The 230,686-nt window shown below is 58.5% G+C and carries 181 protein-coding genes and 1 CRISPR repeat array (1 of these 182 cut by a window edge); of the genes, 82 read left to right on the forward strand and 99 right to left on the reverse strand.

Translation table 11 applies throughout. The features are described 5' to 3' along the window. Nucleotides 1-581 (forward strand): hypothetical protein (locus tag FYJ85_RS22935; protein ID WP_206212956.1); only part of this gene is annotated, 581 nt, incomplete at its 5' end. Here FYJ85_RS22935 and FYJ85_RS03845 read toward each other — a convergent pair. The 5 genes from FYJ85_RS03845 to FYJ85_RS03865 all read right to left on the reverse strand — a co-directional run bounded on the left by FYJ85_RS03845 (nt 559) and on the right by FYJ85_RS03865 (nt 8,847). Then, nucleotides 559-4,647 (reverse strand): sugar-binding protein, encoded by a 4,089-nt coding sequence (locus FYJ85_RS03845; RefSeq protein ID WP_154417048.1) that lies wholly within the window; start codon nt 4,645-4,647, stop codon nt 559-561. The two genes, FYJ85_RS22935 and FYJ85_RS03845, sit on opposite strands and share 23 nt — an antisense overlap. A 14-nt stretch (nt 4,648-4,661) precedes the next feature. Beyond that, nucleotides 4,662-5,387: a type II secretion system protein gene (locus FYJ85_RS03850; protein WP_154417049.1), complete on the reverse strand. Its 726-nt coding sequence runs from the start codon at nt 5,385-5,387 to the stop codon at nt 4,662-4,664. Nucleotides 5,388-5,436: 49 nt separating this feature from the next. Beyond that, complete coding sequence (locus tag FYJ85_RS03855; protein ID WP_158704058.1) at nt 5,437-6,435, reverse strand: LacI family DNA-binding transcriptional regulator; 999 nt, start codon at nt 6,433-6,435, stop codon at nt 5,437-5,439. 161 nt (nt 6,436-6,596) lie between these two features. Continuing rightward, nucleotides 6,597-8,192, reverse strand: a complete 1,596-nt coding sequence (locus tag FYJ85_RS03860; RefSeq protein ID WP_154417050.1) for a sensor histidine kinase — start codon at nt 8,190-8,192, stop codon at nt 6,597-6,599. Then, nucleotides 8,179-8,847 carry a response regulator gene (locus FYJ85_RS03865; RefSeq protein WP_106053794.1) on the reverse strand — a complete coding sequence of 223 codons (669 nt, stop codon included), beginning with the start codon at nt 8,845-8,847 and terminating at the stop codon, nt 8,179-8,181. Before FYJ85_RS03865 ends, FYJ85_RS03860 begins: the two co-directional genes overlap by 14 nt. A gap of 182 nt (nt 8,848-9,029) precedes the next feature. Between FYJ85_RS03865 and FYJ85_RS03870 the strand changes: the two genes are divergently transcribed. From FYJ85_RS03870 to FYJ85_RS03890, 5 genes are all read left to right on the forward strand, one after another. Then, the gene (locus FYJ85_RS03870; RefSeq protein ID WP_154417051.1) at nt 9,030-9,458 is read left to right on the forward strand and encodes a helix-turn-helix domain-containing protein; all 429 of its coding nucleotides are present in this window, start codon (nt 9,030-9,032) and stop codon (nt 9,456-9,458) included. A 341-nt stretch (nt 9,459-9,799) separates the two neighbouring features. After that, nucleotides 9,800-9,988, forward strand: a complete 189-nt coding sequence (locus tag FYJ85_RS03875) for a hypothetical protein (RefSeq protein ID WP_106053797.1) — start codon at nt 9,800-9,802, stop codon at nt 9,986-9,988. Nucleotides 9,989-10,011: 23 nt separating this feature from the next. After that, nucleotides 10,012-11,658 carry an alkaline phosphatase family protein gene (locus FYJ85_RS03880; RefSeq protein WP_106053798.1) on the forward strand — a complete coding sequence of 549 codons (1,647 nt, stop codon included), beginning with the start codon at nt 10,012-10,014 and terminating at the stop codon, nt 11,656-11,658. Between the two features lie 339 nt (nt 11,659-11,997). Then, entirely contained in the window at nt 11,998-12,186 is a 189-nt protein-coding gene (locus FYJ85_RS03885; RefSeq protein WP_106053799.1) for a hypothetical protein, read from the forward strand. An 87-nt stretch (nt 12,187-12,273) separates the two neighbouring features. Further along, nucleotides 12,274-13,770 carry an alkaline phosphatase family protein gene (locus tag FYJ85_RS03890; protein WP_154417052.1) on the forward strand — a complete coding sequence of 499 codons (1,497 nt, stop codon included), beginning with the start codon at nt 12,274-12,276 and terminating at the stop codon, nt 13,768-13,770. Here FYJ85_RS03890 and FYJ85_RS03895 read toward each other — a convergent pair. Next, nucleotides 13,720-14,994, reverse strand: coding sequence for a S41 family peptidase (locus FYJ85_RS03895; protein ID WP_154417053.1), 1,275 nt, complete (start codon nt 14,992-14,994; stop codon nt 13,720-13,722). The two genes, FYJ85_RS03890 and FYJ85_RS03895, sit on opposite strands and share 51 nt — an antisense overlap. Nucleotides 14,995-15,126: 132 nt before the next feature. Between FYJ85_RS03895 and FYJ85_RS03900 the strand changes: the two genes are divergently transcribed. The 3 genes from FYJ85_RS03900 to gatA are packed head-to-tail and all read left to right on the forward strand — an operon-like array spanning nt 15,127 to nt 18,547. Next, on the forward strand, nt 15,127-16,776 hold the full coding sequence (locus FYJ85_RS03900) for a diphosphate--fructose-6-phosphate 1-phosphotransferase (RefSeq protein WP_154417054.1): 1,650 nt from the start codon (nt 15,127-15,129) through the stop codon (nt 16,774-16,776). A 14-nt stretch (nt 16,777-16,790) separates the two neighbouring features. Further along, complete coding sequence (gene gatC, locus FYJ85_RS03905) at nt 16,791-17,096, forward strand: Asp-tRNA(Asn)/Glu-tRNA(Gln) amidotransferase subunit GatC (RefSeq protein ID WP_106053803.1); 306 nt, start codon at nt 16,791-16,793, stop codon at nt 17,094-17,096. Between the two features lie 11 nt (nt 17,097-17,107). Beyond that, nucleotides 17,108-18,547 (forward strand): Asp-tRNA(Asn)/Glu-tRNA(Gln) amidotransferase subunit GatA, encoded by a 1,440-nt coding sequence (gene gatA, locus FYJ85_RS03910; RefSeq protein WP_420856444.1) that lies wholly within the window; start codon nt 17,108-17,110, stop codon nt 18,545-18,547. 910 nt (nt 18,548-19,457) lie between these two features. Here gatA and FYJ85_RS03915 read toward each other — a convergent pair. From FYJ85_RS03915 to pstS, 7 genes are all read right to left on the reverse strand, one after another. Then, nucleotides 19,458-21,473 (reverse strand): alginate lyase family protein, encoded by a 2,016-nt coding sequence (locus FYJ85_RS03915; protein WP_154417056.1) that lies wholly within the window; start codon nt 21,471-21,473, stop codon nt 19,458-19,460. A 10-nt stretch (nt 21,474-21,483) separates the two neighbouring features. Then, nucleotides 21,484-22,305: a hypothetical protein gene (locus tag FYJ85_RS03920; protein ID WP_154417057.1), complete on the reverse strand. Its 822-nt coding sequence runs from the start codon at nt 22,303-22,305 to the stop codon at nt 21,484-21,486. Nucleotides 22,306-22,605: 300 nt separating this feature from the next. Continuing rightward, on the reverse strand, nt 22,606-23,280 hold the full coding sequence (gene phoU / locus FYJ85_RS03925) for a phosphate signaling complex protein PhoU (RefSeq protein WP_106054005.1): 675 nt from the start codon (nt 23,278-23,280) through the stop codon (nt 22,606-22,608). A gap of 10 nt (nt 23,281-23,290) precedes the next feature. After that, complete coding sequence (gene pstB / locus FYJ85_RS03930) at nt 23,291-24,061, reverse strand: phosphate ABC transporter ATP-binding protein PstB (protein WP_106054006.1); 771 nt, start codon at nt 24,059-24,061, stop codon at nt 23,291-23,293. After that, complete coding sequence (gene pstA / locus FYJ85_RS03935) at nt 24,051-24,926, reverse strand: phosphate ABC transporter permease PstA (protein WP_154417058.1); 876 nt, start codon at nt 24,924-24,926, stop codon at nt 24,051-24,053. Before pstA ends, pstB begins: the two co-directional genes overlap by 11 nt. A gap of 1 nt (nt 24,927) precedes the next feature. Next, complete coding sequence (pstC, locus tag FYJ85_RS03940; protein WP_106054008.1) at nt 24,928-25,866, reverse strand: phosphate ABC transporter permease subunit PstC; 939 nt, start codon at nt 25,864-25,866, stop codon at nt 24,928-24,930. 34 nt (nt 25,867-25,900) lie between these two features. Continuing rightward, a complete protein-coding gene (gene pstS, locus FYJ85_RS03945; protein WP_106054009.1) occupies nt 25,901-26,950 on the reverse strand; it encodes a phosphate ABC transporter substrate-binding protein PstS in 1,050 nt (349 codons plus the stop codon). 319 nt (nt 26,951-27,269) lie between these two features. On the opposite strand from pstS, the gene FYJ85_RS03950 reads away from it, so the two are divergent. Continuing rightward, nucleotides 27,270-28,142, forward strand: a complete 873-nt coding sequence (locus tag FYJ85_RS03950; RefSeq protein ID WP_154417059.1) for an ATP synthase subunit B family protein — start codon at nt 27,270-27,272, stop codon at nt 28,140-28,142. 58 nt (nt 28,143-28,200) lie between these two features. Here FYJ85_RS03950 and FYJ85_RS03955 read toward each other — a convergent pair whose 3' ends face one another. The 3 genes from FYJ85_RS03955 to FYJ85_RS03965 all read right to left on the reverse strand — a co-directional run bounded on the left by FYJ85_RS03955 (nt 28,201) and on the right by FYJ85_RS03965 (nt 30,032). Beyond that, nucleotides 28,201-28,869 (reverse strand): DUF1559 family PulG-like putative transporter, encoded by a 669-nt coding sequence (locus tag FYJ85_RS03955; RefSeq protein ID WP_206212957.1) that lies wholly within the window; start codon nt 28,867-28,869, stop codon nt 28,201-28,203. Between the two features lie 81 nt (nt 28,870-28,950). After that, nucleotides 28,951-29,292, reverse strand: coding sequence for a hypothetical protein (locus FYJ85_RS03960; RefSeq protein WP_154417060.1), 342 nt, complete (start codon nt 29,290-29,292; stop codon nt 28,951-28,953). Nucleotides 29,293-29,309: 17 nt separating this feature from the next. After that, the gene (locus tag FYJ85_RS03965; protein ID WP_106054013.1) at nt 29,310-30,032 is read right to left on the reverse strand and encodes a Bax inhibitor-1/YccA family protein; all 723 of its coding nucleotides are present in this window, start codon (nt 30,030-30,032) and stop codon (nt 29,310-29,312) included. A 212-nt stretch (nt 30,033-30,244) separates the two neighbouring features. On the opposite strand from FYJ85_RS03965, the gene FYJ85_RS03970 reads away from it, so the two are divergent. From FYJ85_RS03970 to FYJ85_RS03980, 3 genes are all read left to right on the forward strand, one after another. Further along, nucleotides 30,245-31,309, forward strand: coding sequence for a LacI family DNA-binding transcriptional regulator (locus tag FYJ85_RS03970; protein WP_158704085.1), 1,065 nt, complete (start codon nt 30,245-30,247; stop codon nt 31,307-31,309). Nucleotides 31,310-31,816: 507 nt separating this feature from the next. After that, complete coding sequence (locus tag FYJ85_RS03975) at nt 31,817-32,611, forward strand: prepilin-type N-terminal cleavage/methylation domain-containing protein (RefSeq protein WP_206212958.1); 795 nt, start codon at nt 31,817-31,819, stop codon at nt 32,609-32,611. 41 nt (nt 32,612-32,652) lie between these two features. Then, nucleotides 32,653-34,989, forward strand: coding sequence for a glycoside hydrolase 5 family protein (locus FYJ85_RS03980; RefSeq protein ID WP_154417062.1), 2,337 nt, complete (start codon nt 32,653-32,655; stop codon nt 34,987-34,989). A gap of 248 nt (nt 34,990-35,237) precedes the next feature. Here the strand turns inward: FYJ85_RS03980 and FYJ85_RS03985 are convergent, their stop codons facing one another. Beyond that, entirely contained in the window at nt 35,238-36,140 is a 903-nt protein-coding gene (locus FYJ85_RS03985; RefSeq protein ID WP_206212959.1) for a family 43 glycosylhydrolase, read from the reverse strand. 260 nt (nt 36,141-36,400) lie between these two features. Here FYJ85_RS03985 and FYJ85_RS03990 point away from each other — a divergent pair, with 260 nt between their 5' ends. From FYJ85_RS03990 to FYJ85_RS04020, 7 genes are all read left to right on the forward strand, one after another. Further along, nucleotides 36,401-37,708, forward strand: a complete 1,308-nt coding sequence (locus tag FYJ85_RS03990; RefSeq protein WP_154417063.1) for a GntR family transcriptional regulator — start codon at nt 36,401-36,403, stop codon at nt 37,706-37,708. A 28-nt stretch (nt 37,709-37,736) separates the two neighbouring features. Beyond that, the gene (locus FYJ85_RS03995; protein WP_154417178.1) at nt 37,737-38,495 is read left to right on the forward strand and encodes a prepilin-type N-terminal cleavage/methylation domain-containing protein; all 759 of its coding nucleotides are present in this window, start codon (nt 37,737-37,739) and stop codon (nt 38,493-38,495) included. Between the two features lie 20 nt (nt 38,496-38,515). Then, nucleotides 38,516-41,071, forward strand: coding sequence for a polysaccharide lyase family 8 super-sandwich domain-containing protein (locus tag FYJ85_RS04000; RefSeq protein WP_206212960.1), 2,556 nt, complete (start codon nt 38,516-38,518; stop codon nt 41,069-41,071). Between the two features lie 248 nt (nt 41,072-41,319). Continuing rightward, a complete protein-coding gene (locus FYJ85_RS04005; protein ID WP_106054020.1) occupies nt 41,320-42,318 on the forward strand; it encodes a LacI family DNA-binding transcriptional regulator in 999 nt (332 codons plus the stop codon). 10 nt (nt 42,319-42,328) lie between these two features. Beyond that, a complete protein-coding gene (locus FYJ85_RS04010; RefSeq protein ID WP_106054021.1) occupies nt 42,329-43,042 on the forward strand; it encodes a prepilin-type N-terminal cleavage/methylation domain-containing protein in 714 nt (237 codons plus the stop codon). A 4-nt stretch (nt 43,043-43,046) separates the two neighbouring features. After that, nucleotides 43,047-46,121: a beta-galactosidase gene (locus FYJ85_RS04015; protein WP_206212961.1), complete on the forward strand. Its 3,075-nt coding sequence runs from the start codon at nt 43,047-43,049 to the stop codon at nt 46,119-46,121. After that, a complete protein-coding gene (locus FYJ85_RS04020) occupies nt 46,118-46,972 on the forward strand; it encodes a hypothetical protein (RefSeq protein WP_154417066.1) in 855 nt (284 codons plus the stop codon). Before FYJ85_RS04015 ends, FYJ85_RS04020 begins: the two co-directional genes overlap by 4 nt. 96 nt (nt 46,973-47,068) lie before the next feature. Here FYJ85_RS04020 and FYJ85_RS04025 read toward each other — a convergent pair whose 3' ends face one another. From FYJ85_RS04025 to hlyD, 3 genes are all read right to left on the reverse strand, one after another. Next, complete coding sequence (locus FYJ85_RS04025; RefSeq protein ID WP_206212962.1) at nt 47,069-47,770, reverse strand: DNA alkylation repair protein; 702 nt, start codon at nt 47,768-47,770, stop codon at nt 47,069-47,071. 63 nt (nt 47,771-47,833) lie between these two features. Next, on the reverse strand, nt 47,834-48,463 hold the full coding sequence (locus FYJ85_RS04030; protein WP_177996461.1) for a DJ-1/PfpI family protein: 630 nt from the start codon (nt 48,461-48,463) through the stop codon (nt 47,834-47,836). Between the two features lie 12 nt (nt 48,464-48,475). Then, complete coding sequence (hlyD, locus tag FYJ85_RS04035) at nt 48,476-49,471, reverse strand: secretion protein HlyD (protein ID WP_106054025.1); 996 nt, start codon at nt 49,469-49,471, stop codon at nt 48,476-48,478. Nucleotides 49,472-49,631: 160 nt separating this feature from the next. On the opposite strand from hlyD, the gene FYJ85_RS04040 reads away from it, so the two are divergent. Further along, nucleotides 49,632-50,654 (forward strand): GntR family transcriptional regulator, encoded by a 1,023-nt coding sequence (locus FYJ85_RS04040; protein ID WP_106054026.1) that lies wholly within the window; start codon nt 49,632-49,634, stop codon nt 50,652-50,654. Continuing rightward, a complete protein-coding gene (locus tag FYJ85_RS04045; protein WP_106054027.1) occupies nt 50,651-51,226 on the forward strand; it encodes a DNA-3-methyladenine glycosylase I in 576 nt (191 codons plus the stop codon). Before FYJ85_RS04040 ends, FYJ85_RS04045 begins: the two co-directional genes overlap by 4 nt. Nucleotides 51,227-51,230: 4 nt before the next feature. On the opposite strand, the gene FYJ85_RS04050 is transcribed toward FYJ85_RS04045, so the two are convergent. Next, nucleotides 51,231-52,328 carry an SEL1-like repeat protein gene (locus tag FYJ85_RS04050; RefSeq protein WP_206212963.1) on the reverse strand — a complete coding sequence of 366 codons (1,098 nt, stop codon included), beginning with the start codon at nt 52,326-52,328 and terminating at the stop codon, nt 51,231-51,233. Between the two features lie 165 nt (nt 52,329-52,493). Here FYJ85_RS04050 and FYJ85_RS22940 point away from each other — a divergent pair, with 165 nt between their 5' ends. Further along, nucleotides 52,494-52,721 (forward strand): hypothetical protein, encoded by a 228-nt coding sequence (locus FYJ85_RS22940; protein ID WP_206212964.1) that lies wholly within the window; start codon nt 52,494-52,496, stop codon nt 52,719-52,721. A 59-nt stretch (nt 52,722-52,780) separates the two neighbouring features. On the opposite strand, the gene FYJ85_RS04055 is transcribed toward FYJ85_RS22940, so the two are convergent. Then, entirely contained in the window at nt 52,781-54,352 is a 1,572-nt protein-coding gene (locus tag FYJ85_RS04055; RefSeq protein ID WP_158704089.1) for a glucose-6-phosphate isomerase, read from the reverse strand. A gap of 32 nt (nt 54,353-54,384) precedes the next feature. Further along, nucleotides 54,385-55,755 carry a hypothetical protein gene (locus tag FYJ85_RS04060; protein ID WP_154417069.1) on the reverse strand — a complete coding sequence of 457 codons (1,371 nt, stop codon included), beginning with the start codon at nt 55,753-55,755 and terminating at the stop codon, nt 54,385-54,387. 140 nt (nt 55,756-55,895) lie between these two features. Between FYJ85_RS04060 and FYJ85_RS04065 the strand changes: the two genes are divergently transcribed. Then, nucleotides 55,896-57,185 carry an autotransporter strand-loop-strand O-heptosyltransferase gene (locus tag FYJ85_RS04065; protein WP_154417070.1) on the forward strand — a complete coding sequence of 430 codons (1,290 nt, stop codon included), beginning with the start codon at nt 55,896-55,898 and terminating at the stop codon, nt 57,183-57,185. Between the two features lie 284 nt (nt 57,186-57,469). Here the strand turns inward: FYJ85_RS04065 and FYJ85_RS04070 are convergent, their stop codons facing one another. From FYJ85_RS04070 to folK, 11 genes are all read right to left on the reverse strand, one after another. Beyond that, a complete protein-coding gene (locus FYJ85_RS04070; protein WP_106053978.1) occupies nt 57,470-58,483 on the reverse strand; it encodes a vWA domain-containing protein in 1,014 nt (337 codons plus the stop codon). After that, a complete protein-coding gene (locus FYJ85_RS04075) occupies nt 58,480-59,436 on the reverse strand; it encodes a hypothetical protein (RefSeq protein WP_154417071.1) in 957 nt (318 codons plus the stop codon). The genes FYJ85_RS04070 and FYJ85_RS04075 overlap by 4 nt, the downstream gene beginning before the upstream one ends. 3 nt (nt 59,437-59,439) lie before the next feature. After that, nucleotides 59,440-60,327, reverse strand: coding sequence for a DUF58 domain-containing protein (locus FYJ85_RS04080; protein WP_106053976.1), 888 nt, complete (start codon nt 60,325-60,327; stop codon nt 59,440-59,442). Between the two features lie 20 nt (nt 60,328-60,347). Then, nucleotides 60,348-61,370, reverse strand: a complete 1,023-nt coding sequence (locus tag FYJ85_RS04085; RefSeq protein WP_106053975.1) for an AAA family ATPase — start codon at nt 61,368-61,370, stop codon at nt 60,348-60,350. Between the two features lie 241 nt (nt 61,371-61,611). Continuing rightward, nucleotides 61,612-66,900 carry a fibronectin type III domain-containing protein gene (locus FYJ85_RS04090; RefSeq protein ID WP_154417072.1) on the reverse strand — a complete coding sequence of 1,763 codons (5,289 nt, stop codon included), beginning with the start codon at nt 66,898-66,900 and terminating at the stop codon, nt 61,612-61,614. Between the two features lie 339 nt (nt 66,901-67,239). Next, nucleotides 67,240-67,782 carry a flavoprotein gene (locus FYJ85_RS04095; RefSeq protein ID WP_106053973.1) on the reverse strand — a complete coding sequence of 181 codons (543 nt, stop codon included), beginning with the start codon at nt 67,780-67,782 and terminating at the stop codon, nt 67,240-67,242. After that, complete coding sequence (gmk, locus tag FYJ85_RS04100; protein WP_106053972.1) at nt 67,779-68,396, reverse strand: guanylate kinase; 618 nt, start codon at nt 68,394-68,396, stop codon at nt 67,779-67,781. The genes FYJ85_RS04095 and gmk overlap by 4 nt, the downstream gene beginning before the upstream one ends. Beyond that, nucleotides 68,389-68,757, reverse strand: coding sequence for a YkgJ family cysteine cluster protein (locus FYJ85_RS04105; RefSeq protein WP_106053971.1), 369 nt, complete (start codon nt 68,755-68,757; stop codon nt 68,389-68,391). The genes gmk and FYJ85_RS04105 overlap by 8 nt, the downstream gene beginning before the upstream one ends. Before the next feature lie 67 nt (nt 68,758-68,824). Beyond that, on the reverse strand, nt 68,825-69,385 hold the full coding sequence (locus tag FYJ85_RS04110; RefSeq protein WP_106053970.1) for a hypothetical protein: 561 nt from the start codon (nt 69,383-69,385) through the stop codon (nt 68,825-68,827). A 46-nt stretch (nt 69,386-69,431) separates the two neighbouring features. Continuing rightward, nucleotides 69,432-69,821, reverse strand: a complete 390-nt coding sequence (locus tag FYJ85_RS04115; protein WP_106053969.1) for a hypothetical protein — start codon at nt 69,819-69,821, stop codon at nt 69,432-69,434. A gap of 73 nt (nt 69,822-69,894) precedes the next feature. Then, a complete protein-coding gene (folK, locus tag FYJ85_RS04120; RefSeq protein WP_154417073.1) occupies nt 69,895-70,374 on the reverse strand; it encodes a 2-amino-4-hydroxy-6-hydroxymethyldihydropteridine diphosphokinase in 480 nt (159 codons plus the stop codon). 75 nt (nt 70,375-70,449) lie between these two features. Here folK and fmt point away from each other — a divergent pair, with 75 nt between their 5' ends. The 3 genes from fmt to FYJ85_RS04135 are packed head-to-tail and all read left to right on the forward strand — an operon-like array spanning nt 70,450 to nt 74,504. Then, the gene (fmt, locus tag FYJ85_RS04125; protein ID WP_106053967.1) at nt 70,450-71,406 is read left to right on the forward strand and encodes a methionyl-tRNA formyltransferase; all 957 of its coding nucleotides are present in this window, start codon (nt 70,450-70,452) and stop codon (nt 71,404-71,406) included. Nucleotides 71,407-71,450: 44 nt separating this feature from the next. Beyond that, the gene (locus FYJ85_RS04130; protein WP_154417074.1) at nt 71,451-73,091 is read left to right on the forward strand and encodes an Rne/Rng family ribonuclease; all 1,641 of its coding nucleotides are present in this window, start codon (nt 71,451-71,453) and stop codon (nt 73,089-73,091) included. Between the two features lie 21 nt (nt 73,092-73,112). After that, the gene (locus tag FYJ85_RS04135; protein WP_154417075.1) at nt 73,113-74,504 is read left to right on the forward strand and encodes a sigma-54-dependent transcriptional regulator; all 1,392 of its coding nucleotides are present in this window, start codon (nt 73,113-73,115) and stop codon (nt 74,502-74,504) included. 23 nt (nt 74,505-74,527) lie between these two features. On the opposite strand, the gene thiH is transcribed toward FYJ85_RS04135, so the two are convergent. The 9 genes from thiH to FYJ85_RS04180 form a co-directional block, all read right to left on the reverse strand. After that, nucleotides 74,528-75,628: a 2-iminoacetate synthase ThiH gene (gene thiH, locus FYJ85_RS04140; protein ID WP_106053965.1), complete on the reverse strand. Its 1,101-nt coding sequence runs from the start codon at nt 75,626-75,628 to the stop codon at nt 74,528-74,530. 15 nt (nt 75,629-75,643) lie between these two features. Beyond that, the gene (locus FYJ85_RS04145; RefSeq protein ID WP_106053964.1) at nt 75,644-76,417 is read right to left on the reverse strand and encodes a thiazole synthase; all 774 of its coding nucleotides are present in this window, start codon (nt 76,415-76,417) and stop codon (nt 75,644-75,646) included. 33 nt (nt 76,418-76,450) lie between these two features. After that, nucleotides 76,451-77,056, reverse strand: a complete 606-nt coding sequence (gene thiF, locus FYJ85_RS04150) for a sulfur carrier protein ThiS adenylyltransferase ThiF (RefSeq protein WP_106053963.1) — start codon at nt 77,054-77,056, stop codon at nt 76,451-76,453. Between the two features lie 2 nt (nt 77,057-77,058). Further along, entirely contained in the window at nt 77,059-77,256 is a 198-nt protein-coding gene (thiS, locus tag FYJ85_RS04155; protein ID WP_106053962.1) for a sulfur carrier protein ThiS, read from the reverse strand. A 160-nt stretch (nt 77,257-77,416) separates the two neighbouring features. Then, nucleotides 77,417-79,261: a phosphoenolpyruvate carboxykinase (GTP) gene (locus FYJ85_RS04160; protein WP_154417076.1), complete on the reverse strand. Its 1,845-nt coding sequence runs from the start codon at nt 79,259-79,261 to the stop codon at nt 77,417-77,419. A gap of 143 nt (nt 79,262-79,404) precedes the next feature. Beyond that, on the reverse strand, nt 79,405-81,378 hold the full coding sequence (locus FYJ85_RS24265) for an ABC-F family ATP-binding cassette domain-containing protein (protein ID WP_106053961.1): 1,974 nt from the start codon (nt 81,376-81,378) through the stop codon (nt 79,405-79,407). Nucleotides 81,379-81,405: 27 nt separating this feature from the next. Next, nucleotides 81,406-84,045, reverse strand: a complete 2,640-nt coding sequence (locus FYJ85_RS04170) for a bifunctional serine/threonine-protein kinase/formylglycine-generating enzyme family protein (protein ID WP_106053960.1) — start codon at nt 84,043-84,045, stop codon at nt 81,406-81,408. Between the two features lie 11 nt (nt 84,046-84,056). Next, nucleotides 84,057-85,847, reverse strand: a complete 1,791-nt coding sequence (locus tag FYJ85_RS04175) for a coiled-coil domain-containing protein (RefSeq protein ID WP_154417077.1) — start codon at nt 85,845-85,847, stop codon at nt 84,057-84,059. Further along, a complete protein-coding gene (locus tag FYJ85_RS04180; RefSeq protein WP_106053958.1) occupies nt 85,844-86,383 on the reverse strand; it encodes a hypothetical protein in 540 nt (179 codons plus the stop codon). Before FYJ85_RS04180 ends, FYJ85_RS04175 begins: the two co-directional genes overlap by 4 nt. Before the next feature lie 197 nt (nt 86,384-86,580). Between FYJ85_RS04180 and FYJ85_RS04185 the strand changes: the two genes are divergently transcribed. Genes FYJ85_RS04185 through lpxB form a run of 5 tightly spaced genes read left to right on the forward strand, consistent with a single transcriptional unit; the run spans nt 86,581 to nt 92,452 of the window. Next, nucleotides 86,581-87,699 (forward strand): LptF/LptG family permease, encoded by a 1,119-nt coding sequence (locus tag FYJ85_RS04185; RefSeq protein ID WP_106053957.1) that lies wholly within the window; start codon nt 86,581-86,583, stop codon nt 87,697-87,699. A gap of 16 nt (nt 87,700-87,715) precedes the next feature. After that, nucleotides 87,716-89,557, forward strand: coding sequence for a peptide-binding protein (locus FYJ85_RS04190; protein ID WP_106053956.1), 1,842 nt, complete (start codon nt 87,716-87,718; stop codon nt 89,555-89,557). A 31-nt stretch (nt 89,558-89,588) separates the two neighbouring features. Then, nucleotides 89,589-90,392 (forward strand): 4-hydroxy-tetrahydrodipicolinate reductase, encoded by an 804-nt coding sequence (gene dapB, locus FYJ85_RS04195; RefSeq protein WP_106053955.1) that lies wholly within the window; start codon nt 89,589-89,591, stop codon nt 90,390-90,392. Between the two features lie 27 nt (nt 90,393-90,419). Beyond that, nucleotides 90,420-91,280, forward strand: a complete 861-nt coding sequence (locus tag FYJ85_RS04200; protein ID WP_106053954.1) for a DUF4886 domain-containing protein — start codon at nt 90,420-90,422, stop codon at nt 91,278-91,280. Beyond that, nucleotides 91,277-92,452: a lipid-A-disaccharide synthase gene (gene lpxB / locus FYJ85_RS04205; protein ID WP_154417078.1), complete on the forward strand. Its 1,176-nt coding sequence runs from the start codon at nt 91,277-91,279 to the stop codon at nt 92,450-92,452. Before FYJ85_RS04200 ends, lpxB begins: the two co-directional genes overlap by 4 nt. Here the strand turns inward: lpxB and FYJ85_RS04210 are convergent, their stop codons facing one another. Beyond that, nucleotides 92,453-93,034, reverse strand: coding sequence for a hypothetical protein (locus tag FYJ85_RS04210; protein WP_154417079.1), 582 nt, complete (start codon nt 93,032-93,034; stop codon nt 92,453-92,455). Nucleotides 93,035-93,306: 272 nt separating this feature from the next. Further along, nucleotides 93,307-93,885: a hypothetical protein gene (locus FYJ85_RS04215; protein WP_154417080.1), complete on the reverse strand. Its 579-nt coding sequence runs from the start codon at nt 93,883-93,885 to the stop codon at nt 93,307-93,309. Nucleotides 93,886-94,212: 327 nt separating this feature from the next. On the opposite strand from FYJ85_RS04215, the gene FYJ85_RS04220 reads away from it, so the two are divergent. Together FYJ85_RS04220 and FYJ85_RS04225 are read left to right on the forward strand one after the other, a co-directional pair. Then, nucleotides 94,213-95,718, forward strand: coding sequence for an excinuclease ABC subunit UvrC (locus tag FYJ85_RS04220; RefSeq protein WP_154417081.1), 1,506 nt, complete (start codon nt 94,213-94,215; stop codon nt 95,716-95,718). Then, the gene (locus FYJ85_RS04225) at nt 95,702-96,451 is read left to right on the forward strand and encodes a tRNA threonylcarbamoyladenosine dehydratase (protein ID WP_154417082.1); all 750 of its coding nucleotides are present in this window, start codon (nt 95,702-95,704) and stop codon (nt 96,449-96,451) included. Before FYJ85_RS04220 ends, FYJ85_RS04225 begins: the two co-directional genes overlap by 17 nt. A gap of 172 nt (nt 96,452-96,623) precedes the next feature. On the opposite strand, the gene FYJ85_RS04230 is transcribed toward FYJ85_RS04225, so the two are convergent. The 9 genes from FYJ85_RS04230 to FYJ85_RS04270 form a co-directional block, all read right to left on the reverse strand. Further along, nucleotides 96,624-99,110, reverse strand: a complete 2,487-nt coding sequence (locus FYJ85_RS04230; protein WP_154417083.1) for a hypothetical protein — start codon at nt 99,108-99,110, stop codon at nt 96,624-96,626. A gap of 25 nt (nt 99,111-99,135) precedes the next feature. Beyond that, complete coding sequence (locus tag FYJ85_RS04235) at nt 99,136-101,739, reverse strand: type II secretion system protein GspD (protein WP_106053947.1); 2,604 nt, start codon at nt 101,737-101,739, stop codon at nt 99,136-99,138. A 63-nt stretch (nt 101,740-101,802) separates the two neighbouring features. Then, nucleotides 101,803-103,044, reverse strand: coding sequence for an Amuc_1099 family pilus-like system protein (locus FYJ85_RS04240; protein WP_154417084.1), 1,242 nt, complete (start codon nt 103,042-103,044; stop codon nt 101,803-101,805). A gap of 18 nt (nt 103,045-103,062) precedes the next feature. Then, complete coding sequence (locus FYJ85_RS04245; protein WP_154417085.1) at nt 103,063-104,370, reverse strand: hypothetical protein; 1,308 nt, start codon at nt 104,368-104,370, stop codon at nt 103,063-103,065. 15 nt (nt 104,371-104,385) lie between these two features. Beyond that, nucleotides 104,386-106,239 (reverse strand): pilus assembly protein PilM, encoded by a 1,854-nt coding sequence (gene pilM, locus FYJ85_RS04250; protein ID WP_154417086.1) that lies wholly within the window; start codon nt 106,237-106,239, stop codon nt 104,386-104,388. An 86-nt stretch (nt 106,240-106,325) separates the two neighbouring features. Further along, nucleotides 106,326-107,018: a hypothetical protein gene (locus tag FYJ85_RS04255; RefSeq protein ID WP_154417087.1), complete on the reverse strand. Its 693-nt coding sequence runs from the start codon at nt 107,016-107,018 to the stop codon at nt 106,326-106,328. A 30-nt stretch (nt 107,019-107,048) separates the two neighbouring features. Beyond that, on the reverse strand, nt 107,049-107,426 hold the full coding sequence (gene secG / locus FYJ85_RS04260) for a preprotein translocase subunit SecG (protein ID WP_154417088.1): 378 nt from the start codon (nt 107,424-107,426) through the stop codon (nt 107,049-107,051). 170 nt (nt 107,427-107,596) lie between these two features. Further along, complete coding sequence (gene tpiA / locus FYJ85_RS04265; RefSeq protein ID WP_154417089.1) at nt 107,597-108,367, reverse strand: triose-phosphate isomerase; 771 nt, start codon at nt 108,365-108,367, stop codon at nt 107,597-107,599. A gap of 144 nt (nt 108,368-108,511) precedes the next feature. Further along, nucleotides 108,512-108,916, reverse strand: coding sequence for a hypothetical protein (locus FYJ85_RS04270; RefSeq protein WP_106053940.1), 405 nt, complete (start codon nt 108,914-108,916; stop codon nt 108,512-108,514). Between the two features lie 225 nt (nt 108,917-109,141). On the opposite strand from FYJ85_RS04270, the gene FYJ85_RS04275 reads away from it, so the two are divergent. Beyond that, nucleotides 109,142-110,644 carry a hypothetical protein gene (locus tag FYJ85_RS04275; protein ID WP_154417090.1) on the forward strand — a complete coding sequence of 501 codons (1,503 nt, stop codon included), beginning with the start codon at nt 109,142-109,144 and terminating at the stop codon, nt 110,642-110,644. A 20-nt stretch (nt 110,645-110,664) separates the two neighbouring features. Then, nucleotides 110,665-112,359 carry a type II secretion system protein GspD gene (locus tag FYJ85_RS04280; protein ID WP_206212965.1) on the forward strand — a complete coding sequence of 565 codons (1,695 nt, stop codon included), beginning with the start codon at nt 110,665-110,667 and terminating at the stop codon, nt 112,357-112,359. A 119-nt stretch (nt 112,360-112,478) separates the two neighbouring features. Here the strand turns inward: FYJ85_RS04280 and pdxB are convergent, their stop codons facing one another. The 11 genes from pdxB to guaB form a co-directional block, all read right to left on the reverse strand. Continuing rightward, entirely contained in the window at nt 112,479-113,618 is a 1,140-nt protein-coding gene (gene pdxB / locus FYJ85_RS04285; protein ID WP_206212966.1) for a 4-phosphoerythronate dehydrogenase PdxB, read from the reverse strand. 118 nt (nt 113,619-113,736) lie between these two features. Beyond that, on the reverse strand, nt 113,737-114,486 hold the full coding sequence (locus FYJ85_RS04290; protein WP_106053936.1) for a prepilin-type N-terminal cleavage/methylation domain-containing protein: 750 nt from the start codon (nt 114,484-114,486) through the stop codon (nt 113,737-113,739). Beyond that, nucleotides 114,483-114,764, reverse strand: coding sequence for a PqqD family protein (locus FYJ85_RS04295; protein ID WP_106053935.1), 282 nt, complete (start codon nt 114,762-114,764; stop codon nt 114,483-114,485). Before FYJ85_RS04295 ends, FYJ85_RS04290 begins: the two co-directional genes overlap by 4 nt. Beyond that, entirely contained in the window at nt 114,761-115,621 is an 861-nt protein-coding gene (locus FYJ85_RS04300) for a hypothetical protein (RefSeq protein WP_154417092.1), read from the reverse strand. The genes FYJ85_RS04295 and FYJ85_RS04300 overlap by 4 nt, the downstream gene beginning before the upstream one ends. Beyond that, nucleotides 115,612-116,691: a radical SAM protein gene (locus FYJ85_RS04305; RefSeq protein WP_154417093.1), complete on the reverse strand. Its 1,080-nt coding sequence runs from the start codon at nt 116,689-116,691 to the stop codon at nt 115,612-115,614. Before FYJ85_RS04305 ends, FYJ85_RS04300 begins: the two co-directional genes overlap by 10 nt. 11 nt (nt 116,692-116,702) lie before the next feature. Further along, nucleotides 116,703-116,867 carry a hypothetical protein gene (locus tag FYJ85_RS04310; protein WP_154417094.1) on the reverse strand — a complete coding sequence of 55 codons (165 nt, stop codon included), beginning with the start codon at nt 116,865-116,867 and terminating at the stop codon, nt 116,703-116,705. Nucleotides 116,868-117,179: 312 nt separating this feature from the next. Further along, complete coding sequence (locus tag FYJ85_RS04315; protein WP_154417095.1) at nt 117,180-122,951, reverse strand: beta strand repeat-containing protein; 5,772 nt, start codon at nt 122,949-122,951, stop codon at nt 117,180-117,182. 652 nt (nt 122,952-123,603) lie between these two features. Continuing rightward, nucleotides 123,604-124,878, reverse strand: a complete 1,275-nt coding sequence (locus FYJ85_RS04320) for an SEL1-like repeat protein (RefSeq protein ID WP_154417096.1) — start codon at nt 124,876-124,878, stop codon at nt 123,604-123,606. Between the two features lie 42 nt (nt 124,879-124,920). Continuing rightward, the gene (lpxD, locus tag FYJ85_RS04325; protein WP_154417097.1) at nt 124,921-125,970 is read right to left on the reverse strand and encodes a UDP-3-O-(3-hydroxymyristoyl)glucosamine N-acyltransferase; all 1,050 of its coding nucleotides are present in this window, start codon (nt 125,968-125,970) and stop codon (nt 124,921-124,923) included. Between the two features lie 54 nt (nt 125,971-126,024). Further along, the gene (locus FYJ85_RS04330; protein WP_106053930.1) at nt 126,025-126,678 is read right to left on the reverse strand and encodes an OmpH/Skp family outer membrane protein; all 654 of its coding nucleotides are present in this window, start codon (nt 126,676-126,678) and stop codon (nt 126,025-126,027) included. 2 nt (nt 126,679-126,680) lie between these two features. Next, nucleotides 126,681-128,177, reverse strand: a complete 1,497-nt coding sequence (gene guaB / locus FYJ85_RS04335) for an IMP dehydrogenase (protein ID WP_177994962.1) — start codon at nt 128,175-128,177, stop codon at nt 126,681-126,683. 453 nt (nt 128,178-128,630) lie between these two features. Between guaB and metG the strand changes: the two genes are divergently transcribed. The 3 genes from metG (at nt 128,631) to FYJ85_RS04350 (ending at nt 132,481) form a co-directional block, all read left to right on the forward strand. After that, nucleotides 128,631-130,565 (forward strand): methionine--tRNA ligase, encoded by a 1,935-nt coding sequence (metG, locus tag FYJ85_RS04340; protein ID WP_154417098.1) that lies wholly within the window; start codon nt 128,631-128,633, stop codon nt 130,563-130,565. 419 nt (nt 130,566-130,984) lie between these two features. Beyond that, nucleotides 130,985-132,049, forward strand: coding sequence for a uroporphyrinogen decarboxylase family protein (locus FYJ85_RS04345; protein ID WP_106053927.1), 1,065 nt, complete (start codon nt 130,985-130,987; stop codon nt 132,047-132,049). 21 nt (nt 132,050-132,070) lie between these two features. Beyond that, nucleotides 132,071-132,481 carry a GNAT family N-acetyltransferase gene (locus tag FYJ85_RS04350; RefSeq protein ID WP_106053926.1) on the forward strand — a complete coding sequence of 137 codons (411 nt, stop codon included), beginning with the start codon at nt 132,071-132,073 and terminating at the stop codon, nt 132,479-132,481. A gap of 76 nt (nt 132,482-132,557) precedes the next feature. Here the strand turns inward: FYJ85_RS04350 and FYJ85_RS04355 are convergent, their stop codons facing one another. From FYJ85_RS04355 to FYJ85_RS04405, 11 genes are all read right to left on the reverse strand, one after another. Continuing rightward, entirely contained in the window at nt 132,558-134,954 is a 2,397-nt protein-coding gene (locus FYJ85_RS04355; protein ID WP_154417099.1) for a hypothetical protein, read from the reverse strand. Beyond that, nucleotides 134,873-135,796 carry a hypothetical protein gene (locus FYJ85_RS04360; protein WP_154417100.1) on the reverse strand — a complete coding sequence of 308 codons (924 nt, stop codon included), beginning with the start codon at nt 135,794-135,796 and terminating at the stop codon, nt 134,873-134,875. Before FYJ85_RS04360 ends, FYJ85_RS04355 begins: the two co-directional genes overlap by 82 nt. An 11-nt stretch (nt 135,797-135,807) precedes the next feature. Further along, nucleotides 135,808-136,464, reverse strand: coding sequence for a prepilin-type N-terminal cleavage/methylation domain-containing protein (locus FYJ85_RS23960; protein ID WP_106053924.1), 657 nt, complete (start codon nt 136,462-136,464; stop codon nt 135,808-135,810). An 18-nt stretch (nt 136,465-136,482) separates the two neighbouring features. Continuing rightward, nucleotides 136,483-137,484 carry a LacI family DNA-binding transcriptional regulator gene (locus FYJ85_RS04370; RefSeq protein WP_106053923.1) on the reverse strand — a complete coding sequence of 334 codons (1,002 nt, stop codon included), beginning with the start codon at nt 137,482-137,484 and terminating at the stop codon, nt 136,483-136,485. A 170-nt stretch (nt 137,485-137,654) separates the two neighbouring features. Continuing rightward, a complete protein-coding gene (locus FYJ85_RS04375) occupies nt 137,655-139,691 on the reverse strand; it encodes a DUF6259 domain-containing protein (RefSeq protein ID WP_154417101.1) in 2,037 nt (678 codons plus the stop codon). Between the two features lie 267 nt (nt 139,692-139,958). After that, entirely contained in the window at nt 139,959-140,561 is a 603-nt protein-coding gene (locus FYJ85_RS04380; RefSeq protein ID WP_106053921.1) for a chromate transporter, read from the reverse strand. Continuing rightward, the gene (locus tag FYJ85_RS04385) at nt 140,558-141,175 is read right to left on the reverse strand and encodes a chromate transporter (protein ID WP_154417102.1); all 618 of its coding nucleotides are present in this window, start codon (nt 141,173-141,175) and stop codon (nt 140,558-140,560) included. The genes FYJ85_RS04380 and FYJ85_RS04385 overlap by 4 nt, the downstream gene beginning before the upstream one ends. After that, complete coding sequence (locus tag FYJ85_RS04390) at nt 141,172-141,972, reverse strand: alpha/beta hydrolase (protein WP_154417103.1); 801 nt, start codon at nt 141,970-141,972, stop codon at nt 141,172-141,174. Before FYJ85_RS04390 ends, FYJ85_RS04385 begins: the two co-directional genes overlap by 4 nt. Nucleotides 141,973-142,029: 57 nt before the next feature. Further along, a complete protein-coding gene (locus FYJ85_RS04395; protein WP_154417104.1) occupies nt 142,030-144,477 on the reverse strand; it encodes a DNA topoisomerase IV subunit A in 2,448 nt (815 codons plus the stop codon). After that, nucleotides 144,470-146,296, reverse strand: coding sequence for a DNA topoisomerase IV subunit B (locus tag FYJ85_RS04400; protein WP_106053917.1), 1,827 nt, complete (start codon nt 146,294-146,296; stop codon nt 144,470-144,472). The genes FYJ85_RS04395 and FYJ85_RS04400 overlap by 8 nt, the downstream gene beginning before the upstream one ends. A gap of 134 nt (nt 146,297-146,430) precedes the next feature. Next, on the reverse strand, nt 146,431-147,342 hold the full coding sequence (locus FYJ85_RS04405) for a helix-turn-helix domain-containing protein (protein WP_106053916.1): 912 nt from the start codon (nt 147,340-147,342) through the stop codon (nt 146,431-146,433). A gap of 199 nt (nt 147,343-147,541) precedes the next feature. On the opposite strand from FYJ85_RS04405, the gene FYJ85_RS04410 reads away from it, so the two are divergent. From FYJ85_RS04410 to FYJ85_RS04425, 4 genes are read left to right on the forward strand one after another with little or no spacing between them, the layout of a single operon-like run. Beyond that, the gene (locus tag FYJ85_RS04410) at nt 147,542-148,489 is read left to right on the forward strand and encodes a dihydrodipicolinate synthase family protein (protein WP_154417105.1); all 948 of its coding nucleotides are present in this window, start codon (nt 147,542-147,544) and stop codon (nt 148,487-148,489) included. A gap of 1 nt (nt 148,490) precedes the next feature. Next, a complete protein-coding gene (locus tag FYJ85_RS04415) occupies nt 148,491-149,252 on the forward strand; it encodes a type II secretion system protein (RefSeq protein ID WP_154417106.1) in 762 nt (253 codons plus the stop codon). Nucleotides 149,253-149,279: 27 nt separating this feature from the next. After that, nucleotides 149,280-150,626: a hypothetical protein gene (locus tag FYJ85_RS04420; RefSeq protein WP_154417107.1), complete on the forward strand. Its 1,347-nt coding sequence runs from the start codon at nt 149,280-149,282 to the stop codon at nt 150,624-150,626. 22 nt (nt 150,627-150,648) lie between these two features. Further along, the gene (locus FYJ85_RS04425; protein WP_154417108.1) at nt 150,649-152,166 is read left to right on the forward strand and encodes a sodium:solute symporter family transporter; all 1,518 of its coding nucleotides are present in this window, start codon (nt 150,649-150,651) and stop codon (nt 152,164-152,166) included. Between the two features lie 20 nt (nt 152,167-152,186). Here the strand turns inward: FYJ85_RS04425 and FYJ85_RS04430 are convergent, their stop codons facing one another. The 8 genes from FYJ85_RS04430 to gyrB are packed head-to-tail and all read right to left on the reverse strand — an operon-like array spanning nt 152,187 to nt 160,875. Then, the gene (locus tag FYJ85_RS04430) at nt 152,187-152,588 is read right to left on the reverse strand and encodes a hypothetical protein (RefSeq protein WP_106053911.1); all 402 of its coding nucleotides are present in this window, start codon (nt 152,586-152,588) and stop codon (nt 152,187-152,189) included. A 14-nt stretch (nt 152,589-152,602) separates the two neighbouring features. Continuing rightward, nucleotides 152,603-152,848, reverse strand: a complete 246-nt coding sequence (locus FYJ85_RS04435) for a hypothetical protein (RefSeq protein ID WP_106053910.1) — start codon at nt 152,846-152,848, stop codon at nt 152,603-152,605. Further along, nucleotides 152,845-153,582, reverse strand: a complete 738-nt coding sequence (locus FYJ85_RS04440; RefSeq protein ID WP_154417109.1) for a hypothetical protein — start codon at nt 153,580-153,582, stop codon at nt 152,845-152,847. The genes FYJ85_RS04435 and FYJ85_RS04440 overlap by 4 nt, the downstream gene beginning before the upstream one ends. Before the next feature lie 26 nt (nt 153,583-153,608). Next, nucleotides 153,609-154,076 carry an ExbD/TolR family protein gene (locus FYJ85_RS04445; protein ID WP_106053908.1) on the reverse strand — a complete coding sequence of 156 codons (468 nt, stop codon included), beginning with the start codon at nt 154,074-154,076 and terminating at the stop codon, nt 153,609-153,611. After that, nucleotides 154,069-154,716 (reverse strand): MotA/TolQ/ExbB proton channel family protein, encoded by a 648-nt coding sequence (locus tag FYJ85_RS04450; protein ID WP_106053907.1) that lies wholly within the window; start codon nt 154,714-154,716, stop codon nt 154,069-154,071. The genes FYJ85_RS04445 and FYJ85_RS04450 overlap by 8 nt, the downstream gene beginning before the upstream one ends. A 1-nt stretch (nt 154,717) precedes the next feature. Beyond that, nucleotides 154,718-157,225 carry a tetratricopeptide repeat protein gene (locus tag FYJ85_RS04455; protein WP_106053906.1) on the reverse strand — a complete coding sequence of 836 codons (2,508 nt, stop codon included), beginning with the start codon at nt 157,223-157,225 and terminating at the stop codon, nt 154,718-154,720. 17 nt (nt 157,226-157,242) lie between these two features. Further along, entirely contained in the window at nt 157,243-158,334 is a 1,092-nt protein-coding gene (gene recA, locus FYJ85_RS04460) for a recombinase RecA (protein WP_106053905.1), read from the reverse strand. A gap of 60 nt (nt 158,335-158,394) precedes the next feature. Beyond that, on the reverse strand, nt 158,395-160,875 hold the full coding sequence (gyrB, locus tag FYJ85_RS04465) for a DNA topoisomerase (ATP-hydrolyzing) subunit B (protein ID WP_106053904.1): 2,481 nt from the start codon (nt 160,873-160,875) through the stop codon (nt 158,395-158,397). A gap of 139 nt (nt 160,876-161,014) precedes the next feature. On the opposite strand from gyrB, the gene FYJ85_RS04470 reads away from it, so the two are divergent. Continuing rightward, nucleotides 161,015-161,653, forward strand: a complete 639-nt coding sequence (locus FYJ85_RS04470; protein WP_154417110.1) for a diacylglycerol/polyprenol kinase family protein — start codon at nt 161,015-161,017, stop codon at nt 161,651-161,653. Nucleotides 161,654-161,759: 106 nt separating this feature from the next. Here FYJ85_RS04470 and FYJ85_RS04475 read toward each other — a convergent pair whose 3' ends face one another. Together FYJ85_RS04475 and coaD are read right to left on the reverse strand one after the other, a co-directional pair. Continuing rightward, nucleotides 161,760-162,224: a YceD family protein gene (locus FYJ85_RS04475; RefSeq protein ID WP_106053902.1), complete on the reverse strand. Its 465-nt coding sequence runs from the start codon at nt 162,222-162,224 to the stop codon at nt 161,760-161,762. After that, the gene (gene coaD, locus FYJ85_RS04480) at nt 162,221-162,718 is read right to left on the reverse strand and encodes a pantetheine-phosphate adenylyltransferase (RefSeq protein WP_106053901.1); all 498 of its coding nucleotides are present in this window, start codon (nt 162,716-162,718) and stop codon (nt 162,221-162,223) included. The genes FYJ85_RS04475 and coaD overlap by 4 nt, the downstream gene beginning before the upstream one ends. A gap of 119 nt (nt 162,719-162,837) precedes the next feature. Here coaD and ribF point away from each other — a divergent pair, with 119 nt between their 5' ends. From ribF to FYJ85_RS04500, 4 genes are read left to right on the forward strand one after another with little or no spacing between them, the layout of a single operon-like run. Further along, nucleotides 162,838-163,815, forward strand: a complete 978-nt coding sequence (gene ribF, locus FYJ85_RS04485) for a riboflavin biosynthesis protein RibF (RefSeq protein ID WP_154417111.1) — start codon at nt 162,838-162,840, stop codon at nt 163,813-163,815. 48 nt (nt 163,816-163,863) lie between these two features. Continuing rightward, nucleotides 163,864-164,931, forward strand: a complete 1,068-nt coding sequence (locus FYJ85_RS04490) for a MerR family transcriptional regulator (protein ID WP_106053899.1) — start codon at nt 163,864-163,866, stop codon at nt 164,929-164,931. Next, nucleotides 164,928-165,308, forward strand: a complete 381-nt coding sequence (gene acpS, locus FYJ85_RS04495) for a holo-ACP synthase (RefSeq protein ID WP_106053898.1) — start codon at nt 164,928-164,930, stop codon at nt 165,306-165,308. The genes FYJ85_RS04490 and acpS overlap by 4 nt, the downstream gene beginning before the upstream one ends. A gap of 11 nt (nt 165,309-165,319) precedes the next feature. Then, nucleotides 165,320-166,135, forward strand: a complete 816-nt coding sequence (locus FYJ85_RS04500) for a helix-turn-helix domain-containing protein (RefSeq protein WP_106053897.1) — start codon at nt 165,320-165,322, stop codon at nt 166,133-166,135. Nucleotides 166,136-166,203: 68 nt separating this feature from the next. Here FYJ85_RS04500 and FYJ85_RS04505 read toward each other — a convergent pair whose 3' ends face one another. The 7 genes from FYJ85_RS04505 to dnaN all read right to left on the reverse strand — a co-directional run bounded on the left by FYJ85_RS04505 (nt 166,204) and on the right by dnaN (nt 177,814). Beyond that, nucleotides 166,204-167,382: a nucleoside-diphosphate kinase gene (locus FYJ85_RS04505; protein ID WP_154417112.1), complete on the reverse strand. Its 1,179-nt coding sequence runs from the start codon at nt 167,380-167,382 to the stop codon at nt 166,204-166,206. 236 nt (nt 167,383-167,618) lie between these two features. Continuing rightward, entirely contained in the window at nt 167,619-168,848 is a 1,230-nt protein-coding gene (locus FYJ85_RS04510) for a substrate-binding domain-containing protein (RefSeq protein ID WP_206212967.1), read from the reverse strand. Nucleotides 168,849-168,972: 124 nt separating this feature from the next. Then, complete coding sequence (locus FYJ85_RS04515; protein WP_206212968.1) at nt 168,973-173,613, reverse strand: beta galactosidase jelly roll domain-containing protein; 4,641 nt, start codon at nt 173,611-173,613, stop codon at nt 168,973-168,975. A 100-nt stretch (nt 173,614-173,713) separates the two neighbouring features. Next, the gene (locus FYJ85_RS04520) at nt 173,714-174,418 is read right to left on the reverse strand and encodes a prepilin-type N-terminal cleavage/methylation domain-containing protein (RefSeq protein ID WP_154417115.1); all 705 of its coding nucleotides are present in this window, start codon (nt 174,416-174,418) and stop codon (nt 173,714-173,716) included. 240 nt (nt 174,419-174,658) lie between these two features. Continuing rightward, nucleotides 174,659-175,618, reverse strand: a complete 960-nt coding sequence (locus FYJ85_RS04525) for a radical SAM protein (protein ID WP_154417116.1) — start codon at nt 175,616-175,618, stop codon at nt 174,659-174,661. A gap of 23 nt (nt 175,619-175,641) precedes the next feature. Beyond that, nucleotides 175,642-176,706 carry a DNA replication/repair protein RecF gene (gene recF, locus FYJ85_RS04530; RefSeq protein WP_154417117.1) on the reverse strand — a complete coding sequence of 355 codons (1,065 nt, stop codon included), beginning with the start codon at nt 176,704-176,706 and terminating at the stop codon, nt 175,642-175,644. A 13-nt stretch (nt 176,707-176,719) separates the two neighbouring features. Continuing rightward, on the reverse strand, nt 176,720-177,814 hold the full coding sequence (gene dnaN, locus FYJ85_RS04535; RefSeq protein WP_106053890.1) for a DNA polymerase III subunit beta: 1,095 nt from the start codon (nt 177,812-177,814) through the stop codon (nt 176,720-176,722). A 570-nt stretch (nt 177,815-178,384) separates the two neighbouring features. Between dnaN and FYJ85_RS04540 the strand changes: the two genes are divergently transcribed. From FYJ85_RS04540 to cas2, 30 genes are all read left to right on the forward strand, one after another. Then, nucleotides 178,385-179,029: a D-sedoheptulose-7-phosphate isomerase gene (locus tag FYJ85_RS04540; RefSeq protein ID WP_154417118.1), complete on the forward strand. Its 645-nt coding sequence runs from the start codon at nt 178,385-178,387 to the stop codon at nt 179,027-179,029. Next, entirely contained in the window at nt 179,026-179,730 is a 705-nt protein-coding gene (locus FYJ85_RS04545) for an isoprenyl transferase (RefSeq protein ID WP_106053888.1), read from the forward strand. Before FYJ85_RS04540 ends, FYJ85_RS04545 begins: the two co-directional genes overlap by 4 nt. A 41-nt stretch (nt 179,731-179,771) precedes the next feature. Continuing rightward, nucleotides 179,772-180,650, forward strand: coding sequence for a phosphatidate cytidylyltransferase (locus tag FYJ85_RS04550; RefSeq protein ID WP_154417119.1), 879 nt, complete (start codon nt 179,772-179,774; stop codon nt 180,648-180,650). Between the two features lie 83 nt (nt 180,651-180,733). Next, on the forward strand, nt 180,734-181,216 hold the full coding sequence (locus tag FYJ85_RS04555) for an Lrp/AsnC family transcriptional regulator (RefSeq protein ID WP_106053886.1): 483 nt from the start codon (nt 180,734-180,736) through the stop codon (nt 181,214-181,216). Next, a complete protein-coding gene (locus tag FYJ85_RS04560; RefSeq protein WP_235903101.1) occupies nt 181,179-182,375 on the forward strand; it encodes an aminotransferase class I/II-fold pyridoxal phosphate-dependent enzyme in 1,197 nt (398 codons plus the stop codon). Before FYJ85_RS04555 ends, FYJ85_RS04560 begins: the two co-directional genes overlap by 38 nt. A gap of 135 nt (nt 182,376-182,510) precedes the next feature. Further along, entirely contained in the window at nt 182,511-183,143 is a 633-nt protein-coding gene (locus tag FYJ85_RS04565; protein ID WP_154417120.1) for a hypothetical protein, read from the forward strand. A gap of 79 nt (nt 183,144-183,222) precedes the next feature. Continuing rightward, nucleotides 183,223-183,804 (forward strand): ABC-type transport auxiliary lipoprotein family protein, encoded by a 582-nt coding sequence (locus FYJ85_RS04570; protein ID WP_106053883.1) that lies wholly within the window; start codon nt 183,223-183,225, stop codon nt 183,802-183,804. A gap of 11 nt (nt 183,805-183,815) precedes the next feature. Further along, nucleotides 183,816-184,511: an FAD-dependent thymidylate synthase gene (thyX, locus tag FYJ85_RS04575; protein ID WP_158704070.1), complete on the forward strand. Its 696-nt coding sequence runs from the start codon at nt 183,816-183,818 to the stop codon at nt 184,509-184,511. A 1-nt stretch (nt 184,512) separates the two neighbouring features. Further along, nucleotides 184,513-185,481, forward strand: coding sequence for a 4-hydroxythreonine-4-phosphate dehydrogenase PdxA (gene pdxA / locus FYJ85_RS04580; protein ID WP_106053881.1), 969 nt, complete (start codon nt 184,513-184,515; stop codon nt 185,479-185,481). Nucleotides 185,482-185,485: 4 nt separating this feature from the next. Continuing rightward, nucleotides 185,486-186,463: a peptidylprolyl isomerase gene (locus FYJ85_RS04585; RefSeq protein WP_158704069.1), complete on the forward strand. Its 978-nt coding sequence runs from the start codon at nt 185,486-185,488 to the stop codon at nt 186,461-186,463. Nucleotides 186,464-186,569: 106 nt separating this feature from the next. After that, entirely contained in the window at nt 186,570-189,389 is a 2,820-nt protein-coding gene (locus FYJ85_RS04590; RefSeq protein ID WP_154417121.1) for a serine/threonine protein kinase, read from the forward strand. A 185-nt stretch (nt 189,390-189,574) separates the two neighbouring features. Beyond that, nucleotides 189,575-189,952: a VOC family protein gene (locus FYJ85_RS04595; protein ID WP_154417122.1), complete on the forward strand. Its 378-nt coding sequence runs from the start codon at nt 189,575-189,577 to the stop codon at nt 189,950-189,952. Between the two features lie 246 nt (nt 189,953-190,198). After that, entirely contained in the window at nt 190,199-192,172 is a 1,974-nt protein-coding gene (locus FYJ85_RS04600; RefSeq protein WP_154417123.1) for a recombinase family protein, read from the forward strand. A 732-nt stretch (nt 192,173-192,904) separates the two neighbouring features. Then, on the forward strand, nt 192,905-193,462 hold the full coding sequence (locus tag FYJ85_RS04605; protein ID WP_154417124.1) for an RNA polymerase sigma factor: 558 nt from the start codon (nt 192,905-192,907) through the stop codon (nt 193,460-193,462). Between the two features lie 205 nt (nt 193,463-193,667). Continuing rightward, entirely contained in the window at nt 193,668-195,296 is a 1,629-nt protein-coding gene (locus FYJ85_RS04610; RefSeq protein WP_154417125.1) for a serine/threonine-protein kinase, read from the forward strand. A 390-nt stretch (nt 195,297-195,686) separates the two neighbouring features. Continuing rightward, the gene (locus FYJ85_RS04615; protein WP_154417126.1) at nt 195,687-196,493 is read left to right on the forward strand and encodes an Nmad3 family putative nucleotide modification protein; all 807 of its coding nucleotides are present in this window, start codon (nt 195,687-195,689) and stop codon (nt 196,491-196,493) included. Nucleotides 196,494-196,528: 35 nt separating this feature from the next. Further along, the gene (locus FYJ85_RS04620; protein WP_154417127.1) at nt 196,529-197,017 is read left to right on the forward strand and encodes a hypothetical protein; all 489 of its coding nucleotides are present in this window, start codon (nt 196,529-196,531) and stop codon (nt 197,015-197,017) included. 194 nt (nt 197,018-197,211) lie between these two features. Continuing rightward, nucleotides 197,212-197,766, forward strand: a complete 555-nt coding sequence (locus tag FYJ85_RS04625) for a zinc ribbon domain-containing protein (RefSeq protein ID WP_154417128.1) — start codon at nt 197,212-197,214, stop codon at nt 197,764-197,766. 129 nt (nt 197,767-197,895) lie between these two features. Next, nucleotides 197,896-198,837, forward strand: a complete 942-nt coding sequence (locus FYJ85_RS04630) for a DUF805 domain-containing protein (protein WP_154417129.1) — start codon at nt 197,896-197,898, stop codon at nt 198,835-198,837. Nucleotides 198,838-199,119: 282 nt separating this feature from the next. After that, nucleotides 199,120-200,619 (forward strand): hypothetical protein, encoded by a 1,500-nt coding sequence (locus FYJ85_RS04635; protein ID WP_154417130.1) that lies wholly within the window; start codon nt 199,120-199,122, stop codon nt 200,617-200,619. A gap of 281 nt (nt 200,620-200,900) precedes the next feature. After that, nucleotides 200,901-201,524 (forward strand): hypothetical protein, encoded by a 624-nt coding sequence (locus FYJ85_RS04640; RefSeq protein ID WP_154417131.1) that lies wholly within the window; start codon nt 200,901-200,903, stop codon nt 201,522-201,524. 726 nt (nt 201,525-202,250) lie between these two features. Beyond that, nucleotides 202,251-204,425: a VapE domain-containing protein gene (locus FYJ85_RS04645; RefSeq protein WP_154417132.1), complete on the forward strand. Its 2,175-nt coding sequence runs from the start codon at nt 202,251-202,253 to the stop codon at nt 204,423-204,425. A gap of 158 nt (nt 204,426-204,583) precedes the next feature. Continuing rightward, entirely contained in the window at nt 204,584-204,955 is a 372-nt protein-coding gene (locus FYJ85_RS04650) for a VOC family protein (protein ID WP_154417133.1), read from the forward strand. A 100-nt stretch (nt 204,956-205,055) separates the two neighbouring features. Beyond that, complete coding sequence (locus tag FYJ85_RS04655; protein ID WP_154417134.1) at nt 205,056-205,826, forward strand: SMODS domain-containing nucleotidyltransferase; 771 nt, start codon at nt 205,056-205,058, stop codon at nt 205,824-205,826. A 17-nt stretch (nt 205,827-205,843) separates the two neighbouring features. Next, complete coding sequence (locus FYJ85_RS04660; RefSeq protein ID WP_206212970.1) at nt 205,844-206,653, forward strand: S-4TM family putative pore-forming effector; 810 nt, start codon at nt 205,844-205,846, stop codon at nt 206,651-206,653. Between the two features lie 350 nt (nt 206,654-207,003). Beyond that, the gene (locus tag FYJ85_RS04665; protein WP_154417136.1) at nt 207,004-207,840 is read left to right on the forward strand and encodes an HNH endonuclease; all 837 of its coding nucleotides are present in this window, start codon (nt 207,004-207,006) and stop codon (nt 207,838-207,840) included. A gap of 199 nt (nt 207,841-208,039) precedes the next feature. After that, the gene (locus FYJ85_RS04670; RefSeq protein ID WP_106053876.1) at nt 208,040-208,585 is read left to right on the forward strand and encodes a transposase; all 546 of its coding nucleotides are present in this window, start codon (nt 208,040-208,042) and stop codon (nt 208,583-208,585) included. Nucleotides 208,586-208,942: 357 nt separating this feature from the next. Then, complete coding sequence (gene cas9, locus FYJ85_RS04675; RefSeq protein ID WP_154417137.1) at nt 208,943-212,581, forward strand: type II CRISPR RNA-guided endonuclease Cas9; 3,639 nt, start codon at nt 208,943-208,945, stop codon at nt 212,579-212,581. Nucleotides 212,582-212,603: 22 nt separating this feature from the next. Beyond that, nucleotides 212,604-213,509: a type II CRISPR-associated endonuclease Cas1 gene (gene cas1 / locus FYJ85_RS04680; protein WP_206212971.1), complete on the forward strand. Its 906-nt coding sequence runs from the start codon at nt 212,604-212,606 to the stop codon at nt 213,507-213,509. After that, complete coding sequence (gene cas2 / locus FYJ85_RS04685) at nt 213,506-213,850, forward strand: CRISPR-associated endonuclease Cas2 (protein ID WP_206212972.1); 345 nt, start codon at nt 213,506-213,508, stop codon at nt 213,848-213,850. The genes cas1 and cas2 overlap by 4 nt, the downstream gene beginning before the upstream one ends. A 58-nt stretch (nt 213,851-213,908) precedes the next feature. Beyond that, nucleotides 213,909-214,802: direct repeats of the CRISPR family, unit length 36 nt; unit sequence AATATAACCCACCTTCAAATTACATCAAATCACAAC. Nucleotides 214,803-215,008: 206 nt separating this feature from the next. Here the strand turns inward: cas2 and FYJ85_RS04690 are convergent. Continuing rightward, on the reverse strand, nt 215,009-218,146 hold the full coding sequence (locus FYJ85_RS04690) for a beta-galactosidase (RefSeq protein WP_206212973.1): 3,138 nt from the start codon (nt 218,144-218,146) through the stop codon (nt 215,009-215,011). A 1-nt stretch (nt 218,147) separates the two neighbouring features. Then, on the reverse strand, nt 218,148-218,921 hold the full coding sequence (locus FYJ85_RS04695; protein ID WP_106053872.1) for a type II secretion system protein: 774 nt from the start codon (nt 218,919-218,921) through the stop codon (nt 218,148-218,150). Nucleotides 218,922-219,278: 357 nt separating this feature from the next. Between FYJ85_RS04695 and FYJ85_RS04700 the strand changes: the two genes are divergently transcribed. The 4 genes from FYJ85_RS04700 (at nt 219,279) to efp (ending at nt 223,878) form a co-directional block, all read left to right on the forward strand. Then, nucleotides 219,279-220,571, forward strand: coding sequence for a mechanosensitive ion channel family protein (locus tag FYJ85_RS04700; RefSeq protein ID WP_106055744.1), 1,293 nt, complete (start codon nt 219,279-219,281; stop codon nt 220,569-220,571). 13 nt (nt 220,572-220,584) lie between these two features. Then, nucleotides 220,585-221,103: a hypothetical protein gene (locus tag FYJ85_RS04705; protein WP_154417140.1), complete on the forward strand. Its 519-nt coding sequence runs from the start codon at nt 220,585-220,587 to the stop codon at nt 221,101-221,103. Nucleotides 221,104-221,158: 55 nt separating this feature from the next. Then, complete coding sequence (gene uvrB / locus FYJ85_RS04710; RefSeq protein ID WP_154417141.1) at nt 221,159-223,183, forward strand: excinuclease ABC subunit UvrB; 2,025 nt, start codon at nt 221,159-221,161, stop codon at nt 223,181-223,183. A 128-nt stretch (nt 223,184-223,311) separates the two neighbouring features. Further along, entirely contained in the window at nt 223,312-223,878 is a 567-nt protein-coding gene (gene efp / locus FYJ85_RS04715) for an elongation factor P (protein ID WP_106053869.1), read from the forward strand. A 107-nt stretch (nt 223,879-223,985) separates the two neighbouring features. Here efp and FYJ85_RS04720 read toward each other — a convergent pair whose 3' ends face one another. The 4 genes from FYJ85_RS04720 to FYJ85_RS04735 form a co-directional block, all read right to left on the reverse strand. Continuing rightward, nucleotides 223,986-227,129 carry an efflux RND transporter permease subunit gene (locus FYJ85_RS04720; protein ID WP_106053868.1) on the reverse strand — a complete coding sequence of 1,048 codons (3,144 nt, stop codon included), beginning with the start codon at nt 227,127-227,129 and terminating at the stop codon, nt 223,986-223,988. Nucleotides 227,130-227,144: 15 nt separating this feature from the next. Beyond that, complete coding sequence (locus FYJ85_RS04725; RefSeq protein ID WP_106053867.1) at nt 227,145-228,317, reverse strand: efflux RND transporter periplasmic adaptor subunit; 1,173 nt, start codon at nt 228,315-228,317, stop codon at nt 227,145-227,147. A gap of 149 nt (nt 228,318-228,466) precedes the next feature. Then, nucleotides 228,467-230,209 carry a sensor histidine kinase gene (locus tag FYJ85_RS04730; RefSeq protein ID WP_154417142.1) on the reverse strand — a complete coding sequence of 581 codons (1,743 nt, stop codon included), beginning with the start codon at nt 230,207-230,209 and terminating at the stop codon, nt 228,467-228,469. 3 nt (nt 230,210-230,212) lie between these two features. After that, on the reverse strand, nt 230,213-230,686 hold the 3' portion of the coding sequence (locus FYJ85_RS04735; protein ID WP_106055743.1) for a response regulator transcription factor. The gene runs 213 nt beyond the window's last position; 474 of the gene's 687 nt are visible here — the last part of the coding sequence; the start codon falls outside the window, past its right edge — the gene reads right to left on this strand; the stop codon is at nt 230,213-230,215.

Below are 230,686 nucleotides of genomic sequence, written 5' to 3' on the forward strand. Positions count from 1 at the left end.
ATGCGAAGATCTTCCTGCTCTTCCTGGCGAGCCGGGAGTACAACGACATCATCATCCGCGACTCGGACGGACTGCCCCCGAACCCGAAATGGGCCGAAAACAATCCGGACTACCGCACCCCGCCGGGACGGGAATACGAAGGGAACCTGCACGCCAACGAACTCAAATGGGCGCGCACGATCGCGCTGCCGGAGAGCCTGAGCCCGTATTACCCGCTGGCGGACAACAAAATCCGCTATGCGTACGAACGGGTTGCGGGCGGCCTTTCGACGCCCGAAGAGGCGCTCGCGCTCGCCAACCGGGCGATTGCACACGCGATCCGCGAGACGGTCGCCGGTACCGCGTCGCTCCGCGAACAGTACGAACGCGACTGCGCGCTTCAGAAGAAGATCGACGAATACAGGCAATCCGGCAGGAAACTGCCCGCGGAATGGATCAGAAACACATTCCTCCGCAAATATTACCGCGACAACGGCATGCTGGCCGGGGAAACAAAAGAGGCGCCGGCGCAGCCGGAATCAGAGATTCCGCCGCGCGGCGCTTTCTCCGGAAAACGTGCTACTTCTTCCGTTCGACCCTGATCGAATCGATCAGCATTCCGTCGAATGCGGCCGTGTTCCGGATGATCAGATTCAGATTGCCGTTGACCGGGGCGCGGAAACTCTTGCGGATCTCCTGCCAGCCGGGCGCGGGCGGCAGCTTCGCGTAGCTCTGGCTCTTGTTGCCCCACTTGTCGGCGCAGACGCCGATCGTGCCGTTCGCCCCTTCCGGCACGTTTTTGACCCGGGCGGTCAGTTCATACTCGGCGCCCGGCACGAGCTGAAGCTCGACGATGCAGATCGCAAAGTGATTCGGTTTATTCCCGATCCGGTTATCGAGCCGCAGCGCCTTGCCGCCCTTCGCATCCGCCGCATCGACGACCCGGATCGAGTTCTCCGGCAGGTTGTTGCGGTGGTAGAACCATTTGAGCGGGGCTTTCCCGGCTGCATCGGCGGCGAAATCGTCCTCAAAGACGATGCCGTCGTCCACCGCCTCCGGCGGCTCGCCGCCGAGCGTGACCCGGGCGAACGAATCGACCTTCTTGCCGTGAACGATGCTGCCCTCGAACCGTTCGAGGAAGCGGCGCGGCACGATCGCATCGTCGTCGTTGACCGCGATGCCGTACAGGAATTCGCGTTTTTCAACCGCATCCCTGAGCTTGCCGGGAAACACGCGCCACGGAATCGCGGCTTCGTAGTGAATCTTCCCGTCGCGGTATTCGACGGAGACCGCCGCATCGGTCAGCAGTTTGTCGCCCCACGCCTGCGGGCCGGCCGGAGTCAGCGCAAGATTGATCTGGAACGGCTTGCGCTCTTCGGCGTCGGCGAAGATGATCTGAATGCTGTCCTGCTGCCAGGTCGAGTCGCCGGTGAACTGCTGGTTGAAGGTCTGATCTTTCACTTCAGCCGCGAAGTAGAGGCAGTTCCGGTCCCACATCAGCATCGAGACCGCGCTGCAGTCCTCCGGGGTCCAGCCGTCGCCGTATGAACCGCGCGTATATTCGGCCTTGTTGATCTTGAGCGGCAGCGCACGGTTCCATTCGTCGAGCCGCGCATCGATTCTCGGCGGATTCGCCGCGGCCGTCGCATGGACGAAATCAAGATCGGCCGGAACGCTGAACTCACGTCCGTCGTCGAGCTTGAAACGGATGGCGACGCGCCATTCCTTCGCCATCTCCGGCGTGACTTTCGCGAGTTTGACCGGAATCGTCACGTCCTTGTACGGAGCCAGTTCCGGCACTTTGAAGCGGGCCAGCTCCTGATTGCCGTCCGGCGTATTGACCACCGCCTCGCCGGAAACCGCGGCGCTCTCCCGGTTGCGGACCACGAGCGCAAGCGGCGTATCCGGCAGCGCACCGGCAACCGGCTCGGCTTCGACCGTCAGGGCCGGAACCACTTCGAGGTCGTTGAAGCCGGTCACCATGGCCGGGCGGCCCGGCAGTTCGACCGAAAGCCGGAGCAGATTCCGTTCGGCGGGCCGGGGCGGACACTCGATCTGGAAATCCGCAAAAACCGGCTCCTCCGGCCCGACTTCGACCTTCCGGCTCTCCGGAAACGCCTTCCACCCTTCCGGCAGGACGGGACGAACCACCGCCTCCACCTTCTCCGGCGCATACGAACTGATCCGGGCCCGGACCGCGGTCCGGCGCCCCGGCACAAAGACGAGCCGCTCCTTCAGCGCCTCGCCCTGCCGCATGTAGAGGTTCGCGAATACGGCGTACTGAACGCGGCAGCCGTCCCGCGCAAACCGGTCGGCCAGATCGTACACCAGTTTCGCCATCGTGTTGACCGGGTTGACCGGATTCTTCATCAGGGCCGATTCCGCCTCGAGTTTCGCGCCGGAATTCAGCAGGTAGCGGACGCTCGGGATATCTTCGAGATTCGCATTGGCTTCCACCACCTTCTTCTCCAGATCCGCGCGCCGCGCCGCGAAGTCCGCCTTCGACGCCGGGAGCGAGCCGTCCAGCCGCGCCTGCGCCAGCGCATGGTCGAGCCGCCGGGCGATCACGGTCTGTTCCCGTTGCGAAACCGCGCCCTGCGCACGGCTCCACGCCTCAAGTCCGCTGAAGAGCGCGGCTCCGCTGCCGCTGTCCGCGGTGCGGCGCGTGTTCTTTTCGAGCCGCTGCCGGGCGATTTTCACGGTATTGGCGCGGGCGCGGTCGAGCACGCTCTTCTCCGCATTCCGCACATAGACCGGACTTTGCGAAATCTTCACCTCGTTCTCCTTCAGCGGATTGCCGAAGAGATCGAAATACGCGCCGCCCCGGACCGGGTTCGGGAAAGTTCCGGCTTCGGGCGTCCAGACCACGGCGGTCGCGTTGCCGTCCCGCTCGTAAACCGCGATCCAAAGCCCGCCTTCACGGTAGAAACCGGCCAGGCGGCGCCCCTCCCGCATGCGGGTGTAGGTCTGGATCGCAACACCGGCCGGACGGCCGACGATGCCGTAATCCCGGTCCCAGGTATAGAGGCCGTTGATGTCGAGCCCGGCCATGTCGCCGACGATCATTTCGCGCACATAGAGGTCGGCGCGGTCGTGTTCGCCGTTCGGACGGCTGCTGTTCGGCCAGCCGTATTCGGTGCTCCAGAGCTGTTTCATTCCGCCCGCCGCATCGACGATGTCGTTCAGCTGGGTAAGCTTCTCGTAGACCTTGCCCTTTTCGGGACCGACCTCCTGTGAAGGCGTCGAGTTGTTCGTGTACGGATGCACGCAGAGCGCGTCGAGATGTTCGAGCAGGCCGCGGTTCCGCTGGAATTCGAGCCAGTTGTAGTCGATGTGCGCGGTTCCGCTGTTGGCGAGAACGGCGAGCGGCTGCTGCGAACGGATGGCGGCCGCGGCGTGGCGGGCGACTTCGGTGTACAGGAATTTCGTGTGGCCGTTGTCCTCGTTGCCGAGCTCGAAATAACGGGTCATCCCCTTCAGCGCGGCGGCCTCCTGCCGGAAGTGCCGCCCGTAGCCGAGCGCGAACCGGTTCGGATCGGTCAGCTCCGGGAATTCCGGATAGTGGTAAAGGCACTGCAGAATCACCGGACGGACGTTCGCATCAAGGAACGGCTGCATCTTTGCGCGCATACCGGCAAAATCATACGTCCCCGGCGCGGTTTCGTTGTCGCGCCAGTTCGGGTGTTCGAAACGGATCCAGCTTGCGCCGTAGACATTCGCGTCCCCGGGCGAAAGGCTGCCGAAAACGCCGCCGAGCGGCGAATATTCGTACTCCCAGGCGCGAACCGCCGGGTCTTCCGACAACCCTTCCGGCATGAAGTGCGCGAAACTCCCTTTGTAATAGATCGGGCGGACGTCGCCGCGCGTCACTTCAAATTCAACCTGAATCTGGCCGTACGGAACGTCAAAGGCGATCTCCTCCGGAAACTGCGCCATTCCTTCGAAGGAACCGCCGGTCTCGAGCACACGCCTGCCGGAATAGAGGTCGGTCGCCCGGAGGGAATAACGGTAATCCGACAACGGAAATTTCTCCCGGCTGGTCAGGTTCAGCTTCAACGCGGGGCGACGCCCCTTGTCCACATATTTTTCGAGCGACGGATAACCGAGGATTTCGACCGGTTCGAGATCGGCTGTGACTGAAATTTTTCCGATATCGACAGTTCCCTTCGCATTCTCTCCCGGCATATCGAGGAGGATTCCGGCGAAACGCAGCGGCAGGTCCGGCTTGCCGTTGCCGTCGCCGCTCTTCCAGGCGGCGGCGCGCATCATCGGGACTTTGACCGTCTGCCACCCGTCGCCCCTGAACTTGAAACGCATCAGGTAGACTTCGCCGGAACGGTCGTGAATCCACAAAGCCAGCGGCAGTTCCCGTTCCGGAACGTCGGAGCGGAGCTCGAGACTGAACTCCTGCGGCATGCCGACCAGATCGCGCCCGAACTCAACCCGGGCGAAGCTGTTGCGCCGGTCCGGGCAGCGGCTGAAATCGTAGGAGAGCGAGACGGCCTCCTCCCGGCCGCCCGCCGGACCGCGGCCGAGCTTCGCGTCGACTTCGCCGCGCCCCCTGATGAGCCAGGCGCCGTCCGTGCCGACCGGCATTTCGGCGAACTCCGGAGCCGCCGAGAGCCCGAACGAGGCGGCGGCCAACAGCATGGAAAAAAATAACTTCATCTGCGGCAACCCTTTCAATAGCTGCGGGTGGGATCGAGGGTGAGATTGTACTTCGAGTAACCGGAATCCGAACCGCCGTACGGACCGGAGCCGAGGAATTCGTTCAACTGTTTGGAGGCGACGCGGCCGTCCCCCATCAGCATATTCGTGCTGCCGGCCGGAGTTTCGGGCCGGAAATGCGCGAATTTGGCGATATTCTGCAGCGTGTTGTTGTGGTGGTTATGGAAAAAGTACTGCTTGCTGTCCAGAATGATCGCGGAACGCGACACATGCTTGAAGGTCGTGATCTTTCTGGCCCCGAAACGGTGGCTGTAGCCGTAACTCCCCCACTGTCCGGTTCCGTTTTCTCCCGCCGCAAAGCTGCCTCGGTTGATCGGGCAGACGAAAAACGCATAGACCTTGCTCTTCACGCCGTCGCTGTAAGTGATCTCGCGCTCGGAGGAGCTCGCGTAACGCAGCACGGCATCGTACCATTCGTACTTGTACGAGGTGCTGTCAAGACCCGACATGCCTCCGGTAACGGCGCTCGGGTTGTCGCCCTGCGTCGGCGGGCAGTAATCCTGGTTGTCGGCCTGATACAGCGCCATCGCGCTGCCGGTCTGCTTCAGGACGTTCATGCAGGCGCTGACCTTCGCACGGTCGCGCGCCTGATTCAGAGCGGGCAGCAGCATCGAAGCGAGAATTGCGATGATCGCAATGACGACGAGAAGCTCGATCAGAGTAAACGGATTTCTTTTCATCAGGCCTTCCTCCTTATTTGCGTGTTTTCCATATCTGCAAAGCAACGGGTCATGCATTCAAATCGGCGACGGAGTCGCGGACAACCAGCGGCATGTCGAGCGTGACCCCGCCCGGAACGAGCGGATGCTTCTTCAGCTTGGCCACCAGAAGCTTCACCGTATGCTCGACGATCTCCTTCACCGGGAAGCGGACCGTGGTCAGCGGCGGAATGATCGTCGCGGCCTGCGGCACGTCGTCGAAGCCGATGACCGACAGGTCTTCCGGAATCCGGATTCCGTTCCGGTAAGCCCAGCGGTAGACGCCGAACGCCATCTGGTCGTTTCCCGAAAAAATCGCGGTGACCTTTCCGTGCCGGAAAATCCGCTCCGCCCCGGCGATGCCGCATTCGATGGTGTCGTCCCCCTCGTAGACCTGTTCCGGACTGAATTCCACCCCGGCGTCCGCACAGAACTTCGCCATGACCTCGACGGTCGTATCCTGCCGGTCCATGCGCAGCGGGGAGGTGATGTAGCCGATCTTCCGGTGACCCATGCCCCAGAGGTAGGTCAGGATATCGAGCGTGAGCTTGTTGTAATCCAGCCAGACCGGAATCAGCTGCTCGCGGATGTTCGTCACCACCGGGACACTGCCGCAGAGCTGCTGCGCCTCTTCGGGAGCGATCTGCGGCAGCATGTTGATGACACCGTCGACCAGACCGCTCGAAAAACGGCGCAGCATCTCCTCGCCCTTCTCGTGATTCAGCCCGGTCAGGCCGACCACCGGGCGGTATGAGAACTTTTCGAGCTCCGCCGTCAGCGCATCGATGAACATCGCCGCGCTCGGGTTCCGGCACTCGTTCGCCACCACGCCGATCAGCCCGGTCGAGCTGTTCTTCAGCGCCTGGGCAAAGAAGGAGGGACGATAGTCCAGCTCGCGGATCTTCTCAAAAATCCGCTCCTTCACCGGAATGCTGATCTCGCGTTTGCCGCTGATCGCATGCGACACCGTACTCGGAGAGACCCCGACCGCTTTCGCCACATCGATGATGGTCGCCGCCCGTTTCGCCATAATGATCGATTCTCCAGTTGAAATTCCATATCGGCGCATTTAATCAAATCGTTTTGACGATGCACTCAAAAAAAAGAATCAAATCGTTTTGATTGATCCGCTATTATTATGATCAATTTTACTCCGGTTGTCAAGAGGCAAACCGAAAAAAACTTGAATTTTTATGTATTTTGAGGAAAGATCACCGAGAAACAGCTCCCTTTGCCGGGTTCGCTCTCAACTTCGATCCGGGCCCGGTGCGCATGGGCGATCGCCTGCACCATGGCGAGACCGAGGCCGTTGCCGGGCAGCGTCCGGCTCGCGTCGCAGCGGTAGAAGCGTTTGAAGATTTTCTCCTTCTCGGCCGGGGAGATGCCGCAGCCGGTATCGCGCACTTCCAGTACCGGCGCCCCGTTCCGCAGCGCCAGCGTCAGCTCCACCCGGCCTCCCGGCGGCGTGAACTTCAATGCATTGTCGAGCAGATTGGCCGTCATGCGCTGAATCTTGAGCTTATCCGCCCGGATTGCAATCTCCTGCTCCGGAACGGAAACGGCGAGGGCCACATTCCGGTCCTCGGCGATCTCGCAGAACAGCGCGCCGGCCTGCTGGACAAGCCCGGAGAGCGAAAACTCCGAACGCTCCAGCCGGTCGATGGCGGATTCGGTGCGGGTGATTTCGAGCATTTCGTTGATCAACTGCATCATCGAGTCGCACTCCTCCGCGACGGCGCCGCACATCTCCCGGAAACCGTCCGGCGATGTCTCCCCGGCCGCCGTCACCTCGGCCATGCCGCGAATCCGGGTCAGCGGCGTGCGCAGATCGTGCGCGATGTCGTCGGTGACGGTCCGCAGTTCGGTGACCAGCGCCTCGTTATTCTCGCTCATCGCGTTGAAGGCGTCGACCAGCCGGTCGATCTCGTCGGATTCATGCTTCGCCCCGACCCGCTGCGACAGGTCGCCGTCCGCGATCCGGCGCGCGGCGTCGCTGACCCGCTCGATGCCGGAGGTCAGGCGCCAGGCGACCAGATAACCCGCTCCGGCTCCGAGCGTCAGCACCGCCGCGAGAAAAACCAGAAAAAGCCTGGTGTAGGCCGCAAGGCGTTCGTCCATATCACGCAGAGAGCGCCCGGCCTCGATGACCGAACCGTCGAAAAGCGACAGCGTCATGACCCGGAAGCGGCGGCCGTCCTCGGTCACGGTCGACAAGCCGGAGCCGGCCGTGTCGCCGCCGCCCTTCCGCAGCCCGTTGCTTTCGAACGCCGGGCCGTCCGGCCGCCGGAAGCGGAAATAGATGTTGTCCGACCCGAACGACTGGAGCTTGTCTTCGAACTCCTTGCGCAGGAACGGCAGGTTCTGTTCCGGATTCAGAAGCCTGCTGTACGCCCGGCCGTCCGACTCAAGGCGGAATTCGTACAGTTCGCGCCAGCGGCTGCCGAACAGCGTATGGAACGTTTGGTCACCGACCTCGCTGCGGTAGGCGATCAGCGGCCTGATCCCCGGGAAGCGGGCCCGGAATGCGGCCAGTTCCATCCGGGGAACCTCCGCCAGCGGAATCTGCTGCCCGTACCGCGCCGTGTTCTTGCCGGTCAGGTACGTTGCAGCCAGATCGCGCACGGTCGACTCGAGCAGCCAGTCGGCGCCCCGGAGCATATCGTTCGCGACATACCGCGACACCAGGAAAAAAAGCAGCACCGACGACGCCGCAAACAGCACAAGATACCAGAGCGCGGCCTTGAAGCGGAGCTTCGAGAAGAAGGCGAAGCCGCTACTCCAGGACATAACCGAACCCCCTGACCGTGCGGATCAGCTTTCTCGGGAACGGTTTGTCGACCTTGTCGCGCAGGCGGCAGATCCGGGTTTCGACGATATTGGTCTGCGGATCGAAGTTATACTCCCAGACGTGCTCCATGATCATGGTCTTGGAGACGACCCGCCCGGCGTTCCGCATCAGGAATTCGAGCAGCGAAAATTCCTGCGGCTGAAGGTCGAGCCGGATTCCGCCCCGGTTCGCCCGGCGGCCGAGCAGGTCAAGCGTCAGGTCTTCGTAAGTCAGCACGGTCGGCTCCGCCGCCGCCGTGGCGCGCCGCAGCAGCGCATGAATCCGGGCCAGGAGCTCGACGAATGCAAAGGGTTTGGTCACATAGTCGTCGCTGCCGCTCTCGAGTCCCTTTACCCGGTCCTCGACCGCATCGCGCGCGCTGAGGATGATGACCGGGACGTTCGGCTTGGTCGCCCGCAGCTTCCGGACGACGCCGAACCCGTCCAGCCGCGGCAGCATGACATCGACGACGGCGAGATCGAACTCCTCCTCCTGCGCCATGACCAGTCCGGCGAGGCCGTCGCCGGAATGGGCCACGGTGAACCCGGCCTGTTCCAGCCCCTTCCGGATGAACGCCGCCGTCTGCGGATCGTCTTCCAGCAACAGAATTTTCATGGGCAAATCGCTCCCTGTTATCCGTTTCAATGTAACCCGGAATGCGGCCGTTTTCAAGACGGAGCCGGAATAAAACCCGAATTTGTCAAGCGTCTTTTATAACTTTTGCACCGGAACGCTTGACTTTGGCCGGGGCCATATTATATTGATAAATGTAATTGCGAGGAACGGAACCAACCCGTTTGAGTTGGCGGAAGCAGGAGGAACAGGTCATGTCGCCCTATATGGACAAACGTCGCGAGCTGGGCATCTGGCTGAAGGTGCTTCTGGCGAAGTATGGAATCCGGCAGACCCAGATCGCCTCGAAGCTCGGCATCACCCGGCAATACGTCTGCCAGATCTGCGGCGGAAAAAGCCCGCTGGCCCCCGAACATTTCAAGACGATTTACGACATGCTGCTCGAAATGCAGGCGGCGGAATCGGACCTGAAACGGTTCGTCCAGCTCCACATCGATTCGAAAGTCATGATCCCGTATATGGTCGGCGCCGACCTGGCCGACATCGAAATCACGCTGCTGCGCAAATTCCGGCAGCTCCCGCCACGCCATAAGGATCAGGTCATTATCTACATCGAAACCCTTGCGGAGTCCTGCCGGAAAGAAGAAGAATGAAGCTCTTTGGCCTTCAGATCGAAGCATCCCGGGATTCCCGGGGGCATGAAACCCCTGAGCTGAAAAACCGCGTTCCGGCGATATTGGCGCTGTTGCCGGGCCCGGCCTCCGGAAACGGGCGTTCCCGCGGCCGGATTCCGCAGAGATCGTATCACGCTCCGGGAAACGGAGTATTTACCTTCTGAATCAACAGTGCATTCTCCCGCTCCCGGACCGGCGCCATGACAAAATTCCGGAAAATTCCGGTTCTTCCGATAATAAATTCCCGCTTCTCTTCGTCTTATAGTATAAAATTCGGAATTCCGGATTGCATGAAGAATCTTATAATGAGGGAATATAAAATGCAGGAACTTCTTCCATTCATCGGCTATATCGACCCCGGCAGCGGCAGCATTCTGATCCAGGCGCTTCTCGCCGGCGCTTTCGGCGCTCTGCTGACCATCAAGCTCTGGTCCGGCCGCATCGGTCATCTGGCGCGCCGCATCTGCGGCCGCGGCAATGATTCCAGGCCGGATTCGTCCGACAACTGACAACTCCGCTTCCCTGCCGCATTGTGAAATATCTCCATATCTGGCTTGTCGCGCTCTTCTGGAGCGTGATCTGGTGTCTTTATTATGCCACCGGCGAAGGGTTCTCCCCGGCGGAAATCGCGGGAACGACTTTATACATTCTCTATGCCGCGGCATTCTGCGCATTCTTCCCGCAGCTGGTCCGCCGGGCGGGGCTCCGCCCGCAGTTGTGGAAATACGACTATCTCCCGTATCTGTTCCTGCCGGTCATCGGCATGACGGTCGACCGGCTGAACTACGATTACGATTACGTCATGTTCCGGTACAGCATTCTTTCGATCTGCTTCTGGCTCAGCTGGAGCGCTCTCTGGGTTCTGGCCGATTTCCTTTTCGGCAGACGCCGGTATATCCGGGCGTTCTGCCGGGCAGCGGCGTTTCTCCCGGCCCTGGCGGCGCTGTTCTTCAACTTTGAAGTCACGCTGCAATTCCTGCACCGGCAGCTGGACACGCCGTCCATGCTGCTGCCGGTCCTCCGGTATTTGAGCATCCCCCTGCTCAAGCTCCTGCTGGCCGACATCGCCGCTTTCTTCGCCTTTTACTATCTGGAGCCGGGGCGGAGAACCGGAGAACCGGCTCCGGGTTCCGGGAAGCGCCTGAAGATCGCGCTCGCACTGCTGTTCTGCTTTACGGCCTACTTCTTCGCCGCCGGACCGGCCTGGAAGGCCCTGTTCGAAAACCAGTGGGAAGACGTCATCCGGGACCGGTACACCGAAAAACGGCACGTTCTGCCGCCGGAGCTCCTGACCGGCGAGGTCGAAGTGCGGGACAACGCCCCGAACGTCTTCTTTCTCATCATCGGTGAACGGCAGTCCGCCGCCCCCTATCTGGAACTCGCAGAAGAACGGCCCCTGTTCCTGTCGGAAATCCTGAAGTCGAATGACTGGATCTCCTGCAGCGACGCCCATACCTTCTGCCCGACCGACGGCGAGTGGTTCTACCGGAGCCAGGTCACCACGGATTACGCGGTGTCGATGATGCTGACGCCGCTTTCGCAGCAGTCGGAGGTCCGGCGTTTCTACGACGTGCCGAATCTCTTCGACTTCGCCCGGGCCGGCGGTTACAGCAGCTTTTTCTGCAGCTCCCAGCTGCAATGGCGCGGCTTCCTCGTGAACATCCGGCTGCTCGGCGACTGCGCGGACGAAACCGAGTGGCTGAAGTCGGACGATGCGGCGCGGCAGATGCATATGTCCATGGACCGCGACGTGGTCGCCCGGCTGCGCGAACGGCGCGAAAACGGCCTCCTCTCCGGCCGGCAACTCGTCGTCCTCAAGCTGATGGGCAACCACGAGGGAAACATCACGCCGCCGCCGGAGCTCGCCGCCGCGAATCCCGGCATGGACGAATACAGTCTGAGCCTGCTTTATTTCGACGAAACTCTGCGGCAGCTCGTCGGGGAGATGAAGCAGTGTCCCGATCTCGCCGCGATCCTCTATCTGCCGGACCACGGCAAGAATTACGTTACCGAAGAGAAAATTCCATTCCTGATCCATCTCTCCGACCGCTTCCGCCGGGCGCACCCGGAACTGGAACGAAAACTGCGGAAAGAGCTCTCCAAACCGTTCATGAGCGCCGACGTGTTCCGCATCATGCTCGAACTTCTCGGCGTATCAAATCCCGACATGCAGATTTGAGAAAAAGGGACAATTTCATCGGATTGAATGATTGACTTTCAAATTATTCACGCTATAATAATATTATACTTGAAAACATACTTCTTATAATAGTTAGTATGTTGTGTAAACAATTCCGAATATCCTTCCCTTAATTTATTTCTGCCGAGTCGGTTACCATCGATTTCCCGTCTTTTCCGGCCTCCGGCGGATTCCGTGTCTTATGGCCGGCGGCGGATTGTTGTCATGCCATTGTTTTCCTGCCGGCCGCAATGCCGGACGTGCTTTTCCGCCGAACCGCCGTGCATCCGCCTCGCCCTCTGCACCACGTATTAACTATTATGGGACCGGAGACCGAAAATGAACCGTATCTTCTTTCTCGCCTACCTCGATCCCGGCAGCGGCAGCATACTTCTCCAATGCCTGGCCGGAGCGTTTCTGGGAGCTCTTCTGGCGGCAAAACTCTGGACCTTCCATTTGAAACAATTCCTGCGGCGGCATCTCCGCTTTTTCTCCCGTCCGGACCGGAACGACGGCCGGGAGGAGTGATACGGAACTATTCTTTCAAACGGACTTCATACAGGTTCCGGGCTTGCGTTCCGTCGAATCAAAAAACCGTCAAACCGGGAAAACATCATGGAATTCGGAAAAGATCCCGCCGGACAAACCGGCAACCCGCTTCAACGCTTCAGGCATGAAGCGCTCTGCTACGGCATCATCCCGCTCGCAGGAACTGCGGCGGACTGTTTCTGTTACACCCGGGCTGATCTCCAGCCGCTCCTGCTGCTCCTCAGCCTGATTCACTGGACGCTCTGGGCCGTCTTCTGGTTCTCCTTCGACCTCGGCTGCGTCAAAAAACCGGTTCTGCGGGCCTGCTGCAAGGTCGCGGCCCTCCTGCCGGTGGGTCTGCTCGTGCTTTTTCAGTGTGAAACCATGCTGCACCTTCTGTTCCGGCAGACCGTGACGGCGGATATTGCGGCGATTCTGGCCGAACACCGCGACAAGGCCCTGTTCAAGGGAGTTCCGCTGCTGATTCTCCTGATCGCGCTGTTCTCCTATCTGGAATCCGAACGCCCGGAGCCCGCGCCCCTCTTCCGGCGGTTTCTGCTGCCGGCCGGAGGCGCCGCCTTCCTGCTCTGGCTTCTGCTCCTTCCCGCCACTTTCGCGGGCGGCACCATCCGGAACGCGCTCGAATACCGGGGAATCCAGGCGCAGTATGCCGAACGGCACGGTACGGCAAACCGGGACCGGCTCCCTCCCGTCATACGCCGCGACGACGCAGCTGGAGTCTTCTTTCTGGTAATCGGCGAATCCCAGTCCGCCGTCCCGTACCGGGAGCTCGCGGAGAAAAAAACGCTGTTTCTCTCCGAGCTGCTGCATTCGCCGGACTGGATCTGCCATACGGAGATCCGGACGCACTGTCCCGCCGCCGGAGAGAGGCGGTATCCGGGCCAGGCTCCTACCGATTACATCGTCGGCTCCATCCTGACCGGAACCGGGCCGGACAGCGGCCCGCAGGAGTTCCGCACAGTTCCGAATCTGTTCGAATACGCGGCGGCCGGACGGTACGAAACCGTATTCTGCACGACTCAGGCCGCCTGGCGCGGTTTCCTGACCGATCTCCGGATGATCGGCGACACCGCGGACCGGACAGTCTGGCTGACTGACCCGGAGCCGGCCCGGAACCGGCACATGTCCATCGACCGCAACGCGGTCGCGCTGCTGCGAAAATGGCGGGAAGCCGGCTCGCTGTCGGGCCGGAAACTCGTTGTCCTCAAGCTGATGGGCAACCACGAGGGAAACATCGCGCCGCCGCCGGAACTCGCCGCCGCCAATCCGGGCGTGGACGAATACGGCCTGAGCTTGCTCTATTTCGACGAAACGCTGCGTCTGCTCGCTGCGGAAGCGCGGAAATGCCCTGATTACGCCGCCTTCCTCTATCTGCCGGACCACGGCAGACACTACCGTTCCGACGAGGAACTCATCCTGCTGATCCACCTTGCCGACCGTTTCCGGCAGGCGCACCCGGAACTGGGACCGGAACTGCGGAGAAGCATCAAGAAACCGGTTACCGGCACGAAGCTATTTCCCGTCCTGCTCGGACTTCTCGGCATCACTCCGGTCGGGGAATAGGCTGAGGGCCGCCTCCAGCTGGGTGTCGCGCACGACGTCCTTCCCGCCGGGCCGGACAATGCCGGGATGTTTCGCCAGCTGGGCGTTCAGCCTCCAGATCTGCGGCAGCCCGAGCTCCACCGGAATATCGGGCCGGAGCCCGCGCCCTTCGATGACCTGCCCTTTCGGAGTGCGGTAATACCCGGCCGCATAGCGCAGGGCGCCGCCGTTGGCCAGCGGCACGACCTGCAGAAGCGTCCCCTTGCCGAAACTCTTCATGCCGACCAGCGTCGCCCGGCGATGATCCTGCATCGCGCCGGAGAACAGCTCGGCCGCGCTGGCGGTGAACGGGTTGATCAGGATGACGATCGGGAGATCGAGCAGTTTTTCCGCGCCCGCCGCGGCCTTGACGACCTGCGCTTCGGGAGTGTTCCGATGCCTGGCGGAAAAAAGCTCGGCGCCCTCCGGCAGTAACAGCGAGGCGGTCTCCGACGCGCCCGAGACGAGGCCGCCCGGATTGTTGCGCAGATCGATGACAAGTCCGCGCGTCATGCCCTCCTTCCGCAGCTTCTCCAGAACCGCGGCGGTCTCCGACGGCGTATGGCTGTTGAAGCTGTTGATCCTGAGGTAACCGATATCGCCGCCGATCAGGTGTGCGGCTTCGACCGGCGCCGAACTGACGACGACCTTTTCACGCCTGACCGCAATGTTCCGGCTGTCGTCGCCGCCGTCCGGCACGACCTCGAGCCTGACGCTGCTGCCGGCGGCTCCGCGCAGAAGTTTCGCGCACTCCTCGAGCGGCAGCGGCTCGACCAGTTTGTCGTCGATGCGCACAATGCGGTCGCCCGGAACGAGCCCGGCCTTCGCGGCGGGGGAATCCGGCACGGTCATGGTGACCACCAGCGGCGAATTCTCCCCCGGCTTGACCAGCTCGACGCCGATCCCGGTATGCTCGCCGGTCCGGGCGATTTCGTTGGTCTCGTAAACGGCCGGAGGTTCGTAGCCGGAATAGGGATCGAGTTCGCGCATCATTCCCCGGAGCGCGGCGGTCAGCAGCTTTTCATATCCGGCGCGGTCCGCGTCGACGTAGTTCTGGTGCAGGAACTCCATGGTTCCGGCCAGCAGCGCAGCCTGTTCATAGGTCGAAGCCGAGTGGACCGGTTCCGGCGCCGGAGGCGGCTCCGGAACGGCGCATCCGGCAAGGACGGCCAGCAGGCACAGCGGCGGCAGCAGTCTGATTTTCATTGCGATATTTCTCCTTTATCCGGGAATATAGCCTTTTTCACGACGATTTCCAGCTTGATAAATGGCGTTTTACGGATTATTTTATAGAACGATACGTTCCCAGTCAACATATTAACATACAGGAAGATTACCATGAGCATCTCTCCGCTGCAGAAGGCGCGCGCCGCCTACGCCCCGAAACTCCCCCCCGCGCTGGCCGGGGGCGCGAATGTGAAAGTCAACGAAGGCGTTCCGACCACCGCGGTGGCCGACGTCGAAAAGATCCGGGCGATTTTCAAGACCACCTTCGGCAGCCCGGTCCTGACCTTCGAGGCGGGCGGCAGCGCGGCGGCCAAGGCGATCAACGTCGGCGTGATTCTCTCCGGCGGGCAGGCCCCGGGCGGGCACAACGTCATCGCGGGCCTTTACGACGGGCTCAAGTCGCTGAACAAGACGAACAAGCTCTACGGGTTCCTGAAGGGGCCGGACGGGCTTGTGAAGGACGAGTACATGGAGCTGACCGACGCGATCATCGACGCGCACCGCAATACCGGCGGGTTCGACATGATCGGCTCCGGCCGCACGAAACTTGAGACCGACGAGCAGTTCGAAGCGGCCCGCAGACATTGCGAAGCGCTCGGCATCTCCGCGCTTGTGATCATCGGCGGCGACGACTCGAATACGAACGCCTGCATGCTCGCCGAATACTTCAAGTCGCACAGCATTCCGATTCAGGTCATCGGCTGCCCGAAGACCATCGACGGCGACCTCAAGAACGAGTGGATCGAGACCAGCTTCGGCTTCGACACCGCCTGCCGCGTCTACAGCGAACTCATCGGCAACATCGGCCGCGATGCGAACTCCGCCAAGAAGTACTGGCACTTCATCAAGCTGATGGGCCGCTCGGCCTCGCATATCGCGCTCGAATGCGCGCTGCAGACGCAGCCGAACATCGCGATCATCTCCGAAGAGGTCGCCGAAAAGAAGATGACGCTCGGCCAGATCGTCGACGAGATCGCGGCCGTCGTCGCGGCCCGTTCGGCCGCCGGGATGAACTTCGGCGTCGCGCTGATTCCGGAAGGACTCATCGAGTTCGTGCCGGAGATCAAGGTGCTGATTTCCGAGCTGAACGACCTGCTCGCCGCGAATGCGGAGAAGGTTGACGCGATGGAGAAGGCCGACAAGGTCAAATTCGCGCTTGCGAACCTCACGAAGGAGTCCGCCGCCGTTTTCGCGACGCTGCCGGCCGGAATCCAGATGCAGCTCTGCAACGACCGCGACCCGCACGGCAATGTCCAGGTTTCGCTGATCGAAACCGAGAAGATGCTCGCCGAGATGGTCGCCACGAAGCTCAAGGCGATGAAGGCCGAGGGCAAGTTCAACGGCAAATTCAGCACGCAGGTTCACTTCTTCGGCTACGAGGGCCGCTGCGCGGCGCCGTCGAACTACGATGCCGACTACTGCTACAGCCTCGGTTACAATGCCGCGGCGCTGATCGGCGCGGGCCGCACCGGCTACATGTCGAGCGTCCGCAACACGACGAAGCCCGCCTCCGAATGGATTGCCGGCGGCATTCCGATCACGATGATGATGAACATCGAACGCCGTCACGGCCACGACAAGCCGGTCATCCGCAAGGCGCTGGTCGAGCTCGACGGCAAGCCGTTCGCGTTCTTCGCGTCGAAGCGCGGCGAATGGGCGAAGGAGACGGCCTACGTCTACCCGGGTCCGATCCAGTATTTCGGGCCGTCGGAGGTCTGCGATCTCGTGACCAAGACCCTGATGCTCGAGCAGAGCAAATAATCCGGACCGCCATCATGGAAGATACCCGCATCGATATCGAATACGTGGCGGCGCTGGCCCGTCTGGAGCTTTCGGAGGAGCAGCTTCCGAAGCTCCGGAAGGACCTCGAAAGCATCGTCGGCTACATCGCCAGCCTGAGCGAACTCGACCTGGCCGGCGTCGAACCGACCGCGCATGCGGCCGTGCTGACGAACGTCTGGCGCGAGGACGCGGCGGAGCCGTCGTACGACCGTGACCGGATGCTCGCAAACGCCCCGGCGCTGATCGACGGGGATCTGATCCGGGTGCCGCAGGTGCTGCCCGGCGAAGGGAGCAACTGACCATGGCCATGCTGAACACGAAAGACCGGCCGGTCCACGCGATCGCGGAAGACCTCGCTGCCGGCGTCTACACCTCCGCCGAACTGACGGCGGACTACATTGCAAGGGTCGAGAAGGAAGACAACGTCATCAAGGCGTTTCTGAAGCTCGACAAAGAGGCCGTCATGCTCGCGGCGGAGGAATCCGACCGCCGCCGCGCATCCGGTTCTCCCCTGAGCCCGTACGACGGCATTCCGGTCGGCATCAAGGACTGCATCGTCGCGGAGGGGGAAACCTGTTCATGCGCGTCGAAAATTCTTGAGCCGGTCGTTTCACCGTACGATTCGACCGCGGTGGCGCAGCTGAAGGCGAACGGCTTCATTCCGTTCGGGCGGCTGAATATGGATGAATTCGCCATGGGTTCCTCCTGCGAGAACAGCGCATTCCAGAAGACGGCGAATCCGCGCGATCCGCAGCGGGTTCCGGGCGGTTCCTCGGGCGGTTCTGCCGCCTGCGTGGCCGCGAGCTTCGCGGCGGCGGCGCTCGGCAGCGACACAGGCGGCTCGATCCGCCAGCCTGCGGCGTTCTGCGGAATCGTCGGGCTCAAACCGACCTACGGGCGGGTTTCCCGCAGCGGTCTGGTGGCCTTCGCATCGAGTCTCGACCAGATCGGGCCGATGACGCACGACGTCGAAGACGCCGCGATCCTGCTCGATGCGATCGCCGGGCACGACCCGATGGATTCGACTTCGCTGCCGGACCCGGCCGGCGGATTCGCCGAAGCGGTCCGCAAAGCGCCGGAGTCGTTCAAAGGCGTGAAGATCGGTCTGCCGAAGGAGTATTTCGCAGAAGGGGGCCTCAGCGCAGGCGTAGAAAAAGCCGTGCGAGAGAGCATCGAAAAGGCGAAATCGCTTGGGGCGGAGCTGGTCGAAGTTTCGCTGCCGCACACGAAATACGCGGTTGCAGTCTATTACATCATCGCGACGGCTGAAGCGAGCGCAAACCTCGCACGGTTCGACGGTATGCGCTACGGGAAGAGGGTTGACGGGAAAGATCTGGTTGACACCTACTTCAAGTCGCGCGGGGAAGGATTCGGCGACGAGGTGAAGCGGCGCATCCTGCTTGGAACCTATGTGCTTTCGAGCGGTTATTACGACGCCTACTACCTGCGTGCGCAGAAGGTGCGGACGCTGATCCGGCGAGACTTCGAGGAAGCGTTCAAGAGCTGCGACGTGCTGCTGACGCCGGTGACGCCGACGGTGGCGTTCAAGTTCGGGGAAAAGAGCGATCCGCTGCAGATGTACCTGTCGGACATCTTCACGATTGCGCTGAATCTCTCCGGCAACTGCGGTATCAGCGTTCCGGCCGGAACCGATGCGGAAACGGGGATGCCGGTCGGTGTGCAGTTGCTGGCGCCCGCGATGGCCGAAGCCAGACTGCTGAGCGCTGCTCAAACGCTGACGCGGAACTGACCGTAAAAGGAGCGAAGCGACCGGGTTCAGGGCCGAATGGCCCTGAACCCGGTCGCTTCGCTCCCCACCGGGTGCGTTATGACATCAGGGGCTCGCATTTTAACAATGTTCGCGGCTCCGGTCAATCATTGTTAGTCGGGATTGCAACGCGATAGACCCTTTGACCGCTCCGCAGCATTCGCCGCGTCGCTCACACCGGGCAAAGCACCGCAACTTTGTTGCGGATTTTTGCGCTGGGGCTTTGCACGGGTCTGCTTGAGGCGTTGCCTCAAACTCCACTTAAGGACTGCGCGTCCTTAAGAATCCGCGCCAGGGCCGAAAGGCCCTGAACCCGGTCGCTTCGCTCCCCACAGGCGTGTTGTAACATCAGGGGGAGCGCATTCAAACAATGTTCGCGGCTCCGGTCAATCATGGTTGACCGGAATTGCAACGCAATAGACCCTTTGACCGCTCCGCGGCATTCGCCGCGTCGCTCACACCGGGCGAAGCACCGCAATTTCATTGCGGTCTTCTAAGCTGGGGCTTCGCCGGGTCAACCTGAGGCGCTGCCTCAGACTCCGCCAAGGGGCTCCGCGCCCCTTGGAACCTCGCCAGGGCCGAAAGGCCCTGAACCCGGTCGCTTCGCTCCCCACAGGCGTGTTGTGACATCAGGGACGCGCATTCAAACAATGTTCGCGGCTCCGGTCAATCATGGTTGGCCGGAATTGCAACGCAATAGACCCTTTAACCGCTCCGCGGCATTCGCCGCGTCGCTCACACCGGGCAAAGCACCGCAACTTCGTTGCGGATTTTTGCGCTGAGGCTTTGCCCGGGTCAACCTGAGGCGCCGCCTCAGACTCCGCCAAGGGGCTCCGCGCCCCTTGGTACCTCGCCAGGGCCGAAAGGCCCTGAACCCGGTCGCTTCGCTCCCCTATCTCTGCAACCGGTCAAGGTCAAGGTCAAACTCCCGACCGTTGAAGGCAATGCGGAAGCGGGTCGGCGCAAGCTGTTTCACCTCCGGCAACTGATTATCGCGCCGCATCGGAAACAGCAGCGTGGCAAAGCGGAATTCCCGTTTTCCCGCCGCTTTCATCGTCACGGTAGTCGCCGGGTGCAGTCTTGCTTCGTTCCGTCCGACATACCAGCCGGACATGCGCGGCTCCGTCTGCCCGGAAACCGCCGACACCGTCAGCTCCTCCGGAAAGAGCGGCAGAATCAGCACATCGTACGTCCGGCCGAAATCGGACTTCAACGCCCCCGCAAACTCCGGAACCGGGACCGTCTTCAACGTATCGAGCTGAAAAAGCAGCTCGTAATCGTGCGCTTTCCCGTCGCGGGGAGTCAGCGTATCGACGACACAGAAGAAATCCGGCTTGCAGAAACGCACCTCGCGGGTATGCTCGTCCGGCCGTCCGGCGCCGAACTCCGCATCGTAACTCCCCCGCGCATAATCGAATTCCGGCGTGGAAATCCAGCCCGCGTCAACCGGCTGTTCAAGCTTTTTCGGACCGCGGCGGCTTTGCGGCTTGCCGTCAACCAGAATCGTGTTATGCCCCGCCGCGGATATGCCGTAACGCCGGGCGTCGGACTCCTCATACTGGCCGCCGCCGTCATCGAAAATCAGCTCCTCGCCGCCTTTGTACAAATTGATGTTGAGCTTGTCCTGATGCTGGTGTCCCATGCCGAGCGAACCGACGTCGAAGCAGAGATAGGCCGCTTCCGGCCCCCAGTCGGAACGCATGGCGGCAAATCCGGCCCACGGCAGAAAACGCGATGCGGTCTCCCCTACCGGCGGCGTCCCTCCGGAACGTCTGTCCGCCGCCCACCGGAAATCCGGCCGCCCGGGAAAAAGTTGAGCCGCTTTCCCGAGTACCGCCTCCGTGCGCAGTGTGAAACAGTCGTTGGTCCGCGGCTGGGTGAGCCCCGGCGTGGCGAGCGCGAGATAAGCCTCGGCAGCCTTTTCAAGCAGCGGCGCGAAATCCGGCGGCAGCTCACCGGTCCGTTGGTACAGCTGGGCAAGGCGGAGCATTCCGAAGCCGCAGTTGAAAGCCACGCTGTGATAGTCGGGCGAAAGCTCGTCGTGCATGCCGTCGGGCAGAATCTGTCCGCGAAGCGCGTCGGAGAGAATCCGGGCCGATTTCACCCGCAGCTCCGCGGAATCCCGGAACTCCGGAAAGAGCGTGGCGAAGGTGTAGACGCCGTTCATCTCCATCAGCAGCCAGTTTCCGCTGGTCGGGTGTTCCATCAGATGAATGGCCTGCCGGTGCATCGAAGCGAGCATCAGGCAGAGGTTTTCATCGGTGAACTCCGGCGAATGGCGGAAAATGTCGAAAGCGACAGGCCAGGAACCCATCAGCCGCAGCCCCGCTTCGATGGTCCGCCAGGCGCTGCCCGGCCCGTTCCACCGAGCGGGGCAATCGGTCTGGGCGACCCAGTCGCGAAGCTGGATATTGAACTGCCGGGCGTACTTCGCGTCGCCGGTGGAAGCGAACGCCTTCGCCATATCGCCCCAGTAACCGTGACGGTTCAACTGCCAGAGCCACTCGTGGTTGACCGGCCCTTCAACGGCAGTCGGGTCGAAAAGAAAGTTGACCCGGCCCTCCGGGAACTTCCAGGGGATGTTGACCTCCTCCATCTCGCCGCGGACCGCCCGATCGGCCCTTTCGGCGTTATACCGGCGCCGGTCGGAACCGGCACTCAGCAAGTCCTGCGGCCGTTCGCGGAAATAGCGGGCGATCAGGCGGCAGGCCTCCTGCGTGTCCCCGGCCTGCCGGGCGGCGGCATATCCGGCGCCGAGGCAGTCGGGATCGAGATTCCGGAACAGCTCTTCGAAGTGCAGCTGCCGTTTTTCCGGGGAGAGTTCGGGGAGCGGCGAAGCCGCTGCGGCGGCCAGTACGCCGCAGCCGATGGCGGCGGCGCACAAACCGGTCTTGCGGAGATCCAGCATTCTGTTTCCTCTATTGCGTGATTTCAGGTTCGGTACCGGGCTGTTCGTCCGGGTCGGACGGCATCCCCAGTGCGTCGCGGAAAAACCGGGCGCTGCATGCCATCATATAAGTGTATATATAGACGGAGACGACAATGGACACGCAGATCCAGATGATGATCAGGATCAGCGGGACGATCGGAGGAACGCCGAAAGCAAACATAAGAGTCAGCAGAATAAGCGGAATCCCGAAAACCAGGGATACGCCGATCAGAATCAGAAATACCACCAGCATCCGCCACCAGCCGTAGCAGAAGGCGCGTCCGCCCCGCGAGTACAGCTCGGAGAACGGCTGGTCCGGTTCTCCCGCCGCGGCTGCGGAAAGCAGGAACTGCCAGTAGATGCCGAAGGCGAGCATCAGCACCATAAAAGGCAGCCAGAACAGCAGTTGCAGCAGCGGCGGCAGAAGGGAATAGACGACCCAGATGATGGAATACAACACGTACAGCGGCAGCAGACAGAGCACCTGTCGCCATCTCGCGAAACCGGTCCGGAAGGGACGGCTGTACGAAGCCGGCGACGGACAGAAAAACTCCCGGAAGTAACCGATGATAAGCGGCTGATAAAGAAGCCCGAGCAGACCGTTATAGAGCATGAAAACGGCAGGCGGCCGCGGCGGCGCCCCGCCGCCGGAGTGCGCCCGGGCCTCGACCAGTCCCCAGACAAGGCACGGAACCATGAACACCAATCCGATCAGGATCAGAATCACCATGAAATTCGGCAGCTTCCGGTTCCGGCGAATCTGTTTCCAGCTCTCTGTCAACTGCGCTCCGAACGCGACTTGATTGGCCATCGGTTCCTCCTGTGTTGAGTGATTTCCTCAGAGTATAATGCAGGAAGCCGCCCGGTTCAAGTGCCCGAGAATGGGAAACCGCATTTTTCCCCCCTTTTTCCATCTCCGGTTTCATTCAGGGGGGATAGATACCGCCTCTTGAGCCTGCAGCCGATGGAATTCAGTTGCGGGGCCGCGCCTTTCAGAATCCCGTCAGGACCGATGAGCCCCATTTCTGGACCAGGGCCCGGTAAGCCGCGCCGCCGCCGAACCGGAGATAACCGCGATAGACCTTCTGCATCAGCAGAACGGCGGCAGCTTCTACTCGGGCTCCTCCACGCGCGAGTGGCGGACGATCTTGCCGAGCTCAAGGTAAATCACATCCTCGCAGATGTTCGTCGTACAGTCGCCGATCCGTTCCAGATGACGCGAAATAAACATCGCGTCCACGTAGTAAGCCGCGTTCTGAGGATATTTCCCGATCAGCTCCATGGCCCGGTCGATCACCCGCCGGTTGATCACATCGACTTCCCCGTCCAGCCGCATAACTTCGTTCGCATCGAGGCAGTTGCGCGACACCAGCGCATCGAGCGCCCGCTTCAGCATCTGCCGGACCAGCTGCACCATCTCCGTAAAATCAACCGGCTCGGGCACCTCCTCGTGCCGGCGGTTCGCGAAATCGAGCGTATGCCGCGCGATATTCACCGCCAGGTCGCCGATCCGTTCCAATTCCCCGTTGACCTTGAGGATCGTGATGATGTAGCGCAGGTCTCCCGCCACCGGCTGGTGCAGCGCCAGAATCTTCAGACACTCCTCCTCGATCGTGATTTCGGTGCGGTCGATCGCATCGTCGCGGGCAATCACGGCCGCCGCCATTTCACTGTTCGGCCCGGCCGCCGCCGCAACCGCCTGCTGAACCGCCGTCTCGACCGCCGAGGCGAGGCTGCTCACCATCCGCTTGAGGCGGACGATCTCTTTTTCCAACTGTTCTCTCATGAATGCCTCCTCATCCGAAACGCCCGGTGATGTACTCTTCCGTCTTCTTGTGCGACGGATTCGTGAAAATCTTCTCCGTCTTATCGTATTCGATGATCTCGCCCTTGTAGAAGAAGGCCGTGTAATCCGAAATACGCGACGCCTGCTGCATGTTGTGGGTCACGATGACAACCGTGAAACGGTCACGGAGCTGCAGGACCAGATCCTCAATCTTCAAGGTGGCTACCGGGTCCACGGCGCTGGTCGGTTCGTCCATCAGCAGAATGTCCGGTTCCGCCGCGATCGCCCGGGCGATGCAGAGCCGCTGCTGCTGGCCGCCGGAGAGCGCGAGGCCGGACTTCCGGAGCTTGTCCTTGACCTCATCCCAGAGCGATGCCCCGCGGAGCGCATGTTCGACCCGCTCGGCGATTTCGCTCTTCGACATTTTGAAATGCAGCCGCATCGGGTATGCGACGTTGTCGAACACCGACATCGGGAACGGCGTCGGCTTCTGGAAGATCATGCCGACCTTCCGGCGCAGTTCGAGCACATCGACATCGGGCGACAGGATATTCTCATCGTCGATCCAGACCTCGCCCCCGGCGCGCTGGCCGCGGTAGAGTTCGAAAATGCGGTTGTAGACCCGCAGGTGGGTCGATTTGCCGCAGCCGGAGGGACCGATCACCGCCGTGATCCGGTTGGCCGGAATATCGATGCTGTTGCCGAAAAGAGCCTGATGCCCCCCGGCGTAAAAGAAGTCGAGGTTCCGGACGGAGATCTTGATTTTTTCGTCAGCGTCCATTGTGTTTCTCCTTGAAGATGATCCGGGTCGAAATATTCAGCAGCAGCACCATCAGCGTGACGACGAGCGCGGCGCCCCAGCCGGCCGCGTGCTGCTCTTCGAACGGGGAATTCGTCGCATATTCGGTGATCAGTACCGGCAGGTTCGCCGTCGGGCCGTTGAAATAGCTCTTCGGCCACGCATCGCTCCAGAGCGCGGTAAACAGAAGCGGCGCGGTCTCGCCCGAAACCCGCGCGACGGCCAGCAGAATGCCGGTGACCAGTCCGCCTCGGGCGCTGCGGCAGACGATGCGCACCGCCGTGCGCGCCCGGCTGCAGCCGAGCGCGAGCGCCGACTCGCGCAGTGAATCCGGCACCATGAGCAGCATGTCCTCGGTAGTCCGCAGCACGACCGGAAACATCAGGATCGCGAGCGCCGCCGAACCTGCGATTCCCGAAAAACCTCTCATCGGGATGACCAGCACCGCATAGACGAAAAGTCCGACCACGACCGACGGCATGCCCATCATGACATTCGCCGCAAAGCGGATCGCGCCGCCGAGCCTGGTCCCCCGGCCGAATTCGGCGAGGTAGATTCCCGCCAGCAGGGCCGGAGGGATGCCCATGACCGCCGCGCCGAACGTGATGGCCAGCGTTCCGAGAATCGCGTTGCCGATACCGCCGTTCAGCGCGCCGTACGGTTTCGACGGTTCGGTCAGGAAACTCCAGGAGAGAACCGACGCGCCGCGCGAAAAGACCGTCCAGAGAATCCAGACCATGCCGGCCAGCGCGAGAACGAGCGCAGCGACCGACAGGACGCCGACGATGCGGTCCGCGAGCTTGCGCCGGAAAAGTCCGCGCCGTTTGTCGGGTGTGATTGCCGTCATATCAGTTCTCCCCCCGTTTCGCCCCGGTCATGACCAGGTAGTACTGCGCGAGAATCTGCACACCGAGCGCGAGTACAAGCAGGATCAGGCCCAGTGCAAAGAGAACGGCGCGCATGATGCCGTCCGCTTCCGCGAAATTGTTGGCGAGCGTCGCGGCGATGGTCGTGCCGCTCGCATAAAGGTTTTCCGGCAATTCCACGATATTGCCGATCACGAAAAGCACGGCCATGGTTTCGCCGAGGGCGCGGCCGAGCCCGATGAAGATTCCGCCGAGAAGCCCGCGGACGCCGTAGCGCAGGATGATGTCCTTCGCGGTCTCCCAGCGCGTGCAGCCGACGCCGAAGGCCGACTCCCGCAGCATCGGCGGCGTCATCAGAAAGACATTCCGCATGACCGCCGACATATAGGGCAGAATCATGAGCGCGAGGATCAAACCGGCGGTCAGGACCCCGAAGCCGTTGCCGTACTCGCCGAAAAACGGGAGCCTGCCGAGACGGAGCGTGTCGGACAGAAACGGCTGGACATAATCCTGCATGACCGGCACGAGGATGAAAAGCCCCCACATGCCGTAGATCACGCTCGGGATCGCGGCGAGCAGATCGAGCGCCTGGCTCAGCACCTCGCCGATTCCGGCCGGCGCGTCGACGAGCCAGAGGGCCGTGACGAAGGCGGGCGGAACGGCGAGCAGCAGCGCGAGCGCGGTCGTCAGCAGCGTTCCGACGATCGCCGGGAGCGCGCCGTAGACGTTCCTGACCGGGTCCCACTCGGTTCCCACGAGAAAGCCCGGCCCGAATTCGCGCCAGGCCGGAGCCGAACCGATGCCGAGCTGGATCAGCAGCGCCGCCAGCAGCACCAGCACAAGCAGCGCGCTGGCGGCCGCGACCAGCCGGAACGCCCGGTCGGCACACGCCGGATTGATGAGCTTAGGTCTGTTGTTCATGAGATTGGCATTCCGGTCCGTTCCGATTTTCCGTTCAGAGTGCGACGGGGCTGCCGTTTACGCGGATCTCGTCGGCCCACGCCTTGCGGACCAGTTCGACCACCTCTTCGGCGAGCGGCACATAGTGGAGCTTGGAGGCCGCATTCGCGCCGGTGGTGTAACACCAGTTGAAGTATTTCAGCATCGCCCCGGCCTTGCCGGCGTCGGTCTGATTGCGCTGGACGAGAATGTAGGTCAGCCCCGTGATCGGCCAGCTGTCGTCGCCGGGCTGGTCGGTCAGGACCATATAGAAGCCGGGAGCGTTCTTCCAGTCGGCATGGATGCCGGAAGCCTTGAACGACTCCGGAGTCGGCGCGACGAACTTGCCGGCCCGGTTCTCCAGGGTGACCATCGAGAGCTTCGCTTCGACCGCGTAGGTGTATTCGGTGTAGCCGATCGCGCCGTTGATGCGGGCGACGTTGTTGCAGACGCCGGGGTTCTTCTGGCCGCCGATGCCGACCGGCCAGTTGACCGCCGGACCGCAGCCGACCCGCTCCGCCCACTCCTTCGAAATCTTGGTCAGGTAATTCGTGAAGATGAAGCTCGTACCCGAACTGTCGGAGCGGCGGACGACGGTGATCCGGACCTTCGGCAGCCTGAGCTCCGGATTCAGCGCCCGGATCGCCGGATCGTTCCACGCCGTGATTTTGCCGAGGAAGATGTCGGCGAGCGTTTTGCGGTCGAGCCGGAGCGCGTTCGGCTTCACGCCGCGCAGATTGACCACGACCACCACGCCGCCGGTCAGCATCGGGAACTGGCAGAGGCCGGCTTTGTCGAGCTCTTCTCTGGTCAGCGGATTGTCGGTGCCGCCGAAATCGACGGTCCTGTCCCTGACCTGATTGATGCCGGCGCCGGAACCGCTGCTCTGATAGTTGATCTCGATCCTGTTGCCGGTCGATTCGCCGTAATTGTAGGTCCAGACCCGGTAAACCGGGGCCGGAAACGAGGCGCCGGCGCCGCTGATCGAAAGGTCGGCGGCGGAAACGGCGAACGGCAGCGACAGCGACAAAGCCGCAAGCGCGGTACGGAACAGATTCTTCTTCATATGCACTCCATTCGATTGGATTATCCCGGAACAAAACATCGTTGCGGACTTCCGGGTTACATGCAGATAACATAGCCCCGCAATGTTAGCGTTCGGTTAGGATCGGATTAGAAGCTCTTCAGAAAAACGAAACGGACAAAAGGAAATTTCCGCGGAAGCTCCCCGGAAAATCCCCTTGATCTCCCGCCGTCCGGAGTTCTAACCTGCTGGCATTGCTTATTTTTCGAATTCGCACAATAAGTGCGATCCGGCCGCGTTAATTGTGCAAAGGGCCTGCAACGGGCCCCGTAAAACAGCACCCAGCATGGAAGGAAGCGTTATGATGAACAGAAAAATGACATTGCCGCTGGCCGCGTTTGCGGTTTCACTCGGACTGCTCCCCGCTCCCGTTCGCGCCGAGGACGCGCCGCCGCCCCCGCCGCCTCAGGAGCGGCCCGATCGGCCGCAGCGGCCGCCGATGGACGGTCCCCGCGGCGGCCGGATGATGCCCGGTCTCAGCGAAGAGGAGCGCGCCAGGCTCGACGAACTCGCCAAAAAGGTCGAACAGGCGCTCGCCGCCTACCGGGAAAACCCGGGCGACGAGACGAAAGCCGCTTTGAAAGCGCAGATCGGCGAGAGCTTCGAAGTCCGGCAGAAAATCGCGGTCGACCGCGCGGAGAAGGCGCTGGCCCGCGCCAGAAAGCGGCTCGAAAACAAGGATGAAGAGGTCGAAAAACAGCTGCAGCGCATGATCCGGCCGCGCGGAGAACGCCCGCAGAGGCCGCCGCGCGCGGACAACTTCCGCATGGGAGGGGAACCGGCATTCGGAGCTCCGCTGCCCGGCGGCCCCCGGTTCGGCGCCGACCAGAAAGGAGGCGGCAAGGCGCGGGGACCGTTCGGCCGGATTTTTACGGCCGACGAAGGCAAACAGCTTCAGGAACTCAATGCCAGGCTGCTGAAGGCCGCCTCCGTGACGCCCGAGGTGAGGAAGGAGGTCGAATCGGCCGGCAGGATCTATCAGGCCGCCCTGGTGCGTCAGCAGAAGGCGCTCGAAAAGGCGAAAAGCGAAAAGAAGGATACCGCCGCGCTCGAACGCTCGATCGGATTCCTGAACCGGTCGATCGAAAACGCCAGAGACCCTGAGAAATACCTGAAACAGCTCAAGGCGCGTCCGGTTCGCGGTGCCAAAGAGAACCGGAAGGGCGCCGAATAGCCGGCCGGATGCAGGAAAACCGGGGAACGCTCCCCGGTTTTTTATGCCCGCGCCCGGCTCAATGGCCGTGGTCGTGCCCCGTGAAGTAGCTGTCGCCACCCCAGTCGGCGATGAAGTGCCGATTGTTCGGAATCGATTCGTCGCCGATGGTTTCGGCGAACGATGCAAGCGCGGCATGCCCGTCCGTAAACAGGTAGTTGGACCTGCTGCCGTGCCGGGTCTGCGCAACGTTGTGTTCCCACTCGTGCGGATCGCACATCGCATCGTAGCACTGGTGTTCGACGGCGCTCTCCTTCGTATCGCCTCCGCGTTCGGAGAGTACAATGTAGAAGGAGGGACGCCGCAGGGTCGAAATTTTCCGCCCGAAGGTCAGCATGCTGTTCATGACGTAGCTCTGTTTCCCGTTCTCCGCGTCGAACCCCATGTCGGACGGGCATTGCAGATAACTGAGGTCATAACCGGCCGCCGTGAGCGGCTGGAACCACTCGACCTCCGGCGTCAGCTCGTGATGGTGATCGAAAGTGCCGGTATGCACGACCGGATAGGTTCCGCCGAAGGCGTCCGCATAGAGCGCAAAAGCGAGGCCGGTCTGGCGCAGGTTGTTGAGACAGGTCGTGCTGCGGGCGCGTTCCCGCGCCTGATTCAGTGCCGGGAGCAGCATCCCGGCGAGGATTGCGATGATCGCTATGACGACTAAAAGTTCTATCAGGGTAAAATGTTTTTTCATGATGATTTCCTGAATTTCCATACAACGGACACAATCCGGGCGTAAAACGGCCGGACCGGATTTGGGGATCGAAAACTGGAATCAGGAAATCCGCGGCGGGGCGCGCGCCTGGGCGCAAGCGGGAACCGCCGCCGGAACGGCGGACGGAAATGATGCAGCCGGAGCAGCCGGCGGCTCGTGGAAAAGCATTGCCGCATCCGCCGCCGGCTCGGCGGCGCTGAAGATGCCGGTGCAAACCGGGCAGTGCGGCGCCGGATGCAGCTGCGCGTGCCGGTCGTCGCGAAAGTCGTACGCCGCCGTCTCCGCCGTTTTTCCCCGCTGCGCCGCAGCCGTATGGAACAGCGGGTGCAGGACGCCGTTGAACGCGAAAAGCATCGCGCCCAGAAACAGGAGAAAACGGCGGCCGGTCAGTCTCTGCAGCAAGCGGTCTCCTCCTCCCGTCAGCGGCGGCCGCCGAAGAGCCGCAGGAACATGAGGAACAGGTTCACGAAGTCGAGATAAAGCGAAAGCGCGCCGTAGACCGCATACTTCCTGCCGGCTTCCTCCTCAATGCTGCCGTCGGCGACGGCGAACGAAATCCGCTTGATCTTCTGGATGTCCCACGCGGTCAGCACGACGAAAATCGCCACGCCGGCATAGCAGATCAGCCGGTCGACCAGCGTATGATACCAGAAGATATTGACGATCGAAGCGAGGATCAGCCCCCAGAGCGCCATGAACGCGATGCCGCCCGCGCCGGAGAGGTCGCGCCTGGTCAGATAACCGAAAAGCCCGGCCCCGCCGAAAGTCCCGCTCGTGACGAAGAAGGTCGCGGCGATCGAACTCATTTCGTAGGCGACGAAGATCGAGCTCAGCGTCAACCCGTTCAGAAGCGCGAAGCCGATGAAGCAGGCGGCGGCTCCGGCGGACGACAGCTTATTGACCGCCGCCGACATCGCGATGACCACGACAAGCTCCAGGATGATCAGCACCGTAAACACGCCGGGCGTCCCGAGCACGAGCTTGTAAAGCGGCTCAATGTTGTACACGGCCCACGCCATTGCGCCGGTGAGGGCGAGCCCGCCGGTCATCCAGCCGAACACCCGGTTCACGAAGCCGGCCTGCAGCGCGGACGAAGAGGCATTCGCCGCTCCGATGGAATCATAAGAATAGTTTTCAGACATGGCAATTCTCCTTCAATTACTTGCGATATTTCTACTATACATCAAAATCCTGTTTTTCCAAATCGGAACCGTATCGCCGCCGGGAAGAGAACCGATTTTTTTCAATTTTTTTCAGAATCGTTTCTTGCCGATCGTGTATGAATACGCCATACTATATTGTAGTAATATGTAATTGCAGCGCGTATTCAATACGATCGCACGGGGTCGAAATCATGAGCAACTGGAAAGACGATATAGCCGTCGAACTGAAAAAGGAGGCGGCGGCCCTGCCTCCGAATTCGCGTTTTCATCCGATCCGCAAACTGATGACGCGGTTCAACACGAGCCAGCGGACCATCGAGCAGGTCATGCAGAAGCTGATTGCCGAAAACGTCGTGATCCGCCGTCCGGGCGACGGCTACTTCACGCGGAACCTGTCGCCGCGCCGGCTGCTGCACTATCGGCTGCTGTATCCGAAGTGGCCGAGCGAATCGTTCAAGCGGTTCGAGGCGGAGTGGCGGACCTTTGCGGATCGCAGCGGCGAATTCCTGTTCAGCAGCCGGACGCTGGACCGCAGCGATGAGTTTTTCCGGACTCTTCCGGTCGACGACTGCGACGCGGTGCTGATCATGCCGCCGTCCGGACCGATCAGCCGGGACGGGCTGCGCTATATCAGTTCTCTGCCGATTCCGGCCGTGATCATCGATCATGAGGTTGCGGACATCGGGCTGTCGATGGTATCCGGCAATGCCGCCGCCGGCGGCGCGATCGCGGCGGCCCATCTGATCAACCACGGCCACCGCAAACTGGCCATGCTGGTGACGGAGCCGCACGGCGACGGCCTGGACATGCGCTGCCAGGGCTTCACCGACTTTGCGCGGCTCACCGGAGTTTCGGTGGAGGTCATCGATGTCGGGATCGAAAGCTGGAGCAATCCGGACCGCCGCGCCTACAACTGCCTCGGCGCGTATCTGGATCGCAACGGGCTTGATTTCACCGGGCTGTTCATCATCAGCGCCCATACCGCGCTTGAAGTTTACAAGGTATTCGGCGACCGCGGCATCTCCATTCCCGACGACGTCAGCATCGTTGCCCATGACGAATTGCCGTCCAACAAATTCATGAGTCCGCCGCTCGACAGCATTGAGATGAATCATTCCGGCGTGATCGAGAAGGTGCATGATGAACTCCGCAAGATATTGAACCGGGAAAAGCCCTTTTTCCATATCCGCCTGACGCCGTCCTTGATCGAACGCCAGTCGGTGCGGCAAATTGCGGCCAAGGCGGAAACATACTGAAAAATAGAGTCGTTTACTGTCCGGTTTCCCTCAAATCAGCCGGACAAACCCTGGAGTGAAGCATGAAGCAGAGAAATTTCGCCCGAACAGGATTCGCCGTTGGAGCACCTCCGCACAACCGAGGTTGCGCATAATACCGGGTATGTGATGTTTCCATGTACGGTCTGTCATGATGTAACTCCTTTTGGTTGAATGAATTTATTCGGCCTCTGGCGGCAGAATTGTTCCGTTTTTGTTTCCTGGTCTCGTCCGTCTTCATGGTCGTGGGATTCGCGGGGGAAATACATTTCCCCCGCACCCCCATTTCTTACTCTGTGCCGGGCTTTCATTTCCCGTGGGTTGCGCCCTTCCCGCCCGCGGCGGAGGACTTTGTCCTCCTTACTTGTCCGCCTGCGGCGGCCAACTCTTCACCGCCCGCTTCGCGGGCTGCGGCAGAGGGCCTTCGCTCCGCTGCGTTCACCTTCGTCGCGCTTGCTCCTCGCTGCCCGCTTCGGCTGCCGCCGAACCGTGCAGTTCGTTCACATCCGCTGCGCGGCGCATACCGCGCTTTTTTCGCCGGGCGGCAATGCTGCTTTGTTTCACATACCCGGTATTATGCGCTGTAAATTCACCTTGATCGAACTTCTCGTCGTGATTGCGATCATCGCGATTCTGGCTTCGATGCTGCTTCCGGCTCTGCAGAAAGCGCGCAGTTCGGCTTATAAGACCAAATGCGTCGGCAACGCCAAGCAGATCGGGCTGGCAACTCAAATGTATGTGGACGACAACAGCGGCACGCTGTATTACAACAACGGCACCTATCCGCTCTGGCATCAGCTGGCGCGCCCCTACACCATCAACAGCAAAACCAAGAAGGATTTCTGGTGGTGCCCGGAAGACAGGGTCAACCTGAACAATCCGGATATAACCGAACGGTTCGACAGCTGCCGGGTCTCCTACGGTTTCAATCGGGATTATCTGCGCGGCTATAAGCCGGCCCGTTCGAAGCTGCTTTCGACGACGGTGTTGTTCGCCGAAGCCGCGACCGAGGTGAACACCAATCCGTCCGGCTACTACTATGCCCATGCGATGGCCAATACAGCCAACCCGCAGGCATATCCGTTCCACGGCCGCAACTGCACGGTCGTCTGGCTCGACGGCCATGTGTCGTTCGCCTATTCGAGCACCGGAACGCCCGGCATCGGCTCGGTCTGCCGCGGACTTTACAACAACGACCAGCTCGGCGTCGACTGGGGCGAGGCGCAGTACAAGCCGTACAACAAATGGAATCCGCAGCGTCCCGACAGTTTCACCAGACCGTAAAACAACCAGGATAGAGTTTCACCAAACAACAGGAATCACCCATGAAGCACTTTCTCAGAATATGTACCGCGTGTGCCGCGGTTGCCGCCGCAAGTACACTTCCGGCTGTTGAAGTCATCCTCGACGGCTGCCGCTCGACCGCCGGCTGGAACTCGTTCAACGGCTCCGAATTCAAAGGGGCGAAGGTTTCGCTCTCGGGCGGAGCGGACGGCCTGAAGCTCGGTTACGACTTCGCGGGCGGCGGCCAGTACGTCGGCTGCCACCCGAAGAAGCTGGCGGTCCCGCAGGCGGATTCGCTGTCGGTCACGGTCAACGCCTCCAGTCCGGTCGGATTCAATTACCGGCTGATCGACTCCACCGGCCGCACCTTTCAGGGCAAAGGATTCACGCTCCGCCAAGGCGTCGATGAAAAGCTGACGTTGAGCACGACAGGCCCGTGGTCGACCGCGTGGGGCGGCAGCGGCACCCACAACCGCCCGGAGTTCCCGCTCAAATCGGTCTGGCTCATGGCGACGAAGGGGAAGGATCAGCCGCCGGCCGGAACCGTGACGATCAAGTCAGTTACGGCGGAAGTGCCGGAATTGCCGGAGAACGCCGTATCGGGAACCGGCTTCGAGCGGAACCTGGCCGGCTGGACGCTGAAAGGCGAATGGATGCCGCAGCTTGAAGGCGCGATGCTGAAAATCACTCCGGTTTCGGCCGGCGACCGCCCGGCGCAGCTCGAGATCGTCTTTCCGCAGCCGGGACGCGACCTGGTGCGGCGCTATCGGCTGACCCCCGGAAACACGAATCCGGTCTACTACAAAGTGCCGTTCCCGGCGGAGGTGAATCCGCGCAACCGTTACCGGATCACGCTGAAGGTGGCGGACGACAACGGCGCCAGGGCGGAATTCGTGACGACACTCAGCGGCAAGCTGGCCGGAACGGTCAATCTCGGCGATCCGAGGTCGAGCCGTGAAATCGAAAAGTCGAAGTTCGGCACCTGCGTCCACTTCAGCTACGCGCCGAAGCCGGAGGGCGCTTTCAAGGGATGGTATCCGAAAGAACTGCTGCTCGATGAGATCTCAAATTGCGGTTTCAAATTCATCCGCGAAGGACTCGCCATGGACAAGCTGCCGGACGGTTCGTGGAAAATCCGCGACGTCGATCTGGAAACGCTGAAAAAAGCGAAGGAGCGCGGCATCGAACAGATCGTCGTCATCGGCATGAGCGCGAAGGAGACGATTCCGGAGTTCCTGAACAAAGTCCGGGCAATGGTGGAGCAGAGCCGCGATTACGTGAATATCTATGAGCTCGGCAATGAGCCGAACAACTTCGGCCAGTGGCGGCAGACCTTCAGGCACAAGGGAAAAGACGGCAGCTGGAACGGCTACGAATCCGACGGCACGGTTTCGGAATGGGTCAGAAAACATGTCGAATATACGAACGCCGGAGCCGACCTGATTAAAAAGATCGCACCGGACAAAACGGTCATCGGGCTCGGTTCCTGCGCGCCGACCAACTTCCACGCCTTGAATGCCGGTGTATCGAAGAACCTCGACGGAGTCGTCGAGCATCCGTACACGTTCTCGCTGCCGCCGGAAAAGGTCCCGTTCGGAAAGCGGCTGGCCAAGCGCGACGGCATCGCAATCGGCGATGACGAACATACCTTCAGAGGGCTGGTCGAGTCCTATCACGAACATTTCCGCAAGACCGGAAAACCGCGTTCGCTCTGGGTGACGGAATTCGGCTTCACGACGTTCGAGCTGAGCGATGCGAAAGCGAAGGGGCTCTATGTCGGCTTCAGCGAGCAGGCGCAGGCGCTCTATCTGCTGCGGCGCTTCGTCGAAAGCCTCTCGCTGCCGGTGGCGGTCAGCTGCCAGTACGACTTCATCGACGACTACGATTCGAATCCGGCGACGGACGAGGCGAATTTCGGGATTCTGCGGGCGGATTACAGCCGCAAGCCGGCATTTTACGTGCTGCAGCGGATGAATTCGCTGCTGGCCGGAGCGGAGCCGGACCCGTCGCTTCAGCTGAAGGTGACGAAGGAGGCCCTGCATCGCAGCATGGTCCGCGGCGAGCTGGTCAAAGACTGGGACGCGGCGAAAATCGATGCGGCGAACGGAGTGCGGCTTGCCGCGTTCCGGCAGCCGGACCGCCCGAATGAGCGCATGGCGGCAGTCTGGTCGATGCAGCCGTACAGCGGGGAGTTCAATACACGCCCGGTGAGCTTCGAAGTCGGAGGCCTGCAGGATTTCACGGCCATGCCGGTGGCGATCGACATGATGACGGGCGAGAGCTTCGACCTGCCGGTGAAGTTTGAAAACGGCAAAGCGACCGTGACGGAGCTGCCCCTCGGACAGACGGTCCTGCTGATCAAGTTCTTCAGAAAGTGAAGCTCCTCAGCCCGGGAAGTCGAAGCATCCGGATTTTCAAGAACGTGAAGCCTTCGAGCAAAGCGTAAACGGGAGCGGCCCCGCGACTGAAATCCGAAACTTGCCCGGGGTGTCGGAGGATTCCCGATACTGACCGCGAAATGCGCCGCGGGATTCGGAGGCGGATGAAATGCCTCTCCGAGTCCCGCGGCGCATTATATCAGCATCACTCCCGCACGCTCCGCACGTTTTAACGGGCGGCCGGGCTCCTACTCGAAAACCGGCACGCCGCCGCGCCAGCGGATCTCCCGGCGCGACAGATACCAGCTTCTGCCGTGATCGCTGTTGCCCTGATAGAACAGATGCTGGACGCCGTCCGGCGCGGTGAAGACAAACGGATGACCCGACTCGGAACTGTTCCAGCTGCCGGGCTCCCCGCAGGGAAGAACCGGGGAATCCGAGACGCGCTTCCAATGGACGGCATCCTCGCTCACGGCGCAGCCGATCTGCTGCGGACAATTGTTATATGCTCCGCCGTAGAAGAGATAGAGCCTTCCTTCATGCTCGCAGAGCGCCGGGGCTTCGATGCACTTCTGCTCCCACGGCAGCTCCGGCTGGAGAATGGAATCGGAACACTCCTGCCGCCACTCGTCGCGGCGGAATGCGCCGTCGAGCGGCGCGGAGGCGACCGCCAGCTTCTGAATTTCCATCTTCGGGTCGCGGGTCGCCACATAGAGCCAGAGCCGCCCCCTGAACGGAATCACATCCGCATCGATGGCGCGGCCGCAGGTCCAGTCGCCGGCCGGATGAAAGACCGGATTCGTCTCATTCGGCGTAAAACGGATTCCGTCCCGGCTCACGGCGTGGCAGATCGCATCGTTCGCGCCGTTGCCGTAGGTCTGGTAAAACAGATGAACCGTGCCGTCGAGAACGATCGCGCCGGGGGCGCAGAATCCGTTCTCCTCCAGCGCGGTCAGGCGCGGCAGGTCGCAGATTTTGGTCCAGTTGTCGAGATCGCGGCTCTCGGCCACGCCGACGACCCAGCCGTCATGCGGGCGGCCGTCTCCCCACGGCGGAACCGAGTAATACATCAGGTAACGGCCGCCGAAAAAAACGACTGCCGGGTCCTTGGCATAATTTTTTCCGCGCGTGGTGTCGGCAAAATACATCATCTGCTTTCCTGCTCCCTGGTTGATTTCACGAAATGTACACCGGCGCCGATTGATTTGCAAGTCCGATTTTGAACTGAATTTGTAACAATGTCACAAAAAATAAGCATCCGTTTTCATCCTCGAAAAATCGCGTTTCACGAAATGATTTCTGCTGATTGAGTCAGAAATCCTATTAATGTTCAAGAAAAATCTGAAATCGCTATTGACAATGTTACAAACTTACATCATAATAAAAGAAACTGGGTGAAGGAAAATACACGATGTCAGATAAATTGCAGACTGCGCGGGAATATATCCTGCGGAAAATAGAAAACGGTGAACTCAGGGGGGGCGACAAACTGCCCGCCGCACGCGAGTACTCGGACGAGATCGGCGTTTCGCTCGCGATTACGCAGATGGCGTTCACCTCGCTGGTGCGGGACGGCATTCTGACCAGCGTTCCGCGACAGGGAACTTACATCCGCGCCGACTGGCCGCAGCGGATTCTGCCTGACAGTTTCCAGACCTTCCGCCCGGTCTGGAAAAATGTGCTGGCCGACCTGCTGCGCGAAGCGGTTCCGTCGGTCCGGGTATGCGATAAATTCCGGGAAGGCGCTTATGAGATCGTACCGACCTGGACGGCCCAGTTCCGGCAGGAGGAGTATCTCGATCTGGCCGGGCTCTTCGACGAGCTCTATCCGGACCGCAGCGACTTTTTCATGGCGCAGTTCCAATCCTTCTACTCCCGCAGCGGCAAGCTGTACGGGATTCCGCTGATCTTTTCGCCGTGGGTGCTCTGCTGCAACACCGCGATGATCCGCGAGGCCGGCGGCGACCTGCCGTATCCGGGCTGGAGCTGGGGGGAGTTCATCACGCTGCTCCGGAAGCTCCGCCGCGTCTATCCGGCGGAACAGGTATTCAGCCTGTTCCAGTCTCCAAGCTTCTGGATGAACTTCCTGTTCCGCGCCGGCGGCGGCATTGTAGTCCGCGAAGGCGGACGTTGGCAGGTGAAGTTCGACGATCCGCAGACTGTCGAAGGGCTCCGCAGGCTCAAGGAACTCAAGGACGTGCTGGATGCGCCCGGCGCATCCAGTACCCGCGAAACGATCCGCGGTCGTTTCTTCGACGGTACGGTGGCGCTGTTCAGCGGCACGCGGGAGGATGTGGATTTTCACTCCGGCATCGACTGGATCTGCGTGCCGCTGCCGATGATCCCGGGCGGAGCCGACCGAATCCGGCAGGCTAGCGACCTGTTCTGCGTGCGTCGGCAGGTCAATGATTTCGGGCAGGTCCGGGAGATGCTCCGGCTGCTGCTCTCGCCGGAAATTCAGGAGCGGCTCGGCCAACTCCGTTACGGAATTCCGATCCGGCGGTCGGCCGCGATCCGGAGCTTCGACGAAAACGATCCGCGCGACGCGGTCTTCTTCTCCGAAATGACCCGGATCGTGCCGGACGGCAGTCTTGCCTGGCCGGAGCTGCACCAACTGGTCAACTGCTGCATCAACCGCATCTGGCGGGCCGGGCTGAACCCGGAGAAGGCGGCCGCCGAACTCGCGGCCGCCATGCGGACCTATATCGAATACCAGTAACCAACCCCTTGCCGAAAGGAAACGCTCCATGAGAAAGCCGTTCACGCTGATCGAACTCCTCGTCGTCATCGCTATCATCGCGATTCTGGCCTCGATGCTGCTGCCCGCACTGAACCAGGCGCGGGAACGGGCAAAGGCGGCGACCTGTCTCTCACAGCTCAAACAGTGCGGAATGGGATTGGAATTCTACTCCAACGACAATCACGGGATCATCATCCAGACACGCAAGGGAGGGGATGGCAACACCGACATTACGTGGAACAACGCTCTGCTCGGCTGGAAACACTTCAACGATCCATCCCTGTCCGGCCGGAAGATCGATTTCAAACAGTGGGGAATTGTACCGTACCTTTCCGGACCGGAAAGCGTCACCTGGTGTCCGACCATGCAAAGCGATCCCGGGCGGAGTCAATTCGCCTACGGACTGGCCGAATTACAGTATTCCGGTAACTGGGATGAGATCAAGGGAGAGGTCGGTAATCTGCCCCTGCGCGTGGATGCATCGAATAAGTACCTCATTCTGAAAAATATGAAGCAGCCTTCCCGTACCGTCCTTGTGGCCGATACCGGATATGAATTCATGTCCTCCAATGCGGGATTCTGCTCCAAGGCATTCAAGCATAAGGAGGAAAGCGGTTTTCAGAAGGGAGTTATGCTGCGACACGGCGCGAAGGCGAATGTTCTTTTCGGAGACGGCCATTCCGGGTCGCTCGACAAGGGCGGTCTCGGAGAAACCACGAATAAAATTACTTATGTGCTGAATAAAGACGGTGTGGTGATACGTTGAATATGAAAGAGGAAAAGCGAATGTTGAAACGGTGGAAATGGGCTGCTTTAGCCGTCGTATTGGCCGGGGCTTTTTCACCGGCTGTCCGAGCAGCGGAGAATCCGGAGCTGAAAGCAAACCAGCTGAACTGGAAGCTCACCCGTTACTGCAAAATTGTGGACCGGGACGGAAAACAATTCCTGCAGGTCGACGTTCCGAAGGATGCAAAGGATGTCAACAGACAAAATTGCGCATTCGCGATCATTGACCTGAAACCGTTTGCCGGAAAAACCCTGCAGGCCTCGGTCCGGGTGCGGGGCCGGAACGTGTCGAAACCGCCTCAGCCGTACAACGGCGTGAAATTTCTGCTTTATTACAAAAGCCCGAAACGGGGAGAACAATGGCCCGGTGCAGTGAACCCGCAAGGAACGTTCGACTGGCGGGAGACGAAAATCGTCGAGGACATCCTGCCGGATGCTGCAGAAGGGGTGTTGAGACTCGGGTTGCAGGACAGTTCCGGCCAGGCGGAATTCGATCTTTCCACCTTCCGTTTCGGCGTTCTGGGCGAAGAGACGGAAAAAGTCCCCGTCACGCCGGAAACGGCAAAGGAACTCGACCTTATCGAATCCCGCATGCGCGAACGTCTGCTGACGGTTGCTCCCATATCAAAGGAGGAGGCGCTCGAGCTCGTCGCAGCCCAGCGGACGGACGGAACCTTCTCCGGAATCGATTACGACGACGACAACCGCTCGGTCTGGCTTGTGGCACGCCACCTCGGGAATGCCCTGCGGCTCGCCCGCGTCTGGGCAGCGCCGGATCATCCGCTCCATCACGACGAAGCGATCGGCCGCGCCGTGCAGAAGGCGGTCAACTGGTGGAGCGGGCAGCGGCCGATGAGTTCGAACTGGTGGTGGAACGACATGTCCGTCCCGCAGACCATGGGCGATATCCTGCTGCTGACGCCGGAGCTGTTCCCGGAAGGCCCGGTCCGCACCGCCGCGCTGCGGGTCTGCCGCCAGGCGAAGTTCATGCCGCGTTACACCGGCAACAACCGCGTATTCATCGCCGCGAACATCTTCCGCCGCGCGCTGCTCGAACGGAATGTCGCGCCGCTGACCGAAGCCGCCGCCGCGCTGTCGGAGGAGATCCGCATGGCGCCGGTCGACGACAAAACCTCCTGGGCGTTCGGCGGCATCCGCGCCGACGGCTGCTACCACCAGCACGGGCCGCAGATTCAGTTCGGCAACTACGGCGGCGAATTCTTCTCGAACATCGGCTACTGGTCGAACATCTGGAAGGGGACGCGCTGGGAGCTTTCGCCGGAGCAGTGGGAGATCATGCGCCACCTCGCCTTCAACGGCTTTCAGTGGGTGCTCTGGAACGGCGACATGGACCTGCTCGCCTGCGGCCGCCAGCTCGGCCGCCGCGCCGGAAAAAACAAGGGGCTCCGCACCGTCGCCACCTTCGACCGGCTGCGCAATGCCGACCCCGGCCCGCATGAACGGTACGATGCGGCGCTCGAACGCAACCGCGGCGGAAAAAACACGCTGGTCGGCAACCGCCACTTCTGGAATTCCGACTATATGGTCCACCGCCGGCCGGAGTGGTATGCGGCGGTACGCATGAACTCGGTCCGCGTCCGCCCGATCGAAGACGACACGAACTGGGACAATGCGCTCGGGCGCTACTTCTCCGACGGCGTCTGCCTCGTCATGCGTTCCGGCAGGGAGTACGAGGACATCACGGCCTGCTGGGACTGGACCCGCCTGCCCGGAACCACATTGCCGAAAACCCCGATTTACACACCGGAGGAGAGCGCCCGGCGCGGCGTTCGTTCCGGCGGCAAGCCGCCGCGCTGGACCCACAGCGTCAAGTTCCGCCGGCTCGGTGAAACCGATTTCGTCGGCGGCGCAACCGACGGTACGCACGGCGTCGCCGTATTCACCATGAACCTCGACGGCGTCAAGGCGCGGAAAGGCTATTTCTTTGATACGAATGCTGTTTATGAACTCGGCAGCGGCATCACGGCATCGAGTCCGCACCCGGTCGCAAGTACCGTCAACTCCTGTTTGCGCAACGGCGAAATCAGGCAGGGCGACAACTGGTTCTGGCACGACGGCATCGGTTACCGCGGCGTAGGCATGAAGCTCGAAACCGGCAAACGCGAAGGCGACTGGCGCTATCTGGAGGGCGGCCTCGCCGAACCCGTCCCGGTTGTGCAGGATCTGTTCACCCTGACCGTCGACCACGGACTCAGGCCGCAGAACGCATCGTACACCTTCGCCATCCTGCCCGGAGCAACGCCGGAAGAGACGGCCGGCTGGAAGAACGGCAGAATCCTCGCCTGCACCGTCGAGCTTCAGGCCGTCGAATTCGCCGACGGCACGACGGGCGCGATCTTCTACGCCCCCGGAACGCTCGGTGATTTCACGACCGACTCCCCCGGCGTATTTCTGATCGGCGGAGAGCAGGTGTATGCGGCCGATCCGACTGCGAAGCTCAAATCGATGACGCTCCGCCGGAACGGCGTGTCGAAAACGGTGGAACTGCCGTCCGGCGAACAGGCAGGCTCCACCGTGGAGGTCCGCTTCCGGTAGCGGCCCGAATTCATTGCGGAGCAGGGTTCCTGGTCAACGGAGGCCTTTGGCGAAGTGCGGACCAGCGTCCCCCGCGTTGCGGGGGTTCCGCCGGCTCGGCGGCGGAATCCATAACGTTCCAGGACGGGCAGCTCTTTCCCGCTTGAATAATTTTCGCAAAATTTTCCGAATCGCTCTTGACAAAATCAAACCAGTTTGCCATAATATAATCAAACCGGTTTGACAAACAACAGCGAAACAGGAAAACAATGAGCAATCACGTGACGATCGCAGACGTTGCGAACCATCTGGGAGTCTCGAAAAGCACGGTCTCCCACGCTCTGAGCGGCAAACGCCGGATCAGCACCGAAGTCCGGCGGCAGGTGATGGAGGCGGTCGAAGAACTCGGCTACCGCCCGAACTTCGCCGCGCGGGTGATGAATACACGCCGGACCGGCCTGGTCGGGGTACTGGTCGAAAATTTGAATAATCCGCACACGACAGCGCTGCTTGAAGAATTGGGCCGCGAATTTTCCCGCCACTCAATTCAAATGGTACTCGGAACCGCCGACCGCCTCGAAAATGGGCGCACGCTGCTCGGAAAATTTTCCAACGGCATGGTAGACGGTATCTTGAATACCCTGCCTGAGCTTGATGAAAACGAGGCGCAGAAACTGGCCGGCGGTGTTCCGCTGATCACCTATCGGCGTCACCGGGATGCTCCGTTGATTATCGATTTCGCGGCCGGCACCCGGACCGCGCTGAGCTATCTGAACGAACTTGGTCATCGCAATATCGCGATTATTCCCTCCGACAGCCGGGCGCGGCATGGACAAGCCGATCCGTGTTTTGCCGCTTACCGGGAACAGCTCGATCTGTCGGATATTCCGGTTCGGGTTTTTCAGGCCCCGGAAGGCACCATTCAAGCCGGCTACGCAATCGCAGATGCCTTGTTCAATAGCGATGCGACTGCGGTTTTAGCTGGAAACGACGCTGTCGCCGCCGGCTTGATCCAATGGGCGATCAGCCGGGGAATCCGGCTGCCGGAACGGATGTCGATTATCGGCCATGACGACTCCCCGCTCGCAGCAATGACCTTCCCGCCGCTGACTTCGCTTCGTCTGCCGATCGGCCCGATCGCGGCTCATACGGTTCAAGTGCTCATGCACGCGATTGACCCGGCAGAGGCAATGCCGGAGGCTCTGGTACTTATTCCTGAACTCATCATCCGAAATTCGACTTCACCCGTCTCTTCTGCAACAAATTAAGGAGATTAGCATGAAACGAAACCATTTCACCCTGATCGAGCTTCTGGTAGTTATTGCGATCATCGCGATTCTCGCCTCGATGCTGCTGCCGGCCCTGCAGAAAGCGCGGGAACGCGGCAAGGAGGCGCGCTGCATCAACAACCTGAAACAGTTCGGAACGGGTTTCGCAATGTTCGCGAACGATCATAAAGACTGCATCCCGAACGCTCCCGCGATCCACGGCCGCTATGCTCCCGGCTCGGAGTGGCAGGGACAATATGGCTGGGCGATTCAACATCTCTTCATTGCCGGAACCAGTGCGGAATGGTGCATGCAGGGAGCCACTCGCCTCTGGTTCCGGAAGTATTTACCGAATGCGGAGCTTTTCTTCTGCCCGAGTGATACGGAGCGGACGCGGCAGAATGAATGGGATAAAGTCGTAAAAGGCGGTCCGCCGCCGGAATCGTTCAATGCCCCCACCACCGGCTTTTACGGCAGCTACTACCAGCACGGCATCAAGAACGTCTGGTTTCTCGGCGGCGACCTGACTCAGATGGAGAGCGAATCGAAGCTGACCCGCTTTTTCGGAAGCGACCCGAAAACAAAGGATTATGTTATGATGTCATGTGCGAAGCATATCGGAACCTCGCAGTGGGTCGCCGGTGCGGCCTATAAGTTTCACCTGCTCCGGCCGGCCGGACATGTTGCCGTCGAACGCCGCGACCGTTCTTACCTTGGAATCTGACGCCATGATCAAAAAAATCTTCACAGCAGTATTCTTCGCCGGAAGTGTTGCCCTTGCTGCCGAAAATCCGGTCGTCGCCCAGAAAGCCGATTATCCGTGCCGGGAAAGCCGGAACTTTGAATTCCGGGGGAATCCGGACGATTGGTGCAGCCGGGGCGCGCTGCCGCTCTTCCTGAATGGTTCCGAAAACCGGGTGATCCCGGATTGGCGCGGACCGGATGACGTCGAGGCAACCGTCTATCTGCTGTATGACAGCGCAAACCTCTATCTCGCCGGGCTGGTCCGCGACGCGAGTTTCGTGAAGCAGGAAAGCAGCGGCCAGCTTTACCGCGGCAGCGGGTTTCAGGCTGCATTTGATCCGCTGGACGATACACTGCTGCCCGGTTACGACGGCAACGATGTTGAAATCGGTTTCGGAAAGCTTGCCGACGGCCGGGATGTCGCACACTGCTGGGTCGCCGGAATGACCGGCAGCTCCGGCGAAGCCGGCGATGTGAAAGTCAAGGTCACGGAACTCGGGAAAGGGATTCAGTTCTATGAAGCCGCGATTCCCTGGAGCCGGCTTGTGCCGTTCGATCCGGCGAAACAAGACCATTTCGGTTTCAACATTCTCTACAATGCGAACGACGGCAGGGAACGGCGCGGCTGGCTGCACTGGACGCCCGGAATCGGCGAAGAGAAGCTCGCTTTCATGTTCCGCAATGTCCGGCTGGTGCCGGCCGGAACCGGTAAATCGGAGCCGACGATTTCGACGGACCGCAGCCAGTATTCAAGCGGCGATCCGGTTATAATCAGCGTCTGTCTGCCGACCGATACGAAGACTTCCCTTTCGGCACAACTCGATATTCTCGACGGCGAAAAAGTCATTCACACCGAAAAGAAAAACGTTCAGGCGGAGCCGGGCGGAACAGAACTGCGCTTCCGTTACGAGACCGGACGGCTGCGCGGCCACGGGCTCGATGCCCGGGTCACCGCTGCATGGAAAGGGGAAACAGTCGAACTTTCTGCAGAAATCCTGAATCTCTCCGCAGAAATCCTCAAAAAACGTTCAGCCGAGCTGAAAGCCAAAAATACGGAATTCCGTGCCAGACTTGCCGCAGCGGCTTCCCGCGGCATACCGATCGATTATCCTCTCGTCGCAGCAGCTGTCTGCGATATCACGTTGAAACACCGGGACACGGATCTTGCAGATCCGGCAAGGCTCCGGAAATTCGCTCTGCCTGCAAAGATCAACCGGCAATTCCGTTACCTCGACCGAAGTCTTGATCTTGCCGAGGCGGAACTCAAAGCTCTCGAGAAAGATCAGAAACTGCACCGTCCGGTGCCGAAGGTATCCGTGGATAATCTTCGTGTACGAGACGGCGCATTCTACTCCGGTGACGACCCTGTCATCCTCATCGGGCCGCATGGCTGGTGGGAGGTCTATCCGGATATTGACCTCATCGCCGATGCAGGATTCAATCTCATCGGCGGAACGCTGATCGTACAGGATGCAGCTCCGGCACCGGGTAAAAAGCGTACCGATTTCGGAAACACCATCCTGCGCCACATCAAAAATATGCACAGGCGAAATCTCGCATACGACTTTCTCATCTCGCCGCATCCGATTCCGGAAGCATGGAAAAAGGCATTCCCGGAAATGGCGCGATATCGAGCCAGCGGCTGGGTCGGCAGTTCGTTCTATGTTCCGGCCACCCGACAGATGATCGAGGAAATGTGGGCTGTATTGCTGCCGATCGTTCGAAACGAACCGAATCTCGTTTCTCTGAATCTCGTGAATGAATGGTCGTTTTCCGACGGATTCCGCGGTGATGTGCATCCGAAAATGCGCGAAAGGTTTCTTGCCGCAATGCAGGAAAAATACGCTTCGGTTGAACAACTGAACCGAAAATGGAAAAGTGCGTACAAGAGTTTCGATGAAATCGATCCGGCCGTACTGAAACGCGGAACGACCGGCGGTTTTTATGACTGGGAATGCTTTCGCTATGCCGAAGGGCTTGAAAATGTCGATTTTCTGCGGGCTACGGCTGAAAAATACGCTCCCGGCAAGCTTCGCCAGATCAAAACCATCGCCGTGACAGACCTGAATCCGGAACAATATACGCCGGTGGGCGTCGAACGTGAGGAGCGTGGTGAACTCATGGATATTGTCGGCTCGGATTGTGCCGCAACGATTCATCTCGACTACTACCGATCGATGGTTCCCGGCAAACCCGCCGCCGATACTGAATTCCACGTCTCGAGCGGAATCAAGCCGGAGGAGATTGTGACCGACTGCTGGAGCGCCGTTCTGCATGGAGAAGGAATGCGCGAGTACTTTGCCTGGGCGAACTCCTATTCGGCGGAAATGCAGGTTGCCGGTGCGATGCTGCATATTCCGGAAGCACTCGAAGCGCTTGGCCGGTCGGTGCTGGACATCCGGCGGCTCACACCCGAAATCGTCCGGTTCCAGCAGCAGATTCCGGAGGCGGAAGTCGGCATTCTGTATTCCCCCGCCTCCCTCTACTGCGACAAAGGATATCCGTCGTCGCTGCGGCAATATCACACCATGCTCTCAAACCTCGATACCCCAATCCGGTTCATCAGCGAACGTCAGCTCGAAGGAGACAAGTTCGGCAAAATAAAACTGATCGTCATTCCGAAAGCGGCCTTTATTCCGGCCGGCACCGTGGATGCTCTGAGGCGGTTCACGAAACAAGGCGGTAAAATCGCAGCCGCGGAGGGTGCGCTGCAAAACGACCCCTACGGAGATCCGCTTCCTCCGCTGGAAACGATGTGGAAACTTGACGATAAAACACTAAATCCGGTCGCGCTCGACCGGTTGCTGACGGAATCCGGCATCTCCCGTCCGGTGCGGCTGAAAGGAGTTCAGCCGGGGCAGGTCGAATTGCGCAGCATACGTACCGCACCGGACGAGTATCTTTTTTATGCGGTCAATTACGGACCGGCCGCAAAAGTGCAGCCTGAACTCGAAGGGAAACTGCTCAATTCGGCAATGGAGTTGATTGCCGGATCTGAAATCCGTTTCCCGTTTGAACTCAATTCCCGTCAACCCGTGATGTTCAGAGTGAAAAAATGAAATCGGCAATCATTATTTTATGCCTTTTGTCGGCAGCTGTCCTCCATGCGGCTCCCCCCGGATATGTCTGGCATGGGAAAGGGGATCAATCAACCCGGGACAAAGACGGCATCTATGTCTGGTTCGTACCGGGACTGAGTCCATTGCCGGGAGACTATAAGGTCGTCGGGCGGCTGCGCTCCGGCCACTCCGGCACGTTTACACTGCGGGCGGTCGACAACTTCACCGGTGCGGAGAGGTTTTCCGGTGCAGTCAAGACTTCTGCCGCATATGCGGATTACGAATTCGGAACCCTTCATTATGACGGCAGCTGGCCGATCCGCCTTGTCGACTGGAATGCACCGGGCTACTACATAGAATCGGTCGGGCTCATCCCGGTCAATGTTCCTTCCGTTCCCGAAGTGCGGGGCAGCTCCGCCGACTCTTCCGACGGCTGGATTCCGATGTACCACACAAAACTCGCTGCCGATCCCAACATGAAGAAAGAAGGCAGAGGTTCGCTCCTCGTCACTGTCGAACCGAAAAGCAACGTTCCGTGGTACGACGTCGGCGCGATGCGACGGCTGAATGCCGCAAAGGCAACCATGATTTCCTTCTGGATTCGCTTCGACGATACGCCGAAACCGGTCTGGATTCAGTTGATCGGCGGAAAAGAATCCGCCGTCATGCGTTTCCGACCGGAGGAATTCGGCATCGTTCGAGGCGAGTGGAAACTCGTGGAATTGCCGGTATCGTCGTTCCACTTCAAGCCGGAACGCGATGTTGCAACGGATATCCGCGGAGTCGCAATCTGCCCGGAAACCGGAAAAGAGAAATGCGTATTCCGGATTGATGATCTGCTGCTGGAATGATCATATCACCGGCGTTTCCCGCCACAGGAAGAAGCCGATGCAGATCCTGCTGCTCCGTGCCGAACAGCCGGTTCCGCGGGGGGCGGCGGCGCATTTCTACGGAAAGGACAGGAATTCTTTCCGGGCCGCATCGTCATAGTGTTCGATGGCGTATCTCAAAGCGGTGCGCGGCATGGCGGATTTATGCCGGTTCAGGAACTCCGTCAGCGCCGCGCGGTCGCGCTTGCCGACTTCACGGAGCATCCAGCCGGTCGCTTTATGCATCAGATCGTGCCGGTGCGGCAGGAAAAGCTCCGCAAGCTTCAGCGTATCGGCAAAATCGCCGTGCCGGATGAAAGTCAGGGTCGAAACCATCGCAATGCGCTGTTCCCAGAGGAGAGAGCCGGCCGCCAGCCTGTAAAGCCGGGCACGGCTCCGGTTCAGCAGATGCTCCCCGACGATGCCGGGCGCGGAAAGGTCCGTCAGGTCCCAGTTGTTGATCCGCTCCGTATGCGCGAGATATCCGCGATATACAGCCTCCCGGACCGATTCGTCACCTCCGGAATAACAACGGACCAGCAGCAGCAGCCCGCAAAGGCGGATCTCATGCCACGGACTTTGCAGCAGCTTGAACGCCTCCTCCGGCATGGCATCACGGCAGCTCCTGACCACACCGCGCACCGCCGGATTCGGAAGCCCGAGAAAACGGTCGCCCTCTCCGTATTGACCGGGACCGCATTTGAAAAAGCGCGCCATGCCGGCCGCCTTCTCCGGATTCGCGGCGGCAGACATCCGAATGGTGATTTCACCGGCCGTCACGCACCCGCCTCCCGATCCGGAATAGCCGGCTTTCCGATCCGATCGCGCCGCCGGAGCATCTGCTCAGGACTCCCCGCCGGAGTTCATCCGGCCGAACCACCAGAACGCATCCTCCGGAGCGGCGTGGAAACCGAGCGTGAACAGCCGGTGCCAGCGTGCGGCGTCTTCGGCGCTCATCAGTTCCAGCGCCACGGCCATCTCCCGCGCAAATTCCATCGCGGCGGTTCCGTTGGCGGTGACGAGACGGCCGCTCCGGACAACATTTTCGTTCCGGTAAAACAAACTTCCGGAATAGCCGTTCCCTGCATAGTCCTGCAGATCCGGGAGCAGATTACCGGTATGGGGCATATCGTTCAGCAGACCGATCCGCCCGAGAAAAACCGTCGCGTCGCAGATCGCCCCGATCACAATGCCGCGCGCCGCCGCATCACGGACCGGAGCCTCCGCCGCGCCGGCCGCCTCCGTGCGCCATGACAGGCCGCCGATCAGGACCACGCCGGCGCAATCCGGCGGCAGCTGCGCCGGAACCGCGCCCTCCGGAACGGTGGTGAACCCGCCCAGAGAACGAACCGGCGAACCGGCCGGAGAAACGGTCTGCACCCGCCATCCCGGCTGCCGGTTGATGACCGAGGCCAGCGGAGCCGCCTCCCAGTCCGCATAGCGGTCGAGAAGGATGAACAGAACGGTTTTCATGGTCATGCCCCCTCAGTCCAGCCGGATCGTAACGGTCACCGGCATGCCCTGCCGCAGATTTTCACCGGGTTCATCGATGATGATGCGCAGCCGGTAGACCAGATCGGTCCGCAGCGTCGCGGTTTCGACGCTTTTCGGCGTGAATTCCGCCGCAGGAGAGATGAAACCGATCCGCCCCTCGTACTCCTTCGCCTCGGAGTCGTTGCGCACCGTCACCTTCATGCCGGGACGGATTTTGCCGAGCTCGGGTTCCGAAACGTAGGCGCGCACCCAGACCGGCTTGTCGAGCGTCAGAGTGAAGACGACCGAGCCGGGACCGGTCACCGCGCCGGGTTCCTGCACCCGGGTCTGGATGACTCCGCCGCTCGGAGCCGTAAGCTCCGTATCGTCATAATCCGTCTGCCGGCCGAGCAATTCGGCCTCCGCCGCCAGCCGTTCGGCCCGCGCCGCCTCGATCTCTTCCTTCCGGAAACCGGCCTTCAGAAGCTTCAGCTTCGCCGTCGCATATTCGACCTGCGCCCGCGTCTCGTCGCGCCGCGCCAGCGTCGAATCGAAATCCTTCTTCGCTACGGCGTCCGTCGCCAGCAGTTCCGTGTTGCGTTCATGCTCGGTTACGGCATTGCGCTCAGCCGCCTTGAACATTTCGACAGCGGCGGCAGCCTGCTCGATCTCCTCGGGGCGCGAACCGTTCTCCAGCTTTTCAAGCTCCGCTTTCGCCCGGGCAAGCTGCGCTTCGGCCGCCTTGAGCGCGGCGAGATAGGTCGCCTTGTCGAGTTTTGCAATCACGTCCCCGGGCTTCACCCGATCGCCCTCGTCGACGGCGAGTTCCGCAATCCGCCCGCCGACCCGGAATCCGAGATTGACCTGCCGCACATCGACGTTGCCGTACAGCGTAATCACATCGGGAACCGTTCGCTCCCGATAGGCAGCGACGCCCCATGCCGCGCCGACGACGAGAATCACGGCGACGGCAATATAAAACCATCTGCTTTTCCACCAACCGGTCATGATCTCCTCCTTCCGAACTCCTCCTGCCGGATCTGCGTATACAATACCGCCGCCCGGCGGTTTATTCAAGAAAAAAATCGCTTTCCGGCTTGACAATCCAACCGGGATGTGTCATAATTATAGTGGTAAGGTAAGGTAAACAGGAAGCGTAAACGGCAATATGATCATGCAGGATGACAGGAACGGGTCGATCAAACCCATCTACCAGCAGATTCGAGAAGATCTTCTGCTCGGATTTCAAAAGACGGGAGAGGCCCGGCTGCCGTCGGAACGGGAAATCTGCAAGAAATACGGCGTCTGCCGCCCCACCGTCCACAAGGCGCTGAGTTATCTCGTCGAAACCGGGCTGGTCGTCCGGCGTCCCGGCAAGGGGTCGTTCTTCCTGCCGCCCGAAGCCGGATCCGGGCGGAATGTCGCGGGCGTGAAGCTGGTCATCCGGAAGGACTGGAAGATCTGGTCGGGAGACTGCTATTTCGGCCAGACCATCCAGGGGATTTACGAAACGCTGAACGGCTGCGGGCTGAATCTCTCGATCGAACAGTTCAACGACCGGCTGCTGCTTCAGCTGCTTGAGGATGAAGTGACTTCGAGCATCTGGCTCTCCCCGGAGAAGGCGGAGCAGGAGGCGATCCGGATGCTGGCCGATGCGGGGCGGACCGTCACCGCCATCAACCGGCAGATTCATGCGCCGGGCGTGCGCTTCGTCTCCGGCGATCATCAGGCGGACGGCGAAGAGGCCGGGCGTTTCGCGCTTCTTCACCGGGCGAACCGGGTGATTTTCTTCGTCTCCGAGGCGGAAAGCGGTCTCTTTGCGGCCCGCGAGGCCGGCATCGCCCATATTCTCGGCGACGCGATTCCGTTCCGTCGCGTCACACTCTCCCTCACCGGGCGCACCGAAGCGATCCGCCGCGCCGCAAAAGAGTTCGGCGCCGACGGCAACACCGCCGTGGTCCTGAACAGCGGCTCCCTGCTTGAACCGGCCCTGCGGGTTTTTCCGCCGCGGGAGAACCTGCTCCTGTTTGCCGACAACGCCGAACCGCTGCGCTACGGAATCTCGCTGATCGTGCAGCCGGTGGCCGAAATCGGCAGAATCGCCGGAAAAATCGCCGGCGCCGGGGAAACGGCGCTCTCCGGCACGCTGGTCCGGGGCAAACTGCTGACTGCGGAAGGAGTGCGGGCATGACAAAGAGTCCGATGCGCTGCGGCTGGTGCGAAGGCGATCCCCTTTATGAGCGTTACCACGACGAAGAGTGGGGGCGCCCGGTCGACGACGACCACACGATGTTCGAGTTTCTGACCCTCGAATCGGCCCAGGCGGGCCTGAGCTGGATCACCATCCTGCGCCGCCGGGAGAACTACCGGAAAGCGTTCGCCGGATTCGACCCGGCCAAAGTCGCCGCCTTCACCGAAACGGACGTCGAACGCCTCATGCAGGATGCCGGAATCATCCGCAACCGGGCAAAGATCCGCGCCGCCGTCTCGAATGCGCGGCTGTTCCTCGAACTGCAGCAGGAGTTCGGCAGTTTCTGCGCTTATCTGAAGCGTTTCCTCCCCGACGGCAAGCCCGTCGTCAACCATTGGAAAACGCTGAGCGAGGTCCCCGCTTCGACCCCGCTGTCCGACGCGATCAGCAAAGACATGAAGAAACGAGGCTTCAAATTCTTCGGCACCACGATCTGCTATGCCCATCTGCAGGCGGTCGGCTGCGTGAACGACCACCTCGTCGGCTGCATCTGCCGGGCCGGTCAACAATGAAGCCTCACGGCGCGGCGGCTTCCAGCTTCCTGATCTCTTCAGCGGCCCACTCCACTCCGGCCGCCTCGGCCCGGCGGAAACATTCAAGCGCCTTCGCCGCATCCTTCGCCGTTCCGATCCCTTCGGCATAGCAGACTCCGAGCGAACAGACGGCCTGCGGTTCATTCTGTGCCGCAGCTTTCTCCAGGCACCGGAACCCCTCTTCCGCCTGCTCCGGACGACTCAGCAGCAGATTGCCGAGATTGGTCAGGGCCAGCGGATTACTCCGTCGGGAAGCCTGCCGGAAATACCGCTCAGCCCGCGCCCAATCAGGCTCTACGCCGTCGCCGTCCAGATAAATGATCCCCAACTGATTCAGGGCCATATCGACATTTTTTCCGGCTGCGAGATTCAGCAGCCGCAATCCCTCCTTCCGGTCCTGCGGAACGCCGAATCCGTAATAAAAGCAATTGCCCAGTTCGTACAACGCATCCTGAGAACCCGCTTCCGCCGCCTGACGATAGCACTCGACTGCCTTTACCGGGTCGGCCGGAACGCCCCAGCCCCCGGCATGACATCTGCCCAGCATCAGTATCCCGAACCCGTTTCCGGTTTCCGCCGCCTGCCTGATCAATTCAAAACCTTTTTCCGGATCGGCCGGAACACCGAGACCATGCAGATACGCCGCCCCGAGATCGACCTGAGCAGCCGGAAACAATTGCTTCTCCAGCGCTTTCTCCAGCAATTCGACAGCTCTGGCCGGATCATAAGGCACCTCCAGACCGCGGAGATGTGCCATCGCCATACCGTAAGCGGCCATCGCCGTCTGGTCGATGAGCGGCTGCAGAACGGAAACTGCGCGCTTCGGATTATGGGAATCCCCCGGAGCCAGCAGCAGGGCCGCACCGTAAAAAGAGGCGTATTCCGGATCTTCGGCATCCAACGCGGTCGGCCCCAGCAATTCGACGGCACGCCCGTAGTCGCCGAGAACAAATGCCTTCACTCCCTCCCTCTGTTCGACAAGAATACGGAAACGGATGACCTCATGCGTCAAGAGAGCGATCAGCACGGCTTCTCCGAGCAGAAACACGGTGATTCCGGCCGGGCCGGTCTTCAACTCCATCTTCCGGCATTCCTCCTCCCGTACCGCAATACCGCCTCTCACCTTGAACGGACAAATCTCAAACAACCGGAAGACCCGGAGAGACCGAACCAGAAGCGGAACTGCGGCAAGAAAGCCGCACAACGGAATCAACGCAGCCATTCCGAAAAGGAGGGGACAGGCCGAATGCAGTTTTTTTGCGGCATGAAAGACCGCCAACGCATACAACAGCTGCAACATCCCGCCCGTTCTGAAAAAAAACGGGAGATCGTCATGAATCTCCCGTCCGAAAAGCAGGAAGGCTCCGAGCAGCATACCGCTACCCAGCATGCACCCGGCGGCTACGGCAAGTCGAGGCAGTTCCGAACCGTTCAGGGATATCGTTCTTCCTGGCATTCCTCCCCCTTTCGGTAAAGAAGGCACTGTGACACGAAGCCGCAGTACCTTTCCTGTTCGAATGAATCCGTATCCGGTTATTTGACCGTGTAGACCCACTGGTTCGATTTTTCGCAGAACTTGCGCGATACCGCCGGGCAGTTCACGGCCGCCTTGTCGAGAAGCGCGCCGACTTCGACCGCATCGTCGGGGCAGCCGGCCTTCTCCGCGATTTCAATCGCGGTTCCGGTGATGCCGCCGAGCTCGGCGAGCTTCGCCATGACTTTTTCGCGCAGAGCGAGAACTCCCTTCGCCGCAAGCTTGTAGCTCTGGACGCCGGGCTGGTGGAACGCATTGATGTTGATGAATTCCGCATAGATCGCGACCGCACGCTCGTAGAGCGCGATCAGCATGCCGAGCTCGAGCTCCGACACCTGCGGCACCCGGATCGTGATGATCTGCCGCCCCTTGCCGCGCAGCGCGGCCGACAGCCCTTCGAGGAAGCCGTGCAGGTAGGTCCCCATATCGGTCGAATCGGTGATCGGCAGCTTTTCGGCGTCCTTCAGAACTTCGATGAAAGTCGCGAAGAAGTCGTCGCGGCCGTCATTCAGCTGCTGGATGAACGCGTGCGCGTCGGTGCCGCCCTTGTTGCCGAAGACATTAAGTCCCTGATGCACGACCCGGCCGTCGAGGTCGAGCTCCTTGCCGAGGCTCTCCATGACCAGCTGCTGCATATAGCGCGAGAGCAGGATCAGGCGGTCCGAATACGGCACGATCACCATATTGCGATTGCCTTTGCCCTCACCGGCGATATACCACATCGCGGCGAGCATCATGGCCGGATTCTTCCGCGGGTCGGCGGTGCGGGTCCACTCGTCCATGCGGCAGGCGCCCTCGAGGAATCTGCCGAACTTAACGCCGGTCAGCGCCGCCGGGACATGGCCGACGATGCTGGTTTCGCTCGTGCGTCCGCCGATCGACTCGGCCATCTCGAAAACCGCCAGCCAGTTGCTGCCGCGGGCGTGCCTGTCGAGTTCGCTGCCCTTCATCGTGATCGCGGCGGCATGCTTCGGGAACGAGAGCTTGCGGGCGGCGTAGAGCTCTTCCATCGCGATCATGTTGTTTTTCGTCTCCTGCGTGCCGCCGGACTTGCTGATGACCAGATGCAGCGTCGTCTCGGGGTCCATGACCTCCGAAAGATCCGCGAACTCGGCCGAATCGGTATTGTCGAGGAAGTAGAGCTTCAGATATCCGTTGCGGGCGGCATCGGTCTTTTCGTTCCAGTAAGGACCGTTGATCGCGAACTGCATGAGCTGCGGACCGAGCGCCGAGCCGCCGATGCCGTTTACAACGACCGCCTCGAACTTCCTGCCGGTTTCGCCGGTGATCTTACCGGACCGGACCTGTTCGGCAAACGCTTCGACCGAGGCGAAAAGCTCGCTTTGCGGATACACCTTGCGGTCCGAGAAATGGGTGACCTTGCGTTTCTCGTCCGGATTCTTGATTTCACCGGCTTCGATGCGCCCCATCTCGCGGGCGGCGCGTTCGAATTTCGGCTGAAGGGCATCGAGCTCCGCCGGCGAGAATTTCATGCCGGCGAAGTCGATGGAGAACTGACTCTCCGCGTCGACGAGCGTATATTCGATGTTCCGTTCGATCCAATTGTTCATTTTTTCTGGCCTCATGGGTTAGTGAATGGGTGTTATCCGTGACTCAGATCATCGAGCCGCTGCTTGAGCAGCCGTTTGATGTACTCCTCTCCGTAGAGCGAGCGCATCAGGTCGATGTTGAATTCGTAAAAAAGCTGGGCGTCCGGCCGGGTCACCATCGGCCCTGACGCAAGTTCGATGATGGTCCGCCGCTTGTTCTGATCGTGCTCGTAGGCGGAGAGGTAGCGGATCAGGCTGCGCGGCGAAAGTTCGGTGAATTTCTTCTGGCCGAACTCCTCCGTATAATCCGCAGCGATCTGCGAAATCAGATTGCGGTGATGGTGCCGCACACCGAAGGTCGCAAGAAAATCCTCGACCATCTCGCAGCAGCGGAGCTCATCGAAAACCGGGAAGCTGATCCGCCTGCCGCGCGACAGGATGTTGGCCGGAAACTCGTAGTTGGCCGACAGGACCGGCATGATGTTCTGCGGAAGAGAAAACGCGCCGCCGACGTTGGTCCGGAAGCTGAACCAGTCGGTCTCACGCGGATCGATGTCGTCGAAAAACAGCACGAACCGGTGGTCCGGCCGTGCCGCGAGCGGCGCGATGAGTTCATCCCATCCCCGCTCAAGCGTCACGGGATCGGGCAGAATGATGACCAGCTTCGGCTCCGCATACGCATAGGAGAGCACCATGCTGGTCTTGCCGTAGCCGGGCAGACTGTAAACCAGCAGCGGCAGGTTGCTTTCCCCGAGCGCAAACTTATGAAAATGATCCTTGAACTGGAGACGGACGCTCGGGAAGCCGAAAAATCTGCCGACCGGCTTGACCGAATCGAAGACGACCTCGCGGAACTCCCCTCTGAAATAGCGGAACATGCGCGCCTGCCGGAAACGGTCCGCCGCCAGAATCATGGCGGCGAGCTGCCTGAGCTGGAACTCCTTCCGCCCTTTCAGCACCGGCAGCGCCGCGAGAAAATCGAGAGCGGCCGGAAAAATCCTGCCGCGGGCGGCGGCTGCGCGGGCAACAGCCGCCGAAATGCCGATCCAAAGGTCGCGCGCCGCTTCAAGCAGAAACCGGCAGTTCGGGCTCCGTTCCTCCTTTTCGAGTTCGGCCGGAAGAATCCGGTTTGCGATGAAAACGTCGAAAAGCTGCGCGGAAAGCCGGGATTCCAGCGATCCGTCGCCGAATCTCCGGTACAGGTGATTCGCATAATCGGCCGTGCGTTCTTCTCCGGCGGCGGCCATGAGGGAGGCCAGCAGCGCCGGCAGGGAATCGGCGGCAAATTCCGGATTGCCGTCCCTGCCGGGAACGGCGAACATAAGTTCCAGCGCCCTGCGGGCCCGGTTCAACCGGTTCTGTTCTGTTTCGGCCACAACGGCTCCCGGGTTCCAGATGATCACACGTAGAAATTCAGTCATCATAATATAGTTGCATTCCGGCTTTTGTCAATGGCCGGAGCTTATTTCCGCGAACGGCTTGAAAATCGGGTTTCCGGTGCTATTCTATTAACCGGCAGCCGTTCTTTTTCCATGAAACGATAATACGATACCGGGAGACGCCCATGCCCGCAGAATCACTTTCCGTCAATCATGATATTCCGTCGCCGATCACGATCGAACAGCCGGCGGCTCCCGTTTCCGTGCCTCAGCCGGTTCCGGAACAGCCGCAGCAGAAAAGCATTTACGGCAAAGTGCCGGAAATTCCGGTGCTGGAGGCCGTCGACGGAATCCGTTTCGACTTCAACGACGGAATCCGCATTCTTTTTCCGCAGAACGGGAAAGAGTACCGGGTGATATTTTCCGATCTCGACACCGGCATCATCCTGTACAGCGCCGACACAGTTCCGGGGGCGTTTGTGACCAGTGTGAAGAAATTCTTCATCCGGTTCCGGCTCCAGATCTACCCGAAAGGCGGCGCGGAGCCGCTTTTCACACACGACTACAATGCCGAAAACCGGGAGGTCATGATCCAGCTCCCGGTCGGCACCATCGGGGATTCGATCGGCTGGTTCAGCTATGTCGAACGCTTTCAGCTCAAACACAGATGCCGGCTCATCTGCGTCATGGCGCCGCATATCTCCGCGCTTGTCCGCGGCCAGTACCCGGAAATCACCTTCATCGGCCCGGACGAGACTGTAAATTATCGTCCTTACGCCTGTTATTACATGGGGCTCTTCTTCCGGGGCGACGTCGATCACCAGCCGGTCGATTTCCGTTACATCGGGCTGCACCGGACGGCCGGATACATCCTGAACGTCGATCCGGCGGATCTTCCGCCGCGCTTCAACCTCTCCGCGCCGCGCCGGATCAAGGAACCTTATGTCTGCATTGCGGCGCAGAGTTCGAGCCAGGCGAAATACTGGAACAATCCGCGCGGCTGGATCGAGGTTGTGAAATTCCTGAAGGAGAGCGGCTACCGTGTCCTCTGCATCGACCGGGAGCAGGTTCACGGCACCGGCATCAACTATAACACGATTCCGTATGGAACCGAGGATTTCACGGGCGACCGGCCGCTCCAGGAGCGGGTCGATCTGATCAAGGACGCCGATTTCTTCATCGGACTTTCGAGCGGGCTCTCGTGGATCGCGTGGGGATGCCGTGTTCCGGTCGTCATGATTTCGGGATTCACACACCCGACCAACGAGTTCCAGACGCCGTACCGGGTCATCAACTACCACACCTGCCACAGTTGCTGGAACGATATGCGCGTTGACTTCGACCACTTCGATTTCCTCTGGTGCCCGCGCCACCGGGGGACCGACCGCCATTTCGAGTGTACGCGCCTGATTTCGGCCGAACAGGTCATCAACACGATCAAGAGCATCCCGGCCTACCAGCGCCGACAGGCGTAAGGGGAGCGAAGCGACCGGGTTCAGGGCCTTTCGATCCTGGCGGGGTACCAAGGGGCGCGGAGCCCCTTGGCGGAGTCTGAGGCGGCGCCTCAGGTTGACCCGGCGAAGCCCCAGCGCAAAAATCCGCAACGGAGTTGCGGTGCTTCGCCCGGTGTGAGCGATGCGGCGAACGCCGCGGAGCGACCAAAGGGTCTATTGCGTTGCAATCCCGGCCAACCATGATTGACCGGAGCCGCGAACCCTTGTTAAAATGCGAACCCCTGATGTCATAACGCTCCCCACTTCTACGGCAGGCGCAGTTTCCATGTACTCTGGGCAAGGAATGCAAGCATAAGCAGAGCCAATGCGGCAAGCGCAAGCTGCGGAGCGTATTCACGGTACTCCATGTACCGCGGCTGCTCCACCGTCGTCTTTTCCAACTGGTTGATCTCGTCCATCACCTGCTTCATCCCGTCAGCATCGGCGGCACGGAAGTATTTGCCCGCCGTAATTTCAGCCAGAGAACGCAGAAGCTTCTCGTCAAACTGGTCTTCAACCTGAAAAATCTGCCCGCGATCAATCGCAAACGCATTGCTGCTGCCGATTCCAACAGTGTGAATGATGATGTCGAATTTTTTGGCGAGCTCCGCCGCCTGCTCCGGCGTAAGACTGTTGCGGGCCGTATTGCTGCCGTCCGTGAAAAGCACGAGCACCCGCCGCGGCGCATCAGAGTTCCTGAGCCGGGAAACTCCGGTTCCGATCGGCGACGCTATGCCGGTCATCTCACCGAGAATCCCAGGCTTCAGATTCGCAAGATGCGCCAGCAGCCAGGAGTGATCGAGCGTCGGCGGCGCAAGGTTGTAGGCGACGTCGGCAAAGCCGATCAGCCCGATCCGGTCGTTCGGACGCTCCGCGATGAACTTTGCAATCTCCTCCTTGGCGACTTCCAGACGGTTCTTGAGCTGGCCGCCCTCGATGGCGTTGACCAGATCGCGCCCCGAAGTGATGTTGCGCGGAACATCGTACGAAGCCATACTACCCGAAAGGTCGATGGCAAGCACAATGTCGATCCCCTGCGAACGGATCAGGAACTTCTCGTTACCTGCCCGGGGACGGGCGAGGGCGACAATAAGCACACAGAGCGCAAGCAGCATGCAGCTGAGCGGAAAACCGGGACGGCGCGCGGCACGAACCGTCGCAAACGGTTCGACCGTGGAAACCGTAACCGACGGCTGTTTCTGCCGGAACACGCAGTAGTAAGCGATCAGCGGCACAAGCAGCAGCAGAAGCAGCAGCCAGGGATAAGCGAAATCAATCATTTTCCGCCTCCTTTCCGCCCCTCGTCGACAGGACGGGTCGCCTCAACCAGCGCCGCCGCTTTCTCAAGCGCCGCCGACAGCAGTTCCGGGTCCGGCGCCAGCGCTGCGAACTTGACCCGGTCGGCAGCTTCCAGAAACTCCCGCAGAAACGGGCGCTCCTCTTTCGGCAACGGAGAATCCGGCCCGTTGACATCGGCCAGAAACTCCGGCGTCGTCCGGGTCGAAACCGGAATCCCGTAACGCTCCTCAAGATAGCTTCGGACAAAGTCCGTAAGCCGGATATAGCCCTGCTCCGGCCGGACATCTCCGGACGCAAGTCCGGTTTTCAGTTGCCCGATCGCTTTCTGCGTACGCTCCCAGAGCGGCGGCTCCGGAACGCGACGGTTCAGAATGAGCCGGATCACCAGCGCCAGCACGGCAAGACCGAACACGGCTCCGGCCGCGATCCAGCCCCACGGCGGCGGCTTCTCAATCGCGATGGCGTCAGCAAGCTTCAGTTCCCCGTTCGGGACGGAAGCCGCCAGCTTGGCGGAAAAGCCCGGAATTTTCCGTTCGACCGTTTCCGGCGTTTTACCAGAAAGCTCAAGCAATACGGTCCCGGGCGCGATTTCTCCGGCCCGCAGTGCGCGCAGATCGAAAACCACATTCCAGCCCTGCCGGGTGAATTTCCAGGCTCCGCGCTCGATCCTGACGGCCCCGGCGAGAACGGCTCCATCGCCCGGCCTGACCTCCGCCGCCTGAACCGAACGACTCAGCGGCAGGTCGAAACGAAGCGTACCGAGCACCGGCTCGCCGACTTCGGTTTCCGCCGTCGCCGAGAGCGCCGCCGTTTCAGGAATGAGGACGCTTTCCCCTGCCCGCAGACTCAGCAGCCAGCCGCAGAAGTAAACCGCGGCACCGATGAAAATCAACGCCCCGAAGAGAAGGAAAAACCATTTCGCTAACTGTTTCATGGCTCACCCCCGGCTTTCAAGGCGGCGGCGGCGCCTGGCGAAAAATTCGACCATCGGGCGCAGAACGTCGCGGTTGCTGCCGATTTCGACCATGTCGACCCGGGCGCGGCGGCAGATCTCCTGCCGGGCACGGCGGGCGGAAGCAAACGCTTCGTCGAGCTTTCTCAACGCCCGTTTCCCGCCGCCGAACCGGATTTGCCGGCCGGTTTCGGCATCTTCCACCACAACCGGCAGAAGCGACGGCCACCGCGTGTCGGTCGGGTCCAGCAACCCGACGGCGATAACGTCGTGCTTGCGATTCAGAATTTTCAAACTCGCTTCGTAGCTCTGACTGTCGATCAGGTCGCTCAGCAGAAATACAACGCTGCGCTTTTTGAGCAGCTGCGCGCTCTCGCGCAGCGCAAGGTCGATATTGGTTCCCTTCGAAACCGGTTCGAAAGCAAGCATTTCCCGAATCAGCCGCAGGGTGTGGCTGCGGCCCGATTTCGGCGGAACGTAGAGTTCGATCCGGTCGCTGAACATCAGCAGCCCCACCTTGTCGCCGTTGTGGGCGGCGCTGAAGGCGAGGATCGCAGCGAGCTCGGCCGCGGTGCGCCGTTTGCTGCGCTCCGAAGAACCGAACACGCCGGAGGCGGAGACGTCGACCAGCAGCAGAACCGAAAGCTCGCGCTCTTCAACGAATTTTTTGACGTAGGGCGTACCCATGCGGGCCGAGACGTTCCAGTCGATATCCCGGACATCGTCCTCGACGGTGTACTCCCGGACCTCCTCGAATTCGATACCGCGCCCCTTGAAGGCGCTGCGGTACGCGCCGCCGGTGATTTCATCGACCGTGCGGTTCGTTCGGATTTCGAGAAGCCGGATCTGTTTGGCGATTTCAGGCGGCAGCATATGGCTTCTCCTCTCCCGGACTAGGGCGTCCGAAGTTCGGCAAGGAGCCGTGTGATGACCGCATCCGCGTTGATGTTCTCGGCTTCGGCCTCGTAGGAGAGCACGATGCGGTGACGCAGCACGTCCGGCGCGATCGCCTTGACATCCTGCGGCAGCACATAGGCGCGCCCGGCCAGCAGGGCGGCCGCACGCGAGGCCAGCGCCAGCGCAATCGATGCGCGCGGCGAAGCGCCGAAACTGATCAGTCCGTCCAGCTCATCGAGCCGGGCTCCGGCCTGACGCTCCGAAAGCTCTTTCCGGCAACCCGGGCGCGTGGCGATGACGAGGTCGAGAATATATTGAATGATCTTCTCGTCGAGATAGACATGTTCGAGCATCGCCCGGGCGCGCAGAATATCTTCGAGCGCGGCGACCGGCGACGCATCAATCACCGGCGACGGGCGCGCCATCCGTTCGACCACGGCGCCCTCTTCACTGCGGCTCGGGTAGCCGACTTCGATCTTGAACATGAACCGGTCGAGCTGCGCCTCCGGCAGCGGATAGGTTCCCTCCTGCTCGATCGGATTCTGGGTGGCCATGACGAGAAACGGCTTCGGCAGCTTGTAGCATTCGCCGGCGATGGTGACCTGTTTCTCCTGCATCGCCTCCAGCAGAGCGCTCTGGACCTTGGCCGGAGCGCGGTTGATTTCGTCGGCCAGCACAATGTTCGCGAAAACCGGGCCGATGCGGGTCGAAAATTCGTGCGTTTCCGCATTGTAGATCCGCGTGCCGATCACGTCGGCGGGCAGCAAATCCGGAGTGAACTGCAGTCGGGAAAAAGTTCCCGACAACGTCTGTGCGAGTGTCTTGACGGCAAGCGTCTTGGCAAGCCCCGGCACGCCTTCGAGCAGGACGTGCCCGTCCGCGACCAGCGCCAGCAGCAGCCGGTCGATCAGCTGATCCTGGCCGGCGATGACCCGGCCCATTTCGATTTTGATCCTGCCGAGCGGTTCGGCGCACGCCTGCGCTTCGGCCTGGAATTTCTCGATATCCTTTTGCTCCATAGTAAAAGCCCCTCCTGTTGCAAGTGTTCCTCCATCGAACCCTTCATATATGGTAACATAAAAGGTTCAGGCACTTTTGTCAACCCTGAAATCATATTTTTGATCACAATTTGCAGGAACGGCCGGACAGGCCGGGCGGCGCGAGCGAATATGCGCAACACGGACCGAAAACGCCGCGGAAGCCGGAGAGGGCATTTCATCCCTCCCCGGCTCCCGCGGCGTTTTCACCTGCCGGCCGGAATCAGGCGAGCAGCCCGTTCCCTTTTTTCGTCTCGTCCGACCAGCCGAGACCGGCCGAACAACCGGCCGCGGACAGTTCGGACGCCGGACCCGGCAGAGACGGCTGTTCGTAACAGTCCAGCGCGACCGACGCACTCCGCCAGCTGTCCAGATCCGCCGAAGCCGAGGCCGACGGCGGCAGGCAGGCGAAGTCGAGCGAATAATCCGTGCCGCCGCCCTTTTTCGCGGTGGACGATTCGACGGCGGCCAGATAGCGCAGTTCCGTTCCGAGCTCCAGCGCTTCGATCGAACCGCTGCCGTTTTTCACCGAAACGGATTTGAGCTTCCGCCGTTTACCCGTTTCATCTTCGGAGAACAGCGTCAGCTTCACCGCGTCAGCCGCGCCGGAGAGCGTGAAGGTGTAGGCTCCGGCCCGGGTTACCTCCAGCTCCCGGTAATCGACCGCGTCGCCGTAGCCGACCCAGCCGTTATCGATCAGCCGGCCGCCGTTTCCGTCAAGCGCGGTCCGGAACTCCCCGGGCAGCGCACCCGGGTCGTCGTCACGGTTGTCACCCTTCGTGAAGAACGTGCTCGCGCCGTCGAGGCTCACGTCGTAGTCGGCGCTGCCGCCCTTCTTCGCGTTCGTCGACTCGACCGAAAGATAGTAAGTGCCCGCGTCCAGCAGCAGACCCGCGATTCCACCCGAAGTTCCGGCTTTGACCGACACTTTCTTCAACGCCTTGAGCCGGCCGTTCGGCCGGAGCGTCCACACCGTCAGCTTCGCAGCGTCGGTCGCATTGATGCTGAAGGTGTACTTCCCAGCGTTCCCGAACGTCACGGCGCGATAGTCGACCGCGTCGCCGTAACCGACCCATTCGCCGGAGATCAGCGAACCGGCGGTGTCGCCCACCGTGATCCGGTGCGCGTCGGTCAGCCGGCTGATTTCATCATCGCTGTTGTCGCCCTTCGTGAAGAACGTGCTCACGCCGTCGAGGCTCACGTCGTAGTCGGCGCTGCCGCCCTTCTTCGCGTTCGCCGACTCGACCGAAAGATAGTAAGTGCCCGCATCCAGCAGCAGACCCGCGATTCCACCCGAAGTTCCGGCTTTGACCGATACTTTCTTCAACGCCTTGAGCCGGCCGTTCGGCCGGAGCGTCCACACCGTCAGCTTCGCAGCGTCGGTCGCATTGATGCTGAAGGCGTACTTCCCCGCGTTCCCGAACGTCACGGCGCGATAGTCGACCGCGTCGCCGTAACCGACCCATTCGCCGGAGATCAGCGAACCGGCGGTGTCGCCCACCGTGATCCGGTGCGCGTCGGTCAGCCGGCTGATTTCATCATCGCTGTTGTCGCCCTTCGTGAAAACGGAACCGGAGAGCTCAAGCGAGAAGTCGCCGGAACTCTTCCCCTTGTCGGAGCTGTCGACCCGAATCGAACAGGCACCGTCGAGCAGCAGCGGTTTTTTGAAATTCAGCACACCGTTCTTCACGGAGGCTCTGCCGACCGTCTTGCCGCGCTCGTCCACCACGGAGATCTTCGCGTTGAGCCCGGAAAAATCCCCGGCGAGCGTGTACCATCCCGGCAGAAGCGGGAAGCTTCCGAACGAAACGGCGGGACTGGCGGCGGAGAGTTCTCCGGAGAGCTTCCGGAAATAGCGGTCCGGCGCGCCCTCCTCCAGCGTGAAGCTCCGGAGTTCGGTCGATGCGGCATTGCCCGCCGCGTCGCGGGCCGTGACCTGATAGCTGTAATCTCCGGCGGCCTGGCCGGACAGCGTGAACGAAGTCTCCAGCCCGGTTTGATAGGTGACGCCGTTGACGGTGACCTCGTATCCGGCGACGCCGACGTTGTCCTCGGCGGGTTTCCAGGAGATCGTGAAGCTTCTGCCGTAGATGGAGACGTTCGGAAGGTCCGCGAAAACCGGAGATTCGACGTCGGCGATCCGGAAACTCTGCGGCGTCGTCGGCTCGCTGAGATTGCCGCAGGCGTCGAACGCCCGGAGCGTATAGCTGTACTCTCCGGCCCCGAGCGCCACGGTGAATGACGTGCCGTTCACCGAATACTCCCGGTCGCCGATTTTCAGCAGATATCCTTCGACTCCTATGTTGTCGGTGCCGGGCATCCAGCTGATCGTGACTTCGCTGCCGTTCACCGATGACGACGGGTCGAAACTCAGCACAGGAGCTTCGGTGTCGCCGACCATGAAGACTTTCTCCTCCGACCATTTGCTCCGCCTGCCTCCGTCCCGCTCGATCGCCTGCACCGAACAGGTGTAATTGCCGTATGCCAGGGCAACCGAATAATGCTCCGAAGAGGAGAAATACGTCTTCTCATTGACCCGGATCGAATAGCCGTAAACGGAGCCTTCTCCAGTCGCCGGCTCCCAGGAGATCGTCGCCACGCCGTTCCGCACCGAGACCGAAGGCCGGCCGGACATGACCAGCCCGGAACTGCCGGGGTCGTCGGGATCCTCCGGCTCGTTCCCCTTCTCGATGCTCAGCCGGAGCCGCGTGTCATCCTGAATCAGCGTATAAACCGTATTGCCGACGGCATGGGAGGCGCCGACCGAAAGTTCGACTTTGCCGAAGCTGCCGGCAAGCGTGACCGACTCTGCGGCATAAGCCGCCGAATCGACCAGCGTGTAGGAGCCGAAATCCGCGCCGTCTGCGTCAACCGTGATGGTTCCGAGCGTTGAAGAGACCTGCCCCGCTGTGAGGAAAACATGATTGCTCTGCGTATTTCTGAGCGAAATATTCATGCTGACGCTCCGGGCGGAGACCAGATCGCCGTAAACGCTCGCATTGGCAGAGAAGTTCAGACTGCCGGAATCGATGCTGATGCCGCCGAGCACCAGTGCGGTTCCGTCAAAGGCGAGCTGTGCGTCGCCGCCGGCCGAAATCGCGTACCGGTCACGGGTTGCCGCGAGCAGTTCATTCCGGTAGGTTCTGAAATTCCGCAGCTTGGCCGGCAGTTCGTCCGGCCGGTTCCAGGCGCCTGAGAAAAGTGTGCCGGTCACAGTCGCCTGCAAGGAAGTTTCCGCACGGATCGCACAGGAGTCGTCCGAACCGTTGGCGATGACGGTTCCGCCGAAGTTTCCGATGATCTCCCTGCCGGAAACGGCATAGGCATTTCCGCCCACCTCTCCCCCTTCGGACCGGGCGATCACGTTCAGGCTGCCGGTGAACCGGTCGAGCCGCAAAGTGAACTCGGCGTCAATGCCGGAAGCGACGGCGCCGAAATTCACTCCGCTCCCGTCAGCCCGGACCTCCATCTTCGCATCCATGGCGAAAATATCGATCCACGAACCGCGCACCCCCGTGGCGGTCGCGGTTCCGCCGGAAGCGGCATTGTCGCTGCCGCCCGCCGCGCGGACGATCCAGGAGCCGCTCAAAGTGCCGGTGACTGAGACGGATTCCCGCGCGAAAATACCGGTCGCCCCCGCATCGGCGAGTATCTCCCCCGACGCCGCGGAGTTGGCCAAACTCCGGGCAGTGAGGGTGCCGCCGAACTTTCCGCCGATCTGGACGGAGCCGCCGTAAAGCACATAGCTCTGCGCCGAACGCATCGCGGAAAAGACCGTATGATCGCCGTCAACCTCGATCACACCTCCGAAATCCCCGTTGACCTTCAATATGCCGCCGTCGGCCTGAATCCCGTAGTAGGAACGGCCCGCACCCGTGCCGGCACCGACTTTGATGCTGATTCCGGCCGCGCCGGCCGCGCTCTCGGAGAAACGGACGGTCAGGCCGTAACCGGCGATTCCGGCTGCGGAGCCGACGCCGGAAGCACGGCTCGACAGGGAAACCGTTCCGCCCGTGAAAAAAACGGACCCGGAGGCCGGCACAGTCGAATTGACGAAGCTGATCGCCGCATTGCCGGAACTCCCCGTGCCGGAGAGCGAACCGCCCTCAAGCGTAACAGTCAAATTGTCGGCGAGAAGCCGGAGCGCCGCCGGGCCGTCGGCGACGATGCTTCCGGTGGCCCGGACCACCACGTCGCGCTCGCTCTCGACCATCTCGTTGTAGGCTTTGCTGATGACCAGCCTGCCGGCGGCGGAGCCGCCCGGCGTGCCGCCCTCGAGCGTGATGACGGTGATGTCGATCAGCTGCTGCATGCTGCCGCCGTAGTTGTAGATTCCATTCCACGCCATGCGCTGATTGCTGAAGTAGGTGTCGTCGAAAATGATCTCGCGCGTATCCTTGTTGTAGCCGTAGCCGACCATGGAGTGGCTGGTCGTGCCGATCAGCACCGGCCGCCCGGCATCGATCTCGCGCATGTAGTCCTCGAAGGTGAAGCTGCCGCCGCAGCCGTCCACGTAGAAGGTGCCGGTCCGGTCGCCGTCGAGCGAGTAACCGCGGGATTCGACATAGAGGTTGATGCCGTAGACGGAGGAGGTGAAGCGCAGGTCGAGCTCCCGGGTGTAGCCGTCCCCTTTGAAAGTCGCCGTCTCATACCAGGAAAGAATGTCGTTGAGCGTCACATCCAGATAGAAGGTCGAGCCGGTATTGGGATTGCCGCGCCAGTACTGGCCGGTGCCGAGGTAGTCCGCCAGGCAGTTCCAGAGCGAAATATCGACCTGGGAGACCCCGCCGTCCACGCCGCCGCCGACGAAGGTGTAAGGCAGTTCCTGCTCCGGCGTGGTTTCGCGGCCGTCGCGCTCGTAGAAGCGCTCGACATAGTCGCGCGAGGCGACCAGCCGGCCGAGCACAGAATCGAATTCATTCATATTGTAGATATTGCCGTCGCTGCCGCGCGAATGGACGTCGACGTCGCCTTCGACGATGTTCGAATAGTCGGCGTCATCGTATCCGTACAGGTCGTAATAGCCGAGCAGCATGGCCAGCGCGGTCGGAGAACAGCCGTACATGTACTCGACCTCCGGCATGAGGCCGGGCAGCAGCACGTCGCCGGCCGCGGAGCGGGAGACGGAGTCGGCCGCAACGGTGAAAGACGCCTCCGCCCCGGCCGGCGTCAGAACGTCGTAACCGGGCGCGGCCGCAGCGGAAGAAACCACCGGCTCGCCGACCGGAATCAGGTCCGCGCATTTCGCCGAATCGAAGTATTCCATTCGAACCGGCAGCCCCGCCGGCCGTACGCTGGAACGCCGGACATTCCCGTCTCCGGCGGAACCGGGAAAGAAGCCGTCTGCGGCGGAGACATCCGCAGCTAACCGCGCTGAACATGCGGGCGCATCGGGCAGGGAACCGGCCGGCAGTTGCGCCGGACCGGAAGCGGCGGAGCGCGTCGTGAAATTCCGAGAAGCGTTTTCATAACGGGTGACCGAAACGTCACCGGAAAGAAGATCGTCACTCACTGCGAAAGAAAGCCCCTGTCTCTGCATGCCCACACCCCCTGTCCATCCGGCGCAGCCGGATCTTGATTACCGATGCATCCCGCAAACACGTATGGAAGCTTCCGAAAAAGGGCGTTCCTCCGGGAACAGTCCGCACCGTCTGCAATGGGGAACCGCCGGCCCGGCGCATCCCGTCGCATGACTGTCCGAATCGATTCCCATCTCAAAACGGCCTTTTTCCGAAGACACCACTCCCTTGCTATATATTATACGCAAGAAAGCGGAATTTCTTAGCCGAATTGAACTTTTTTCCGCTTTTTTTCGTGTGAATCGTGAAAAAACAGCCCGCTCAGACTGTTTTCACTCCTGCTTCAGCAGTTCGGAAGCGATTCGGAAGATGGTCTCCGGAGCCGCCATCCGGCCGGTGCCGGCCTCGCCGCAGGCCACCCGGCCGTTCTCCGGTCCGGCGAAGTGCACTCCGCGCCCGGCGAGGATTTCGACGTTGCTCCGGCAGGCGGGGTGCGCCCACATCTTCGGATTCATGGCCGGAGCGAGCAGCACCGGCCCGTCGAAGGTGGCGGCAAAGGTGGTCAGCGCATCGTCCGCGATGCCTCCCGCGAATTTCGCCAGGAAGTTCGCCGTGGCGGGAGCCACCGCCAGCAGCGCGGCCTCGTCGGCCAGCGCCACATGTTCGGGGCGCCAGTCGGCCACATCCCAGAGCGAAGTCACCACCGGACGCCGCGAAAGAGTGCGAAAGGTCAGCGGCGTCACGAAGCGCGCCGCATTTTCGGTCATCAGCACCTGAACCTCAAACCCGCTGCGGAAAAACAGGCTGCAGAGCTCCGCCGCCTTGTAGGCGGCGATTCCTCCCGTCACCCCGAGCGCGATCAGTTTCGGATTCATCGGAACAGATCCTCCGGCATTCCGGCCGTGCGCAGCGCAAAGCTCCGGAACAGCCCGGTCATATCGGCAGCCGCCGCATCAAGATCGCCGTTGACGACCAGATAATCGTATTCCTTCCAGAACGAAAGTTCGCGGCGCGCGGTCTCCAGCCGCAGCCTGATCTGCTCCTCGGAGTCGGTCGCCCGGCCGCGCAACCGCTTTTCGAGCGTTTCGACCGAAGGCGGCCCGATAAAGACGAAAACCGTACTCCGTTTCAGCTCCGGGTCGGACTCGGCCGCTTTGCGGATCTGGAGCGCTCCCTGCACGTCGATATCAAGAATCACGGAGCTTCCGCTCCGGACCCGGTCGAGCACCTCCTTCTTCAACGTGCCGTAGCGGTGGGCGAACACATCCGCATATTCGACGAATTCGCCGCGCTCGACCCGTTCGGCGAACTCCTCGGGGCTCAGGAAGTAGTAGTGGACGCCATGCTCCTCTCCGGTCCGGGGGGAACGCGTCGTGCAGGAGATCGAGAACTGCAGCTCCGGCATCTGTTCGCGGACCCGGCCGACCAGCGTGGACTTGCCGACCCCGGAAGGACCGGACAATACAATAATCGTTCCCAGTTTATTCATCTGCATCAACTCCCTCTTTACTTTCCCGCGCGCTTGTCCGCATCGCCTGCCCGGCGCCGCACTCCGCCTCCCATCCCGGGAAGCTCCAGCGCGACGGAAAACCGTCGCACTGCTTCGGCTTGACCGGGTTGATCCGGCAGCCGCACGGCTCGCCGTCCTCCAGGAAGATACAGCTGCCGTCCGGCTTCTCGATCAGGGTCAGCCCCCGCCGATCCGGCATCAGCGTCGTGTACTCTTCGATGAACCTGCCGGACGGCATTTCGAGCCAGGCCGCAATCGCGTCGATCTCGGAATCCGAAACCTTCACGCAACCGGTCCAGCGGCAGCAGTTTCCGCAGCGGATGCACTTGAACTCTTTCATCGATAAAAAAGCGGGACGAAACTTTTCCCGCGTCCCGCCCCGCTCCTTCCAGCTCCCGGCAGCCGGGTCACCACCTGAAATCGTCGAAAATCAGGTCGTCTCCCTTCAGGTCATAGAAGAAGATCCCGGTCACGAAATCCGCAATGTCGATCGGGTGGATGTAGAGATCGCCGATGACGAGACCGCCGAGAGAGCCGCCGATCGCCCAGTAGTCGCGGTTGCCGTTGCGGTAAACCGGGTTGAACGGCTCCGGAAACCCGGTGCGGATTTCGGTGTATTTGTTGACCAGCGACGTGCTCTCGAGCACGCCGAGGTTCTCTTCCCCGACCGACACGAACTCCCAGTACCAGCCGTCTTCGGTACCGAAACCGTACTGGCGGTTGTACGCCTTGTACATCTTCCAGGACATGCCGACGCGGCCGCCCCCCCAGATCGCCGCCGTGGCCTGCAGCCGCGCTTCGAGCACCGGCCCGAAACCGATATTCAGCGTGAAGGTGTCCAGCGCGTCGAGCACGAGGTTGGCCGGGTAAAGCACGATTTTCTCAAGAACCCGGTTCGTATCCGCCTTGGCGCTGCCGCCGGCGAACAGAACGCCGGCAATGCCGAGAATCAACAAGAACTTTTTCATAATCAGATCCACTCCTGAACTGTTAATGCGGCGCCGGAGCGGCCCGCTATTTCATCAACTCCGGAAACTTCGGTCCGCCCTGCTTCCTGGGAACCGAGATCGGCGGCGGTTCCGGCGTCGGAGCCGGTCCGACCGCGGCGCCCGGCGTCCCCGGCAGCGGCTCCTCGATGATTTCGAAATCGCCGGTCATCTCCGCCTTCTTCAGGTCGAGCCCCTCCACCGTAAGACGGGTCACCCGTTTCTGCTCGATCAGGATTTCCGCGATCGTCGTCTGCATTTTCTTCAGCTGGCCGGCCATTCCGATGATGTTCGCATCGAGCTCCTGCCGCCCCTGCTCGAACTTCGCAAGAAACCGTGAGAGCTGCACGAGAACGAGAATCACAATCAGCCAGGTAAGGCCGGCGACGACCCCCAGAACCAACGTCCCAATATCCATAAAAAACCGGTCCTCCGCTAACTAAAATCCAATTTTACCTGTATAACGTAATATATTGCAAAACTCTTCCGTGTCAAACCTCCGGCGGCAAAATTCCCAAACATTCCTCGATTTTTCGGCCGGAATCCGGAAAGCGGGCGGCCGGGAGCAGTTCCGACAGCGGTTCGAGCACAAAACGCCGAATCTGCGCCCTCGGATGCGGCACCTTCAGCTCCGGCGTGTCGATGACCGCGTCGCCGAACAGAATGATATCCAGATCGAGCGTGCGCGATTCGCGGCTCGAATGATCCGCCGGACGCCCCGCCTCCCGCTCGATCTCCTGGCAGAGCCGCAAAAGCGCAAACGGGGAGCCGTCCCACTCTCCGGTCGCGGCCGCATCGGAAAAATCCGGCGTCCCGGGAACGCAATCGACAGCGGCGCTGCGGTGAATCCGGCTCATTTTCAGCTCCCGGCAGCCGCCGGAGGCGAGTTTTTCCAAAGCCCGGACAAATATTTTTTCCGAATCTCCGAGGTTGCCGCCGAGCATAATCGCAAATTTTGTGGATTTTACCATTTCGGGAGTAGCCTTTTCTCAATATCGCATTTATATTTATTATCGCATCGAAACAGGTTTTTTCAAAGAGATTTTATGACAAACAGACCGAAAATATACTTTCTCGGCTCGGGAATGATCGCCGTGCCGGTCCTGAAGGCGCTGGCGACGGCGGGGGGGCTGGAGCTGATCGGCGTGGGGACGCAGCTCGACCGTCCGGCCGGACGCAACCGCCGGCCGACTCCGACACCGGTCGGCGCGGCGGCGCTCGAGCTCGGCCTGGAGCCGGAACGGATCGCTTCGGTCAACGACCCGGCTTATCAGGAAAGCCTGAAGCTTCGCCGGCCCGACCTGATTCTGGTGGTCTCATTCGGTCAGATCCTGCGCGCACCTCTTCTCGCGCTGCCGCCGAAGGGGTGCGTCAACATCCACGCCTCGCTGCTGCCGCGCTATCGGGGCGCCTCGCCGATCACCCAGTGCATCCTGAACCGCGACGCCGAAACCGGCGTCTGTTTCATGGCCATGGAGCGCGGGCTCGATACCGGCGCGGTTTACGAGACGATCACCGTTCCGCTCGACCACAGCGAGTATGCGAGCGAACTCGAATTCAAGCTCGGCAGCATCGCGGCGGAGGCGGCGCCGGGCATCCTCGGCAGCATCTGCAGCGGGGAGCTCGTCCCGGTTCCGCAGGACTCCGTCGAAGCGACGGTCTGCACGAAAATCCGAAAAGCGGACGGGCTCATCCGCTGGACCGGCTCCGCGCATGAGATTGAAGCGATGGTGCGCGCCTACTGTCCGTGGCCGGGCGCTTTCGCGTCGGTCCGGACCCCGAAAGGGGTCGAAAGCGTCACCCTGATCCGTGTCAACTGCCGCCGCGAACTCTCCGGACGGCCGGGCCAGGTTCTGCGGGCCGACAAGTACGGCCTCGTGGTCGCGTGCGGAAAAGGCGCGATCGAAATCCTTGAGCTGGCCCCTCCGGGCCGGCGCAGCATGTCCGCCGTAGCCTACCTCAACGGGCTGCGCGGCGAAATACCGGAATTCCTGCCGCAGTAGGACACCGCGGCAAGCAACCTATTTTACAGTGATGGAAGAAAACAATGGAAAAAACATGCAAGCAGATGATTCTGAACTGCGAAAAGCTCGAACGCCGTTTTGCGATGCTGAACGGCGGCAGGCTGGAAGAGTATCAGATCGAACGTGACGACTCCGGCCCCAAGGTCGGGAACATCTATCTCGGCAGAATCATCAACCTCGAACCCTCGCTCCAGGCCGCCTTCATCGATATCGGCGCGGAAAAGAACGCATTCCTCCACTACCACGAAATGCTCCCCGGCGGAGACGAGCTGCTCGAGAAGCAGATCAACGAGGAGGATGCCGCGGAAGAGGCCGCCAGAAACGGCTCCGGCGACGCCCCCATCGCCGCCAGGCGCAAGAAACGGCAGGAGGGCAAGCCCGGCAGCAAGGCGATCTCCGAAGCGCTGCGCCGCAAAAAAAAGCTGACCGTGGCCGACATCCCGGAATTTTTCAAGCCCGGCATGGAGCTGCTCGTGCAGGTCGTCAAATCCCCCATCGGCACCAAAGGGGCGCGGGTCACGACGAACATGTCGATCCCGGGCCGCTACCTCGTGCTCATGCCATACAGCGAGCACATCGGGCTCTCGACCCGCATCGAAGGCGGGCAGGAACGCGACCGGCTCCGCAAAATCCTCGCTTCGCTTGAGCTGCCGGAAGGCATGGGGCTCATCTGCCGCACCGTCGGCGAAGGGCGCAAGGCGACCTTCTTCAAGCGCGATCTGGAACTCCTGCTCGACTACTGGCGCAAGATCGAAACGGCCATGGAGACGAAAAAAGCGCCGTTCGAAGTGTTCGCCGAACCGAACCTGGTCGAGCGCACGATCCGCGACTTCATGACCGAGGAGATCGGCGGCATCGTCGTCGACGACAAGGCCGCCTGCAAGCAGATCACCGACACGCTCAAGCGCATCGGCGGAGCGAAGATGGCCGAGAAGGTCACCTTCTACAACTCCCCGAAGCCGATCTTCGACCATTACCGGATCAACGACCAGCTGCGCGAGGTCTATCAGCGCGAGGTGCGGCTGCCGGGCGGCGGCTGCATCTGCATCGACGAAACCGAAGCGCTGATCGCGATCGACGTGAACTCCGGCCGCGGCCGGAAGGGAACCGACCAGCCTGAGTTCATTCTCAAGACGAACCTCGAAGCGGCGGCCGAGATCGCCCGGCAGCTCCGGCTGCGCAACATCGGCGGGCTCGTGGTGCTCGACTTCATCGACATGAAGGCCGCCAAGGACCGCGACGAGGTCCTGCGAACCATGAAGAAACTCGTGAAGGACGACCGGGCCAAAACCAAGGTGCTGCCGATCTCGAAGCTCGGACTCATGGAGATGACCCGGCAGCGCGAACACGAGAGCATCCTCGATCAGGTCTACAATCCGTGTCCGTACTGCTCCGGAACCGGTCTGGTCAAGTCCCCGGTCACGATGAGCGTCGAGATCCAGCGGAGGCTGAATTCGGTCCTGCGCGACAGGCGGTACAAGGATGTCCCGGTGCGGGTCATCATGCATCCGGACGTGCTGGCCCGGCTGCGCAATGAAGACGCCAAACTGCTGACCGACATCGAACAGAAATACAACCATACCTTGAGCTTCCGCGCCGATCCGCTGCTCCATTACGAGGAGTTCCGGCTGGTCGACCCCGACACCGGGGCGGAACTGCGCTGACGGATGGCGGAGGAGGTGCGCATGGGAGGAGACACGCCGAAACTCCTGATCGTCGACGACGAACACAACACACGCGAGGCGATGGCGCGTTATCTCGGCAGACGGTTCCGGGTAACGACGGCCGCCGACGGCGGAGCCGCGCTCGAAGAGCTCGCAAAGGAGAAATTCGACCTGGTTCTGACCGACCTCCGGATGCCGCACTGCAGCGGCATGGACGTGCTTGAGGCCGTGCGGAAGCAGCAGAATCCTCCTTCCTGCATCCTGCTGACCGCCTACGGCTCGATTGAAGATGCGGTAACGGCGGTCAAGCAGGGGGCTTTCGACTTCGTGACCAAACCGGTCAAACTCGATAAACTGGAGGAGGTCATCAATGCCGCGCTCGAGGAGCGGAAAAAAAACACAGCTCCGGCCGATCCGGTTCCGGCAACCACGGCGCTGGCGCTGGCGAACCTCCGCCGGCCGACCGAACTGACCCGCGATCTCGTCCTTCCGAATCCCGCCGACGGCAGCGGACCGATGGCGAACGTCATGCATCTGGTGAACACGGTGGCGCCGACCCGTTCGACCGTCCTGCTCTCGGGCGAAAGCGGCACCGGCAAAGAGGTGATTGCGCGGCTCCTGCACGAAGAGAGCGGGCGGCGCGGCCATTTTGTCGCGGTCCACTGTGCGGCTCTGACTTCGACCTTGCTCGAGAGTGAGCTTTTCGGTTATGAGAAAGGGGCGTTCACCGGCGCCCTTGAACGTCATATCGGCCGTTTCGAGGCGGCCGACGGCGGCACCGTATTCCTCGACGAGATCGGCGAAATCGACGCGGCGACTCAGGTGAAGCTTCTGCGCGTGCTCGAAACACGTTCCTTCGAACGGGTCGGCGGGACCGAAACAATCAAGGTCGACGTGCGGATCATCTCGGCGACGAACCGGAACCTGCGGCAACTGGTTGCCGAGAACAAATTCCGCGAGGATCTGTTCTACCGGCTCAGCGTGGTCAATATCGTACTGCCGCCGCTACGGGAGCGGCGGGCCGAAATTCCGCAGCTGGTCGCCCGGTTCGCAGCGGAATTCGCGCGCGAAAACAACCGCCCGGTGACCGGGATTTCGCCGGATGCGCTGCGGGCGCTGCTCGATTATCCGTGGCCCGGGAACATCCGCGAGCTGCGCAACTGCATCGAATATATGGTTGTGATGTCACAAGGGCCGTTGCTGGAGGTCCGGGACCTGCCGGAAAGCGTCCGCCATCCGCAGCCGATGGAGGCGGAACCCGAAACATCCACGCCCGAAATGCCGCTGAAGCTCGACGAAAATGAACGGATTCTGATCGACGAAGCGCTGCGGAAATGCAACGGGAACCGGACTGCCGCCGCGAAGCTGCTCGGCATCAGCCGCCGCACCCTCCACCGCAAGCTGGCCCGCTGACTCCCGCAACGCACCGCGGAAATTCAGAGGGCGCGGTCCCAGTATTTGCGGACCACCTCCTGGCCGTTGCGGCGAATCGCGCTTTCAACCTCCGCGACGCTGCGCGAATCGTTCAGCGTGAACTGGCCGACATCTTCGTCGGCGAGAAGCGCATAGCCGCCCGGCGTAACCCGCGAAGCGGCGCTCATGTTGTCGGCGCAGAGCTGTACCATGCGGTCGCGGAAATCGGGACATTCGCGCGTGGAAATGGTCATGCCGCACTCGGGAAACACGATCCGGAACGCAAGCATCATGAGCTCGAGGTCCTCGTCGCTCACCGGGTGCGCCGGCTGGAATCCGCCTTCCGTCGCGGTGATGCGCGGAAATGCGAACTGCACTTTGCTCTCGAAGCAGTGTTTCTGCAGGTAAATCGCATGGGCGCCCAGACTGGCCGCCTCCAGGCGCCACTCGTCAAGCCCGAGCAGGAAGGCCATGCCGAGGTTGCGCATCCCGGCACGCCCGGCGCGGAGCTGACTCCAGACCCGGAAGTCGTAGACCCGTTTCGGGCCGACCGGGTGCAGTTCCCTGTAGAGCTCCTGATTGTAGGTCTCCTGAAACAGCGTCAGCCCTTCGTAGCCGGCTTCAAAGAGGCGGCGATAGCCCTCCTCCTCCTGCGGCGCGATTTCGAGGCTCAGATATGAGAACTTCTCCTTCAGCATCCGGCCGACTTCGCAGAGAAAATCGACGCTCATGCGGACCGGATCTTCACCGGCAACGATCAGCAGAGAATCGATGCCCATGGCGAGAATCGCGTCGGCCTCCTGCCGGATTTCGTCGAGTGTCAGGCTTTTGCGCTCATATTTATGGCGGATGTTGAAGTCACAGTACTTGCAGCCGTTCACGCAGCTGTTCGAAATGTACAGCGGCGCGTAGATCGTGACCGTCTTTCCGTAGTAGCGGCGGCGGCACTTCTGCGACGCCTCGCGCATCTGCGGCAGGAACCGCATCGCCGCGGGGGAGATCAGATTCAGCAGGTCGAAGTAATTGCGCTTCTCTTTCGCGAGCGAATTCACGACCGCCTCCGGCGTGGCGGAATCGATCATCTTCCGGATTTCAGCTTCAGTGAATCTCAGTTCGGGAAACATGGCCAGCCCCCTCCTTTACCGGAAAATATCGAATGTGTTCTGCGGACTCGTGGCCGACGCGCCGGAGATCGCCGCCGGCGGACCGGCCTTGACCCCGAGCTCGGCGGAACGGATCGCCAGACGGAACGCCTCGGCCATCAGCGCGGGATCGTCCGCGGCGGCGACCGCCGTGTTGATGAGCACAGCATCCGCACCGAGCTCGATCGCCGCCGCCGCGTGGGACGGCAGCCCGATTCCGGCATCCACCACCACCGGGATGTTCGACTGCTCGATGATGATTTCGAGCATGGCCTGCGTGCGGAGTCCCTGATTCGAGCCGATCGGCGCGCCGAGCGGCATAACCGCCGCCGTGCCGCAATCCTCCAGACGGCGGGCGATGACCGGATCCGCATTGATATACGGCAGAACGACGAGGCCCATCTTCACCATCTCCTCGGCCGCCTTCAGCGTCTCGACCGGGTCCGGCAGCAGATAATGGGCATCGGGATGGATTTCGAGCTTGATCCACTGATACCCGGCCGCCTTGCCGAGCTTCGCGATACGGACCGCCTCCTCCGCATTGCGCGCGCCGGAGGTGTTCAGCATGATTTCGATCTTCGACCGGTCGATCGCGCCGAGGATGTCGTCCTGTTCGGGAACGGCGAGGTCGACGCGGGTCAGCGCGGTCGTGACCAGTTCGGTGCCGGAGGCCGCGAGCGCGGCGGCAAGCTGCTGCTTCGAAGCGAATTTGCCGGTTCCGAGAAAGAAACGGCTGTTGAATTTCTTTCCGGCGATGACGAGATCTTTCATGATTACGACTCTTTCTCTATGTTGAGCGCTTCTTTACGGTTCTTCCCCGAGGAGGAGCGCAATTACAGTATTGGCTTCCATGGCGGCGGCGATGCCGACGCGCGGAGAGAACGGCCTGGCCGCCCCCGTCTCCACGCCGCTTTCAAAATCTCCGGCCAGATACAGCCGGCCGCCGGCCATCCGGCGCAGGCGCAGCCCGTTGCTTTTCCCCCAGCCGCCGAGGCCGCTGGCGGCGACCACCGTCTTCCCGCAGGCCAGCATGGTCCGGATCAGCATCTGCTTCGCGGCGCTCGAATCGAACGCCTCGACCACAATGTCGCACCGGCCGAACCGGCCGGCGGCGTTTTCGGCAGTCACGGCGGAATCGTGCAGTTCAAGTTCGAGCTCCGGAACGATGCGGCGGAGGTTTCTGCCGAGCGCCTCAACCTTCCTGCACCCGATCTGGTCCGCGAAGAAAAACTGGCGGTTCAAATTGCTCTCCGTCACCCGGTCGAAATCGGCGATGACCAGCCGGCGGACGCCGGAACGCACAAGGTGCATCGCACAGTTGGAGCCGAGACCGCCGGCGCCCGCAATGCCGACCACCGCCCGGCCGAGAATCCCGCGCTCCGCAGCGGAGAGGTACGGATTAACCTCCATGCCTATCCTCCGGCGACGATCCGGAACGCATTCAGCCTGTCCTGCGGCCGCAGCAGACGGCCGAGGTCGTCCGGGCCGAGGATTTCATCGTTCACCTCGGCCACGACTTCAGCCGGTCTGAGGTTCCGTTCCGCCAGAAACGCCGAAATCGTCGTTCCGTCGGAAATTTCCTGCGGTGCTCCATTAAAGCAGATTTCCATTCCGCCCCTTTCCGGATTGGTTCAAAACTCCTTATAAGATAGCACGTTTTCCGTTTTTTTTCAATAAAAACGGGCCGGAATCCAAAGATTCCGGCCCATCTTGCTTCGAAGCGCGGCGCAGGACCGGTCATACCGGCCGGTTCCGCACCGCCGCTCCGCCTCAGCCGAGGCGGGCTTCGAGTTCTTCAAGCTGCTTGGAGAGCTCCGCGGGGAGGTGTCCCTCAAACTTCTTGTAGTGTTCCTTGATCATCGCCAGCTCGTTCTTCCAGCCTTCGACGTCGACTTTGAGGAGTTCCTCCATGTCGGCCTTCGAAACTTCGCCTTCGAGCCCCTTGAGGTCGATCGCATCGGCGGTCGGCATGGTGCCGATCTCGGTGCTCTTGCTCTCGCCCTTGCCGTCGCAGCGGTCGAAGACCCAGGCCAGCACACGGCTGTTGTCACCAAAGCCCGGCCACATGAACTTGCCTTCCGGGCTCTTGCGGAACCAGTTGACGCAGAAAATCTTCGGCAGGTTGCCCTGCGCGGCGCCCTTCTGGCCGATCTCGAGCCAGTGCTTGAAGTAGTCGCCCATGTTGTAGCCGCAGAACGGCAGCATCGCGAACGGGTCGCGGCGGACGGTGCCGGCCTTGACGTCGAGCGCGGCGGCGGTCACTTCGGAGCCGACCGTCGAACCGATGAAGACGCCGTGCTCCCAGCTCTTCGCCTCATAGACCAGCGGCAGCGTGGACGGACGGCGTCCGCCGAACAGGAACGCCGCGATCGGAACGCCGGCGGGATCTTCCCACTCGTCGGCGATCACCGGGCAGTTGCAGGCGCGGGCGGTGAAACGGGCGTTCGGATGGGCGGCCTTGACCGGCTTGCCTTCCGCGTCGACCTGGCCCGGCTTCCAATCCTGGCCCTTCCAGTCGATCAGGTGATCCGGCGCATCGTAGCCGATGCCTTCCCACCAGACATCGCCGTCGTCGGTCAGCGCGACGTTCGTGAAGATCGTGTCCTTTTCGCAGGAGATCATCGCGTTCTTGTTGGACTGCATCGAGGTGCCCGGCGCAACGCCGAAGAAACCGGCTTCGGGGTTGATCGCGCGGAGGTTGCCGTCCTTGTCGAACTTCATCCAGGCGATATCGTCGCCGACGGTCTCGACCTTCCAGCCCGGAATGGTCGGGATCAGCATCGCAAGGTTGGTCTTGCCGCAGGCCGACGGGAACGCGCCGGTGACGTACTTGACTTCGCCTTTCGGGTTGGTCAGCTTCAGGATGAGCATGTGCTCGGCCATCCAGCCCTCGTCGCGCGCCTGGACGCTGGCGATACGCAGTGCGAGGCACTTCTTGCCGAGCAGCGCATTGCCGCCGTAACCGGAGCCGAACGACCAGATTTCACGGGTTTCCGGGAAATGGGCGATGTACTTCTTGTCCATCGGAGCGCACGGCCAGATGCCGTTGTCCGACTCGCCTTCCGCGAGCGGCTTGCCGACCGAGTGGACGCACGGGACGAATTCGCCCTTGTCGCCGAGGACCTCGAGAACCTTCGTGCCGACGCGGGTCATCACATGCATGTTGATCACAACGTACGCGGAATCGGTGAGCTCAACGCCGATCTTCGCGATGTTCGAGCCGACCGGACCCATCGAGAACGGGATCACGTACATCGTGCGGCCCTTCATGCAGCCGTCGTACAGCCCGAGCATGGTCTTCTTGAGCTCCTTCGGGTCGATCCAGTTGTTGGTCGGGCCCGCGGCATCCTTGGTTTCGGAGGCGATATAGGTGCGCGCCTCGACACGCGCCACGTCGGACGGGTCGGAGCGGAACAGCAGGCTGTTCGGGCGCTTCTTCGGATTCAGGCGGATCGCCAGGCCGGAATCGACCAGCTCATTGCAGAGACGGTCGTACTCTTCCTTGGAGCCGTCGCACCAGTAAACCGCATCCGGCTTACAGATTTCAACCCACTCGTTCACCCACTTGACCAATTTTTCGTTCTTGGTCGGGATCGCATTCAGCAGTTTCGCCATAATGTTTTGCATCCTCCAGATATGTTAGTTTGGGGTTTCCTGATTTGGATAATCACTAAAATATACACCGGAAACAGTTGCGTTTCAAGGCGCGGGATTGCGAAAAGAGCAAAATACCTCGGGGGGAGGCGCGGGGCGGAGCGTCAGTTCAGCTCCTGGTGAATCCGCTCGTTTTCCAGCCGGATCTCCTCAAGTTCCGAAGCGGCGGTCTCCCAGTCGGCCATCCCCTGCTCCAGCGAACGCTGCACCTGGACAAGCTCGCGGTTCACGGAGGCGAAATCGACCTTGCCGTCGCCGGAAAGCTGTTCGACCAGCTCCGCCTGGCGCTTCTCGAGCGTTTCGAGCTTCTTCTCCAGATCGGCAACCTTCTGTTCGGCCGCCTTTTTCCGCGCGGCCAGCGCGTTGCGCGCCTGCGCCCGGGCACGGCGGCGGTTGCGGGCGAGATCGGGGGAACCGATCTGCATCTCCTGCTCCGGCGTATCGGTCAAACCCGCCGCACGCAATTCGGCCGACTTCTCGAGATAGTAGTCGTAATTGCCGAAATACTTGCGGATGCCCGGCGGCTCCATGGCGATGATCCCGGTCGCCACGTTGCGGACGAACTCGATGTCGTGGCTGACCACGCAGACCGTCCCCGGGTAGCTCTTCAGCGCCTCCTGCAACAGCTCCCGCGCCGCAATGTCGAGGTGGGTCGTCGGCTCGTCCAGCACAAGGAAGTTCGGCGGATTCACGAAGATCCGGGCGAACAGCAGCCGGATTTTCTCGCCGCCGGAAAGGACCTTGCACTGCTTCGACGCCGCATCGCCCGAGAAGCCGAACGAGCCGAGCACGTTCATAAGCCCCGAGGCCGGCGCGCCGGCAGGCAGGTTCCCGCGCACGACGTCATAGACGCTCTGCTCCGGCACGAGCAGATCGGCGAACTCCTGTGCCTGATATCCGATGACGGAGTGGTGGCCGAGCACGATGCGTCCCGAGGTCGGCTTCAATCTGCCGATCAGGAGCTTCAGCAGCGTGGTCTTGCCCATGCCGTTGTAGCCGATGAAGGCGAGCTTGTCGCCCGCATCGATCGCGAGGTTCACATCGCGGAACAGCAGTTTCTCCGGCGTGTAGCCGAACGAGAGATTTTCGATGCGGGCCGCCTCGATTCCGCCGGGCGGGGGAGCCGGAAAACGGATCGCGCCATGATAGCTCAGGTCGTCCGGCAGTTCGATCTCCTCCATTTTGTCCAGCGCCTTCTGCCAGCTTTTCGCCTGCGCCGCCTTCGAACTTTTGGCCCGGAACCGGTCGATCACGCGCTCGAGGTGCTCCTTCTTGCGGTCGCTGTTGCGCTTGGCGGCCTCGAGATTGCGGCGGCGCTCCTCGCGTTCGCGGCGGTAGTAGTCGTAGTCGCCCGGGTAGCGGGTCACCTGCCCGGCGTTGACCTCCAGCGTCAGGCCGGTCAGCTTACGCAGCAGAAAACGGTCGTGCGAGATCAGCAGCAGCGTGCCCGGGAAGGATTTCAGGAATTTGCAGAGCCACTCCACGGCCGGGATGTCGAGATAGTTGGACGGCTCGTCGAGCAGCAGGATGTCCGGCTGCGAAATCAGGACGCGCGCCAGCGCCGCACGCATGCGCCAGCCGCCCGAAAATGACGAGAGCGGCCGTTCGAAATCCGCTTCGCGGAACCCGAGATTGCTGAGCGCCTGTTCCGCCTCAACCTCGAGCCGGTAGGCGCCGAGATGCTCGACGGTCGACTGCAGTTGACCGTGGCGGTCCAGCAGCGACTGGAGTTCGTCATCGTCATCAACACCGCGGTGCAGCTGTTCCTCAAGACGGTGAAGCTCTTCGTGCATTCCGCGCAGCTCCGGAATCGCGTCGGCGGTAAACTCAAGCAGCCGGCGCGACACCTCGTCGTCCGGCAGATGCTGCTTCAGCGTGCCGAGCCGCATCGCCTTCGGGATGCTGACCGAACCGCGGTCCGGCACGACCTCTCCCGTTATGATACCGAATATCGTACTTTTACCGGCGCCGTTCGGGCCGACCATGCCGACCCGGTCCCCGGAGTTGACCCGGAAGGTCACGGAGTCGAGGATCACGTCCCCGGCGTAGGTTTTCGTCACATCCTTGAAATCAATCACAATATCACCAGAAAATTGAAAGTTGCATCAGCGGAGCGGCGGCGTGGCCGTCTCCGTCCGCAGCTCCGGGAGCTCCAGCACATAGCGGAATCCGAGATCCCCGGCGCTGCCGTTCACATAATATACATTGGCCGTGTTCGCCTGCTGCGCATCGGTCGCATAGGAGCCGCCGATCACCATGAACAGCTTTTCGGATTCGCCGGGCGAACGGATGAATTCCCGGACATTGCCGGTCAGGTCGAACACGCCGTACACCGAAACATCCGCCGGGAACCGGCCCGGCGGCGCTCCGACCGGAAACTCTCCGCGCCGCGGATTGTCGCGCAGCAGCGCACGCCCCGGCTCGTAGGTGTTTCCCCAGACATATGCGCGCCCGTCGACGCCGCGCGCGGCCTTCTCCCACTCCAGGCGCGTCGGCAGCCGGCAGACCAGCCCGAGCCGCTTGCCGAGCCATGCGCAGTACGCTTCGGCAGCCTCCCCCGAAATGCCGACCACCGGAAGATCCGGCGTAAACGGCGGCGCAAGTTCGCCGTCGTCATTCCAGATCGGCTGCCGTTCCTCTGAATTCGGATCGAACGAGAACCAGCCGAGACACCGCCGTTTTTCCTCCGGCGTTTTGAGTCCCTTCCAGAACTCAAGATATTCCGCAAACGTCACTTCCGTCGCCCCGATCAGAAACGGCGGAAGCACGCTTTTGCCGACTCCGAACCGGCCGGTGCTGCTGCCGTGAAAAAAACCGCCGCCGGAAATATAACGGACATTTGACGGAAAAGTGTCGGGGATCGAAAGCTCAACCGAACTCTTTCCCGCCACCGGAACCGTGACCGGCGCCGCCACCTCCAGCCCGGAGGGCAACGTGATGTCGAGCAGATAGTTCCCGGCCTGAAGCTCGAACGACTGCAGCTGCTCGCCGATCGGCAGGTTCGCGGCCGGAGGCCCGGCGTTGTCGCCCGGCACGGTGCTGCCGAACCAGATGATCTTGCCCGCCGTATCCCGGATCGTCATCTTCCGGCCCGGATGCGGAACGCCTTTGATCTCGAGCGTGCCGACCCGGTTGTCGATCTTGTTGACCAGAGCCGCCAGCTCGGCATCCTGGCTGACCGCGCGGTCGAAAATCGCCCGCCAGCGAATGCGCGCCTGACGCAGAAAGCTCTGCAGCGAATCGTAGTTTTCAACCTTCAGGTAGAAATTCAAACTGGACTTGAAGATGTCGCGGCACATCCGGTTGACCACCGACTCGCGCAATCCGTATTCCGTGGCGCGGCTGATGAACTCCAGCGCCGAGTTGTAGCCGTTCTCCTGCTCGGCGATCAGCCGGAACAGTTCGTTTTCGAGCTCCCGCTCCCGCCCGTTGCTGCGGGCGTCCTCCGACCGCTCGCGCAGCAGATTGAACGTCCGCAGCGCGAGCGCGTTGTAGTTTTTCGCCTGCGTATAGTTGTACTCGGCGAGATTGATCAGCGAATTGCTCTGCGACAGGTTCGAAAAATGCGTGAAACCGAAATAGCCGGCCCAGGTCAGCAGCGCCGCCATCAGCGTCGACGGGATCAGAGGATGGCGGCGGATCAGTTTCGTCAACCGGTAAAGCGGAGTCGGCGAATAAACGCCGACCGGATAACCGTCGAGATAGTTGCGGATGTCGCGCAGCAGGTCCGCGACCGTCTGATAGCGTTTATGCCGGTCGCGCGCCATCGCCTTGAGACAGACCGCTTCGAGCTCGAGCGGCACGATTACGCCGCGAGGGGCGGCTTTGCGCGGCGGCACGATGCGCCCCGCGGCGGCGCGGCGCATCAGCTCCTCGGACGGGAGATTGGTATCGAACGGCGCATTCTTCCAGGTCAGCATCGTGTAAAGGATCGCTCCGAGGCCGTAGACGTCCGCCGCCTCGGTCGGTTCGGTCACTTCGCCGGTCAGCTGCTCGGGCGGCATAAAAGCCGGCGTACCGCCGAGAACGACCTTGCCGTCGCCCGGAGACGCCGACGGCGCGCTGTCGAGCTGGCATTCGAGATCGAGCTCCATCTTGTTGCCGGAACCGCCCTGATCGAGGTCGGCCCGGTAACGGGCCATCCCCCAGTCCATGACCATCACCTCGCCGTAATCTCCGACCATGAGATTGCCCGGCTTCAGGTCGCAGTGCAGAATGCCGTGGCTGTGGGCGAAAGCGACGCCGTTGCAGGCGCCGATGAAGATTTCGAGCAGCCGGTGCAGCGTATAGGTGCGGCGGTACCCCTCCTTGTCCTCGTTCAGCTTGCGGAGGATCACACGGAGCGTCTCCCCTTCGACCCGTTTCATCGTGAAATAAACGCCGACATCATCGAAGACCCCCATGCGGTGAACCGGGGGAATATTCGGGTGGTCGATCTGCGCCGTGGCGCGCGCCTCGCGGATAAACCACTCGATGCGTTCGGCCTGGTTGCGGTACTGCGGGCGCAGAATTTTCAGCGCGACCTCCCGGTTCAACCCGGGTTCATGGGCGGAAAACACGGCGCCGACCCCGCCGATCCCGATGGCGGAAAGCCCGTCGTAGTCCTGAATCCGGTCTCCCGCCGGAATGCCGAGCGCACGGCGCAGCTCCTCCGGCGAAAGCATGGTTTCGCTGGCCGCGCCGTAAATCAGAGTCTTCTGGTCGTCATCCCATTCCGGCGCTTGATTTTCGTCGTCCTCGTTCACGTTTTCTGCCGTTATTCGTTCTGTCCGGCGCGGATTTCGCGTACGCCTTTCGAGAAATCCTCAAAGTATTCGGCGCCCGCCGCTTTTTCCAGCCGGATGGTTTTCGCCCCGTCCCACTTGAAGTCCGCCGGAAGCACGTAGCATTTCGCCTCCTGCCGGCGGCCCATGTCGAAATTCTCGATTCCGGTGACGATGCCGACGAAATCGCCCTGCTTCGTGATGATGAAATCCCCCGGCTCGGCGCGCAGTTCGCTGCCGGAACCGCGCCCGGTGTTGCGAATATAGAGCTGCGGACCGCCGGAACCGAGATCGAGCGAGCAGCGGTCGCTGATCGGCGCGGACTCCTTGCCGAACGTACCCGGCTTGAACAAAAAGAGATCGTCGAGCCCGCGCTGCTTCAGCGCATCGATCGTCAGCGCCGCCAGCGGCTTGCGGCCGCGCACGTTGAATTCGATCGCCGCCAAACGCGGCTCGCCCGGGAAAAGCAGCAGCGGGCCGCGCAGCTGCGTTCCCGCCTCTTCGAGCGGAGCCGACGTGACGTTGACCCGGTATTCGAGCCGGTCGACCCGGTCGAAATTCAGCGCGTATTCGGCATCTCCGAACAGCTGTTTGTGGAATCCCGGCATGACCGTCTTCCCCGCGATATTCACAAGCGGCAGGTAAAAGACGCCGCCGCCCTTCTGGTCGAGCAGCAGCCGCTTCTCGTTCAGTGCAAACGTCAGCCGGATCACCGAAGCGTCATACCGTTCGAGCACGTCGCTGCGCAGCTTTTCCTCGGCGGCCTGAAGCTCCTTTTTCGTGGCTTCGAGCCTGGCGAGCGCCGTATCGGCTTCCCCCTGCTTCGCGGCGAGATTGCGCTCGGCTTCGGCTCTGGCGTCGGCGGCAGCCGAAATCGCCTCCTTGCTCCTGTCGAGCTCGGACTTGACGCGGGAGTAGTCGTTGACGGCTTTCAGCATCGCCTTTCTCGCATCGGCGAGCTGGCGTTGCGTGTCGCGCACCTCCATCTCGCGCCGGGCGGCGAGCTTGCGGTTCTGCTCGGCAGCGCTGCGCGCCTCGGCGAGCTCCCGCTCGGCGGCGCTCAGCCGGCCGCGCGTGAAAGAGAGGTTGCTCTCGAGAGCCTGGGCCCGGGTACGGACCTCGGCCAGCCGGGCCAGTTCCGATTCGAGCGTCGAACGCACATTGGCCAGTTCATTGCGCTGTGCGGCAAGCTCCTCCCGGGTCCTGGTGAGCTCTCCGCCGGTATTCTCGAGCTTCTGCTCCCGCTCCTCGATGGCCTTCCTCGCGTCGGCAAGCTGCTGCTGGCTGACCGCATAGTTCGTGTTCAGCGTCGCAAGATTGCCGGAGACCGACTGCAGGCTGTTGCGCATGCGTTCAAGTTCGGCCTCGGCCTCCTTGCGCTGTACGCCGGCAAGCGTCCGCTTGCGGATCTCCTCCTCAAGCTTCTGCTGCAACGCCTGCGGAGTCAGTGCGCCCGCGTTCTCGGGATGGAGCTTGAGCTTGTCTTCGAGCAGTTCGGACTTGGCCAGCGTCTCCGCCAGCTGTTCGGCAAGCGCTTTCAGCTGCGCCTCGCGCGCCTCGGAGAACCCCTCGCGTGCCTGCGCCTCCCGCAGTTGTTCGCGCATGTTTTCGAGCTCCGCACCGCGGCGGCGCAGCTCGTCGAGGATGATCGCCGTCGACCCGCGGTCGAGCAGCGCCCCCTTTCCCATATGGCCGGACTGGCCGTGCGGCGACATACCGATCAGCATCGACAACATGGCCGACACGAGGAAGTCGCACATGACGATGAGGATCGAACGATTCACTTTTCATCGCCTCCGGAACAGAGCAGCTTCCTGCGCAGCGGATAGAGCAGCCCGAGGCGCAGGATCAGACTCAGGATGATGCCGATCAGCGTCGACGAATAGGCGATGACCAGACTGCTCTGGGTCGAAAACACCATGACGAGGAAGCCGGAAATCGTTCCGAAAAGGCCGATGTAAAGCGGCACGTCGAAGAAGATGTCGGCATTTTCAAGCTGCTTGAGCCGAAGCTTCACGGCGTCTCCGCTGCGGCGGATGCCGGCCACCACCGCGACGGCGACCGCAAACGCGACGAACTGCATGGCCACGATGGTCGAGAAGATGAACATCGCAATGCGGGCGAACGCACGGTCCTGCGCGGCGATGGTCGCCTCGGAGCCGGCCTCGACGCGGCCGAACACCTGCTCCCGTGCAGCGCCGGAGAAGATGCCGGGCACCACCTCGGTGTGGTCGAACAGGTAATTCATCAGGTAGAGGAACCCCGCCACGGCGAGGATCAGCAATATCACCAGCAAAATCCGGCTCCCGGTCTTTTTCATCTCATTCAGCTCCTTGGCAAAATTACGGATAACAGGCTGTTAACCCACATTAGATACAATACGCCTGTTTTCCGGAATATTCAAGGCTGATTTTCGGGATTTCAACGAAAGCGATTTGCCAAATCCGCATTCCGCATGTATTTTTATTCATAATTGTTTTCGATTTGTCAATCTATTCACGGAATGAAGCCGCTTTCATGAAAATTCTGAACTGGTATGTCACCCGCGGATTCCTGCTGGCCTTCAGCATGGCGATCGCGATTCTGACCTTCGGCATGACCGGAGCGAACCTGATCAAGGTATTCGACCTGGTCTCGCAGGGAATCTCTTTCTGGACCTTCCTCAAATTCACCGGCTACATCCTGCCGATCGTGCTGACCTTCACCGTGCCGTGGGCCGTGATGGTGGCGGTCATGCTCGTTTTCGGGCGCATGTCGGCGGATTCGGAGATCACGGCGATGCGGGCGTGCGGAATTTCGATCATGCAGATCGTCTCGCCGATCCTCATCTTCACCTTTCTGCTGACCGTCCTTTGCCTGTATCTGCAGGTCGAGGTCGGGCCGCCGTTTCTCGGCAAATCACGCGAACTCATGAAGACGGCCGCCATCGACCAGCCGCTCGCATTGTTCGAACCCGGCAAACAGATCCAGATCGAAAACACGATCATCTACATCGACGACAAGGAGGGTGAAAACGGGCTGAAGGGCGTGCAGATCTACATGCTCGGCGACGACGGCAAGACCGTCGCCTGGGACATCTCCGCCGATCGCGGCAATCTGCTGGTGGACAAAGAAAAGCAGGTGCTTACCGTGCAGCTGTTCGACTGCCTGCTCGTCAACAAGCAGCCACAGAAAGCCACGCAGGAGGGAATCAGCGGCGACGGACCGCAGCGGCTCTTCTCGGAGATGCTGAAATTCGGCTTCAACTACGGCAGGGAAGCGAATGAAATGCGCGTCGGCGTGCGTCCGAAATATATGAAGCTGACCGACCTCATGGCCCGCATCCGGCTGACCAAGGAGCTGAACCGCGACACGACCGAACTCGAAGTCGAACTGAACCAGCGCATCGCCTTCGCGCTGTCGCCGATCGCGTTCCTGCTGCTCGGCCTGCCGCTGGCGATCCGCACGAGCCGGCGCGAAACTTCGGTCGGGCTGTTCCTCAGCGTGATCCTCGCCGGAGTGTTCTTCCTGTCGATCATTCTCTGCGAGTCGCTTTCATCGTTCCCGAAACTGTATCCGCAATATCTGCTGTGGCTGCCGAACATCCTGTTCCAGATCGGCGGCGCGATCATGACGTACCGAATCAGCCAGCGATAGAATAAGGAGTCCGGGCATGGGCAACAACGGTTATCTCAAGTTCATTCTGACCGCCCTCGTTCTTGCGATCGTGTTTTTCGGCTACATGCTCGTGACGGCGGTCGACCGGGTGCGCGAAAGCAACCTGCGCCTTCTCGCCAAGCTCGACGAACTGCCGGGGCGGATTTCGGTCACCGCCCCGGCGGCGGTTCCGGCGCAGGCGGCCGCCATTCGCCGCGAACCGTTTGCGAACGCGGAGTTTTTCGACCCGTCGGCACAGACCGGCGGCCGCATGATCCAGGCGACGATAGCCGACACGGCCAACATGAATTACCTGATCAACACCGAAGCGACGGCGGGGGAGTTCTGGAATCTCTGCAACTCCTCGCTGGCCGGAATCAACTTCGAGAAGCCGGACGAGTACGAGCCGCAGATGGCTGAGTCCTGGAGCATTTCCGACGACCACAAGGTCTACCGGATCAAGTTGCGCAAAGGGATCTACTGGCACGATTTCACGGACCCGGTGACCGGAAAAGAGCACCGCAACGTCGAGGTCACGGCGGAGGATTTCAAGTTCTTCGTCGATGTGGTCAAGAATCCCGAGGTGAACTGCGGCCCGATGCGGGTCTATTATCAGGATCTCGAGAGCGTGGAGATCCTCGGCAGGTACGAATTCGAAGTCCGCTGGAGCCGGGAATATTATGGTTCGAAGGCGAGTACGCTCGGGCTCTCGCCGCTGCCGCGCCATCTCTATCATGCGTATGACGGCCCGTTCGACGGAAAAAAATTCAATGAGGACCACATCCGCAACCGCATGATCGTCGGCTGCGGCCCGTACCAGTTTGTAAAGTGGGAGAAGGACCGCCGGGTCGTCTTCCGGCGCAATCCGCGTTATTTCGGGCTCAGGTACGGCGCGGGCCCCTCGCTCGACTATCTGGTGTATGAGATCATCAAGCACCCGAACACGCGGTTCCAGGCGCTGCTTTCCGGCGAGCTCGACCAGCTCGGGCTGTCGCCGGACCAGTGGATTCAGAGGGCGGACGAAAAGCCGTTCAAAGATGGAACGCTCAAGCGCTACAAATACCTGCTGCCGCAATACACCTATATCGGCTGGAACCTGCGCAATCCGCTCTTTTCCGACGCCAGGGTGCGGCGGGCTCTGACGATGCTGATCGACCGCGAAAGAATCCGGAAGGACGTTTATTTCGACCTTGCCGAAATCATCGCCGGGCCGTTCTTCCCGAAAAGCCGTTACACGGATCAGACCGTCAAACCGTGGCCGTACGATCCGGCCGAGGCGAAAAAACTGCTGGCCGAAGCGGGCTGGAAGGATGAAGACGGCGACGGCATTCTCGAAAAGGCCGGCAGAAAATTCACGTTCACGATGCTCCAGATCGCAACAAGCTCGATCCAGCAGAAAATGATGCCGATGATCAAGGAGACGCTGGCGGCGGCCGGAATCGATATGAAGATTCAGAACGTCGAATGGTCGGTCTACCTGCAGCGGCTCGAGGAACAGAATTTCGAAGCGTGCTGCCTCGGCTGGCAGAGCCCGTTCGATCCGGACCCGTACCAGATCTGGCACTCGAGCCAGGCGGACCAGCGGGGCAGCAGCAACCACATCGGCTTCAAGAATGCCGAAGCGGACCGCATCATCGAGGAACTGCGCAAAACGTTCGACGTCGAAAAACGGATCGAGCTCGCCCACCGGTTCTGCCGGATTCTGCACGAGGAGCAGCCGTATACCTTCCTGTTCGCGCCGTACAGCCTGGTGGCGCTTTCGGGCCGCTACCGCAATGTGCGGGTATTTCCGGTCGGCATTCCGGATTCGATCATGTGGGTGCCGGGAGCCGAACAGAAAAAAGTTCCGGGCTTATGAATCTGAAATACAATCAAGAGGAAACGATATCATGATCAGAACCGTCGTCATCGGAGCCGCGGGCCGCATGGGCCGCCGGCTGGTCGCCAATATCCAGGAAAGCGATACGCTCGAACTTGCGGGAGCGGTCGAATACGCCGAATCCCCGTTCCTCGGGCAGGACGCCGGCGCGGTGGCCGGCTGCGGCAATGCGGGCGTGGCGATCACGGCCGACCTCGCAGGCGCGCTCAAGGGGGCCGATGCCGTCATCAATTTTGCGACGGCCGGCGTCGTCGAAAGCACACGGCTCGCGGCGGAAAACGGCTGCTCCGCGGTGGTCGGCACGACGGCACTGACGGCCGCCGACAAAGCCGAATTCGCAAAGCTGGCGGAGTCCGGCGCGCGGATCGTGGCGGCCTACAATATGAGCGTCGGCGTCAATCTGCTCTTCAAGCTGGTCAAAGAGGCCGCGACGATCCTCGGGCCGGATTACGATGTCGAAATCACCGAGATGCATCACAACCAGAAGAAGGATGCGCCGAGCGGAACGGCGGTCCGGCTCGCCGAGGTCGTCTGCGAGGCGTGGGACTGGGATTACGACAAGGATGTCCGCCACGGCCGCGAAGGCCTGGTCGGCGCGCGGACGAAACATGAAATCGGCATGCATTCTCTGCGCGGCGGCGATGTGGTCGGCGACCACACGGTGATATTTGCGATCAACGGCGAGCGGATCGAGCTGACCCACAAGGCGTCGAGCCGGGATACGTTCGTCAAGGGTGCGCTGCGCGCCGTGGAGTTTCTGGCGAAGGCGAAACCGGGGCTCTACGACATGCAGGACGTGCTGGGCCTGAAATGATCAACGCGTGAAATCGGAGTTGCGGAAATGAAAAGAGATTCCCTGCGGATACTGACGATCGGCAACAGCTTCACGGACAGCCTGGCGCAATATTTCCCGCAGGTTGCGGCCTCGGCGGGATGCGGCCTTGTTTTCGAACGCGCGAACTTCGGCGGCTGCGAACTCGAACGGCATTGGAGCTACATCGAAGCCGAGGAGAAAACGCCGATCTGCCGGATCTACCGCGGCGGCGGCACGAAACTGCGCGACCTTCTCGCCAGAGGCTGGGATATTGTGACGATCCAGCAGGCGAGCCACATGAGCTGGCGGCCAGAGTCGTTCCAGCCGTTTGCGACGAATATCCGCGACTACATCCTGCGGTACGCGCCGCAGGCCGAAGTCGTGATTCAGCAGACCTGGGCCTACCGCGCCGATCACCCGTTCCTGCAGCCCGGCAGCGACTGGGGAATCGACCAGGCCGAAATGTACGGTCGGCTCACCGCGAATTACCGCGAGCTTGCGAAAAAGCTCAATCTGCGAATCATCCCGACCGGTTATGCCGTACAGCTGTCGCGCGCGGCGGAAGAGAAGCCGTTCGTGAATTACGATCCGGCGCTGCTCGAAACGCTGCGCTGGCCGGACCTGCCGCCGCAGGCCGGCGACGTGGTCGGCCAGTGCCATTACCGGAAGGATATGGAAAGCGGCGAACTCAGACTCTGGCGCGACCTGATCCACCTGAACTGCCGCGGGCAGTATCTGCAGGCGTGCGTCTGGACCGCGTTCCTGTTCGGCTGTCCGGTCTCCGAGATCACCTTCGTTCCGGAGGAGCTCGACGACCGCGACGCGGCCGGGCTGCGCCGGACCGCCCAGCAGGCGGTCGATGAATTCAAACAGGAAAAACAGGGGTGAATGTGAAGCGTTCGATCTGGATCATCTCCGGAGAAGCGTCCGGCGACGTATACGGCGCCAAGCTCGCGGCCGAATTGCGCAGGCTTGCCGCCGAACGCGGCGACGAGCTGACCGTCTCCGGCATGGGCGGCCCGAAAATGATCGCGGCCGGCATCGATATCCGGGTCGATTCGACTGAACTCGGCGTCGTCGGAGTCATTGAGGTGCTGAAGCATATCTTCACCTTCATCGGCATCTTTTTCCGTCTGGCCGGGCAGGCGAAGAAGGAACGCCCCGGAGCGGTGGTGCTCATCGACTATCCGGGATTCAACCTTCTGTTCGCGCTGATGATGTACTGGAATAAGATTCCGGTCGTCTGGTACGTCTGCCCGCATCTCTGGGTGTGGGGGAAGTGGCGGCTGCCGGTGCTCGCGAAAATCTGCACGAAGATGCTCGTGATTTTTCCGTTCGAGACCGAAGTGTTCGCCCCGACCCGGCTTGAGACCGAATTCGTCGGCCACCCGCTCGTCGATATCGTGGAAGAGCGGCGCAATCCGGAGATCGTGCGGGACCCGGCCTCCTTCCTGCTCCTGCCGGGCAGCCGGACAATGGAGATCAATTTCCTGCTCGACCCGATGCTCGGCACCGTCGCCGAACTCGCGAAGAAGCATCCCGCGCTGAAGTTCCATATCGCCGCACCGCGCGAGAAAATCGCCCGGCTCTGCCGGGAAAAATATGCGCGCTACCGCGAAAAGCACCCCGACACGCCGGAGGTCGGCATCAGCTGCGGCGACACGAGCGACTGGCAGCAGCGCGCCGGAACCGGTCTCGCCGCCAGCGGCACCGTCACGGTGGAATCGGCCATCGCCGGGCTGCCGCTGGTGGTCGGTTACAAGCTGAACTGGGTCACGATCCTGCTGGCGTCGCTGGTGGTCCGGCTCTACCGCGGCTTCTTCACCATGGTCAATATCATCGCGAACCGCGAAGTGTATCAGGAGTTCCTGCAGCATCATTTCACGCCGAAGGAGCTCGTTCCGGCGGTTGAGGCGATCCTGCCCGGGGGAGCCCGCCGCGCCGAGGTCGAAACCGGCATGGCAGAGGTGAAGCAGCTGCTGACCCCGAACAGCAGCAGCGCCGGCCGCCAGGCCGCCGAAGCCTGTTACGGGGTCCTTGAGGAGCAGCCTCCCCGCTGATCACCTCGCCGACGCGTTGAACAGGATCATCCACGGAACCGGGCTGTTGGCGTTGTAGTTCAGCAGACCGATCTGGACGCCGCTGGTCGCATTGTTGAACAATCCGAGCTGGAGTCCGCCCCCCGGTGGGATGCTGTCTCCCTGATAGGTCACCAGCGCCGTATTGCCCGAAAAGTTCGCCACGCCGACCTGCAGCCCGCGGTTTTCCCACGCGCCGGTCACCAGGGAGAAGCTGACCCCCTGAAAATGCGTGGCGAACGCAACCAGTCCGAACTGCAGCCCGGCAAACCGCGTCGTTTCGCCAAAGCCCTGCACCGATATGCCGTTGATTTCATCGGAAAACCCGAACAGCGGCTGAAGGTTCAATCCGTCAACCCGCTTTTGAGCCCCCCAGAACGGCTCGAGATTCACGCCGATCACCGGCGTATCCGCCGACACGACCGCCAGCTGATCCGGCACCAGAGAGACCTGCAGCAGCGTCCAGGCGACGTTCGGATAATTCGAAGTGCCGGCGGCATGCACGTTTCCGGCTAAGCACACAGCCGCCAGCGACGGCAGCAGCCATTGTTGATACCATTTCATCTTTTCCTCCTCCATGTTCCTGCTATAAGTATACACCCGGAAAACCGGAAATGCAAGGCAATCAAAACCACCGGCGCTGCCGGCGGCATGCGCCGCCATGTCTCCCGGACGATATTACCGCCAGACACGGGCCCGGAGAACTGTTCCGTCATTACAAATGGGCAGAACCTGTAAACGTCGTGCAACAGCATTCGCAAGTTTCCGGAACTGTCAATCCGAAATAAAAAAAGCCGGCCTCCCGCTTCGGGAAACCGGCCGGAACTGCAAAACGGTTACCGGGCGGAGTAGTTGAAGAGAATCATCCACGGAACCACGCTTTCAGCATTGTAGTTCAGGAGGCCGAACTGGAAGCCGTTGGTGGTGCTGTTGAACAGGCCGAACTGCACCCCGCGCGCGGCCGGCGGATTCACATCCTGACCGCCGCAGGCCGGAGCCGAAGCGCCGGAGAGGTTGACCAGACCGATCTGAAGACCGTGATTTTCCCAGGCGCCGGTCACCAGCGCAACGTTCACGCCGCAGAAATAGCGCTGGAACGTGCCGAGACCGACATGCAGACCGATCGATTCGCCGTTGAAGCCGAGGCCCTGGTAAATGATGCCGCGCACCACATCGGTCGTGCCGACGATCGGCTGGAAGTCGATGATGCCGACCTTCTGCTGGGTTCCGTAGAACAGTTCGGCATTGATCCCGAGAACCGGCGTATCGGACGGCACAAGCGCCACCGCATCCGGCACAATCCCGATCTGGAGCAGGCTCCACGGCTTGTTCTCCTGAATAATGGGAGCTCCCGCGGCCCAGAACGAAGCGGCGGCAAGTGTGGTCAGCAGCAGAAACAGTTTGATCGTTTTCATTTTACCTCCTGTTATGGTAGTCTTCTGGTAATATACATCGGTTGGGAAAGAATGCAAATTCAGGCCGTATGCAAGTTTTTACATTAACGAACGGCTCACCGTCCGCAATCTTCAGAACCATCCGGCCGCAAAACAACCCGTCCGACAGTGAAATTGAAAATGCGCCCTGGCGAACGCGAAGTTTTCCCGGCAAACCTCGTTCAAGAAACCCGCATCCGGCGCAAACCCCGTTTATTTCATGATCGGAGCGGAGAATTCCGCAATTTATTTTGACTTTCCCGAAAAACAATATATGTTGAAAAAACAATCGTATCATTTGGAACAACCATGCGGAAAAGTGACTTTCATCCATCGGAAATACCGGCCAAGCCCGGCGTATACGTCTATCGGGACTGGTCCGGCAAAGTGATCTATGTCGGCAAGGCGGCCAATCTGCGCCGCCGCATGAGTTCTTATTTCCAGCCCTCCCGGGTCATGCGGGCCGACGCCAAGCTGCGCTCGCTCATCAATTCGATCGAAGACTGGAGCTATGAGACCGTCCGGACTGAAAATGAAGCCCTGATTCTCGAATCGCGCCTGATCAAAGACTACGCCCCCTATTACAATATCCTGATGCGCGACGACAAGCGATATCTGCTGCTCAAACTCGACTGGACCGAAAAGTTCCCGACCCTGAAGCTGGCGCGGCTGAAGAAAAACGACGGCGCCCAGTATTTCGGTCCGTTCCCGAACGGCGGCGCGCTGCGGATGACCCTGGAATTCCTGCTCGCCTATTTCGGACTTCGCGCCTGCCGCGATTCGGAGCCCGACGCCGAAACCCGCAAACGCTGTCTGAAGCGCATCGTCAACGACTGCTGCGCCCCCTGCATCGGCGCCGTCACTCCCGAGGAGTACCGGCAGCGGGTCAAACGCGCCGTCGCCGTCCTCGAAGGCAATATCGGCGAAGTGACGGCCGCAGTGAAGAAACAGATGGCGGAGGCCGCCGCGGAGGAGCGCTATGAAAAAGCCGCCCATCTGCGCGACGTCATGAGTAATCTCGAGGAGGTGTTCGGCCGTCGGAACCGGATTTTCGTCCGGCCGGAACTGCCGGGCTCCAGCCCGGGGCGGGAGGCGGTCGCGTCTCTCGGAAAGGCGCTCGGCCTTGCGGCTCCTCCCTCCCGCATCATCGGCTTCGATATCTCGAACATCCTCGGCAAGCTCGCCGTCGCCAGCCTGGTCGCCTTCAGAGACGGCAGGCCGGACCGGGACAACTACCGCCGTTTCCGAATCCGGACCGTCCATCAGAGCGACGATTTCGCCATGATGCACGAAGTGCTGGTCCGCCACTTCGGGCGACTGCTCGAAGAGAAACGCCCGCTGCCCGATCTGGTCATGGTGGACGGCGGCAAAGGACAGCTTTCGGCCGCCATCGACGCGCTGATCGAAATCAACTGCCCGCCCCTGCCGGTAATCGGCCTGGCCAAACGCAACGAGGAGATCTATCTGCCCGGGCGGAGCGAACCGGTCGTGCTCGACCGTCACGATCCTGCCCTGCGCATGCTGCAGGCCCTGCGCGACGAAGCGCACCGCTTCGCCATCACCTACCACCGCGAGTTGCGCAACAAGCTCATCGAGCAGTCGAAACTCGACGAAATTCCCGGCATCGGCGCAAACCGCAAACGCGAACTCCTGCGGACATTCGGTTCGCTCCGGGCCCTGAAGAAAGCCGCGCCGGAAACCATCGCGGAGAAGGTTCCGGGAATCGGCGCCGAACTGGCCGGAAAAATCGCCGAGGTACTGAACAGACAATCCCGGCCGGACAACGAAAGAGCCCAACATGAATCAATCGAATGAATCGGATGAATACCGGGAACGGCAGCAGAGAACCCGCCTGCTGGTCGGAGACGGCGGACTGGAGCGGCTGCGGAATGCGCACGTCCTCGTCCTCGGCGTCGGCGGCGTCGGCGCCTATGCGGCGGAACAGCTGGCGCGGGCCGGGATCGGCCGCCTGACGCTGATCGACGGCGATTGCGTGGAGCCGTCCAACTGCAACCGGCAGCTTCCGGCCCTCAGCTCCACACTCGGGCAGCCGAAAGCCCTTGTCATGGCCGAACGCCTGCGGCAGGTCAATCCAGGTCTGGACGTGCAATCCCGCATCGAATTCATCCGCGAATCCGACGTTCCGGAACTGCTGGCCGGCGATTTCGACTATGCGGTCGACGCCATCGACTCGCTGGGTCCCAAAATCGCCTTTCTGCTGGAGTGCCGCCGCCGGAAGCTTCCGCTCATCAGCTCCATGGGAGCCGGCGGCAAGACCGATCCGGCACAGATCCGGCTCGACGATATCTCCAGGACATACGGCTGCGCGCTGGCGCGGGCCGTCCGTTCCCGTCTGCGCGAACACCGGGTCAGCCGCGGCATCAAAGTCGTATTCTCTCCGGAAGCCGTACCGAAATCAGCCGTGGAGTCCGGCCTGAGTCCGGAAGGGAAACAGCGCTCCACCGTCGGAACCATCTCCTATATGCCGGCCTGCTTCGGCTGCTTCTGCGCCGGCGCCGTCCTTCGCGGACTTCTGCAGCATCAATAAATCCGGAAGTCGAGGCAGCCCGGAATTCAAACCTGTATTCCGCAACCGAATCCGGGGGATTTGCATGGCGCCCCGGAAAGCAAGACGCTTACCCCCTCCTGAAAAAACTTCTTCGGAAGACACAAAAAAGCCGGAACGGAAGTCCCGTTCCGGCTTTCTCCGCTGCTCCGGCTCAGAAGTAATTCTGTCCGAACTGCGCCACGCCGCGGTTGCGCTCTTCCTTCGGGAAGAAGGGCGTGCCGTCCGGCTTGACCAGCTTGCAGGTCAGGAAGACGAGCAGATTGCGTTTTTCGGCATTCTCGTAACGCGACTGGAACAGGCGCCCGATGAACGGAAGATCGCCGAGCACCGGGATCTTGTCGAACAGAACCTCGGTCGTATCGGACGCGACACCGCCGAGCACCACCGTATCACCATCATAGACCGTAATCATGGTGTTGATCTCGCGGCGGTCGAAGATCGGCATCTTGAAGTATTCGTCGTCATCACTGTCGCTGTCGCTGTCGCTGTTCGAAACACGCGCGTCGAAGACCATCCAGTCCGAGAAGGTCTGGATCGGGAAAACGATCGGAGCGGTGATCGTACGACGCTCGCGGTCGACCTCCGGCGTAATGTCGAATACGATGCCGAGCTTCCTCGGTTCGGACTCGAACTGCGGCTGCGGGTCGGCACGGAGCGTACGCCAGCTCGAACTCGTCGTGTTCGTTTCGCCGCTGGTGTTGTTGTCGCTGGTCTTCAGATCGATGGTCTCCCAGTCTTCCGGGAAGAAACGCTCCGTCACCATCTCGATGTGCGCCGTCTGCCCGGGCAGGGTGGTCACACGCGGAGAAGCCAGGATGTCACCGCTGTCCGCCCAGTTCAGGGCAAACATGGAACCCGTGATACGCGTGCCGTCGGAGTTTTCCCAGACATACGAGAAGGTGCTCTCGTTCACCGGATTGCGGCTCGCAACCGTCGCATTGCCGCCGGTGTCGCGGTAATAGCGCATCAGCTCGTTGGAGCTCTCGCCCATCACCACGGTATGCCCGTTGGTATTCACCCCGTCGCGGTTGTTGATGGAGACCTGATAGTTGAAAGCCAGTTCCTTCAGGTCGGTCTGCGAAATTTCGATGAACTTGACCATGATCTGAACCATCGGCTCCTGCTGGTCGAGCACCTCATTGATGACATTCGCGATCGCACGGAGGTTCTCCACCGTGTTGGTGACGATCAGGCGGCTGATGCGCGTGTCGTACACAATCTTCGAACCGATCGGGAAATCGACCCCGTTCTGGATGAAGAAGTCGCGCAGCCCCGCACGATCCTCGCCGCCGCCCGGAATCGAAGCAAGCGCCGACTGCTCCACCGGATAAATCCGGGTCTCCATGTCGTCGATCGCCACATTCTGGGGAGCGAGAATCACGGCATACTTCTCGACGCGATAACGCATCTTCGCCGTTTTGCACAAGTTGATGATGACCTCCATAAGAGGACGGTTCGTACTGTACAGCGTGATCCGCTGCTCATCGAGCGGCAGCGCATTCGGATCGTTCGGATCGAACTGCGGCTGCGGCTGCGGCTGCATCGGCTGGGCCGCGCCGGGATACGGCTGGAGCGGCATGCCGTCCGGACCCATCGCCCCCGGATATCCCTCGGCATTGGCCGCAGTCGGCCGGAGGCCGTTCGAACTGAGCAGGACGATATTCACGCCCAGGCGCTCGGGGTCCTGCTGACGGCTCTGATCGCGCAGGTTCTTCACCGCCGTCGCCACCGACACATCTTCAAAGTCGATACGCGGAATGATGATGCTGTCGAGCTTCTTCTGAAGCGCACTCTCTTCCTTCTCCACCTGTTCCACCGGCCCGTCGATCAACAGGTCGGAACCGGTGACGCCGTCGGAATCCGGCGTGATCGGAATCGAATACTTCCATTCGACTTCAGCCACCATTTTGCGCAGAGTCGGGGCAAAACGCTGTTTGCCGATGAACTCGATCTTGCTGTTGCACGCGAGAACATTCTGCAACGCATCCGCGTTGTAGGGATCGATCAGCAGCACTTCCTGAAATTTGCGCAGCGCTTTCAGATACTCGGCGGCGTTGTACAGCTCCCGGCCCTGCTGAAGCAGGACCTGAATGTCATACGCCTCGCGCGCCAGGTTCGGCATGAGCTTCTCCTTGGAAACCGCTTCGCGGTCGGCCGCCGCACGCTGCCGCGTACGATAGAACTCAATCTTCTCGAGCAAGGCCGCACGCTCTTCCGGGCAATACTTGATCGCCTCTTCGCAGAGCTTGATCGCTTCCTCGAAATCACGCGCCTGAACGCGCTCATCCGCCTTCTGCATCGCATCTTTGGCCTTGTCGATGTAGCACTGCTTGATTCTTCTCTGGCAGGCGGCGACCCGATCGCGGAACTCGCTCGAGCTGAAACGCTCAAACAGCTTCTGGGCCGCGATGTAGCAGTCGCGCGCCTGGTCGAACTTCTTGTCGATCAGAAGCTGATTGCCTTTTTTGACCAGCGCGTCACCTTCCGTCTCCACGGCTTCCCTGCCGACCTTATACTGGTTGACGGTGGTCTGCATCTCGGGCGTGACAACCGGCACATCCGCCGCCTGCACGTTCGACAAACAACCGATGCCGAGCGCCATTGCCAGCCCAAGGATTTTTGACTCTCTATTCAACATATCTTTATGCCTCCGGCGTTAATTTTTACCGTTGGAAGTCCGGCGCGCCATTCCGCTGATTCCGACGGATCGGAATACCGTCGTTGTTCACCAGCCGGGTGGTGACGAACAACAACAGGTTGTTGCGGACAGCATCTTCTGCCTGGGTGGAGAAGAAACGGCCGATGAACGGCAGATCCCCGAGGATCGGCCATTTATCCGTACGCTTGTTGGTCGAGCTGTCGATCATGCCGCCGAGCACAATGGTTTCACCGTCGTACACCGTGACATTGACCCGCAGCTGACGGGACGAAATGATCGGCATCCAGACGTTGAACATCATCTCGTAGTTGTAGATCTCAAGCTCACGGCCGGTGATCACGCCCTGCGGATTCTGCACCGGCACATAGCGGGTGATCTGACCGACCACATACAGCGGATACTCGTCCTTGCCGAGGAAGTTCTTGATCACCGGGTTCACGTCGAGCGTGATGGTGTAGTTGTCCGGGTTCACCACCGGAGTCACGTCGAAGTTGATGCCGATATCGTCATACTCTTCAAACGTCGGAGTCGGAATCTTGATCGTCACGCCGTTGTCGTCGTCATCGATCTCATAGGTTTCCCATTCCGTCGGGAACCAGTAGCTCTTCCCCATCTGCACGGAAGCCTTGTTGCCGCTCGTGGTCATGACCTTCGGGGCGGCCAGCGTCTCCGTGCGCATGTTCTGGCTCAACGCATTGACCGTCAGGTAAAGGTTGAACGGGACGTCGGAACCGAAGATGCTCTGCTTGCCGAAAATGGCCGGGAAAATATTCAGATTGTTGACCACCTTCGTATTCACGTTCCAGAGTGAATCCTCGCTGGTGCCGCCGCGCGTGTTCGGCAGACGGCTGCTGCCCTGACCGAACGCCCACCCTTTGTTGGCGCCGCTGGCCAGTTCGAGATTGCCGGTCAGGCTGTTGTATTCCATGTTTCTCGAAACGACGTCCATGGTCCAGTCGAATCCGAGCTCCTGCATGTCGGTCTCGGCAATTTCGATCGCCTTGATTTCCACCATGACAAGCGGAGTCTGGATGCCGTCGAGCTGGCGGAGCAGCTCATCAAGCCGGCGGAGATTTTCAATGGTGTTGCGTACGATCAGCTTGCTCGCGCGCTTGTCGTACGAAATCGAGCTGCCTTCGCCGAACGGCACGCCGCGGTCTTCGAAGTAACGCATCAGCGCCATCGCGGTCACCGAGGTTTTGCGCGTGGAACTCCGGTCCAGAAAAGTCTTGCTCGCCTCACCGCCTTCACCGCCGCGGGCGCCGCCGCCGCCCAGACCGGCCGGCTGCTGTTCCGGCATCGGGGGCATGCCGCCGCCGTACGCCGCGACGCCGGCCGCGGACTCCGCGCTGTCGTCGCCGGTGATGCTCGAAATGAGATCGCCGCGGACCTGGAAATACTGAATCTGCATTTCGTCGACGTTCGGCCCGACGATCACGCCGCTCGGATCCACGCGGTATTTCAGGCCGGTGTCCTGACAGACGTAACGAATCACCTCGCTCATCGGAATCCGGGAGAGGCTCATCGTCACCCGGCCGAGCCTTTCCGCAGTGGCGGTATCAAATCCCGCCGTGATGCTGACGCCCTCCTTATCCGGATCGTAAAGCTTGCTGCGGTCGTTCAGATAGCTCAGGACCGATTTGACGTTCATATCATCGAACTCGATACGCGGGAACACGATGCGTTCCATCTTGGCGAGCGTTCCGTGTCCGGCCGGATTTTTCCGGTCGGCGGTCGGAACATTGGACTGAATGCTGACCGGGAACACCGGCTCCACCCACTGCCACATGCTCGATGCGAGAATGCCTTCGACATCGGCCTTGCGGCGCTTCAGCCCGGCCGTGTAAACCTGCTTGTAAATGTCGTTCAGCAGCTGAATCGCATCCCGCTGGAACGGGTCGATCAGATACACCTCTTCGACCTTGCCGATCGCATCCTCGTAACGCCCCGCCTTGTAGAAGACGCGGGCTTCCTGGAGCAGCCGCTTGATCTTGGCCATATTGTTTTCATACTGCGGATACGTCGTGTTGACATCGGTCTCGGTACGGATATCCGCAGCCTGCTGCCTGGTCCGGCAGTAGTCGATGAACTCCTCGACTTCAATCACCAGCGGGGAATCGGCCTGCGAACCATCCGCCGCCTTCTCCGGCTTGGAAACCTCATTCGCCTCCGACGCCAGCTGAATCGCATTCGGATAACGCTCTTCCGCCGCGGCAACCTTCGCCTTTTTGAGCAGCTCCTGGCCCTGCTCGAGCTTGCGGCTTTCGAGTTCCCGCAGGAAAAGCCGGTGCCGCTCTTTCCCGAGCGTTCCGTAATTGTGAGCAGGATCTGCCAGTTCGGCGATCACGGCCTGAAATTCCTTCTTGCCGTTTTCAAAATCCATTTTCCGGGCGGCTTCGATCCGGGCATCCTGTTCCGCGAATTTCTGGCGACGCAGTGCTTTTTCCCGCTCGCTCAGTTCGTTGTCCTCCTTTTGGGCCGTGGCGACCACCGCCGCTGTCTCCGGCTGATCCGCGGCGAATGCGTCGCCGGGAATTCCGGAAACCGCAACCGCGAAACCAATCGCGACCATTCCCCGCGAAAACAGCTTTCGGTTTGAGATTTCCATGCTCGTTGTCTACCTTAGTTTGTTGATCGATCTATCTCTTTAAGAATACTTATGCTGAAAACATTACCGCCTGCCCGGAGCCTGATACCGACGCTGTCCGGGCGCATAGGGACCACCGGGGCCGTAAGGCATGTCGGGGCCGTATTCCCCCATCCGGTTCTGCTGTCTCTCTCTGACCTTCATGCGCGGCGAAACCTGACCGAAGCCGGAGACCAGCATGACCGTACCGTTCTTGTCCTTCGTCGCGTTGGGGTCGCCTTCCGCGGCGGAGGGGTTCTCCAGAAGAACCGAACCGGCTTTGGTGTCGAATGACTTGACCCGGTAGCTCTCGGAACCGGTCAGCCGATTGCCGAGCGAAAACTGTTCGCCGACGGTGACCGTGATGCGCTTGCCGGGATTGGCGGAGTCTTCGAGCTGCGCCTTGTCCACAAACGACCTGACCGTTTCCCCGGCCTTCATCTGCACTTCCAGATTGCCGCCGACCTCTTTCAGGAAAAGGATGGAAGCATCTTTCTTTTCACCGTTTACATTTTCGACCTTCCGTTCGGCCTTCTCAATCTTGAAATATTTTCTGTCCAGCTCGATTTCACCGCCGATCGTGTTGATGTCGCCGTTATTGAACTTCAACACCCACAGCTGCGGATCGTCTTCGCCGTCCGTCGTGTCGATCCCCGTGAACTTCACCGGCAGCGAAACCTTGCCGACTTCGATGACGCGAAGCCGGTGCCAGAGCGGCGGATGATTGCGCGGATCGCCCATATCCGTCTTCATCACATATTCGTAAATGTTTGAGAAACCATCGCCGTCGATATCGTAAAAGCGCACGTCGGGATCGTTCGGGTCGAGCTGATACTGCCGGAGAATATCCTCCGGAATCATCACATCGAGCACGCCCTCATCCGGCGGCTCCGCAAACGCTTCGCCGTTATTCGCCGCATTCTTGCAGAACGGGCAGACGCTCTGCTTCTCCATATAGGAGCGCGGAATCAGCTTCTTGCAGAACGGGCAGCGCACGATCCGGAACACAAAGGACAGATCCGAATAATGGTCCTCATTCCCCTTTGCGCGGGGACCCGGATTCACCCAGCTCAGACTCGTGCTTTTCAGGATCTCCGGGACGTTGAACGACGGATCGTTCGGATCCTGAATCTTATAATCGGCCTCCCGCGTCGGAATCTGCAGGTGGTGCTCCTGAATTTCGCCGGTCTGCTTGATGATGTTCAGCACATGGAACATTGAGGCGATGAAGATCACCAGGAGCAAAAGCAGGATCAGCTTTTCGTAATGTTTTTTTATGAAATCCAAAATGAACCTCCGCCTTCACTAAATTCCGTTACCGGATTCCATGATATATTCCACATCGATGATCGCCCGGCACAAACCGCTCTTGCCGATCAGCGTTTCGCCATAACCGGAACGCAGATTGTACGGAAGATTCTTCTCTTCCTCCTCCTGCTGCTTGCGCAGAGCCGCCGCCTGCGCTGCCTGTTCGGCCGCGCTCATCTGCCCCTCCGGCATATAGTTCTGCGGCATTCCGCGGCGGCGGCGGCCCGGCGTCATGGGGGAATTCCCCATCTGCGGCGCCGTCATCCCCGGCAGAACGATCGGAACGATCTCATCCGGCGTCAGCAACGTCCTGGCGCCGTCATCATCCTGGTACAGGAAAATGCTGCGCACGACATAGACCCGGTTCTCGTGAAAGGCCTGATCCAGAATGGCGACCAGCTTGCGGATGCTTTCCATCGTGCCGGTCACCTCAATCGAATAGTGGAACACATCAAAACTGCCGACTTTCTCCGGCTGGATGGCGCGCTTGCGGAAGGAGACAAAGCTGTGGATGCCGGACTCGCTCGCCCGCTTCACGAAATCGCTCAGAATCTCCCAATGCTGCGCGATCATCGGATAGTCGTCCGGCAGATAGCCCGAACGCATATCAAAATTTCCGGAACCGGACGTCGCAGGCAGCACAAAGGAGAAATTTGCGGCTTCCGGAGTCTCGAACAGAATCTTGTCCTTGGTCATCTCAAGCATGCGCCGACGGTTTTCCGCCATGAAACGCTGGAGATTTTCCGGCTTGTTGTCAAACCGGCGCATCACGCCGAGCGAACTCAGGAAAACTTCGTCGATGTTGTTGTCCGTAATCGGCTCGGCGGTCAACTTCTCCGCCAGCCCGCGGAAAGCCTGCATCGCCTCGGGCCAGTTCCGGAAACGGCGCTGGAACAGTTTGTAATCAATCCCTTTCTGGGCCGTGGACTCGCTCTTGGTCCACTCCGCAGTAAACTCCTCCTTGAATTTCTTCAGGGAGATTTTCTTGCCGTCATTCAGCCGCAGAACGGAAATGAACTGATCGAGGGCCGGCTGCAGCGGATGCCCGAACTTGCCGCGCAGCTGATCCGCAGCACGGGAATAGAGCTTGATATCGGTTTCGATCAGCGGAACGTTCCCGTCCACCGGCGCCGGCGTCTTTTTGATCAGGTTCGCAATGTCGGAACGCAACTGCTCCGTCTGAGCGATATACCGCGACATCTGGATATACTCCATTGCCGTCCACACCAGGAGCCCGATCGTCGCAATCAGGGATAACCCGAGGACGACAATCAATACCAAATTGTTTTTTATGATTCGTTTCACTGTGCGTTCTCCGTGCTATTTCTTGATCGGTTCCTTGAGCTTGACCAACATCTCGAAAGAACTCAAGTTGAGCGTATCGGTCTCCGGTGCGTATTTGACCAAAACGGAACCGTCGTCAGCATCCGAGAAAAACGTCGAATCCTTCAGCCGTTTCTGAAATTCCTGCTCCAGGAGGTTCGCCCCCATGATCAGCGTGTAACCGACGAGACGGATCTGCTTGACTTCGGTGATGTCGGCCGGCGAAGGCGGCAGATTCGACTCCGGGCCGCTCATCATGCCACCCTCTCCGCCCGGGCCGAACGGCGAACCGCCGAAGGCCGGCCCCCCGAACGGCGAACCGCCGAACGGAGAATCCGGCGAACCGGCCGCGCCGTCGGAATTCGGGACCTCGTCGCCGACGCCTTCCAGCGTCGTCACCCACATCATGTCCGGCATGCGCTGTTCGAGCTCGGTCAGCATGTTGGTCCACTTGGCGCGGTCCTTCAGAAACTGCATCGGCTCTTCGTAAGAGCCCTTGGCTGAATTCAGCCGGCTGACCAGCCCGTCCACCTGGGAAACCTTCTTGTTCGTCTTATCCACCTCGACCTGCACGCGGTCGACGCGCTGCTTGTCGAAATTCAGACGCTTGTTGACGCCGAACGAGAAGATCAGCAGACATACGATCAGAGAAAATGCCGAAATATAGAAATAAGGCTTCTTGCGGTTCAACTCGACCTGGTTCCTGATCGAAGCCGGAATCAGCGAAATATCGATCGGGCACTGCGTCACGCTGCGGAGACTCATGCCGATCATCTCCTGGAACATCGGGGCGATCGCCTGCAGCGCCTCCTTGTCGACCGAATCATCAATGGTGATCGCGCCGAACGTGTTCAGGTATTCGACCGGCAGACGCAGCTTCTCATTGAAGAAGTCCGTAATGTACAGCATGGTCGAACCGCCGCCGGACAGCAGGATGCGGCTCGGCTGGTGGCCGCCGTGCTGCGAGCGCCAGACGTTGATCGAACGGCTCACTTCGCCGTGCAGACGAGTCATGACGTTACGGGCGATTTTCGAAATCGTCGCCGCCACCTCCGACTCCGGCTCCTCGTAAGCGCCGCCGAGCGCCACAAAGCCGTGGCGGTGCTTCAGATCCTCCGCTTCCGAGAAGCCGATGCCGAACTCCTTGGCGACCTGCTGGGTGATCGTATCCCCGCCGATCGGAATCGGCCGGATGAACACCCGGTTCTGGTCGGCGATCATCAGGTTCGACCCGCGGCCGCCGATGTTGAGGATGAGCGCGCATTCGTCGTCGCGCAACTGGGTGCCCTTCGCCGCATTAAACAGGGCGACCGGCGCAATTTCGACCGACAGGATCTTCCTGCCGGAGTCTTCGATCACATCGGTATAGCGGACAATCTGATCCGTTTTGACGGCAACGAACAACGCTTCGTACTCTTCGTGATCTTCGGAAATCTCGATCGTGCTGCCGTCTTCCTGCATTTCGCTGCGGCGATCTTCCCAGGCATGGCGGATCAACTGGTAATCCCACACGACTTCGCTCATCGCGTACGGCACCGTCTGGCGCGCCTCGTATTCGACCACGCGGGCGATTGCACTCTTGTTGCCGAGAAGCGACGGAAGTTTGCTCAGGCGGGAGAACGACGACTGCCCGGACAACGAAAGCCGGACCTGCCTGGCCGTAAAATTGTGTTCCGCGATCATTTCGTTGTAAGCCTGGGCAAAAGCGGAGTTGTCCCCCTCCTGCTCCTCAAGCTTGCGAAATGCGAACTTCCGGAGCATGACTGCTCCGCCGGGCGGAAAGACGAATTCGGCCATCTTCAAGCTGTCGCCGCCGACGTCAATCGTTAAAACCGTGTTCTCTTTTGGCATTTTAATGATTGTTCCACATGTTCTGCACCGGATGGCATCCCCGGCGCCATTGTTATAGAATGGTAATCAATTCACAAATCACTGTCTTACTTTTCCGCCGCGCGGCCGCCGGCCGGTTTGAGAAAATCGAAATCATCTATATCAAGGTAAGCCCAGGGAGTCAGATTGCGCGGAAGAATGGCGCCGGGAATCGTCAGAGCAGCTCCCGCATTCAGCTTGGAGAAATATTCGGCATAATCCTTGTCGGACATGCCGCGTTGACCATAGAACCCCGTGCCGATCACCGTGCCGGCGCGGTCCTTGAACAGAACCTCCATGACGAAGGTTCCGCTCGTGCTGACCACACTGGCCGAACCGGTGGACGGCAGATAGCGGTCCAGAATCTGGGGAGGGACAAACATCGTGGCGATATGTTTGCGGTTGTCGAGCGGAATGGTCCAGAACTCGCTCGTACCGGTAAAGAGGATCGGCTGCGCCCGGCCGTCCGACTGGCCGTTGAAGACGGCCCGGATGTTCATCGTTACGTCATCAATCCAGAAATGGCGCTGCCTCTGGGGCATGACGGGCGTGAATTCGACGGAAATCACCAGCCATTTGTTCCGCCAGGAACTGCTGGTCGACGGGGTGGAGTTCGAAGTATTTCGAAAACTGGGTGGATTGCTGGTGTTGAGAGTCACTTTTACCTTGGTGAACAACTCCTCGACCGCCGCAGCACGCGCATCTTGCGCGCCGTGCAGAAGCAGCGCGGTCAAGCCGACCAGAAACAGCCATTTTTTCATACGAAAATTTCCCCGCTGGATTTCCACTCTTTATTGTTTGTTATCGGCCCCGGCTTCGGCCGCGGCTTTCGAAGATTCGTCAACCGCCGCCGGAACCGCATCCGTCTTCGGCGTTTCGACGGGAGCCTCCATGCCGCTTTCGAGCTGACGGGTCACGGCGGAGGCGGAGTTGTCGTCCCGGTAGCCGTGGCCGATCAGCGAGGCAAGGATCAGCGCCAGAAGGAAAAAAACACCGGTCATGATCACCGTCGCCTTCGTCAGATGGCTGCCGGCCTGCGCCCCGAACACCGATTCGCCGATTCCGCCGAAAGCCGCGCCCATCCCGCCGGACTTCGACGGCTGGATCAGGATGATCCCGATCACCAGCAGCGAAAGAATCGCCACAAGTACGTACAGAAAAACGATCATATCAAATCGCGCCTTATCTTTTCGTTATGTTTCGGGATACGCGAGCACAAATACCCTATGCTCTGTATCCCGGCCCCGGTTAATATTAGCCCCCATCGAATAAAAAGTCAACCCCTTTTTACCGCCAGCCGGCTAATAATCTCAATTATTTTCCAAAATTGATGCCGTTTTTACTCGGCAATCGCATTGTGAACCAGCGCGGCAAAGCTGTCCGCCTTCAACGCCGCGCCGCCGATCAGGCCGCCGTCGATGTTGCGCTGAGCAACGAGCTCCTTCGCGTTTTCGGCCTTCATGCTGCCGCCGTACTGGATGCGGACGCCTTCGCCGACTTCCTTGCCGAACATGTCATTCAGAGTCATCCGGATGAAGTTGTGAGTCTCTTCGGCGAGCTCCGGCGTCGCGGTCTTGCCGGTTCCGATGGCCCAGACCGGCTCGTAGGCGATCACCACGTTGGCCATATCCTCCTTCGTGAGCCCGGCCAGGCCGCCCTCGAGCTGGGTGAACAGGACCTTCTCGGTCTTGCCGCTCTCGCGCTCTTCGAGCATTTCGCCGATGCAGACAATCGGCTTGAAGCCGGCGGCCAGCGCGGCCTTGACGCGCTTGTTGACCGTCTCATCCGTCTCGCCGAAATACTGCCGGCGTTCGCTGTGGCCGATGATCACATATTCGACACCGAGCTCTTTCAGCATGTCGGCGGCGATTTCTCCGGTGAACGCGCCGCTGGCGGCCCAGTGGATATTCTGCGCACCGAGCTTGATGTTGCTGCCCTTGATCGCCTCGGCGACCGCGGCGATGGTCGTGAACGGCGGGCAGACGACGATATCGGCCTTCGACGGGCAGACGTCGGCAACCAGTCCCTTCAGGGCTTCGACCAAGGCCTTGCCCTCGGCGGCGGTCTTGTTCATCTTCCAGTTTCCGGCGATAATGACTTTGCGATCCATACAAATACCTCTCTATTTTCTTCATTCATGCGTTGTGACATAAAGTGCCAAGGGGAAAAATAACACACCGCAACACATTTTGCAACCCCTAAGATGTTGATCGTCCGGGATTCATTCCGTTTTTTGCTTGGGAATTCCGAACAGTCATTTCTTTTTCACGGCGACCGCCGTCGCATGCTGGCTCCTCCGCCAGAGAATCCAGAGCGAAAAAAAGCCGGTGGACGACTCCGTGATCTCCACGTCCTCCACTTCGGCCTTCAGCTGCTTCGCCCAGCCTTTCAGCATCATATCCGTATACTTGTTTTCGATCCGGTTCCGGCAGGTGACATAGTCGCGCCGGTTCGGCCGGTTCGGATTGCCGCTCCACAGCGGAATATAGTAGAACAGGAAAATCCCCCAGTTGCTCCCTTCGAGATTTGCAACCACCCGCTCCCCGCTCGAACTGGTCTGCCCCTCCGCGGGCGGCAGCATGGTGACCACCGAGGTGTTGCACCCCGCCGTCATCAGGATCGCCGCGGCCAGCGCGACCGTCATCACTGCTTTTCCCATTCCATAGGTTCCTTCTTTTTTGATTTTACTAATTTAAACGGTCAAAACCGATTTTGCAAGTAATCTGCCGGAATCCTTGCCGCGAATCCCCCGGCTCCGCGTTTTGACCGGATACAGCCGTAACTGAAAAACCATCAACGGCTCATCGGATCCTAACATCCCGGCAATACATTACGAAACAGAAAACAATTTCCGAACCTTATCCCTTAACGAAAGGACAGCAGCATGAATCAGCCGATTGCGGCCCTTGCCGTTTCCGCGGGGCTTCTCCTGCCCGGCGCTCTCGCCGCCGCGCCCCCCGAAACCGGGGAGACCCGGACCATCCGCCTGATCCAGGACGATGCCCAGGAATACATGATTTCCAAGGTTTACGAACTCAAATACCTGAAAGCGAACGACGTCGCCCCCTTCGTCCTCGGCGTGGTCAAACGCAACAACACGCAGTCGACCGTGAACCGCATCAACTACAGGGCCGGCGACGAGCAACTGCTGACCGTAAGCTGTCCGGTCCGCATGATGCCGTATGTCGACGACCTCATCGCCAAACTCGACCGCCCGGCGCGGGTGGCCGGCGGCGGCGAAGACCCGATCCGCGGAACCGGCATCACCCGGAACCTCTATCCGGCGCGGTTCCGTTCGGCCCGGGTCATGGTCGACGTCATGACCGGAACCGGCATCAACGGCGGCGCCGACTCCTTCGTCGGCTACGACGCGGAAACCAACCTCATCTACTGGAAGGACGACGCCAACAAAAGCAATGACCTCCTCAAATATCTGGCCTGGCTCGACCGGCCGGTTCCGATGGTCAACCTCGCCTTCACGGTCTATGAGGTGCGGGAGAGCACGCTGCGCGATCTCGGCATCGACTACCTGGCCTGGCGCAACGGCCCCGGCCTCAACCTGCTTCAGGCCGGTTTCAATGCCATGAGCCTCGATTCGGCCGGTTCGGCCGCCCTTTCGGCGGCTTCGGGCGGTTTCGGCGCGTTCTTCATCGCGCCGCAGTTCGACGCGAGCTTCATCCGGGTGCTCCAGCAGAACGGAAAGGCCACGATCGCCAACACGGCCAGCCTCACGGTGCCGAACAGTGAAAGCGCGAGTTACTCGGTCGGCTTTTCCCCGCAGTCTCAGGCGATTTTCAAGCGAAACAACGACCAGCTTCAGGTCGGCATCTCCGGTGTCGGCATGAAGGGCGGAATCGAACAGCCGGAGTCGGGCCCGGGTGCGGAGAACCCGCTGCTGAACAGCCCGGAACCTCCGCCGCCGCTCGCGCTTACCGTCACGGCGCCGCGCATCAACTTCCGCAGTTCGGCCGACGCCAAAACCGGACTGATTCCCGATCAGGCGGCGAATTACAACCATTCGGTTCAGGCCCTGGTCACCTTCCGCTACCTGATCCGGACCGCCGATGTGGTCGAACGCAACAGTTACGGCGCGGAGCTGGCGGAGGTCAGCACGGTCACCGGCGACTGCAATCTGCTCTCCGGCGGGGAGAAGCTGCTCTCGGCCTGGAGCAAAGAGAGCGATGTCGAACAACGGATCGGCATTCCTTTCCTCTCCGACATTCCGGTGCTCGGCAGCCTGTTCAGCACCACGACCGTCAACCGCGAGAAGAGCTACTTCTTCATCACGGCGAAAACCATGCTCGTCCACCCGGAGAGCGCGCCGGCGGAGTACAGCGGCCAGCTCAAAGCCTTCAGCGAACTCATTCCGCAGACAGCAGAACGTTAATTACGATGGAGAATACGCCAATGATCCGAACCTGTCCCCTGTTCCTGCTTGCCGCTCTCGCCGCCCTGCCGCTCGCCGCGGCGCCGGGAGACTCCGCCTTGACCCCGTTTTACACGGACAGCACCTTCAACGGAAAGCTGGAAACCACTGCACGGCGCCTCCCTTCGCCCGGAACCCCGCGCGACAGCAACAACAACGACACGGCCGGCTACATGGATACGCAGGTGCAGACGCAGCTGCGGCTCGACCTCGGCGACAAAGTCGACAGCGTTCACTTCATCCGCGACAACAACGATCCGCTCGTCGTGACCAAAACCTACGTGCTCAAGCATGCCGAACCGTATGCGCTGCGCACCTATCTGCGCGAGATGGTGCAGACCAGGCGGGTCTCCGGCAGCAATACCGCGGTCGAATGCCTGAAATTCGAGGACGGCGTCGGGCTTCTGTTCGTCTCCGCCGAGGAATACCGTTTCAAGGACAGCGAAAACGGCATGGGCATCGACGCGATCGTCGAGCGGCTCGACAGGCCGGGGCTGCTGAACAGTTCCGGCCAGCCGAAGTACGTCTATTTTCCGGCCAACGTTCCGGCCGCCGTCCTTGAAAACATGGTGAAGAAGGTCGGCATGAACGTTTCCGACGACCCGGCCGAGCTGATCGGCGGCAAAGACAAAGTCAAGCTCGATCCGGAACTGAACTGTCTCTTTTTCAACACTGCGAGCTACTCGCGCAAAAACATCGAGGAGATGCTGCGCCGCTATGACGTTCCGCTCCCGGAAATCCGCATCAGATTCAGTGTCTATGAACTTTACGCCGAAAACGATGAAAAGCTCGGGTTCGACTTCCAGGCCTGGAAGAACAACGACGGCATGGACTTCTTCAGCACCGGCGGCCGCTACCGCGACAACTGGGCCGCGGCCTATGGCGGAACCATGGCGGAGGCGCAGGGATCGGAACGCACGAGCTTCTACAATTTCAACCCGAAGTGGAACTCGCGCTACCTCGACTTTCTCGCCAGCCGGGGAAAAGCGAAGATCGCGCACTCCGGCGAGGTGACGGTGCGCCAGAACACGACGAGCACGCTCGAGCGGCTGACCCAGCTCTTCTATATGGATACGACGGTTCCCGCGCCGGAAACCGAAAAACAGTCCGACGACTGGTATGCGAAGCTGTTCGACTCCATCCTCGCCGCCTTCAGCAAGAAGGAGCAGAAAACCGAAATCGCAACCGGCAGGGACAATCAGGAGAGCGTGACCCGCGATCCGAACGCCTTCGGATTCAGCCTGACGGTGAAGGCGCTCTCCATTGCGCCGGAGGCGGCGATGCTGAAACTTACGCTCAAAAATTCCTCGCTGATCGGTTACCAGTCGACCGGAGCGCCGCGCATCCAGGAGGGGAATACGGTCACAACCGACGTCATGGTCTCGACCGCCCGGAACCGGTTCGTGATCGGCGGCCTGGAGAAGCGCGAGATCGTCCGCGGTTCGACGGGGGTTCCGTTTCTGAAGGACATCCCCGGAATCGGCTACCTGTTCCAGGTCGAATCGGAGTCGACCCGCAAATCCCGGATGGTGCTGGTCGCCGAATGCGAATACACCGAGCCGGAGAGCGTCACGCCGGAAGAAACGCAGCAGCAGTTGAACGACATCCGGAACGACGTCGCCGGCGCCGGCGGCCGGAACCAGTACTTCTACGGCCAGTACGGACTCGACCGGTAAAAGAAAAACGCGAGACACCGCACCTGCGTCAAGACGGCCAAGCCGTCAACGGTCATAGAAATTTGTCTGCCGCAGATTTTTGTGCGGGAACTCCGCCCGGGCCGGTTTGAGGCGCTGCCTCAACCTCCGCACGCGCTCCCCTGCGGCAACAGCGTAAACCCGAGCGTCTTCAGCACGGCAGCCGTCTCCGGCCTCCCGCCCCTCACCCGGAACGCCGGATATTCACGGCGAATCCGGTAATGTCCGCGCTGCGGCTCAAAACCCGCCGGGTCACTCCGCAGCTTCCCGTCGTCCAGGCCGATATCGTATGTGTGCAGCAGTGCCTGCGCAACCTGCTCCCGCACGGAAGCGCCCATTTCAAGCTCGATTTCCGGAGTTTCCGGCTCCGGCAGCCGTTCCGGCCGCCATTCAGCAAGCCCGGGAATGCCGAAGAATGCCGCGACCGCCTGCACCGCCATCGCCGTCCCGTTCGCCTTCCCATCGGTCGAATACCCGGCGATATGAGGCGTCCCGATCCGCACCAGGTCCAGCAGCTCACGGTCGATTCCGGGTTCGTTTTCCCAGACATCAAGCACGGCGGCGGAGATTCGGCCGCTCTTCAGCGCCGCCTTCAAGGCGGCCGTGTCGACCACTTCCCCGCGCCCGCTGTTGAACAGCTGCGCCCCCGACCGCATCAGTTCCGGAAACCCCGCATCGCAGAGATGAAAGGTCGGGTGAGCGCCGTCGCGGGTCAGCGGCGTGTGAATCGTCACGAAATCGGCTTCCGCCAGCAGCTCCGGCAGCTCCGTGAATCCCGTGCTCCCCTCCCGCTCAGCCCGCGGGGGATCGTTCCGCAGCACCCGCATGCCGAGCGCTTCCCCAAGCGCCGCGACTTTCGAGCCGACATTGCCGACTCCGATCACGCCGAGCGTTTTTCCGCATAATTCCACTCCGGACGAAACCAGGGCGCTGCCGATATACTGAGCGACGCTCGCGGCATTGCAGCCCGGCGCATTGCGCCAGGCGATTCCGGCCCGGCGCAGATACGCCGTGTCGATATGGTCGTAACCGATCGTGGCGGTCGCAATAAAACGGACGCGCGACCCGGCCAGCAGCGCTTCGCCGCAGCGGGTCCGGGTCCGGGTAATCAACGCATCCGCATTCTTCACATCCGCCGGGGCGATCGCACCGCCCGGCAGGTAGGTCACTTCCGCAAACGGTTCAAGCGCTCCGCGCAGAAACGGGATTTTATCATCGGCAACAATTCTGAGTTTCATCATCCTCCGTCCGGCAGTCGGGTTGGTTCGACCGGCCGCATTGTTTACCATAATACCGCCTTCCGGCAAAATCAACCCCCGGCCGACGGCCAAAGCAGAGGAATCCGGGGAGTAAGGCGCTTCAGAAGTTATTCCGGTGAAATCCGCCCCAGCGGTATTCCGGAGTCAGTTCCGTATGCTCCGTCGTGCTGACGTGCCCATCCATGAAGCAGACGTTCGCCAGGGTGCAGCCGCCGTGGCGGAAGGCCACGATATCGGTATTGCCGTCTCCCGTAATCTCTTCTCCGCTCTGAATATAGCGCTGACGCTTGCTTTCGTTGGAGCTGTATACGTGCCAGTCCGTCGAATCGGTGAAGGCGACCCGCTCGGCGGGACGGACGATCCGGCTCAGTTTATATGCGACGATCCGGTCGCCCAGCCCGCCGTTCACTCCGGCCCAGGAGATGACGATGTCTCCGCTCGCCACCGCGTAGCTGCGGTAAATCGGCGAAAGTCCGTCAATTTTATGGCTCCCCAGCGCGGAAGTCGCTTCGGGGCAGATCAGACCCGCGTCGGTGCTGTTTTCCACATAGTTGCCGCTGGCGGCAATGTTTCGCAGCGTTCCGCCCAGGAACTGCCGGAACGCCAGATTGTTGACCCAGATCCGGTCCGTGGACGCGTCGGAATGATAGCTGACCGGAACCCAGTATCCGCCGAAGCTGTCGGCGTAAAACACACCCGCCATACCGTACTGCTTCTGAATGCCGGCGCATTTGATCCGCTTCGCCCGGCCGCGCGCCTGATTCAGGGCCGGAAGCAGCATGGCGGCCAGAATGGCGATGATTGCAATTACCACCAGCAATTCGATCAGTGTAAATTTTCGTATTCTCATATTCCTCCATTGTTTTCGGGTACGTTCTGTAAAAATCCTTTGTTCAACAGCATATTGATCAACTCGTCGATATCGTTCCGGGCGGATTCCGGGACTCCGGCGAACCGCTGCCGCAGCATCTCGAAGATACCTTCCCGCCCGACCCCGGCCGAAGCGCCTTCCCAGATGGCTTTCGCCACGGGATTCAACCCGTAGGATTCGCCGGTTTCGGCGTTGAACAAAATTGCGCCGATCTCCTTTTCATCGCGGTAAATTGCCGAAAAACCGGCCCGTGTCATGACAGCACCTCCAATTCCTTCCAGAATTCCCCGGTCAGAGAACACTCCAATTCGCCGACCGGCACTTTGCGGACCGCCCCGAACGCGAAGTCCACCGCGGCTTCATTCAGGGAACGCCAGAAACTGTTTCTTCTCCCGGCCCGCCACATATGGTTCAAATCGTAAAACTGCCGGTAGAGGATCTGCACCTGCTCGGCGGGCGGCAGGCCGTTCACCCGCTCCCGGTCCGAATGGCACAGCCGGTAAATCCCCGACAGCCGGACCGTCTCGCCGATGCGGACCGGATGCAGCTCCCCGGAAACGAACTGGCTCCAGGTCGGCAGCGGCTGCGCAAAATACGCTCCGCCGACGTTCGAAATCAGCACTGCATCGTCGCAAAGCGCCCGCCACGGCGGCGGAATCCGCCGGGCGCAGGTGCTTTTCCCCGCTCCGGAAGGGCCGCAGACCACAATGCCGCTGCCGTCCCTGGCCAGCAGCGCACCGTGCGCCACAACCGCCTCGCGCTTCAGCAGCTGCGGCAGAAAACCGTACCAGACGATGCGCGGCAACAGCGGCAGCAGCTCGTCGGAACCGGTGCGGTGCAGCAGAAACTCAACCACGCCGTCCGGCCTCCGCCGCACCGAAGCTTCCGGACTCAGGTGGATCAGCTCCTCCCGCCGCCATCCGGCCGGAAAGTCCGGAGTCCGCGGAGCGCATCCGACCGACACCTGCGCCGCGACCGGCAGCATACCGGGGAGCATTTCGGGAATAACCACTTTTTCAATCAGCTCCAGACAGCAGCAGGCGGCCTCCCCGCTGAAGCGCCAGACTGCTTTCGTTCCGCCGGCCAGCCGTACTTCGAGAATCCTCACTTCCATTCAAGCCTTTCAAAATCAAAATCGGGAGCTGCCTCCTGATATTTTTTCAAACAGTAGGGCGTGGCTCGCCCGCAATGGTCGAAGCAGGCGCCCGCCGGACGGCAATACCGGTTGTATCCGCACTCCGCGCAGACCGGGAAAGTCTCCGCCGGGTCGCAGTCGTGTTCACGCATTTCAAGCAGAACGGGCGAATTGCGCCAGACGTCGATGATCCGGTCTTTTCCAGCCCACCCCAATACCATATGGGAAATATGGTTGCACGGCGTAATGGCGCCGTCCGCCCGGATCGAAATCCGCTCCAGCTGCGCCGGACAACGCAGGAGGGAAGCTCCGGTCAGCTCCCGCCGGTCGAGAATGTCCTTCCAACGATTCGCGACATTCGTGAAGGCAGCCTTCTTCACGAGGAACCGCTCCGGAAAGGCCGCGTGAACCCGCTTGACCTCGACCATCGACTGCAGCTGTTCCCGCATGGAGAGCAGATGCCCGCTGTCGTCGTCACTCTCCTTGCTGCTGAAGTGCTGCGCCCAGTTGGCGGAGACCGCAGGGATGCCGGTCTCTTCGAGCAGGCAGCGGACGGTCTCCATCAGGGTTCCGAGATTGTGCTTCCCGATGGTGATCCGCACCTGTGCCCGAAGCCCGTGCTCCCGGAGGATGCCGATCGCCCGGACGGCCCGGGCGAACGAACCTCTGCCGCGAATCGCGTCATGCACCTCCTCCACCCCGTCCACCGAAATCTGGACGCTGTTGCAGCGGCCGGACTCCTTCAACATGACGGCATGTCTGTCCTCGAAAAAGTAGCCGTTGCTGAGCAGCGAAAACCGCATATTGTTGCGGCACACTCCCTCGATCAACTGCGGCAGATCTTCCCGGAGCAGCACCTCGCCGCCGGAAAGAATCACCTTGAGCATCTTCATCTGCCCGAATTCGGCAAAGACATCGAGCCACTCGCCGGTGGTCAACTCCTCCGGAGTCTCACAGGCGCTGTTCCGAAAATAGCAGTAACCGCAATGCAGATTGCATCTCGCAGTCAACGCCGCCTCGGCATAATATGGAGCGGAAAGAGGCTGCATATCAATAATTATTATCCTTCCGGTGGAGTATCATCCGTTGCGGCTCCACATGGTTCAACAGGGTTGCCATCGACTCCTCCAATACAACTGTCCCCTTTGATAATCTGCGCCATCCAGTGTTCAAAGTCGATCAGTTCCGGTTTTTCGTAAACTTGCTTTCCATCCGCTTCCTGCATTTCCGTTCATCGCTCCCCTGTTTGTTCTTCACCGAAAATACGCTTGATTCAGTTTTCGCATCCCTGCGCATTATCTTTCGATGCAAAATATTCACCGTTGATGTTCATATTGTACAATATCATGATTGAACTTTCCGGCAACGGCTGACAGCATGACGGTTGCTTTCATTGAAACACCTGCTTTTTGAATTGATTTGCAAAAGTCAGAATATCATCAGATATCCATTCCATATTATTATAACACTTTTTCATTCTTTTTACAGATGATATCCTGACTTTTTTACTGATGATTACCGAAAAAGCATACTATTGTCATACTTTGCTGACGGAGAGCGTATTGTTCTCGGCGAGGCCGAATTTCCACTGCCGGTTCGCATCCACCCAGGCGTTGAGCCCCAGGTCCCACTCCCCGGCGACCCCGTTGAAGTAAACGGTGTTTCCGCTGTTGTTCCATCCGCCGATGACCGAGGCGCTGCCGCCCGCGATCACCGTCGCGGCATTGAAGCCGGCCGTATCGAAATCGAGGTTGAAGGTATCACCGGAGAAACCGCCGTTTCCGGCATCCCACGTCAACGCCGTTTCGCCTTCCGCCAGTTTGAAGTTCCACGTGTTCACCCCGACCATGTAACTGCCCTGACCGGTGCTCCAATGCACCCGGCTGCCGGAAATCGTCACCACATCAAAGTAGGCGAAGTTGGCTGTAATGGTCCCGGTGAAATCGGTCAGGTTCAGGAACCGGGTTCCGCCGATGCCGCCGCCCTGTCCGGTTGGCGCACCGCCACCAATAAATGAGCCGGCAGCGAAAGTCAGATTATCGCCCAACCCTTTGATTGTAATGCAGGTATCACCGGTAACAGTGGCGAGACCATGGCCGCCGCCGAAGATAGATTTGCAGCGGACTGCGCCGGCGGAACAATCCACCGTGATATTGGTATTACCGTAAATAACTGCATGAGCGCCTGTCGCAGAATCAGCATTACCGGCACCGAAAACGGACCCGACCGTTCCGCCATCAATGATGATTTCCGTATCTCCGTAGATAAGCGCTCCGGCTCCGGAGGAAGCGGAATAGCCTCCGCCATAGATAAAACCCGTGCTTCCTCCATTGACAATGATTCGCGTTCCGCCGTAAACAACATTGCTTCCGCTGCCAACGCTGTGCCCGCCACCCAAAACCGTACCGACAGAACTTTCACGATCAATCGTAATCGTTACACCTTTTCCCGTCATACCGGAAGTCCCAACAACAGCCGTACCGTTTGACGTACTGCGGCCGCCACCGAAAATTCCAACGCTGCTGCGATTAAAACCGTCCAACTGAATTTCAGTTCCTCCGGTTAACCTGGAATATCCGTTCGCGCCGGCATAACCGCCGCCATAAATAAAGTTTGTATCGGCACTGCCGGTTACTGTAATTAAACCCTTTCCATAATTGATCGCAATACCGCCAAGAGCATATCCCCCGCCGTAAACCAGACCGGTTCTGGCGGTGGAGGCAATGGTGATGACGGAATTTCCATATACCGCGGATTCGCCCCCGTTGACGCCATATCCGCCGCCGGTGATGGTGCCGAGCCGGCTCGCTCCCGAAACCGTCAGCGCGACACCGGCGAGATTTTCCGCCGTTCCGATCATGGAACGCGCTCCGCTGCCGGTCGCCCAACCGCCGAGCATCGTGAAACCGGTGTTGACCGTTCCGGCCAGGATCAATTCAGAACCGCCTTCAACAACAACGGCAGCTCCGGTCCCGGATGCATATCCGCCGGCGAAAAGGATATCAGACATTCTGACACTGCCGATCGTGAGGGTCGCCTTGCCGGTAACCGTGGTGGTTCCCGCCGCCGTGCGGTAACCGCCGACGTAGATCCGGCCCGACGAAGCTCCCGCCCCGGCGCCGTTGTTCTGCAGATTCAGCACCACGTCGCCGTAAACCGTCGCGTTTCCGGCGCTGGAGGCGTCGTTGCAGGTGCCGAGCACGATGTTATATGCCTGGTTGCAGACCGCGGAATTGATGTTGACCGTGATCGCGTCCCCGGTTTTCGTCGCCGTGTTGACATCCCCGGTGCCGCCGGCGTAGATGAATGCACCCGCCGCATCGCAGCCGGCCGCGATCGTGATGACGATTCGGCCGAACACCGCACCGCTGCAGCCGCCTCCGTAGATATCGCCCCTGAAGTTCGCGTTGACCTCGACAGCGGCGTTGCCGGCCACATTGCCGTTTTTTCCGCCGCCGTAGATGTCGCCGTCGACCGACGTATTGAGCACCAGCCGGGTGTTGCCCGTCACCAGGCCGCCGCTGCCGCCGGCGAATGCTTCTCCGGTGATGTTTCCGCCGGCGATCAGGAGCACGGCGTCGCCGTTGACCTGCCCGCCCCTGCCGCCGCCGTAGACGTTCGTCACGGTTCCGCCGGAGATCCGGACTGTCGTGCCGCCGTCGACCGCCGCATTCCGGCCGCCGCCGTAAACATCGCCGTTGACCACAGCATTTTTGTTGTTCAGATCGACCACGGCGCCGTTCGACACGACTGCGCCGTTGTCACCGCCGCCGTAGATGTGTCCCGAAATCCGGACCGTCCCATCCGAGGTGAAATGAAACAGCGTTCCGCTGCCGACCGTTCCTCCGGCCCCGGTGCCGCCGCCGAAGATATTGCCGAGGTAATCGCCGTGTCCGAGCGTAATTTCCGTCCTGCCGGCCACTGCTCCGCCGTTGCCGCCGCCGTAAACGTCACCCGTGACTCCGCCCCAGTTGCCGGAGTCGCCGGCCAGAATCCACACTTCCGCGTTGCCGGTCACATCGCCGTTGCGCCCGCCGCCGTAGACGCTGCCGGCAAGCTGCGTCCAGTTGGCCGAAACGACCGTGTCCCCCCGTACGTCCGCCGCATTGCCGCCGCCGTAAATATCCGCGGTCGGCGTACCGCCTGCAATGGTCACCTTCGCACCGCCCTCGACCACCGCACCCGCCGCGCCGCCGCCGAATACGGCGCTCGCGCGCAGGTTGCCGCCGACCTTCACCTCGGCGCCGTTCATGACGGAGGCCGCCGAACCGGAACCGCCGCCGTGAATGCCGCCGGCGGTTCCGCCTGCGGCATTCACCATCGTGCCGCCGCTCACGACCGAATTCCGGCCGCCGCCGTAAACATCGCCGGCAATCACCGCGTTGCCGTTGCTCAACCCGACCGCGGCGCTCCCGGTCACGGCCGCTCCGCCGTTGCCGCCGCCGTAAATATCGCCGGTCACCTTCGGCGTCCCCCCCGACAACTGAACCAGCGTCCCGCCGCCGACCGTCCCGCCGGCGCCGTTGCCGCCACCGTAGATATTGCCGAGATAATCACCGTGTCCGAGCGTAACCGCCGTATCGCCGGTTACGCCGCCGTTGTTGCCGCCGCCGTAGATTTCGCCTTCGAAGCCGCCCCAGTTGCCGGAAACGCCCGCAGTGATTTCGACTGACGCATTCCCGGTAACTGTTCCGTTGTTGCCGCCGCCGTAAAACGCGCCGGACATGATCGCCCAATAAGCCGACACGAACGTATTGCCCTGCACATCCGCCGCGTTGCCGCCGCCGTAAAAGCTGCCGGAGAGCGTTCCGCTCTGCAGCAGAATCTGCGTACCGCCGTTCACAGCCGCACCGTCCCGCCCGCCGCCGTAGACATTCCCCCGGATATCGGCGGCCGAAACGGCAATCTGCGTGCCGCCGTTCACCGTCGCGCCGTTGCGCCCGCCGCCGTAAATATCGCCGGACACCGCGGTTCCGGCGACGGAAAGTTCCGTGCCGCTGCCGACCAGCGCTCCTGCCCCGTTGCCGCCGCCGTAGACATCCGCCTTTAATTGCGCAATATTCCCGAGGGAGACAACGGCTTTGCCGTCGACCTCGCCATTGCGCCCGCCGCCGTGGAATGAAACCGTATCCGGCATCACGATGGCTCCGCCGAGGTCGAGCAGGGTGCTGCCCGTCACCTTCGCATGATTGCCGCCGCCGTAGATGTCGCCGCCGATGTTCCCGGCCCTGACGCGGACAACCGTGCCGCCGTTCACAGCCGCACCGTCCCGCCCGCCGCCGTAAACGGTTCCGGCCACGCTGGCGAGGGAAGCAGAAACGAGAGTTCCGCCGTTCACAGCCGCACCGTCGGCGCCTCCGCCGTAGACATCGCCGTTCATTGTTCCGCCATTCAGAAAGACGTTCGTCCCTTTGCCGACATTCGCGGCGGAGCCGTTGCCGCCGCCATAGACGGTTCCGGTCACGGCGCCTTTCAGCGAAAGGGCCGTTCCCCCGTGTACAGCACCGTTATAACCGCCGCCGTACACGGCAGTCCCGGAGAGATGGGTTCCGACTTCCTGATCGAACCGGGTGCCGCCTTTCACCGTCGCGGCATCACCGCCCAGATAAAGCTCACCGATGATATTCGAATTCCGGTACGTGTAGACATACGTGTCGCCGCCGACTGTCGCGCCATTGCGCCCGCCGCCGAAAACTTTGCCGACGATCGTGGTGCTGCCGTCGGCCGAAGCGCCTATGATAAGGCTCGTGCCGCCTTTGACCAGGTCGGCCGTTCCCTCGCCGCCGCCGTAAACGATGGTTTCGAAGGTTCCGGTATTGTAGAGCCCGATCTTCGCATTGCCGTCGACCGTGGCATTGCTGCCGCCGCCGTAGATGCTGCCGACACCGGCGTAGGAACCGGATACTCCGGAAACGATGACATAGGTGTCTCCTCCGATTATCGCGCCGTTGCGCCCGCCGCCGTAGACACTGCCGACGGCTTTGGCATAAGAGAACCGGACCAGCGTGTTCTTTTCAACAACCGCACCGTCGTCACCGCCGCCGAAAACATTCCCGTAGGTTCCGGTCGAAATGTTGATCGATGTTCCGGCCATGTAACTGTCGGCTTCGCTGACGTCATAGGCGGCTTCGTTCCAGACCGTGCTGCCGGCGCCCCGGCCGCCGCCGAACAGGCAGCCGGAGAGCGTTACCGCCTGGCCGCTTACCCAATAGCAGACCGCCTGCGTAACGCCGACACGGGCGTTGCCGGAGGAGCCGTCGCCGCCGAGATAAACCGTACCGTGCGTGCCGCCGGTTACATGCAGATTGACGGTCCCGATATCGGAAGCACCGCTGCCGCCGCCGAACGCAGTCGCCACTTCCCCGCCCGCCAGGATGAAACCGGCCTCATCGCCGATGCCCTGACCGCCGTACAGCGTCTTGATTTTCGCATAATTCGTAACCGTCAGCGACGGATGGACTGAGCCGTTGACCTCCACATAAACGGTGTTCAGGATCGAACTGCCGATGGTGATCTGCCTGGTCTGGCTGGAGAAACGGATTCCCGCGACTGCGGATGCATCGACGTCGCCGCCGCCGGCGTTTCCGCCGATCCGGATCTGCTGGATATCCGGAAATACGTAAACCGTGCCGCCGACGGGAGCCGCCAGAACCGCCTTCTGGATCGTGAGGGCATTGTCGCCGTAACCGCTCGCGGCGGAAAACACCAACCGCGTTTCGCCGACGGGCCGGTCAACGGTGATCATCCACGCCGCCCCCGGAGAAACGACAAATTCGTAAGGCGCGGCATAATCGTGGATATCACCGGCCGGATTCGCATGGCTTTCACCGAGCAGGTGACCGGCCTCGTGGGCGATCACCGAGATGACCTGCTCGATGCCGCCGGTGATATTGTCGGTCAGGACATAGGCGTTGTCGTTTGCGATCCGATTGCCATTGCCAATCGTCTCCGCGATACCGGGAAAGGTCCCGTACCCATCGAATGCATCGGTCGAACCGACGTAGATGATCGACCTGTTACCCATGTCTTCCGGGAGGGAAATTGCGAAAACCACATTGTCATCCGCGCAGAGTTCGTTCAGTGAAGCGATGATATATGCCTGTTCTTCTTCGGAGAAACCGGCGCTGTCCATGCGGATATCGCTTAGCGAGAGAAATTCATTGCGGAATTCCAGCCCGCTGCCGCCATCGAAATCGACGAGAAAATACCGGCGCCGTTCCGCAGAATCAGAAATAAAAATATCTTCATTCCTGTTTTCAATGATTCCGATCTGGTCGCCGAAAAGATGTTTTTTTGTGATGTTCAGCATATTCCACCTGCTTATGTAATTGAGACTCCGCCAAAAGAAATTCGATGATCGGATGATAGAAACAATATATACATATTAAATATAATATCAAGAGTGAATCAATGATAATATTGATATTTTTTACTGTTTTAAAACAAAAAAATATGCAGGTAATACGCTCAAACAAGCCTGATTATTTAAATATAAAAATAAGGAATTCACAATTGTTAATTTTTATTATTTACAGGATTAACACGTATAAACAACTGAGTTGTCAGGTGATATCAAAATCCATACCAGCCGGCCGCCATGAAAAATTCAATCGTTTGCACGTGAAATGAACAATATATGTTTCTAAGAAAAAAATCGATCAAAAAATAATGTATGAAATAAATCGCCATTCCGATAATCATAAACCATATTGCCACAAAATCATATCTTGAAATAAAAACGAAGAAATATGCCGCCGGCCGCTTCGGATGCAGCGCAGACGCGAATATTCGGAAGTTCAGGGGTCGCCTGAAAGACCGGAACAGGGCGAACAATGTGAATGCCGCCCGGCATCGGGAAGCTCAACAGGAGGACGAAAGGAGGACCGCACTGCCGCAGAGGGAGAGAGCCGGCCAAAAAACGGCCATGAGGAAAATCCGGACGGCTGCCGCCCGGCATTGCATCAATTGTTGCTGAGAATGACCAGCGCTTCGGGATCGCCGGAAGCGGCGGCGGCTTCGATCAGTCGGCTTCCCTCGGCTTCGTCCTTCTCCACGCCGGTTCCGGTCAGGTAGCAGATACCGAGCTCGCGGACGGCGTCGAGCTGTCCGACCGCCGTCGCCGTCTTGAACCAGAACACCGCACCGGCGGCATCCGGCTCCATGCCGATTCCCTTCAGGTGGCAGCGGCCGAACGCATACTGGCCGTCGGCATCCCCGGCCCGCGCCGCAATGCCGTAGAGCTCCGCGGCCCGCACCGGCTCCGGGTCGCTTCCGATGCCGAGCTCGGCGCAGCGGCCGAGCTTCACGGCCGCCGACAGATAACCGGCGTCGAACGCCTTGCGGTAAAGCGCCAGCGCTTCGGAAATCGACTGCGCCACCTGATCGCCGTTCAGGTAGTAATCGCCCAGCCGCACCTGCGCCCGCGCGCTGCCGGCCTCCGCCGCCTCCCGGACAAGCCGGAAGGCGCGGACCGGATCGGGAGCGACTCCGAGCCCGTACTCGTAAGCCGCGGCCAGCGGAACCTTCGCATCGGCGCTGCCGAGCTTCACGGCACGCTCATAACATGCCACCGCCTCCTTTGCGTCGCCGGCTCCTCCGACGCCATCCTCATAACAGGCAGCCAGCATCAGCAGCGACTCGACGTCGCCTGAATCCGCCGCCCGGGTCAGCGACTGCCGCGCCTCCGTGCCGCAGCTCTGCCGCAACGCGGCATCCCGCAAAATCATCCGCCCGAGCTCCCGGTCCGCCGGAAGATAGCCGGTTCCGGCCAGGTCGCGCAGAAGCCGCAACGCGCCGGCGGGGTCGGCGGGCGTTCCCGGCAGCGTCTCCTTCTCCTCCGCTTCGTCGGGAATTCCGGAAATCATCAGCAGCGCCTTCCGGAGCCGCGCCTCCGGCAGCCCGCCTTTCGCGGCCTCATCAAAACAGCGGCCCGCCCGCACCAGACTCGGGTGCTCGACCCCCCACCCCTTTTCATAACATACGCCGAGATTGTAGGCGCCTTCGGCACTGCCCAGTTCCGCCGCCCTGCGATACCAGTAGACCGCCAGCACCGGATTGCGCGGACGGGCGTCCGTGCCGAAGAAGAACTCCGACGCGAGCTTCAGCTGCGCCGCCGTATCGCCCGACAACGCCGCATTGCGGAGCGGGTCGTCCTTCTCCTGTTCCGCCGCAGCCGGAAAAACGACAAGAAAAAACAGCGGAACGAGCGCATACAGCCAGTGTGACCGCATCTTCATCGTTCCGCCGTTTCTCCGTCGTTTTTCCGTTATTTCTCCGGATTATCTGGCGCTGCCCTTCAACGCTTCGACTTCCGCCTTCAGCGCTTCGAACTTTTTCTGGAGCTTTTCGAAACGGCTCGGCAGCGTGTGCCGCGCCATGAATTCCCGCTGCGACTCCGCCGGAGTCCCGAGCGCGATGGCGCCGGCCGGAAGGCTCTTCACGACGCCGCTCGTGCCGGCGACCTGAACGCCGTCGCCGATCGTAATGTGGCCGTTGATGCCGGCCTTCGCGCCGAGCACCACGCCGCGGCCGAGCTCTGCGCTGCCTGCGATGCCGGTCTGCGCGACCAGGATCGAACTCTCGCCGATCACGACGTTGTGCGCGATCATGACCTGATCGTCAACTTTCACGTTGCTCTTGATCCAGGTCCGTCCGAAACGGGCACGGTCGACCGTCGTATTCGCGCCGAGCTCGACGTCGTCGTCGATCTGGACGATACCGGTCTGCGGCACTTTAACCAGCCCCTGCGGACCCGGCACAAAGCCGAAGCCGTCCGCGCCGATCACAACGCCGGGGTGAAGGATGCACTTGCGCCCGATCGTGCAGCGGTACATGACCGTCACATTCGGGTAGAGGATCGTCCCCGCGCCGATCTTGACCTGATGGCCGAGATAGCAGCCTGCGCCGATCACGGCGCCGTCGCCGATTTCAACGCCCGGCTCGATCACCGCGTTCGCGCCGACCGTCACCCCCTCGCCGAGCTTCACGTCGGAAGCGACGACCGCCGACGGATGCACGCCCGGCTCAAAAACCGGCGGCTTCTCGGCAAACACCGCCACGACGGTCGCAAACGCGTAATCGACGTGATCGGTCACGATCAGCGTATGCTTGTCGCTCGCCGCGGACTCGAGATCGGAGCAAACCAGAATCACGCCCGCCTCCGTCGTCTCGAACTGGTGCTCATAGCGCTTGTTGCCGATGAACGACAGCTGGTCGCCCTTCGCCTCCTTGATGCCGGCGACGCTGTGGACGACGCGCCCGGGCTCCCCGACGACCTTGCCCTTGATCATCTCGGCAATTTCCGCGGCGGTGAGTGTAAGCTGTTTCATGATGTTCTCCCTTTCCAAAACTCTCTCTGGTAAACTCTCCGACGCCGGCAGCGGTCACTCCGGCTGCGGCTCCGTCTTTTCGCCCGGCTGCGGGGCGGCCGCGGGTGCGGCCTCCTTTTTCTCCGCCTCCGACATCGTGCGGTTCAACTCGCGGATCACGGCCTCCGTCAGATCGCAGGAGGCCGGAAAACGCAGCACCGTCGGCTGCTCGTTCATCGTCTTCCCCGACGAATCGAGCACGAAAGTGAACCCCTCCGCCGCGGCGCGCCGGTCGATCTCCTTATAGATATCGGCAAAGACCTCCTCGCGCTTTTTCTGCTCGGCGTCGCGCATGGTCCGGAGGCGTTCGGCCGCATAGAGCTTCAGTTCGGCCTCCTTGGCCGCGACCTCGCGCGCCTTGACCACGGCATCCGCGCCGGCTTTGGAACGGTCCGCCTCGCTCAGGGCCGGATTCCGGGCTTCCTCCTGCAGCTGCTCCGCCTGCTTGCGGAGCTGAACGAGCAGCCCCTGCTGCTTGACGAAGTAGTTGCGGTAAACCTCCGCCTGCTGCTTGAACGCGTCTTCGGCGATCCGGCTCTTGCGGTATTCGCGGAACACCTTTTCGAGGTTCACCACCGCGAAGCGCTGAACCTCGGCCGCCTGTGCGGCGATCCCGGCGCACAGAAACGCCGCCAGAAGCAGAAGCCCGACCGGAGTGCGCCTGCTCATTTTCAGTTCCCCGAATAATTCGGCGCGTCCTTGACCATCGTGACGTCGTGCGGATGCGCCTCGCGCAGGCCGGCCGCCGTGACCCGAACCATCTTCGCCTTCCGCTGGAACTCCGGAACCGTGCGGGCGCCGCAGTAACCGAACGAATAGCGCAAGCCGCCGACGAACTGAATGATCACATTCGCCACCGGGCCGCGGAACGGGACCATGCCTTCGATGCCCTGCGGCACAAGCTTGCATTCGTCATCGACATCGTCCTGTCCGTAGCGTTCGCGGCTGCCCTTGCCGGTTTTCATCGCGGCGAGGCTGCCCATGCCGCGGTAGATCACGTAGCTGCGTCCCTGGTGAAGCGTGACTTCGCCGGTGCTTTCGCTGGTGCCGGCCAGCGCCGACCCCATCATGACGCACGATGCGCCGACCGCGATCGCCTTCGCGACATCGCCGGACTGCTTGATGCCGCCGTCGGCAATGACCGGAATGTCGGACGGAACCGCCCTGGCGACCTCGTAAACCGCCGTGACCTGCGGCACGCCGACGCCGGCGACCACGCGGGTCGTGCAGATCGAGCCGGGCCCGATGCCGACTTTGATGCCGTCCGCGCCCGCATCGGCGAGCGCCTTGCCGGCTTCAGCGGTCGCAATGTTGCCGGCGACCACATCGACCCGGCCGCCGTAAATGTTCTTGAGCTCCTTCACCGTCTCGATGACGCCCTTCGAATGGCCGTGGGCCGTGTCGAGCACGAGAACGTCGACGCCGGCATTGACCAGCGCCTCGGCGCGCTCGAAATCATAAGGACCGATTCCGGCGGCGGCACGGAGCTGGTGATGGTCGTCGCGGTTGTAATCGGGCTCCTCCTTCGAGATCAGGGTCTTGACGTCGAGGAAGCTGTAAAGCCCGGTCAGCCTGCCGTTCGCATCGACCATCGGGAGCTTGCCGACCTTGTTTTCGAGCATGATCCGGTAAGCTTCCTGCATCGACACGCCGTCTCTGGCGATAACCGGCTTCTTCGTCATCACATCGCGGATTTTGATCCGGTAATCGGTCAGGAATTTGATGTCGCGGGCCGTGATGATGCCGACGAGCCCGCCGGCGGCGTCGACGATCGGGAAACCGGAGAACGAGTACTTCCGGGCGCGTTTTTCATTCATCATCTCTTCGACGGTCTGGTCCTCGCGGAAAACCACCGGAGTCCGGATGATGCCGTTCAGATAGTACTTGACCTTGCGGACTTCGTCGGCCTGGCGTTCGACCGGCAGATTCTTGTGAATCACGCCGATGCCGCCGAGCTGCGCCATGGCGATGGCCATCGCGCTTTCGGTCACGGTATCCATCGCGGCGCTGACGAACGGGATGTTCAGCTTGACGTTCCGCGAGAAGCGGCTCGAGACGTCCGCGTCGTGCGGCAGGAAGTCGGCGTACTGCGTCACCAGTGAGATGTCGTCGAAGGTAAGTCCTTCGAATTCGAATGCCGCCATGAATTTGTCGATGTAGCGTTCCATTTGAAATCGGTCTCCAATCGGGGCTTGGAAGGGTTGATATAATGTTACTGTGTAATATACATCTTTTTCCCTCGCCTTACAAGGAGTTTTTTCGGCTTTTTTCGCTTCCGAACCGGATTATTCTGTTGCGTTTGGCATAAAGTTGAAGTATATTGTAGAGTATTCTCTTGTGCCTGCCGCACGGCATATCGCTCCGGCCGGCCGTTTTTTATTATTCAGAACCGGAAAAATCGGAAAAGAATCGGAACGGCAGATGATCGATAACAGCTTTCGCATTGCGGCCCTCCGCGAGGGCGTCCACGAAAAACCGCATCCGGCCGGCGACCGGCCGCTGCGGATCGCGGCGGCGCTCGCGCTCGCCTACCGAATGTGAAGCCGCATCGTCCGCAGGAACCGCCGCCGCAATCCATCCGCCCCTTGACGGGCATTTTCTGATAAGGAGTTCAACAGGATATGAACACGGAAAACTTTTACGTCACCACTCCGATCTATTACGTCAACGACAAGCCGCACATCGGCCACGCCTACACGACCGTGCTGGCCGACGTGCTCGCCCGCTACCACCGTTCGCTCGGCGACGAAACCTTCTTTCTGACCGGTACCGACGAGCACGGCCAGAAGGTCGAAAAGGCCGCCGCGGCGCGTCATCTCGACCCGAAGGCGCACTGCGATGAAATGGTGCTGCGCTTCCAGTCGCTCTGGGAACGGCTCGGCATCACGAACGACCGTTACATCCGCACGACCGAAGAATTCCACAAGCGGGTGGTCCGGCAGATTCTGCAGGAACTTTTCGACCGCGGCGAAATCTACAAGGCCGAATACACCGGCTGGTACTGCGTCGGCTGCGAGCGCTTCTTCACGGAGAAGGATCTCGTCGACGGCAAGTGTCCCGATTGCGGGCGGGAGGTTTCGGCCATCGTCGAATCGAACTATTTCTTCCGCATGAGCAGCTACCGCGAATGGCTGATCGAGTATATCGAAACGCATCCCGACTTCATCCAGCCCTCGTTCCGCGCGAACGAGACGCTCGGATTCCTGCGGAAAGGGCTCGGCGACCTCTGCATCAGCCGCCCGAAATCGCGGTTGTCGTGGGGAATCGAGCTGCCGTTCGACCCGGACTACGTCTGCTACGTCTGGTTCGACGCGCTCATCAACTACATCTCCGGCGTCGGCTACCTGCAGGACGACGCGATGTTCGAAAAGTGGTGGCCGGCCAGCTACCACCTGATCGGCAAGGACATCCTGACCACGCACAGCGTCTACTGGCCGACCATGCTCAAGGCGATCGGCCTGCCGATGCCGAAGACGATTTTCGCTCATGGCTGGTGGCTGACCGGCAGCACGAAGATGTCGAAGTCGCTCGGCAATGTCATCAACCCGATGGATATGGTCGACCGCTGCGGCGTCGATGCGTTCCGTTACTTCCTGATGGCAGAAATGTCGCCCGGCAACGATGCGAACTTCACCGAGGAGAGCTTCGTGGCACGCTATAACAGCGATCTGGCGAACGACCTCGGCAATCTGCTGAGCCGTGTGCTCAAAATGACGCTGCGCAGCACGGACGGCGTGATTCCGCCGCCCGGAGCGCCGACTGCCGACGAGGAGGAGCTGAACAGCGAAGTCTCCGCCGCGATCGACGCGATGGAAACCAGTCTTGCGGCGCTGAAATTCGACCAGGGCATCGCCGCGGCCATGAACGCAGTCCGCGCCGGCAACCGCTATATGGAGAAAACCGCGCCGTGGACGCTCGCCAAGAAAGGCGAAACGGAACGGCTGAACACTGTGCTGTACACGGCGGCGAACGCACTGCGGCAGATCTCCGTGCTGCTCTACCCGGTCATGCCGGAAAAGATGGCCGAGCTGCGCAGGGCGCTCGGTTACGTGGGCGGTGAACTGAACGACGCGAAGATCTCGGATCTGCGGACGCGCAAGAGCGATCTGGCCGGCCGCAAGGTGGTCGATACGGCCGGACTTTTCCCGCGTATCGACGAGAAGGAAAAGGAGAAAGCCAAGACGGCCCCCAGACCGGCCAAGGCGAAAAAGGCGGTTCCGGCCAACGTGGTCGAACTGATCGGCATCGAGGATTTCGCGAAGGTCGAACTCCGCACCGCAAAGGTGATTGAGGCGGAAAAGGTGGAGGGGGCGGACAAGCTCCTGAAGCTCCAGCTCGAGGTCGGGACGGAAAAGCGTCAGATCGTCTCGGGCATTGCCCAGTGGTATGCGCCGGAGACGCTGGCGGGCAAGACGATCGTGATCGTGGCGAACCTGAAGCCGGCCGTGATTCGCGGAGTCGAGTCGAAGGGGATGCTGCTGGCGGCGAAGACCGGCGGCGAGCTGCGGCTGGTGACGGTCGACGGCGAACTGCCGACCGGCGCGCAAGTCGGGTGAAACCGCAGAAAAGGTCCTGAGGCTGCGCCTCAGGTCGGCCCGTGCGAAGCACCTGTTCCGAAGAGCGCAATGAAGTCGCGGCGCTTCGAATATGTGTGAGCGAAGGCGGCTGAAGCGGTCAGGGAGTCTATCGCATCGAATCCCGGCCGACAGGGAATGCCCGGAGTCGCAAACCCTGTTGAAATGCGGGCTGTCAATTGTTACAGCCCCGGGGAGACACGCCCTTTCGGGGCGTGGTCTTTATGCGCATTTGCGCAACAGATCGTGCGAACTCCCCCGTCCGAATCTCCGATTCGGTTTGCGGGCCTGCCGTTCCACCCCCAGACCGGCAGGACGCCGGCGCCGCCGGCTGCTTTGCCGCTTTTATGTTGTTTCGACGGTTTGCGCCGTCTTTATTTTTACTGAATTGAGGTGAAGTCATGTCGTACCGGGATGGATTTGCTGCGCTCAATCTCGAATTTTCACCCAAAATTCCGCGTACCGAGTATTCGGCGGCCCACTGCCACTGGGAACTCGTCAAACGGGCGACCGGCATGGAGCTCGACCTCTCCATCCCCGAAAACCGTCCCGCCGCGACCCGGGCATTCCTGAAGGCGTGGGACTACGGCATGATGTGGTCCGTCCTCGTCCACCGCGATTATCTCGAACGCGCCGGCGCCGCCGTCACCGATATGGGTCACGCCGTATTCAGCGGCGAAGACTACAACGACAAAACCAGCCGGCCCTATCTTTCACCCGAAGACGTCTACGCCGTCGATCCGGCCCGGCAATTCGCCCGGTTCAGCTCCGGAATCCTCGCCGCCGAATTCGAAGCCGATTATCGGCGCTGCATCGCCGCCTTCGGCGACGATCTGGTCAACATGTCGGGGACCTATATTTCGCTTTTCTCCGGCCTTATCGATCTTTTCGGATGGGAAGCGCTGCTTCTCGCCATGGGCGACGATCCGGAACGGTTTCTCCGCGTCGTCGACTCCTATGCCGAATGGATGGAGCAGTTTTTCGACGGATTCGCCCGCTCGAACGTCCCCGTCATGATGGTGCATGACGATCTCTGCTGGACCAGCGGTCCGGTCACCAGCCCGGAATGGTACCGCAGGCACATCTTCCCGCACCTGAAACGCTTCATCCGCAAAGTCCGGGAGGCCGGAAAACTCATCTACTTCACCTCCGACGGACTCATCGAAGCCTTCTACTCCGATATCGCCGGTCTCGGCGTGAACGCCGTGGTCATGGAGCCGTGCAACGACATCTTCCGCTTCGCCGAAACCTATGGCGACCGCGTCGGTTTCGTCGGCGGCATGGACTGCCGCACCCTGACCTACGGTTCCAAAGAGGAAATCCGCTCCTGCATGGAGCGGCTCATGGCGCTCGGCCGCCGCTATCCGGGTTTCATGCTCGCAGTCGGCAACCACCTTTCGGTCGACGTCCCGGTCGACCGCGCACTCTATTACAACGAGCTTTACGAAAGCATGGCATACCGGTAATTCACGCAGACAGGAGAAGTTATGCAGATCGAATACAGAATTCTCAAAGAGATCACGCCGGACGAACAGAATGCAATGGCGGAACTTTACCGCGAAGTCGGCTGGATCGGGCCCGGCGATTCCGCCGAATTCATCGCGGCAGGCATGGCGAACTCGGCAATCGCCGTCGGCGCCTATGCGGACGGCAGGATCATCGGCATGGGCCGTGCGCTCTCCGACAACGTTTCGGACGCCTACATTCAGGATATCGCCGTTTCGCCCGCATTCCGCAAGCACGGCATCGGCGGCGAAATCGTCCGAACCATCATCGCGGAGCTGCGGCGGCGCGGCGTCGACTGGATCGCGCTGGTCGGCGAACCCGGCACCGAACGTTTCTACCGGGAGCTCGGCTTCGAAGCGAAACCGGACCACACCTTCTGGAAACTGCCGTAACAGTCAACAGCCTCTCTTGATGCGGCGGGACTCGAAGGGGGGCACTTCGCGCCCCCCCCTGAGTTCCGCCAGGCGGTTATTCCGGCACGATTTCGAAGAAGGGGGTCGGGCCGGACGGAAGCCGGGCCGTGTCGAGATCGAGGACGATCTCGCCATTCTCGTAACCGGCCGGAATCCGGCCGGCGCGGGTTCCGTTCAGTTTCAGCGCATAGACCGCCGGATTCCGAAGCACCCGGTTCCGGATTTTCAGGCGGAACCGGCCGGTCTGCATCAGCACCGGAGCTTCTCCGATCGCAACCAGGCGGTAACGCGAAGCGTCGGTGAAGGTCATGCCGGAATTCAGCGCGTCGGTGTTGACGACCGCCAGCAGCCGGTCATCGCTCTCCACGGTCCGGTCGATGCTTTGCGCGATGACCGTGATCGAGGCCGGGCAGGTCGCGGTTTCGACGGTCAGCGCCGAAAGACGCTTCGGCCGGCCGGCCTTGACCGTCGTCCCCTCGAGGCGCGGCGTCACGACGTCGAGAAGGCCGCCGTTGCGGATATCCATTGTGATCTCTCCGGTGTCGCTCTGGTAGAGACCTCTGCCGGGATCGGTCCGGTTTTCGGGGCCGATCAGTTTCTTTTCGCGCATCTGCGCAAGCGCTTCGAGCAGTCGGTCCCCGCCGCGGTAGGTATCGGTGACCGATCCGTACATGCCGAAGTCGTTGAACGATGCATCGCCGAGCGGCGGAACTTCAAGATCGGCGCGGATATCGGCGCGGACATCCCGGTCATAGCGGAGTCCGACCCGGCTCACGGCGAAGAGGAAGGCGAGGTTGCCGTTGAAGGCTGAGAACGGGCGGTTTCCCTGAAAGATGAATTGGTCGTCGACCGGGAAAACAACCGTTTTCCGGGCCGGGGAGACATCGCCGCGCAGATACGCATAGGCGGTCACCACATCCGACGCGCGGATCATCGGATCGGGGCCGGCATGGAACGGCAGCAGCCGTTCGCCGCGCGGCACGACCGAGGTCGAATGGACCATCATGAGATCCCACTCCTGCAGTGCCGCGTAGCTGCCGGCGAGCCCCTGCTCGTGGCGGAAACGGTTCCAGAACACCTGTCCGTACTCCGAAACCATATACGGCCGGTCGATGAAGCGGACCGGCGCCATGACCCGCAGCATGCTGCAGCCGGATGTGATCACGCTCGACTGCGGCGCGGTCGAATTTCGCGAAATGTAGTCGGACGGGTGCGCGTGATACGCATGCATCGAGACGACCGGAACCGTCGAACGCGGCGGAATTTCGCTCAAACGGTAGATGAAATCCCACTGGCTGGTCAGCCCCTTGTAACCCGCCTCCCGCATGACGCTCTCATACCAGCGGGTCAGCTCACGTTCGGCTTCGACGATGCACTCGGCCATATCGCAGGCGAACACGGTCGATTTCTGCGTGGCGGGCATGTTGAGGAGAGGCAGCGACTCCCAGCCCGCATCGGCCGGAACCGGAGTCTCCTTCCACGCTTTCCGCACGGCGTCGAGCGAACCGTATTTCTTTTTCAGGAACGCGATCCACTTCGGCTGCATCATGCGCCCCATGAAGTCGGACATGCTCCAGCGCAGGTTCTGCTCGTTGTAAAACAGCACGACCGCGATGGTCGGATCGTCCGCCAGGCGCATTTTCGTATACGGATTCACGGCGTTCAGCATGCGGAGCACACCGGCGCGGTAGTTCGCGCGGTACGCTCCGTTGCCGGCGATCAGCCCGACGCCGAACCCTTCCGGGCCGCCGCCCCAGATATCCGCGGTGGTCCATCCGGAACTGAAGGTCGCCAGATCCAGATAGACGTAGATGCCGCGCTGTTTCAGGCAGTAGAGCAGATAGTGAAAGCTGTCCTCGTGTTCCGTGATGAACGGAATCGTCGCCGGGTCGTCGTACAGTTTGCCGTCCCACTTGCCGCGCGACATCAGAAAACCGTTGATGCCGTGAAACCGGATCATGTTGTATCCCTGCGCCGCCAGCGCGCCGGCGAACGCCTCGAGCTTCTTCCTGTCGGCCGGGATCGTATCCGGCGTCGGTCCGCAGGAGTGGCCGAAGAAACGGACCGGCTTCCCGGGCCGCTTTTCGAAAACCGTGCGCCCTTCGGCGTTGACGGCGACCCGGCCGTAGGTGCCGCACGGCACACGTTCGGAGAGGCCCGACAGATCGAGCGCGGTCCCGGGCCGGACGTAGAGATCGCTCAGATCAATCGGCCGCCATTCGGCGTCGGCGACGAATTTGACTTCGGCCGCCTGCTTCGCGTCGGCGGCGAGCGGCGTCAGCGAAGCGGCGGCGACATACCAGTCGCCGTTGCCGGGGGCGCGTTCAAGCACGATGCGGTCGAACGGCTCCGGCGGCAGCTCGAAACGGCTCACATACATGTCGAGCGCATCCCGTCCGTCGCTGACCCGGCCGCCGGGAAAACCGTTCGAACAGGGTTTCGGGGAACGCACGTCCCGACCTCGACGCCGTGCCGGACCGGGAGGGACTTCACCTTCGTTTCTCCCCGGAGAAAGACGACCTCCCCGACCAGCTCCTCCGTCAATCCGTCGCCGGCATGCAGCAGCTGGAGCGCCTCTCCGGCTGCGGGTGCGGCGGGCATTTCCAATACGAGCCGCCGCGACACTTTTTCCGGCTCCCCCCATTCGAACGGAATACCGCAGAACAGCTGCTGCGAAGCCGGAAAGGCGGAGAACAGTTTTGCATTCCCCTCCGTCCGGGGAATCGGCAGCGGGCGGAACGGCATCAGCTCCTCAACCGTAACCGGACCGACGGAAACCACGGTCCCGGCCGGAAAGCCGCCGAAACTCAGCGACGGCAGCCGCATCCGGCCGTTCCAGTCGAGCGTCGAGCGGCAATTCCAGATCACATCGCGCCACTCCGGCGACAGATCGACGGTCACATTCGGCGGATTCCCGAGCGGACTCCAGCTGCCGCCCGCCTGATAGGCTCCGGCGGTGAGCCGGCCGGGAACGCTTGCCCTGGCCCGGAAACTGACCCGGTAGACCGCATTGCTTTTCGCCTTGAAATCGGTATTCATCCAGATCTGGCGGCCGCCGGTGCCGGGCTTTCCGTCATGTTCCCGCGTGGTAAGAAGCAGGCTGCCGTCTTTTGCGGAAACGGCGAACTCGTTTCCGGGAGCACACTCCTTCTGGACGCGCGCCGCCGTATTTCCGTCCCAGCGGTATTCGAACAGCCGGACCGGGTTGCGTCCCGGCTCCGCGGCAGCGCTTCCGGACAGCGCCGCCGCCGCGGTCAGGACACAAAGCACCCGGGACATCAGAAATCTCTTCATGGAACCGCCCCTCAGATCGTGACTTGAAAATCTTTGCCGTGCGCCCAGTTCACGCCGTCGCCGCCGGGCTGCCGCTCCCCGATTTTAAGCGGACGCACATGCCAGTCGAGCCAGAGCACGTTCGTCGCGCCGGAGTGACGGGCATCGACCGTCTGATCCTGGGTGTTGAACGGATACCAGTACCAGCCGCCCCAGTGTGTGCCGAATTCGAATTTGTTGCCGTCGACGACGCCGACCTTGGCGGACGGATTCTTCCAGCGGGCGCGCTTGCCGACGGTCGCCCAGCTTTCGGAACCGGTGTTGAAATTCTGCATCATGTAGAGCCCGACCTGCGTGTCTCCGGCCGACTCCGGCCGCGCGCACGGCACCGGGCAGCGCAGCGCCTTGCGGGTCGAATATTTCCGGGTGATCAGGTAGTTGTCCCACTGGACGCCGCCCCACAGGGCATCCTCGTAGTCGCCGGGCATCCAGCCGCGGACGCTCCAGTCGTCATTGTCGCCGCAGTACTGGTCGATCGCCAGGCCGGCCTGCTTCAGGTTGTTGACGCAGCCGGTCGCTCTGGCGCGGTCCCGCGCCTGGTTCAGCGCCGGCAGAAGCATCGACGCGAGGATGGCGATAATCGCGATAACGACGAGAAGCTCGATCAGAGTGAACGGTTTTGCTCTCATTTCTTCTGCCCTTTCCTGTTAGGGATGAATCGGTAAAGTCCTTACGCTGGCTCCCGCCTGAAACGAAGTCGGAATCATGACGGTGCGCGGCTCCGCGCCGCCGTCGAGCTTCCGGAACAGCTCCTCAATGCCGGCCCGGGCCAGAAGGCGGCCGTCCTGCCGGATCGCGGTGAGCGGCGGGTTGTAGAACTCCGCCCAGCGGGTCCCGTCGATCGTCACCACCGATATCTCCTCCGGCACCCGGAGCCCCTGCCGTCCGAGACGGCTGACCGTCATCGCGGCCACATAGTCCGATCCGACGATGACCAGCTCGGGGCGTTCCGCCGCCACCCGGTCGATGCAGGCCTCTTCCGAGGCCAGGTCGCCATATTGAAAATCGTAGCAGCGCGGCGTGATTCCGTACCGGCCGCAGGCGAAGCGGTACGCCTGCGGCTTCTGCGGAAAACGCAGATCGTCCATGAGGGCGATGTCGCGGATGCCGTTCTCTCCCAGGTAGGCGAACAGCTCCAGCATCCCCGGCCGAACGTCGAAAAGCACGCTGCTGAAGGTACCGGATGCACTGCCGAGAAAAACGAGCGCCTGCCCGGAGCGGCTGAGTTTTTCGATCCGCTCCCGGTGGGTTTCACAGATCGTACTGTATATGAGAATGCCGTCAACGGCTCGCGTCAGCAGCATTTCGAGCGCTTCGAACTCCTTGTCGACATTCCAGCGGGTCGGCTGGGTCATCAGCCGGTAGCCGCGCTCTTCCGCCGCTTTGGCAAGCTCGTCGGCCAGCTCCGCATAATACGGCGTCGCGATATCGCCGCAGATGAAACCGATCATCCGGGTCGACTGCTGCAGCATCGCCTTGGCCAGATGGTTCGGGCGGTAATTGAACTCCGTGGCGAGCCGCAGAATCCGCGCTCTGGTTTTTTCGGCCACATGGCGTGCCAGCGGACGGTCGTTCAGCACGATCGAGGCCGTCGCCGGAGAAACTCCCGCCCGCACCGCAAGCTCGCCCAATGAGATCGGTTTCGCCATCGTGCATCCTTATTAAATGCTTTTAATACCTGTTTTAATTATACCGGAAAACCACCCGGATGTCAAGAGGCGCGATGAAAAAAACCGGAAAAAGAGCATGCCGGAGCACAAAAGGGAAACGCCGGAAACAGCCGCAGCCGTCCCCGGCGTTCCGTCGACCGATCCCTCTGTTACAGCAGGAGCGCGGAGAGCGGCGCGAGCCGGAGCGGAAAACCGTCGACCCGGCAGGATTGCTCGCGCGGCAGGTAGTTGACCAGGAACTCGCCGCGCGTTCCGTCCGGACTCTCCCAGGCGGAGTGGAGGAGGGACGGGACTTCAAGCGTTTCGCCGGAACGCATCGCCAGCTTGAAAATTCCGCCTTCGACCCGTTTCCGCGGCTTGACCATCCTGCCGTCCAGCAGCCACTCCGGATGCGCCTTCCGCACGGCGTTCAGGTTCCGGATCAGGGTGATCACGCTCTCCTGGTCCGGTGCGGGAATGTCCCACTTGACCACCCAGCCCCAGTGAATTTCGCCGTTGCCCTTGAGCACGATCGACAGCAAATCGCCCGCGCTGAACGCATAGGCGGTCCGGTAGAGCAGATTTTCCGGCGTGCCCGCAAAATCGAACTGAAACCCGGCGCCGCACTGATTCCCCATGAAATTCGCCATCCGCCCGTGGTGGATGTAGGAGCTGGCCGGAACCGGGAGCCCGAAATCGTAGCCCATGACCGCCCGGGCGTCGTTGAACGGCAGCAGCCCGACATACGGGTCGGCGGCCGCGGCCTCGCAGCCGATGACCATCTCCGAACCGGCCGCCTTCATCTCGCAGACGACTTCCGAAAGCAGCGTCCGCATGGCTTCGGTCTGCCACGGTCCCGGTGCGGGCGGATGGCGGTGTGTCCGGCCATAGCACAGATAATATGCGCCGCCGAGATTCTGGTCGAAGAACTGTGCATAATCGATGCCGAAACGGGCGAGCTTCCGAATTTCGTCCTTCACGATTTTCCGGGCTCTCTCTTCGGTCAGGCAGAGGTCGTACCCGAGCCGCTGGGCGGTTTCGCCGTTGCAGATCGCCGCGTCGATCTCCCCTTTCGGACCGCGCATCATGATTTCCTCGAGACGGTCGCGTTCGAACTCCTCCTCACGGCTGTAATCCGTGATCGAGCTGGTCTGGGTCCACGCCGTGCCGGAACAGTAGACGCCGAGCAGGTGGCCGTTCTCGTGCAGCCGGTCGCGGAACTCGGCCAACGCGGCTTCTCCGCCGTAAGGAGGCCAGACGTAGGGCGGCGCCCACGGCGCGGTGCCCTCCCAGTGCATCAGGAGCGGCATCAGCCGGCTGTCGAACAGCTCCGCATAGCGGCGGATCACCGGGAGCGCGTTCCGATACGGAAAATATTCGTTCGGCAGCAATTCGCCCTTGTCGTCGCCGTCGCCGCGCACGGGATAGATGACGACGACCGGGGAGTCGCGAAAATAAGCCGGCAGCCCGGCTTTCGGCGGCGCCGGCAGCCAGCGGCGGTAGATTTCGCAGCCGTCCATCCAGTCGCCCTCAAAAAGGCCGAGCGCATATTCGAATTCCGAAACGTAACTGCCGGCGGCGCCGGAGGTGAAGGTCTGCAGGCTGAGCCGGATGCGTCCGGCCCCGTCCGGAGCGAATTCGACGCCTTTCGGCCCGAAGGCGGGATCGTGAGCGCCGAAGTAGAGGCCATGCTGCTCCGCATCGAAGTGCGCCAGGAACTGCTGCTGACAGAAGCCCGGATAAATGCCGCCGTAGTTTTTGCCGCGCTCCGGAAAACCGAGCGGACGATAGCGGTAATATTCGCTGCGTTCGCGCCTGGCGGGGTCGGTAATCAACACGCCCTCGGCATACGGCCAGAACAGTGTGCCGCTTTCGGGAACCGCGATCTCGGGACCGTCGAACCATTCGAGAATCCGGCCGGCCGGAATGCCGTCCACTGCGGGAGAGAAAAAGACGAATTCATCTTCGATCCGGTGGGCGATTACGACCGACATTCCGGCGGCATCGCCGTGTCCGGCATAAAAATGGCGGCCCGGTTCCGCTGTGCAGACGAAATCGTCCGAGGTCAGGATCCGGCGCTCGCCGCTGCCGTCCAGCAGGGCGAGCCGGAAGGCGTGCCGGGCCGGGAGAACCCGCGACGCCTCCCCCTCCCGGCCGAAAAATTCCACACTGCCGTCGCGCCTCGAAAAAACGATCCTGGTGTTCATGAAAAACTGCTCTCCGTAGTCTGGCGTTTGCACATCATATCCGGGTCCATCCTGTTCCCTACCATACCACGACGGAGAAAGCAAAACAATCTTTCGAACGATCGAATCCGGCGCAAATCTCCGCAAATACAATCGAAACAGCGCAGGTTGCGGACCAAACCGGACGCAACGCCGGTACGCTTTCAAAGCCCCATTGCAGGGCTGGCTGCAAACGGACTTAACGTTATCCGGGCCTGATTTGCCGAACTGCGGCCGGAAGTTGTCCGTTCAGCGGCAGAACAGCGCGCCGAAAAGCGCAGAAATCAGCAGCAGCCGGATGAATGAAAATTTCGTCTTCATCAGAATCGGCACCGTCGCCGCCGTCACAATCACGCATCCCCAGTTGACGCCGAAATTCCCGAATGTTCCTCCTGCTCCGGTCAGCAGTTTCCAGAACTCCCCCCACGGAATTGCCGTCCGGAACACCGAAAGTTCCGCGAAAATCACCGCCGCCGAAAGCACCAGCCCGAACGAAGCCGGACGCATCCCGGCCAGAAATCCCTGCACCGGAATGCTCGTCTCATAACGCTTCAGAAGCTTGACCGCAAGAATCACCAGGAACACCGCCGGGGTCACAATCCCGAGCGTGCCGAGGCAGGCCCCCAGGATCCCCTGCTGCGTGAAGCCGACATAGGTCGCCGTATTGATCCCGATCGGCCCCGGCGTGACCTGCGCGATCGAAACGAGGTTCGCAAACGCTTCCGGCGTCAGCGGGTCGCTCGGCCCCGTCCCGACCAGCTCGGCCGAAAGCAGCGGCACGAGCATGTATCCGCCGCCGAAGCAGAGCAGGCCGAACTTGAAAAATGCCCAGTAGATTTCGAGCAGCGTCATTCTCCGCCCTCCGCCTTTTTCACCGGGTGCCGCAGCCGTTCACAGGTGACCTGCAGCAGCCCGAGCGCGATCGCCCCGACGATCAGCCAGGCCGGATTCACCCCGAAAACGCTCATCCCGACCAGGCAGGCAGCCGCGATCAGCCAGCCCACGGCACCTTTCACCGCCTTTTTCCGCATCTTGAGCGCCGTAACCACGACCATTCCGACGATGCAGGCGATGACGCCGCGGAACGCTCCCTGCACCCAGGGCTTCTCAACCACGCCCGCCACCGACGAGATTGCCGCCGCGATGCAGACGATGATGATCAGCGACGGCAGGATCGACCCGGCCAGCGCGGACAATGCACCGCGGTATCCGCCCAGCCGCCAGCCGATATAAATGGCGGAGTTGCAGGCGAGAATCCCCGGCACGGTCTGAGTGACGGTGATCATCTCAAGCACATCGTCATCGGTGAGCCAGCCGCGGCGGCGCACGAACTCCTCCTGCGCCGCCGCAATGATCGCATACCCGCCGCCGATAACCAGGCTCGTAATCTTGATATACGACCAGAACAGCACCCAGTTCATCTCCCAGGCGCCGACTTCGGAGAGCGGACGTGTGCCGGAGCTCACTTTTCACGCTCCCCGAGCAGGAAGCGCAGCCCGTCCTGAATGTAGTGATCCCAGAACTCCCAGTTGTGGGTGCCGGCATCCTCGACATACCGGTAGTCCGGATAGCCGATTCTGCGCATATGGTCGCGGAACCGGTGATTTTCAGGCAGCAGCCCGTCCTCGCTGCCGCAGACCTGCATCAGCCGCGGCTTCGGAGCATCGGATTTCATCAGCCGGTCCGACAGGGTGAACAGGTCGTCGCCGTTCGAGACGATCCGTTCCGCCGAACCGAAAATCCGCTCGAGTTCCTCGCGCATGCCGTCCCGTTCGTGCCCTTCGAACCAGCCGCGCGGATCGGTCACCGGCGACAGCGCCACCGCACCCGCGAACCGCTCCGGACAGCGCAGCGCAAGCTTCAGCGCGCCGTAGCCGCCCATCGACAGCCCGGCAGCAAAGGTCTCCTCCCGCTTCGCGCTGACCGGAAACAAATTCCGGACAATCTGCGGCAGCTCCTCCGAAAGCATGGTCCAGTAACGGTAGCCCGCCGCCATGTCGGTGTAGAAGCCGCGTTCGCCGCTCGGCATGACCACCACGAGCCCGTAGGCCGCCGCATACCGCTCGATCGAAGTCCGGCGCATCCAGATCGAGTGGTTGTCGGAGAGCCCGTGCAGCAGATAGAGCACCGGGTACTCCGCCCGTCCGCTCGCGCCGGCGGAGTCCATCCCGATCTGGGTCGCCGCCTTCTGCGGAATCAGTACATTCATGCTGCAGGCGCGGCCAAGCACGTCCGAATGAAATTCACATTGAAGAAAAGCCATAGATTCCCTCGCACTATTGTAACGTTACCCTGTTCGCATGAACGGCGGAACAGACCGTCAGAATCCGAATTCGGACTGGATCATGCCGAATTCATCCCCGTCGTCATCGACGGATTTCTCCGGCTTCGGCTCCGCCGGTTTTTCCGGCTTCTCGCTCCGGATGCGCGTCCGCTTCGGGCGGACCGGCTCCGCATCGGCATCCAGGACAAGCGGCTCCGGTACATCGCCGGGTGCGGGTTCTTCCGCCGGAGGCGCCATCTCCGCCGGTTCCGGAGCCGGCATTTTCTTCTCCGCGACAGCAGCGGGGACCTCCGCCGCTTCGTCCGGCAAATCCGCCGGTTTTTCCGCCGCCGCCGCCAAAACCGTTTTTTCCGGCGACACCGGTTTTTCCGCCGTTTTCTCCGGAACCTGCGCGGCGGAACGATCCGTCATTTCTTCCGACACTTCTCCGTCACTTTCCGGATGTTCTTCTTTTTCAGCAGGTTGAACATTCGAACGGAACGCCTCGAGCTCTTCCGGCGTCAGGTAGCGCTTATGAGTGATCTTCGCCAGCTGTTTGCTCGAAATCAGCACGCCGCGCGCTTTCGGCGTACGAACCGGCAGTTCCATCAGATTCTGTTCTTTTTCCGTCATTTTTCCGCGCGCATTCGTTTCCTGCAGCGTATAGACCGCATCCGAACGCGGAGTCAGCAGTTCGAGCTTGCACTTCTCCGGGCAGATCATATACTCCTTGTCGAGGATGAATCCGCCGATCGAGGTCCGCTTGCCGTAATATTTGCCGGAGACGGTTTCGCGGTAAATCACACCGAATTCGGTCGATGCGTCATATTTGCGGAAATCGTACAGTTTGCCGATAAAAAGCTTCTCCGGCGGCAGCGCGATGACTTTGTAACTGCCGTCCTTGCTCACGCAGACGAAACGGTCGAATTCGTTGCAGGCGATCGTGTCGTCGCTCTTGATCGCGGTCCCGACATAGCCGTTCCGGCGGTCCCAGCCGACCTTGATGTTGTTCAGGGCGGCCGCCGTCCGGTCGATCTTTTCCAGATGCTCGATCTCGGTCCGGCGCGGATACTGCTCCCCGTATTTGTCGAGCAGGCTCTTCAGGTACCGGATCGCGTACTGCTTGAGACTGCCGAGATTCTTATTGATCTCCTCCATCTTCGCAAGCACTTCGGCGATCTCCCGCTGGTTTTTCTCGATGTCGAAACGCGAAATGCGCCGCACCGGCAGCGCGAGCAGCTTGTCGATGTCCCCGTCCGTCACATCGCGCCGCAGCAGATGCCGGAACGGAGCGAGCCCGGCATGGACCTCCGCATACTCCTCCTCCACACTGCCGCACTCCTCGATCCGCTTGTAGATGCGGTTCTCGAAGAAAATCTGAGCGAGCGTCTTGGCGTGAAACAGGTCCTCCTGCTTCGCAAGCTCGATCTCCAGCTCGCGTTTCAGGTATTCGAGCAGTTTGCGCGTATTGCGCCGGATCACATCGGTCACACTCATGACCGCCGGGCGGCTTTCGCAGATGACGGTCAGGTTGACCGAGATCGACACCGAACAGTCCGTGTACATGTAGAGCGCCTGCCGCGTTTTCTCCGGATCGTAGCCGCGGGTCGGCACGATCTCGATCTCGGCATGCTGCGTCGTGTAATCGTTGACGCTGGCGATTTTGATTTTGTTCTTTTCGGCCGCCTTCTCGATCGAAGCGATCAGGCTTTCAGTCGTGGTCGTGGCCGGAATCTCCCGGATGATCAGCTTGCGGCCGTCGATGTCGATCTTCGCGCGCAGCGTGATCTTGCCGTTGCCGTCCTGATAGTCGCTGACATCCATCAGGCCGCCCTGCTGGAAATCCGGAAACAGCTCGAACGGCTCGCCGCGCAGCTCGCTGATCTGGGCATTCAGGAGCTCGTTGAAATTGTGCGGCATGATCTTCGTCGCCATGCCGACCGCAATGCCGTCGCTGCCGAGCATCAGCAGCGAAGGAATCTTCACCGGCAGCACGACCGGCTCCTGGCTGCGGCCGTCGTAGGAGTCGACGAACTCCGTGATGTCGTTGTTGAACAGTACCTCGCGCCCCATCGGAGACAGGCTGCATTCGATGTAACGCGGTGCGGCGGCGGGACTTCCGGTCAGGATATTGCCGAAATTCCCCTGCTTCGTAATGAAGTACTCCTTGTTCGCAAGCACCACGAGCGCATCCCCGATCGACGCATCGCCGTGCGGATGAAAGTGCATCGTGTTGCCGATCACGTTCGCCGCCTTGTGGGTGCGCCCGTCGTCGATCTTGTAGAGCGACCAGAGAATGCGGCGCTGCACCGGCTTCAGGCCGTCGTCCACATCCGGAATCGCGCGGTCCTTGACGACGTAGCTCGCGTACTCGAGGAAGTTCTGGTCCATCATTTTGCGGAAGTACTCGTTGCTGCCGCGGTGGCGGACGGCCGCGACCGCCGACTCGTCCGGCGCTTCCGGTTCGATCTCTTCGATCTCGGGCTTTTCCGGTTCGTCACTCATATTTCGGCACTTCCAGATTGGTCATGATATATTCGCGCCGCTTCGGCGTGTTGTTGCCCATGAAGAAGCCGAGCAGCTCCGGGATGTTCTTCGTATTGTCGAGCGTGACCGGCTGGATGCGCATCTCCTCGCCGATGAATTTGCCGAACTCCTTCGGGGAAATTTCGCCGAGCCCTTTGAACCGGGTGATCTCGGCCTTCTTTCCGAGCTTGCGCGCCGCCGCGTCCCGCTCCGCCTCATTGTAACAGTAGATCGGCGTCTGCTTCGGCACCTGCACGCGGAACAGCGGCGTCTCAAGCACATACAGATGCCCCGAAAGCACGATCTGCTCGAAGAACATCAGGAAAAACGTGATCAGCAGATTCCGGATATGCAGCCCGTCCACGTCGGCGTCGGTCGCGATGACGACCTTGTCGTAACGCAGGAAATCGGTCGAATCCTCGATGCCGAGCGCCTGCATGAGAAAGGTCAGCTCCTCGTTCGTATAGATCTTCTCGAACTTTTCGCCGTAACAGTTCATCGGCTTGCCGCGCAGCGCGAAAATCGCCTGGCAGTTCACGTCGCGGCAGACTTCGAGCGAACCGGCGGCCGAATCACCCTCGGTCAGAAAAATCATCGTGTCGGAGGGCGTCAGGCCGCGCGGCCACTTTTCGCCGGGGTGGAACTTGCAGTCCTTGAGCTTCGGAATCCGCAGCTTGCTCTTGACCGCCGCGGCCTGTCCCTTTTTCTTCATCGCCTGGATCTGGCGGTGCATCTGCTCGTTCCGGGTCACCTTGTCCATGACGACCTCGGCAACCTCCTTGTTCTTGTGCAGGAAATCGACGATCGCATCGCGCACGGCGGCCACCACCGGGCCGCGCACGTCGGTATTGCCGAGCTTGTTCTTGGTCTGTGATTCGAAAATCGGGTCACGCAGCTTGATCGCGATCGCGCCGGCCATGCCGTCGCGCACGTCATCGGCCTTGAAGCTTTTGCCGGAGAATTCGTTGATCGCCTTCAGCACTCCCTCCTTGAAAGCCGAAAGATGGGTGCCGCCGTCGTTCGTATACTGGCCGTTCACAAAGCTGTAGGTGGTTTCGCCGTAGTTGTCGCTGTGGGTCAGCGCAAACTCGACGGTCGGCGTCTTGCGCGCGATGATCGGGTAAATCTTGTCCTCGCCGGTTTCGGTTTCGAGCAGGTCTTCGAGCCCGCGGCGCGACAGGTAGAGCTGGCCGTTCAGGTAGATCGAGAGCCCGCTGTTCAGATACGCATACATCCAGAGCCGCTTCTCCAGATATTCCGACTTGAACGCGTACCCCGGAAAAAGCTCACCGTCCGGCGTGAAGGCGACGTACGTGCCGTTCCGTTCGGCGGTCTCTCCCTCCTCCTCGCCCTGCAGCACGCCGCGCTCGAAGCGGGCCTCGTGGAATCTGCCGTCGCGGGTGGAGCGGACCGTGAATTTCTCCGACAGCGCGTTGACGGCTTTGGTGCCGACGCCGTTGAGGCCGATCGAATAGGCGAACGCATCGCCCTCGTACTTGCCGCCGGTGTTCATTTCGGAGACGCAGGCCACAACCTTGTCGAGCGGAATGCCGCGGCCGTAATCGCGCACGGTCACGCTGCCGGCGTCGAGCGTGATGTCGATGCGCTTGCCGACTCCCATGGTGAATTCGTCGATGCAGTTGTCGATGATCTCCTTGACCAGCACGTAAATGCCGTCGTCCGGATGGGAGCCGTCGCCGAGCCGGCCGATATACATGCCGGGCCGGTGACGGATATGCATGAGGGGAGACAGCGTTTTGATCGAACTGCTGTCATATCCGTTTGCCGCTTCGGCCATCTGGCGTCTCCCCTCTCTTTTCCTGAAACCTGTAAGGAAAATAATATAACATTCTTTCCTGAAATTTCAAGCAAACCGCTGCTGTTTCAAATGTTTCGAAACGAAAAATTTCCGCACGGAACAACCTGCTCCGGTCAGAAGGAAGCCGTTTCCTCCGCCTGCCCGGCGGCGGCACTCCGCATGTATTCGCTCGGAGAGACGCCGGTCATGCGCCGGAAGCTGCGGCTGAACACCGAAAGAGACGAAAACCCGCTCTCCGCCGCCACCTCCGACAGCAGCCAGCGGCCGGATTTCAGCAGCCGGCACGCCTGCCGCAGGCGCAGCTGGCGGATATACTCCGCCGGATGGCAGCCGAGCATCGTTTCGAAAACGGTGTAGAGATAGGATCTGGATACGCCGTGCCTCCGGGCGATCTCCTCCACCGACAGCCCGGAATCGGCCAGATGCAGACAGATGTAGCCGTTGATCTCCTCGAAAAGACGCACCCGGCGGTCGGAAGCGAGCGCATGAGTCCCCGCGTCGATCCGGCGCGGCTCGGCGTCAAGTTCCGCCAGCAGGCAGTTCAGATAGCGGCGCACGCGCGGCTCCCCGCCGCCGTGCCCGAGGTAGATTTCAAGCATCCGGGCCAGCAATCTCCAGGAAGTTTCGGTCAGCTGCACACTGCAATGGTAAAGGGTTTCCGGGTAAAACATCCGTTCCAGTTCAAAGCTGATCACCAGCCAGAAAAAATCGCTCTGGTCCACGACGTAGTGGTGATACTGGAACGGGTATACCAGCGAGGCGTAACCCGGCGCGATCGGAAAGGCCAGATCGTTCACGCAGACCAGGCCCTCCTGTTTCAGCGCCGCCGTCAGGACGAATCGCTTGTGAAACAGCTTCAGCCGTTCGCTGCCGCCGGGATTGATTTTCACATCGGCGCAGCGGCGCTGGATCAGCACGCCGCCGGGCTCGCCCGGCAGGCCGTCCGAAGGCGGGAACTGCACAGGCGGGCGGGACTCCAGCCGCAAAGCCAGTTCCCGAATCCTGTTTTCCAATGCTTTTTCCATGCCGTATAACAGAATTCCATTCCGATGAAATGCAACTTATTTTACGATAAATTTCTAAATTTATTCATTTTCATCGTATTTTTCCGTAATCTTAAAGACAAATTGCAAAATCGGAAATATATTTTGTCTAACACCGGCTCTTGCATTCCGGCGGTGCCTGATTCATAATATATACAGAAAATCACATAAGGGATGCAATATGACCGATTCGATGAATCCATTCGGCGTCTGGCCGGTGATGCTGACGCCTTTCACGGAAACGGGAGCGCTTGACCGGCCCGGCTGCGAAGCACTGGTCGACTGGTATCTGGCCGGCCGGGTCACGGGAATTTTCACGGTCTGTCTCAGCAGCGAAATGTTCGACCTGACTCCGGCGGAGCGGCTGGAGCTCGCGGAACTGACCGTGCGGCGCGTCAGCGGCCGGGTTCCGGTGGTCGCCTGCGCCGGTTTCGGCGACACGGCGGAACAGCGGCTCCGGTCGATCCGGGAGATGGCCGATACCGGCGTCGACGCCGTGGTCCTGCCGCTCTCGGTGCTGTTCCCGGAGGAAACCTCCGGGGAACTGGTCGCCGAGACACTGCTCCGGCTCCCGAAACGGCTTCCCGGCATCACGCTCGGACTTTACGAATGCCCGGTGCCGTACAAACGGTCGATCTCCCCGGAACTGCTCGGCAAACTCGCCCGCGACTGCGGGAACCGCTACCGCTTTTTGAAGGACACCTGCTGCGACCGCGTTCAGCTGCACGCCCGATGCGCGGCCGTCGCGGGGTCGGGGCTCGCCGTCTACAATGCGAATCTGACCACCCTGACCGACTCGCTGCGGAACGGCTGCGCCGGTTTCAGCGGCATCGCCGCGAATTTCTTCCCCGACGCGCTGGCCGAACTCGGCTGCGCCGTCACCGGCGATCCCGGGAAGGCGGACCGGATGCAGATCGTCTTCAACACGCTTGAACGCAATGTGGAACACCGTTATCCGCGCGGCGCCAAAGTATTCCTGCGCCAGCAGGGGCTCCCGGTCACCGATTTCTGCCGCACGCCCCGTCCCGGCTTCTCCGCCGAAGAGGTTGAGCAGAGCCGCGATTTCGGCCGCTTTCTCGAACTTTGGAAACAATCCGGTTACGATTTTCACCCGAACAAGGAGCTTTGAGATGAAACGTGCATTCACTCTGATCGAACTGCTGGTTGTTATTGCGATCATCGCGATCCTGGCCTCAATGCTGCTGCCCGCGCTGAACCAGGCGCGGGAACGCTCCCGCGCGGCGGTGTGCAAAAACAATCTGAAGCAGTGCGCCATGGCGGCCGGCATGTACCGGAACGACAACCGGGAAATCCTGCCCGCCATCTACTACGCAGCCAAAGCCGCGAGCGGCAAGCGGCTGTGGGCGCACTCCCTGAGCGGAAAATACGAGGACCGCCTCGTCGGGACGCAGTACGCCGACAGCAAGGTCCTCGCCTGCCCGGTGACGGACCTGACCCAGACCGGCTCGGCGTTCACGGGGTACGGCTACTTCGTCTACTGGGATCTCCTGAACGTATCCGGCAACCTTCAGAAGCGGATCGACCTGCTCGGCCCCGGCATGACGGGCGGTTCCCACGGTTCGAAAACCAAATACGCCTACGTCATTTTCAACAAGCTCAGGCGGCCGGGCGCCACCGTCGAACTGATCGATTCCGGCTACGACTTCTCCGTGTCGAACGGCGAACGGCTCGGCTCCGCCTACATCTACGCGAGTTCGGGCGGTGCGGACGGCGCCGCGAAGCTGTGGCATGCCGGACGGGCGAACGCCGCCCATTACGACGGACATGTGTCGGATTACACGAAAGAAGGTCTTGCGGAGATGCCGAACGGGTTCGAGAAATGCATCACCGCCTCGGGAGCGCCGCAGACCATGACGCCTTCGTTCCCGTAAAACCGCAGAAGATCGATGAGGGAAAGAATGTACAGACACCTGATGCTCTCCGCCGGCGCCCTGCTGCTGGCCGCCGGTGCCGCCGCCGCACCGGTCGAATTGAAGATTCCGCAGAAAATCGACGCGTCCGCCCCGGACATCGGGCTGCCGCAGCAGCCGGGCGCGCGGCACTACAAGCTCGCCGCACCGGGAATGGACCCCGTGATCGGCTGGGCGAACCATGACCCCAAGATGACCCGCATCGGCGACCGGATCGTGGTCGAATGGACCTGCCACCTCGGCGACGAAAACGGCCCCGGGCAGACCATCGTCGGAACGGTCGTCGAATTCGACCCGGAGACAGGCGCGCCGCTGAATACGGAGCGTCTGCAATACACGAGCCTGACGCCCGCGCCGCTGCCGGTGCGCTGCCGCTCCTGGAAGTTCGATCCGGAGAGAATCGACGAATATTTCAGCCACGGCGGGCTTGAACTCCGCGACGGAACGCTCTATTTCTCCGGGCGGCTGCTGGCGATTCACGGCGTGACCGACGATCTCTCCATCAGTTTGAACAGCCACCACGGCATTCCGCCGTCGGTTCCCGCGGAGCACTGGCGCGATGAATTCGATCAGAAGAGCGGTTTCACGAACGAGATCGTCTGGACGTTCCTGAATTTCCGCCAGCGCTGGAAAGTCGAGGGAAACCGCCTGATTCCGGATTCGCCCGGATATGTGGACAAGCGCCTGCCGGAGACGCAGGAGGTGACGAAGGGCCGCTTCAAACAGCTCGCCCCGCTGCCCGGATGGCAGCATCTGCCGCTGCTCGCGGATGCCCCGGCGGATTTTCTCTCCGGGTTGAAGGCTCCGGCCGAAATCCGCCCGGAGATTGCGACGCGGACGCTTCCGCCGCGCTGTCCGCCCGGGAAGCTTCACATCGCCGCCGACGGAAACAACGGACTTGCGCACTACGCCGAATTCCGGCGCCCCGACGGCTCCACCGTGGCGATCCGCGACAATCTGAAGAAGCGCGGTTTCTATTATGCGGCGGAGAAAGAGAAAGCGGAGGATTACTATCCGCCCGCCGAAGAGACCAACATCCCCGGCGAAGCGATGCCCTCCGCCGGAAACCTGCCGGACGGCCGCGCGTACCTGATCGCAAACTACGACTACCGCCGGAATATGTACATTCTGCTGTCGAAGGACGGGCGGAACTTCGACGTCGCCCGGTTCGTCCGCGGAGCGCGGCTCCGGGCGAAAAAAGGGATCGGCAAGCTGAACCGCCCCTCCGGGCCGAACTACTTCCGCTCCATGATCGTCGGCAAGAAGCTCTGGATCGTTTACAGCATCTCCAAGCAGGAGATCGGGCTGACCACCATCGATCTGGATTCACTCTGAGCGGCACGGAAGGATACAGTTCATGGCCAATTTCATCAACCTTTCAGTCGTCATCGTGTTCCTGCTCGGCATGGCCGGCATGGGAATCTATTTCCTGAAACGCAACAACAGCACCGAGGAGTATTTTCTCGGCGGCCGTAAAATTCCGGGCTGGGCGCTCGGGCTTTCGATGGTCGGCACTTCGATCAGCTCGATTACATTCCTCGCGCTGCCGGCGGCGGCATACGTGCTTGATTACCGACAGCTTACGCCGAACCTTTTCATGCCGGTCGCGGCGCTGGTCGCCTGCTGGCTCTTCATCCCGTTTTTCCGGCGCGGCCGCAAGACGACCGCTTACGAGTACCTCGAATCGCGCTACGGAACCGGAATCCGGATCTACTCCGCGCTCTACGCCATGCTCGGGCAGCTGCTGCGGCTCGGCCTCATCCTCTATCTGGTGGTGCTGCCGCTGTCGGCGATGCTGCATATCAGCGAGGGAACCGCGATCATCGCCTTCGGCGTCATCACCTGCTTCTACACAGTTTTCGGCGGCATCGAAGCGGTGGTCTGGACCGATGTGGTGCAGACGATCATCCTGCTCGGCGGCGGGCTGCTCTGCGTGGCCGCCGTCGTCGTCCAGCTGCCGGGCGGCGCTCCGCAGGTGTTCGAGATCGGCATGCAGTACGGCAAATTCAGCCTCGGGCCGCTGGATTTCAGCTTCAGCGAACGCACCTTCTGGGTCATGAGCCTCATCGGGTTCCTCGGTTTCGTCACGGAGTTTTCGAGCAACCAGAACGTCGTGCAGCGCTATATCGCCGCGCCGACGCTGCGCGAGGCGCGCAAGGCGACACTGATCTGCATCGTGATGAGCGTGCCGACCTGGATTTTCTTCTTTTTCATCGGCACGTGCCTCTTCGTCTTCTACAAGGTGCACCCGTCCGCGGAGGTCGCCGTGATGAAGCCGGATGACGTGTTGCCCCATTTCATTCTGACCGAAATATGGCCCGGCGTCGGCGGCGTGATCATCGCGGCCTGCCTCGCGGCGGCGATGAGCTCGCTGTCGAGTTCGATCAATGCGGTTTCGACGATCTGGACCATCGACTTTCTGCGGCTGATCCGGCACAAGTCCGAGGATCGTTTCGAACTCGTGAACGCCAAGCTCGCCTCCGGCTTCGCCGGGCTGTTCATGATCGCGGGAGCCTGGGCCATCTCGCTGATTCCCCGCGAGAGCGTCTACGACCTCGGCACCATTCTGGCCGCGCTGTTCTGTTCGGCCGGACTGACTCCCTTCATGCTCGGATTCTTCACGACCCGGGTCGGAAACAAGGCGATTCTCTTCGGCATGTGGACCGCGCTCCTGTTCAGCATCTACAACATCCTGAACTATTTCGGCTGCCTTCCGGTGGAGCTGCGCTGGAACATCCACATCTACATGGCCGGCGTGGTCTGCAACCTTGTGATGCTGATTGCGTCCCTCGGCTACTCCCTGTTCCGTCCGGCTCCGGTCACGGAACGCCTGACGGGGCTGACCGTCTGGACCCTGGAGTCCGAACGGGACTGATGCCGAATCCGGGCCGCCGATCACGGCTTAAGGACGAAAATTTCCTGCCAGACGATCGATTTGCGGGCCGGATCATAGAGCTGGAAGCTCCAGCGGCCCGCCGATTCAGAGACGCGCAGGACCAGGGCGGCCTTCGCATCGTAACGGATTCCGCTGATCTCTCCGGTCCGGGCGACGACCCGCCCGGCGACCGGCGCCAGAGCCGCGGGCGCCTGAATCGATATCGCGGCGCCGGGGCAGTTCTGCAGCGTGTAACCGGCCAGTGAGGTGACCGCGTCGTTCTCCGCGCCGCGCCGGTCGCGTTCCGCCGGGGGGTGGATATCGACGATCTCGTTCTCCGGCGGGTCGCCGGGCGGCAGCATCCAGCAGCAGCCGGCGCACCACAGAAGCGGCAGAATCGCGGCGAAGCGGCAATAACCCATCAGCTCTTTTCCTCCTACTCCAGATCGCGCCGCTTGCGGCAGATGCAGATCGAATTGCACCGCGGGCAGCGCGTCAGGTTGACGGACTCCTTGATGATGAACGAATGATGACAGCTGTCGCAATGAAACAGCGTGCTGTTGCTGAGCTTCCAGCTGAAGCGTTTCGCCCGGTAGAGCTCGCGCCACCAGAGAATCCCGATGAAAATCAGCCACAGCACGAAAAACGCGAACAGCGCGTCGGCGTAAGACATTCCGATCATGGTGCGGTCTCCTCTTCCTCTTCCGCCGCCGGTTCCGGCCAGTAAATGACGATGGTTCTGCGCTCCTTGAAATCCTCACAGGCCACGGCCTGAAGCGCCGCGCGGTCCAGTTCCGGAACGCCGCTCGATTCGACCAGGTGCTGACGCATGATGCCGGGCGTGCCCCAGACCGATACGACGGTCGGCCGCAGCGCCCGGCGGGCAGTCGCCGGAACCGTGAGGCGTTCCAGCCGCAGCGGAGCGCCGCCGGCGTCCCGGATCACAGGAGACGCAACCGGCCCGGGCGAACGGAATGGGCGCTCTTCGAACGCTCCGCCGCGATACGGAACCATGTCGGGCAACTCCACTTCACGCAGCGGCACGTAACCGGGCAATTGCGGCAGCTGCGGTTCCGACAGCGGAACCTCGGCCCGCAAAGCGGCTACGGCCCGCTCCCGGTGCTTCTCCAGAAGCGCGGCATAACCCGAAGCGGTATCAGCCCGAGCAATCAGCGCCGGATTGTGGACCTCCGTCCAGCGCACCAGTTTCCGCCACTCTTCGGCGGGCAGTCCCGAACGGGTCCACAGCGTCACGCCCGGGCTCCGGGGAACGGCAGACCCCCGCGCTTCCGGCTGGTGCCCGGCCAGCACGAAAAGCACGGCATGGACGAGCAGCGCCACAACCAGCGCTTCGACCGCGATCACCCAGTCCGGCATGATCGTCCGGGCCGGCATGTTTGTTCGAATCTTCGCCATATCCCGTTCCCGTCAGCTTCGCTCCGTCAATATTGTCCGAAGACGGTTTCCGGCCGCGTATCAGGCGCGGACGTCACCAGAAAACTCGCCAGTTCGGCGGCTTCGGCCAGCGCCATGACCTCGGCGCTCTGTTCGAGCGTGACTCCCTGGTCGGCCAGAATGATGATCGTTGCATTCCGGCTGCGGCCGTGCACTTCGTTGAACTGCTGCTTCAGCGATTCGAGCGTAACCGGGCGGTCGTTGAAGTAGAGCAGCCGGCCGCCTTCGGAATTCCGCGCGATCGTCACCACGAACTTTTCGAGATCCGCCACGCTCGACGGCCTCACCCGCGGCGGATTGACCCGAATTCCGGAGACCCGCACAAACGAGCTCGACAGGAAGAGAAACAGCATGACCAGAAACATCACGTCGATCAGCGCAGTCAGTTCCGGCCAGCCGCTTTTCGGCCTGAGGCGCGGTTTGTAACGCCGATCGCCGATCGAAGGATTATTCATGCTTCGCCTCCGCCGCTCCGCCCTCTCTGCGCCGCCGCTCGATAAAACCGAGCATTTCCAGCGACGCCTTCTCCATATCCAGCGTGATCAGATTGACCCGGGCGATCAGATAATTGTAAGCCAGATAACACGGAATCGCCACAGCCAGCGCCGCCGCCGTCGAAATCAGCGCCATATTCACAGCCCCCGCGATATCCGTCGCAGAAAACGCCTCGTTGGTCTGGGCGACCTGAAACACCTTCATCATCCCGAGCACGGTGCCGAGAAAACCGATCAGCGGCAGCACGAAGCCGAGGGTGGAGAGCAGATTGATATGACGTTCAAGCTTCGGGATCTCTTCCAGCGCCGCATCGTCCACCGCCTTGCGGATGTCGTCGTCGCCGCGTTCATAGGCGCGGATCGCGGCGGCCAGCAGCCGGGCCGCCGGACCGGGCGTATGGTCGCAAAGCGTCAGCGCCTCGACGAAACCGTCGCGCCGCAGCACATTGAACAGGCCGCGCAGCAGCTCGCCGACGTTGATCTCCTCGCGGTGAAACTGAAACACCTTCTTCAGAAAGATGAACAGCGCCACCACGCTGCAGAACAAGATCACCCACATGATCGGACCGCCGTCCCTCATCAACTCCAGGAACAATGACATCTTATGGCTTCCTTTGCAAATTGTATTTCCGCTGAATTTCCTGACGGACCCGGTCGAAATCCTCGCCGGTCGGCAGCTGCAGCTCTTCGAGAATCCAGGTCACCCGCAGCGCATTGCGCGCGCCGGCAGGCGTCCCGGGCTTCAGATAAGCGAGCGCCGCGGCATATCCGGCCTTGCCGGTCCATACCGCGTCCGGCACCAGGCCGTTCCGTTTCTGGTCGAGCGCCAGATAAAGTACCCGGTTGTAGACCTCGAGCGCCTTTTCAAGCTCATCCGAAAGCTCGCGGCATTTGCCGAGCTTGTAGAGGCTCTGCAGCTGCAGCCGCGGATTCGAGCTCTCCTGCGACAGCATCTCATACAGCTCCGCAGCGGCTTTGAGATCGGCCGGATCAAGCGTCTCGGCATAAATGCTGTAACGCATATCCGCGATTCTCCCGGCGGCGACCCGCCCGAACAGACCTTCCGGACGCAGCTCCCGCGCTTTCGTGTAAAACGCGAGCGCCGCGGCGTAATGCCCGGCATCCGCCTCGAGGTTGCCCGCCATCATTGCGGCATCCGCCGCGAACGGACCGGCGGGAAACTTTTCAAGCAGGGTTTCGAGCTGCGCCATGGCCTCCGCCGTCTTCCCTGACGATGCACTGATTTTCGCCCGGCGATAGAGAATTTCGGCGGCGACCTCCGGATTTTTCGCCGCGCCGCGCTTCTCAAGCTCGGCAAGCTGCGTTTCCGCCGCCGCGCCATCGCCTTCGGTCTCAAGGTAATCGGCCAGCTGCAGCCGCGATTCAATACCGGCCGCGGAGTCCGGGAAACGGCTGTCCAGCAGCTTCAGCGCCTTGTCCACCACCTCTCTGTCCCCGCCGAAGCAGCCGGACTGCATGGCCAGATAGAGCGCGCGCGGCGCATCCGCCGGAGCCGGCTTTCGCTCGGCGTAGCGGAAGAATCCGTCCGCAGCCGCCGGAAAATCCCGCAGCGCAAGCGCAAGCTCCGCAGCCGAAAGCATCGCCGCCGAAACAAAATCGGAATCGGGATGCAGAATCAGAAATCTCTCGTATTCGCTGCGCGCCGCTGCCGCCTGGCCGCGTTTTTCAAGCAGAAACGCCCGGAAATATTCAGCGGCGACCCGGTATTTCGCTTCACGCGCATCGCGCAGCTTTTCCGCGATCGGTGCCGCTTCGGCGTAGCGCCCCAGCGGAATCAGCGACTGCAGCAGCCAGTAACGGGCGGTGTCGGCATTCGGCCCGTTGGCATCCGCAACCGTCTTCATGAGCTCCGCGGCCCGGACAAAGTCGCCGCGACGGAAATAGTGCTCGCCGAGCAGCAGTTCTCCTTCGAGCTTCTGAGCCGGCGCCTCCGCCTGATCGACCAGATATCGGAACATCTTTTCGGCAACGGAAAACATGCCGGCATTCGAAGCGGCGACGGCGGCTTCACGGGCGGCAACCAGCCGGCTGGCTGCCGGAATCCGGTTGTCCCCGGTAATCCGCGAATAGAGTTCGACCGCGTCTCCGGGTTTCCCGGCCCGGGCGAGAAGCCGCGCACCGCGCATCAGAAGGCCGGTCCGGTCCGGAGCGTCCGGGAAAAATTTCAGATAACGCCGGACCGTCTCCGCCGCCTGCACCGGGTCGCTGCCGGATTGCAGGTTGATCAGCTCGCGCAGCGCGTTCTGCCTCTCCGGGTCCGTATCCGCCAGATCGAACGCGTCCGCCCACAGCCGGGCGGCGGCCTCCGGCTGTTTCATTTCAAGCGCGAGACGGGCGCCGTCCGCGGCGAGCAGGTAGAGAACCGGAGCCGGATTTTTCCAGCCCTTTTTCCGCAACTCGCCCCAGCCCGTGTAGAATTGGTCGAACTTCCTGCTGCGAAGGAGATAAAGAAGATCGAGACAGAGCCAGTGTTCCGCATCGTCCGCCCGGAACTTGCCGGAGCTGAGCAAAACGGCCGCCGCCGTCAGGTTGCCGGATTCGAGCAATGTGAAAATACGCGCCTCATGAGCGCGTCTGACCCACTGCGGCAAATCCGCGTTTTCGTTTTCGATCTGTTCGAATTTTTCGAGAGCGCCCTTATAGTTTTTCTGCCGGAGCCGCGCTTCGCCGATACCGAGCTCGGCCGCACAGGCGACGCCCGGGTCGGAGGCTCCCGAGGCGAGCGACGCAAAAAAAGTCTCCGCCTCGCCGTATCGCTTTTCAGCCATCAGGATCAGTCCCGGCAGCATTCCGGCGGAACGGGCCGGAAAACGCGAACGGTACTCGGCAAGCAGCTGCTTGGCCTCCTCGACATCGCCGTCCCGCAACTTCGCTTCGGCCATGGAGAGCGTGTTCACGCCCCATCGTTCAGCGTCATCGCCGGCGATCAGCCGGGCGTTGTCGAAAAATTTCGCGGCGCTTTTGTAATCGCCGGCCGACAGCGCTTCTTCCCCGAGACGCCGTTCGGAGGCTTCGTCGGCAAAAAGCGGCGAAAGGAACGCGAAAAACAACGCTCCCGCCGCCGCCGTGATGAAAAGTCCTTTTTTCAAGGCATCACCGCCCCGGGTTATTCCCCGGCCTCGGGAGCAGCGGCCGGAACATCGGCTTCGTCTCCCTCCTGAAAGACGACCTCGCCGCCCCGGATCTTCGCGTTGATCCGGTCGGTGAGCTTCTGCTGCAGCTCCGGCGACCCGGCGATCAGCGCCTTGGTCTGGTCCCGTCCCTGCCCGAGCTGTTCGCCGTCGAGACTGAACCAGCTGCCGCGCTTCTCGAGAATGCCCATATCCGTCGCGACGTCGAGAATCGAACCGGCCTTCGAAATGCCTTCATTGTACATGATATCGAACTCGGCCTGGCGGAACGGGGGCGCCATTTTATTCTTGATGACCTTGACCCGCGCCCGGTTGCCGATGATATTGCCGGCCGGGTCCTTGATCACCGTGGTCTTGCGGATATCCATGCGGATCGAAGCGTAGAACTTCAGCGCGTTGCCGCCCGTGGTGGTTTCGGGATTGCCGAACATGACGCCGATCTTCTCGCGGATCTGGTTCGTGAAGACGATGCAGCTCCCGGTGCGGGAGACGACGCCGGTCAGCTTCCGCAGCGCCTGCGACATGAGCCGCGCCTGAAGGCCCACGTGCGAATCGCCCATCTGCCCCTCGATCTCCGCCTTCGGCACCAGCGCCGCGACCGAGTCGACCACGAGAACGTCGATCGCCTCGCTGCGCACGAGCATATCGGCGATATTCAACGCATCCTCGCCGCAGTCCGGCTGGGAAATCAGCAGATTTTCGATGTCGACGCCGATCTTCTTCGCGTAACCGGGGTCGATCGCATGCTCGGCGTCGATGATCGCGCACCGGCCGCCCTTCGCCTGCGCATTGGCGATGATATGCAGACAGAGCGTGGTTTTTCCGCTCGACTCGGGTCCGAAAATCTCGATGATGCGGCCGGCCGGAACACCTCCGATACCGAGCGCAAGGTCGAGCGCGAGCGAACCCGTGCTGATGACCGGAACGTCCTGCTGGGCCGCGCCCGTATCGCCGAGGCGCATGATCGACCCTTTGCCGAAACTCTTCTCGATCTGGCCGATCGCAATCTGAAGGTTCTTGTCGCGGCTGCTATTCTTATCGGAGGCTTTGTTCTCTTTTTCCGCCATTTCCGTACTCCTGTAATATGATGGATGAGTGTTTCACGCACTGCGGCAATCGCGCCGCAATCAAATATCGAGGTCCTTGACGCCCGCCGCATGCTTTTCGATGTAGTCGCGCCGCGGTTCGACCACGTCGCCCATCAGAAGCGTGAACATCTGGTCGGCGATGATCGCATCCTCCATGGTGACCCGGATCATCTTGCGGGTTTCGGGGTCCATGGTCGTCTCCCACAGCTGTTCGGCGTTCATTTCGCCGAGACCCTTGTACCGCTGGATGCGCAGCCCGGTCTGCCCGTTCGAACGGACCAGCCGGAACAGCTCCTCAAGCGAATTGGCCGGCGTGCCGACGTTATCCGGGGTGGTAACCGTGAAGAGCTCCGCATCCTGGTCGAACACATTGCGCGGAGTCAGGTTGTGCGCGGCCAGCTCGGCGACCAGCGCCTCGCAGTTCGCCGCCTCGAAAATGTCGATGACATCGAAATGACGGGCAAGTTCCGCCGCGCGTTCGGCAGCGGCAGCCTCCGAAGCGGGATCGCCCGGAATGACTTCGGGGGCTGCGCCGGCCAGCCGGGTCTCCGCCTCATGCAGGAACGCGTGCTGCTCTTCGGCCGAATACAGATACTTCAGCGTATTCGTGCCGTCGGCCTCGCGCACGGTAATGTGGCTGATCGGACACCTGCCGTCCTCGCGGATCGCGTCGAAATACTCCTGCGGATCGATGCCGCAGCGGCGGAGTCCCTGCGAAACCTGTGCGGCGCGGGAATAGAGCTCGATGAGCGAAGAGAGCTGCTCCGGCGTCAGCTGCGAACCGTCCGCCGCCCTGACCGCCAGGTCCTCTCCGCCGAGCTGGACCAGGTAGCGGTCGAGCTGTTCCTCCGTATCGATGTACTGCTCTTTCTTCTTGCGGGTGACCTTGAAGAGCGGCGGTTTCGCGATGTAGACGTAGCCGGCCTCGATCAGCGGCTTCATCTGGCGGAAGAAGAAAGTCAGCAGCAAAGTGCGGATGTGCGAACCGTCGACGTCGGCATCGGTCATGATGACCACACGGTGATACCGCGCCTTCGAAACGTCGAACTCCTGCCCGATTCCGCAGCCGATTGCATAGATCAGCGACTGGATTTCCTTGTTTGCGAACACCTTGTCGATCCGCACCTTTTCGACGTTCAGCAGTTTGCCGCGAATCGGCAGGATCGCCTGGATCTTGCTGTCGCGCCCGGATTTCGCCGAGCCGCCGGCCGAGTCACCCTCGACGATGTAAAGTTCGCATTTGGAGGGGTCGCGGTTCGAGCAGTCAGCCAGTTTTCCGGGCAGCCCGAGCCCTTCGAGGGCTCCCTTGCGGCGGACGCTTTCGCGCGCCTTCTTGGCAGCCTCGCGCGCCCGCGCCGCCAGCATCGCGCTGTTGCCGATGTTCTGGGCGATCTGCGGATTCTCCTCGAGATAATCGCCGAGCTCCTCGTTGATGACCGAGGTCACGATGCCCTGCACTTCGGAATTGCCGAGTTTGGTCTTGGTCTGCCCCTCGAACTGCGGATCCGGCACCTTCACGCTGACCACGGCCGACAGCCCCTCGCGCACGTCGGTGCCCGAGAGCGTCGTGTCGTTCTTCATGCGCTCTTTGGTGTAATTGTTGATCGTGCGGGTCAGCGCCATCTGGAAGCCGGTCAGGTGGGTGCCTCCCTCGATGGTGTTGATGTTGTTCGCATAGCTGTAAACGTTTTCGGTATTGCCGTCGTTGTACTGCATGGCGACTTCGACGTCGATGCCGTTGCGCTCGCGGTGGAAGTAGATCACTTCCGGATTGATCAGCGTTTTGTTGGCATTCAGCATCGCGACGAATTCGCGGATGCCGCCCTCATAGTGGAAAACTTCGGAACGCTGCGGGTTGTCGGCTTCGAGCCGTTCGTCGGTGAAGACGATGCGGATGCCGCTGTTCAGGAACGCGAGTTCGCGCAGACGCTTGGCGAGGATATCCCGCACATAGACCACATCGGAAAAAATCGTCGCATCCGGCTTGAAGGAGACCTTCGTGCCGCGCTTCGCGGTCGGCCCGAGCTCCTTGAGCTGCATCGTCGTGACGCCGCGCTCGAAACGAATCCGGTACGCCTTGCCGCCGCGGTAGACTTCGACCTCCATCCAGTCGGACAGCGCATTCACGCAGGAGACGCCGACGCCGTGCAGGCCGCCCGAAACCTTATAGGAGTTATGGTCGAATTTGCCGCCCGCATGCAGGATGGTCAGCACAACTTCGACGGCCGGTTTGCCCTCGCCTTCGTGGATATCGACCGGAATGCCGCGCCCGTCGTCCTCGACCGTGATCGAATTATCCGGATGAATGGTGACCGCGACATGGCTCGCATACCCGGCGAGCGCTTCGTCGATCGAGTTGTCGACGACTTCGTAGACCAGATGGTGCAGTCCGCGCTGCCCGGTGTCGCCGATATACATCGAGGGGCGGACGCGAACCGCTTCGAGACCCTCGAGAACGGTGATCTTGCTGGCACTGTATTCGGATGCGGAACTGTTTATGTCAACGGTATTTTCGCTCATGTCTCCCACTCTCTTTCCAGGATTATTTCAACAGTTGGACAATATACAGCCTCCGCGGTGCAATTTCAAGAAAAAAGATTGCATATTTACGCGCGCGTGCTATGTTTTGTCACCAGAAACAACATACGGGGAGGCATCCGTGTCCGACATCCAGATCACCTACTTCGAAGAACTCAAGCGCAAACTCATCCATCTCTCTTCGCTCTGGATGGTTTTCGCAGTCGTGCTGATTCCGAACCGCTGGATCACGGCGGGGCTTTTCGCGTTTCTGCTGGCGGGAACGCTGTTGTGGGAACACGCCTACGCCTGCCGGCGGCCGGTACTGACTCCGCTCTACGGCTTTTTCTTCGGAAGGATGCTGCGGAAGGAGCCGGAACCCGGAGCCTGGATCGTCTCGGGCGGCAGCTACGTGCTTATGGCGGCGCTGCTGGTGACGGTGCTCTATGCGCCGCTTGCTGCCGGCGGAGCGCTGGCGGTCATGCTGACCGGGGATGCGGCGGCGGCACTGATCGGGCGCCGGTTCGGACGCCACCGGGCGCCGAACAACAAAAGCTGGGAGGGAGTGGCGGCGTTCCTGCTGGTCGGCGGCGGCGTGCTGGCGCTTTACCTTGCGTCTGTCGGAGCGCCGCCGCGATTGTTCCTTGCCGGAACGGCGGCGATCATTCCGGCCTGCGCTGCCAAACTTTTCGAAAAACAGCTGCATATCGACGACAACTTTTCGATTCCGGTCATCATCGGATTCGGGCTCCAGCTCGGGTTGTGGACACAGAACGCGTAAGAGGACAGGGCCATCCGGCCCCGGCGGGATTCTTCAGCGTGCATTCCTTATCCGGACCGCAGGCCGATGGGACGCCGACACCGGTTCCCGCCGCTTTTTCTTCCGTTCACAGCTTCAGATTGTCGAGGGCGCCCCAGCGGGCATCGGGTTCCTCTTCGTCCCGGCAGGCGCATTTCTCTCGATTCAGGTTCTTCCCGCAATGCGGGCAGAGTCCCCTGCACTCCTCGGAGCAGAGCAGGTTCATCGGCAGCTCAAGCAGCATTTCCGCCCGCACATCCTCCGTAATATCCAGTTCATCCTCCTCCGGCAGCTCGTAGAACAGACAGACGCCGGAATTTTCAACGTCGCAGCTGACCGGCTCCAGACAGCGGCCGCAGGTGCCTGAAAGCGAAGTCCTGACCTTTCCCTCCACCAACGCCCCGCCGGAGACAGCTTTGGCCAGCAGGTCATAGTGAACCGGCGCCGTGACGGACAACAGCTCGGAGGGTTCGATTTCGAGCCATTCCGCCGGCTCGTCGCCGACCAGTTCGATCGGCTCCTTTTCCAGACGTGCAACGGAGAATTTGATCATTTTCCCGCCCCCCTCATCGCTTTGATTTTCGCCTCGATCGCCGGAACCATCGCCGGCGGAACATAGCCGCGGAAATCGGCGCCGAGCATTGCGACCTCCTTGACCATGTGGGAACTCACAAACGAGTTCTCCTGCGTCGGAGTCATGAAGATCGTCTCGCACGAATGGCGCAGACTGCGGTTCATCAATGCCATCTGAAGCTCGTATTCGAAATCGGAGAAAGCGCGCAGTCCGCGAAGCACCGCATGCGCCCTGAACTGTTCGATCGCATCGACGAGCAGCCCGTGAAACATCACGACCTTCACATGGGGAATGTCTTTGCAGCAGCGTTCGATCAGTTCCTTGCGCTCCTCCATGGTGAACATCGGGGATTTCTGGGAATTGACGGCGATTGCGACGATCACCTGATCGAACAACAGACCGGCCCGGACCACCAGATCGAGGTGCCCGTTGGTGAACGGATCGAAAGAGCCGGGATAGAGTACGGTTTTCATCGGAATTTCCTGTCGTAGAGTTGTTGACGAGCGGTTATAGTCAGTGTATCTTAATATACGCTGAAATTGATTTTAATGCAAGGGGAAGCCGGAATTTTACCTCCGGAACCGGAAAACATATGACGGACGAATTGTTGAAATTTACCGAAACCGGCCACCTGGGGCTGTCCGGCGAAAGCAGAACCAGGCGGAAGCTGACGCTCGGGATCGGCGTGTTCGACGGAGTTCACCTCGGTCACCGCCGCATCATTGCCGAGGTGACCGGCCTTGCGCGGGCAAACGGATCGGTTCCTGCCGCGATGACGTTCGACCCACATCCGCGCGCCGTGCTGTGCCCGGACGAACCGCCGGTCCTGCTGGTTCCGCTGAAGGAACGGGTCCGGCTCCTGCGCGAAGCCGGCGCCGAGCTGGTCTGGGTCCAACCGTTCACCCCGGAATTCGCCCACCTCGAACCGGAACAGTTCCTCGAACGGCTCTTTGCGTGTCCCGATATCGAGCTTGCCGGCATCTGTGTCGGCGAAAAGTGGCGTTTCGGGCGCGGCGGGCGCGGCGGGCGCGAGACGCTCGCCGCCTATGCGGAGTCGCACCGGCTTGAATTCCGGGCCTGTCCCGAACTTGAACTGAATAACGAAACCGTCAGCTCGAGTGCGATCCGGCGGGCAATTTCGGCCGGAAAGCTCGAACAGGCCGCCGCGATGCTCGGCAGGCCGTACCGTCTGATCGGCACGGTCGAACGCGGTTACCATGCGGCCAGCGACCGGCTCGACTGTCCGACCGCGAATCTGGCGCTTTCCGCCGGCGTGCTGCCTCCCGACGGCGTGTATGCGGCGGCGGCATACCGCAACGGCGTACCGTATGCGGCGGTTGTTAACATCGGTTTCGCCCCGACCTTCGGCTGGGAGCAGGCGAAGCGCCGGGTCGAAGTCCATCTGCTCGATTTCCACGGGAATCTCTACGGCAGCGAGCTCGGCGTCGAATTCCTGCATTACCTGCGGGAGGAACGCACCTTCTCCGATCCGGAGGCGCTCAAACGGCAGATCGACGGCGATATTTTACAGATCCGGGATTTTTTTGCGAAGAGCCGATTTCAAAAATAGTTCCGGCATTGACTACGAAAACAACGAATCAATCGATGAGGTGAAAATATGATGGAAGGCAGAACCTATCTGGCCAGCGACCTTGCCGGCGAACTCGGGCTGCCGCGCAGCACCATCAACGACTGGCTGGTGCGTTATGCGGATTATCTCGAAGTCGACACCCGCGGCAAGCGGAAGGTCTATTCGGCCAAGTCCCTGCGGATTCTGAAGGAAATCTCGGAGATGCGCAACGAGGGAAAAAGTTCGTTCGAAATCGAACAGCTGCTCGCCTCCCGCTACGGCATCCGTCCCGAAGTGGCGCCTCCCGCACCCCAGGGACCGGAGCAGCAGCCGGGCGCCTCCGGCGAGACGCTGCCCGCACCCCAGGAAGGCGGCCTCCCGGCACTTCGGCCGGCATTCGAACAAATGACGGTTCAGATCAACACCGAATTCCTGAAACTTGCCAACCGGCTCGAAGAAGCGGAGCGTTACCGGAAACGGCTTGTGCAGCGGATGTGGGCGGTGACCGCCGGTCTCATTGTCGCGCTCGCGGTGCTGGTACTCGTTCTTGCGCTCATCATGTATCAGGTGTTCGGGCGGATCGAGAAGAAAAACCGTGAAACCGCCGAAACCCTGAGCCGGGAATCCGGCGAAAAGCTCGGCGAACTCGGCGTCGTGCTGGACAGCTCCCGCCAGGATTTCAACGAGAATATCGCAAAGCTGAAGGAGGAAATGGCCGCCCAGCGCAGAAGCTTCGAAGAAAAACTGAAGGAGCTTGAAGCGAACTCCGCCACCCGAGCAGAAGCGCAGATCATCAAATTCAAGGAGGAGTTCGCCCGCCGCCAGCAGGAAGAACTCAAACGGCTGGAAGGACTTCAGCAGACCGTGCGCGAAACCGCCAAATCCCAGCTCGACGCGGTAAAGGAAGAGATGCGCAGACAGGAAGCCGCCCGGCTCGAAGCCGAAAAGGCCGCCGCTGCCAAAAAGGAGGCCGAAGCCAGATTGAACCAGCCGAAGGAAACCCAGAAACAGGAGCAGAAACCGGCTCCGTCGAAGGAGGTTCCGAAACAGGAACAGCAGAAACCGGCTCCGGTTCAGGCTCCGGCCAGTACGCAGAAACCGGAGACTGTGAAGTGATAGCCGGGCTCGGCACGGATATCGTCGAAATCGGGCGGATCGTCCGGATGCTCGACAAATTCGGCGACGCCTTCCGCGAGCGGATCTGCACGCCGGCGGAACTGGCCGAAGGCAGCCGGCGGCGCCATGCTTCAACTTATTATGCCGGGCGCTGGGCGGTCAAGGAGGCCGCGGCGAAAGCGCTCGGCTGCGGCATCGGCGAACATTGCAGCTTTACGGATGTGGAGCTCGGAAACGGCCCGGCCGGAGCGCCGTTCCTGAAATTGAGCGGAAAAGCGGCGGAATATGCGGCGAGGCGCGGCGGCGGACTCTTTCACGTCTCTCTCAGCCACGAAGCGACCTATGCGACTGCGGTCGTCATCTGGGAGATCAACTGAAGGCCGGACTCATGCGGGAAGAATTTATTTTCTCCGGCGCCTCGCCGGTCGATTCTCCGGTCGTAATCCATCTTGCGGGAAGCAGCTGGTGCGACGGCAGTTATCTGATCGAACGCAGCAGCAGCGACTTATGGGTGATTGAATTCGTCGAAGCCGGAACCGGAACGCTGGAGGTGGACGGCCGGACCTGTCATCCATCCGCCGGAGACCTTTACCTTGCCCCATTCGGAGCCTGTCATCGTTATTACTCAAGCGCGGAGTCGCCATGGATCAAACATTGGATCAACTTCTCCGGTCCGCTGATGCCGGAGCTCCTCCGGCTCTTCAAGCTCGAGGGAATCATCCATGTCCCGGGCTTTTCCCGACCGGAGCTTTTCAAGCAGGCATTGCACCAGCTCCGGCTCCATCCGCAGGAGGCGCACAGCCGTATCGGACCCGAGTTCCTGATGGCGGTCGTTTCCACCATGGCCGCCGACCTGCGCGCCGCCGATCACCGTCATCGGAAAAACCCCGAAGCGCAGGAACTGCGCAACTGGCTCGACACCCAGATCTTCGCCCCGACTCCCTCCCTCGATGAAATGGCGACAAAGATATCGCGGTCTCGCGGACAGACAATCCGCATCTTCAAAAGCGAATACGGAGAAACTCCGGTCCAATACCTGATCGGACGCAAAATCGAAGCGGCGCGGGAGCTTCTGCGCGGTTCGCCGGTTGCCATAAAGGAGATTGCGGACAAGCTCCATTTTTCGGACGAATATTACTTCGCTTCCGTATTCAAGCGAAAAACCGGAATTGCTCCCGGCCGCTACCGCTCCTGGAAAAATTAAACAATTCCTTATAAATCAATTATTTATAAAGTGACGGATCAATCCGTCACTAATAGCGGATCAATCCGTTATTTGCACTCTTCCAGAAATTCACGAATTCTGGCCGCCATCGAATTCTGATGAATGCGGATGATCTTCATCTCACGCTCGACACTGGCGGGCGAGTCGGAGGCATGGGCGGTATTGACCATGACATTGCTGCCGAAATCGCGGCGGACGGTGCCGCCCGGCGCCTTCGACGGATCGGTCGGCCCGAGCACGGAACGGATCTTGGCGATCGCATCCGGTCCCTCATAGATCAGGACCAGGCATTTGGCCTGCGAGTTCTGAAGCTTCTTTTCCTCCTCGGTACATTCCTCCGGACGCTTGCCGGACATGAATTCGATCAGTTGCGAGAACTGATCGTCCGCATACGGAATTCCGACCGATTCGGTCAGCGAGGCAACGGCGTTTTCCGGCAGGGACACTTTGAATTTATCCTCGAAAAGCTGCTTGGCCTGCTCGCCGATTTTCGGAGCAAGCTTGCTGCGAAGTGCATTCTGCACGGAACCGTAAAATTCAAGCGCGTCGTTCACACTCATCCGATGGACCTTGCAGCCGACGATCCGGAGCCCGGTGCGGCTCAGCATATCGATGATGTTGCCGGGACGGCTGGACGGGCAGCGCCAGTTGTCCGGCTTGATGATGACGAGCGTGCGTTCATCCTCCGGAGCGGAGCCGAGCGAATTATCGACCAGATTCGGCGTATTCTCCGCGAAATCCGCAAAAATGCTGAGTTTATTGATCGCTTCGCGCAGATCCGGCGGCGTCAGAACGGCCGGCTCGAAATAACGGACGATTCCGGGATTGTCCTTATCCTCCACCACATCGGCATACGTATCGCGCAGCGTTTCGCCGGCGCTGATGCATTTCGGCGAATACGGCGAGAGCCGCCCGGTGATGCCGGTCAGCTTCCGGCAGGCGTCCTCCCCGCGGAACAGGAGCATCAGGGCGCGTTCCTTGCGGCCGTCTTCGCGCGGCGGAAAATTCTCCCGCACATAATCGGCCAGCATCTTTCCCGTATCTTTCGCTTCCATCGCCTCGAGACTCCGGGCGTAACGTTCCGCCATTTCCGGTGTGAAGGCAAGCATCTGCGCGCCGATGAATTCCAGATCGGTCCGCGACATAAGCCGCGCGATGATACCGCCGGTACGGGATTTCAGCAGACTGTAGGGTGTAATGATGATGTACGATACTTCGATTGCCATGACGGTTCCCTTCCCCTTTTGCGGAAAACAAAAACACCTCCGGAAATCCCATCCCCGGAAGCTGACTGCAAATAGCGTTAACTCATTACTATACCACCATTTTTTCCGATCGGCAAATCAGAAATCGCGCTTTCCCGCCAAAAAATTCGGTCCGGACAATCAAATCCTTATATTCATCAAGTTTTAAAAGTACCTCTTTCATCCTTCATCTTTCCTGCCGGAAAGCCTGAAGCATGTCACTCTCCGGGAAAAATCTTCGCTTTCAACCGTTCCGTCACGAGGTTCCGCAGTCTGTCCTCCGGCAGTCGCCGCCGGCCTCCGCAGCTTTCGCGCAGAACAACTTCAGGAGCGGGCAATTCGGCCGCGCTCCATTCCGTCTGCCCGGAGGAGAGCTCCAAAGCACGGACCAGCAGCCGTTTCGCCAGATAGTCATACGGAAATTGAATGGTGGTCAGCGGCGGGTCGACATAACGGCCGAACGCAAAATTATTAAAGCCCATAACCGCCATCTCTTCCGGGAGGGTCCAGCCGTTTTTCGAAGCGGCGATGACCAGACGCATCGCCTCCACGTCGTCTTCGCAGATCACCGCCAGGTTGCCGCGGAAAGGTTCCCATTCCTTCAGAATGCGGCTGAACCGGCCGGAATCGTCGTCGACGAACTGATCCAGAATCGGCAGATGGTCCGTCGCTTCCATAAACTCCCGGTAATAACCGTATTTATCCTTGCTCGACCCGCTGAATGCGCTGCGCCTGAGGTACGCGATCGCCTTATAGCCGAGTTCATAAAAGTAACCGCATTGGAACAGCATCGAATTCCGGCTGTACCAGCGGCCGTAAATCTCCGGCGGTTCATAGCAGAACCGCTCATATCCGGCAATCAGGTCGCCGACGACGAGCGGAATCGGACTCCTGTCGAACAACCGGTGAACCTCCTTCACATTGAGGTTGTTCCGGTCCGCAGTCAGAACGGCGGCCCGGCAGCCGGTTTTCTTCATATCCTCCACAACCTCGACCGCCTTGTCCCAGTTGGCCGCACTCTGAAGTTCGAGCTGGATTTCCATCGCAGTGGCGGCACGTTCGAGCTCCATCAGGAGCGGCGTGGAAAACTCGGTCGGTCCCGGACAGAGCAGAATTCCGATTTTCCGCATCGAAACGATTTGTACTTTCGCCTGCGGCTTTCCGACCAGATGGCTGGTATTCCGCCGGACGAAATTGCCGAGGCGGGAACGTTTCTCCAGAATTCCGTCATTGCAAAGCAGCTGCACCGCCTTGCGCACGGTATGAAAATTGCAGTCGAACTGTTCGGCCAGATCCCGGATCGGCGGCAGTTTCCGGCCGATTTCATATTTCTCATCCCGGATCAGACTGATGATCGAATTGACGACCCGCTCGTAGACAAAACGGTCCTCCTCCCGCCCCGGAACAGAAGAAAATTCCGGCAGGACGGTTTTGAATTTCGACGACATAATCCCCGCAACTTCCATATTATATTTGTTCGGTTTGACCGGATGGTATAACATACTTCCATTCCCGGAAAAATCCAGTATTCACTCTTTCAGGTTTTCGAACGCAGAATGCCCGAACCTTTCCTCACCACCGGAAATATCGGAACGGATCGTCCGAGCTGACCGGTTCGTCCACATAGAAGCGGATCGGCGGAAGAACACGGATTGCCGGAGTTCCGAGAATTCCCCCATTCCCGCGAAGATCGTTACAGAGAACCGCAAGATGATTCACGCCGGTACGCAGGAGTTTCGATGAAAAACGATGGACCCGCTGCGCCGCCCAATAATCGTCCGGATTCGTTTTCTGCGTCAGCTCACCGAGAAAATGACCGTTCAGCCAGACCCACGACTCGTCATCCACCGGACCGAGGGACAAAACGCATTCTCTTTCCGGCCCGATGCCGGAAGGCAGGTGAAACGTTGTCCTGTACCAGAAGAAACCATCGTAATTTTCAAGCTTTCCGATCTGCGTATCGAATGCGCCGGGAACTGCAACCGGCACCCAGGAACGGTCCGCCTGAAAATCCGCGGCGAACCATTTTTCCGACCGTCCCTTTGCCTGCGGATCGGCTTTACCGATCCATTTCCCGGAAAGGTCGAAAACCGGGTGAATTTTTTCTTCTTCCGGAAACAGCCGTTTCCAGATTCCGGGCCGGGATTCCGCCCCGAGATTGAAAAGAAGGCGTGCAACTGCTCCCGTATTTCTTCTGCGGCTGGTCCTGAACTGAAACTCCTGCGGATCGAACATCCAGGGAGCAACCTGGAAGGCAACCGCCGTTCCCCTGCCGATTTTCCTGACGCGAAGCGCACGTCCGCCGGGTCCGGAGGAACTGAACGCATCCATAGAAAGCTCTCTGCGCCAATGGAGATCCGCATTGGAAATACCGAGAAATTCCGGTATTTCCGCAATTCCTTCCGCATAATCGGAGTAATATCTGCCGGGATGCGTCCCGAATCTGCCGGGAAGGAGAGCATTCAATTCCTGACCGGAGAGCCCGAGCATCAGAACATTCAGACCATTCTCCACCGCTTCAGTCAAATCCGGAAGTTCCGCGCCGGGAGCAACGATCAGAAGTCCGTTCTCCGGAACCGTATCCGTTTCCCGGGCGGAAACCAGAAGATTTTCCAGCAACTGTCGTCCTTCCTGATCCCCCGCATACCAGGTCGGACGCCGTACGGCAACCTCCGCACGGTCGAGACGGAGAATCAATTTTTTCAGCATTTCCTCCGCTTCCGGATCACTCTCCGTCCGTCCGGAGAGATCGAATTGTGAAAATACGGCAATTCCCCGTCCCGCCTTCAATTCGAGCGCCGGAGTATACTGAAGATCGAATCCGCCCTGCATCAGCGGGAGGAAATTTCCGGCGGACGGCTTTTCCAGAGGCACGCTGCAGATGTTGCCCCGGTTTCCGGCCCGCCACGCCCTTGAATTGGTGAATCCCTGCCAATTCCACTGCGGATAACTGTTTTCCGGGTCCGGAATTTTGAAATACGGCTCCGTCAAAGTGGAACTGCCGCGCCAGTTTGCAATCTCGCCGCCGTGAAAATTCCGGACCAGCGGAAACAGTTTGCGCAATCCATATTCCGTTCCCCGGAATCCGAGCCGGTTCAGTACGGAGAGTTCCTGCTCCAGAACCAGCAGCTTTCCCCCCTTCTCCATCCATCCGGCCAACTGCGGCATTGTGTTTTTCAGGGCATTCCTCCCGATCACCAGCAATTCGACGGCTTTCAAATCGGTACAATCGTCCAGTTCACGGAACGGAATCTTCCATTTGCGCAAAACGGCAGTCGTTTTTCCCTCCGGATCAAAAACTCCGATTTTCGAAGAAATCGTTACGGAAGTATCGGGAATGACGTCAATTCGAAAACTGTCGGAGCTCTCCTGTCCTTCGCCGAAATTGATTTGCGCACGAATGTTCAACATGGTTCCGGAATATGCAGCAGGCACAGTGAAGACCACCGGAACGCCGGTTCGTGTTCCGGGCTCCGCGAAAAATTCTCTTTTTTCTCTGATATCCAATTCCGGAATGCTCCATTCCACACGGATTTTCTCCTTGCGGCGACTGTCGTTGAGGACAAGGACCTGCTTCCGGACGGTTTCTCCGCGGCGAAAATTATGACCTTTTTCTGTAAAATCCCCGATTTTACCCGCAATCCATGCAATCTTTTCGCGCATCCAGGGCAACCCGGCCGCACCGACGACGGACGGTTTGTATTCCGTATTGAAATCCGTCAGGAAATTGCCTCCGCCCCGTGCGGTATCCGGAACGATACCGGGCCTTTTCAGGTTCTCAAAACGTTTCGCCCACGGCCCATTGAAGGTTTCTCCGGTTCTTTCCCATAACAACTCGAAATCCCAGGGAAGGAGGCCGGAAACGCCGCGGCCGCGCAGTTCCCTGAAATTATCCTTCACCATTTCGGCGCAGACGGGAAGCGTCGCTTTCCGATAAGGGAAAACCTCGATATAACGTACCGGCCTGTTGCCGGCGGAAACTTTTTCCTGATTCCGGTAGGAAGCCTCCTTGCCGGATGAAGTTTGATAGGTCCGTTCTCCGAAAATCGCCGCATTGTATTCGTTCAGCCAGATGCACTGAACTCCTTTTGCACTGCTGTAGACGAATCCGGGTCCGCGATAGCTTGTCCACGAGGCTGTATGAGGCATTCCCCATTCGACAAAAATCAGCGGCTTTGATCCGGCTTTTTCCCAATGTTCCAGCCAGTCGCTCCGCTCCTGGGCAGGAACCCAATTCAGATAGCAGTTGAGCGTAATAAGTTCCCCGAGATTCCCGGATTCATGGTGATACACCGGCCTGGTCGCATCAATGGAAGCGATCAGCTTTCCGGCAGCCAGGGCCTGACGGCGGGGACGGGATTGCGTATATTTGTCCGGTGTGTGAATTCCATCCAGTTTCAATGGATTCTGATCCGCGATATATCCGGCCGCATTGTGTGTAGCCGCGTAAAGAACGATTCCCGGAACGTTCTGAAAACGGCGGATCAGGAATTCCGCCTGCGCAAGATACCGATTCCGTTCTTCCGGCGTTTCGAGCGCCCAGTTGAAATGAGACGCATGCGGCATGGTCAGCGAAGTCAGAACGCCTGCTTTGGAGGCTTCCCGATAAAAGTGATCCTGATACCCGACAATTCCCGGAGCAAAAGAGTAGTTGTAAGCGATCAGGTGATTGAAACCTGCCTTCCCGGCTCGTTCCGCAATCTGCCGGGCAACCTCTCTGCTGGAGCGCGCCGCCCCCTCCCGCATGGAGGAAGAAGCCATCGAACGCAGATGAATCACGGAACCGTTCAGCATGAAATTTTTCCCCTCACACCAGAATTCCCGAAAACCGAACTCCTGCGGAAAAAATTCATCGACTGTTTTCCCGTCCGCCCGCCGGAGGCGAATTTCAGCGACATAGATATTTTCCGGCGTATCCGTGTCCCAGAGCTTCGGCGCAAGCCAGTCTGCGGAAAAACTCCGGCGGAACTTCTTCCCTTCTTTTACGTGGAATATACCGGACCGGAAATTCAGGAGTGTCTCTTTCCCTTCTTTGATTTCAGCTTCCAGATAATAATCGCCGGGAACGGCGGATGCAATGCCGACATCGCAGGTGATCCGTTTTTTTCGCCAGCTGGTAATGACATGCACATCCGAAACCGCTGCTTCCGAAGGTTCTGCGGTCAGGAACATGTCACCGGTGATGCCCCGGTTCGAAACTCCGGCATCCGATTTGACCAGTCTTCCCGGCGCCATGAAAACACTGCCCGTAAGTCCGTCGTTCTTCGCGGAAACCAACAGAACGATCTCCTGTGTTTTCCCCGGCCGGATTCGTTCGGTCAAATCGATTTTTCCTCCCGGATAGTAGAGTTCCCCGGACTTTTTTCCATCGATGAAAATCCGGGCGCAGGTTTGCAGCATGGTGATTTCCAGACTGATTCTTTTTCCGCTCCACTCCGCGGGGATTGCAACGGTTCTCCTGTACCATGCAGTATTGAGTCCGGCCGGGTCGAATCCCGCCGCCGCCATGGGAGACAGGACAATGAGGTTGTTGTCTCCCGGCTGCTCAGCTCCCCATCCCATGCCGGGCCAGACGCCGGGAACTTTGAACCAGCCCCAGCCGGTTCCCTCATCCGGAATATCTTTTGCGTCTGTTTCTGTACGAACCGGGAAAAAATTCCATAATCCGTTCATACACACTGTTTCCCGTGTCGAAGTGGCGATACGGAAAGCGTCGGAAATGTCCCATTGGCGTTCTCTGGACAACCTCCCGGGAATCGGGGCATCGAGATTCATCTCTTTCAAAGAGTTCAGTGGTTCCAACTTCATTTCCCGAAATTCGACCGTTCCGGATTTCCCGAGGTTCGTCGGCGCAATCTCAAGGTAAACTGCGCCGGGAGGAATCTCATAAAGCCGGGTACATTCCCGGAGTTCCGATGTGCCGGAACCGCCGAAGACATCGGGCCACGGTCCGGTTCCTTCACGTTTTTTATCGAAAAACCGCATGGCGAGACGCCCGTTCCGCCATCCCTGTTTCCCTGAAACAACCCCTGTCAATTTCATTTTCATGGAGAGCAGGACATACTTCCATTCCGGCTTCAGGAGAATCCGCTTTTCCGTTCCTGTACTTCCGCCGTTCACGGTAACATTGAGGAGCCCGTGTTCGACCCGGTACGAAACTCCCTTTACAGCAGGCCATCCGGCTGCATCGCCTTCGGAATCCGAATCCAGCAAAAGATTCTCCGCTGAAGCACTACTGCAGAAAAGGAGTGACAGACATCCGATGAACCAACCAATTCTTTTCATAACCGTCCCGGTATTGATGCATTGAAATTCAGCGGGGAAGAAACGTGACGCCCCATTTATTGTAATTGCTGATAAACTCCCCCCGATCCGCCGCTGCCGCATGCCCGTCTCCCCACAACACATTGACTGCGTCCCGATGCGAGAGCCACGGTGACGCGCCCCAGGTTTCACTGTTGTCCAGACTTGAAGTCAGCTTGTTTCTGTGAAGCCTGCGACTTTTCAACCTCCCGTCCGCAAGAAACACAAACCGGGACGGAACGCTGATCTTACGGAACCGCAATGCACCGTCCCATCCGGCAACATCCTGCGCTTCCCATTCGTTCCTCGAGGTTTGCGCACCATTGTAATTTGCCGGATAACAGTGAACGGTAAGCAGTTCAAGTTCCGATATACCTTCCGGAATATCCGTCACATTGGGACATTGCGTGAGCCTGGTCTGTCCGGAATTGAGATATCCCGCCAGATAAAGCATGAGGTTGTAAGTGCCGGATGTTCCCTCACCGTAACCAGTGGCCGCCGTACAGATGGCGTCATTGAACGCATCCAGATAGAGGACGGTATAAGTTCCCAGCTGCTTCAAGTTATTCATACACTGGCTTTCCTTCGCCTTTTCCCGGGACTTGTTCAACGCCGGCAGCAGCATTGCGGCCAGAATCGCGATGATGGCAATAACAACCAGCAGTTCAATCAAGGTGAAATTCCGGAGGCTGTTCGAGACAATGCGTTTTTTCATTTCATCCGTTCCTTTTTGTTTCACTCACAGCGGGAAATTGCGGCATCATTCGGTTTCTGTTATATATTTTACTAGATAAGTAATCGATCTCCAATGATAAAAACTATTATTTATTGACAAAATCTATTTTATCAAGCAAAAAAGTAAAAAAGAATGAAGTACAGAAAAGTGACGAAATAAAAAAATCCGAATGCCGCAATATAACAGCATCCGGAAAATCGAAAAGAAATCAGTCGGCAGTTACCGTTGAGCCGGAGCGGAATAGAAGGTTCCTCTCTCCCGCTTCTCAATTTCCAGGAATCCGGCCTTGAACAGCCGGTCCAGGATCGGATGGAATTCGACAGCCCGGCAGCCGAGCGCCACTTCCAGATCGTCAACAGTCGCCGGACGACGGCTGACCAGATCCATAATCCTTTTTTCCATCTCCGTGAAAAGTGACGGATTCTGTCCGGCACTTTTTGAGCGGTAACGGAACGGACCGACCGCCTCGACCGCGACAAACGGCTCCAGAGCAGCGATAAAACGACGGGTATTTGACGGTTCGGACGGACGAATCCAATCGACAACTCCGGGGCGGTCAAGCGTGTTGAGCTGGACCAGATCAACCTGCATCGGGCGGATAATTTCCACGAAGCGGGAAATCGATTCGTCGGAATCATTCACGCCGGGAACAATGAAGAGTTCCAGAAAAATCTCCTGCTTTGAGCAGCGGCAGAAATCCGTAAGATCATAAATAAACCGATCGAACTCCAATCCCGGTGCCGGCCGGTTGATGATCCGGAACTCCTCGCTGTTCGAGGCGTCAAGTGACGGAACAATCCGGTCAATTCCGGCAATTTCACGGCGAAGTGACGGATCGCCCAGGCAGAAACCGTTGGTCAGCAGGCAAAGCTTGTACTGCGGGTAAGCACGTTTCAGAAATTCGGTAACCCGGCCGATGCCTGAATTCAACGTCGGCTCACCGGAACCGGAAAAGGTGATATAATCCAGCTCCGGATGCGGCTTCAGAACCGCATCAAGTTCCGCGATCACTTCATCCACCGGCACATACTCCCGGCGTTCGAGCGTCAGCTCCGTCGTCGCTTTTGCTTCGCAATAGATGCAGTCGAGCGAGCAGGTCTTAGGGCGAACCAGATCCACTCCGAGAGAGACACCGAGGCGGCGGGAAGCCACCGGCCCGAACACATATTTTCTGATCATCTCACCACCATTTGTTCTTATCGTTACCGTTTCCCGAGCCGTCCGGCAAGCGGAATCTCCTCCGCATCCCTGAAATAAGGCAAAGCGGGAAACTCGGTAAATGTGAAAAACTGCTGATCCGCTCCCGATATCGCATCGAAAAAACGGTTTTTATTCGCTTCATCCAGTTCGCCCGTTACATCATCGACCAGAACCGCCACTTTTTCGGATGCCGAACGCCGAACCAGATTGAATTCGGCCAGCTTCAGCAGCAGAGAGATCATGCGGATCTGTCCGGTCGACCCATAATGACGCAGCTGGCGGCCGTCCAGATAGAATTCGAATTCGTCGAGCTGCGGACCGATGCCGGTACACGCCCGCAGCAGCTCCCTTTCCCGGTTCTTTTCCAGCAGAGCCAGATACTCCGACTCCGACTCCGGATAATCGAACCGGTACAGAATGCGGAATTCTCCGCCTCCGCGCTGCTTCAGAAGCGCATTGAGCTCCTGTTCGACCGATCCGGCATATTGCCGCCGCAATGCCGCAATCGACGGCGCATTGGCGGCAAGCTCCGGTTCGAACGCCGCGACGATGCTCCGGTTGACCGGCGGCTTCAACGCCCGGTTCCGCTGTGCCAGTGCCCGGCTGTAATCGGCCAGCCGGGTCAGGTAGGTGCTGTCCAGCGTCGAAATCAGCATATCGAAAAAACGACGGCGAAATGACGAACTTCCGCCGGCGATATTCCGGTCTTCCGGCACGAAAACAACGGCGCGGAATTCCCGGATGAATTCGCTTGAGCGACGAATCCGGCTGCTGCCGATCAGCGTCTCACGCCGGTTTCCGTGCTGGATGACCTTCAGCGTCTCGGGATAACCGCGCGAATGCACCCGGGCCGACAATTCGAAACCGCGGCTGCCGATCCGGGTCAGTTCCCGTCCCGACGCACTCCGGAACGAACGCAGGATACTCAGAAAATAGATGCTCTCAAGCAGATTCGTTTTACCGGTGCCGTTCGGACCGGTGAACACGACCTTCTCGCCGGAAAAGTGAAACTCGCCGCTTTCGCAGTTCCGAAAGTCGGCGAGATTCAGTTGTTCCAGCAGAAACACGGCCGCGCCGCACTTATTTTTTGCGAATCGGCATGATGACGTAGAGGAACCCTTCGTCGGCCTCGATCGCCACCGGATTCAGCGGATCGTTCAGCTTCATGCGGACACTCTCCGCATCGCAGTTGCGAAGCGGGTCCGCCAGGAACGCCGGATTGAACGAAACCTCGAACGGTTCACCTTCGAACGCGACTTCAACCATATCGCTGCCTTCGCCGACTTCGGTACTCGAGGCCTGCAGCCGGAGCTGGTTGTTTTCAAAACGCAGAATGATATAACTGCTCGAATCCGAAAGCACGAGCGAAACCGTTTCGATCTTGCCGAGGAACACCGAAGCCGGAACTTCGACCGAGCGGCTGAACGAAGCCGGAACCACCTGGCGGTAGTTCGGATAGTTGCCTTCGATCAGCTTCGTCGTAAGTTCGAAGTCATTGCCGACGAAACTGCACTGCTTGTCGCCGATCCGGATGGTCATCAGATCGTCGCCGTCCAGCAGGCGGCGCGTCTCCTGCGCCGCTTTCAGCGGAATGATCGCATCGCCGTCGCCGCCGGTGATCGATTCCGGCGTTTTCTCCTGCATGGCCAGCCGCTTGCCGTCGGTCGCCACCAGCGTGATCGTCGACTCGCGGGCACTCAGCAGCACGCCGGTCAGAACCTTGCGGGAATCATCGGCGCTGACCGCATAGGCGATCGAAGCGACCATTTTCTTGAATTCTCCCTCCTTGACCCGGATCTCCCGCTTCGCCTCGAACTGCTCCGCTGCCGGAAAATCCGCGGCGGCCAGACCGAGCAGCGTGAAATGGCTGGTTCCGCATTTCAGCTTGATGTGATCCTTGTCGTCGATATCGAACATGACGTCGGCGCCGACAAAGCAGCCGACCAGAGAAGCGAGTTTGCGCGCCGGCGCCGTGGAAACCCCCGGAACCTCGACCGCCGCTTCGATCTTCGTCGAAATTCTGATTTCAAGATCGGTCGTGGTCAGCGTGAGGACATTATCCTCCGCCTGCATGAGAACGTTGCCGAGAACCGGAAACATCGAACGGGATCCGATGATGCTCCCTACCCGCTGCAGCGCTTTCTGCAGTTTCTCGCGGTTGACGGTAAATTTCATTTTTCGAGTCTCCAGGATGATTTTCCATATTCTTGAATGATCATGACGGTAATTTACACCGGCAAATCTGAAAAAACAACTCCGAAATCGAGATTTTCAAATATTCTGTTCCGGCCGGAAAAACGTTTCCGCCGCGTCTCCGTGCATTTTTTCTCTCTCTATGTGTATTGAAAAGAAAAGAAGAAATTTATGGCAGCAGTAGAAGCGGCTCTTTTTTGTGAATAACTCTGCAATTGCCTGTAGTTAAAATAATTCACCTGTCTGTTTTTTGTGAACAACCGGGATGATAACGCCTCGAAAACCGGTGAAAAACAAAAGATCAACACTGAACTGACAATTTATTAACAGAAGATTGACAATATTGTCATCATGCCTGTAAAGCTGCGTATCGCCGTTTTGCTTCATACGCCGGATTGAAGAGGGGAAAGCGCCTTCTCCGGCTCCTGCGGAGTGTGATTGCTCCTAATCTGATAATTTTTGGAAGGGAGCGTTTGAAAAAAAGTTCCGTGCCGGTTATGTTATCTGGAATATGCCGGAACAGAAGAGATTTCCGGGAGGAAAGGATAAATCATGCGGAAAACGGTACAGCAGTTGATTGAACGCCGTCCGGAACTGCGGGGATGTGCGGATGCGATTGACCGGATGATCGATCTCGCCGGCGACACCTTCGCGCGCGGCGGAACTTTGTTTACCTGCGGCAACGGCGGCAGCGCCGCGGATGCCGATCATATCTGCGGCGAACTTCTGAAAGGGTTCCTCCAGCTGCGTCCGCTTGCGTCCGACATACAGGAAGCCTTCGGAAACCGGTTCGGCGATGAGGGCAGGGAGGCGGCCGGCAAATTGCAGAACGGACTTCGTGCCGTTTCCCTGCTGAGCCACCCGGGTTTTTCCAGTGCGTTTGCGAACGACGTCGATCCGGATCTGGTTTTTGCACAGCAGCTCTGGGCGCTGGCGCGGCCGGGTGATCTGCTGCTGGCGATCTCGACCGGCGGCAATGCGTCGAATGTCAGAAAAGCGTTGATGGCCGCCGCCGTGAAGGGAGTCGGGACGATCCTTCTGACCGGAAACCGGAACGGATGCTGCGAAAAATACGCTGATTGCGTGGTGGCGGTTCCCGAAAAGGAGACGTATCGGATTCAGGAGCTGCATTTGCCGATTTATCACGCTTTCTGCATGGCGCTGGAAGCCCGTTTTTTCGGAGGCGGAGAAGAATGAAAAATGCGGCGCTTCAGCATGTGGCGATCATCATGGACGGCAACGGCCGCTGGGCCGAACGCCGGGGATTGCCGAAAACGGAGGGGCATCGGCAGGGGGCGCGGCAGGTTTCGGTGATTCTTGAAGCCGCCCGCGACGCCGGAATCCATTATCTGACGCTCTACGCGTTCAGTACCGAGAACTGGAAGCGCCCGGTCCAGGAAGTAACGGCGCTGATGAAGCTCATGGAAGAGTTTCTGGATGACAAACTGCCGGAGCTGATCGAAAAGAATGTCCGGCTGCGGACGATCGGCCGTACTGCCGATCTTCCGTCCGGCGTGAGAAAAAAACTGCTCGATGCGATCGAAACGACTTCCGGCAACACCGCCGGCGTATTGAATCTCGCTTTGAGTTACGGCGGCCGTGCCGAGATCGTCGACGGGGTGAACCGATATCTGGATGAAGCATGGAAAAGTGGCAGGAAACCGCCGAAACTGACGGAGGAGGATTTCCGTGATTGTCTTTATGCGCCGGATATCCCGGATCCCGATCTGCTGATCCGCACCAGCGGGGAGCTCCGGCTCAGTAATTTCCTGCTCTGGCAGCTTTCGTATTCGGAAATTTATGTAACCGACACCCTCTGGCCCGATTTCGGAAAAGAGGAGTTTGCCGAGGCGGTCGCTTCCTATCGAAAACGGGAGCGCAGGTTCGGCGGCCGGTAAATGACGGAAATATGACGGAAAAATAACGGAAGGAGTCCAACGTGTTCAAATACAGGGCGATCAGTTTTCCGATTCTCATTGCGCTGCTGGCGGTTATGATCTTCTGGCCGGAGTGGGGGAGATACCTGTTTGTGGTGGTGGCTTCGCTTGCCGCCGCCATGATGTTCCGGGAGATCGGCGCGATGCTGCGGAACATCGGAGTGGCGGTTTTCGAAAAAAGCACGGTTCTCTTCGGCGGCCTCTTTCTGTTTTCGATGCTTTCTTTGTCGGTGGCGCGTCAGACGGGCAGCCGGGCCATGACGATACTCTTTTTCCTGCTGCTGATGTTCTGCATGCTCGCAGTCATCTATGCCGGCTGGCTGCTGCTGCTGTTCGGGAAAGAGAAGAAGGAGAATTTCGACCGGATGCTTCGTTCCGTCGGCATTTTCCTTCTGGCGGGAACTCCGGTTTATGCGCTTTCGATGGTTTATTTCGAGGGATCGGAAGGGCCGGTTGCTCTGTTTTATGTTATGATGGTGACCAAATCGATGGATACCGGCGGATATATCTTCGGAATGCTCTCCGGCAAATACCTGCCTGGCGGCAATCATAAGATCGTCCCGTCAATCAGCCCGAAGAAATCCTGGGAAGGAACGATCGGCGGCGTTCTGCTGAGTGTGGCGGTCAGTCTGCTGTTTTACTGGTATTATGCGGAAAGTTCGAACGGGATCAGCGCTTCGCTCGCCTGGTATATTCTGGCCGGTGTGATTCTGGCGGTCGGGAGCTTTGCGGGCGATCTGACCGAGTCGGCGCTCAAGCGCACCTGCGGCGTCAAGGACTCCGGACATTGGATTCCGGGCATGGGCGGCGCGTTCGACGTGCTCGACAGTTTTATTTATAATGGTGTTATTTTCTGGATTTTGTGTCTGTTTCGCTTCTGATTTTCCGGAATGGAATTGGAAATTATGCCGAAACGTGGTACATTAATCCATTGGAAACAACCTGATGGAGGGGATAACTGCTCATGAAAGCTGAAATTTTAAATCTGCTCAACGAAGATGCGCGGATGAGCCTGAACGACCTCGCGCTGCGGACCGGCGCCACCCCCGAACAGGTGAAAGAGGCGATCGCTGCTCTCGAAAACGAGGGTGTGATCCGCGGCTATAAAGTCATTCTGAACGAAAAAGATCTCGGAGTAAGCAAGGTGCGGGCGCTGATCGAAGTCAAAGTGACTCCGCGGCGCGAGGGAGGGTTCGACCAGGTGGCGCAGCGTATCGCGCGGTACCCGGAGGTCACGGACCTGTACCTGATCTCCGGGGGATTTGATCTGTTGCTGATGGTCGAAGGCGATTCTTTACAGGATGTGGCTTCTTTCGTCTCGGCCAAACTTTCGACGATTGACGGGGTTATCTCGACGTCGACGGGATTCATGCTCAAGAAATACAAGGAATCCGGCAGGATAATGCAGAATGATGAAGAATATGAACGACTCAAAGTGTGTCCGTAAAGGGTTTGTCGCCGACCATATCAAATCGCTTCCGAAAAGCGGAATCCGGCGCTTTTTCGATCTCGTCAATACGATGGACGATGTGATCAGTCTCGGTGTCGGCGAGCCTGATTTCGTGACGCCGTGGACCATCCGGGAAACCGGTATTTTTTCTCTGGAAAAAGGTCATACCAGCTATACTTCGAATCTTGGAACGCCGGCGCTGCGCCGGGAAGTCTGCCGTTATGTGCGCGACAATTATCACGTTTCGTACCGTCCCGAAGATGAATGCATCATCACCATCGGCGTCAGTGAAGCGCTCGATATCGCCATGCGGGCGCTCCTCGACCCCGGCGACGAGGTGCTGTATACGGAACCCTGTTTCGTTTCCTACCCGGCGGAAGTGCGGATGGCGCACGGCATTCCGGTTCCGATTGAGACGAAAGTCGAAGACGCTTTTGCGCTCGATCCGGCCGTGCTGCGCCGGAAGATCACACCGCGGACCAAGGTGCTTCTGCTGAATTTTCCATGCAATCCGACCGGGGCTGTGATGCCGCTGGAAAGCCTGAAGGAGGTCGCTGCGATTGCGATGGAACACGATCTTGTGGTCATTACCGATGAGATTTATTCCGAGCTGCTGTATGAGGGTGAGCACGTTTCGATCGCTTCGCTGCCCGGCATGCGTGACCGCACGCTCTTTCTGCACGGTTTTTCAAAGGCGTTCGCCATGACCGGCTGGCGGGTCGGATATGCCTGCGGACCGCGCGAGATCATCGATGCGATGATGAAGGTCCATCAGTATGCGATCATGTGTGCGTCGACCATGGCGCAGGAGGCCGCTCTTGAGGCGCTTCGCAACGGGGAAAAGGAGATGCTCCGTATGCGTGAATCGTACTGTGAACGCCGTAATCTGATGGTGGACGGTTTAAACCGGATCGGTCTGGATTGCCTGTTGCCGAAAGGGGCGTTCTATACGTTTCCGTCGGTCAAATCCACCGGATTGAGTTCTACGGAATTCGCGGAGCAGTTGTTAAAGGCCGAAAAAGTGGCGGTGGTTCCCGGCGTCGCATTCGGCGCCTGCGGGGAAGGGTTCGTGCGCTGCTGCTATGCGACGAGCGCGTCGGACCTGATCGAGGCGATCGACCGGATGGGCCGTTTCGTGCAGTCTCTGAAACATTGACGGTTCGCGGATTCGTTTTCCCCCTGTTGGGCGGAGGCGGTTCCGCCCGATCGGCGGAGGCAGGATATGAGTCGGATTTTGCTGTTGTTGATTCTGATTGCAGGTCCGTTGCTCCCTTTGCGGGGGGAAGTGTTCATGCTTTGGCCCTGGAAGGGAGGCGGCACGGCATCCGGCGAGTCGCTGGCCGGGCAGTTGCCGGGAATTGGGCGGATGCTGCATGCGGAAAAGATGCGGGTCAACGGCGTCGATCTTCAGCTGAAGATTTCGGCGGTCAATGCGGATTTTCCTCTGCTGCTTTCCTGGCTGGCGAAGATGTTCAGGTCGGAAAATCTGCAATCCGCCGGCGGGTCGGTGAAAGTCGCCTACAAGGTCGGGCGGCAGGTGGAGCGCTGGCTGCTCGTCGACGGCGGTCCCGGAAAACCGGTCACATTGTTTCTGATCGTCGCTCCGGAAAAATTGCCGGAAGCGAAGGAGTGGCCGGAGGAACTGCCGGAACTTCCGGCCGGTGCGGTTCCGGTCCAGGTCGTCAGTTTTCCCGGCAGGAAGGCTGTGTACGGATCATTCCGGAATGCCGGCAGCGAACCGTCGAATCTGTTCCGTTCTTTATCCGCCGCATTGAAGCTGGCCGGCTGGAAGTCGCTCGGCAATGAGGCGGAGCAGCCGGATGGCGGAACCGGCGGAATTTTTCTCGGACAGAATCCGAGACGGATTCTCTGGGCCAATTACGGTTCAAACGGAAGCGGAATCTATTACAGTCGACCGTATTGAACAGAAAATGACGATTTGTTCCGTTAAAATCCAGAAATGACGGATAAATGACGGAACGATTGACAGAGGAGAAAACAGAATGAAACTTTGGCTTTGCGCTTTGCTTCTGCCGCTGATGGCCGGGTGTGCGTTGATGTCGACCTCTTATGTGGAACCGGCGGAATACGATCTTTCCGTGCCGGAGAAACCGCTGCCGGAGGTTCGTTTCGAGCTCGGCACTTTCCGGAATCTTTCGGGTTCCGACCGCCGCTTTCTGTACCGGGAAAGCGATGGAAAAATGTTTTCCGACGATTACAACCGTTGGCTTCTCTCCCCGGATCTGATGTTGGAGCGGCAGCTTCACAGGGCGCTTTCTCCCCGTGAAGAGGTCCGCACCGGCGGAAGAAACGGCCGGTTTCTGCGGTTGGGCGGAACCATTTACCGCTGCGAATTCGACCGGGGACAGAAAAAAGCCGTTCTTTCCGTCGATTATACGGTACGGGTTTATGTGGACCGCCGTCCGGTACGGACGGAAAATCTGAATGTCAGTACAGAGCAGCCGATCCGGGGGAATACGCCTGCGGCCGCTGCGGCCGCGATGTCGGAATGCATGGCCGAATCGATTGCCGCCGTCCGCGCTCTGCTGCTCGAAGTGAATCAGGACGAACAGAAAGCCAAATAAAGGATCAGAATATGGAACATTTGAATGTACCGCCCGCCAACCATGTGAAGGTTCTCGACGGACAGGGATGGGTCGGCCTCATCGATCATCTCGGCACGGAAGCGACCATCGTCAATGCCGCCCGCGTTTCGTTCGGGAAGCTGAAAAGCGAGATGGATGAGCGGGATGTGGGCCTTCTCTCCTACCTGATTGCGAATCGGCACACGAGTCCGCTTGAGCATATGGTTTTCACATTCAGCATTCATTGCCCGCTTTTCATTCGCGGGCAGTGGCACCGTCACCGTACCTGGAGCTACAATGAAATTTCCCGGCGGTATACCGAGATCGATATGGAGTTTTATACGCCGTCCATCCTGCGGCGTCAGTCGGAGAATAACCGGCAGGCGTCGTTTTTCGACCCGGAATTCGACGGAAAAGAACTGCGTGAAGAGATTCGGCGGCATAACGAAGCGAGCCTGAAACTGTATGAGCGGCTGATCGCTTCCGGCGTCTGCCGGGAACAAGCGCGCGGCGTGCTTCCCCAGAATATGATGGTGACTTTCTGGGGTACGGTGGATCTGGCGAATCTGCTGCATTTTCTCGATCTGCGCGACAGCGATCATGCCCAGGCCGAAATCCGTGAGTATGCGAAGGCGATCAAACAGCTGATCAAGCCGCTGATTCCGAATGTGGCCGCCTATTTCGAGAAGCAGGGGCAGGAGTGGTAAGATGGCGCTTTCGGTCCCGGTCATTGCGATAACGATGGGTGATCCGGCCGGAATCGGCCCGGAGCTGGCCGTCCGTATCGCCGCCGATCCGAAATGGAGCGGCCGGGCCGAATTTGTGATTTACGGTGAAGAGACGGTTCTCCGCGAAGCGGCACACCGTTGGAGCGACGGGTTTCTGCCTCGGGTCCGTCCGTCCGGAACGCTTCCGTTCGGCAGTTTTGAACTTGGGGCAGCCGACGCGCGGTGCGGACGGCTGGCCTACGATGCGCTGACTGCCGCGACGAAGGATGCGCTGGCCGGTGAGGTCGATGCGATTGTTACTGCGCCGATGAACAAATATGCGGTCAATCTGGCCGGTATTCCGTTCACCGGACATACTGAACGGATTGCGGAGCTCTGCGAATGCCGCAACTTTGTGATGATGCAGTCCTCCGGTTCGCTCCGCATGGTTTTCGTAACCTGCCATGTCAGTCTGGCCGAAGTGCCGAAACTTGCGGTTAAAGCTGAAATCATCCGGGTGGCGGAACTGCTGCATGAGGCGGTCCGCGCCGAGGGAATTGAACATCCGAGGCTCGCGGCAGCGGCGATCAATCCGCACGCCGGGGAGAACGGCTGCATGGGGCTGGAGGATGAACGCGAAACCAAGCCGGCTCTGACGGCATTGCGGAAGTCGGGAATCGATATCGAAGGGCCGTTTCCGCCGGATACGCTGTTTGTGGAGTCGATCCGGAACAGATATGACGGTCTGGTGACCATGTACCATGATCAGGGGCATATCCCGTTTAAAATGCTGGCGTTTGATTCCGGCGTGAATTCGACTCTCGGCTTGCCGGTGATCCGCACGAGTCCCGATCATGGAACTGCCTTCGATATCGCCTGGCGCGGAAAGGCGAATCCGGGCAGCATGAGTGCTGCCGTGGAACTCGCCGTTCTTCGCGCCGGGTCGCGGCACAGCAGGCGGAAGGGATGATGAAGTGAAATTCCGCTGGTGCATTCCGATCCTCTTTCTGCTGGCGGCTCCGCTGTTTGCGGAGGAAGGAATGGTGTTGAAGCCGAAGCAGGAACCGCCGCAGGTCAACGCGATTCTGGCTTCGGTAAACGGCGTGCCGATCAGTCTGATGGATATCCTGAATACGACCCGGAACAGCGAATATCAGGCTTACGCCGTATTCTCCGGCAAGCGGCTCGAGGAGGAAATTCGTAAGATTCGGCTGAAAGCCGTAAATGACCGGATCGACAAGCTTCTGGTATTGGAGGAGTTCCGGGAAAATCCGTTTCCGATTCCGAATCAGGCTGTCGAGGAGGAACTCGACAATATCGCCGAGCGCATGGGAGTGCGCTCCCGTTCGGAATTTACCCGGAGACTGCGGCAGTCCGGGACGACGATCGAAGATCTGCGCAAGGAGGTTGAGGAATATATTATCCTGCAGATGATGATCTTCGACCGGATCAGGGTGGAGTCGAACATCACGCCGCGCGAAGTTCATGAATATTTTCAGGCTCACCGGGATGAATTCGTGAAGCCGGAGAAAATCGAGCTCGCCATGATCATGCTGCGGCCTTCGGACCCGGAACTTGAGGAGAAAAGCCGGATGATCGCGGAAAAGCTTTCCGCTTCGCCGGACGCTTTTGCGGAACTCGCGAAGAAATACAGCATCGGTCCGGATGCGGAGAACGGCGGGAATCTCGGTGAAATCGAGCGGAAACGACTGCGTTCCGAATTTGCCGCGGCGATGCCGGAATTTGAAGTCGGCAAGGTTTACGGTCCGATCCGGACAGCGGATGGAGTCTCTTTTCTGCGGATTCTGGCTCATACGCCGGAGGTCAGGGGGGATTTTCGAACGTTGAGTCCGGAAATCCGGCGCCGGATTGATTTGAAGCAGCGCGAGGAGATCAAGGAAGCTTATCTTTCCGGTTTGCGTAGTAAAGCGATTATCCGGTACTTCTTCTGAAAACATTTCCCATATGTTCTGAAAGATTTGTATTTTCGCCGTTCGGAGTATATATTCCCCCTTATAGCTTATGTGGTTCATACATGGAAAATGTTAACGATATGGTATGGTGATGAAGATTTACTGCGAGAAATGCAAGAAGGTGTTTGAGGCGGAAAAACCGGAGGAGGGAAATCAGGTTTCCTGTACGTTCTGCAAGGAAAAGGTTGATTTTCCGGAATCTCCGACCTCCCCCGGCGCGGTTATCGGTGATTTTCTGATTGAAAAGGAGATCAGCAAAGGCGGCATGGGGGAAGTTTATCTCGCCAGACAGCTTTCGCTGGACCGGCCGGTCGCCCTGAAGGTTCTGCAGGCGAAGTTCCTGAACGACAAGGAGTATGTCGAATCTTTCTTCCGGGAGGCGCGTGCCGCCGGCCGGATCAGCCATCCGAACGTTGTGCAGGCTTACGCCGTCGGCGAAGAAAACGGAATCTTCTATTTCGCCATGGAGTATATCCGCGGCAAGACCATGAAGGAGATTCTGAAACAGGAGAAAACGATCGAATTCCGCAAGGCCGCGAAAATCATCCGCGAAGTCGCCAGTGCGCTTGAATGCGCATGGCGGGATGAGAAGCTGGTACATCAGGATATCAAGCCGGATAATATCATGCTTGACGCGAACGGGTTTGCAAAACTGGCGGACCTCGGGCTCGCACGGGTGGCGGGCATCAATGACAAGGAGGCGTGTGAAGGGGACGAGGTTCTCGGCACACCGCAGTATATCAGCCCGGAACAGTTGACCGGCATTCCGACTGATGTGCGCAGCGACATATACAGTCTCGGCGCAACCTTCTATCAGTTTGTGACCGGCCGTTTTCCATATGTGGCCGATTCGGCGGAAGAGATTGCCAAGATGCACGTGGCCGGCAATCTGCAGCCGCCGAAAGAGGTGAATCCGGAGTTGCCGGACGAACTGAACACCATCATCATGAAAATGATGGCACGCAATATCGAAGATCGTTATCAGACTCCGGCTACGCTGATCAAGGCGCTGGACTTATATTTGCAGAACAGCGTCCATGCCGGAGCCGGCGCGGTACCGCAGCTGAAATTCCGGTTGCCGGGAGCGGGACAGAATGCCGGTGCTCCGCGGACGCCTTTCGGCGGAGGAGCTGCAAAGACTCCGTTCGCCGCCGCAGGCGCCCGGACTCCGTTTGCCGCCAGGGGACCGGCCGCCGCGATGCCGAAAGCCAATCCGCCGAAACCGGCGGTTCCATCCGCCGTGCCGAAGGCGGTGCCGCCGAAAGCGGTAACTCCCGTTGTTGCGCCGAAAGTGGCGGCTCCCGTTGCCGCGCCGAAACCGGCGCCTTCGGTTGCTGCGGAATCATCCGGAAAAGTGACGGATGTTAAAAAACTTGATGATAAAGAAGTTAAGAAAAATAACGAAAAAAAGTCGGATGATGATGCGCTTGCTTTGAAAGTTGTTCCAAAAGCGGAAAAACCGGCAGCTCCCCCCGTCGAAACGCCGGAAGAATCCGGCAAAGGCAAGAAAAAAGAAAAAAAGAAGAAGGAAAAGGAAGACGGAGAGCGCAACATCGGAAAAACGGTTATGATGGCGATCGGCACGCTGATTATGCTGCTGATTACGCTGGGCTGTCTGGGAGGAGCGTTCTATTTTCTGGCGGCGGGGAACAAACTGCCGTCTGCCATCCAGCCATATGGCGACAAACTGGTGGCCATGATTCAGGGTAAGGAGAATAAGTTGCCGACTCTGAATCTGCCGTCCGATCCGGGTCAGAGGAAACCGGATGACAAGACGGCCGGTCCGGCGGACCTGTCGAAAACGCCGAAACCGGCGGAAGGTCAGAAACCCGAGGAACAGCCGAAGCCGAAAATCGAAACGCGCCGCGAATATCTGGCGGCGATCGACAAATTGATGGAACGGATCAGGAGCAATCCGGATGACCGTGTCGGATTTCTTGAAGAGTCCGATCGTTTCTTCCGGCAGTTCCCGAATTTTCAGACTCCGGAGGAAGAAACCGCACTGCGTCCCTTCCTGAATGCGTTTCACCGAGTGGACGAAGTTGCCCGCGTGGCGCCGGCCCGTGCGGCGGCGCATGCGGAATTTACGACGGCTCTCGGCAAACGCCATGCTGCTGCGGAAGCGGCGGAACGGGAGCTGGCGGAAAAGCAGGAAAGGGAGCGGCAGCAGAGAGAACAGGCCGAAGCGGAAAGAAAGCGTCTTGCCGAAGAGAAGGCCAAACGGGATGCTGAAGCGAAAGCGGTTGCGGCAAAACGTCTTGCCGAAGTGATGCCGAAACTGCGGCCGCTGTTTGGAAAAGTGGCGAATTCATTTCTGGTCGCGGCCCGCACCGGCAATACGATCGGTTTCAATCGCGATCTCTCTGAATTGCGCATGTTCCCGTTTGTCCCGGGAGAGAGTGCGGAGGAGATGCGGATTCTGAATCAGCTCAACACGTTCGGCAGCGACCTGCCGAATGAATTGAAGAATCTGCGCGCCTTTGTCGAACGTCTCGGCAAAATTACGCCGGACAACGACAGCTTTTCGATTGAAATGCCGAACCGCGATCTTTTGACCATCACCGGAGTAAAGCCGGATTCCATTACCGCGGTGGACGGTCTGGGAAAGCAGGTTCCGTTCGATCTCTCCGATTCGCGGGTCCGAACCATTTTCATTCAGCGTCTCGAACGGCGATTGAAGCTTCAGAAGCCTGGATTTTATCTTGATATGATGACCGGCAACTTCACGCCGGAAACGGAGCGGGAAGCCGCGGATCATGCATTTTGGAAAACTTATTACAAGCCGTTTATGACCGCCTATTTCTTTGACCGGCTCACTGCGGCGGACGCTGCTGCGAAAGCTGCTTTGGAAAAACGTTACGGAAAACTTCCGGAGTTCCAGGCGGCGTTGGAAGCGATGAAATAAGCGGATTTCGTTTTCTTCTGCCGGCGTTGTGCGATCGTGCGGCGCCGGCAGATTTTTTGTCTTCATTGAAGAAGTTGATGGAATTATAATGATTCACTTTCCGCTATTTTTCGTATCTTTTGGGGATTGAATTTTCTTCTGACCGGAGCTATATTGCGTCAAACAACCTCTGGAGGGTGCCTGCTATGAAATTCCGAATGATCCACAATAATTTCAATGTTCTCGATCTTGACAAAAGCCTCAAGTTCTATGCGGAAGCGCTGGATATGAAGGAAACGAGGAGAATTTCCGCTCCGGACGGCTCTTTCATCATCGTCTACCTGAAATGCGACAAAGGCGATCACCTGCTGGAATTGACCTGGATGCGGGATATGGACCGTCCCTACGACCTCGGCGACAACGAATTTCACCTCGCTTTCGAGACGGACGACTACGAGGCAGCCCATGCCAGACACAAAGCCATGGGCTGCATCTGCTACGAAAATCCCGAAATGGGAATCTACTTCATTTCCGATCCCGAGGGCTGTGGGGTCATAAACAAATCATACCGTCGTGCGGCATAACTTTTTTCTGATATACATTCCTCCTCCTTTTGTCTGCGCTTCCCGACAGGGTAAATTCCCTGTCGGGGATTTTTTTGCAAAAAAATAAAAAAATTATAACCAGCTGCATACGAGGATAATACTGTGTTCATTAGCTAGTGTTTTCTTGTCTGAAGACTCGAAAAACGGTAGAAAAAAACCGGAAAAAATTCCGGAAAATTTCTTAACGCTTCATAAAAAGGTGGGACAGGCGCCCGGGGACAGACCATGGTGGTTCAGTTTCCAGCGCCGAAACACAAGAAAGGTTGTGAAGCGATGAGCAAGGAAGTGAAGGCGATTATCTACGCTCGCCAGTCGTCGGGAGATGATGATGTCTCTGCAAGTGTGGAACAGCAGGTGAAAAATTGCCAGCAGTTGGCGAGGGAGTGCGGCTATTGCGTGGTGGGAATCTTTCGGGATTTGAATATATCCGGCAAATTCTACCCCGATACACCAGGCGCAAACACCATTTGCAATTTTGATATGGCACTCCGCAACTGGGCGGCTTCCACCTCGTCGATGCAGATTCGCTTCCGGCAGGGATTGGGAGAGGCATTTGCCATGCTTAAGGAAATAGATTTCATTCTTCTGGATGATTTCACCCGGCTGATGCGTCCTCTGCCGAACAGTTATCTGGAAGGATACATGAAGCAGGAATTGATCTGCAACAAAGTCAAGCTGCATTGTGTCAAGGGGGGAATCGCTGATCCGAATTCTTTTGGGGACAATATCGTCTCTTCTCTGATCTCCATGATCAACGCCAATCAGCTTGAGATCCAGCGGCAGAAAAGCAAGGCGGCATTGAAAAAACTCAAGGACGACGGTTACAGGCCTTCGGGCGCTAACATGCGGGGGTATCGCAGGATTGGCAAGCATAAGTATGAAATCGTTCCGAAAGAGGCTGATTTCATCCGGGAGGCTTTTGCAATGGGAGTCGCCAACTTCTCCTACATGGCGATCTGCCGTAAACTCAGCAAGAAATACGGGATTCATGATCTGCACTATGACACCCTGATCCCGATCTACCAGCGCCCTGAATACGCAGGGTATTGCTATAACTCGGAGGGAGAATTGATCGAGTCAAAATGCTTTGGTTCCATCCCGATCGTTACCCTCTCCCAATTTCTCCAGATGAAAGAGCGGCTCCGGAATAAACGTATTCACAACCACGACCGGAAGCACATCTATGCCTTTACTGGATTGTGTTACTGTGGCTACTGTGGAGAGCGGATGCAGATTGTGTCCTGTAACGCAATGCCGCATTCACTGGAAGCCGGATGTCGGCTGTACTACTTTGGATGTGTCAGGAACATTTATCGAGAGCATTCCCGTGATTGTGGAAAATCGCGAATCCGTTACAGTTACCCGTTCCCTTTCGGCTGGCGAGTTCCGCCGGAGCGCTGGCCTGTAACGCAGAAAACATTGGACTCACCCAGGCCGCCAGTTCCTCCCGATTTGTACAATATCGGATTACGGGAATCTCTGCTGGCGTTGATTGTAAAACCGTTGCTCGAAGAGCAGAAGCGGTTATTGTACGGCAGCAGTAATCTTGACGTTAAGATAAACCGTCTTGAACAGGAAAAAGAGCGTATCATGAGCCGTCAGAAAACGCTCGCGAATATGTTTCAGCGGGGCAGTATTCCGGACGAGCAATTTGAGCAGCTGTCAAGAGATCTGAAAAACTCCATGGAAAAGATCAGGAGTGAGCTCCTTGAACTGACCGCGACAGCCTGTGTTGACCAGAAAAAAGTGCTGGAGGAACTGAAGTTGCAACTTCATATGCTTCAGGCTGTCAAGAATGTTGAAGACAATCTGTATAAGAAACATGCGCAACAGCTGATCGAACGGATCAATATCTTTGCATATCACATTGAAATCTTTTTCCGGAACGGCAAGTCTTTTATTCTGGAACGGATTCCCAGATGGGGGGCAAGGATTATGCCGAACTGGAACTTTGTCATGCGGAGAAACAAGGCTTACATCAAATACTACTACAAGAGCTTTTATCAGGGGGACGAGCGAGAACGGGTTCTCTACGATGACAAGACGATGAATATTGTTGCGGTAGGGTGTAATCCTCGTCCTAAAGCATGGGCAGATTCTCCGAGTCGCCGTTGGAACTGGCGCACGCAGGAGATAAGTGACACCTTCCCTCTTGAGAGCACCGGAGGCCAGTCGTTTGAGGATTCGCATACCGAATAACATGGTTTCCCGCATCGTGGAGGTGGTGTTTCCGTTTCTCTTGGGGAATTTAGGGGAACAGCCGTAAACGCATGCAGAAGCCCTTTTCTGACGTTTTTTGAAAACTGATAGAGGATCTGGACTTGTCGAAAAAACGATAGCCTCATGGGACGGATGAAAGCTCAAACAACTACGCCAAAACCCGCCGTCACGATGTGCAGGATTTCAATGTGATTCTTGCCGCTGCGGGAGGTCGGTACGACTGGATGACGCCCGGAGTTGCTGATCTGAAAAATCCTCTGCAGGCAGACGAATCCGCCTTTCTCGCAACTCTTGAAGAGAAAGGTCAAATCTGAAAATGGCAAGCAGGCAGGAAACGTTCCTCTCTCTTCCGATAGATGCCCGGAGGAGGTACGCTGAATTGTACTGTCGCAAAGGGATGCGGGCGAAGGTGGGACGGTGTCGGCAATCCCGGGGGGGGGGGGGTTTGCCCCCCCCCCCCGGGATTGAGAGATCTTTAAATCAAGCGGTTCCAACAGAAAGATTAGTTTTTTCGGGACTTGTAATCAGTAAGCAATGGGCTATAGTAATTCAAATGCTTTTACTGCAATCTTTTAATAGCATGTTGTCCAAGAGGGAAGAGGTGTAGAAACGTCGTTTTTCTATCTTTTTCAAAGTTTTTAAGCCTGTTTTAAGTTCAATTATAGTTCCAAACGGGGAAAAACTGAAAATAAATTCAAGCAGGGGTGTACAATGGGGTACACGACAAGAAAGTCATTATTAGAAGAAATTCGTAGCGGAAACAATATTTCCTGGTTTGAGTTTGAACAAACTTATCGACCGCTTATTCTTTTAAGAGGCCAAGATTATAAACTCTCCGACTTGGAAAAAGAAGAACTTTGTCAACAAGTGTTACTCGACGTTTTTAAAGGAAGTTCGAATTTTCAATACAATCCCGAAAAAGGGCGTTTCCGGGACTATCTGCGTCAGTTAATTTCTCACAATGCCATTGATATCATTCGACGACGAAAGCCTTCAGAATGCCCCGTCTTTACGGAAACCGAAGACCTTTCATTGGAGTCGCAATGGGATCAAGAATGGACTCAGCACATTTTGAGTCAGGCATTGTTTAAACTTCGTGCGGAAATGAAACCTTCGCTTTATCAGGCCTTTCATTTGTACGCAATCGAAGGCAAAACCGCCGGAGAAGTTGCACACTTCTTAGGGATAAGAAAAAGTACCGTTTACGTAATAAAGAGTCGTGCCGTTGCCCGGTTGAAGCAAATCATAAGTAAAATTCAAGACGCATAACCATGAAGCATTATACCACGTATGAACTCGATCAGTTCCGAAATAGGAATGGCTCCTTGTTGGGGCGAATTCGGTGTTGGTTTCATTTGCTGCATTGTTCAAAGTGCCGAAAGCGACTTGTATTATTGCAGAAGGACGATAAGCTGATTCGTGATTTGAAAAGGGTGCTTCAATTATTCGAACCGAAGGAAAAAGCCTTACGCAAATGAAGATTTTCGATTATGAACTGATTCAAAAATGCGGTTCCGGTGCATACGGAGAAGTCTGGGTTGCTCGTACCCGCACCGGAAAGCTTGTTGCGCTGAAAATCATTGAAAAATCCGCGCAAATTTCCCGGGAGTTTGCCGGTTTGCGTAATTACTCCAGAGTTTCGGAGTTTCGATACTTGATTCGGGTTTTTCACGTAGGGGAGTCCGAAAACAAGTTATACTACATCATGGAACTGGCCGATAATCTCGGTACTGCGGAAGAGTACGTTCCGGCAACGCTTGAAAACGTATTGAAAAAGAAAGGTCGCCTTTCTCCTCAGGAAATCATTTCAATCGCGCAGAAAATCCTTCGGGGAATCTCCGTATTACACAACGCAGGATTGGTACACCGCGATATCAAGCCGGAAAATATTTTGTTCGTAAACGGAATCCCCAAGCTTTCCGATATTGGGCTGCTTCGTTCGGTTTCGCAAACGCTTACGGTAGGCGGTACGCTTGGGTTCATTCCCCCGGAAAGGATTTCTTACGCTTCATCGGAGAGAACCACCACCGACGATTTGTATGCTTTGGGAAAAGTGCTTTATTGCTGTCTTACTGGGAATAAGGTTGAAGAATGGCCTACGTTTCCCGGCACTCTTGTAAACGATGATTACCGGAAGCTGAATCGGGTAATTCTTACGGCTTGTGCAAAGAGTCGGCTTCAACGGTTTAAATCTACGGAAGAATTTGAAAACGCTCTGAACTGGGGAGTCCCGAAACGGAAATATATTTTTGCATGGTTGCGGTATTGGTACTGGATTGGCGGAGCAATAATTGGCGCAGGGTTTTTCTTTTCCGGAATTATGTTTCAAAACCAACACGAAACCGCTCCCCCACCGGAAGAAAAGCCTCTTGTTCTCGGAGAAATTGCAAATCGCGTAAACTTTGACTTTGTTGTTTCTGATGGCACGGATGAACATAACACCGGCTCTTTTGAAGACCCCGTGTACCGGAAATACTCTCCGTTTAAACTGGATAAGGAACCACGCTTACGAGAAACCGTCTTTATTGATGATTTTGACCGCTGGACGCATTGGGAAAATGAAAACACTCATGGGTTCAATATTTACCGAAACGTTCTTTCGATCGGGAATCGCGGTACCATTTACTTGAAGCACCCGATTGTAAGCCCTTACGCAATCCGTTTTGAACTTGATTGTTCCAAACTGGTTGGGAGAGTTGGTTTTCGTGTATCCGCATTCGACCGTCAGAAGCGTGAACGTTCCTATTATCAATTTTCATTGAACGGTTCAGAGAATGGCGAAATAACGCTTCTCCCATTGGAGTACCAGCCAGAAAATGACCGCAAAATAACCTTCAAACCCATTCGGCAACCCGAAGTCCTTACCGGTTTCCGTACCGTCGAAATGGCGCAAACGGAGCATTTCTTTCGACTTTATATTGACGGGAAGCTGATGTTGCACGCACCTTCTTTCTTTTTTGGAGGGACGTTTGGAATAAGTGCGGAGCGTGGTTCTGTTCGAGAAGCGGTTCATATTCGAAATCTTCGAATCTTTCAAATCAAATTTACGCCGGGGTGTCCGGAGGAAAGACAGTACCATCTCCCCGACTTCAAAAAAAATTGAAAAAATTTTCGATTTCATTGAAAGAAATCCCCGGATTACAACGCAATGTTCTTTGAAAGGAGGAAAAGTACATTTAAAAAAGCTGAATCCGGTTGACAAAGCTCTTTTTTATGGTAGATTGATAAAAGGAAGTCGTTCGTAAACCTTAAAAAGAGATTTGGGAAAATGTTAAAGTAACATTTTTTACAACTGGCGTCGCTCAGAACTACCACTCTACTATACGCCAAAAGATGAATGCCGTTGTAGGGCGCTTGCGTTTTGCAGGCGTACCTGCTCGCATGATTCATCTTTGGCTGTGGTAGGCCGTGAGCGACCGTGTGTAACAGGTACGCCTTCTTTTATTTTTAATGAGGGCGCACCGTAAACCATAGCAAGTAAAGGAGCTACGCTATGAAGTTTGTCCTGAGTCGCAAAGGAGCCGATTCCCAGTTCGGAGGAAAGCCCAGTCCGGTCTTGCCTGATGGTACAATGCTTTCGCTGCCCATCCCGGAGCAGAACACTGCCGGTGTTATGTTTGATTCCAACAGAAAGTTTGAAGACCTTGCTTTGCGTGGTTTTTCGGGACTTTCGGGATATTACCACCTTGATCCCGATATTCGCAAAGAACTTTACAAGTCCGTTCCGGAAAACTGGGTACCGTGTTTTGGACAATGCGACGCAGCGCAAACTCACCTTTCCAACAACGAAATCGGGGCAGGGGACGTATTTTTGTTTTTTGGTTTGTTTCAAAAAGTGGACGAGCACTTCAACTATACCGGAAAGCCGTTTCATGCGCTCTGGGGTTACATGCAAGTTGATAAAGTGATTTCCGACCCGGAGGAAATAAAAGAGTATTCCTGGCACCCCCATGCACAGGAGCGTTATCAGGATAAAAGCGTTACCAACAACACCCTTTACGTCGGTAGCGAGTTCCTTTCGTTCGGAGAAGGTAAACTTCCCGGCTACGGAGTCTTTAATTGGGACGACCGACTTGCCCTTACAAAGAAAGATTCCGATTGCCTTACGCACTGGGATTACGAATCGATTCCCTGGGTAAACAAGGAGTCGGGACAGTGCAATATGACTTACCATACTGCGGAAAGCAGTTTCTGCCCGGAATATTTTCAAAGCGCAAGCCGAGGACAGGAGTTTGTTATTACGGAAAGTGCAACTCCCGTGGTCGAAAAAAGATTGTTGGAAATTCTTTTGAAAGACTGAAAATAATGTTCAGCGGTAGGCGTAATCCGGGACGAGTGGCTTATTACGATTATAAGCTCAGCGTTGTTAAAGAAATCGTATGCAAGTGGTTGCGAAAAGTTCCTGCCGAGAAATTCAGCAGTTACCAGTATACCCTTTACTACGAGAACGACGAGAAACTTTACTCTGATCCGTATGTAAAGCGATGTTTTCTGGCAAAAATTCGGGGTGCAAAAAATCCCTTCGAAATTGCCGACTTGCTTATTTCGCTTGATTTTTCAGGAAATGCGCTGGAAATATTTTTGTGTTCCCGCATTGCTTTAGAAAACTGGCGTCATGCAAAAGTTTTAATCCAGTACGTTACGGATGAAGAAAAGGCAAAATCCTTGAACAAGGTTTACAATGATAGTCTTGACAAAGGGCTTGACAATGTTGTTCGTTACTCTTCCGACAACGAACCGATTACGTTAACACAAAATAAGGTTTCCCCGGAGGATATTTTGAGCGTTCCGGAATATCCTCTAATTTTGTCTGAAAATACTTAACGGCTTCATAAGTATTTGGCAAACTCAAATACAAGGAGATTAACGTGGCTCATTTCAGTTTCTGTTGCCCCGTAATGTGGTGAGTGCATTCGTTTGGAGGAAGAATGGCGTGGTTTGAGAGCATATTACGCCTCTTTTTGAAATCTTTGATTTCAGCATGTTTTAAACTGAAAAAACGGAACTAGGAGATTACCGTGGCGAGTTTTACCTTTCATTGTTCGCAATGCAATCAAATCCTTGAAGCACAAGAAGAATGGCGGGGTCAAGAAACTCGGTGCCCATTTTGTTCTGCAATGATCAAAATTCCAGCCATTGTACAGTGCTGCCCTATCAAACCGCAGTTTCTTGCTTCAAATGAACGGAAATGCCCGAAATGCGGTGAAATCATAAAAAAAGAAGCTGTTTTCTGTCGTTGGTGCAAGCAGTATATTTCACCACAAAATTTTAACTCATACGCCAATATGCCCCCAAATGTTGGTACATACGGACAGGACACCAAAATTTCTTTGACAGAGCGCCTTTGCGGTCGCCATGCGGCACAAACGGGGAAATTTAGCGTTGGGGTTGTTCTTGGTTGTGCATTTGCAGTCATGATTATGCCTATTGTCGGTTGGTTGTTTCTGGTCTTGGGAATTATTCTTATTTGCAAAGGAGAGTCAAAATATTCTGCATCTTTAGGAACAGGGCTTATATGTTTCTGGATAGCTTCTCTTTTTGCATTGGGATTCTGGATTTCAATTTTCAAATAGTTCTCTTTTTGATTATGGGAGGACAATAATTATTTATCGGTTACGATTACATTCCTAATAGCTCTGAAAATTTTTAATATAATATTACCAAATGGTAGTCGAAAATGAAGCCCACGAAAGGAAAAGAAAATGGCTGAAATGAAATTTTATTGTCCAGTTTGTGGCAAACATATTGCTGCAGATGATTCTTTAAGAGGGGTAAAAGTGGACTGCCCGCATTGTAACAAAGAAATTATTGTTCCGCAAACTATTCCGTTTGACGACAAAAATTCCTATGAGCTAAAAGAGATAAGACTGTCTGCACCTTTAAAAGATGTCAGAACGATCAAGTCGGGTGAAAAAGTATGTCCATTCTGCGGAGAGGCAATAAAGGAAGAAGCAATTTTCTGCAGATTCTGCAAAAAGGATTTAATTGAACAAAAGAAAATCAAGTTTATTTGTCAATACTGTGCAGAAGAAGTTGAAATTGAAGATAATCAAGATAAAGAAGCTTTTTGTCCCTTTTGCGGACAAAAACTATCAGTAAGGAATAGTTTTCCGCAGAATATAAGAGAAACGAATTCCGTGAAAATACAATCAATAAATTATTCCCCATTGAATCTTTCTCTCTTCCAATATTTCTTGCAAGCAGTTACGAAGAAATATTGCAATTATAAGGACCGAGCACGTAGAAAGGAATTTTGGGGAACAATGCTTTTTTTAACGTTTTTTGGCGTTCTTTCCAGGCTATTTGCTATAGTCGGAACAGCCACTCATGACGAAACTCTTATTAATTTGGGGGCTGTTATAACTTTTCTATTTTCTTTGGCAACGATTGTTCCGCAAGCCTGTGTTTTGTCAAGGCGTGCAAATGATATTGGACTGAATGGTTTCACCCTTATGGTAGTTTCACTATGCATCGGAGGATTAACAATTTTGAATTCAATTATAACGCTTTGCGAAATAGAGAATAACATTCTTCCTGTTTTTTTAACTATTGTGGGATACTTATGGGGAATCGTTTTCATTGTAATTGGTTGTATTAGAGGACAAGAAGGCGAAAACAAATATGGAGCTGACCCATTACAATGAATCTCGTTAAAGTTTCCAATGCCTGGGGTGCGTTTCGGCGCAGTCTTGATGTTGTGATTCGTTGCGGTCGGTATGAAAATATCAACCAGCAGTTTGAATTGCACCCCGATTTTCGGCACAAGGACTTGAACGATATGATAAATTACCTTGACTCCGCAATCAAGAATCTTCAAAGTGTTCTGAAGGAATCGCAGAGATAATCTGCCCTCAAATAAGGGGAGGCCGATCTTATTGCAAAATGTCCCCTCAATGATTATCAACTGATGATAGGAGTTTTTTGCTATGAAAGCATTCTACTACATTATTGCGTTCAGCACAGCGATATTTACTGTCGTCAACAGTTATTCTGCTGATAAATTTTTCAGAAAACTTGGTAAATATGAAGATGTGACAATTATAGGAGTGGATCGGGAAGGTGTTCGTATTATGCACGCTTATGGGTCTACTCGTATTACAGAAGACGAATTAAACGATTCGGAAAAAACGCATCTTCAGGAAGAATTGGATGAAGTAAAGACATTGAAGCAGAAATATCAAGAAGAAAGGGAAGCATTTCTTAAATATCAGAAAAAGCAAAGAAATGAATATGAAAAACAAGCTAAAGCTCAAACAGAAGAACTTACTGCATTGATTCAGAGAATTGAGCAAATGAACGCTGCTGATGCACTTAAAATGCTTGGCGAGAAATTCGCTACTGAACCGTTTAGCAACAAGCTTTCTGTCAAAATGCTGAATAGCTACAAATTTGCCACAAATAGACAAGAAATTCCTGCATTGATTAAGAAACTCAAAGAATCATATAAACGAAAATTGGAAGAACAAAACGCCGCGGCGGAACAAGCTAGAAAACAGGAAAATGTAAAGAAGGCAATCATTGCATTAGATCAATTACTAACTGATTTCGATAGTACATCTGAACAGTATTCAACATGCGAATACACAGACACTTTTTCTCGCATGATGACAGATTTTGAATGCAAGGCTAATGAAATCAAAGCATGGCACCCGGGGTTGAGTTCTGCTGAAAGCAATTTTTTAAATCAAGTCATTTTGGCTTACAGTTTTTTAAATAGCGGGTATAAATATCTTAGTTTGTCCAGTCGCTCATCCGACTTAGGGTTCTTTAGCGATGCAAGAAAATATTTAAATGAAGCTCAACGTTGCAAAGAAAAAGCTAATCAATATTATGAGAACGCTCAAGATTGGTTAAATACCGTTCGTTTTCAGCAGATGAAACAACGGTTTTTAACGATGAGAAACAAAGAAATAGATGAACCTAAACAACAAATACAGAAAGAGCCAGTAAAAAAATATGATGAAATGGCTGGTTGTACTTATTATTATAGCGACCTAGCTACTCATTCTAATGTTACCCAATTATTAGAAGAGACGAATTGGCGTAATCCATATTATTTTTCAATAGAAATTATTCTTGTAGAAAAAGATACATTGCGAATACCGCAGTTGCTTTTTCATACTAACATAGGAAATGTTCCTGTTAATGAATTGCTGATCCTTTTTGAATCTGGTACCTCAACTTCATTTCGCCCGAGCCAAGTTGACGTACGAGAACAAAACAACCCTTTCGGTCGCGGGGTTGGTCATGCAAAGTACTTCATTCTTGCTTTAAAAAAAGACGACTATTTAAAATATTTTGTTGAAGATGTCCCCCAAAAGATTCGATTTATTGCTGGCCTGAAAAAATATGAAGAGACACTTACGGCCTCTCAAAAAATCGCGATTCAGCAAATGGCTCACTTTTTCAAGGAAAGGCAATGGTAAAACACTTAGATCACATCTATTATTGCTCCTACAGTTTAATACTTGTAACCAAGGCTATCTATGACAAAGGCTACATCGAGATTTACCAGTGTGAGCAGTATCCCGAGACTTTCCGGAACTGCGACTATGTTTTCTGTTTCATCGGTGAAGAAGGCAACTCTGCAACGTTCCTCGGGTGTTATTGAAACAGTTTACCGTAATATTTCAATAAAAAATTCCATCCGCTTCATATCAATGCAGGGCGTCAATCAGGATGCCTGCTAACATGAAGGGATGTTACCATGGAGAAACGAAAACTGACTCCGGGGCCGTGGGGCGTAAGTGCGTCTCAATTCGAACAAATCAAGGATTTGCTGGTTCGTTGGATGAAATCCGCTCCGACAGATGACTTTATCGGGTGTGATGAGGCTCCCTGTCTGGAAGACAATGAAAACGCATGGAAATATAAGCCGCGCTACATCAAAACATGTTACCTGCGCGGACTGCGTGAATTGAGCCACATCAGCGAGATTCCATATTACCTGTCTTTCGTGAATCATTGCGACCTCCCGGAACTGCTGGTAACCTTTCTCTGTTCAAAGACCGCGATGAAGAATGCCGGACTGGTTCAACCGTTGATTGATTACATTGACAATGATGAACACGCCATGCGAATCGCGTCCAATTACGAGGAACTGCTGCGTGGCGGTTTGGAGAAGCTCTATTGGTTCAATCCGTATTCTCATGAAAAGGAATCCTTGACAACGTTTTTTCAACGTGTCAAACCGGAAGAGCGGCTGCATAAAGTCGAATGTTACTTTATGCTTGAACCCCTGTACAGCTTTGACTCGGATAAGCTGTTGCAGGAGAGAAACGGCAAAATCTCAAAAAAAGCGTTGTCGTTTCGAATGCTCAAGCAGAAATAAGCTGTTATTTCTTGTGGCTATGATTCTGTGACGCAGTTTCAGATTATAAGGTGACGGCTTCCGTTTCTGCGAAAAAATTTTTGCTCCCAGCGAAATACAGGGCGGTTGATTCTTACAGGATCAACCGCCCTGCTGCTTTTTCTCTTTCCGTCTAGACCGTCAGGAAGTTCTTTCGGCTTTCGATTCTCATAAGATGTTTTCCCGGCCGCCATAAAACAAGGGGGGCCGGGGGGCTCCCCGCCTCTTCATCCCATTCTCATCCAGAATCCAGGTTGTCCGAGTTTTACTATCCTGATGAATACTAGGGGGGAGGGGGGGAGTTTTTTTCCTCTTCTTTTGAAAAATAAGATGTTAAAAAAAAGAAAAAGCAAGAAAATGAAAAGTATCTCCCCCCTCTCCCCCTCTCCCCCCATATATTTTCATATAGCCCCCCTTTTGAATCAAAACATCTTTTTTGAATACTGCTTTAAGGGGATTTTTGAAAAAAAACTAAAAAAAATTAAGAAAATTTTTTATGCCTTTATTGCCAGATTGTTATGCGATTGCAAAGGCCGGTTTTTATTAAAAAATCCCTCTTTAAATGCCCCAAAAAAGGGCTAAAAACGAGAGGAAAAATAGAAACCGCTTCATAGATACGCGTAAGAGGGCTCATAGGGAGTTCTCTGACGTGAATAGGAATGCCGAAACTTTTCACGTATTAACGCTCGGCAATAGGAGGTCATAAAAATGACTATCGTCCCCAAAATGCAGAACAAAAAACTGACAGATGCAACCCGAGAGAGCAAAGGACGTATGACACCGGAGGAAATCATGCAAAAGATTCCTGTTGAAAAGTACAAAGACTATAATAACTGGCTTGCCATCGCTGGTCTTTGTAAAGCCGCGGGCTTTCCATTCGATGTTTTTCATGAATGGAGCAAAGGTGATTCTGAAAAGTATGAGAGTGAAGAGTCCTGCAAAAGTGCCTGGCAGTTGACGCCTCACGAAACATCGGAGGAGGCGTATGAAAAACTTTTAAAGAGAGCCGAAAATAATTGGACACTTCCGGTGTTCAACCCTCTGCAGGCGATAACGGATGCCTCCACCATCATCCATGAAATCCATCCAGACCTGAGTTTCGCCTGGTCACTCGGGGACAAGAAGGGGATTAACCGGAATGCTGAAATCTCGCAATATACCGAAGAGAAACTGCAGGAATTTTTATCAGAATTATCTTGCATGGATGATGATGAAGACTTTGAAGGGATCTATTGGCAGCTCAATAAGGTTAAACTCTCAGAAAAAAATTCTGTTCGGGCAGAAAATGTAAAGACGTTTACCTGGGCATTGCTGGAATCGGATGCGTTGCCTCTTGAGGAGCAGTATCGTCTGTTGAGAAGCGTTCCGTTACCTCTTTTCGCAGGCATCCATTCCGGTGGGAAAAGCATTCATGCACTTATCCATATTGGAGCAGATAACGCCGAAGAATACAGGAAACGGACTGCATTGGTTTATCGCTACGCGAAGTCTTATGGAATTAGCGCTGATGAGAATTGCAAATCTCTTGGGCGTTGGAGTCGATATCCGCTTGGCAGGCGCAAGCAAGGGTATCAATACCCGGTATTTGTTATTCCAGATTATCTGCATTTTGACGAATGGTACCAGAAGTATGGTATTCAGAATTTGTCGCTTGACACTGAAAGCTCGGATACCATGGTGACGCGCAATATCCCACTGGCAGCAGATGATCGGAAAGGGAAAAAGCCTGCCGTTCGTTTTCATCATGTGGAGGAGTTCATTTCCAAAATACCGGGCGCAAAAGGAGAAATCAAATATAATGAGCTTACGAAAAAGTTGGAGGTTTCTGGCTTCCCCTGGATTGAAACGCCTCCCGGATATGACATGACGCGAATTTTGGCAGACGAACTTTGCGCTCTCATGCGGCCCAAGTATACGGGTTGTTCTTATGAATGCATGGTGAGGTTGATCAATGCGATCGGTTATAGCCACTCATACAATCCTGTCAAAGATACACTGGAAGACGTCCAATGGGACGGGGTTGATCGCATCAGTGCCGTCTGCAATACCCTGAGCCCCCTCGATGATTTTTCAAGGATGCTTGTCAAAAAATGGTTGATTCAATGCTGGGCAATGCTGAATAATACCGAGGGCAGTTGGGGCAGTGAAGGCATTCTCACTCTGCAAGGGCCGGAGGGAATAGGGAAGACATCATTTTTTCGATATTTAACTCCTATTCCTGAAACGTGCTTTTTGAGTGGCATAGCGATCGACACAGATGACAGGGACTCTGTTCGAGTTGCGACAAGCCACTGGATTGTGGAAATTGGCGAATGCGACCATACGACCAAGAAACATCAGGCATTGCTGAAAGGTTTTATCACCAAGGGCAAGGATTCCTACAGGCGTGAATATGAAACTCAGATCATTGATCATCCACGCATGACCTCATACTGTGCGACAGTGAATACCCCGCAGTTTTTGACAGAGGGAGAAAACCGTCGTTGGTGGTTGATTCCGGTCACGAATATTGATCTTCCTGCATTGCGGGAAATCCACAAAGAAATCTGGCAACTTTGGGCCCAGATTAAACGAGAGTGGGAGAAAGATAACAATGCTTTCCGGCTCAATGAGGATGAGATGAAGATTCTGATAGGCCGCAATAAGCCTGCTCAGGAGAACATCAAATACGAAGTGGAGATCGAAGAGTTCTTCGATTGGGAAGCCGCAGAAGAGGAATGGAACTTCAAAAGCCGCCGGGAGATCCGAGGCATGGTAGACGAAAATTTTGACGCAAACCTTTTCGGAAGAGCCTTGACCAAGATCTCGAAAAAGCATAACTTGGCTACCAAGAAGGTTCGAGGGGTAGATATGATCAGGGTTCCTCCTCAACTCATGAAGTAGGCATTGAACTGAGCTCTGCAGAGCTGGAGCTGGCAATGGATTTGTCAGCTCCATTTTTCTTGCCTTAGCAGTAAAAGAGTTTGATTTCTTGAATTTTTTACGATATATTACGAATAGAGGATGTGATCTATCAAAGAGTAGCCAATGGAGGTATTGCGATGAAATTCCGGATGGTACACAACAACTTCAACGTGCTCGACCTTGCAAAGAGCCTGAAATTCTACCGTGACGCTTTTGACATGCACGAGGTGCGGCGGATCGAAGCGAAGGACGGGAGCTTCATCATCGTCTATCTGGAGGACGGGAACAGCTCTCACCAGCTGGAACTGACCTGGCTCCGAGACCGCAAGGAGCCGTACAATCTTGGCGACAACGAATTTCATCTGGCATTCAAGGTCGATGATTATGAAGCCGCCCACGCCCGCCATGAGAAGATGGGCTGCATCTGCTACGAAAACCCCGAAATGGGGATCTACTTTTGCGAAGATCCGGATTCGTACTGGCTCGAGGTTCTTCCTGAAAAACGGTAATTGACGGTATATGGTCTTTAGAGCAATGCGCAGTGATTTGTACTAAAGACATGATTGTAGCAGAAAAACAAAACATACAGAATATAATCAAGGGTGGAAAATGTCAATAAATACTTACTTGGACAACCTTGCTAGTAGTCTCGTACTTTCCGATGCCGAGAAGAGGGGTATTACGACATCACTTACTTCATTGTTTAGTAAAATAGATAATTATTTTTCTGGAGTATCAGGAAAAGCTGTATTTGGCTCTTATGCTCGTCATACAATATTACCCCGTAATGTCGATGAAAATTCAGATGTGGATATCATGATTATATTTGATAATCCAGAGAATCACAAACCTCAAGCATTTTTAAATAGAATCAAAAGCTTTGTAAACCAATCTTACTCTCGTTCTGAAATATATCAAGATAATCCGACTATTGTTTTGGAGTTAAGTCGAATAAAATTTGAATTGATTCCTGCATATTATGCTTATGGGACAATAAATATTCCTGATGGACCGAGTGACTGGCGTTATACTAATCCATATGAATATGATAAAATGTTGAATGAATGTAATCAAGAGAATGGTTATAAAATTAAGCCGATCATTAGGTTAATAAAATTTTGGAACATCAAAAAAAATTATAGATTTTATGCATCTTTTGAAATAGAAAGAAAAATAGCTGAGGAACTTAGATTTGCACGCTACTCGTGTTCCTCATATACAGACTATTTGACTCGTGCATTTGAAGAAATAAAAAAGCTTCCTTCCATGACTAATACTCGTATAGACACGGCATTAAATCATATTGAAAAGGCCCAAATGTACGAATCAATGGCGCGTGACTACGATGCTGAATGTGAAATAAAGAAGGTCTTTATATAATACTAACCTTGCCAAATATGATTAATGAACGTCAAAATCAACCAGATTGCCTTGAATTATTGTATTGTCAGCGGTTTTTATATGACCAAGCAAGATTTCTTTGGGGTGTTTATTTTTTCGTTTTGGCTACATCAGTAATTATCTCGTATTGTACAGCAGAACATTACAAGGTGTTTGCTGGAACTTTTGTAACGATCATGACTATTGTAAATTTTTTTGTCGAATATTATGCTAAAAAAAATCACAGTCAAGCGGCAGAAATTCAAGCAGAGTTTGATAATCGGGTATATGACCTTGGAACAAGTAATCTACAAATATTGCTAAGCGACTTGGAGCGAGAGCAAATATTAATGATTGCAAATAAGAAAAAAAGATTTGTTTTAAATAAAAAACACTTATCAGAATGTTCTTTGCAAAACTGGTACTCAGACGTAAGCGATGTGCGACGTAATACCGTAGCAATTTACTTATGTCAACTTGAATGTATTGACTGGGGAACTCGTCTCGTAAAGAAATTTTTAAATTGGAACTATGCTCTTCTGTTTTTACTAACGATAATAATTATGCTTTTCTTTGGAACATTAAAAATAGGCTTCCTTTTTAATCTTTTATTTACATTCCCACTGTTTTTTTGTATTGTTTGCTTGTTTCGCAAGTTAAGATCATATAAATTAAAATTAGATAAAATAAAAATGGCGGAGAAACTTTTTGAGCTTATTATCCAGAATCGGGACAAAGATATTACAATGGAAGACGTGACTTGTCTTCAAGAAAAAATAAATAGTTTTCGTAAAAATTCTTTTTTAATTCCCAATTGGTTCTATTGACTATACCGTAATGATAACCAGAACATTGTAAGTAAATTGACAGCTAATAGAATAGCACAACTAAAGCAATATCGCCCAGATCTTGTTGTATCACATGCTTCGAGATTTATAGAAGTTTAACTCTGCGGATATTTTGGCGTAAAATTTTATATAATTGTAAAGCATGGAGATGTAAAACAACAGACATGGAAAACAATTCTTTATAACCCGGTTGCCCGATAACTACTGGTTGGAGGTTATTCCAGAGAAGCGGTAAAGAGAAATTCTCTTGCCTGGATTATGCAAGGACATATCATATTATATGATTGTAAAAAAACAATCGAGTTCCTAAAAGGCGTTTTTTCTGTAGTGTGATCACGCTTCAAAATACCAATACTTTGGAGGATTTTATTTTGAACCTTGAAACAAGAAATCGTATTTTATCGAAAAACGGTAGACCTTTAAGATTCTTGCTTTTAGCGCTTATAGATGAGATTGAGAAAAAAATGCCGAATGGTTTCGTAAAGGCTACAGAAAGATATTTTGGCGTTTATCCACCTTTGTCTCGCAAAATCATTGCACGAATTGATCTTCAAGTTGAATCTATTCAGATTTACATTGACAATAAGTATGTGAATTATGCGAGCTCATTGAATTTTTCGATAGGAAAAGCTCCCGATTGGAAAGGCCAGCCAGATAAACTATTCGGGATATCTTTGACTGAAAAAGAGAATGTTCCAAATGTAATAAATTTATTTTTATATATTTACGGAGAGCAGACTGGTACAGTTCCTCCATTATATACAAATGATTTGTTTGAGGATAGTGTAGATACATCTTCTCATGCTTCCAAAGTAGTCACCTCCATTGAAAACAATTATGAAGAAGGCGATCTCATATATCGCCTCAGCAAGCAATACGAAAGAAATCCTCAAGTAAAAGGGGCAGCAATAAGAATACATGGTTTAAAGTGTAAAATATGTAATTTCGACTTTAAAAAGGTGTATGGTGAGTACGGTGACGGCTATATCGAAGTACATCACCTGACCCCTTTGGCATCAGGAGAAGGGGTTAGAAAAATCGACCCACGCAACGATTTAATCACTATTTGCGCAAATTGCCACAGAGTAGTTCACAGAAATCGCAAAAAACTATTATCTCCAGATGAATTGAGAAACGCATTGAAGGAACAATTTGCATTAAGTTAAATGCTTTTGAAAGCAGTCCCTGATCAGATACTATTTTCACGAACAATGGAAATATGGTTGTCGTATAAAATGATGTTAACAAGAATATCCCGACAACTACGGGCTTGGGGTGTTGCTTATAAAGTCGAAAAGTATGGTAGGGCTGTCTGTCCTCAGACAGCCGTTCACTTATGAATGACAATCGGTTAAAAGATTCACAATGCGGAAATTTGTTGTAAAGACTAAACCTGAAGCTCAAAATAAAGCGAACGGCGCTCTGGGGACAGAGCGCCCTACCCAAGCGTTCTCTTTGAACAATGAGTTATTTCCAGTAAGAAAAACGACTTCTCATGTAATTCCGGATTGGATTCGGCTTGAAGAGGAGTTATACTTTATTACAATCAATTGCAAAGAGCGTGGAAGTAATCAGCTTTGCACGCCAACTATAAGCAAAGGCATATTTTCGGCATTGGAGTTTTATGCTCAAAAGCAGATGATTTTTTCAAGATTGGTTTTGTTGATGCCGGATCATATGCATGGAATATTTTCTTTTTCTGCAAAAGATGGTATTGATAAATCAATTTCAACTTTGAAAAAGTATCTTGCAAGAAATTACCGAATCAATTTTCAAGACGGCTTTTTCGAACACCGTATACGAAATGATGAACATCTGAAACAAATAGAGGACTATATTCTTAATAATCCTGTTCGCAAAGAACTTATCGATTTTCATGAACAATGGAAATTCGTTTGGCGTCCCCAATAATACATTTATGTACTAATGAAAGTAGCCCGACGGCTACTGGCTTGAGATCATTCCGGGGCAGCGTTGACCCTCAACCGCATTATTTCAGGCAAATGATCACATTCTCTGTGACCATTTAAGGGGGCGATTCGTCCAAACGGAAATAAAATGAAGACTACCGTGTATATCAATTGCTCTCCGCATTCGGCAGAACTTGAGAAAAGCTTTTTGAAAATCATGTACAAAAAAAAGAGGCCGGCGAACCGGTCTCACAGGTGTAATCACCTTCGGCATATAGCCTTGTTGTGATAAGATGATATTAACTTATCACAACAAAATAATTTTGCAAATTCCATTTTTGAGAAAAGGAACAAAATCATGAGTCGTATCCTCGGACTTGATGTCGGAACGAATTCTCTTGGCTGGGCAATTCTGGATCCTTTTCAAAAGGTGTTTGTTGACACGGGAGTGGTCGTATTCCAACAGGGGATTCCTGAAGAAAAAGGGAGGGAGGCAGAATGTTCCCCGGCTGCCGAGCGGCGGAAATTCCGGGCTGCACGTCGCTTGAAATACCGTCGCCGTCTGAGAAAATATCATACCTTGAAGGTACTGATTGAAAATCAGATGTGCCCATTGACCATACCTGAATTGCAAAATTGGATTCGGAATGGAAAATTTCCCATTGAAAACCGAGAATTCATCGCCTGGCTCAGCAGCACGAAAGAAGACAATCCCTATTATTTTCGGGCTAAAGCCGCCGAACGGAAGTTGCCGCCACTCGAATTGGGACGGGCGTTTTATCATCTGGCGATTCGGCGGGGCTTCAGGAGTTCCCGCAAAGAGACCTCCGGTTCGAACGAAAAAGAATTGACCAGTTTTAAGCAGGAGATCAACCGCCTGACTGAAATTCTGCAAAGAAAACAGTGCACTTTGGGGCAGTATTTCTATGAACTGTTCCAGAAGTCTGAAAAAATCCGGAAAATCAACCGTTGCGGAAGAAAAGAGCACTATGAGCCGGAATTTGACAAAATATGCGAAGTGCAGAATCTTCCGGAACCCTTTGTCTCTGAAATGAGAAAGGCCATTTTCCTGCAACGCCCCCTGCGTTCGCAGAAATATCTTGCAGGGCATTGTTCTCTGGAGAAAAAACGAGTTCGCTGTCTGATCGGCCATCCGCTGTTTGAACGCTATCGGATGCTTTCGTTCATCAACAGCATCAGAAAGAATGGCGTTCCTCTGAATGAACGGGAACGGCAGAAAGCACAGGCTGCTTTTCTGGTCAGCAAGCCAAGTTTTGAATTTGAAAAACTGGTTCGGAAATTATACCCCGGATATCCGAAGAATGAATGGTCAGAGTGGAATTATCCCCCGGATAAATCGATCGCATCATCTCCCGTCACGAACCAGTTGCAGAAAATACTGGGAACTGAAGATCTTTTCGCCTGGCACCATGAATACATCGGGCGCGACAACAAACCGAAAAGCATGGATTACCAGATCCTGTTTGACGCTCTTACATTTTTCGATGACGACGGTATGCTGAAAAATTTTGCCATCGAACGAGCCGGTTTGACTGTAGATCAGGCGGAAAAATTTGTCAAGATTCGAATTCCGACAGGGTATGCGAATTTCAGTCTTTATGCGATCCGGAAGATTCTGCCTTTCCTTGAAGCAGGGCATATTCAGACCCGAGCGGTGTTTCTGGCAAAACTACCGGATGTACTTGGGAAAGACGTTTTTCAGAAAAACGGGGAGAAAATTATTGCGGATATGGAACAGTTGGAGGCCGACTGGCGTATGGAGCGGGAATCGGCGTCGGAATCCGGCGAACGGGCCGCATTTCTTTCCCTGACGGAACGGATCAAACACTATCTGGAGGATGAATTTCATGTGACACCGGATCGTTTTGAATTGCTGTACCGCTACAACAGCCGTTCCGACTATCAGGATCACACCCGATCCGGGATTCTTCCGGAAGTGAATTTGGGAATGATCTACAATCCGATGGTGTACCGGTCGCTTAACGTTCTCCGACGTCTGGTCAATCATCTTCGCAAAACGGGGAAAATCAATGCAGATACCGAGATTCATGTGGAACTCGCCCGTTCGGTAAATGACAAAAATACGCGTATGGCTGTTGCGAACGATCAGAAAAAACAGGAAAATCTGCGCAAACAATATAAGGAAGCGATCGAAGCAGAGGGATTTGAAGCGACCGAAGAGCGGATTTTACGCTATGTCCTCTGGATGGAACAGAACAAACACTGTCTTTACACCGGGAAAGCAATCGGGCTGGCGGATTTGATGAGCGAAAACGACCTTGTTGAGCTTGAACACACCGTTCCGCGTTCCCGGGGCGGGGACAGCAGCAGGGAAAATTTGACTCTCTGTTTCACGGATTACAACCGCTACACCAAGAAAAACGGTCTGCCGACGGCTTGTCCGAATTATGACGTAAAATGGAAGGAATACAACTCGATCCGGGAGAATATCAAAGTTGCCGGTTGGGAGGAAAAGCGGGAAAATCTGCGTTCGCGTCTGGAAAAGCTCCGTTCTGCCGCCAGAGGCAATCCGCAGAAACGGGTCGAAATGCTCGAATGCAGAAGAGAATTCGAATACTGGTGCGCCAAACTGGCCGCCTTTGAAATTACGGATGAGGAGTTGCGCCGGAAAGGATTTTCCAGACGGCAGCTGGCGGATACCGGAATCATCGCCCGGCATGCGGTTTTTCTGCTGAAATCCGTTTATGGAAATACCTACTCCAGAAACGGGCGCGTGACGGAATGGGTAAGAAAAGCGTGGGGTGTGCAGGGAATCTATGAAAGGAAAGACCGCTGCGATCACCGGCATCATGCCATCGATGCCATGTGCATTGCGGCCTTGACGGAGGATTTCTTCCAGAAGATCAGCGCGGCATATCGGGCTGACGAGGAAAAGGCGATGGCATACGCCCGATACAACAGTACTTTGCCCGACGCCTATCCGTGGCGCTCGTTCCCGGAAGATGTATTTGAAAAATCAGAAGAGATTCTGGTCACCCATTTTATCCGGCACAATGAAACGAAGCAGGCTAAAAAACAAGTTCATCTTGTCACGCCGTACAAAACGGCGGATGGCGGACTCCGGCGGGTGGTAACTGCCGGCGGCGACACAGTCCGCGGGCAGCTGCATAAAGAAAGTTATTTCGGACGGATCAGAGACCCGGAATCCGGTGAAAAAAAATCCGTCCTGCGCAAAGAGTTGAACTCTCAAAATTTCAAAACTGAATCCGCTCTCGCCGCAATTGTCGATCCTGCGATTCGGGAGGCCGTATCCGCTCAGCTTCGTCTCCGCATGAGTTCAGGGAAAAGCTTCAAAGAAGCGATGGATGAGGGTGGTTTTCGCATGAGATCCGGGGACGACGTCTTCCAAGGGCCGCCGATCCGCAAAGTCCGGAGTTTCGTCCGAACTGCAGAGCCGTTGAAAATCCGGAGACACGCCTATGCATCCGAAGCGGAATACAAAAACTACATTTATGCCGATACGGCCAAGGGCGGCAATTTCAAAGCGGCGCTCTTCCGGGCGCCTCGGGGAAAACTCTGCTATTGTCTGCAATCGCTCTGGAACTGGGCGAACGCACATAAGCGGCCAGACTATGTTCCTCCGGAAAAACAGCCGGGGGTGGGCGAATTCCTCGGTTTCATTGCGCCGGGAACCATGGTGCTCGCCTATGAAAATACGCCTGACGAATTGAAAAAACTATCTCGGCGGGAACTCAATAAGCGGTTGTATAAAATTATTGTGATAGAAAAGGATATTCAACGCTTGAGTCTTCGTTATCATTGCGAGGCCAGGGCCAAATCCGAGGTACAGGAGGAAATGAAAAAAACGCTGGGAGTCGAAGAGGCGTCAACCATTTTTTTCCAGGAGCCGGCAAAGCTGTTGAAAATCACCAGTGGAGAATTTTCGAATCATTTGATCTTCGAAGGAATTGATTTTGTCATGTCCATTGACGGCGAAATACGTTTTCTGAAATAAAATCCTCAGAGTGGAGATGGTCATGCTGAAGCGGACGCTGTTTTTCGGATCTCCCGGCAGGTTGTTTCTCGAACATTCTCTGCTGGCTTATGAAATGCGAAATGCAAACGATGCTTCGGAGAAGCGGACATTTCCGCTGGAAGATCTTGGTTTCATCGTTCTGGAGTCTCTGCAGCTTGCCGTGACAACGGCATGTCTCAATGCACTGGCGAAAGAGAATATTGCCGTTGTCGTCTGCGATCATGCGCACATGCCCTCGGCAATGCTTCAGCCGTTTTCCGGGAACACGCTGGCGCAACGGCATACGGAAGCGCAGCTGCGGGCCACCGAGGCGCTGAAAGCCCGTCTCTGGCGGCAGACGGTCAAGGCCAAGATCATCAATCAGGCTGAATGCCTGAAGCGCCTGGGCTTGCCGGATCGACGGTTGCGTGTGCTGGCGGAATCAGTTAAGGCGGGAGACTCCGACAATGCGGAAGCCGTGGCTGCACGATATTATTTTCAGCAGCTCGCCGAACCGGAAGCATTTTCCCGTTGTCGGGACGGGATTCCTCCGAATCCCGCGCTGAATTACGGATACGCCATTTTGCGGGCGGCAGTGGCCCGTGCCTTGACGGGTTCCGGGCTGCTTTGCGTGGCGGGGATTCACCACTCGAATCAGTACAATCCTTTTGGGCTTGCGGACGACATCATGGAGCCGTTCCGTCCGTTTGTGGACGAGATGGTTTTCTCCTCCCGTGATTTTTTTGTCGTGCCGGAATTGGGAAAGGTTCAAAAAGCACAACTGCTCCAGCTTTTAACGGCGGATGTCATATCGGGAACGGAAAGGCGTCCTCTTCTGAACAGCATCAGCTGTACTTCCGCATCGCTGGTTCGTTGTTTTCTGCGGGAGGAAACGGTTGTAAAATATCCGGAATTTGTGAAAAAATGAGTGCGGAATATCAAGCTGTCAGCAGGTATGCGGCGATGTGGATCTATGTGATGTTCGATTTACCGACCAATACGAAGGCGCAACGGAAAGCCGCTGCCGGATTTCGTCATGATTTAATCAAGGACGGATTTCAAATGATGCAGTTTTCCGTCTACATCCGGCACTGTGCTACCGGAGAGAATGCTCTGGTGCACATCAACCGGGTTGAAGCAATGGTTCCGGCGGAAGGTATTGTCACGGTTTTGAAAGTGACCGACCGTCAATTCAGCGACACGCGGACTTTTGTCGGTAGAAAAACCACTCCGCCGCCGCCCGCACCTCTTCAATTGGAGCTTTTTTAAAAAAAACTCTGAAAAATATCAAAGATGTTTCTCATACTAAAGGAGTTGCAACCCCAATAATATAACCCACCTTCAAATTACATCAAATCACAACATCCAACGATATCTCCGATGAATATCAGAAAATATAACCCACCTTCAAATTACATCAAATCACAACATTCGTCGTCGAACAGCATATTGCGGAAATAATATAACCCACCTTCAAATTACATCAAATCACAACGTTGCGCAGCATCTCGTAGCCGTACCACGGAATATAACCCACCTTCAAATTACATCAAATCACAACTCTCGGACGTCTGGGAGTACCGCCTCGAACAATATAACCCACCTTCAAATTACATCAAATCACAACACCCTGCCGTCATTTAGCCGCACTTCATATAATATAACCCACCTTCAAATTACATCAAATCACAACTCCGGTAATGCTAGATCATTTGGTTGTAGAAATATAACCCACCTTCAAATTACATCAAATCACAACGCACAACGCCGGTGAACACGTACAGCGTCTAATATAACCCACCTTCAAATTACATCAAATCACAACCGGTACGACCTCCAGCACCCGGAACAGGCGAATATAACCCACCTTCAAATTACATCAAATCACAACCCTAAAGGCAATGGGCAACACCCTCGGTTTAATATAACCCACCTTCAAATTACATCAAATCACAACATCAAAAACGCGGTCGAACTCAAGGACGGGAATATAACCCACCTTCAAATTACATCAAATCACAACTGCCAGCCTCTAATGAAGACCAAATTGATAAATATAACCCACCTTCAAATTACATCAAATCACAACAAACGGCCAGCGAAAGAATCACAACCGAAAAATATAACCCACCTTCAAATTACATCAAATCACAACCAGAACATTGAGGAATTGGCTCATTGTTTAAATATAACCCACCTTCAAATTACATCAAATCACAACTTTTACCGGGTAGTGCCCGGTGCAGAGAATAGTTCTGATGTGATCTAGGTCAAATGAAAAGTCGGCAACCTTACTCTGATTTTGCAATACCATACGAATTCTTCAAATTTTACAATACCTGATTCTGGATGAAGTTTTTCTTTGAGCTTGCGATATGGTTTCCGGCGGATGCTTTGGAGTATCGAAAGTGCATCCGCCGGATTTTTTTACTTTGCAAGAAGCGAGGCTCCGGCGAGGATCAGGAGGGATTCGCCGGTTGCTTCCAGTTCTACGGCGGCGATATCTGCCGTCGGATCGGGATTGTCGATTTCCACGAGAAAAAGGCCGTATTCGAGCATACGCGGCGTGACAAAACGGAAGGCAGGCGGAATTCCGCGGCTGTCCGCGGCCAGGAACCAGTCGCGCAGCTCCCGTTTGTTGCACAGTTCCGCCGGAGAAGTGCGGCTGCCGTCGCGGCGGACAAAATGGACGCGGCCCAGCGTCTCCGCTTGTTCCGGTACATAAGCGGCGGTCAGCAGGAGAAACAGCTTCTCCGGCCGGACATCGACCGGAAGCGTCAGCCGGGAGCCGTGGATTCCTTTCCATGCAGCGGCGGAAAGCAGTACCGGAGCAGAGGAAAAGCGAAACGGAATCCGATGGATCAGCTCTTTCCCGTGCAGCGCTTTGCCGAGCTCCTCCGTGCCGACGTGTTTCTCTCCGAGGGAGGCGCGGGGAGCGCCGGCCGGCAGCGGGAGCGGCGTGCAGCCGGGGATCGGTGTATTCGACACTCTCTCCAGCGCGATGTCATCCATGACCAGTGTGCCGGGCCGCTCGATTCCGACGCAGAAAACCAGCGTCGCATCGCTCGCCGGGATCTCGACTTCCACGCTGCGCCGGACGAAACCGTCTCCCGGCGCAACCGGAGCGGTATGATAGCGTTTGAAGTAACCGCTGTTCCGGTCGAACACATCGAAGTAGGGAGAAACGGGTTTGGCGCCGGTATTTTTAAAACTGCCGCTGAAGAGACAGCGCTCCGGCCCCGGCACGCGGGCGTCGAAGAAGGCGTAAACCCGTCCGGCTCCGGACGAAGTCAGTTCCAAGGCGTAGTTTCCTGTCGCCGCATCGGTGGTTACCGCAATGCGTCCCTGCGGATCGAACTGCCTGTCGCGCAGCTGCCACTGCATTGCGGCGGCGTTTTTGAGACCGCCGGTCGCCACGTCGCCGGAAATTTCTTCAAAGGAGTAATTCGGACAGAAGTTGGTCGTCTCCGCGATCTCTTTGAAGCCGGTGAGCTTCTGCCTGCTGACGACATAGATGATTTCCGTCGGACGCAGCGTCCGGTATTTTCCGGAGGCGCCGGAGAATTTCACCTCGCGTCCGTAGAGATCGTAGACGGCGTCGACTTCGCCTTCGAGTTCCCAGACCGCTGTAGCGGCGGTCCGGCCGAGGACAGTCAGGATGCTTCCGTCGGTGCGGCGGAAGCCGTGACGGAGATCGAGCGGAGTTTGCGTCACCTGTCCGGTGTAGCGATCGCATTTGCGCAGCATCGCCTGGGCGAACGCGAGCGCCGGCAGCGACGGAATCGGCGAAAGCGTCTGGTGCGAAAAGAAGAAATCCTCTCCGAAGCTGAAGTATTTTTCGAACCCTTCTTCGATGAACCAGAATTGAATCGCCGCAGTCAGCTTCGCCTGCATCGCGGGGTCGGCGATGGTGTGCCACATCTGTTCGGTCTGCCAGAGCTTCATGCCGGGCCGGGCTTGTTCGACTGCCCGCTTCAACTCCGCGATTCCCTTGAGCCCCTGGTAGGAGTGGACGTTATAGAAGTCGCAGTAAGAGGCGGCTCCGAGAGTCAGCAGCTCGAACGGCATGGCGTTGTCGCAGGCGGCTCCGTAACCGAAACCGCTGACCAGGATCTTCGCTTCGGGATCGGCGGAACGGATGGCCCGGTGCGCCCTTTTCAGGAGCTCCAGATAGTCGGCGGTGGAACCGGAAAAGCTTGCGGCCGGGGCGGGCGGGTGCCAGTCGACTTCGTTCCAGATCTCCCAGGCGGCAACCTTGCCGCGGTAACGTTCCGCGACGGCACGGACGTAGCGCTCCCAGTCGTCCGGGTCGGCGGGCTTGCGCCGGGCGGACATGTCGGCGTTTTTGTGGGTGGGGACGATTGCGGAATCCGCCGCCCAGACCGGCGGAGAGCCGAGAATGCCGAGCATGCGGATGCCTGCTTCCCGGTTTCGCTCCACGATGGCATCGCTCCAGCGCCAGTCAAACTGTCCCTTTTCCGGCTCCACGATGAACCAGTGGAAGGCATCGCTGCGGCTGTTGCGGATTCCGGTTTTCGCAAGCACGTGCGGGAGGTCGAAAAGATGGTGGCCGATGTAGTCGGCGAAACGGCCGTCCGGCAGTTCCTCATCGGGCCGGTTCAGTTCAGCATGCGAGAAGACATAACGTTCGCCGCCGCACTCCAGCGTGAAGCTGTAATGTCCCGGGGTTCTGACCGGCAGTTCGATCTGAAACTCTTTCTGCCGGGTCCGGGCCGGAATGCGGATTGTTTCGCGCACTTCCGGCAGTGCGGCGCCGTCGGTCTCTCTGCCGGTGAGGCGCAGGAGGAAGTCCTGTTCCGTATCGGAGAAATTGGCGCCGGAGAGACGCAGCACCGCTTTTTCACCCGGAAGAGAGAGCGAATCGTCGAACGACCATACCGGCAGCAGGGTGGCGCCGCTCTGCCCGGCGGCGGTCAGAAGCTCCGTTTTGCCGGAGCGGAGGTCCGCCAGCAGCGTTGTGGATTCTCCGGGCGGGAAGGGCGTATCCGGGGTCGAGTCGAGTTCCGCGCCCTGCAGCTGCCGGGCGGAGACCCGGATGGCGCTTGCGAAGAACGGCGGTCCCGCCGAGACGGAGAAACTGCCCGGCATCGGAGAGAGTTTTCCGGAGAAAGGCGCCTGCGAAAGTTCCCGGCCGTCGACGCTGAGGATCAGCCCCGCTTCGCCCCAGCTCAGGGCGACGTTGACCGGTCTGCCCTTGACGAATATCTGTTCGCGGGGGCCGGAGACGCGGGCAGTCTGCTTTCCGCTCCGGGCGACGCCGAGCAGCGCGCGCTGGCCGTTTTCTCCGCTGGAAATGCAAATTCCGAGAAGAGTGCGGGCCGCTTCTTCTCCCTCGATGGCCGGAACCATCGAAAACGCAAAAGCCCATTCGTTCTCAAATTCCGAGGCGGGCTTGGCCGGGTTCAGGGTCAGTTCGACGGTGCCGGCGGCAGCGGCGATTGTGCCGGGAACCGGGAATTCCCGGAATTTCCCTTTGTAAAGCGGTTCGCCCGCAGACAGTACCGCCGCGGCCAGACAGACGCCGATGAGGATCAGTTTGCGCATCTTAAAATACTCCGTCGTGGCGGACCCATTTGCTTTCGTCGTTGCGGTAGCTGCCGTCCACCCACGGGCCGTAGAGCGGAGTCCCGCGGGTATTGAGCAGCTGTTCCGCCGCGTGTTCGCCGGTGCGCGTGGATTTCGCCCCGGCCACATGGCCGTCGACGTAGACGACGTTGCATTCGGAGAGGCCGTTGTGAGCCGGCCAGACCGTCTGGCCGGAACCGGGCGCGGAATAGGTGTTGTCCACGATGTAGTAGCCGAGGGGCGACAGGTCGAAAAGCTCGCGGTTTTTCCGGGCGGATTCTACCAGCAGGACCGTGTCGGAACTCCGGCGGCACATCGTGAGGCGGACGCCGCTGCCGGCAGGGGCGATGTATTTGTGATTGACGCCGTAATCGCAGATGGTCCAGTCGCTGTCGGCGGGTGCATTCAGCTTCATCGTCGGATTGTTCCAGAAGTCCCGGTACCATTCGGAGGTCGGCAGCAGCCGGGTGCGTTCGGGACATTTCATCTGGTTTTTGGCGGCATACCGGTCCCGGACCAGGATTCCGGTCCAGTGGCCGCCGGTCTGGGTGTACGGAAAGAAGAAGTCATTGTGATTGCCGAGATACATGTGGACGGCCAGCCCGAGCTGCTTCAGGTTGTTTTTGCAGGTCGTTCCCCGCGCGACGCTGCGCGCCCTGTTCAGCGCGGGCAGCAGCATCGAGGCCAGGATGGCGATGATTGCAATAACCACCAGAAGTTCGATCAGAGTGAAGGAGGAACTTTTTTTCTTCATGTTCAATTCCTTTCAGTTAAAGCTGTTATGAAATAAGAGCGTCTGCATGGCATAGTTTCCTGCCGGCCGGCGAAACATTTGAAAAAACCGGTTCGCGGCTGGTTTTCCGATCGCATCGATTGTATCGTCTCCATAGTTAGTTGAACGTTCTACCTTTTAATTATGAATCATCCGGCGGAAAAATGCAAGCGGAAATCGAAAAAATTACTTTGGAAAGGTGAAAATTTTCCGAAAACCGCTGCGGAATTCCATGTCGGAAACCACAGATCGGCTGATTATTGCCGGGCTGCCCTTTCAAAATCATCTTTTCGGGTTATATTATTAGGAGACAAACAGGCGGTCCCGGGGGAGGAAAACATGATGAAATGGCTGGAACAATTGCAGGCTTCGCTGGCTCCGTATCCGTGGGCTTACAGCGCGATTGTCGCCGGGGTTCTGATTCTGACCGCCTTTCTGGTGAACTGGATCACCAAACGGATTCTGCTGCGCGGGCTGACGCGAATTCTGCGCGCCCTGCCGTCCGGGGAAAGCGAAGAGGGAAAGGTCCGCCTGGCGATTATTTCGCGCCTTGCGAATATCGTGCCGGCCCTGGTTCTGGCCTACGGCGCCGTCGCGATTCCGGATGTCCATGATACGCTCGAAACGATCATCCGCAATGTCTGCATCGCGTTCATCGTCCTGACTACGGCGCTGGCGCTGGGCAAATTGCTGGATCTGGTCGAAATCGCCTACCGCCGCCGTCCGGACGCGCCGAACAAGCCGATCAAGGGATATCTGCAGCTCGGCAAGATCGTGGTTTTCACCGTGGCGACCATTCTGATTGTGGCCACGCTGATCAATCGGAATCCGCTGATTCTGCTCTCCGGCCTCGGTGCGATGGCGGCGGTGCTGATGCTGATTTTCCAGGATACGATCCTCTCGCTGGTCGCGAGCCTTCAGCTCGGCTCGAACGATATGGTGCGGATCGGCGACTGGATCGAAATGCCGAGCCAGAATGCCGACGGCGATGTGATCGAAATCGCGCTGCACACCGTGAAAGTGCGCAACTGGGACAAGACGATCACCACGCTTCCGGTCCGCAAGCTCATCACCGATTCGTTCAAAAACTGGCGCGGCATGCAGGAAACCGGCGGCCGCCGGATCAAGCGCTCTTTGTACATCGATCAGCGCAGCGTCCGTTTTCTGGATGAAGCGGAGATGCAGCGGCTGGAGGATTTCGTGGTGCTTAACGACTACCTGGAGCGCAAGCGCAGGGAACTGGCCGAATGGAACCGCGAATTGGAGCAGCAGGGGGCCAAACCGATCAATGAACGGCGGGTTACGAATCTCGGTACGTTTCGCGCCTACGTCGAGCAGTACTTGCGGAACAATGCCCATATTCGTCAGGACATGACGCTGCTGGTGCGCCAGCTGCAGCCCGGTGCAACCGGGATTCCGCTTGAAGTCTACTGCTTTACGAACGATACGCGCTGGGCGGTCTACGAGGGAATCCAGTCGGACATTTTCGACCACCTGCTGGCGATTTTGCCGATCTTCGATTTGCGGGTGTTCCAGCAGTGCAGCGACACCTCCGGCATGGTGATTCCATCGCCTGCACTGTTGTCGCAGTCCGCTTTGAAGGCAGTGGAGCAGAGCGAATCTTCCAGATAAGGGGGAGGATGAAATGAGTGACGGCAGATTTTCCGGCTTGTTGAAGTCCGCGGCTGTTTTTCTCCTGCTTCTGTCTGCGGTTTCCGCCCAGGCGTGTCCCGGATGCGGTATGCCGACGCTTCACCCGATGTTCGTGGAGCCGCACTGCCGTATCTGGGCATGGGTAATTGTGGCTGGCGCATTCCTGCTGCTTCTGGCCCCTTTCGCGTTCGGCTGGCGGCTGGAGCGGACGGAAAAGCAGATGCCGCGCAGAAGGCGGGTGCTGCTTGCCGCCGTGATGACGCTGGTGTGGCTGATCTGTTTCATGATGCATGCTGTGACGTTCGGCACCGTGCTGTGCAACTGGATCTTCTTTCCGCTGTACATTATTACGTTCTTCGGCATGACACTGGCTTTTTTCTGTCAATGGCTGGCATGGGTGGTGTTGCCGGTTTTCTTTCTGGTGATTCTATTCTTTTACTGCTATGGATTGTGTACGCTGCTGGGGCGTTACAGATTGGTCCGCCGCAGGAGGAATGAGGAGGAATCATGATCCGTTTTTTGTCCGTCATATTTCCGTCATTTAAAATATTGGACAGTGTAATATCATGAGTTTGTTTCAGTTGCATGCTCCGTACAAACCGGCGGGAGATCAGCCTCAGGCGATTGCGAAGATGGTGGAGAATCTTCGCAATCAGCAGCGTTTTCAGACCCTGCTCGGCGTGACCGGTTCCGGAAAAACCTTCACGCTGGCCAATGCGATCGCGCAGTCCGACCGGCCGGTGCTGGTGCTCTCTCACAACAAGACGCTGGCGGCGCAGCTGTACAGCGAATTCAAGGCGTTTTTCCCGGAAAATGCGGTTGAATATTTCATCAGTTATTACGATTATTATCTGCCGGAGTCGTATATTCCGCAGACCGACACCTATATCGCAAAGGATGCGTCGATCAATGAAAATATTGAAAAACTCCGGCTGGCGGCGACGGCGAGCCTGGTCGAACGGCGCGATGTGATCGTCGTCGCCAGCGTCTCCTGCATCTACGGTCTGGGTTCGCCGGACGATTATGCGGACCTCTGTGTCCGGATCGAGGTCGGCGACACCACCGGCCGCGACGAAATCCTGCGCCGTCTCGTCGACATCCAGTACGCGCGCAACGACGCTTCGCCGGAGAAGGGCGAATTCCGCGTCCGCGGCGACGTGATTGATGTCTACGAGCCGCAGCGGGATGATTATATCCGGGTTTCGTTCTTCGGTGACGAGATCGAGTCGATCGAACGGCGCGATGTGGTCAGCGGCAAGGTCAAGACCCGGCCGAAATATGTCACGATGTTTCCGTGCAAGCACTTCGTTCTGCCCCCCGAACGGATTCAGAGCGCGTCGGATGCGATTCTCGCCGAAATGGCCGACCGGGTCGGCTATTTCGAACGGAACAACCTCCTTGTCGAGGCGCAGCGGCTCTACCAGCGCGTAACCTACGACCTCGAAATGATGAAAGAGATCGGCTACTGCAGCGGAATTGAAAACTATTCGATGTATCTGGCGAACCGCCGCCCCGGTTCGCGCCCGTATTGCCTGCTCGACTTTTTTCCGCGCGATTTCCTGACCGTGATCGACGAGTCGCATGTGACGCTGCCGCAGCTGCAGGCCATGTACCGGGCCGACCGGAACCGCAAACAGGTCCTGGTCGACCACGGATTCCGGCTGCCGTCGGCTCTGGAGAACCGTCCGCTGCAGTTCGAGGAGTTCGAGCGCCTCACCGGAGATACGATCTTCGTTTCGGCCACGCCGGGAGAGTTCGAGCTGTCGCGTTCCGGCGCGCCGGTCGAACTGATCGTGCGTCCGACCGGGCTGCTGGATCCGGTCATCGAAATCCGTCCGCTGGAAGGGCAGGTGGACGACGTGATTGCGGAGGTCCGCCGCGCCGCCGCCGCCGGCGAGCGGACGCTGGTCACCACGCTGACCAAGAAAGCTTCCGAACGGCTGGCCGACTATCTGGCTGAGCTCGGCATCAAGGCCGCTTATCTGCACAGCGAGCTCGACGCGCTCGAACGTGTGCGGGTGCTGAATAAACTGCGCGACGGCGATTTCGACTGTGTGATCGGCATCAACCTTCTGCGTGAAGGCATCGACCTTCCCGAAGTCGCGGTTGTTGCGATTCTCGATGCCGACAAGGAGGGGTTCCTGCGCTCCGAACGCTCCCTCGTGCAGACGGCCGGACGCGCCGCCCGGAACAAGGCCGGTCGGGCGATTCTGTATGCCGACAATGTGACGCCGAGCATGCAGAAGCTCATCGACCAGACCAACGCGCGGCGCGAGCGGCAGATGGCCTATAACAAGGAGCACGGCATCGTTCCCGAGACGATCAGGAAGGGGCGGAATTTCACGATCGGGGAGATCGTCGCGCCCGATTCCGGCGACCGGAAGAAGTCGAAAATGCCGAAGCTGGCCGGAACCATGTTCACGGATGCGACCGATATCTCCGAGCTCGGACTCTCCGAAACCGATCTCGATGCGCTGATCAATGAGCTGACCGGTGAAATGCGCTCCGCCGCCGAAGCGCTCGAATTTGAACGCGCCGCCGACCTGCGCGACCAGATCCGGAAGCTGCGTCCGCCGCGGAAAGATGCCTGAAGCCGCTTTTTTCGAACGGGTTTCCCGTGCCTTCGGTACTTGAAAAAAGCCGTAACCGGGTGTATATTATCCAGTTCATGTAAAAATTTCCGACTGTGAAACCATCTGATTCAAGGAGTGAAACAAAGATGTTCAGTGCTTCCGACCTGAAGAAAGGCCTCAAGATCGAAATCGACGGCATGCCGTGGGTCATCACCGAGTTTGATTTCTGCAAGCCCGGCAAGGGGACCGCGCTCTACCGCTGCCGCATGCGCAATCTCGTCAACGGCTCCGGCATGGAAAAAACCTACCGGCCGACCGACAAGATCGACAAGCCGAACCTCGAAGAGCGCGAAATGTACTACTCCTACTTCGACGGGCACCACTACATTTTCAGCGACCCGAACACCTATGAAGAGATGGCCGTTTCGGCCGAAACGCTCGGCAACCAGGTCTACTTCCTGATCGAGGAGAGCCTCTGCAACTTCCTGCTTTTCAACGGGGAGCCGATTGAGATCACGCTGCCGACCTTTATCGAAAAGGAGATCGTCGACACTGAGCCGGGCGTTCGCGGCGATACGGCGACGAACGTGACCAAGCCGGCGAAGATCGACAACGGCTACGAAATTCAGGTCCCGCTCTTCATCAACCAGGGCGACATCGTGAAGATCGACACCCGTACCGGCGCTTACGCCGAGCGCGTCAGCAAGGCCTGATCCTCAGACAAAGTTCCCCGGCCGGGAGGCCGGGGCGTTTCCGGGGTTTTTGTGAAAAAGGGGCTGTCGCATACCTTATGAGGTTTTGCAACAGCCCCTTTTTTCGTCTACTGCTGCGCCGCGCGCCGCCCGGCCATTCCTCGCAGACGACGCAGCAGCCGGTGCAGATAGCGCCGCCGCGGTTTCGCCGTATCGTGGACGAAGATGAAATAGAGCGCCGGAATCACGTACAGTGTCAGGAGCGAGGCGATCGTGAGCCCTCCGACCACGCCCATGCCGCAACTGGAGCGGAGTTCCGAACCGAGCCCGGTTCCGAACGCCATCGGCAGCATGCCGGCCACCGATGCGATGCTGGTCATCACGATCGGGCGGAATTTCGACTGGGTCGCCAGCAGCATCGCCTTGTGGGTCGTCACACCGGATTTGACCAGAACCGCGCACTCGTCCATAATCAGGATCGCGTTGTTCACCACGATGCCGATCATCATGACGCCGCCGAGCAGGCCCATCATCGACATCGACATGCCGGTGAGCCAGAGCGTCAGGTACATGCCGAGGAAGCCGAGCGGAACCGTGAACATGATCAGGAACGGCCGCGTCCACGACTCCATGATCGCCGCGATCAGCAGATAGGTCAGGATCGCTGCGAGGATGATGACCTGAACGAATTCCCGGGCCGTTTCGTTCATGAGCTCCACATTGCCGCTCATCCGCACATCGTAACCGGGAGGCAGCGCCTCCTTCGCCATGGTTCCGATCGCGTCCGACACCGTTCCGAGCGCCATGCCGGGCGCCGTGTTGGCGTACAGCCACATGGTCCGCACCTTGTCGTAGCGGTTGATCACCACCGGGCGGGTATCTTCGGTGATGACGGCCAGGGTTTCCGCGCCGAGCGGATTGCCGTCTTTCACGGCCGGAGCCGCCTGCCGGAGCTGCTCTTCGCCGAACTCTTTTTCGTTTTTGACCCGGATGTCGAAGGTCCGGGCGCCGTCGCGGTAATCGCCGACCTCGATGCCGTCAAGGGATCCGAGCATATACTCATACAGCTCATTGGCCGACATGCCGAGATTCTGCAGCACCGTCCGGCGCGGCGTGATGTTGATGTTCGGCTTGCGTTCGCGGCGGCTGGAGTCGAGGTCGCGGGTGAGCCCGAGCTTCGGCAGATTCTCCATGACTTCCATTTCGGCATTTTCGAGAACGTCGAGATCGGTTCCGTTCATCACGCAGCGGATTTCCGCGCCGCTGCCGCCGAAGGTAGGCGGAATCGACAGCGTCACCCGGCAGTTGTCGAGATAAGAGAGTTCGCTGCGCAGCAGGGCCTGCAGCTCGTCGATGGTTTCTTCGCGTTCGAATTTATCGGTGGTGCGCAATGTGATCTGCCCGATATACACGGCTGAACTGACCTGTCCGCTGCCGCCGTCCGAATCGCCGACCGAGATCGACATGCCGCGGATGAAGTCGAATTTTTTCAGATGGTCGGCCGCTTCCTGGATCAGCCGGTTTGTGGTATCGAGATTGTAGTTGGTCGGAAATTCGAATTTGATCCGGATCTCCCCCTGGTCGCAGAAGGGCAGGAAGGAGAGCCCGACCTGCGGCACGACCAGAAAAAGCACCGCCAGGGAAAGGGCCAGCACCGCCGCGATCAGGGTCTTCGGATAGCGGGCGGTCCACTCGATGCTGCGGTCGAATTTGCGGCAGAGCCAGTCGTAGCCGGCGTCCCACGGTATGAACAGCCGCTGGAGCAGGCTCTTTTTCTGCGGCCCGCGCTGTTTTTTCCGCTTCAGCAGCACGCAGGCCAGGATCGGCGTCAGCGTGAAGCTGATGAAGAGCGAAACCAGCGTCGCGCCGACCATCACACCGGCGAACGGCACCATCATGCTGCCGATCCGGGAGCTCATCATCATGACCGGCACGAAGACGACGACGTTGGTCAGCGCGCTGGCGGAAACCGCCGCGATCACCTCGCCGGTTCCGCGTTCGGCGGCGACCTTGACGGACTCTCCGCGGTCGAGATGCTTGAAGATGTTTTCGATCACGACGATCGAGTTGGTGACCAGCACGCCGACGGAACAGCCGAGCGACAGCAGGGTCATGATATTGAACGAGTAGTTGAAATAGGCCATTACCGCGAAGGTCACAATAACCGAGATCGGCATGGAAACCATGACGATGAAGGTGGATTTCGGTTCGTGCAGGAACAGGAAGAGCAGAACCGCCGTCAGGATGATTCCGGTGATGATGCTGCTCCAGGCGTCGTCGACCGAAGCCTGGATGAAGGCGCCGGAGTCGGTGAACCAGAAGAGCTGCATGCCGGTCGGCAGCTCCCCGTTTTTCACCATCGAGTCGAATCGCTGCCGAATGCCTTTGATCACCTCGATCGCATTGGCTTCGCCCTTCTTGACGATGCGGAACCGCGCAGCCGGCTGGCCGTTCACATACGCCTTGCTGCGGACCTCGCGGCTCATGAATTTCACCTCGGCCACATCGCGCAGGTAGATGCGCCGGTCTTTGAATTTGCCGATTTCGAGCGCCTTGATCTGCTCGAAATCCTTGAAGTCTCCGTCGAAGGTGACGTTCTTCTCTCCTTTGTCGAACTGGATGCGCCCGAGCGGCTCGCGGACGTTGTTCTCCCTGAGCTTCGTGACGACATCGTTGATCGACAGGTTCATTGCGGTCAGTTTTTCGCGGTCCAGCAGGACGTGGATCTGCATCTCGTTCGCGCCGTAGACGCGGACCTCGCCCACGCCGGGAACCGAGGAAAACCGGTCTGCGATCACATCGTCGGCGTAGTCGTAGAGATCGTCCTGCGTGCGGTCGCCGACCAGGAACACCTGCGCGACGGTGGTGGCGTTGGTGTCGATCTTGCGGATGGTCGGCTCGTTGGCGCCGTCCGGCAGGTCCTCGCGGATGCGGTTCAGCGCTTCGCGGATATCGGTGGCGGCCACATCGACATCGGTGCCCATGTTGAATTCGAGCTGGATGCGGGCCTCATCTTCCATCGACATGCTGGTGATGTGCTTGATTCCGTCCAGCGAAGAGACCGCGTCCTCGATCCGCTTGACGATTTCGACCTCGATTTCCGTCGGGCTGGCGCCCTGGTATTCGCAGCGGACCAGCACCATCGGAACCTCCATGTTCGGCAGCAGGTCGATGCTGATTCGCGGATAAAGCGTGATGCCGATCATCACGAGAACGATGATGAGGGCCGTCATTGCGATCGGCCGCCGGACGGACCATTGACTCAGAAACATGACCGGTCCCTTCCGTTACTTTTCATCGACCGCACGAAGCAGCGACCCGTTGTTCACGAAGGTCTGGCCGGTGACCACGAAACGTTCGTTCAGCAGTTCCTGCGCGTTCACGATCTCGCAATAGGCTCCGTCCACGATGCCGCGGACCACATCGAAACTCTTCGCACGCTTTTCGGGATCGATCGCATAGGCGATATAGCGGTCGTTCGCCCGCAGCAGCAGCGCATCCGTCGGCAGGCCGTACGCCTCCTTCTCTTCGAGGATGATGTTCAGGTCGCACAGCGTGCCGCTGACCAGCGAGATGCCGGGAGGGACCAGCACCTTGAATTTGAAGGTCCGGCTTTCGGGGTCGATGCTCGGCGCTTTGTAGGTAACGACTCCCTTCCCCTTGTCGACACCGTCGAGCGCGAAATGCACCGGGGTGCTGCCGGCCTTCACCAGATCGTAATAAACGGCGCTGATATAGCAGATCACCTCGAGCTTCTGCTGATTTTCGAGTTTCAGGATATTCTGCCCGGTGCTCACATACTCGTTTTCTTCGACATATTTGTCGGTGACGACGCAGTCGAACGGGGCGTAGACTACCGAATCGTCCAGATTTTTCCTGGCGATGATGAGGTTTCCCTCCGCCTGCTTGAGCTGGGCTTCGGCATTGACGATGGCGGCTTTGGCGTTGTTGACGTCGGTTTCGGCTTTTTTGTAATTGGTCTCGTAGGTCTCCAATTCGCTCTGGCTGGTGGCTTTTGAGCTCCAGAGCGTCAGGGAGCGTTTGTAATCGATGGTCGCCTTCTCCTCAAGAATTTTCGCGCTTTCGAGCGCGATTTTCGCGCTCTCGAGTTCCGCCTGCTTGACCTTGATTTCGTCTTCGCGGAGCGTAACCTGATTTTTCAGGATCTGGCGGTCGATGCCGAACAGGAGGTCGCCCTTTTTCCGGACATCTCCTTCGTCGACTTTCAGCAGCTCGAGCGTGCCGCTGATCTTTGCGGAAATGGTGGCATATTCCACCGGCCAGACGGTTCCCTGCACCGGAATCCGGCGCTGGAAGATCCGTTTCTGAAGCGGCTGGAGCGTTACGCGGGTTTCCCGTTCCGCGACTTCCTTCTTCTGTTCTTTCCCGCAGCCGCCGGCGCTGCCGAGAATAATGCCGGCGGCTGCAATTGCGAGCGATATGCGCAGAGAGTGATGCATGGTTTCCTTCCTTGGTTCAAACGTGTTTTTCTGTAAAAATAACGTGATGGAAGGCGGTTGCAACAACCTTGACGGAATCCTGACGAAAAATTGATTTTTTCCCGACAATCCGGGAGTGCGGAACCGGCCCGGCGCCCCGCCGGCGGCGTTCAGTATGGAATCCGGAGATGGAACTCCGCACCCGCGTCCGGTTCGGAAACGACCGAGACGTTTCCGCCGTGATAAAGTGCGATGTGCTTGACGATGGCCAGCCCGATTCCATTGCCCGGCCCGTTCCGGCTGCCGGGAATCCGATAGAAGCGCTTGAAGATCCGTTCCCGGTGTTCCGGCGCGATGCCGCAGCCGTAATCGCGGACAAGGAAATCGATCTGCTTTCCCTCCGCCGCGACGGCGGAGACTTCGATCCGTTTCGTTCCGCTGTGCAGAACCGCATTGGTGATCAGGCTGTTCAGCGCCTGCTGGAGCAGGAGAAAATCACCCGGAAATTCGATGGAGGAACACTCTCCGACGACCAGATCGATTCCCGCCGTTTCGGCCATGCTCCTGCACTCCTCCGCCGCTCCGCGGATGACTGCCGCCGGCAGGACCGGCAGAAAATCGTTTTCAGTTCCCTTCCGCATCGTTTCGAGGGAGCTCAGCGTCAGGAAGCTCTGCAGCAGGGTGTGCAGCCGTTCCGACTGGCGGGTCAGGGTCTGGATGCAGCGGGATTTGTACTCCTCGTTGTCGAGCGCGCCGTTGTTGATGGCGTCTACGGCGCCGACGATTCCGGTCAGCGGCGTTTTCATCTCATGCGAAATCGCCGCGATGAATTCCGTCCGGTACGCCTCGAGTTTCCGGATGTCGGAGAGGTCGGTGATCGAAACGAGAACGTACTTTCCGCCGTCCCGGGTGAAGGAGACGGCATTCGCGAGGAGCTGCCGCTCTTTTTCTCCGCGCTTTACGGAAAGCTCTTCCGAATAGACGCCGGTTTCTCCGACTTTTTCGATATATTCTCTCAGCTCCGCCGGGCACTCCGGCAGTTTTGCCGCCGGTTCCAGGCCGGGGAACAGTCCGCAGGCAGTCCGGTTCCAGCGCTCGACCCGGCCGGAGGCGTTGACCAGAAGAATCGCTTCAGTCAATGCATCCAGGATGGCTTCCCGCTCGTACGCGTCGTCCCGGAGGGAGACGATCTGTTTTTTCAGCTGTTCCGTCAGGCTCTGCAGGCAGATTGCGATTTCACGCACAAGGCCGTAGCGCGGCACGTAGACCGGATACTCCAGCTCTCCCGCCGCAATCTTCGACATGCTTGCGAAAAGCCGATTCAGCGGCGAACGGATGATGGAACAGAAATAAACGATCAGCACGATCGTCGACAGAATGCCGAGGATGGTCAGAATGATCATGCCGTCCCGGGTCTGCCGCATGAGCATGGTCATGCTGTTGCACTTTGCGGCCATGACCAGGATGTAGTCCTGCCCTCCGGCGTTGAAGTGGGCCGAATGGTATACCATGAAGGAGTTCAATGTTTCGTCATATTTGACGAGGACATCCTCCTGGTCGTTTTTCTTGAACAATCCCCGGATTCTCGGGCTGCGGATATGTTCGGCGAGGTAGTCCGGGGCGTTTTCGGTTTCGGCCACGACTCCTCTGCTGCGGGCGATGATTTTGGCGACCACGGGATTCGGCCCGCTGGTGCGGAGCAGCCGGCGGATTTTCTCCGGATCGTTCGCTTCGAGCTGTTCCTTGCAGAACCGGATCAGGAAAAAATTGTTCCGCCTGGTTTCGTCGATCACCTCCCGGAAATACGCCTCCTGGAAGTCGGCAAGCTGAAGATCCAGCAGAAAAATGGAGACGACAATGATTCCGCCGATCAGCGCCGGGATGAAGAGCAGAACGGAGTCCTTTCGCGCCATCGCTCACTCTCCGGCCGCTTTGTAACCGATGCCGCGGACGGTTTCGATCCGGTCCGCCCACTCCCCGAGCTTTTTCCGCAGGTTGACGATATGCATGTCGATGGCCCGCGCCGTGACGGAGTAGTTGTCCCCCTTGACCTCCCGGATGATCTGATTCCGGGTGAATACCCGGCCGGGATTTGACGTCAGCAGAGCAAGGGTCTTGAATTCATCCGCAGTCAGCATCAGCGGACGGCCGTTCAGCTCGGCCCGGTAGGCGATCAGGTCGATGGTCAGTGCGCCGAGCGTGACGGTGCGCGTCTCCGGCGGCGCGGCGGATTTCTTGCGCAGCCGGGCTGCGATCCGGGCCGCGAGCACCTTGCTGCTGTACGGTTTGGTGACATAGTCGTCGGCGCCCATCTCAAGCCCGAGAACGATGTCGTTTTCTTCGCCCTTGGCCGTGAGCATGATGACCGGAATATCCGCCAGGGCGGGATT

The organism is Victivallis lenta, assembly GCF_009695545.1.
Classification (GTDB): domain Bacteria; phylum Verrucomicrobiota; class Lentisphaeria; order Victivallales; family Victivallaceae; genus Victivallis; species Victivallis lenta.

Bases quoted from the DNA above. Each gene is read 5' to 3' on its own strand.
- FYJ85_RS04490 (WP_106053899.1), top strand. From the start codon at position 163,864: ATGATGGAAGGCAGAACCTATCTGGCCAGCGACCTTGCCGGCGAACTC.
- FYJ85_RS03965 (WP_106054013.1), bottom strand. From the start codon at position 30,032: ATGTCTGAAAACTATTCTTATGATTCCATCGGAGCGGCGAATGCCTCT.
- FYJ85_RS03920 (WP_154417057.1), bottom strand. From the start codon at position 22,305: ATGGCCAATCAAGTCGCGTTCGGAGCGCAGTTGACAGAGAGCTGGAAA.
- guaB (WP_177994962.1), bottom strand. From the start codon at position 128,177: ATGGAACGCTACATCGACAAATTCATGGCGGCATTCGAATTCGAAGGA.
- FYJ85_RS04650 (WP_154417133.1), top strand. From the start codon at position 204,584: ATGAAATTCCGGATGGTACACAACAACTTCAACGTGCTCGACCTTGCA.
- FYJ85_RS04075 (WP_154417071.1), bottom strand. From the start codon at position 59,436: ATGAAACAGTTAGCGAAATGGTTTTTCCTTCTCTTCGGGGCGTTGATT.
- FYJ85_RS04305 (WP_154417093.1), bottom strand. From the start codon at position 116,691: ATGCAGCCTCTTTCCGCTCCATATTATGCCGAGGCGGCGTTGACTGCG.
- FYJ85_RS04275 (WP_154417090.1), top strand. From the start codon at position 109,142: ATGAATCAGCCGATTGCGGCCCTTGCCGTTTCCGCGGGGCTTCTCCTG.
- FYJ85_RS04645 (WP_154417132.1), top strand. From the start codon at position 202,251: ATGACTATCGTCCCCAAAATGCAGAACAAAAAACTGACAGATGCAACC.
- FYJ85_RS04405 (WP_106053916.1), bottom strand. From the start codon at position 147,342: ATGGAAAAAGCATTGGAAAACAGGATTCGGGAACTGGCTTTGCGGCTG.
- secG (WP_154417088.1), bottom strand. From the start codon at position 107,426: ATGATCGTTTTTCTGTACGTACTTGTGGCGATTCTTTCGCTGCTGGTG.
- FYJ85_RS04030 (WP_177996461.1), bottom strand. From the start codon at position 48,463: ATGAAAACCGTTCTGTTCATCCTTCTCGACCGCTATGCGGACTGGGAG.
- FYJ85_RS04370 (WP_106053923.1), bottom strand. From the start codon at position 137,484: ATGGCGAAACCGATCTCATTGGGCGAGCTTGCGGTGCGGGCGGGAGTT.
- FYJ85_RS04280 (WP_206212965.1), top strand. From the start codon at position 110,665: ATGATCCGAACCTGTCCCCTGTTCCTGCTTGCCGCTCTCGCCGCCCTG.
- ribF (WP_154417111.1), top strand. From the start codon at position 162,838: ATGACGGACGAATTGTTGAAATTTACCGAAACCGGCCACCTGGGGCTG.
- dnaN (WP_106053890.1), bottom strand. From the start codon at position 177,814: ATGAAATTTACCGTCAACCGCGAGAAACTGCAGAAAGCGCTGCAGCGG.
- FYJ85_RS04430 (WP_106053911.1), bottom strand. From the start codon at position 152,588: ATGGGTTATTGCCGCTTCGCCGCGATTCTGCCGCTTCTGTGGTGCGCC.
- FYJ85_RS04450 (WP_106053907.1), bottom strand. From the start codon at position 154,716: ATGTCATTGTTCCTGGAGTTGATGAGGGACGGCGGTCCGATCATGTGG.
- FYJ85_RS04375 (WP_154417101.1), bottom strand. From the start codon at position 139,691: ATGAACACCAGGATCGTTTTTTCGAGGCGCGACGGCAGTGTGGAATTT.
- metG (WP_154417098.1), top strand. From the start codon at position 128,631: ATGAACACGGAAAACTTTTACGTCACCACTCCGATCTATTACGTCAAC.
- FYJ85_RS04000 (WP_206212960.1), top strand. From the start codon at position 38,516: ATGTTGAAACGGTGGAAATGGGCTGCTTTAGCCGTCGTATTGGCCGGG.
- phoU (WP_106054005.1), bottom strand. From the start codon at position 23,280: ATGAGAGAACAGTTGGAAAAAGAGATCGTCCGCCTCAAGCGGATGGTG.
- FYJ85_RS04235 (WP_106053947.1), bottom strand. From the start codon at position 101,739: ATGGAAATCTCAAACCGAAAGCTGTTTTCGCGGGGAATGGTCGCGATT.
- FYJ85_RS04590 (WP_154417121.1), top strand. From the start codon at position 186,570: ATGGTGATGAAGATTTACTGCGAGAAATGCAAGAAGGTGTTTGAGGCG.
- FYJ85_RS03915 (WP_154417056.1), bottom strand. From the start codon at position 21,473: ATGCTGGATCTCCGCAAGACCGGTTTGTGCGCCGCCGCCATCGGCTGC.
- FYJ85_RS04160 (WP_154417076.1), bottom strand. From the start codon at position 79,261: ATGGCGAAACTGCTGAATGCGATCCCGACCAAGAACGAAAAATTGGTC.
- FYJ85_RS04705 (WP_154417140.1), top strand. From the start codon at position 220,585: ATGAGTGACGGCAGATTTTCCGGCTTGTTGAAGTCCGCGGCTGTTTTT.
- FYJ85_RS03990 (WP_154417063.1), top strand. From the start codon at position 36,401: ATGTCAGATAAATTGCAGACTGCGCGGGAATATATCCTGCGGAAAATA.
- pstS (WP_106054009.1), bottom strand. From the start codon at position 26,950: ATGAAGAAGAATCTGTTCCGTACCGCGCTTGCGGCTTTGTCGCTGTCG.
- FYJ85_RS03875 (WP_106053797.1), top strand. From the start codon at position 9,800: ATGCAGGAACTTCTTCCATTCATCGGCTATATCGACCCCGGCAGCGGC.
- FYJ85_RS04700 (WP_106055744.1), top strand. From the start codon at position 219,279: ATGATGAAATGGCTGGAACAATTGCAGGCTTCGCTGGCTCCGTATCCG.
- FYJ85_RS04330 (WP_106053930.1), bottom strand. From the start codon at position 126,678: ATGAGCAGGCGCACTCCGGTCGGGCTTCTGCTTCTGGCGGCGTTTCTG.
- FYJ85_RS03995 (WP_154417178.1), top strand. From the start codon at position 37,737: ATGAGAAAGCCGTTCACGCTGATCGAACTCCTCGTCGTCATCGCTATC.
- FYJ85_RS04560 (WP_235903101.1), top strand. From the start codon at position 181,179: ATGATGAAGAATATGAACGACTCAAAGTGTGTCCGTAAAGGGTTTGTC.
- FYJ85_RS04725 (WP_106053867.1), bottom strand. From the start codon at position 228,317: ATGCATCACTCTCTGCGCATATCGCTCGCAATTGCAGCCGCCGGCATT.
- FYJ85_RS04350 (WP_106053926.1), top strand. From the start codon at position 132,071: ATGCAGATCGAATACAGAATTCTCAAAGAGATCACGCCGGACGAACAG.
- FYJ85_RS04110 (WP_106053970.1), bottom strand. From the start codon at position 69,385: ATGAAAAAGTTCTTGTTGATTCTCGGCATTGCCGGCGTTCTGTTCGCC.
- FYJ85_RS03885 (WP_106053799.1), top strand. From the start codon at position 11,998: ATGAACCGTATCTTCTTTCTCGCCTACCTCGATCCCGGCAGCGGCAGC.
- pstA (WP_154417058.1), bottom strand. From the start codon at position 24,926: ATGACGGCAATCACACCCGACAAACGGCGCGGACTTTTCCGGCGCAAG.
- recA (WP_106053905.1), bottom strand. From the start codon at position 158,334: ATGGCGGAAAAAGAGAACAAAGCCTCCGATAAGAATAGCAGCCGCGAC.
- folK (WP_154417073.1), bottom strand. From the start codon at position 70,374: ATGGTAAAATCCACAAAATTTGCGATTATGCTCGGCGGCAACCTCGGA.
- FYJ85_RS04695 (WP_106053872.1), bottom strand. From the start codon at position 218,921: ATGAAGAAAAAAAGTTCCTCCTTCACTCTGATCGAACTTCTGGTGGTT.
- FYJ85_RS04215 (WP_154417080.1), bottom strand. From the start codon at position 93,885: ATGAAAACGATCAAACTGTTTCTGCTGCTGACCACACTTGCCGCCGCT.
- FYJ85_RS04005 (WP_106054020.1), top strand. From the start codon at position 41,320: ATGAGCAATCACGTGACGATCGCAGACGTTGCGAACCATCTGGGAGTC.
- FYJ85_RS03980 (WP_154417062.1), top strand. From the start codon at position 32,653: ATGAAGCACTTTCTCAGAATATGTACCGCGTGTGCCGCGGTTGCCGCC.
- FYJ85_RS04410 (WP_154417105.1), top strand. From the start codon at position 147,542: ATGACCGATTCGATGAATCCATTCGGCGTCTGGCCGGTGATGCTGACG.
- FYJ85_RS04315 (WP_154417095.1), bottom strand. From the start codon at position 122,951: ATGCTGAACATCACAAAAAAACATCTTTTCGGCGACCAGATCGGAATC.
- FYJ85_RS03970 (WP_158704085.1), top strand. From the start codon at position 30,245: ATGAGCAACTGGAAAGACGATATAGCCGTCGAACTGAAAAAGGAGGCG.
- FYJ85_RS04310 (WP_154417094.1), bottom strand. From the start codon at position 116,867: ATGCAGGAAGCGGATGGAAAGCAAGTTTACGAAAAACCGGAACTGATC.
- FYJ85_RS04570 (WP_106053883.1), top strand. From the start codon at position 183,223: ATGAAACTTTGGCTTTGCGCTTTGCTTCTGCCGCTGATGGCCGGGTGT.
- FYJ85_RS03865 (WP_106053794.1), bottom strand. From the start codon at position 8,847: ATGAAAATTCTGTTGCTGGAAGACGATCCGCAGACGGCGGCGTTCATC.
- FYJ85_RS04045 (WP_106054027.1), top strand. From the start codon at position 50,651: ATGACAAAGAGTCCGATGCGCTGCGGCTGGTGCGAAGGCGATCCCCTT.
- FYJ85_RS04210 (WP_154417079.1), bottom strand. From the start codon at position 93,034: ATGAAATGGTATCAACAATGGCTGCTGCCGTCGCTGGCGGCTGTGTGC.
- FYJ85_RS03985 (WP_206212959.1), bottom strand. From the start codon at position 36,140: ATGATGTATTTTGCCGACACCACGCGCGGAAAAAATTATGCCAAGGAC.
- FYJ85_RS04395 (WP_154417104.1), bottom strand. From the start codon at position 144,477: ATGAGTGACGAACCGGAAAAGCCCGAGATCGAAGAGATCGAACCGGAA.
- FYJ85_RS04105 (WP_106053971.1), bottom strand. From the start codon at position 68,757: ATGAAAGAGTTCAAGTGCATCCGCTGCGGAAACTGCTGCCGCTGGACC.
- lpxD (WP_154417097.1), bottom strand. From the start codon at position 125,970: ATGAAACAGCTTACACTCACCGCCGCGGAAATTGCCGAGATGATCAAG.
- FYJ85_RS04690 (WP_206212973.1), bottom strand. From the start codon at position 218,146: ATGCGCAAACTGATCCTCATCGGCGTCTGTCTGGCCGCGGCGGTACTG.
- FYJ85_RS03895 (WP_154417053.1), bottom strand. From the start codon at position 14,994: ATGAAAATCAGACTGCTGCCGCCGCTGTGCCTGCTGGCCGTCCTTGCC.
- pstC (WP_106054008.1), bottom strand. From the start codon at position 25,866: ATGAACAACAGACCTAAGCTCATCAATCCGGCGTGTGCCGACCGGGCG.
- FYJ85_RS04295 (WP_106053935.1), bottom strand. From the start codon at position 114,764: ATGACACGGGCCGGTTTTTCGGCAATTTACCGCGATGAAAAGGAGATC.
- FYJ85_RS04425 (WP_154417108.1), top strand. From the start codon at position 150,649: ATGGCCAATTTCATCAACCTTTCAGTCGTCATCGTGTTCCTGCTCGGC.
- FYJ85_RS03890 (WP_154417052.1), top strand. From the start codon at position 12,274: ATGGAATTCGGAAAAGATCCCGCCGGACAAACCGGCAACCCGCTTCAA.
- FYJ85_RS04065 (WP_154417070.1), top strand. From the start codon at position 55,896: ATGCCCGCAGAATCACTTTCCGTCAATCATGATATTCCGTCGCCGATC.
- cas2 (WP_206212972.1), top strand. From the start codon at position 213,506: ATGAGTGCGGAATATCAAGCTGTCAGCAGGTATGCGGCGATGTGGATC.
- FYJ85_RS03855 (WP_158704058.1), bottom strand. From the start codon at position 6,435: ATGGCGAAACGGGCGGCGACCATCATCGATGTGGCGAAAGCGGTCGGG.
- FYJ85_RS04500 (WP_106053897.1), top strand. From the start codon at position 165,320: ATGCGGGAAGAATTTATTTTCTCCGGCGCCTCGCCGGTCGATTCTCCG.
- FYJ85_RS03845 (WP_154417048.1), bottom strand. From the start codon at position 4,647: ATGAAGTTATTTTTTTCCATGCTGTTGGCCGCCGCCTCGTTCGGGCTC.
- FYJ85_RS04360 (WP_154417100.1), bottom strand. From the start codon at position 135,796: ATGAAGAGATTTCTGATGTCCCGGGTGCTTTGTGTCCTGACCGCGGCG.
- FYJ85_RS04640 (WP_154417131.1), top strand. From the start codon at position 200,901: ATGGAGAAACGAAAACTGACTCCGGGGCCGTGGGGCGTAAGTGCGTCT.
- FYJ85_RS04660 (WP_206212970.1), top strand. From the start codon at position 205,844: ATGATTAATGAACGTCAAAATCAACCAGATTGCCTTGAATTATTGTAT.
- FYJ85_RS04445 (WP_106053908.1), bottom strand. From the start codon at position 154,076: ATGAATAATCCTTCGATCGGCGATCGGCGTTACAAACCGCGCCTCAGG.
- FYJ85_RS04510 (WP_206212967.1), bottom strand. From the start codon at position 168,848: ATGTCGTCGAAATTCAAAACCGTCCTGCCGGAATTTTCTTCTGTTCCG.
- pstB (WP_106054006.1), bottom strand. From the start codon at position 24,061: ATGGACGCTGACGAAAAAATCAAGATCTCCGTCCGGAACCTCGACTTC.
- FYJ85_RS04520 (WP_154417115.1), bottom strand. From the start codon at position 174,418: ATGAAAAAACGCATTGTCTCGAACAGCCTCCGGAATTTCACCTTGATT.
- coaD (WP_106053901.1), bottom strand. From the start codon at position 162,718: ATGAAAACCGTACTCTATCCCGGCTCTTTCGATCCGTTCACCAACGGG.
- FYJ85_RS04730 (WP_154417142.1), bottom strand. From the start codon at position 230,209: ATGGCGCGAAAGGACTCCGTTCTGCTCTTCATCCCGGCGCTGATCGGC.
- FYJ85_RS04630 (WP_154417129.1), top strand. From the start codon at position 197,896: ATGGCTGAAATGAAATTTTATTGTCCAGTTTGTGGCAAACATATTGCT.
- FYJ85_RS04070 (WP_106053978.1), bottom strand. From the start codon at position 58,483: ATGATTGATTTCGCTTATCCCTGGCTGCTGCTTCTGCTGCTGCTTGTG.
- tpiA (WP_154417089.1), bottom strand. From the start codon at position 108,367: ATGGATCGCAAAGTCATTATCGCCGGAAACTGGAAGATGAACAAGACC.
- FYJ85_RS04720 (WP_106053868.1), bottom strand. From the start codon at position 227,129: ATGTTTCTGAGTCAATGGTCCGTCCGGCGGCCGATCGCAATGACGGCC.
- cas9 (WP_154417137.1), top strand. From the start codon at position 208,943: ATGAGTCGTATCCTCGGACTTGATGTCGGAACGAATTCTCTTGGCTGG.
- FYJ85_RS04290 (WP_106053936.1), bottom strand. From the start codon at position 114,486: ATGAGAATACGAAAATTTACACTGATCGAATTGCTGGTGGTAATTGCA.
- FYJ85_RS04050 (WP_206212963.1), bottom strand. From the start codon at position 52,328: ATGGAGTTGAAGACCGGCCCGGCCGGAATCACCGTGTTTCTGCTCGGA.
- FYJ85_RS04440 (WP_154417109.1), bottom strand. From the start codon at position 153,582: ATGGCGAAGATTCGAACAAACATGCCGGCCCGGACGATCATGCCGGAC.
- FYJ85_RS04390 (WP_154417103.1), bottom strand. From the start codon at position 141,972: ATGGCTTTTCTTCAATGTGAATTTCATTCGGACGTGCTTGGCCGCGCC.
- FYJ85_RS04130 (WP_154417074.1), top strand. From the start codon at position 71,451: ATGGAAAAAACATGCAAGCAGATGATTCTGAACTGCGAAAAGCTCGAA.
- FYJ85_RS04145 (WP_106053964.1), bottom strand. From the start codon at position 76,417: ATGAAAGATCTCGTCATCGCCGGAAAGAAATTCAACAGCCGTTTCTTT.
- FYJ85_RS04475 (WP_106053902.1), bottom strand. From the start codon at position 162,224: ATGATCAAATTCTCCGTTGCACGTCTGGAAAAGGAGCCGATCGAACTG.
- FYJ85_RS04180 (WP_106053958.1), bottom strand. From the start codon at position 86,383: ATGAAAAAGACCGGGAGCCGGATTTTGCTGGTGATATTGCTGATCCTC.
- FYJ85_RS23960 (WP_106053924.1), bottom strand. From the start codon at position 136,464: ATGAGAGCAAAACCGTTCACTCTGATCGAGCTTCTCGTCGTTATCGCG.
- FYJ85_RS04255 (WP_154417087.1), bottom strand. From the start codon at position 107,018: ATGAAAAAATGGCTGTTTCTGGTCGGCTTGACCGCGCTGCTTCTGCAC.
- FYJ85_RS04595 (WP_154417122.1), top strand. From the start codon at position 189,575: ATGAAATTCCGAATGATCCACAATAATTTCAATGTTCTCGATCTTGAC.
- FYJ85_RS04655 (WP_154417134.1), top strand. From the start codon at position 205,056: ATGTCAATAAATACTTACTTGGACAACCTTGCTAGTAGTCTCGTACTT.
- FYJ85_RS04015 (WP_206212961.1), top strand. From the start codon at position 43,047: ATGATCAAAAAAATCTTCACAGCAGTATTCTTCGCCGGAAGTGTTGCC.
- FYJ85_RS03860 (WP_154417050.1), bottom strand. From the start codon at position 8,192: ATGTCCTGGAGTAGCGGCTTCGCCTTCTTCTCGAAGCTCCGCTTCAAG.
- FYJ85_RS04220 (WP_154417081.1), top strand. From the start codon at position 94,213: ATGCGGAAAAGTGACTTTCATCCATCGGAAATACCGGCCAAGCCCGGC.
- FYJ85_RS04080 (WP_106053976.1), bottom strand. From the start codon at position 60,327: ATGCTGCCGCCTGAAATCGCCAAACAGATCCGGCTTCTCGAAATCCGA.
- FYJ85_RS04020 (WP_154417066.1), top strand. From the start codon at position 46,118: ATGAAATCGGCAATCATTATTTTATGCCTTTTGTCGGCAGCTGTCCTC.
- efp (WP_106053869.1), top strand. From the start codon at position 223,312: ATGTTCAGTGCTTCCGACCTGAAGAAAGGCCTCAAGATCGAAATCGAC.
- FYJ85_RS04115 (WP_106053969.1), bottom strand. From the start codon at position 69,821: ATGGATATTGGGACGTTGGTTCTGGGGGTCGTCGCCGGCCTTACCTGG.
- FYJ85_RS04225 (WP_154417082.1), top strand. From the start codon at position 95,702: ATGAATCAATCGAATGAATCGGATGAATACCGGGAACGGCAGCAGAGA.
- thyX (WP_158704070.1), top strand. From the start codon at position 183,816: ATGGAACATTTGAATGTACCGCCCGCCAACCATGTGAAGGTTCTCGAC.
- FYJ85_RS04345 (WP_106053927.1), top strand. From the start codon at position 130,985: ATGTCGTACCGGGATGGATTTGCTGCGCTCAATCTCGAATTTTCACCC.
- FYJ85_RS04010 (WP_106054021.1), top strand. From the start codon at position 42,329: ATGAAACGAAACCATTTCACCCTGATCGAGCTTCTGGTAGTTATTGCG.
- FYJ85_RS04615 (WP_154417126.1), top strand. From the start codon at position 195,687: ATGAAGTTTGTCCTGAGTCGCAAAGGAGCCGATTCCCAGTTCGGAGGA.
- dapB (WP_106053955.1), top strand. From the start codon at position 89,589: ATGATCAGAACCGTCGTCATCGGAGCCGCGGGCCGCATGGGCCGCCGG.
- FYJ85_RS04060 (WP_154417069.1), bottom strand. From the start codon at position 55,755: ATGATGACTGAATTTCTACGTGTGATCATCTGGAACCCGGGAGCCGTT.
- FYJ85_RS04085 (WP_106053975.1), bottom strand. From the start codon at position 61,370: ATGGAGCAAAAGGATATCGAGAAATTCCAGGCCGAAGCGCAGGCGTGC.
- FYJ85_RS04600 (WP_154417123.1), top strand. From the start codon at position 190,199: ATGGTGGTTCAGTTTCCAGCGCCGAAACACAAGAAAGGTTGTGAAGCG.
- FYJ85_RS04610 (WP_154417125.1), top strand. From the start codon at position 193,668: ATGAAGATTTTCGATTATGAACTGATTCAAAAATGCGGTTCCGGTGCA.
- FYJ85_RS04055 (WP_158704089.1), bottom strand. From the start codon at position 54,352: ATGAACAATTGGATCGAACGGAACATCGAATATACGCTCGTCGACGCG.
- pdxB (WP_206212966.1), bottom strand. From the start codon at position 113,618: ATGATGAAACTCAGAATTGTTGCCGATGATAAAATCCCGTTTCTGCGC.
- FYJ85_RS04435 (WP_106053910.1), bottom strand. From the start codon at position 152,848: ATGATCGGAATGTCTTACGCCGACGCGCTGTTCGCGTTTTTCGTGCTG.
- thiF (WP_106053963.1), bottom strand. From the start codon at position 77,056: ATGGAGGTTAATCCGTACCTCTCCGCTGCGGAGCGCGGGATTCTCGGC.
- FYJ85_RS22940 (WP_206212964.1), top strand. From the start codon at position 52,494: ATGCAGTTTTTTTGCGGCATGAAAGACCGCCAACGCATACAACAGCTG.
- FYJ85_RS04185 (WP_106053957.1), top strand. From the start codon at position 86,581: ATGAAAATTCTGAACTGGTATGTCACCCGCGGATTCCTGCTGGCCTTC.
- FYJ85_RS04320 (WP_154417096.1), bottom strand. From the start codon at position 124,878: ATGAAGATGCGGTCACACTGGCTGTATGCGCTCGTTCCGCTGTTTTTT.
- FYJ85_RS04670 (WP_106053876.1), top strand. From the start codon at position 208,040: ATGCGGAAATTTGTTGTAAAGACTAAACCTGAAGCTCAAAATAAAGCG.
- fmt (WP_106053967.1), top strand. From the start codon at position 70,450: ATGACAAACAGACCGAAAATATACTTTCTCGGCTCGGGAATGATCGCC.
- FYJ85_RS04135 (WP_154417075.1), top strand. From the start codon at position 73,113: ATGGGAGGAGACACGCCGAAACTCCTGATCGTCGACGACGAACACAAC.
- gyrB (WP_106053904.1), bottom strand. From the start codon at position 160,875: ATGAGCGAAAATACCGTTGACATAAACAGTTCCGCATCCGAATACAGT.
- FYJ85_RS04040 (WP_106054026.1), top strand. From the start codon at position 49,632: ATGATCATGCAGGATGACAGGAACGGGTCGATCAAACCCATCTACCAG.
- FYJ85_RS03955 (WP_206212957.1), bottom strand. From the start codon at position 28,869: ATGAAAAAACATTTTACCCTGATAGAACTTTTAGTCGTCATAGCGATC.
- FYJ85_RS04190 (WP_106053956.1), top strand. From the start codon at position 87,716: ATGGGCAACAACGGTTATCTCAAGTTCATTCTGACCGCCCTCGTTCTT.
- hlyD (WP_106054025.1), bottom strand. From the start codon at position 49,471: ATGACCGGTTGGTGGAAAAGCAGATGGTTTTATATTGCCGTCGCCGTG.
- FYJ85_RS04565 (WP_154417120.1), top strand. From the start codon at position 182,511: ATGCTTTGGCCCTGGAAGGGAGGCGGCACGGCATCCGGCGAGTCGCTG.
- FYJ85_RS04270 (WP_106053940.1), bottom strand. From the start codon at position 108,916: ATGGGAAAAGCAGTGATGACGGTCGCGCTGGCCGCGGCGATCCTGATG.
- pilM (WP_154417086.1), bottom strand. From the start codon at position 106,239: ATGCCAAAAGAGAACACGGTTTTAACGATTGACGTCGGCGGCGACAGC.
- FYJ85_RS04400 (WP_106053917.1), bottom strand. From the start codon at position 146,296: ATGGCCGAAGCGGCAAACGGATATGACAGCAGTTCGATCAAAACGCTG.
- gatC (WP_106053803.1), top strand. From the start codon at position 16,791: ATGGAAGATACCCGCATCGATATCGAATACGTGGCGGCGCTGGCCCGT.
- FYJ85_RS04095 (WP_106053973.1), bottom strand. From the start codon at position 67,782: ATGAATCCGAAACTGATCGCGCTCGGGGTGACGGGAGGAATCGCCGCC.
- FYJ85_RS03900 (WP_154417054.1), top strand. From the start codon at position 15,127: ATGAGCATCTCTCCGCTGCAGAAGGCGCGCGCCGCCTACGCCCCGAAA.
- FYJ85_RS04555 (WP_106053886.1), top strand. From the start codon at position 180,734: ATGAAAGCTGAAATTTTAAATCTGCTCAACGAAGATGCGCGGATGAGC.
- FYJ85_RS04545 (WP_106053888.1), top strand. From the start codon at position 179,026: ATGAAAAATGCGGCGCTTCAGCATGTGGCGATCATCATGGACGGCAAC.
- FYJ85_RS04605 (WP_154417124.1), top strand. From the start codon at position 192,905: ATGGGGTACACGACAAGAAAGTCATTATTAGAAGAAATTCGTAGCGGA.
- FYJ85_RS04200 (WP_106053954.1), top strand. From the start codon at position 90,420: ATGAAAAGAGATTCCCTGCGGATACTGACGATCGGCAACAGCTTCACG.
- FYJ85_RS04635 (WP_154417130.1), top strand. From the start codon at position 199,120: ATGAAAGCATTCTACTACATTATTGCGTTCAGCACAGCGATATTTACT.
- FYJ85_RS03850 (WP_154417049.1), bottom strand. From the start codon at position 5,387: ATGAAAAGAAATCCGTTTACTCTGATCGAGCTTCTCGTCGTCATTGCG.
- FYJ85_RS04300 (WP_154417092.1), bottom strand. From the start codon at position 115,621: ATGGAAGTGAGGATTCTCGAAGTACGGCTGGCCGGCGGAACGAAAGCA.
- thiH (WP_106053965.1), bottom strand. From the start codon at position 75,628: ATGTTTCCCGAACTGAGATTCACTGAAGCTGAAATCCGGAAGATGATC.
- cas1 (WP_206212971.1), top strand. From the start codon at position 212,604: ATGCTGAAGCGGACGCTGTTTTTCGGATCTCCCGGCAGGTTGTTTCTC.
- FYJ85_RS04415 (WP_154417106.1), top strand. From the start codon at position 148,491: ATGAAACGTGCATTCACTCTGATCGAACTGCTGGTTGTTATTGCGATC.
- FYJ85_RS04540 (WP_154417118.1), top strand. From the start codon at position 178,385: ATGCGGAAAACGGTACAGCAGTTGATTGAACGCCGTCCGGAACTGCGG.
- FYJ85_RS04525 (WP_154417116.1), bottom strand. From the start codon at position 175,618: ATGATCAGAAAATATGTGTTCGGGCCGGTGGCTTCCCGCCGCCTCGGT.
- FYJ85_RS04230 (WP_154417083.1), bottom strand. From the start codon at position 99,110: ATGTTGAATAGAGAGTCAAAAATCCTTGGGCTGGCAATGGCGCTCGGC.
- pdxA (WP_106053881.1), top strand. From the start codon at position 184,513: ATGGCGCTTTCGGTCCCGGTCATTGCGATAACGATGGGTGATCCGGCC.
- FYJ85_RS04505 (WP_154417112.1), bottom strand. From the start codon at position 167,382: ATGGCAATCGAAGTATCGTACATCATCATTACACCCTACAGTCTGCTG.
- FYJ85_RS03950 (WP_154417059.1), top strand. From the start codon at position 27,270: ATGATGAACAGAAAAATGACATTGCCGCTGGCCGCGTTTGCGGTTTCA.
- gmk (WP_106053972.1), bottom strand. From the start codon at position 68,396: ATGAATAAACTGGGAACGATTATTGTATTGTCCGGTCCTTCCGGGGTC.
- thiS (WP_106053962.1), bottom strand. From the start codon at position 77,256: ATGGAAATCTGCTTTAATGGAGCACCGCAGGAAATTTCCGACGGAACG.
- FYJ85_RS04380 (WP_106053921.1), bottom strand. From the start codon at position 140,561: ATGACGCTGCTCGAAATCTACTGGGCATTTTTCAAGTTCGGCCTGCTC.
- FYJ85_RS04420 (WP_154417107.1), top strand. From the start codon at position 149,280: ATGTACAGACACCTGATGCTCTCCGCCGGCGCCCTGCTGCTGGCCGCC.
- uvrB (WP_154417141.1), top strand. From the start codon at position 221,159: ATGAGTTTGTTTCAGTTGCATGCTCCGTACAAACCGGCGGGAGATCAG.